Raw genomic sequence first — 228,997 nt, forward strand, 5'->3', positions numbered from 1 at the left:
TGCTTGTGGTCGGCGGCCTGGGTCGGGGGGGCCCGGCCGCAGCCCCCCCCGGCGCCACCCTCGGTGCTTCAGGGGCGCGGGGAACTGCGCGACCAGCCCCCACCGGGCCGGCAGCCGACGACGAATCCTTGAACCGGGCCGGTAGCCGACGACGAATCCTTGAACCGGGCCGGCAGCCGACGACGGACCCTTGAGAACCGCGCCCCCGGCGGAGCGGCTCAGCGACTCAGCGGCTCAGCGCCGCCAGCTCCTTCGCCGCCTCCGTGAGGTCCTTCGCGGTGTCGATGGCCCGCCAGTACGCGCCCTGCGGGAGCGGGAACCCGGCCAGCCGCCGCTCGCGGGCGAGGTGCGGGAACGTCGTCCGCTCGTGGTCCCCCCGCTCGGGGAGCAGCCCGGCGAACGCGGGGGAGAAGACGTACACGCCCGCGTTGATCTCGTACGTGGTGGGCGGCGCCTCGATGAAGTCCGTGATGTGGCCGAACCCGTCCGTCTGCACCGCACCCCACGGAATGCGCGGACGCGCCAGCGCGAGGGTCGCTATGGCGTCGCGCTCGGTGTGGAAGTCGGCCATCTCGCGCAGCGAGAAGCGGGTCCAGATGTCGCCGTTGGTGGCGTACCAGGGCCGGTCGGGGTGGGGCAGACGGGCGGCCGCGTACTTCAGGCCGCCGCCGCGGCCCAGGGGCTCGGTCTCCACGACGGTGGTGACCTCGAGGGGCAGGTCGGCCGACTTCAGCCAGTCCTGGAGGACCTCGGCGAGGTGGCCGCAGGAGACGACGACGTCGGTGACGCCCTCCTCGGCGAGCCAGCCGAGCTGGTGGCCGATGATCGGCGTCCCCGTGCCGGGGATCTCGACCATCGGCTTGGGCCGGTCGTCGGTGTACGGACGCAGCCGGGACCCCTGGCCACCGGCCAGGATGACGGCTTGCGTGGGGCGGGACACGGCGTGCGGATCGGTCATGCCCGCACTGTACGTGCCGCTTGTTCCGGGGCGTGCGGGTCCCCCGGTGGGAGGGGAACCGCACGCCCCGGTCGGTACGGGCCCGGCCTGGGGGCCCGGTGGCTCAGCCCCGGGCCGCCAGGACGCCCGAGGCGAAGGCCGTGTCGCACACCGGGCGGGAGTACGACTGGGCGCGCGAGGGGCCGTACGCGCGGACGGCGGCGCGGCCCAGGGCGCGGGCGATGGAGGAGCAGTGCCTCGCCAGCGACGGCTTGCCGTTCACGGCGGCCTGGAGGTGGGTCAGGGCGACGCCCGGATCCTTCTCCTGGAGCTCGGTCAGCAACTGGTCGCGCAGCACGTCCTGCGGGGCCTTGGCGGCCCGGTGCGAGGACTGTTGCGCGGCGGAGACGTCGGAGGCGGTGAGCACCGAATCCGAGGGGTTCCCCGACCAGTTGACCCGGGTGACCGCGAGGGTCCCGGAGAGCACCATGACGACGGGCAGGACGAGGGCGAGCGAGCGGCCGATCCGGCGGGCTGGGCCGCCCTGGCCGCGGCGCGTGCGCTGGGTGGTGGAGTGGTTCGCGGAGTGCTTCACGCGTGAGAGGGTAGCGTGCAGTAATGATTTGGCGACATTCAGTCACCCGGACGGGGGATGAAGCCGTGCTCCCTTTTGGGTAAGGGGTTGACGGTCCTCATCCGAGACGTCCGCTGTGCCGGGGTATTTCACGGGCACGGAACCGGGCACGGAACCGGGTGTGGTGCCGGGCACGGAACCGGGTGTGGTGCCGGGCACGGAGCCGGGCACGGGAAAGGGCCCCGCAGCAGGCTGCGGGGCCCTTTCCGTCAACCCGGGTGAAGCACCCGGGTTCACACCGGGTCTCAGTCGGAGAGGCGCGCGCCCGTCGACGTCGAGAAGACGTGGGTCTCGCCCGCGCGCGGGACGACGTGCAGCGTGCTGCCCTTCTCCGGGACGTCACGGCCGCCGACGCGGACCACGAGGTCCTTCGACTCGCTGCCGACCTTGGCGGTGCCGTAGACGAAGGCGTCGGAGCCGAGCTCCTCGACCACGTTGACGACGACCGCGAGGCCCGTGTCGGCGTCGGGGCCGGCCACGTCGAAGTGCTCGGGGCGGACACCGACGGTGACCGTCTTGTCGGTGGCGGCGGAGAGCGCGTCACGCTGGACCGGCACCACCGAGTTGCCGAACTTGACGCCGCCGTCGGCGATCGGGACCTCGACGAGGTTCATCGCCGGGGAGCCGATGAAGCCGGCCACGAAGAGGTTGGCGGGCCGGTCGTACATGTTGCGCGGGGTGTCGACCTGCTGGAGCAGACCGTCCTTGAGGACCGCCACACGGTCGCCCATGGTCAGGGCCTCGACCTGGTCGTGGGTGACGTAGACGGTGGTGATGCCGAGGCGGCGCTGGAGCGAGGCGATCTGCGTACGCGTCGAGACGCGGAGCTTGGCGTCCAGGTTGGACAGCGGCTCGTCCATGAGGAAGACCTGCGGCTCACGGACGATGGCGCGGCCCATCGCGACACGCTGGCGCTGACCACCCGAGAGGGCCTTCGGCTTGCGGTCCAGGTACTCGGTGAGGTCGAGGATCTTCGCGGCCTCTTCGACCTTCTGCCGGATCTCCGCCTTGTTGACGCCGGCGATCTTGAGCGCGAAGCCCATGTTGTCGGCGACCGACATGTGCGGGTAGAGGGCGTAGTTCTGGAACACCATGGCGATGTCCCGGTCCTTGGGCGGCAGGTGCGTGACGTCGCGGTCGCCGATGCGGATCGCACCGCCGTTGACGTCCTCGAGCCCCGCGAGCATGCGGAGCGAGGTGGACTTGCCGCAGCCGGACGGGCCGACCAGGACGAGGAACTCGCCGTCCGCGATGTCGATCTCGAGAGCGTCGACGGCGGGCTTGGTGGAACCCGGGTAGACCCGGGTCGCCTTGTCGAACGTGACAGTGGCCATGGTGAAAGGCCCCCTTCTACCGGCAGGAACGTGCCGGACGATCCGTTGTAGGAAGGTGGTTGGTGTAGTCCACATGAGCGAACTGGGTCAGGACGGTACCTGGCGTTTCCCGGTCTGTCAGTACCCGCAGGCATGTGAACTTCGCGGAAACTCTTGGAAGGGGCCGGGGTGCCCGCCGGTCGGAGCCGCGCGAACCGTGGAAGTCCGTGGCTCGGGGAAAGCGGGTCTGTGTACAGTGGAGCCGCCTTCGCGCGTGTGTGGTTGCGCGCGGTGCCTCCTTAGCTCAGATGGCCAGAGCAGCTCACTTGTAATGAGCAGGTCGTCGGTTCGAATCCGACAGGGGGCTCCATGAAAAGCCCAGGTCAGCTCTTGTGCGGCCTGGGCTTTCCGCTGCCCGCGGCCGGTGTTTCGCCGATACTGGGCCGGGTGAGACGGCTCAGCGGGGTTTCCGGCGCCCGGCGGGCGGTGTGGGCGTACGTCCGCAGCGCGCCCGGCACATATGTGTGGCTGGCGGTCCTGTTCGTCACGACGGTGGCTCTGCACCACATGCCACCGGAGTTCGAACAGGAGTTCCTGCGGCAGCGGTCCACCAACATCCACGAGCTGTCCCGGCACCCGGTGCGGGTGCTGGTGGCGAGCGCGATGTGGATCGACGGCGGGTACTGGCTGCCGTACGCGGCGCTGTACTCCGTCTTCCACGCCCAGGCCGAGCGCTGGCTGGGGACCGCGCGGTGGCTGGCGGTGTGCGTGGCCGCCCATGTGCTGGCGACGCTGATCAGCGAGGGCGCGCTGGCGAAGGCGATCCGGGACGGGCTCGCGCCGCAGTCCGCGGTCAACACCCTCGACGTCGGGGTGAGTTACGCGCTGTCGGGCGTGGTGGCGGTGCTCGTCTACCGGATCCGCCCACCCTGGCGGTACGGGTATCTCGCGGCCGTGCTCGTCTTCTACGGCTTCCCGCTGACCGCCGGACCGACCTTCACCGACTTCGGCCACTTCGTCTCCTTCCTCGTCGGGCTGGCGTGTTATCCGCTGGTCAGAGGGCGCGAAAGAGTACGAAATCCGAAGGAGACAGCGCCCGTGCCGCCGGGTTAACGTCCGGCCATGAGCAGCTCGGCAAGCGGTGTCGTGAACGGCGTCGTCAATGGCGGCATCTCCTTCTGGTACGCGGACGACGGCCTTCCGGCGGTGCGGGAGCCGCTCGCGGGCGACGCCTCTGCCGATGTCGTGATCGTCGGCGGCGGGTACACGGGGCTGTGGACCGCGTACTACCTGAAGAAGGCGGCGCCCTCCCTGCGGATCACCGTCCTGGAGCAGAGGTTCTGCGGATACGGCGCCTCGGGGCGCAACGGCGGCTGGCTGTACAACGGCATCGCGGGCCGGGACAGATACGCGAAGCTGCATGGACACGAGGCCGCCGTGCGGCTCCAGCGGGCGATGAACGACACCGTCGACGAGGTCGTCCGGGCGGTGGCGGAGGAGGGCTTCGACGCCGGAGTCCACCGGGGCGGGGTCCTGGAGGTGGCCCGGACCCCCGCGCAACTGGCGCGGCTGAAGGCCTTCCACGCGCACGAGCTGTCGTACGGGGAGCAGGACCGTGAGCTGTACGGCGCCCGGGAGACGGCCGAGCGGGTGCGGGTGGCGGGCGCCGTCGGGTCGAGCTGGACCCCGCACGGCGCGCGGGTGCACCCGGTGAAGCTGGTCAAGGGGCTCGCGGCGGCCGTGGAGGCGCTGGGAGTGGAGGTCCGTGAGTCGACCCCGGTGACGGAGATCCTCCCGGGGCGGGCGGTGACGCCGTACGGGACCGTGCGGGCGCCGTACGTGCTGCGCTGCACGGAGGGGTTCACGGCCGCGCTGAAGGGCGAGCGGCGGACCTGGCTGCCCATGAACTCCTCGATGATCGCCACCGAACCGCTCACCGACGAGCAGTGGGCGGCGGTCGGCTGGTCGGGGCGGGAGGCGCTCGGCGACATGGCGCATGCCTACATGTACGCCCAGCGCACGGCGGACGGCCGGATCGCGCTCGGCGGGCGCGGGGTGCCCTACCGCTTCGGCTCGCGCACCGACAACGACGGACGCACACAGCTCGAGACGGCCGCGGCGCTGCGCGAGATCCTGGTCGGGTTCTTCCCGGCGCTGGCCGGGGTGCGGGTCGAGCACGCCTGGTCAGGGGTGCTGGGCGTGCCGCGCGACTGGTGCGCGACGGTGACGCTGGACCGGACCACGGGCATCGGCTGGGCGGGCGGTTACGTCGGCTCCGGCGTGGCCACCGCGAACCTGGCCGCACGGACCCTGCGGGACCTGGTACGGCTCGACTCCGGGCAGGACGGCCGCACCGACCTCACCGACCTCCCCTGGGTCGGCCACAAGGTGCGCAGGTGGGAACCCGAGCCGCTGCGCTGGCTGGGGGTGCAGGGCATGTACGCGACCTACCGGGCGGCGGACCGGCGGGAGACGGAGCGCCACGCGGCGGGGTCCTCACGACTGGCGCGGCTCGCGGACCGGGTCGCGGGACGCCACTGACGTACGCGCTGACGCGGCTGAGGTACGGGCAGGCGCCACTGCTGTACGGCTGCTGTACGGGCCGTCGTGCGGTCGGGGGTGGGGCTGCGGTTCAGCGGATCGGGACCGGGGTCGGGACCGGGGTCGGGACCGGGATCGGGGTCTGGGTGTGGATCGGGGTCCGGGCGGTCAGCCCACCGACTCCGGTACGGCCGCTCCCGCCGGGGCGTGTCTCGGGGGTCCCGTGGTGACCATCAGGCCCGCCACCAGGCCGGCCAGCAGCATGATCCCGGCGGCCCACCAGATGGCCACCGTGTAGCCGTGCACGGTGCCCTCCGCCGCGACCTGCGCCCGGTGTGCGGGGCCGCCGGTCAGATGGGCCGAGATGTAGGCGGTGCTGCTGGTGGTGGCGATCGTGTTGAGCAGCGCGGTGCCGATGGAGCCGCCCACCTGCTGTGAGGTGTTGACGGTGGCGGAGGTGACGCCCGCGTCCTGTGGCGCGACCCCGGCGGTGGCCGTGGAGAAGACCGGCATGAAGGTCAGGCCCATGCCGAGTCCCATCAGGAGCAGCGCGGGCAGGATCTCGCTGGCGTAGGAGGAGTCCACCGTCATCTGGGTCAGGATCACCATGCCGCCCGAGGCGAGGAGCATGCCGGGAACCATCAGCATGCGCGGCGGCACGCGGTTCATCAGCCGGGCGGAGATCTGGGTGGAGCCGATGATGATCGCCAGGGTGAGCGGGAGGAAGGCGAGGCCCGTCTTCAGGGGGGAGTAGCCGAGGATGACCTGGAGGTAGTAGGTCATGAACAGGAACAGGCCGAACATCCCGATGACGGCCAGGCCCATGGTCAGGAAGCAGCCCGCGCGGTTGCGGTCCTTGAGGATGTGCAGGGGCAGCAGCGGCACCCGCGCCTTCGTCTGCCACCACACGAACACCGTGAGCAGGACGATCCCGCCCGCGAAGAGCCCCAGCACCAGGGGGTCGGTCCAGCCGCGCGGCTCGGCCTCGCTGAAGCCGTAGACGATCGCGACCAGGCCGCCGCAGCCCAGCACCGCGCCGGGCACGTCGAGGCGGACGTCCGCGTGGCCGGGGCGGTCGTGGAGCAGTACGAGGGCGCCGAAGACGGCGACGACGGCGATGGGCACGTTGACGTACAGGCACCAGCGCCAGTCGAGGTACTCGGTGAGCAGGCCGCCGACGATGAAGCCGATCGCGGCGCCGCTGCCGGCGAGGGCGCCGTAGATGCCGAAGGCCTTGCCGCGCTCCTTGGGGTCGGTGAACGTCGTCGTCAGGAGGCTGAGCGCGGAAGGGGCGAGCAGGGCGGCAAAGGCGCCCTGCAGGGCGCGGGCGCCGAACAGCATGCCCGAGCCGGTCGCCGCCCCGCCGAGCGCGGAGGCGACGGCGAAGCCGATCAGCCCGATGACGAACGTGCGTTTGCGGCCCACCAGGTCGGCGATGCGGCCGCCGAGCAGCAGCAGGCCGCCGAAGGCCAGGGTGTAGGCGGTGATCACCCATTGACGGTCGCCGTCGGAGATGCCCAGGTCCTGCTGTGCGGAGGGCAGGGCGATGTTCACGATCGTCGCGTCCAGGACGACCATGAGCTGGGCGAGGGCGATGATCACCAGGCCCCACCAGCGGCGGGGATCCGGGGCGGTGTCGGCGGAGGATTCACCTGTCCGGGTGACACTCATTACGACAGAACACCATGAACCGGCATCTATCGCATCCCTGGGCCGGTTGCGGTACCGGTTGCGTACGGGTTGCCGAAGCGGTGGTCGTGGGTCGTTCACGGCACCAGGACGACTTTCCCGACCGTTCCGCGGGTCTCCAGCGCCCGGTGCGCGGCGGCGGCCTCGGCGAGCGGGAACGTCTGCACCGCCGGGGTCAGCCGGCCGGCGGCCGCCTCGGCGAGGGCGCGCAGCTCCAGGGCCCGCAGGCCGCCCGCCTTCTCGATCATCACGGGCCCCAGGACCGACCGGGAGACCCCCTCGACGAAGTAGCCCTTCCCGTCGCGGATGCCTTCGGCGGACCAGCCGAAGACGAGGTGCCTGCCCGCCGGTCCCAGGAGGGCGACGGCCGCCCGGGCGACATCGCCGCCCACCCCGTCGAAGACGACGTCGGCGGTCCGGCCGCCCAGGTGGGCCCGGACCTTGGCGGGCCAGGCGGTGTCCGTGTAGTCGACGGCGAGGTCGGCGCCGTTGGCCGCGACCCGGGCCACCTTCCGCGGGCCGCCGGCCAGTCCGACGACCGTCGCGCCCGCGTTCCCGGCGTACTGCACGAGGAGCGTGCCGATGCCGCCCGCGGCCGCGGTGACCACGGCGACGGACCCGGGCCCGAGCTCGGCGAACTGGAGGATCCCCAGCGCGGTACGGCCCGTGCCGATCATGGCGACGGCCTGGGCGGGGTCCAGGTTCGGCGGGATCTCGTGCACACGGTCGACGTCGGTGACGGCCCGTTCGGCGTACCCGCCGGGCGCGAAGCCGAGATGGGCGACGACGCGTCGGCCGAGCCAGCTGTCGGGGGTGCCCTCGCCGAGCGCCTCGACGACGCCGGCGACCTCCCGGCCGGGGACGGTGGGGAGGGCCGTCGGCGCGGGTGCGGGACCCCGGAGGCCCTCACGCAGGGCGGTGTCCAGGAGGTGGACGCCCGCGGCCTCGACGAGGAGACGGACCTGGCCGGGGCCGGGTACCGGGTCGGCGACTTCCTCGTAACGGAGGTTCTCGGCGGGACCGAAGGCGTGGAGGCGGATGGCGTGCATGGGTTCCCCCTGGGGCGGTGGGCGATGGGCGATGGGTGGCGAGGGGTGAGAGGCGAGGGGTGAGGGGTGGGCGATGGGTGGCGGGTGGCGGGCGGGTCGGTGAGGGGTGCGTCGGTGATGGGTGGCGGGTCGGGGACGGGCTGTTCGTCCGGATGCTCCCGCCCTGCTCCCGCCCTGCTCCCGCTCTGCTCCCACCTTTCAACCTGAACCTTGCTCGAGGTCAAGGGCGTTCCGGCTGCCGGAGGGCGGACAGGGGATTGTCAGTGGTGGGGTGCAGCATGGGGACATGGCGAGGACAGCGACCGGGAGAACCGGCAGCACCGGCGACAGGGCCGGCGGCAGGAGCAGTGCGGCGGTGAAAGGCGCGCGGCGCCCGGAGGTGCGGCTGCCGCCGCTGGAGCCGTACGGGGGCGGGGAACTGGAGCCCGACGGGGACTACGACGGCGTGGAACTGCGCGAGCTGGACCTCGCCGGGCAGGACGGCGGGGGCGCCCGCTTCATGGACTGCGCCCTGACGGGCTGTGCGCTGGACGAGACGCGGTTGCGCCACACCCGCTTCCTCGACTCGGTCCTCACCGGTATCCGGGGCGTCGGCACCGACCTGGCGGAGGCGACCCTGCGCGATGTCGAGCTGCTCGACGCCCGGCTGGGCGGCACCCAGTTGTACGGCGCCGTCCTGGAACGGGTCGTGATCCGCGGCGGCAAGATCGACTACCTGAACCTGCGCCAGGCGCGGCTGCGGGACGTGGTCTTCGAGTCGTGTGTCCTGGTGGAGCCGGACTTCGGCGGCGCCCGCCTGGAGCGGGTCGAGTTCGTCGACTGCACCCTGAAGTCCGCCGACTTCACCGCGGCGACCCTGGCGGACGTGGACCTGCGCGGAGCGGTGGAACTCGGCCTCGCGGGCGGCGTGGACCGGCTGTCCGGCGCGGTGATCTCCGCGGCCCAACTGCTGGATCTGGCACCTGTGCTGGCGGCGGAACTGGGCCTCAGGGTCGAGGGCTGAGGAAGGGGTGAGGAGGGCCGGGGCGGGGGGCGGGGCGGGGCGCAAGGCCCCCCGAGGGGCTACTTCACTCGTGGGAAGCGGGACTGGAGGGTCCAGATCGCCGGGTTCTCGGCCAGGTCCTCGTGCAGGTCGGTCAGGTCGGCGAGGAGGTCGTGGAGGAAGTCGCGGGCCTCGCGGCGGAGTTCGGCGTGGGAGAAGGTGAGCGGGGGCTCCTCCGCCCGCATCCAGTCGGCCGCGATGTCCACCCAGCCGAAGCGGCGCTCGAACAGCATGCGGTCGGTGGACTCGGTGAAGTCCAGTTCCGCGTACTGCGGGCGGGAGGCGCGGGAGCCCGCCGGGTCCTGGTCGATCAGTTCCACGATGTCGCACAGCGCCCACGCGAAGTCCAGTACCGGCACCCATCCCCAGGCTGTGGACACCTCGCGGTCCGCCTTGGTGTCGGCGAGGTAGACGTCACCGCAGAACAGGTCGTGACGGAGGCTGTGGACGTCCGCGCGCCGGTAGTCCTTCTGCGGCGGGTCCGGGAAGCGGTTGGAGAGGGCGTAGCCGATGTCGAGCACGTAGGCGATGGTGTCACGACCCCGCGCGGGGGCCGGTCGGCCCCATAGGATCACTGACATGTCCCGATCCGTACGCCTTGTCCCGGCGGTGGCCGCCGCTGCGCTCGTGCTCACCTTGACCGCGTGCGACGACGAGGGGGCGCCGGACACCTCGGGCGCCCAGGCCCGGGACGCCTCGGGCGCCCAGGGCGTCGGTGACCCGTACTTCCCGAAGGCGGGCAACGGCGGCTACGACGTCTCCCACTACGGCCTCACCCTCGCCTACACCCCCGAAGGCAACCGGCTCACCGGCACGGCCGTCGTCACCGCCCGTGCGACCGAGGACCTCGCCGCCTTCGACCTGGATCTGGCGGGCATGAAGGTCGAGGAGGTGACCGTCGGGGGCGACCCGGCCGGGTTCCGCAGGGACGGCCAGGAACTCGTCGTCCGGCCGTCCGACGCCCTGTCCGAGGGGGAGACCTTCGAGGTCCGGGTCCGCTACTCCGGCAGCCCGCGGACGATCACCGATCCGGACGGGTCGAACGAGGGCTGGCTGCGCACCGCGGACGGAGCGCTCGCCCTCGGTGAACCGACCGGGTCCATGGCCTGGTTCCCGGGCAACCACCACCCCTCCGACAAGGCGTCGTACGACATCGCCGTCACCGTCCCGAAGGGCCTGACGGCCGTCTCCAACGGTGAGCTGCGCAGCGCGACGGCGGCGGCGGACGGCCGTACGACCTTCAGCTGGCACACCGCCGAGCCGATGGCGAGCTATGTGGCGACCGTCGCGATCGGCCGCTACACCGTCACCCGCTCCACCGTCCCTCGTCCCACCGACACCGACACCGACACCGACACCGACACCGACACCGATACCGGGTCCGGCACCGGGTCCGTGGCGAAGGGCGGGCTGCCGGTGTACATCGCCGTGGACCCGTCCCAGGTGACCGCGAGCCGCAAGGTGCTCGCCCGGCTTCCCGAGGTCATGGAATGGGCGGAGAACAACTTCGGCCCCTACCCGTTCTCCTCCGCCGGCGCGATCGTCGACCGCCCCGAGGACGTCGAGTACGCCCTGGAGACCCAGAACCGTCCCGTCTACCCCGGCGCCCCCGACACCGCGACCCTCGTCCACGAGACCGCCCACCAGTGGTTCGGCGACTCCGTCACGCCGGAGAGCTGGCAGGACATGTGGCTCAACGAGGGCCTGGCGACCTACGCCGAGTGGCTGTGGACGGAGGACGAGGACGGTGCTACGGCGGAGGAGACGTTCACGGAGCTGTACGACCACGGCGAGGACGAGTACGAGGACCTGTGGGCGTTCCCGCCCGCGAAGCCGACGAGCGCGGCACACATCTCCGACTCCCCCGTCTACCAGCGCGGCGCGATGGTGATCCACCGCATCCGCCAGACCGTCGGCGACGACGCCTTCTACGACATCGTGCAGGGCTGGGCCGCCGCCCACCGTCACGGCAGCGTCGGCACCGACGACTTCACCGCGTACGTGGAGGAGCAGGCGCCGGACGAGGACTTCGACGAGATCTGGGCGGACTGGCTGTACGGAGAGGGCAAGCCCGCCCGCCCGTGAGCCGGCCCGCCCGTAGGCCGTCACCGCGCTCGGCCGCAAGCCCGTGAGCCGCCACGCGCACGCCCGTGAGCCGGCAAGCCCAGCCGCCCGTGAGCCGCCAAGTTCGCCTGCCCTCCGCCCGCCGTCACGCACGCCCGCCGTCAGGCACGCCCGCCGTCAGGCACGCCCGCCGTCACGCACGCCCGCCGTCAGGCACGCCCGCCGTCACGCACGCCCGTGAGCCGTCAGGCGGTCACGGGCGGCGGGGGCCGCTCTCCGCCTCCGCCTCCCAGGCGTCGAGCAGCCGGGCGAGGCCGGGCGGCCACACCGGCTCCGCCTCCCCCGCCTCCCCCGCCTCCCCCACGAGCTCCTCGCGCGTCCACCAGCGCCAGCCGAGGATGCCGTCGGAGGCATGGGAGGCCGCGAGGTCGGGCCCGCCGGGTTCGCGGCGCGGGCCGGAGCAGACGTAGATCTGCTCGTGCTGGCTGACGAGGACGCCCATGCGGGTGAAGTCGTGTTCCCAGGTGCACAGCAGGGGCCCCGGCTCCAGGTCCGCCCACCCGGTCTCCTCGCGCAGTTCCCGCAGCGCCCCCGCACGCGGCGACTCGCCCTCCTCCAGCCCGCCGCCGGGCAGCGCCCAGTGCGTGCCGACGTCCGGATACTCGTACCGGAAGAGGAGGACGGCGCCCTGCGGATCGACGACGGCGACCCGGGCCGCACGGCGGGACCTGCGCAGCGGCTTGCGCAGCACGGCGCAGGGCCGGCCGAGTCGGAGGTCGGGCCGGTGCCCGATGACCTGGTACCCGAGGGCGGTCCAGAAGGCGAGCCCCTTGGGATTGGCGTCGAGTACGGCGAGTCGCAGGGCGTCGCGGCCGGCCGCCCGGAAGCGGTCCTCGACCTGCTGGACGATCCGCCTTCCGTGGCCCTGCCCCTGCACGGCCGCGTCCACCATCAGCAATCCGACCCATGGATCGGGATCGGCCGGGTCGGGATGCCGGTCGAGCGTGACCACGACCCCGGTCAGCCGCCCCTGACTGCGGGCGAGGAGCACCTCCACGCCCTCGTGCGCCAGCTCCTGCGCGAGCGCCGCCGCCACCTGCTCCGGCCGGATGTCGTCCGGGTCCGGGAAGTCACCGCTGAGAGCGTGGAACGCGTGCTGGGAGGCGTAGAGCGCGGTGAGTTCGGTGAGCAGGGGCGCGGGGATGTCGTGGTCGGCGGTGAGGGGGAGCGGGCTGAGAAGCATGGGAAGCACGCTAGCCGGGCGCCTCCGGACTCACGCGGCCCCGCCGGATGTCACCTGCGCGGTCCCGACGGCGTCTTCATGCCGGGCAAGCCGGGCAGGCCGGACGGGCCGGGGAAGCCGCGGAGCCCCCGGCCGGGTGGCCGGGGGCTCCGAAGAGGCGTGCGCGTGGGCGCGGGACTCAGACGCTGACGCCGAAGTCCTGGGCGATGCCCACGAGGCCCGAGGCATAGCCCTGGCCGACCGCGCGGAACTTCCACTCCGCGCCGTTGCGGTAGAGCTCGCCGAAGACCATGGCCGTCTCGGTGGCCGCGTCCTCCGAGAGGTCGTAGCGGGCGATCTCGGCGCCGCCGGCCTGGTTGACGATGCGGATGTAGGCGTTGCGGACCTGGCCGAAGTTCTGCGAGCGGTTCTCCGCGTCGTAGATCGAGACCGGGAAGACGATCTTGTCGATGTCGGCCGGGAGACCGGCCAGGTTGACGTTGATCGCCTCGTCGTCGCCCTGGCCCTCGCCGGTGCGGTTGTCGCCGGTGTGGACGATGGTCTGGTCCGGCGTCTGCTTGTTGTTGAAGAAGACGAAGTGACCGTCGGAGTAGACCTTGCCCTGGAGGTTGACCGCGATCGCCGAGGCGTCGAGGTCGAAGTCCGTGCCGGTGGTGGTGCGGACGTCCCAGCCGAGGCCCACAGTGACGGCGGTCAGGCCCGGAGCCTCCTTGGTGAGCGAGACGTTGCCACCCTTGGACAGGCTTACAGCCATGGTTGGGAGTCCTTCCCTCGTTGCGTACGGCTTCGTACGGGGCTTCGTACGGGCACGAAGCTACAGCTATCCCTATGAACGCAGCGAAGGGTGCTCAAGGTTCCCCGCCACTCCGCGTTTCTTTACTTTCTTTGCCAAGACGTCCCTCGACGGGTTCCGGGGACCGGGGATATTCGCGTGACGTGGGGGCGCCGGGAGCGGGAACATGGTCGGCATGTCTGGTCCCTATGTCGTCCGCGGCTCCGTCTCGCTTCCCGAGGCCGAGCTCATGTGGCGTTTCTCGCGGTCTTCGGGGCCGGGCGGGCAGCACGTCAACACCAGTGACTCGCAGGTGGAGCTCCGCTTCGACCTCGCGCGCACCGAGGCACTGCCCGAGGTGTGGAAGGCGCGGGCGCTCGAGCGGCTGGCCGGTCGGCTGGTCGACGGCGTCGTCACCGTGCGCGCCTCCGAGCACCGCTCCCAGTGGCGCAACCGCGAGACCGCCGCCGTACGCCTTGCCACCCTCCTCGCCGAGGCCACCGCCCCGCCGCCCAAGCCGCGCCGGCCGACCCGGATCCCGCGCGGGATCAACGAGCGCCGGCTGCGGGAGAAGAAGCAGCGCTCGCAGACGAAGCGGGGCCGGGACGGGCGGGACTGGGGCTGACCGGGCGGGACTGCTCCTGACTGGTACTGATCGAATTTCCCGGCACCTTGCGTGCGCGTGTCACATCTCGGGTGCGCCGTCCGTCAGCTACAAGACAGTCAATCGCGAGCAGGGATGTGACGAACGATGGCAACAGGCGACGACGACTTCCTCGCCGAGCGCTTCGAGGCGCACCGCAGCCGCCTGCGTGCCGTCGCGCACCGCATGCTCGGGTCCGCCACCGAGGCCGACGACGCCGTGCAGGAGGCGTGGGTACGGCTCAGCCGGAGCGGTGGCGGCAGCGCGGGCAGGGAGATCGACAACCTGGCGGGCTGGCTGACGACCGTCGTCGGCCGGGTCTGCCTGGACATGCTGCGCTCGCGCCGCTCCCGTGCGGAGGAGCCGCTGGAGCACTGGACGCCGACCTCGTCGGCCGCGTCGTCCGAGGTGGCCGATCCGGCGCAGGACGCGCTGCTCGCCGACTCCGTGGGCGTGGCGCTCCTCGTCGTCCTGGACACCCTCACCCCCGGCGAACGGCTGGCGTTCGTGCTGCACGACCTGTTCGGCGTGCCCTACGAGGAGGTCGCGAGCATCGTCGACCGGACCCCGGAAGCCGCCCGGCAGCTCGCCAGCCGGGCCCGGCGCCGGGTGCGGGGCGCCCAGGAGCCGGACGTCGATCTCGCCCGGCAGCGCAAGGTCGTCGACGCCTTCCTGGCCGCCGCCCGGGACGGGGACTTCGACGGGCTGCTCGCCGTGCTGGACCCGGACGTCGTGGCCCGCTCCGAGGCCGGCGTGGTCACGGGCGCGGCGGCGGTCGCGTCGGGCGCGTCCAGCTTCGCCTTCGTCGGGGCCGTGGCCCGGCCCGCCCTCATCGACGGCGCGACCGGACTGGCGGTGCTGTTCGACGACCGGGTGGAGCGGACGATCAGCTTCACGTTCGTACGCGGTGGCCGGATCGCCGTGATCGACGTCGTGGCCGACCTCGGCCGCATCTCCGAACTGGACGTGGCCCTGCTGTAGTTGTCGAGACGGGACGGGAAGTCTTGCGCCGGGGCCGGAGGCGGGCTCCTGGGCCGGACGGACGGGCTCCTGGGTCGGATGGACGGGCGCCGGGGCCGGACGGGCGGGCTCCTGGGCCGGACGGACGGGCGCCGGGGCCGGACGGGCGGGCTCCTGGGTCGGATGGACGGGCGCCGGGGCCGGGGGTGGTGGTCAGTCCAGTGAGAGGACGCCGACCGTCTCCCCCTCGCTGGTCTCCCCGTTCTTCCGGAAGCCGAGCTTGAGATAGAAGTCCTCGGGGCCGTTCGCGCCCTCGTGCCAGGTCACGTACATCTCCTCGGCGCCCCGGCGGCGCAGTTCGGCGGCGACGGAGTCCACGGCGAACCGGCCGTATCCGCGGCCCTGTTCGCCGGCGGCGATGTTCAGCCGCCACAGTCCGGAGCGGACCGGGCCGCCGTCGCCGCGCCCGTTCCAGTCGATGTCGAGGAAGGCCATCAGAAAGCCGACGGGCCGGTCGCCGTCCATGATCAGGCGCGGCCAGGCGACGCCCGGGGGATGGACGTAGGCCTCCGCGAGCGACTGCATCACCGCAGAGACCGCGAACTCCTGGTCGGGGCGGACCCGAATGCCGGTCGCGGCTTCGAAGTTCGAGGGGGTCAGTTTCTCGAGTCGGGGCTCTGAAGTCGTCATGCGGGCACCCTAGGAGGCCGCTCGCCGGGCGGGCCACGGCATTTCCGCCGTCACCCCAAGTGCCGGTAACGGCCCCGGAAGTACAGCAGCGGACCGTCGCTCGCGCTCGGCGTCGACGCGGTGAGCACGCGTCCGATCACCAGGGTGTGGTCGCCGGCCGTGACCCGCTGCTCGGTGCGGCACTCCAGGGTCGCCAGGGAGCCGCCGAGCAGGAGCGCGCCGGCGACCTCGCCGCGGGCGCACGGGAGGTCCTCGAAGAGCAGCCGGTCGCTGATGCGGCCCTTCATGGCGAAGCGGCCGGCGATGTGCCGCTGGCTCTCGGACAGCACCGACACCGCCCACAGCGGCTGCTCGTCGAGCAGGTCGTCCATGCGGGAGCCCGTGCGCAGAGAGACCAGAACCAGTGGGGGGTCCAGGGAGACCGACATGAACGCCGTCGCGGTCATGCCGACGTCCTCGCCGTCCGGCGCCCCGGGGTCGTCCGGGTCGAGGGACGGTTCCCGGGCGGTCACCAGGACCACGCCGTCGGCGAGCCGGGACATGGCGGCGCGGAACTCGTCGTTGCTCACTCCCTCAGCATGCCTGGAGAGGGTGTCGGACACGGTCTTGAGCGCAGCAGGCTCGAGTACGTCTGGGGGCATGTCCGAAACGCTAGTGTCCGCCCGGTGCGCGCCGCATCGGACCTCCGCCCGAGTAGGGTCGTAGGACCGTGGACCGATTCCTGCCGGCTCCGATCCGGTGCCGGTCCGGGCCTGTTCGTGTCTGTCCGTGTTCAGGAAACACACAGGAAAACGCGGAAACTCTACTCAAATGTTCATCTTCACCTGTGACTTGAGTCACAAGAAGCATTAATTGTTGACCCTGTGTACCGAGTGGGCAGCGCGCTGTGATTCAGTGGCGGAGGCGTCACAAGGAGACACACACCGACAACACAGCACCAGAAACGACGTTACGCCGAAGACAACCCTTGATTCGCTGCGAAGTCTCGGGGGGAGGGCGAAACACATGGAGACCGAGTCGGAGCCTTACGTCCGCCTTGCGTCCCTGCGACAGCTGCACCAGGTCATGGCCGACATGAACACGGCCCGCAGTCTGGCCGACACCTTGCAGACCGTCGCCGACGGCGTGGTCACGGCACTCGGGTACGAGCTGGCGTGCGTCAATCTCGTGCGCCCCGACGGCGATCTCGTGGTCGCCGCCTTCGCCGGCAATCCGGCCGCAGAGGCCCTCATCACCGGCCGGGTCGGCTCGCGCGACTCCTGGGACCGGCGCCTCGCCATGGGGGAGACCTGGGGCGACCTGATCTTCATACCCCACACCGAGGGCTGGGTCCTCGACGACGACGACGTTCCCCAGTGGTACACCGACGGACCCGCACCCCGCTTCGAGGACGAGTGGCATCCCTCGGACCGTCTCTTCGCCCCCATGTACATGCCCGCAGCGCCCGGCAGCGGGGGCACCTGCGGTGAGCTGATAGGCGTCCTGTCCGTGGACCGGCCGCGCAACGGCCGCCGGCCCGGCGCGTGGGGGCGCGAAGCCCTCCAGATGTACGCCTTCCAGGCCGCCATCGCCGTGAGCAACGCGCGTCTACGTGCGAATATGCAGCGGGCACTGGTCCGGCTCGAACGCGAGCAGCAGGCCCTGCGCGCCAGTGAGGAAAGCTTCCGGCAGGCCTTCGAGTACGCCCCCTCCGGCATGGCGATAGCCGAGATGGGCGGCGACCAGCACGGGCGGATACTCCGGACCAACGACGCCCTGTGCCGCCTGCTGGGCCGCCCCGCCTCCGCGATGCGCCGCTACTCGTTCTCCGACCTCGTCCACCCCGAGGACATAGGCACCCTGCTCCGCACCTCCGCCGAAGGTGGACGCGCCGAACTCCGCCTCGGCCGCCGGGACGGCACCTACGTCTGGGTCAGCCTCCGCAACTCCGTCGTCGCCGACGCGGCCGACGGGCCCCGCTTCCTCCTCACCCACGTCGAGGACATAGAGGACCGCAAGCGCCGCGAGCTCCAGCTCGCCCACCGCGCCTCGCACGACTCCCTCACCGGACTGCCGAACTCCGCCGAACTGCGCTCGCGCCTCTCCGCCCGGCTCTGTCAGCGCCCCCTGTCCACCCACCCCGCCGCCGTCGACGCCATGGACACGGCCTACGGCCACGCCGCCTTCGACGCCAACGGGCACGGCTTCGACTACCGGCCCGGCGGCACCGAGTCCTTCGACGGCTACGACCACCATGTGCACACCGCCGCCCCCGAGGAGGGGCACGACGACGGCACCAAGGGGCTCGCGGTCCTCTTCTGCGACCTCGACGGCTTCAAGTCGATCAACGACCGGTTCGGCCACAACGCCGGCGACGCGGTCCTCATCGAGGTCGCCCGCCGGCTCTCCCGCCAGGTCCGCGACGGCGACACGGTCGCCCGGCTCGGCGGCGACGAGTTCGTGATCCTCGCCGACGGCCTCGGCCGTGCCGACGCGGCCGACCTGGCCGTACGGCTGCGCAACGAGATCATCCAGCCGATCCGCGCCGAGGGCCGGGCCGTGCGGGTGGGCGCGAGCTTCGGTATCGGCTGGGCACATTGCGGGATGACCGCGGACGAAGTGCTGAAGTCCGCCGACGAACGCATGTACGTCGAGAAACGATCTCGTCCCAAACAGCACCGGCGTGCGGGATGATCACCAGGTCAGCGAGCTGATGCGATCAGAGTCACCTGTTTGGGCCATCCGGAGCGGGTAGGCTCGCCAGTCTGACCGCACCATCGCATCCGACCCGCACTTGCTGAGGAGTACCAAGGGATGACGTCCGGCAACAACGGCGCGAGTACGCCCGAGGACGACGACCCGTTCGGCTACCTCTACGCCGACGGCCAGGCCAACGGCGCGCAGCCGCCCTCCGGCGGTGGCTACGGCTACCCCAACTCGGTCAGCAGAGTGCGCGCGGTCGGCGAGCGCAAGTACGGTCAGCAGCAGACCGCGCAGTACGGCCAGCAGCCGACGGTGCCTCAGCAGCAGGGCGGGTACGGCCAGCCGAACGCGCACTACGCGGCGCCCGAGAGCTTCCCCGGCGGCGCCGGGCCCTCCACCGGCCGGCAGGCCGCGCAGGGCGGCGGCCGTGGCCGCGGACCCAACACCAAGGGCCTGTTGATCGGCGCGGTCGCGGTCGTCGCCGCGGTCGTGATCGGCATCGCGGTGGCCATGGCGAACGGCGACGACGGCTCCGACGACAACAAGGCGAGCGACCAGGTCTCCGCCTCGGCCTCCGCCTCCACGGACCCCTCGCCCAGCAAGTCGGCCGACGACGACGCTGACGAGGCCGAGCTGCCGACGGTCGACGCGAAGGCGCTGAACCTCGGTGGCAGCGCCGCCCTGGCCTCGGACGTCGAGGGCGCGCAGGCGGACGGCGGGGTCTATGTCGGCAACCTCAACCAGGTCGGCAACTCCGTCACCTGGACGGTCAACGGCATTCCTTCGGACGGTACGTACACCGTGTTCGCGCACTACAGCGCGGCCGGTGAAGACCAGTCGATGACGCTCACCGTCAACGGCAAGACGTTCGGCAGCAAGTTCAACCTGGGTAACTTCGCCCATGCCAAGGACGGCGACTTCGCCAAGGGCTGGACGAAGACCTACTCCTGGCCCACATTGACCAAGGGCACCAACACGATCTCCGTCTCCTGCCAGGACGGCGACAAGTGCAACGTCCTGCTGGACCAGCTGTACCTGAAGGCCGGTCAGGTCAAGAACTGACCGGCCGCCGCCCTTCAGGCCGGGTTCAGGCCGCGGTGGCCTCCGAGGTCACCGTGATCCGGCCGAGCAGCTCCTCGTAGGCGGCGCGGTCGAACTCGCCCGCCGCCGGGGCCGCCACGGTCGCCGCCGACAGGGCCACCGCGCGGGACAGGCGGTCCGGCCAGGGGAGGCGTTCCACCAGGCCGGACAACAGGCCCGCGACCGCCGAGTCGCCCGCGCCGGCCGGATTGCCGTGGACGCGACGCGGTGGGGCGGCGCGCCAGCGGCCCTCCGGGGTGACCGCGAGAAAGCCTTCGACGCCCAGCGAGGCCACGACGGCATGCGCGCCGCGTCTGCGGGCGTCCCGGGTTGCCTGCAACGGCTCGTGCGAGCCGGTGAGTTCGGCCAGTTCGACGGCGTTCGGCTTGACGATGTCCGGGCGGGCGGCGACCCCGCGGCGCAACGGCTCTCCGCTCGTGTCCAGCAGTACGGGGACGCCGGCCGCCCGTGCGCGCCGCACCAGGACCGCGTACGCGCCCACCGGCACCCCCGGCGGGAGGCTGCCGCACAGGGCCACCGCGTCGGCGCCGACGAGCAGTTCCTCGTACGCCTCCTGGAAGGCGGACCACTCGGGCGGCGCGATCACCGGGCCGGGTTCGTTCAGTTGGGTCGTGTCACCGGTGCGGGCGTCGACGACGGCGACCGTGCGGCGGGTGGACCCGGCGACCGGCACGAGCGCGTCCACGATCCCGGTCGTGGCGGTGAGGCGTTCCTGTACGACGCGGCCGGTGGGGCCGCCCACGAAACCGGTCACCGTCACCTCGTGACCGAGGGCGGCCAGCACCCGGGCGACGTTCAGCCCCTTGCCGCCGGGCCGTTCCCGCACGTCGGTGACCCGGTGCGAGGCGTGCGGCCGCAGCGCGGGCACGCGATACGTGAGGTCGAGAGCGGTGTTCAGGGTGACGGTGAGGATCACCTGGCCCGACCTCCCCCTGATGGCATGCCCGCATGAACGGTTCCGGAACTTTTCCGGTCTCCACAGGCCTGATCATGCCAAACAGACGGCGACCGGCCCAGTGCGCGGGTCGGCCACCGTCCCTGTGCGGGGGTACGTTTCAGGCCAGTTGGGGATCCACCACCCAATTCCCCTTGCGCATCACGCCCTTGAGCTCGAAGTTCTCGTCCAGCAGGACCAGGTCGGCGTCCTTGCCCGGTTCCAGCGAGCCCACCGTGTCGTCGATGCCCAGCAGCCGGGCCGGGTTGGCGGACAGCGCGGCGACCACGTCCTCGACGGACAGCCGGTCGATCGTCACCGCCCGCTGGAAGGCACGGTCCTGGGTGAGGGTGGAGCCCGCGATCGAGCCGCCCTCCACCAGCCGGGCCACGCCCTCGCTGACCTCGACCTCCAGCGGGCCGAGCAGATAACGGCCGTCGCCGATGCCGGCCGCGTCCATCGCGTCGGTGATGAACGCCACCCGGCCCGGACCGGCGTGACGGAACGCCAGCTCCAGTGCGGCCGGGTGCAGGTGCGTGCCGTCGTTGATGAGCTCGACCGTCACCCGCTCGTCCTCCAGGAGCGCGGCGATCGGGCCGGGGGCGCGGTGGCCGAGCGGCGGCATCGCGTTGAAGAGGTGCGTGGCGACGGTGGCTCCGGCCTCGATGGCCTGAACCGTCTGCTCGTACGTCGCGTCCGTGTGTCCGACGGCGGCGATCACGCCGTGCTCGGCGAGCAGCCGTACGGAGTCCAGGCCGCCGGGGAGTTCCGTCGCGAGGGTGACCATGCTCGCCCGGCCGCGCGCCGCGTCGATCAGCTTGCGCACCTCCGCCGGGTCGGGGTCGCGCAGCAGTTCCTCGGAGTGCGCGCCCTTGCGGCACGGCGAGATGAAGGGGCCCTCGAAGTGGATGCCGGCCAGGTCGCCCTGCTCGGCCAGCTCGCTCAGCAGGCCGGCCTGACGGACCAGGAAGTCCATGTCGTCGGTGACGGTCGAGGCGACGAGGGTGGTGGTGCCGTGCAGCCGGTGGGTGTGGATGGCCTTCTGGACGTCCTCGGCCGTGCCGGAGAAGGAGGCGCCGCCGCCGCCGTGGTTGTGCAGGTCGACGAAGCCGGGAACCAGCCAGTGGCCCGTCACGTCGATCACCGTCGCGGTTCCCCGCGGGCTCCCGAACGGGGGCTCGTGCGGGGCTTCGGCGGCGATCTTCGTGCCGTCGACGATGACACGGCCGTCGGGGACCGTGCCCGTGGGCAGGACCACCCTGGCGCCCGCGAGTACCTGCCGCCGGGCGCCGGTTGCGGGCTGCGGGTGCGTGGTGGCTTTTCGCGCAGTTCCCCGCGCCCCTAGGGGGGTGGCCATCAGGGTGATACCTCCATACCGTCGGTTGTGTTGAGGAGATCCCAGGCCAGTAGGCCCGCGCCCAGGCAGCCCGCGCTGTCGCCCAGGGCCGCCGGGACGATCTCCGGCAGTTTCTGGAAGGTCACCCGTCGGCGGACCGCGTCCCTCAGTGGTGTGAACAAGGTTTCCCCCGCCTCCGCGAGGCCGCCACCGATGACGAGCGTGCGGGGGTCCAGCAGGGTGAGGGCGGTGACCAGGCCGTCGGCGAGCGCGTCCACGGCCGTCTGCCAGATCCGGACGGCGTTCGGGTCGCCGGACATGACGGCCTTCGCGCAGTCCGCGGCGTCCGCCTCCGGTTCTCCGCAGGCCGCCGCCCAGGCCTCGCTGACCGCCGCCGCCGACGCGAAGCGCTCCAGACAGCCGTGCTGACCGCACGGACACGGGATTCCGCCGGGCCGTACGACGATGTGGCCGATCTCGCCCGCGAAGCCGTGGGCGCCCGCCTCGACCCGGCCGTCGACGCCGATCGCGCCGGCGATGCCGGTGCCCAGCGCCACGAACAGGAACCGGTCCGCGCCCCGGCCCGCACCGATCCGGCCCTCGGCGAGGCCGCCGGTGCGCACGTCGTGCCCGAGGGCGACGGGGGCGTCGAGGCGGTCGGCGAGCAGCGCGCGCAGGGGTACGTCCCGCCAGCCCAGGTTGGCCGCGTAGGCGGCGAGGCCGTTCGCCTCGTCGACGATGCCGGGCACGGCGACGCCCGCCGCGGCCGCGGGTTCGCCGAACTGCCGGACGCCGTGTCCGCGCAGCTCGGCGGCGAAGTCGAGGATGCCGGCGACGACCGCGTCGGGTCCGCGCTCACGGCCGGTGGGCCGGCGGGCCCGGTGCAGCAGTGCGCCGTCCGCGCCGACCAGGGCGGCCTTCATCCCGGTGCCGCCCACGTCCAGGGCGATGACATGTCTCACGGAGACAGTGTGGACCGAGGACCCGCAAGAGGTCTAGTCCACTCGCGGCTCTTGGGGGTACCGTGCCGCCCCGGAGGCCCGAAAGAGGTCTAGTCCACAAGGGTGGTGTAGACCTTAATCCGGATAACGGTCCATTGGTATGATCAATCAGTTGGGAGCATCACGGTGCAGCGGCGGGCACGGAAGTCAGGAACGATCACGGGAGCGGTCGCGGGGGTGTCCGCCCTCGGCATGGCTGCGGTCCTCACCGGCTGCGGACTGTCCGGAGACTCCGACGACGTCACGCTGAGACTCGTCGCCGCCGACTACGGCGACAGCAGCGCCAACAGCTCCAAGAAGTACTGGGACAAGCTCGTCGAGGCGTACGAGAAGGACCACCCCGGCGTCACCGTCGACGTGAGCGTCTACTCCTGGAACGACGTGGACGCCAAGGTCAAGGCGATGGTCGACGCGGGCGATGCCCCCGACATGGCCCAGATAGGCGCCTACGCCGACTACGCGGCCGCCGACCGGCTCTACAAGGTGAGCGATGTGCTCTCCATCCCCGTCGAGGCCGACTTCGTGTCCCAGCTCGCCAACGCGGGCGAGGTGCGCGGGGTGGAGTACGGCATGCCGTTCGCCTCCTCCACGCGGCTGCTCTTCTACAACAAGACCCTCTTCGCGAAGGCCGGCCTGACCCCGCCGACCACCTGGGCCGAGCTCGCCGAGGACGCGAAGGCGCTCAAGGACGAGGGCGTGAAGTACCCGTACGCGCTGCCCCTCGGCTCCGAGGAGGCGCAGGCCGAGACCCTCCAGTGGCTGCTCAGCGGCGGGGGCGGCTACACCCAGACCGTCAGCGCCTACAGCATCGACTCCACCGAGAACGTGGAGACCTTCGACTGGCTGAAGGACGACCTGGTCGGCAAGGGCCTCACCGGACCGGTCGCGCCGGACAAGCTGAACCGGGCCGCCGCGTTCACCGCGTTCGCCGCCGGCGACGTGGGCATGCTCAACGGGCACCCCTCGCTGATGAAGGCGGCCGAGAGTAAGGGCGTGAAGTTCGGCATGGTGCCGATGCCCGGCGTCGCCGGCCCGACGAAGGTCTCCATGGGCGTCGCCGACTGGATGACCGCCTTCAAGCAGAACGGGCACGCCGAGCAGGTCGGCGACTTCCTCGACTACGTCTACAGCGAGAAGAACGTGCTGGACTTCTCCCGCGAGTACGACCTGCTGCCGGTCACCAACTCGGCCTCCCAGGTCATGGGCGCGGCCGAGGAGGACGCCGACCTCAAGCCGTTCCTCGACCAGCTCGCGCTCTCCGAGACCTACCCCGTCGGACGGACCTCCTGGGCGAAGGTCAGCGCGGAGATCAAGAAGCGGATCGGCCAGGCCGTGACCGCGAACGGCGACCCGGCCGGCGTCCTGGGCCAGCTCCAGACCACGGCCGCGACGCTGGACGCCGACTCCGACGGCTGAGCCGGGCCCGCGAGACGCGCCGGACAGCCGGCGGGCACGAGCCGGACCGGGCCGCGCCGCGGGATCGGGCTGCCGGGCCGGGCTGCGCGGCTGCCGGGCCGGGCCGCTGAGCCGCTGTCGGTGCCGGGCGCTACCGTGCGGACATGGAGCGGCGAGCGGAAGCGGACGAGCTGGGGGCGGGGGAGCGGGACATCCTCGCCCTGGAGCGGCGCGGGTTCTCCGGCCCCGGCGCGAAGGAACGGGCGATACGCGAGGAACTGGGCCTGTCCCCGGTCCGCTACTACCAGCTCCTCAACGCCCTCCTGGACGACCCGCGCGCCCTGGCCCACGACCCGGTCACGGTGAACAGACTGCGCAGGGTGCGGGAGGCGAGGCGGGGGGAGCGCCAGTAGCGGGCCCGCGTTGGTTATCGTCGCCGTATGGGCACCCACGAGACGCACTCCACGGAACCCGACCCCCTTCCTCTCCCCGTTCCGGTCACCCCGGCGGGCCGCGCCGCACTCGACGCGATCGTCGGCCGGCCCTCCACCACCCTCGTCGCGCTCGACTTCGACGGCACCCTCGCGCCGATCGTCGAGAACCCGGAGGACGCCCGGGCGCACCCCGACGCCGTCCCCGCGCTCACGGCCCTCGCGCCGAAGGTCGCCGCCGTGGCCGTCATCACGGGGCGGCCCGCCGAGGTCGCCGTACGGCACGGCGGGTTCGCCGGGGCCGAAGGACTGGAGCACCTCTCCGTCCTCGGCCACTACGGCGCCGAACGCTGGGACGCCCGCACCGGCACCCTGAGCGCCCCCGCCCCGCACCCGGGAGTGGCCGCCGTCCGCGCCGAACTGCCGCGGGTACTGGCCGCCGCCGGGGACCGGCCGGGTGTCTCGGTCGAGGAGAAGGGCGGCCGGGCCGTCGCCGTCCACACCCGCCGCGCCGACGACCCCAGGGCCGCCTTCGAGGCCCTGCGGGGTCCGCTCACCGAGCTGGCCACCCGGCACGGCCTGATCGTCGAACCCGGCCGGATGGTCCTCGAGCTGCGCCCGCCGGGCATGGACAAGGGCGTCGCCCTGCTGGAGCACGTCCGCGAGACCGGCGCGCGGTCCGTCCTCTACGCCGGTGACGACCTCGGCGACCTGCCCGCGTTCGCCGCCGTGGAGAAGCTGCGCTCGGACGGCTTCCCCGGACTGCTGGTGTGCAGCGGCAGCACGGAGGTCGGCGAACTGGCCGAACGCGCGGACCTCGTCGTCGACGGCCCCGCCGGCGTCGTACGGCTGTTGCGGGAGCTGGCCGCTCAGTTCGGCTGAATCTCCCGCAGGGCGTTGAGCTGGTCCAGGAACCACTGGGCCGGGGGAAGCGCGGTCGCCGCCGCGGACAGCCGCTTCGTGCGCTCGGCCCGCTCCTCCGGCTTCATGGTCAGCCCCTCGTGCAGGGCGCGGGCGGTCTCCAGGACGTCGTACGGGTTGACCGTGATCGCGTCCTCGCGCAGCTCCCAGTAGGCCCCCGCCTCCCGGGACAGGACCAGCGCGCAGCCCTCGTCGGAGACGACCGGGACCTCCTTGGCGACCAGGTTCATGCCGTCGCGGATCGGGTTCACCAGGGCCACGTCGGCCAGCCGGTAGGCGGCGAGGGAGCGGGCGAAGTCGTCCTTGAGGTTCAGCAGGACCGGGGTCCAGCCGGGTGTGCCGTACCGGGCGTTGATCTCCTCGGCCAGGCGTTGCACCTCGGCCGTGTAGTCGCGGTAGACGGCGAGGTCCTGGCGGGACGGGTAGGCGAAGGCCACGTGGACGACCCGTTCGAGCCACTCCGGGTGGTCGTCGAGCAGCTGCCGGTAGGCCAGGAGCCCGCGCACGATGTTCTTGGACAGCTCGGTGCGGTCGACGCGGACGATCGCCTTGCGGCCCTCGCCGATCTCCTCGCGGAGGGCGGCCAGGCGCTCGTCGACGTCCGGCTCGTGCGAGCGGGCGCGCAGGAAGTCGGCGTCCGCGCCGAGGCCGTGGACGCCGATCCGCGTCTTGCCCGGGCCGTCGGCGAACTCCGTACAGCACGCGGTGAACGCGTCCGCCCAGCGACGGGTGAGGAAGCCCAGGCGGTCCGCGCCGAGCATCCCGTGCAGCAGCTGCTCGCGGATGTCCCCCGGCAGCAGCGCGAAGTAGTCCACGGGCGCCCACGGCGTGTGCGAGAAGTGGGCGATGCGCAGGTCGGGGCGGAGCTCGCGGAGCATCCCGGGGACCAGACACAGGTGGTAGTCCTGGACGAGGACCGCCGCGCCGTCCGCCGCCTCCTCCGCCAGCGCCTCCGCGAACGCCCGGTTGTAGGTCTCGTACGACGCCCACTGGCGGCGGAACTCCGCGTCGAAGGCGGGCTCCAGCGGTGTCTGGTAGAGCAGGTGGTGGATGAACCACAGCACGGAGTTGGCGATGCCGTTGTACGCGTCGGCGTGCACGTCGGCCGGAACGGCCAGCATGCGCACGCCCTCCTCGCCGACCCCGCGCAGGACCGCCTCCCGGTCGCCGTCGGAGAGCGCCGAGCACACCCAGAGGGCGCCCGTGTCGGGCCCGATGGCCGACAGGCCGGAGACCAGCCCGCCGCCGCCGCGTTTCGCGTGCAGCGAGCCGTCCTCGCGCACCTCGTAGGAGACCGGGCCGCGGTTGGACGCGACCAGCACCTCGGCGGCCCGGGCGGCAGTGTCGTGCGTGGAAGCCATACGCCCAACCTAGCCCGGTCGGGAAACGCTCAAACGTACGGTCGCGCTGTGTGGACGGGCCGTGTCCGGCCGTGTCGCCGCTGCCGGCGGCATGCCGTATACGGCCCGTCCGACGCTCACGCGACCTTGCGGGTCGCGTACTCCGCGATCTCCGCCATCGGCGGCCGTTCCTCGGTGTCCACGGAGTACGTGCGCGGCTCGAAGCCGTCCGCGCTCCGTTCGAACTGGGTGAGGGACGGGCGGACCAGGTGCCCGCGGGCCAGCCGGAGCTGGGCGGTGCGGTAGATGGCCGCCGCCATCCGGCCCAGCGCCTGACCGTCCTGGTGCCGGTGCTTGCGCACGCCGATGTCGACCTGGGCCAGGGCGTCGAGCCCCACCAGGTGCAGGGCGTCCACCAGCATGCCCAGCTCCACGCCGTAACCGACGGGGAACGGCAGCTGCTCCAGCAGAGCGCGGCGGGCCGCGTACTCCCCGCCGAGCGGCTGCACGAACCCGGCCAGCTGCGGCCAGTGCATGTTGAGCAGCGGGCGGGCCATCAGCTCGGTGACCCTCCCGCCCTGGCCGGCCGCGCCGCCCAGCGGACGGTCGTACATGCCCTTGACCAGATCCACCCCGGGGTCGGTGAGCAACGGGCCCACGATCCCCGAGACGAAGTCGGAGGAGAACTCCCTCAGATCGGCGTCGATGAAACAGACGATGTCCCCGGTGGTGACCAGCAGCGAGCGCCACAGGACCTCGCCCTTGCCGGGCACGGCCGGCAGGCGCGGCAGGATGTCGTCCCGGTGGACGACCCGTGCGCCGGCCGCCGCGGCGACCTCGGAGGTGCGGTCGGTGGATCCCGAGTCGACGACCACGATCTCGTCGACGAGCGGGACCTGGTGCATGAGGTCGTGACGGATGATCGCGACGATGTCGCCGACCGTCTCCTCCTCGTTCAGCGCGGGCAGGACGACGGACACCGACTGGTTCGTGGCGCGCTTCGCCGCCAGGATCCGGTGCAGCGGACGATCGGTCACGGACCAGGAGCGGGTGGCCAGCCAGCGCTCAGTTTCTGGAAGCACAGTCTGCGGCTCCTCACTGTCGTGATCACACCGGGTGCACAGAAGGTGACCGTGTGATCCATCTCGCGGTTCGGACGACTATCTCAACTGTCCTGGCCTTCGGTTACAGTCTTGAACAACGCGGATGACCATCGCATGTCCGAGGTCGCCCCCGTCCACAACTTCATACCGCTCATCCAGAGGGGCAGAGGGATACGGCCCGATGAAGCCCCGGCAACCCTCCAGCCGGTCTCGTGACGATCACTGACACATGTGGTGATCGCTCCGCGAGGCTCCCGGCTCGGGAAGGTGCCAAATCCGTCTCACGGCGAGATGCGTCGTGAGGAAGATGAGGAGAAAGGGCCTCGCCTCACATGGCTGCGCAGACTGTTGCAAGCACCACGGGTGCAAGCACCACCGACTCTACGACGTCCTCTGCTGTCGACCTCGGTCCGGCCGCGGCGTTGAACTGCCGCGAGTGCGGTCACCGCGTGCCCCTCGGCCCGGTGTTCGCCTGCGAGGAATGTTTCGGCCCGCTCGAGATCGCGTATGACTTCTCCTCCTACGACACGGAGGAGCTCCGCAAGCGCATCGAGGCGGGACCCGCGAACATCTGGCGCTACGCGCCGCTGCTGCCCGTCCCCGCGGACGTGGCCGACAAGCCCAACATCAACCCCGGTTGGACCAAGCTCGTCCAGGCCGACAACCTCGCCCGCGAGCTGGGCGTCGACGCCGGCAAGCTCTTCGTCAAGGACGACTCGGGCAACCCGACGCACTCCTTCAAGGACCGGGTCGTCGCCCAGGCCATCGAGGCCGCTCGCGCGTTCGGCTTCACCACGCTCTCCTGCTCCTCCACGGGCAACCTGGCCGGAGCCGTCGGCGCCGCCGCCGCCCGTGCGGGCTTCCGGTCCTGTGTGTTCATCCCGCACGACCTGGAGCAGGGCAAGGTCGTCATGGCCGCCATCTACGGCGGCGAGCTCGTCGGCATCGAGGGCAACTACGACGACGTCAACCGCTTCTGCTCCGAGCTCATCGGCGACTCGGCGGGCGAGGGCTGGGGCTTCGTCAACGTCAACCTGCGGCCGTACTACGCCGAGGGTTCCAAGACGCTGGCGTACGAGATCTGCGAGCAGCTCGGCTGGCGGCTGCCGGACCAGCTGGTCGTGCCGATCGCCTCCGGCTCGCAGCTGACGAAGATCGACAAGGGCCTCCAGGAGCTGATCAAGCTCGGGCTGGTCGAGGACAGGCCGTACAAGATCTTCGGCGCGCAGGCCGAGGGCTGCTCCCCGGTGTCCGTCGCCTACAAGGCCGGGCACGACGTGGTCCGCCCCCAGAAGCCGGACACCATCGCCAAGTCGCTGGCCATCGGCAACCCGGCGGACGGTCCGTACGTCCTCGACATCGCGCGGCGCACCGGCGGCGCGGTGGAGGACGTGAACGACGAGCAGATCGTCGACGCGATCAAGCTGCTGGCGCGGACCGAGGGCATCTTCGCGGAGACCGCCGGTGGTGTCACGGTGGGGGTGACGCGCAAGCTGATCGAGAACGGCCTTCTGGACCCGACCAGGACGACCGTCGTCCTCAACACGGGCGACGGACTGAAGACCCTGGACGCGGTGGCCGGCACCGGCCTGACCGCGACCATCCGTCCGAACCTCGACTCCTTCCGCGAGGCCGGCCTCGCGTCATGAGCGGGGCGCTCCGCCACCAGACCGTATGTGCGCTGCGGACCGGCGCGAACCGGTCGCGCCCACGCGGCGGCAGCCGCACGATCCGCACGGCCCCGCGCCCCTGTGGCCCCCTACCGACCGGAGATCACCAGACATGAGCGTCAACGTCCGCATCCCCACCATCCTGCGCACCTACACGGGAGGCCAGGCCGAGGTGAGTGCCCAGGGAGCCACCCTCGGCGAGGTCATCTCCGATCTGGAGAAGAACCACACCGGCATCGCCGCCCGGGTTCTCGACGACCAGGGCAAGCTGCGCCGGTTCGTCAACGTGTACGTGAACGACGACGACGTCCGCTTCGAGCAGGGTCTGGAGACGGCCACCCCGGACGGCGCCGGCGTCTCGATCATCCCGGCCGTCGCCGGCGGCTGACCGACGGTCGGCCGATGGTCGGCCGCCGGTCGAGCGACCGTCGGGCGATGACTGACCGTCGTTCAGTACCCATCGGTAGTAACCGTCGGTAACAGCGATTACCGAGCGTTCATCGAATTGCCCTCTCCGCGATAGAAGCGGAGGGGGCAATTCAGTGTGGTTGAGCGCGGTACAGTTGGGGAACCCGGTCCGAATCACCGGATCCGGAGTCTTTGATTTCCGCCCCACGCCCGACAAGAAGCAGCCAATGTGCGCGCCTCTTTCGTGGCTTTTGCGGCTTATGCAGGGCCCGACTTGCCCTCAATTCAGGCGAATTCTCGCCACATTCCGGATCCCATGCGTCCGGAATTCTCGTCCGACTGACCTGTTGCAGAGGGCAGTTGGACAGATACATTCGGCCGCGGTCGACGCGTTCCGGCGCACGCCCCCAAGCCAACCGGGGGGTGAGGTCTGACCCGGATCCGCGAAGTGTGGATCTGTGCAAGGGCCAGTAATAGGGGAGTTAGGCATGGCTCAGGGCACCGTCAAATGGTTCAACGCGGAGAAGGGGTACGGCTTCATCGCGGTCGACGGTGGTGCGGATGTTTTCGTCCACTACAGCGCGATTCAGATGGACGGCTACCGCACCCTGGAAGAGGGTCAGCGGGTCGATTTCGAGATCTCGCAGGGTCAGAAGGGGCCGCAGGCGGACATGGTCCGGCTCGCGACCGGCTGAAGCACGCGCCGACTGAAAGCGTCGTTCTTCTGTACATCTGACGAAGGGCTCGCACCTCCACCGGGTGCGAGCCCTTCGGTCTGTCCGGGGGCGTCCGCGCGACGCCGGTGAGACGTCCGTGAGGGGTGTCCGGAAGGGCACGGGTCCGGCGGAGGCGCTTGCACTCTCATGGGTCGAGTGCTAATCATTGGCGTTAGCACTCTGAAGGTGAGAGTGACAACGAGGACCGGGTCGGTGAGGCCCGCAGGCCAGGTGGGGCAAGGAACCACGAGGCCGGCGAGCCGTCCGTCGCGGGCGCCAGCGCGGTCCGGAGCAATCCACCCCAGTCCGGGAGGACCACTTCACATGGCCAAGATCATCGCGTTCGACGAGGAGGCACGGCGCGGCCTCGAGCGCGGCATGAACCAGCTCGCGGACGCCGTGAAGGTGACGCTCGGCCCCAAGGGCCGCAACGTCGTCCTCGAGAAGAAGTGGGGCGCACCCACGATCACCAACGATGGTGTTTCCATCGCCAAGGAGATCGAGCTCGAGGACCCGTACGAGAAGATCGGCGCAGAGCTGGTCAAGGAAGTCGCCAAGAAGACGGACGACGTCGCCGGTGACGGTACGACCACCGCGACCGTCCTCGCCCAGGCCCTGGTCAAGGAAGGCCTGCGCAACGTAGCCGCCGGCGCCAACCCGATGGCCCTCAAGCGCGGTATCGAGAAGGCCGTCGAGGCCGTCTCCGGTGCCCTGCTCGAGCAGGCCAAGGATGTCGAGACCAAGGAGCAGATCGCTTCCACGGCCTCCATCTCCGCCGCCGACACCCAGATCGGCGAGCTCATCGCCGAGGCGATGGACAAGGTCGGCAAGGAAGGCGTCATCACCGTCGAGGAGTCCCAGACCTTCGGTCTGGAGCTGGAGCTCACCGAGGGTATGCGCTTCGACAAGGGCTACATCTCGGCGTACTTCGCCACCGACATGGAGCGTATGGAGGCCGTCCTCGACGACCCGTACATCCTGATCGCGAACTCCAAGATCGCGAACGTCAAGGACCTGCTCCCGCTCCTCGAGAAGGTCATGCAGGGCGGCAAGCCGCTGCTGATCATCGCCGAGGACGTCGAGGGCGAGGCGCTGTCGACGCTGGTCGTCAACAAGATCCGCGGCACCTTCAAGTCCGTCGCGGTCAAGGCCCCGGGCTTCGGCGACCGCCGCAAGGCGATGCTGAACGACATCGCCATCCTCACCGGTGGCGAGGTCATCTCCGAGGAGGTCGGTCTCAAGCTCGAGAACACCTCCCTGGACCTCCTGGGCAAGGCCCGCAAGGTCGTCATCACCAAGGACGAGACCACCATCGTCGACGGTGCCGGCTCTTCGGACCAGGTCGCCGGCCGGGTCAACCAGATCCGCGCCGAGATCGAGAACAGCGACTCGGACTACGACCGCGAGAAGCTGCAGGAGCGCCTGGCGAAGCTCGCCGGCGGTGTCGCGGTCATCAAGGCCGGCGCCGCCACCGAGGTGGAGCTCAAGGAGCGCAAGCACCGCATCGAGGACGCCGTCCGCAACGCGAAGGCCGCCGTCGAGGAGGGCATCGTCGCCGGTGGTGGCGTTGCGCTCATCCAGGCTGCCGCAGTCTTCGAGAAGCTGGAGCTCGAGGGTGACGAGGCGACCGGCGCCAACGCCGTGCGCATCGCGCTCGAGGCCCCGCTGAAGCAGATCGCCGTCAACGGTGGTCTCGAGGGTGGCGTCGTCGTCGAGAAGGTCCGCAACCTGCCCATCGGTCACGGCCTGAACGCCGCGACCGGCGAGTACGTCGACATGATCGCCGAAGGCATCATCGACCCGGCGAAGGTCACGCGCTCTGCCCTGCAGAACGCCGCGTCCATCGCCGCGCTGTTCCTCACCACCGAGGCCGTCATCGCCGACAAGCCGGAGAAGGCGTCCGCGCCGGCCGGCGGCGGTATGCCGGGCGGTGACATGGACTTCTGATCGACCTCACGGTTGATCGCCTGTCCTTCACACCGAAGGCGGTACTTCCCGGAAACGGGGGGTGCCGCCTTCGGGCGTTTCCGGGATGCGAACGGGTGCACGCCTGCCGGTGTGTGCGGTGGAGTCATCGGGACGTCGCTGTCCTCTCCGGGCGTCGCTGGGACATCGCGGCTCGGATGCCCGCCGTGTGGGCGTGGACGGTCGAGCTGCGTACGGGCGCCGGGGGGTGAGCGGGTCTGCGTTCACCCCGGCAGCCGCCGCACACGCCTCCCGGCAGCGCCTCGGGCTGCCCCGGCACCCCGCACTCCGCGCACTCCAGTATCCGGCGGGGCGGGCGTGGGGCGGGTGGCTCCGGTGGGATTTTGTCCGTCAGGCGGCGGTGGAGCAGGGCTGCGGGGCTGTGGACCGGGGTCGGCAGGCCGGCGGTGAGGGCGGCGAGGAGCGTGCCCTCGGTGGCCCCGCGGGCGAACCACTCCTCCACCAGCGGAGCGAGCCGCGCGCAGTCCACTGCGGAGAGGGAGAGGGCGGGGGCGGTACGGCCGAGGGCGGCGAGCAGGATGTGGGCCCGGGAGCGGGTGGCGGGCCGGGCTCGTTCGGGGTCCGGCGCGTCTTCCGGTACGTCACCTCGCGTGAAGGTCACCCACCAGCCGTCGTCACGCGCGGTACGGGTGAACCACGTTCGGGTGATCCAGCGCGACTCGCCCGAAGCGGTCGCCATGCGTTCCCGGCCCCGCCTCAGGTGCCCGGCCTGCTGGATGCGGTTGAGGGCTGTGCGGAGGGCGCACTGGCCGTACGGGAGCTGCTTGGCCAGCGTCTTCACGGAGATGTCGGTGCCGTCGGGGAGGCGGTCGAGGTACGCGGCGATGGCCGCCTCGCGGGGCGGGAGGTGCGTGAAGTCGTGACGGGTGCGGCGGAGTTGGCCCGGTGCGGAGCGTTTTCCGTAACCCGGATTGGCCATCGGGTGCGGGGATACGTGCGCGAGCGGGGAGGCGGCACTAAGCTTGGCTTCAGCCACGGATCGACTGCTTTCGATCTTGTAGGTCAAGCCCCCGCAGGTGTTGGCGCACCTGGCGGGGGCTGTTTCGTTATGCGCACGCTAGAGCGTGGTGACCTTCCGTGGCAAGTCGGTCACTTCACGTCAACTCTCCGGGTGGGAGGGTGGGTTGAGACCCCTGACCCGTTCCATGCAAAGAGGGCTCGGCGCTGGGCGCTTGAGCTTCGGGGCGAGTGCGGATCAGTCCACCTTGAGGTTCTCCACGAACGCGGACCACGCCTCGGCCCGGAACACGAGCTTCGGGCCGAGGGGGACCTTGGAGTCCCGGACGGGGACGAGGGCGGGGTGGCCGGGGGCGACCTCCAGGCAGTTGCCGCCGTCGCCGCCGCTGTACGTCGACTTGCGCCAGCGCGCGACCTCCAGGCAGTTGCCGCCCTCGCCGCCGCTGTAGCTGGACTTGTGCCAGGTTGCGGCGGTCAGGTCGTACTCATGGGTGCTCTTCTCCATGCTCGTAATCCTGCGCCACCGACTCCAGCAGGGCCAGGGACTGCTGCGGCGAAAGTGCCGTTGCCTGGAGCAGGTTGAACATCAAGGTGTGGCGGGCGACTGTGGCCGGGTCGTCCAGGAGCTTTCCCATATCCGGTGCCTCCACGAAGGAGAGCGGGGGTGCGTCCTCGAACTCCATGAGCTTCAGGGAGCCGTGCATCGACGCGTGCGCTCCGGCACCGAACGGCAGCACTTGCACGATGATCCGGCGTCGACGGGCCAGGTCTGCCACGTGATGCAGGGCCTCCGCCATCACTGTCCCGCTGCCGACCTCTCGGCGGAGCACCGCCTCATCGAGGATCACCCACAACAACGGGGTTGTTGGATCGGCGAGGAGGCTCGCGCGTTCGAGGCGGGTCGCGACCAGATCGTCGATCTCGCCGTCCAGGGCTGTCGGCTTGTATGCGCGGAACACGCCGGTGGCGTACGCCTTCGTCTGTAACAGGCCCGGGATCAGCATCTGCGCGTACTCGCTGATCGCCGTGGCGATCGCCTCCGCCTCCGCCGCCTCCACGAAGTGGTCGGGGTACCTCGACGTGGCCAGGGCCTTGCAGTTGCGCTCGAAGAACCCGCTCGTGCCCAGGATCTCGTCCACCTGGACGGCGTATTCGAGGTGCAGTCTTCGCGTCCCGGCCTCCAACTGGCCGATGAACGACCCGCTGACGAAGAGCGGCTCGCCCAGTTCGGACTGGCTGAGGCCCTTCTTCTCGCGGGCGTGGCGTAGTTCCGCGCCCAGCAGTGCGCGTGGCGACGACGACGGGTCGAGACCTTTCGGGCCAGGCATAGCGACTCCCTGTCACACAGGTGGGGTTGTTGGGACGCCGTATCTGGCCAGGTTAGGAGCATGGCGGACACGCTGTGTGGTGAACGGGAACACTCAGCGTGGAGGGATGGGCGAGATGGGGACGACAACGGGTGACCGGCCCGCACGGACGGTTCAGGAGGCCGTGGAGCAACTGCGGGCGGCCTTGCACGACGCGGGGATCATCCTGCCGTCGCTGCGGATCGACCCGGTCTCGGGCGCGCACGGTGACCCGTACGCCCTGGTGGATCTGGGCCGTTGCAACCTGGGCGTGGCCTCGCGGCTGGCGGCGGCGCTGCGGGGGGCGGGGGCCGACGCGTGAGCGGGGCGTACGTCCTGGACGCGAGGAGCGGGCGGATCGGGGAGGTCATGGAGCGGCTGGAGGGCCGGGTGGTGCTGCGGCCGGTGGGTGGCGGGCGGGAGTGGGACTGTCCGCCGGAGGACGTGGAAGAGGTGGCGCCCGCCGAGGTGCTGCGGGAGAGGGTGCGGCGGTTGAATCGCGACACCTGGTCCCGCGAGGCCGTCGGCCGGCGGGAGGTGCCCCCGTGTACGGACGGAGGTGGCCGATGCCCCGCACCCTGATCGACCTGGGCGGTGGGCCGGTCGCCGAGGCCGCCGAGGCCGCGGAGGTCCGCGGGGGATGTGGCGCTGGTGGCCGGGCGTCGCCCCGACCGGGCGGTACCGCCGATGGCCGGTACCGCCGCGGTCGGGGCGGTTGTGCAGCCGCCGGGCGCGGTCATCGGGGAGGGCCGGGGCCTGTCCTCGATGAGCGGCGTTCCGGCTGGCGCCGCCTACCGTCTGCTGCCGGTCCGACGGCGGGGGCGGTCGGCGGCTAGCTCAGGTGCCGGGCGAAGAACTGGGCCGCGGCGTCCCCCGCGAACTGCGGGACGCCGGTGTGCCCGCCCAGATTGGCGTGCAGCGTCTTCTCCTTGGAGCCGAAGGCGTCGAACAGGTCCAGGGCCTGCTGCCGGTCGTTCCCTTCGTCGTCCCACTGCAGCAGGACGTGCAGCGGGATGGTGACCTGCCGGGCCTCCTCGAACAGGGCGCGAGGCACGAAACTCCCGGCGAACAGAACGGCGGCCGAGATGCGCGGTTCGACCACCGCCAGCCGGGTCCCGATGGCGATCACTCCCCCCGAGTATCCGACCGGGCCGCCGATCTCGGGCAGCGAGAGGAGGGCGTCCAGGGTGGTCTGCCATTCCGGGACCGCCTTTTCGACCAGCGGGAGGACGAGCCGGTCCACGATCTCGTCGTCGACCGGCTCGCCGGCCTCCAGCGCCCGGCGCAGGTCGGCGCGGGCCTGCTCGGCGGCGGCGGAACGGGGCCGGTCACCGCCTCCGGGGAGTTCGATGGTGGCCGTGGCGAAGCCCTCCGCCGCGGAGTGCCGGGCCCGGGCCGCCAGTCGGGGGTACATCCTGTGCATTCCGCCGGGGTGGCCCATCAGGATCAGCGGCGCCGGTGCGGATGCGGATCCGGGCGTCCACAGGATGCCGGGGATCTCGCCGAGGGTGAATTCGCGTTCGAGGACGCCGTCGTCGAGGCGTCGCTCGGAAGTGAACTGCATGGTCGTGCCTTTCGGGAGTGCGCTGGAACGGCGCTCCCGGACGACCTACCGCCCGACCGTGACCCCGGAGGGGAGCACCCATGTCGATACTGCGTTCACGGGTACCACCTCCTCGTTCTCTCGCACGGCTTCCGGGAAGGTAGCAGCGGTCGCCGTGGCCCGCCAACGGGTTTTCGCGGAGGCTCCGTGGCGGTGGTGGAGACGGCGCCGACCCCGGCCGGCGCGTGGCCGGGATCACAGCGGCTGTCCTCCCGGGCTCGGAATGGCTCGGAGGGCCGGGGGGTTTCAGTGGGGGACGCACTCAATGCATATGCACATACCCGCTGGTCCTTCGCCCCGAGGAGCCCCCCACGTGAGCATCACCCCGCCCGCCGCCACGCGCGCCGCCGAGATCCTCGCCCGCCCGGTGTCCATCAATGGACTCACCGTCCCGAACCGCATCGCCATGGCGCCCATGACGCGCATGTTCTCCCCGGACGGCATACCCGGCGAGGACGTCGTGTCGTACTACGGCCGTCGTGCCGCCGCCGGCGTCGGCCTCATCGTCACCGAGGGGACGTACGTCGGGCACGATTCCGCGGGGCAGAGCGACCGGGTACCCCGGTTCCACGGTGCGGACCAGCTCGCGGGCTGGGCGAAGGTCGCGGAGGCCGTGCACGCGGGCGGCGGGACGATCGTGCCGCAGCTGTGGCACATCGGGATGGTGCGCAACCAGGGTGAGCCGCCGTACGCGGACGCGCCCGCCGTCGGACCCTCCGGCATCCGGCTCGACGGCACCGAGGGCGCCGGCCGGGCGATGACCCAGCGCGACCTGGACGACGTCATCGGCGCGTTCGCCGAGGCCGCGGCCGCCGCCGAGCGCGTCGGCTTCGACGGCGTCGAGCTGCACGGCGCCCACGGCTACCTCCTCGACCAGTTCCTGTGGTCGAACACCAACCGGCGTACGGACGCCTACGGCGGTGACGCGGTGGCCCGTACGAAGTTCGCCGCCGAGATCGTGGCCGCCGTGCGCGAGACCGTGTCGCCGGAGTTCCCGGTCATCTTCCGCTACTCGCAGTGGAAGTCGGAGGCCTACGACGCCAGGCTCGCCGAGACGCCGGAGGAGCTGGAGGCCGTCCTCGCCCCGCTCGCCGCCGCCGGTGTCGACGCCTTCCACGCCTCCACCCGCCGCTACTGGCTCCCGGAGTTCGACGGTTCGGACCTCAACCTCGCGGGCTGGACGAAGAAGCTCACCGGCAGGCCCACCATCACGGTCGGCTCGGTCGGCCTCGACGGCGACTTCATCAAGGCCTTCGCGGGCGAGGGCTCCGCGGTCAAGGGCATCGACGACCTCCTCGACCGGCTGGAGCGCGACGAGTTCGACATGGTGGCCGTCGGGCGTGCGCTGCTTCAGGACCCGGAGTGGGCGGCCAAGGTGCTCGACGGCCGTCTGGACGAGCTGAAGCCCTACGACGCCGCCGCGCTGCGCACCCTCAGCTGAGCGTCAACTCACGGGTATGGTCCGGGAGATGAGAATCCTTCATCTCTCGGACACCCATATCGGCCGCGTCGACGGGCCCGACGGCCGTCGTGTCGACGCCGCCGACTCCCTGCGACTCCTCCTCGGTGAACTCCGCCACCAGCGGGACGTGGACGCGGTCGTCGTCACCGGCGACCTCGCCGACGACGGCTCGGTGGAGGCGTACGCGACCGTACGGGAGCTGATCGGCGACTTCGCGCGCTCCCTGGACGCGCCCGTCTTCTACACCACGGGCAACCACGACGAGCGGTCCGCCTTCACGAAGGTGCTGGGCAGCGGGCACCCGGACGCCGTCCTCGACTTCCCCGGCGCCGAGCGGGCCGCCGTCAGCACGGTGGGCGGCTGGCGGTTCGTCACCCTGGACTCCCTGGTGCCGGGGGAGGTGTACGGCCGACTCGGCGCGGGCCAACTGGACTGGCTGCGCGGTGTGCTGAGCACCCCGGCCGAGCTGGGCACCGTCGTGGCCTTCCACCACCCCCCGATCAGCCTCGGCATCTCGGCGACCCAGCGGGTCTTCGGGCTGCGCGAACCCGAGGGGCTGGCGGAGGTGATCCGGGGGAGTGACGTCCGTGTCCTGCTCACCGGGCACTTCCATCTGCAGCTCTTCGGGCTGCTGGCCGCCGTGCCGGTGTGGGTGACGCCCGGGGTGGTCAACCGCATCGACCTGACCACCGCGCCCGGCACCGAACGGGCGGTGCGGGGCGCGTCCGCGTCCCTGGTGGAGCTGGGCGGGGCGACGGGGCCGATGTTCCACACCCTGCACGCACGGGATCCGCGTGCCCACGAGACGGTCTACGAGCTGGACGAGGAGCGGACCCGGGAGATCATCGCCCGGCACGGCTGAGGCCCGGGGGCGGGTTTCCCTTCGTCCGGCGGCGGTGTTGTCCCTGGTCGGCGTGAGCACGGGAGATTTAGCTTGCTTAACTCAATCAATCTGCATAAGCTTGCTTGAGTCAAGCAGTTCACATCTCTCGTGCATCCGACGGAGGCCCTGTCATGTCCGACGCCCTTGCCCGACCCGCTGCGGCGGGAACATCCGCCCCGCCGAGGTCGAACGCCGTGGTGGCGGTGCTGGCCCTGGCCGGGATCGTCGTCTCGCTGATGCAGACCCTGGTCATCCCGATCGTCCCCGAGCTGCCCAAGCTGCTGGACGCGCCCGCCTCCGACACCGCCTGGGCGGTCACCGCCACGCTGCTCGCCGCCGCCGTCGCCACCCCGGTCGTGGGACGGCTCGGCGACATGGTCGGCAAGCGGCGGATGCTGCTCACCAGCATCGTGCTGCTGGTGTCCGGCTCGGTGGTCTGCGCCCTCGCCGACTCGCTCGTACCGATGATCGCCGGCCGCGCGCTCCAGGGCCTGTCGGCCGCCGTGGTGCCGCTGGGCATCAGCATCCTGCGGGACACGGTCTCCGCCGAGAAGCTCGCCGGTTCGACGGCGGTGATGAGTGCCTCCCTCGGCGTCGGCGGCGCGCTCGGGCTGCCCACCGCCGCGTTCATCGCGGACAACTGGGACTGGCACATCCTCTTCTGGACCTCCGCCGCCCTCGGCGTCGTCTCCTTCCTGCTCGTGCTGGCGTTCGTGCCGGAATCGCGGAACCGCGTCGGCGGCCGCTTCGACCTCGTCGGCTCGCTCGGTCTGTCGGCCGGTCTGGTCTCGCTGCTGCTGGCCGTGTCCAAGGGCGCCGACTGGGGCTGGACCTCCGGTACGACGCTGGGCCTGGGCTCCGCGGCCGTCCTGATCCTGGCCGCCTGGGGCTGGTGGGAGCTGAAGGCCAAGCAGCCGCTGGTCGACCTGCGCACCACCGCCAAGCCCCAGGTGCTCTTCACCAACCTCGCCTCGATCGCCCTCGGCGTCTCGATGTTCGCGATGTCCCTGGTCCTGCCCCAGCTGCTCCAGCTGCCCGAGCAGACCGGCTACGGCCTGGGCAGGTCGATGCTGACCGTCGGTCTGGTGCTGGCTCCGCAGGGCCTGGTCATGATGGTCATGTCCGCCGCGTCCGCCAAGATCACCAAGGCCAAGGGTCCCAAGGTCACCCTGATGATCGGCGCGCTGATCGTCGCCTCCGGCTACGGCCTGAACATCCTGCTCATGTCCGAGGTCTGGCACCTGATCCTGGTGTCCTGCATCATCGGCGCCGGTATCGGCTTCACCTACGGCGCGCTGCCGGCCCTGATCATGGGCGCGGTGGACCCCTCCCAGACGGGCGCGGCCAACAGCCTCAACACCCTGATGCGGTCCCTGGGCACCAGCTTCGCCAGCGCCATCGCCGGTGTGATCCTCGCCCAGATGACCACCGACTTCGGCGGCTACGCGCTCCCCTCGGAGAACGGCTTCAAGGTCGTCATGGCCATCGGCGCCGGCGCGGCCCTGGCCGCCTTCCTCCTCGCCACCTTCATCCCGAAGCGCAAGGCCCCGGCCGGGCTCTCGGTGGTGGACGGCGCCGAGGAGGCCACCCCGGTCAAGGCGTGAGCGCCGGCCGACGTGCCGGCCGACGTGCCGGAAGCAGACCGACCGGCCCGAGGCCGACCGACCTGCCATAAGCCGACCGACCTGCCATAGGCCGACCGACCTGCCGTAGGACGACCGACGTGCCGAAAGCAGACCGACCTGCCGGAAGCCGACCGGCCGGCCCGAGGCGGCTGTCACCCACACGAGGGGTGGCAGCCGCCTTCGGCACTTTCCCCGATCGCCGCCCGTTCCCTGAACAGCCGCCATTCCAGGAGTGATCCATGACGACACCCGACGCCACCGACGCCACGGACCGGCTCGTCGCCCGCACCACCGCCGGCGCCGTACGAGGCCGCCGCGAGGAGGACCTGACGGTCTTCCGCGGTATCCCCTTCGCCGCGCCCCCGGTCGGCGAGGCCCGCTTCCAGGCCCCCCGCCCACCCCGCTCGTGGGACGGGACACGGGAGGCGTACGCCTTCGGCCCGCCACCTCCGCAGGAGGCTGGCATCCAGGGCAGGGCAGGGATCCTGGACGCGCCGGCCGGCGACGACTGGCTGACGGTCAACGTCTGGACCCCGGACACGGAACCGGACCCGTCGGCCGCCCGGCCGGTGATGGTGTGGATCTACGGCGGCGCCTACAAGCTCGGCCACTCCGGCAGCCCCGGTTACGACGCGCAGCACCTCGCCCGCGCCGGCGACCTGGTCATCGTCACCTTCAACTACCGCGTCGGCATCGAGGGGTTCGCGCGGATCGAGGGCGCGCCCGCCAACCGGGGGCTGCTGGACCAGGTCGCCGCGCTGGAGTGGGTGCGGGACAACATCACGGCGTTCGGCGGCGACCCCGGCCGGGTGACCGTCTTCGGCGAGTCGGCGGGGGCCGGTTCGGTGGCCGCGCTGCTGGCCATGCCGAGTGCCCGGGGCCTGTTCGGGCGGGCCATCGCGCAGAGCGTGCCCGGCACCTACTTCTCCGACGAGCTGGCCCGTGACCTCGCGAGCGCGATCGCCGCGGAGGCAGGTCTGCGCCCGACGGCCGCCGACCTGGGCACGGTGGACCCGCGCACGCTGACCGAGGCCGGTGCGGCGCTGGGCGCGAAGATGGCGCAGCGGGTGGACCGATGGGGGCAGGTCGCGCCCACGGTCACCCCGTTCTCTCCGGTGGTCGACGGTGAGGTCCTGCCGACGACTCCCTGGGAGGCGCTGGCGGCGGGCGCCGCCCGGGACGTCGAGCTGATCGTCGGCCACAACGCGCAGGAGTTCCGGCTGTTCCTCGTCCTGGGCGGCCTGCTGGGCAAGGTGACCGAGGAACAGGCGACGGCCGTGCTCCGGCTGTTCGCGCCGGGCGGGGGACCGGAGGGCGAGCGGGCCTACCGGTCGGCCTTCCCGGACGCGGATCCGGGCGAGCTGTACGAGAGGGTGCAGTCGGACTGGCTGTTCCACATACCCTCCCTGCACCTGGCCGAGGCGCAGGTGGCGGGCGGTGGCCGGGCCCATGTCTACGAACTCACCTGGCCGGCCCCGGGAGCCGGCGGCACCCTGGGCGCGTGCCACGGCCTGGACATCCCGCTGCTGTTCGGCACCTACGCGGCGGACCTCGGGAACCTGCTGTTCGCGGGGGCGGAGGTGACGGACGAGGCCCGCGCCCTGACGGCCGGCTTCCAGCGGTCGTGGACGTCCTTCGCGCGGACGGGAGACCCGGGCTGGCCGGCCTACGACCCGGAGCGCAGGCTGGTACAGGTGCTGGACGCCGAGCCGGAGGTGCGCCCGTACCCGGAGGAGACGTCCCGCAGGCTGTGGGAGGGCTACGGCTTCCCGCCGCTGCCGTTGCTGGACGGAGGCGGCGAGGACGGCACCGAGCAGGTCCAGGACGGCGGCGAGGGCGGTGCCGAGCAGGTCCAGGACGGCGGCGAGGGCGGTGCGGGGGAAGGGGCGCCAGAGGCCTGAGAAGCCACGAGACCCCTAGAGGTTGCCGAGGGGTTCGATGTCGACCTTCACCGGGGTGCCCCAGATCCGCAGCACCTCGTAGTCGGTGAACTCGTGCACCAGCCGGTAGGCCATCGCGGGCCGGGATCCGCGGCGCAGGGCGGCGATGTAGAGCTCGGCCTCGCGGCGGTCCCTGCGCGGCGTCCCGCAGAGCTGCCACTCCTGGCCGTTCCACAGCTCCGCCAGCCAGCGCTGCTGGGGCTGCGGGCGGTCGGCGCGGGTGCCGTAACGCGAGGTGGAGGGGGTGGGGGTGTACGGCGCCTGCGGGGCGGGGCCGTTGAACTCGGCGCGGCGGGCCGCCCGGCGGCGGGTCTCGCAGAGCAGGCACAGGTCGGGGGCCGCCTCGTCGACCGGGCCGTGCGGGTGCTCGGCGCAGCGGGTGGTGGGGGTGGCGCCGACGACGCTGTCGTCCAGCAGGTCCAGGGCACGCCGCAGATCGGCCTTGACCTCGTGCAGCCGGGTGTCCGGGGTGTCGGCGGTGAGCGCATCGCCGTGCTCGCCGAGGAGTCGGAGGGCACGGCCGAGCGCGGTGAGCTGGGCGTGGTTCATGGCTCCAGGGTAGGGCGGGCGCGGCGGGTGACGGCTCTCGGCCAATCTGGGCCGTCCGGCGGTGATTGTTGACAATTTCGGTGACGATTGACGGACGCGGGTGGTAGCAAAGGAGGCGACGGCAAGAGCTGCCTACTGAAGAGACGGAAGTGAAGCGAGTGAAGCGCAGGACTGTGGTCATGGGGCTCACCGCGGCAGGTGCCGTGCCCGCTCTCGGGTTCGCCCCGCAGGCCGCCGCGGCCGGGCCGGGCAGGGCTTCCGCCGGCTCCGGGTCGGCGGCCGACGCCTCCCTGGTCTTCGACCCCACCGCCTACACCGAGCAGACCATCAGCATCAAGGACACCACCGGTACCGCGCACAGCGTGACCTACCGCTTCTTCAAGGTCGCCAGCTACGTGGCCGCGCCGGTGAACGCGGCCTACCAGTCGCTGAACGTCAGCGTCCCCGTGTCGATCGACGGCACCGCCGTGGACGCCTCCGACGCGCCCATCCTCTTCGCCAACGCCGTCGGCGGTTACATGCCGTCCTCCGTGGCGAACGCCACCGGCATCAGCGCGTCCGGCATGGGCGGCGGCACCAGCCGGCAGGGGCTGGCACTGGCCGCCGGGTACGTCGTCGTGGAGCCCGGCGCCCGCGGCCGTAGCCTCGTCGACGCGAACGGCACGTACTACGGCACCGCGCCCGCCGCGATCGTCGACCTCAAGGCGGCGGTGCGGTACCTGAAGTTCAACAAGGGCCGCGTACCCGGCAACGTCGAGCGGATCGTCTCCTCCGGCGTCAGCGCCGGAGGCGCCCTCTCCGCGCTGCTCGGCGCCTCCGGCGACAGCCCGCTGTACGACTCCTACCTGGCCGAGATCGGCGCGGCGGACACCTCCGACGCCATCTTCGCCAGCGGCGACTGGTGCCCCATCACGGACCTGGAGCATGCCGACGCCGCCTACGAGTGGTGCTGGGGCGCCAACCCGCTCGCCTCCGGCGCGACGGTCGACGCGACGATCTCCGCCGACCTGAAAGCACAGTTCACGGACTACCTGGCGGCCCTGAAGCTGCGCGCCAAGGGCTACGGCGCCCTCACCACCCGCAATCTGGACACCTACCTGCTGGAGACGTTCATCCAGCCCTCCGCCACCAAGTACCTGGCGGCCCTGACGGACACCGCCCGCGACGCCTACCTCGCCGCCAATTCCTTCATCACCTGGTCCGCGGGCAAGGCCGGCTTCACCTGGGCGGACTTCCTCACCCATGTCGGCGCCCGGAAGAAGAACGCCCCCTCCTTCGACGGCTTCGACCTGGCCACGCCCGAGTGCAACCTCTTCGGCGCCGGCACCACCAAGGCCCGCCACTTCACGCTCTACAGCCTCCGCCACGAGGCCGGCGACAGCGCGCGCCTGGACGCCGACCTCCCCGCCAAGCTCCACCTGATGAACCCGATGTACCACCTCGTCGACAAGGTCAACCCGCACCGCGCGAAGCACTGGTGGATACGCCTCGGCACGAAGGACAGCGACACCTCGCTGTCGGTGGCCGCCAACCTCGCCACCCGTCTGACCGCCCTCGGCGACGACGTCGACACGTCCTACTACTGGGACGCCGGCCACGGCGCCGACCTGGACCCGGGCGACTTCGTCAACTGGATCGGTCAGGTGTCGGGCCACCCGGGCCAGCGCTCCCGCCGGCGCTCGCGCGGGAAGTAGCGCCGGCGGTGACGTCGGCGGTCACGCGGGCGGAGACATCGGCGGCGACGTGGGCGGTGAGGCCGAAGGCGTAGGTCGCCGCGAAGCCGACCGCGTACCCCGTCAGCAGCCCGCCCGCGTAGACCGCCGCCGTCAGGCCCAGCCCCCGGTTGCCCGCCAGCAGCGGGAACAGCGCCCAGCCGGACGGTCCGATCGCCGTCGCCCCCACCTTGTCGCCGAGCATCGCGAAGAAGCCGACGAAGGCCCCGCCGGCCGCCCCGCCCGCGCAGGCGGTGAGGAAGGGGCGGCCCAGCGGGAGCGACACCCCGTAGATCAGGGGCTCTCCGACGCCCAGCAGCCCGGCCGGGAGCGCCGACCTGATCGTCGTCCGGACGGACGTGTCGTGGCGCAGCCGGACGTACACCGCCAGCGCGGCGCCGACCTGGCCCGCGCCCGCCATCGCCAGCACGGGCAGCAGCACCGTGTAGCCCTGCTGGTCGATGAGGGTGGTGTGGATGGGGATGAGGGCCTGGTGCAGGCCGAGCATCACCAGCGGCAGGAAGAGGCCGCCGAGCACCAGCCCCGCGAAGGCGCCCGTCGTCGCCAGCAGCCAGTTCGCCGCGGTGCCGATGGCCGAGGACATCGCGCCGGCCGCGTACATCAGGCCGTACAGCGTGCCGAGCCCGGCGACGAGGACCGTCAGGGTCGGGGTGAGGAGCACGTCCAGCGCCTCCGGGACCCGGCCGCGGCACCACTTCTCGACCCGGGTCGCGAGGAGCGCGGCCGCCAGCGCACCGAGGACCCCGCCCTGGCCGGGGGCGAGGGCCACCCCGAACGCCGTCACCTTCGCGACCCCCGGGTAGACGACGATCGCCGCGACCGCGCCGCCCAGGATCGGGGTGCCGCCGAACTCCTTCGCCGTGTTGTGGCCGACGAAGACGGCGATCAGCGCCATGAAGGCGGAGGCGACGGCGGTCAGGGCGGGGCCGAGGCCGGGCAGCCACCCGGCGTTGAGCAGCAGACCGTTGACCCCGGCGAGGATCCCGCAGCCGATGAGGGCAGGGATCAGCGGGACGAACACCGCGGCCAGCCGGCGCAGGCCCGCCTTGAACGGGGTCGCGTTTCCCCTGCGCCGCTCCTCCCGCAACTCGGCCCCGCGCGCGCCCAGTTCGTCGGCGGTGGACGGCCGGGCGAGCAGCCGCTCGAAGTCGGCCGTCACCCGCGTCACCACGCCCGGCCCGAGGACCACCTGGTAGGAGCCGTCGTCGACGACGACCCCCAGCACCCCGGGCACCGCCCGCAGCGCCTCCTCGTCCGCGCGGGACGGATCGGCGAGGCCCAGCCGCAGCCGGGTCATGCAGTGGGCGACGGACGTGACGTTCGCCGGGCCGCCCACCAGGGGCAGGATCGCGGCGGCTGTGGAGGAGGAGTCGATACGCACCCCCCGAGCGTGCGGCTCAGCCGCCCGCCGCACCGAGCGCGGCGCGCAGATGTCCTCCGGACTCCTCCAGAAGGCGGGCGGCCGCCGGCCCGTCCACCCCGGTCAGCAGGGCGAGGATCGCGTTCTTCACCTCGCCGTCGGTGGCCGCGAGGGCGGCCTCGATCTCCGGCTCGCCCGCCCCGGTCGCCAGCGCCACGATCCGCCGGGAACGGGCCCGTAGCTTCTCGTTCGAGGCGCGGACGTCGACCATCAGGTTCCCGTACGTCTTGCCCAGCCGGATCATCGTGATCGTCGAGATCATGTTCAGCACCAGCTTCTGCGCCGTGCCCGCCTTCAGCCGGGTGGAGCCGGTGAGCAGCTCGGCCCCCACGACCACCTCGATCCCGTGCTCGGCGGCGGCCGCCAGCGCGCTGCCCGGGTTGCAGGCCAGTCCGACGGTCAGGGCGCCCCGGGCCCGCGCGTACCGCACGGCGCCGACGGCGTACGGGGTGCGGCCGGAGGCGGAGACGCCGACCACGGTGTCGTCGGGGGTGAGCGCTAGGGCGGCCAGATCCGCTTCGGCGAGCTCCTCGGAGTCCTCGGCGCCCTCGACGGAGGTGACCACGGCCGACGGGCCGCCCGCGATCAGCCCGACGACCTGGCCGGGCGCGGTGTTGAAGGTCGGCGGGCACTCGGAGGCGTCGAGCACCCCGAGCCGCCCGGCGGTACCGGCACCGGCGTAGACCAGCCGGCCACCGCGTGCCATGCGCGCGGCGACCGCGTCGATGACGGCGCTGATCTGCGGAAGCCGTGCGCCGACGGCGGTGGGGACGTCGGAGTCCTCTCCGTTCATGAGCCGGGCGATGTCGAGGGTGGGGAGCCGGTCGATCTCGGCGAGATCGGAGCGGAACGCTTCGGTGGTGAGGGATTCGAGCGCGGCGCGCAGCTCACTGGGGTCGGGCTGGGAGGTCATCGGGGACGGCTCTTTCCGGTGCGGGTGCGGGTGCGGGTGCGGGTCGGGACTGCTGTCTGCACCTCCACGGTCTACCGGTGCCGGTGGGCCAACGCCTCGTACGACGCGGCCAACGCCGGCGCGGCCGTCGCGTAGGTCCGCTGGGCCACCCCCACGAACAGGCAGTCGACCACCAGCAGCTGACTCGTCCGGGACGACATCGCCGCCGGACGCAGTTCGCTCTCCCGCGCGGTCGACGTGGCCAGCACATGATCGGCGTACTGCGTCACCGCGCTCTTCGGCCGCCCGGTGACGGCCACGGTGGTGGCCCCGTGCTCGAACGCCACCCGCAGCGGTTCGATGACGTCCCGCGTCGCACCGGAGTGCGTGATGGCGATGGCGAGGTCACCCGGGGCCAGCTGGACGGCGTTCGTCACCGCGAGGTGGGTGTCGCTGTGGGCGTGCGCGATGAGCCCTATCCGCAGCAGCTTCTGGGTGAGGTCCTGGGCGACCAGACCCGACGCCCCGACGCCGTACACGTCGACGCGCCGCGCGGCCGCCGCGGCGGTGACGGCCGCCTCCAGCTGCCCGGTGTCGAGGGCGGCGGCGGTGTCGGCGAGGGTCTGCCGCTCGTCGCGGGCGAGTTTGGCGACCACGTCCGCCAGCGGATCGTCGACCGCGATGTCGGCGGTGATGGCGGGTGCCCGTCCGGACCGCTGCTGCGCGGCCAGCCCGGCGAGGGCGAGCCGCAGGTCGCGGTAGCCGGGGTAGCCGAGCAGGCGGGCGGTGCGCACGACGGTCGCCTCGCTGGTGCCGGTGAGTTCGGCGAGGCCGGTGACGGTGAGGGCGGCGCAGCCCGCGGGGTCGTTCGCGACGGCCTCGGCGACGCGCCGCATGGAGCGGGTCAGGGAAGGGGCCAGGGTGCGGACCTTGGCGGCGAGGGCCGCGGGATCGGGACTGAAGGTTTCCTTCACGACCTTGGTCACCTCTGAAAGCTATTTTCTGTTCGGGCTCGGGGTCAAGAGTGCGCACAATGGGGGCATGGACCCCATCAGCCCCCTGGAACAGGCGTTGCACACGGCACGCGCCCTCGTGCTGGCCGATCTGGCCTCGGGCGAGGTCGCCGCGGCGGATGTCGTGTCGCTGGTCGAGGACTCCGTCGTGCAGCGGCGCTGGTGGGTCGAGCAGTGGCCGGACGGCGTGGCGTTCGTGGCGGGACTGGTGGCGCAGGACGTGCAGGACGCGCTGCTGGAGCGGCACGGGCGCTGGCCCCTGTGCCCGGTCTGCGGCTCCGGCGACCCGCACGCCCTCGAGGTCGAGCCGGAACTCGGTCCCGACCCGCACTGGGTGTGCCACCAGGCGGGCGTGAAGGTCGCCTCGGTGGGCTCGCTGGGTCCGGCGCTGGGAGGCGAGCCGTCCTCGTGAGGCTCTCGTGACCGTCTACATCGACCCGCCGGACTGGCCGGGACACGGCCGTATGTGGTCCCACCTCGTCAGCGATGTCTCCTACGGCGAACTGCACGTCTTCGCGGAGGGGTTGGGCGTCCCGCGGCGCGCCTTCGAGCGCGATCACTACGACATCCCCTCGCATCGCTACGCCGAGGTGGTGGCGGCCGGCGCGGTGCAGGTGAGCAGCCGCGAGGTGGTGCGCCTGCTGACAGCGGCCGGCCTGCGCAGACGCAAGGGCGCCGGGAGGTAGGTCGCCGGGAAGCGGGAAGCGGGAAGCGGGAAGCGGGACGCCGGGAGCCTGGAGCCTGGGTGGCAGGGCGGGGCCTCCGGGCGTCCTACGTCGGGCGCTCCTGCCCGAGCAGTTCGTACGCGTCCTCCTCGTCGCCTGCGGCGACCTTCACGAACCCGGCCCGTTCGAGCACGCCGCGGGAGGGGGCGTTGGCGTGCTCGACGACCGCGAACAGGCGGCGTACGTCGTCCCGGGCCAGCGCCCAGCCGGCCAGCGCGCGCAGCGCCTCGGTCGCGTAGCCGTGGCCGCGGGCGGCCTCGACCAGGTCGTAGCCGACCTCCGCGCGGCCGTCCTCGTCGGGAGCCGCGTGGAAGCTCATGCTGCCGACGGCCCGGCCGTCCTCCCGGCGCACGAGGACGTAGAGGCCGAACTCCGGCCGGAGCACGCCGGACACATACGCCTGCGCGATCATCCCGGCGGCTTCCCGGGTCCCCTCGAACGGTTCGCCGCCGACCCACACGTAGCCTCCGCCGCCGCCCGCCCGCAGCCCGGCGGCGGCGCTGGGCGTGATGCCTTCGAGGGTGAGGCGTTCGGTGGGGATGCGCGAGGCGGTCACGAGGCGAGCAGTTCCCGTTCGCCCCGCAGGTTGTAGCGGGCCGTGGCCTCCCACCGCTCGCTTCCGTACGGCGTCCTGAACAGCCTGGGCAGGTCGAGGAGTTGGCGCAGGATGTCCGCCCGGCCGGCCCGGAAGGCGTCGTTCGGGACGAAGTGGTACTCCTCGCGGACGGCGACGGTGTAGGCGGCGTACGCGCTCGGCGCCGCGGCGAGGATCGCGAGGTCGGCGTCGCACAGGACCTGGCCGTCGAGGTCGTCGTCGGCCGGATCGTGGGTGACGGTGAGCCGGACGAGCCTCGCGACCTCGGCGGTCCGCTCCGGCGACACCCCCGCCTCGGGCAGGGCGCGCTCGGCGAGGCGGGCCGACCGCTCCTCGTTCTCGGACCGGTCGGGCAGATAGACGGCGTCGTGGAACCAGGCGGCCAGCCGGACGACGTCCGGGTCGGCGGCGTACTCCGCGAGGACGTCGACGCGGTCGAGGACCTCGGTGAGGTGGGTGAGCGTGTGGTAGCGGCGCTGCGGCTCCTGCCAGCGGGCGAGGAGGTCGTCGGCGTACGGCGTCGGGTCGGGGCCGCCGGCCGGGCCCCGGGTCCTGTCCAGGGTGTGGCTGAAACGGGTGCGCAGGGCGTCGAGATCGGCCATGGCCCCATTGTCGCGCGTGCGGGCGGGGTTCTCCGGCGTATTCTTGAATTGGACTAGACCTGTAGTCGCCCGATGAAGCCGATGAAGCCGATGAACGCGATGAACGCCGACGAATGGGGTGCCATGAGCATGCGTGCAGTTCTGGAGGTGATCGCCCTCGACGTCGAGGACGCGGTCGCCGCCCAGACCGGAGGCGCGGACCGCCTCGAGCTGGTCACCGACATGGCCGCCGACGGACTCACCCCGCCGGTCGCGGTCTTCGCCGGGATCAGGGCCGCCGTCGATCTCTCCCTGCGCGTGATGCTGAGACGCTCCGACGGCTTCGCGGCCGGAGCCGCCGAGGAGGTCGACTCCCTCGTACGGGTCGCCGGCGAGCTGCGGGCGGCCGGCGCGGACGAGTTCGTGCTCGGGTTCCTCGACGCGGAGGGCGGGGTCGACCTGGCCGCGGTGGAGCGGGTCGTCGCCGAACTGGACGGCTGCCGCTGGACCTTCCACCGCGCCCTCGACCACGCCGGCGACCGCGACGCCCTGCGCAAGCAGCTGGACGGCCTGCCCGGACTGGACACCTACCTCACCGCCGGTTCCGCCACCGGCGTCGACACCGGCCTGCCCACCCTGCTCGCGGAGGCGGCACGGCACGGGGAGCAGGGCTACGAGCAGCAGCTCCTCGTCGGCGGCGGCCTGCGCCTCGACCATGTGCCGGTGCTCAGGGCCGGGGGCGTCGACGCCTTCCACATCGGCGGCGCGGCCCGGCCCGGCGGCTGGACCGGACCCGTGTCGGCGCGGGCCGTGCAGGAATGGCGGCGCGCGGTGGACGGCGAGTAGACCGAGCCGTGCCCGGGCCGGTCGGCCGAACTGGGCCGGTCGGTCGCGCCGGGCCGGGCCGGTCGGTCGTGCCGGGCCGGCCTGGGGCGGTCGGGCCGGGTCGGTCAGTCGTGCCGGGGCAGTTGGTCGAGCTGGGGTGGCAGGGGGGCCGCGTGCGTCACGATCAGGCCCGACACCGCTCGGGTCAGCGCCACGTACAGCCGTCGCAGACCCGTCCGCTCGTCCGGTTCGCCGTCGACCACGGCCTGGGGTTCGTCCAGGACGACGTAGTCGTACTCCAGGCCCTTGGCCAGGGAGGCCGGGACCAGCGTGAGGCGGGTCTCGGCCGTGGTCTCCTCGCCGGGGGAGAGGTGGCCGATGCCCGACGCGGCCAGCGCTTCGGCCAGCTCCGGGATCCGGGCGTCCGCCGCGATCAGGCCCGTGGAGCCCTCGTTGCCCAGCAACTCCACGCAGGCCGCGACGGTCTCGGCGGTGCCGGCCACCGGCCGGAGGTCGAAGAAACCGGGGTTCTCGCGGACCGAGGCGACGGGCGTCAGACCCGGCGCGATGTGCGGGAGCAGACGCGAGGCGTAGGTGATGACATCCGTCGGCACGCGGAAACCCGCCGTCAGTTCCTCGATCACCGCGTCCGCCTTGCCCAGGTGGGCGAGGGCCTCCTGCCAGCTGCGGGTCGCCCACGGGGTGGTGCCCTGCGCCAGGTCGCCCAGCACGGTCGCCGAGCCCGTCGTGCAGCGGCGGCCCACCGCCCGGTACTGCATGGGGGACAGATCCTGGGCCTCGTCCAGGACCACGTGACCGAGGGAGTGGGTGCGCTCGACGAGGTCGGTCGCCTCGTCGATCAGCACCGCGTCCGCCGCCGACCACGGGGCCGCCTTCACCGACCGGGCCGGCCTTCTGCCGGATCCCGGCAGCGCCCACAGGATCGTCTTCTGCTCGTCCTCGCTCAGCAGGCCCTTCGCGTGCTCGGCGAGGAACTCCGCGTCCGTGAGCAGCCGGAGCACCAGCTTCGCCGGATCGACGGCCGGCCAGACCTCCTTCACGGCCGCCTTCACCGCGCTGTTGCGGGCGACGGCGTCCTGCACCCGGTCGTCCGGTGCCTCGCCCGAGCGTTCCATCTGCACCAGGATCGCGTGCGCGATGCGCTGCGGCAGGGCCTCGCGGGCGGCGCCGTAGCGGATGTCCCGGTCCAGCAACTCCCGGACCATCTCCTCGAGTTCGTACGCCGGGAGCCGCCACCGCCGCGAGCCGCGCACCACGACGAGCGGTTCGCCCGGCTTGCCGACGTGCGAGTACACGGCCCGCCGCAGTACCTCCGCCATCCTCGCGTCACCCTTGACGACCGCCGCCGCCGCGTCGTCCGTGCCCCGCACCTCCACATGCGCCACCAGGTCGTCGACCGTGCCCTGGCGCACCGCCAACTCGCCCAGCGCGGGCAGCACTTGCTCGATGTAGTGCAGGAAGGACCGGTTCGGCCCGATGACCAGCGTGCCGGTGCGGGCGAGCCGCTCGCGGTGCGCGTACAGCAGATACGCCACCCGGTGCAGACCGACGGCCGTCTTGCCGGTGCCCGGCCCTCCCTGGACGCAGACCGTCCCGCCCAGCCCGCTGCGGACGATCTCGTCCTGCTCGGGCTGGATGGTGGCGACGATGTCACGCATCGGTCCGACACGCGGCCGCTCGATCTCCCGCTGGAGCAGCTTGCTGGTCCGTGCCGTCTCCGCCGGGTCGGACAGGTGCTCGTCCTCGTAGGCGGTGAGGTCGCCGCCGGTGTAGCCGAAGCGGCGGCGCAGCCCGACGTCCATCGGGTCCTTCTTCGAGGCCCGGTAGAACGGCTGCGAGACCGGCGCACGCCAGTCGATGACCATCGGGTCGCCGTCGCCGTCGTGCACATGCCGACGCCCGATGTAGAACTGCTCCCCCTCCGCGCCCTCCGCCCGGTCGGCGCCGGGAGCGTGCAGGTAGTCGAGCCGGCCGAAGAACAGTGGGGTGTCGTTGAGGTCGGCGAGCGCCTTGATCCGTTCCTCGATCTGGCGCTCCAGGATCTGGGCGTTGACCCAGTTCGCGGTGACGTCTCTGATGTCGAGGGCCTGCACGTCCTCGCGCATGGCACGCAGGGCGCCCCGGGACGAGGAGAGGTGGGCGCGTTCGCGGGCGAGCGGATCGTCGTCGACAGGCGTGGACGGCGTGGACGGCATGGGCGGAGTGGACGGTGTGGACGGCGTGGACAAGGGGGTGCCTCCGGACCGGCTGAGGTGGTGCTGCGGTGGGTCCGTCCGGTTTCCGTCCGGACGGCGGCACTCCGGGAAGGGAGGCGGGCAAGAGCGGAGATTGTAGGTGAACGGGGGAGACGTGTGCCAACGCATTTATCCGGCCGCCCGCCCGGCCGATCGCTGTCGCACCCTCGACGGATCCCGCCCGCGCCCTCGGCGGAATCCCCGTCGCGCCTGGGCGGCACTTCTGTCGCACCCTCGGCGGAACCCCTCACCGGGTCCGGGGAACCTCTCCGCACCCCTGCCCCGCGGCCCTCCGTCCCGTAGGGGACCCCCGGCCCACGGGGGTACCCGAGGAGTACGCCGAACGGGGACCTGGGACCGATGCCCGCTTTATGCCCCGGAGCCCATCATGGAGACATGAGTGCAGCGACCTTCACCCCGGCCCCCGGTCGCCCGTCCGGCGCGACCTCCCTGTCCGACACGCACCGCCACCGCCTCGGCGACGCCCTGCGAGCCTTGAAGGTCTTCGCGGGCGCCGCCTTCGACGTGATCATCCTGGGCGAGTACGGCGAGGAAGCGGGCGTCCGCCGCCGCAGGTGACTCAGGCCTCGCCCGCGAGCAGCTCGTCCGCGTCCATGATCCGGTACGCGTAGCCCTGCTCGGCCAGGAAGCGCTGGCGGTGCGCCGCGAAGTCCTGGTCGAGGGTGTCCCGTGCCACCACCGAGTAGAAGTGGGCCTGGTGACCGTCCGCCTTCGGGCGCAGGACCCGGCCCAGGCGCTGGGCCTCCTCCTGGCGGGAGCCGAAGGTGCCCGAGACCTGGATGGCGACCGTGGCCTCCGGCAGGTCGATCGAGAAGTTCGCGACCTTGGACACCACCAGCACGCTGATCTCGCCCTCCCGGAAGGCGCCGAAGAGCTTCTCGCGCTGCGCGTTGGAGGTCTCGCCCTTGATCACCGGGGCGTTCAGGTGCTCGCCCAGCTCGTCCAGCTGGTCGATGTACTGGCCGATGACCAGGATCTGCTGCCCCGCGAAGCGGCGGACGAGCGCCTCCGTCACCTTCCGCTTCGTCGCCGTCGTCGCGCAGAAGCGGTACTTCTCCTCCGCCTCGGCGGTCGCGTACGCCAGCCGCTCGGAGTCCGTCAGGTTGACCCGGACCTCGACGCAGTCGGCGGGCGCGATGTAGCCCTGCGCCTCGATCTCCTTCCACGGCGCGTCGAACCGCTTCGGCCCGATCAGGGAGAACACGTCCGACTCACGGCCGTCCTCGCGGACCAGGGTCGCGGTCAGCCCGAGGCGGCGGCGCGCCTGGAGGTCCGCCGTGAACTTGAAGACCGGCGCGGGCAGCAGGTGCACCTCGTCGTAGAGGATGAGCCCCCAGTCCCGGGAGTCGAACAGCTCCAGGTGCGGGTAGACGCCCTTCCGCCGCGTCGTCAGCACCTGGTACGTGGCGATGGTGACGGGCCGGATCTCCTTCCGAGTCCCGCTGTACTCGCCGATCTCCTCCTCGGTCAGCGACGTCCGCTTCACCAGCTCGTGCTTCCACTGGCGCGCGGAGACGGTGTTCGTGACGAGGATCAGCGTGGTCGACTTCGCCTGGGCCATCGCCCCGGCGCCGACGAGGGTCTTGCCCGCGCCGCAGGGCAGCACCACGACCCCGCTGCCGCCGTGCCAGAAGTTCTCCACCGCCTGCTTCTGGTAGGGCCGCAGCGCCCAGCCGTCCTCGGCCAGCTCGATCGGGTGCGCCTCGCCGTCGACGTAGCCCGCGAGGTCCTCGGCCGGCCAGCCCAGCTTCAGCAGCGTCTGCTTGATCTGCCCGCGCTCGGAGGGGTGCACGGCGACGCTGTCCGGGTCGATCCGGACGCCGACCAGCGGAGCGACCCGCTTGGAGCGCAGGATCTCCTCCAGCACCGGCCGGTCGGTGGTGGTGAGCACGAGCCCGTGCGCCGGGTGCTTGCTCAGCGTGAGACGGCCGTAACGGTCCATCGTCTCGGCGATGTCGACGAGCAGCGCGTGCGGCACCGGGTAGCGGCTGTACTGCACGAGCGCGTCCACGACCTGCTCGGCGTCGTGCCCCGCGGCCCGCGCGTTCCACAGGCCCAGCGGGGTCAGCCGATAGGTGTGGATGTGCTCCGGCGCCCGCTCCAGCTCCGCGAACGGCGCGATGGCACGACGGCAGTCGTCCGCCTGCTCGTGGTCGACCTCCAGGAGCAGAGTCTTGTCCGACTGGACGATCAGCGGTCCGTTCACGTACGCCATCCCTTCCGCACGGGCCAAACCTCCAGTGTGCCGTACGGCGCGCCGTGGCGGTGCTCCGCTTCTTCCTCGCGGCCCTGCGCAACCCTGACCTGCGTTCGTGGGTCTGACCGTGGGAGCAGCGCGATGGGCGCGACGCGGTGGGGAGTCACGGTATGTCGGTCCTGTCGTTCCGCAGGGGTGCGGTCGGCGTGGGAGCCGCGGCGGTGCTGGCGGCCACGGGCACCTGGGTGATGTGGCCCGCGGACATCGACGGGCGGCTGTGGAGCGAGGTACGGCCGGTGATCGAGGCCAGGATCGCCGCGGAGTCGCGGGGGAGCGGCTACGGCGAGACCGTGCCCGCGCTCGAGGCACGCTGGTTCTGCCAGGCGAAGGCGCTCGAACTGGAGGAGCACGCGGGCGAGGTGCGGGCGGGCGTCAACACGCTGTGCGTCGAGTACGGGATGCAGGACGACAACCTCGTCGAGTGCGGCGCCGGACAGTATCCGCAGGTGGTGCGGCTGGAGCGGGACGAGGCGGCTGCCGGTGGCTACCGGGTCGTCGCCCGGGAGGAGCCGCCGGACGGCGACGGGTACGGGCGGTGGACGGAGTCCCACTTCGGGGCCTTCGCCAGGTCCTCCCTCCAGGACCCGATGTCGCCCCGCACTCTGGAAGCCACGGCCCGCGCCCACTTCGGCCTCCCCGCGGACGCCTCGATCGGCGAGTGCTGAACCGGAGGCCCGAGGCCCGTGTGCCTTGGAGGCGCGGAGGCGCGTGTGCCCGGAGGCGCGGAGGCGCGTGTGCCTGGAGGCCCGTGTGCCCGGGGTCAGTCGTCGGCCAGTTCCGCCACGCCCGTGATCCGGTGCAGGGGGTAGGTGCGGACCTCGTCCGCCGTGTGGTCGTACGCCGTCACGAAGCCGCCCTCCACCCGGACCGGGGCGATGACGCGCTGGCTGGCGGTGCCCTCGGCGTTGACGTAGCCGATCCACAGGGCCTCGCCGGTGAGGACGGCGGCCTGCATGGTCGCGAGGGTCTCGGCGGAGCTGGTCCGGGGGAGCTGGCCGGGGGCGAGCGGGGCGGCGTCCTCGGTCGGCTTGCGGGGGGTCGTGGCGGCCAGGTCACCGGCCCTGATCGCGCGGATCGCCGCGGTGAGCAGGGTGGTGTCGGGCACCGGCGGGCCGTCCGGCACCGGCTCGGGAGCCGTGCGGGGCGGGGTGCGGTGGGCATGGGCGCGAGTGATCAGGACATCGCCCTCGGCCGACTCGGCGGCGGGCGCGAAGCCCATCGCGCGCAGACCCTCCAGGAGGGCCGCGGGGTCGGCCTGCGTCGCGAGCACCGTCGGGGCCAGGCGGCGCAGACGCAGGGCCGCGGCGCGCTTGTCGGCGAGGATCTCGTTCAGCAGGGCGTCGTCGTCGCAGCGGACGTAGGCCGAGGCCGCGCCCACCCGTAGATGGCCGTGCCGGCGGGCCACATCGTCGATCAGGTACGCCAGCGGCTGCGGCACCGGCGTTCGGGAGTGCTCGGTGAGGAAGGCATGCAGGTCGGAGGCGCTGCGGCCGGCGTCCAGGGCGCGGCGCACCGAGCCGGGGGTGAAGCGGTAGACGGTCGCGCCGCCCTTGGACTCGACGTCCGCGAGGACGCTCAGCACGTCGGCCAGCGGGCGCCGCAGCGGCCCGGGGGCGACCGCGGTCAGGTCGGCCTGGAGCAGGACGTGGTCCAGGGGCTCGGGGAGCAGCGGGGCGAGCAGCCGGGCGGCGGCCGCGGTGGCGACGGCCTGCTCGGGAGGCGAGAGGGACGCGGCCGGGGATCCGGCGGCGGCCGCCCGGTGCGGGGCGGGCAGCTTGTCGCCGGGGCCGGTCGGGCCGGTCCGCGCGTCGGCGGTGGCGGTGGCGGTGGCGGTGGTGGTGGCGGTGGTGGTCGGTCTGGTCGCGGGCCGTGCGCCCAGCAGGGCCCGTCCGTGCGCCGACAGCGCGCCCCGGCCGGTCACGCCCAGGAGCTCGGCCTCCATCAGGGTCCAGCGGGCCAGCCGGGACCGCAGGTCGTCGTCACCCTGTGAACCCTGCGAAACCTGAGGACCCTGGGAACTCTGAGAACCCTGCGCACCCGGGTGCCCCTGCGGCGTCTGCGGACTCTGCTGGCCCTGGCCCTGCGGACCGCGCAACGGGCGCTCCCAGCGCAGCCGGGCCAGCACCGCCTCCGGGTCCGGTGCGGCGCCCTCGGGCAGCCCGGCCAACAGGGCCAGCACCCGATGGCGCACCTCGGGCGCGGCGGACCGGTCCAGGCCAGGACCCAGCGCGGACAGCGCCCGCTCCTTGAGGTCCCGGCCGCCGACCACCCCGGACGTCCGGGTCGCCGCCAGCCACACCTGCGCGAGCTGCGCCCACCGGTCGGCGGGCGGCCGTTCCAGCCACTCGTCGTACTCCGGGGTGGCCGCGTACCGCTCGTCGGCCTCCCCGTCGGACGCGAGCAGCCCCGCCGCGTACGCCAGCTCGACCCAGAACGCGGCCATCGGCTCGGACACGTCGAGGGCGACGGCCGTCCGCTTGAGGTCGCGCACGCTCAGACCGCCGGCCCGCAGGACCGCGGGGCCGCCCTCGTGCCAGTCCTTCAGCAGCTCCTCCACGGTCGACAGCGACGTGTACGCCTGCCCGGCCGCCGTCGAGTCCACCACCTGCGGACGATGCGTGGCGACCGCCTCGACGACGGGCGGCACGGGTTCGGCCGTGCGGTGCGCCCGGCCTCCGCGCAGATGCAGGGCGACCTCGCGGGGCAGTACGACGGTCCCGGGCGCCGTAGGCAGCAGCAGCCCGCGATCCAGCAGCCAGCGCAGCCGCACCGCCGGATCGGCCGTGACCTGCCCGTACGGAGGCCCCCACATCAGCCGCTTCAGGACGTCGACGGAGTCGGCGGGCGCGCTCGCCAGCAGGGCGGCCATCTTCCTGCGGTGGGTGAACAGGGCGGTGAGCGCGCCGACGGCGGACACCGAGTCGTGCGTGGACGGCAGCCCGGCCGTCGCCACCAACTCCTGGATCCGGCCCGGTGACATACCCGCCGTCGCCTCCCGCACGCTCGGCCCGAGTCCCGTGGGGGACGGGTGCTGCGCGGACGGCGCGAGCAGTTCACGGGCGGTGCGGACGAGACGCAGACAGCTCTCGTCACCCCAGACCAGGGCCTGTTCCCGCAGGGCCGCCAGGGCGCCGGGCAACGCGTCGGCCACCGCCGGGTCGCGGGAGTCGCCCGCCATCAGCCCGAGCAGTTCGGCGTACGTCGCCGGGTCGCCGGCCACGGCCAGCGCCTCCGCGGTCTGGAGGGCGAACCGGTCGAGCCGCTCCAGCGCGCGGACGACGGAGGCGCGGGTGCCGGCGCGGGTGGCGAGCTGGGTGAGATCGGTGGGGACCGGGGTGATGAGGTCGGGGCGGGCGCGCAGGAGTGCGGCAAGGGAAGCGTCGTCCCGGGCGCGGAGCGCTGCCGCTAGGGAACGGGGGGCCCGCTGGTCCTCGGTGCTCATCTTGCCCACGGTAGCGGTTGGCGTCCCCCGGGGGCTGCGCCCCGGGGCCCCCGCTCCGGCCCCGAAAGGGCCTTGTCCCCGATCACCGGACGGGCCGGGTCGTCCGACCGGTGCTCGACAGCCGGCGTCCCGTGGGCCGGTTTGCGCGGCCCTGCGCGATAGCGTCATCCCGTGGGGATCGAGAGCGACCAAGTCGTCTATGAGTACCTGAGCCGGGTCGGGGACGTCGCGCAGCAGCGGCAGTTGTCGTCGGCCACGCGGATGCGGCTCGTCTCCGAGCTGCGCAACGAGATCGACCGGCGCCGGGCGAAGGCGGCCGTCGACTCTCCCGCCGCCGTCCGCCGCATCATCGACCGCCTCGGCAGTCCCGACGACATCGTCGCGGCCGCGGCCGACCGGGGCGGCGGTGCGCCGCAGACGCAGACGCCGGCGCCCTCCGTGCCCGTACAGCGCGACCGCGAGGAGGAGCCGGAGCGGCCGAAGGGCATCCGGCGGGTCGTGCCGCGGCCCCGGACCGGCGCGCCGCCTCCCGCAGCCCCCTCCGACGTGGCGTCCCCGCCGCACCGCGCCCCCGCGCACGAACTGGGCGACAGCCGTGAGACGCCCGACTGGTGGCTGAACGAGCCGACCCCGCTGGGCATCGGCGAGGACGTGCCCGGGTTCGTCGGCGGAGTGGAGATCCCGGACCTGCTCAAGCCCCCGCGGCCCAGGAAACTCGAGGAGGAGCAGGAGCGGGAGGAGGCCGACGGGGAGGCCGAGGAGGGCGCGCCTGGTGAGGACGAGGGCGGTGGCCGGCCGCGCCGGCGCCGGCTCCGTCTCCTTCGGCGTTCGCCCTCCGCCGAGCGGGCCCGCTGGAGCAATCCCCTGCTGCTGATCGCCGCCGCCTGTCTGGTCGCCGGCGCGGTGCTCGGGAACTGGTTCGCGCTGATCCTGGGGTGGCTCATCGCCTACGCCTCGCGCCGGCTGACCGACCGGGAGACGAAGTTCGCCGTCATGTGGCTGCCGGGGCTCGCGCTCACGGCCGGGCTGGTCTGGCTGTGGGGGCGGTCCGAGGGGCGGTGGGGCGACCCCATCGCCGACGGGCACATGAACGACGCCGTCACCCAGACCTGGCCGTGGGTGATCCGGGGCGCGGCCGTGGCCTCGGCGCTGTTCCTGGTCTGGCGGTCACAGAAACCGCGATAGGAAAGGTGTACCGGCCAGGCAGAATGGGCCGTATGACGTCACCCGTGCTCACCGTCGGCTTCGACCTCGACATGACCCTCATCGACTCCCGGCCCGGCATCCGCGCCACCTATGTGGCGCTCGCCGAGCGGACGGGGACGTACATCGACGCCGATCTGGTGGTCACCCGGCTCGGGCCGCCGCCCGAGACCGAACTGGCCCACTGGTACCCGGCCGAGCGGGTCGCGGCCGTCGCCGACCTGTACCGCTCGCTGTACCCCGAGCACGGCGTCACCGGCGCGACCGCGCTGCCCGGCGCCCGCGAGTCGATCGCGGCGGTGCGGGCGGCCGGCGGACGGGCGATCATCGTCACCGCCAAGCATCAGCCCAACGCCGAGCTCCAGGTGGAGCATCTGCGCCTCGGCCCCGACGCGGTCATCGGCGACCTGTGGGCGGAACAGAAGGCGCGGGCGCTGCGCGAGCACGGCGCGAGCGTCTACGTCGGCGACCACGTGGGCGACGTACGCGGTGCGCGCGCCGCCGGGGCGCTGTCGGTGACCGTGCCGACCGGGCCGATCGGTGCGGAGGAACTGCGGACGGCCGGTGCGGATGTCGTGCTCGCCGACCTCACCGAATTCCCGGCCTGGCTCGCCGGTCACCTCGACGCCTACCGAGCGGCGCCCCGCGCCTGACGCCGGCCCGCGGCGACCGATTGCAGGACGCCTGCGCCCGCGACGAGGAATCCGACGCCCATCAGCATGCTCAACCCGAACATGTACGTCGGAAAGGGCGTCGTATCGAGGAGTAGTGGGGCGACTGTGACCAGTGTGGCCACAGTGCCGACGAAGAACACGATGGCGCCGACACGGATCAGTCGGTCACCGGGAGCGGCGGAATTCGTTTGGGTTTTGTCACGCACCCGACCAGGGTAGTTCCCTGCGCGAAGGAACAACCGGGGGACGCCTTGTCAAGAGAAGCAGCTTCCCGGCAGGTACGAGATGTGCCTACTGGCAAGGCCGAGCCGATCACCTAGGCACACAGAGAGCGCTACGCTCCTGCCATGCCTCCTGGTCTCCGCTACCTCGCATGCCTGCGTCTCTCTGCCGACTCGGACGGCTCCACCTCCATCGAGTGGCAGCGTGGCGTGATCCGACACCACGTCAGCTCTCCGCTCCTGTCAGGCGTCCTGGTGGGGGAGGCGGAGGACACGGACGTCTCGGGCTCCATCTCCCCCTTCAGGCGCCCCAAGCTGGGCAAGTGGCTCACGTCCAGGGCTGATGACTTCGACGTGATCATTGCGGCCAGGATGGACAGGCTCACCCGTCGGTCGATGCACTTCAACGAGCTCTTGGAGTGGGCGCAGCAGAACGGCAAGTTCATTGTCTGTGTCGAGGAAGGGTTCGACCTCTCGACCCCCCAAGGGAAGATGGTGGCCCGTATGACGGCCGTCTTCGCCGAGGCCGAGTGGGACACCGTTCAGGCGCGCGTCATCAACGGCGTACAGAGCCGTCTGGAGAACCGTTCATGGCTTACGGGTGCTCCGCCTACCGGCTATCGCATCAAAGCCGTAGAGGGTGGCAAGAGGAAGGTTCTGGAGATTGACCAGGACTTCCACCCCTACGTGGAAGAGATCTTCTCTCGTGTCCGCGAGGGCCAGTCCACTCACCGTATTGCCCGGGACTTCAACGGTCGTGGCGTACTCACTTGGGGCGACCATCTCAGGAAGGTGAAGGGGGAAGCCGCCAAGGGAACTCAGTGGCAATCCACCGTCATCAACAAGTTCCTGCGCTCTCCCTGGGTTCCCGGTATCTACACGTACAAGGGAGAAGCTGTTCTCGACGAGCAGGGAGACCCCGTCATTCTTCCTGAGAATCCGCTGGCGTCCATGGAGGAATGGACGGATTTGGTGGACCGGATCAAGCCCGCTCCCAAGCCCGTGGGAGCGGAAAGCCGCACAGGGGGAAGGAGTCTGCTTGCGGGTATTGCGCGCTGTGGTAACTGCGGAGCGCCGGTCACTTCTCTTCTGAATTCAGGTCACACCAGGAAAGACGGAGAGCAAATTCCTGGGCACAGGTACTACCGCTGCTCCAACAAGTTCAAGGGCGGCGACTGCGCAACGGGTCTGTACGTCCGTGCTGACGTCCTGGACGCATGGGTTGACCAGGAGATCCGTGGGAGCGTAGGCACGTGGGACATGTACGAGAGGGCAGGCACCGGGCCGTCTCAAGCGAGGGAACTCCAGTCGGCAAAGGCGCGCCTGGAAAAGCTGGAAGCCGACTTCCTCGCGGGGGAGTACGACGGGGAGGGGCAGGGGGATTCCTATCGACGTATGCATAAAGGTCTGGCGGCAAAGGTTGCTCTCCTGGCCAAGCAGGAAGCCGAGAGGGTTGACCCGGCATTGAAAGCCACGGGTAAGAAGTATGGGCAAGTCTGGGAAACCAAAGACCAGGAAGACCGTAGGGAATTCCTCCGTACGTATGAGGTGAAGCTCTGGGTCTGGGACAGGGGAATGGATGAGAGTGGCCGAGGGATGGTGATGGATCTGGGAGATATTCAGACCATGGCTGATGAACTGGCGCTCTCGCACCCTGGAGAGAAGGAGATGGCAAGGCTGGTGATCAGCCATAACGTACCGGAGGGATACCGCTGGAAAGCGTTGGGATTCGCCAAGAAATAGAGCTGGCAGAGAATGGGCCCTGTCGAATGGGGGCCTATTTCTTTTCCTGAATCGTTCATGAATCCGGCCCCCCGGCGCCAAGGGTTGAATGACAAGCGGGGGTTTTCCGGTCTTTCGAGTGCCTGGAGCATCGTTGAACCACCTGTGCCTTGCTCGTCAGGGGCAGGGTCGGAAACGGCCGGCTCCGACGGGGATGTCGACCCGACCTGCCCGCGGTCTCGGCAGTGAGCGTGAGGGTCTCGCCTCTGCGCTCTCTCGACTCCGTCCCGACGGCGACGTCCTGTACGTGGCTTCCCTGGACAGGCTTGGGCGCACGATGCACAAGGTGCTCGCCCTGGTTGCCGAGTTGAGGGCAACGGGATTCACCTGGTGAAGGGAACTGATCTTCCAGCGTGAGCGCCGCGCAGCGTGAGCGCCGTGCCTCTGCCCGCGCCTCCCGTGAGTTCAGCGGGGTTGCTGCGAAGCACGTCATGGTCGCGCAACTGTCCTCCGGATCAAGTCGGAAGCGAAGCGGGACTGACTCTGCGCACTTCCCACACGCAACTGAGCCGCTATCTCGCCAGTCACGGCGCATAGAGGCTCTATGCCGTTTTAAGGCATGTTCCGCTGGAGAGACCCCCGGTAGGCTGTCTCAACGGCAGTTCAAAGGGGTCCGGGGTCAGTCCGGCAGCGATCGAGGGAGCGTGTGCTTTGCCGACTGGCAAGGTCAAGTGGTTCAACACCGAGAAGGGCTTCGGCTTTCTCTCCCGTGACGACGGCGGCGACGTCTTCGTCCATTCCTCCGTCCTGCCTGCCGGAGTCGAGGCACTGAAGCCGGGCCAGCGAGTGGAGTTCGGCGTCGTCGCCGGACAGCGCGGCGACCAGGCGCTCTCCGTCGTCATTCTCGACCCGACCCCTTCGGTCGCCGCCGCACAGCGCAAGAAGCCCGATGAACTGGCTTCCATCGTCCAGGACTTGACGACCCTCCTCGAGAACATCACGCCGATGCTCGAGAAGGGCCGTTACCCGGAGAAGAACTCCGGCAAGCAGATCGCCGGTCTGCTGCGCGCGGTCGCCGACCAGTTGGACGTCTGACGGGTACCGGCCGGCGGTAAATCGCTGTCCGACACGGGAGTTACCGGCGCCACGGGCGTTACGGGAAATCCAGCGCGTCCGGGCCGAGGGGCGGCAACAGTCCCTCGGCCGCCGCGCGGGTCAGCAATCCCCTGACCGCCGCATAGCCGTCCTCGCCCAGGTTCGCCGTGAACTCGTTGACGTACAGACCGATGTGCTGGTCGGCGACGGCCGGATCCATTTCCTGGGCGTGTTCCATGACGTACGGGCGGGAGACCTCGGGGGCGTCCCAGGCCGCGCGTACGGAGGCGCGGATCGAGTCGGCGAGCCGGGTGAGGGCCTGCCCGCCCAGTGAGCGCTTGGCGATGATGGCGCCGAGCGGGATCGGCAGCCCGGTCGTGGACTCCCAGTACTCGCCCATGTCCGCGAGCTTGTGCAGCCCGTAGTCGCGGTAGGTGAAACGGGCCTCGTGGATCACCAGCCCCGCGTCGACCTTTCCGTCCCGTACGGCCGGCATGATCTCGTGGAACGGCATGACGACGATCTCACCGACGCCTCCCGGGACCTTCTCCGCCGCCCAGAGCCGGAACAGCAGGTAAGCCGTCGACCTCTCGCTCGGCACGGCGACCGTGCGGCCGGTCAGTTCCGCACCGCCCGAAGCGTGCGGGCCGCCCCCGCCCCCGGTCCCGGGTTCCTTCGTCAGCACCAGCGGGCCGCAGCCCCGGCCCAGCGCGCCCCCGCACGGCAGCAGCGCGTACTCGTCGAGGACGTACGGCAGCACGGCGTACGACACCTTCAGCACGTCGAACTCGCCGCGCTCGGCCATGCCGTTGGTGATGTCGATGTCCGCGAACGTCACGTCGAGCCCCGGCGCGCCCGGCACACGGCCATGGGCGAGGGCGTCGAACACGAACGTGTCGTTCGGGCAGGGCGAGTACGCGATCTTCAGATCGTCACCGGTCGTCATGTGGGTTCCAACTCTCCAGGACGGGTGTGAGCTTCCCGAAGGCCGTGGTCAGGGCGGCGAGCGCGGCGCCGATGCGCCAGGCGTCGCGGTCGCGCGGGCCGACGGGGTTGGAGACCGCGCGGATCTCCAGCACGGGCACGCCGTGCGCGGCGGCGGCCTCGGCGACCCCGAAGCCCTCCATCGCCTCGGCCAGCGCACGCGGGTGCCGTGCGCGCAGGGCGGCGGCCCGGGCGGCGCTGCCGGTGACCGTCGAGACGGTCAGGACGACGCCGGTCAGGGCCCCGGTGGCGGCCGAGATCTCCCGGACCAGGGACTCGGGCGGACGGTGGGTGACGGCGCCGAAGCCCAGCTCGGTGACGGGCAGGAAGCCGTCGGCGCTCTCGGCGCCCAGGTCGGCGACGGTGATCTCGTCGGCGAGGACCAGGGAACCGACCGGGGCGGCGGGCGCGAAGCCGCCGGCGATGCCCGTCGAGACGACGAGGCCGTAGGGGTCGCCGCTCAGCGCGGCGGCCGTGAGGGCGGCCGAGACGGAGGCGGCGGCCAGGGCAGGGCCGACCCCGGCGGCGAGGAGGTCGCAGGCCCCACCCGTGCGGTGCAGGGTCACGCCCGGCAGGCGCACCTCATGGCCGGGTCCGGGCAGCGCCCTCGCCACCGCGTCCCGTTCGGCGGGGACCGCGGTGGCCACGAGGACGCGGGTGGCGGACGTGGTCAGTCGTCCTTCTTGAGCTTGAACGACCACAGGCCGGTCACCGCCTGGCTGTCCTTCTTCCCGTCGCCGGCCTTGATGGAGACGAGGGTGGAGTCGCCCTGGGCGCCGTACTGGGCGTTGAAGAACACGCTGCCCGGGATCGTGCGGTAGGTCTTGTCGCTGTCCTCGGTGAGCGGCTGACCGTTCATCAGGATCGTCCAGCGCTTGTCGGCCACGTCGGGGTCGACGCCGAAGCGGACGGTCTCGTCCGGGTCGACGGTGATCGACTTGATGTCCTTGTCCGCGAGGCACTTGGTCAGCGCGGCGGCCTGGAGGGTCTCGCCCTCCCCGCCACAGGTGGCCTCGGCGCTGACCGAGGTGCGGCCGACGGTGATCGTGGACAGCGGCGTCGGCTTGTCGCAGGCCGACAGGACGAGCAGTCCGGCGGAAACGGCGCCGGCGGCGGCGACGACGCGACGGCGTCGCGCGACGCCAGGTACATCAGCGGCTCCGCCGCGGGGCAACGTGGTCATGGCGGAAGGCTATCGGGCACGCCCGGCCGTCTCTTTACGTGGGGGGCGGCGTGGCTGTGTGTTGGGCCACGCGGTTACGCCACGCGGGGCTTCGCACCGCTTCCGTGCCGCACCGAGGACAGCAGACCGCGGACCGTGGTCAGCCAGCCCAGCGCGACCACCGCCGCGGCCACCGACAGGCCCAGCGCGCCGTTCAGCGGCATCACGATGCCGACCGCGCCGCCGAACACCCAGCACACCTGGAGCATCGTCTCCGAGCGGGCGAACGCCGAGGTGCGCACCAGCTCGGGCACGTCCCGCTGGATCAGCGCGTCCAGCGACAGCTTCGCCAGGGCCTGCGAGAACCCGGCGACCGCCGCCATGCACGCCACGAGGAACGCCCCGAAGAACACCGCGGCGGTGATCGTCGCGCCCAGCACGACGGCCACGACCGTCACGATGATCAGCTCCGGGGCCTTGGAACGCAGCCACGCCCCCACCGCCGTACCGAGCGCGTTGCCCACGCCCGCCGACACCGCCACCATGCCCAGCGACACGGCCGCGCTCTGCCCGGTCAGCGGGTGCTCGCGCAGCAGGAACGCCAGGAAGAAGGTCAGGAACCCGGACAGCCAGCGCAGCGCCGCGTTGGCGCCGAGGGCGTGTGTGACGGCGATGCCGACGGTCCTGAGGCCCGGCCGCTTCACCGGCTGCCGATGCGGGCCGTGCAGGTGCTGCTCGTCGGCGGCGAGCAGCGCCACGGCCTCGCCCTTGGCGGAGTCCACCTTGCGGGGCAGCGAGAAGGACAGGAACGTACCGGCCACGAAGATCAGGAAGGCGCCGTAGAGCGGATAGCGCGGCCCGAGGGCCTGGAGCCCCGCCCCGACGGGCGCGGCGATCCCGGTGGCGAGGAGACCGCCCAGGGTGACCCGCGAATTGGCCTTGACCAGGGAGAACCGGGGCGGCAGCAGCCGGGGCACGACGGCGCTTCTGACCACCCCGTACGCCTTGGAGGCGACGAGCACGCCGAGCGCTGCCGGATACATCTCGATGCTGCCGGTGACGACGGCGCCGGACAGCACGAGCGCGAGGAGCGCCCGGGCGAGCATGGCCCCGGCCATGGCGGCGCGGCGTCCGTGCGGCAGCCGGTCGAGCAGGGGGCCGATCACGGGGGCGAGGACGGTGAAGGGGGCCATGGTGATGGCGAGGTACAGCGCGACGCGCCCGCGGGCCTCGTCCGTGGGCACCGAGAAGAACACGGTGGAGGCGAGCGCGATGGTGATCATGACATCGCCGGCGCCGTTCACGCCGTGCAGCTCGATCAGCTTGCCGAGGCCGGACTCGCCGGCGCCGTGCGCGTGCGTGGCCTTGCGGATCCCGCGGGCGGTGCCGGTGAACGGGAAGTGCAGGGCACGGCCGACCGCGCGGACGGACCCGCTCATCCGGCCCGAACCGCTCACCCGGCTCCTCCCCTTGTTCCCCTTCGTCGCACCGATCCCGGTGGCGCCCTGGGGTGTCCTCGCGGCTGCCACCCCGTCATAGTGCCCCGGAAAAGCGGTACGTAGTGCGGTTACCGCGCGTATGGGCGTGTGATCGTCGCCGCGCCGGGCCGGTCGGGAGGGGGTTCGGCGGTGGTTCGGCGGCTTCTGTGAGCGGGAAACGTCCCGTCGGTGTAGGCCGAGCGTCCGCGAGCAGGTAGCGTGCGTAGCGCGCCGTGGCGATTGTTCTCGGCCGCGCGCCTCCCGGCCATCCCGCAGAATGGATGACAGCAGGTGCGCCCGAGCGCGATCGGGCGCGGACGTCGACGCGGCCCTCCCCCAGTGCTTGAAGAGCCTGGGAGGTACCCCCAGCCGCTCCGTTCGCACCCGCCGCCTTCAGGCCGGCGCACCGAGAGACGGCGTAGGAGAGAAGCGATACCTGTGAGCGCAGCGACCACGCGAAGCCGCACACCCGACCGCCTGTGCGCCGAGGCCGTCGACCTCGCACGTGCCGCAGCCGAGGAGGCAGCCGCCCCCGGCGTGGTCGGTGAGCATGCGGGGCTGGTCTCCGAGGGCGACCGGGTGGTCACCCACTACTTCGAGTGCAAGGAACTGGGCTACCGAGGCTGGCGCTGGGCGGCGACGGTGGCCCGGGCCTCGCGTGCCAAGGCCGTCACGCTCGACGAGGTGGTGCTGCTGCCCGGCCCGGACGCGGTCCTGGCCCCCGAATGGGTTCCGTGGAGCGACCGGCTGCGCCCCGGCGACATGGGCCCCGGCGACCTCCTGCCCACGGACGCGGAGGACCTGCGTCTGGAGTCCGGCTACACCGGCGAGGACGATCCGCGCCTGCAGCCGGGCTACTTCGACTCGGACGAGCCGACGCCGAACTCGCCCCTCTCCGAGGAGATGGCCGAGCTGGTGGAGGCGGAGGACGCGGAGGTGACGCCGACCGGGCCCGCGGCCCTGCCGTCGGCTCCGCGCCGGGGCACCATCGCCGCGGTCGCCGAGGAACTGGGTCTGCGTCGCGCCCGGGTCCTCTCCCGCTACGGTCTGCACACCGCGGCCGACCGCTGGGAGGACGGCTTCGGCCCCAAGACGCCCATGGCCCAGGCGGCCCCCGCGGCCTGTGTGAGCTGCGGTTTCCTCACTCCCATCGGCGGCTCCCTCGGTCAGGCCTTCGGGGTCTGCGCCAACGAGTTCTCCCCGGCCGACGGCCGGGTGGTCTCCCTGGCGTACGGCTGCGGCGGTCACTCGGAGGCGGCGGTCATGCCGACGCCCCCGCGGCCGGCTCCCCCGGTGATCGACGAGACCCGGGTCGACCCGTTCCCCCTCCGCCCGGCACCGGACTCGGGTTCCGTGCCGGACACGACGGACGAGGACGCGGCGGAACTGGGTCACTCCTAGGGGCTGGGCCCGCCCCCGCGCAGTGGCACCAGGAGCCTCTGGTGCCGCCGGCTCCTCGGGCTTTTCGCGGCGCTCCCTGACGCCGTTCCCGCTGCTCCTGGGGCTCCGGGGCCTTCCGAAGCCGCTCCGGCGGTACGGCCGCAGGTCCTCGGGGCCACCCATCCTCCGACGCGGCTCCCGGGTCTGCGTGAGCGGGCCCCTGGCGCCACTCGGCTCCCTCGGGCCCCCTAGGGCCTCCGGGGCCGTTCGAGGTCCTCCGGGGGCACCTCAGGGCCCATCCGGAGCCCATCCCGGAGCCCATCCCGGGGGCCGCCCTTCCCGGGCCGTCCATGGCGCCGTCCTCGCTGCTCCCGGGGCCCACGCGGAGGTCCACGCGGGGCCCGTCCCGCCCTGCTCGGCGGCCGGGGCCCGTAGTCGTTGTGTGATTGTGATGTAGGGGGTGCCCGGGGCCCGGGCACGGCTCTGCGGGGCGTTCTGCCGTCACTCCGCCGCGCGGTACCTTCGAGCCCACGCCGATGAGGAGAGTGAACGTGAGCAAGTTCGTGCGGCCGGCACCCGAGGGCGCGGACCCCTTCGGCACGGCCCGCCTGCGTCGCGGAGTACTGGACGCCTGGGCCACGAGCCCCGCCCGATTCCGGGAGGACGCCAACGCCGAGGAGGACCTCGTCCTCGGCGGGTACCGGGACCGGCTCGTCGTCGAGCTCGCTCAGAACGCCGCCGACGCCGCTGCCAGGGCCGGCGTGCCGGGACGGCTGCGGCTCACCCTCCGGGACGGTGTCCTCGTCGCCGCCAACACCGGCGCACCCCTGGACGCCACCGGTGTGGAGTCCCTCGCCACCCTGCGTGCCTCCGCCAAGCGGGAGGCTCGGCAGTCGGCCGTGGCCGTCGGACGGTTCGGCGTCGGCTTCGCCGCCGTCCTCGCCGTCACCGACGAGCCCGCCGTCGTCGGGCGGCACGGCGGTGTCCGCTGGGATCTGGCCGAGGCCCGCGCGCTCGCCTCCGAGACCGCCCGGCACAGCCCGGGGCTCGGCGACGAGGTCCGGCGGCGGGACGGCCATGTGCCCCTGCTCCGGCTCCCCTTCGCCGCCCAGGGCACCGCGCCCGACCCCTACGACACGGCCGTCATCCTGCCCCTGCGGGACACCGCCGCCGCCGACCTGGCCGAACGTCTCCTCGCCGCCGTCGACGACGCCCTCCTCCTCGCCCTCCCGGGCCTGGGGGAGGTCGTGATCGAGATCGGCGACGCCGCGCCCCGCGTCCTGCGCCGGGACACCGACGCCGACGACGACGCCCTCACCGTCGTCGCGGACACACGGGACGGGACCACCCGCTGGCGCGTCGTCGCCGCGCACGGCCCCCTCACGCCCGACCTCCTCGTCGACCGCCCGGTGGAGGAGCGGCTGCGCCCCCACTGGTCGGTCACCTGGGCCGTACCGGTCGACGACGACGGTTCGCCCGCCCGGCCCCGCACGACCCCCGTCGTGCACGCCCCCACCCCCAGCGACGAGCCCCTCGGCGTCCCCGCCCTGCTCATCGCCTCCTTCCCGCTCGACACCACCCGCCGGCACGCCGCCCCCGGCCCGCTCACCGACCATCTGGTGCAGCGCGCGGCGGACGCGTACGCCGAACTCCTCGCCGGCTGGCGTCCGGTGGGCGCCGGGATCATCGACCTCGTGCCCGGGCCGCTGGGCAAGGGGGAGCTCGACGGGGCGCTGCGCCAGGCCATCCTCGAGCGGCTGCCGAAGACCGCCTTCCTGCCGCCCGCCGTCCGGCCCGTTCCCGACGACGTGGACGAGGGCGACGACGCGGTCGAGTTCCCGGAAGCCCTCCGCCCCCGGGACGCCGAGGTGGTCGAGGGCGCCGGCGCCGACACCGTGCGGGTACTGGCGGAGGTGCTGCCCACCCTGCTGCCCGCCGGGCTGGAGCGGCGCGTCGAGCTGCGCACGCTCGGCGTCGCCCGGGTCCCGCTCGCCGACGCGGTGGACCGGCTGGCCGGCCTGGAGAAGGACCCGCAGTGGTGGTACCGGCTCTACGACAGCCTGGCCGGTGTGGACCCGGACCGGCTCTCGGGGCTGCCGGTGCCGCTGGCCGGGGGTACCTCCCAGGCCTTCGGTACCGGGGGAGTGCGGACCACCATCGGTCCCCGCCAGGTGCTGCTGCCCACCGCGGACGCGGCCGGTCCCGACCCGGAGATCCTCGCCCGCCTCGGCCTCAAGGTCGCCCACCAGGACGCGGTGCACCCCCTCCTGGAGAAGCTCGGCGCCCTGCCCGCCACCCCCCGCGCCGTCCTGACCACCCCGCAGGTGCGGGCCGCCGTCGCCGCGTCCCTGGACGACGACCGCGGCGCCTGGGACGACCAGGACACCCCGGACGCCGAGGAGCTCGCCGACACCGTGCTCGCGCTGGTCCGCGACGCGCGCCTGGAACCCGGCGACGAACCCTGGCTCGGCGCCCTCGCGCTGCCCGACGAGGACGGGGAACTCGTGCCCGCCGGCGAACTGGTGCTGCCGGGCAGCCCGTTCGCCTCCGTCATCCGGGAGGACGAACTCGCCCACGTCGATGCCGAACTGGCGGACCGGTGGGGCGAACAGCCCCTCGCCGCCTGTGGCGTCCTCGCGAACTTCGCGCTCGTCCGCGCCACCGACGTCGTCCTCGACCCGGACGAACTGGAGCCCCGCGAGGGGGACTTCGCCGAGTCCGACGACGCGGGCCTGCTGGACGCCGTCGACGTGTGGTGCGAGGACATCCTCGACCGGTTCCCCGACAGCCCGGTGCCCCCGGTCGCCACCGAACTGGTCGCCGTCCGCGACCTCGACCTCGTCGACGACGACTGCTGGCCGCAGGCCCTCGCGCTGCTCGCCCGGCCGCCCCTGCGGGACGCCCTCACCCAGCCCGTCCGGATCCTGCTGCCCGACGGCACCCACGAGGTCGTCAGGCCTTACACCGCCTGGTGGCTGCGCGGGAATCCGGTGCTCGACGGCCGTCGTCCGGCCGGTCTGCTGGCGGCCGGCGGGGATCCGCTGCTGCACGGGCTGTACGAGGAGGCCGACGCGACCGGTTTCGACGACGAGCAGGTGCTGCGCGCCCTCGGCGTGCGGACCTCCGTGGCCGCGCTCCTCGACGAGCCCGGCGGCGCCGCCGAACTCCTCGACCGCCTCGCCGATCCGGAGCGCCCCGTCACGGCGGCCCAACTGCACGGTCTCTACGGTGCGTTGGCCGAGCTGGATCCCGAGCGGGTGACCCTCCCGGACGAGCTGCGGGCGGTCGTCGACGGCCGGGTCGACGTCGTGGACGCGGCGGCCGCCGTCGTCGTCGACTCGCCCGATCTGCTGCCCTTCACCGAGGGGGTGCCGCTGCTTCCGGTGCGGCCGTCCCGGGCCGCCGAACTGGCGGAGCTGTTCCAGGTGCGGCGGCTGAGCGAGTCCGTGACGGGACGGGTCGACTCCGAGGGCGTCGAGCACGACGTACCGGATTCGGTGCGGGTGCTGCTCGGGCCGCGCACGCCCGCCACGTACGTCGAGCACGAGGAACTCGTCGTCGACGGCGTGGAGATCGACTGGCGGCTGACCGACGACGGTGTCCTGCACGCCGCGACCCTGGAGGGTGTCGCCGCCGGACTCGCCTGGGCGGCGAGGCAGTGGCCGCGCCGCTTCGAGGTCGCCGCCCTGCTCGAGGACCCGTCCCGGACCGCGGAGTTGGCCCGCGACCGCTGGTTCGACTGACCGCGTCACGGTCCGGGTGTGAGCGCCCTCGCGGGGATGCGCGGGGGCGCTCACATATTCTCCGCGATTTCTCCATCGAACGTGCAACCGTCGGACAGGGGTACGAGTCTCTTCCCGTGAATCACGTTTTTCAACGGGGGGAAAACCTATGCGCATCCGCGCGACCGCCGCCGTCTCCTTCGGCGCTCTGGCCCTCGCGGGCCTGGCCGTTCCCGCCGCGCAGGCGGCGCCGAGCGACGGCGGTACCGGCGACACCCGGATCACGAAGGTGGTCGTCGACGGTGACAACAAGGTGCCCGTCTCCACCAACGCGGCGAAGACCATCTCCATCAGCGTGACCGCCACGGACGGCTCCGGCATCAAGAGCGCCGAGCACTTCACGCTGACCGGCCCCGACTACGGCTTCGAGATGACCGGCACCCCGACCTGCAAGAAGGTCAACGCCACCACCTCCACGTGCACCGCCTCCGTGAAGGTGGACCCGAGGACCGACTACTTCAGCAACAAGAACGCCGGCACCTGGTACGTCGACGCGTGGATCGACGCCAACGACGGCGACTTCGTGTGGAAGGAGAAGGCCGGTTCCTTCCACTTCCAGCGCGTCTCCAAGCTGACGGTCAACGCGACGCCGGAGCCGGTGAAGAAGGGCAAGACGATCACCGTGACCGGCTCCCTCACCCGCGCCAACTGGGAGACGCTCAAGTTCGGCGGCTACGGCGCCCAGTCGGTGCAGCTCCAGTACAAGAAGAAGGGCTCCACCAAGTGGAGCACCCTGAAGACCGTCAAGACGACCTCCACCGGCGGTCTGAAGACCACCGTCAAGGCGACGGCGGACGGCAACTACCGCTACACCTTCGTGGGCAACACGACCACGGCGGCGGTCACGGCCGCGAGCGATTTCGTCGACGTCAAGTAGCACACCCGCACTCCGGAACGGCCGATCGTCCGGGAAGACGTTTCATGTACAACCATTTCCCGGTTTCAGGAATCTGATCATGCGAGCCGACAGGCTCGTCGACCACTTGGGCTCGCTGGTGGCACCCGCCCGGAGAGCCCCTTGATCCCCTTGGGACATTCATGCGCATACGAGCCACCGTGGCCGCCGTCACCGGCGCCCTGGCCCTGTCCGCCTTCGCCGTGCCGGCCGCGCAGGCCACAGGTAGCGACACGCACAACCCCGTCGACACCCTGAAGGCCCTGCACGCGGCCACCTCCGGCCAGAACGCCTTCACCGGTGCCACCGCCGACACCGGCACCCCCTACGCGCTGGACGCCAAGTTCGGCAACGTCAAGATCAACAGCGGCAAGCCGATCGTCGGCGGCACCAGCGCCAAGGTCACGGTCCCGGTCACCTTCACGGTCACGCACGGCGCGGACGTCGACGTCACCGCCGACGACACCGAGCTGGACCTGGTCATCTACCGCGGCTCGTACAGCAGCCCGGCCAACATCCTGGTCGGCGACGACTGGCCGTCCTGCACCAACACCTCGGCCACGGTCGCCAGTTGCAAGGGCACCCTCGACATCTACCCGGGTGAGGAGCTGGTCAACGCCGACGCCACCACCTGGAAGGCGCTCGGCTACGTCATCGACTGGAACGACGTCGACCCGTACACCACCGACGACATCGACTGGACCAAGGTCGGTTACGCCGAGGGCGACGCCCTGGCCACCACCAAGCTCCAGCGGCTGTCGAAGCTGACGGTCAACGCCGCGCCGGAGCCGGTGAAGAAGGGCAAGACCATCACCGTCACGGGCAGCCTGACCCGTGCCAACTGGGACAGCGGCAAGTACACCGGTTACTCCGGCGTCTACGCCCAGCTCCAGTTCCGCAAGAAGAACTCCACCACGTACACCACGGTGAAGTCGGTCAAGACCACCTCGACCGGCGCTCTGAAGACCACCGTCAAGGCGGGCGTGGACGGCTACTACCGCTACAGCTTCGTCGGCACCACGACCGCCCCGGCGGTCAAGGCCGCGGGCGACTTCGTCGACGTCAAGTAGGACGCCGAGAAACAGGACGCCGTAGCGAGAGCGGCCGGCCCCGGACCTCCGGGGCCGGCCGTTCGCCGCTCGCCCTGCGCTCTTCCTGCGCTCGCCCTGCGCTCTTCCTCCACTCTTACCTCCCGCCGTACAACCGGCCCCGTCCGTCATGGATCTCACCCGATGGGTCAACAGACTCCGAGATCTCTCCTCCAACTGGGGAACGCAATGCGCATACGCGCCCTCGTGGTCGCCTCCTCCGGCGCCCTCGCTCTCTCCGCCCTCGCCGTCCCGGCCGCCCAGGCCGCTCCGACGGCGGCGCCGAACGTCACCTTCTCCGCCATGAAGGTCAACGCGGGCAAGGCCGTCGTGGTCGGCCCCTCGGCCAAGGTCACCGTCACCGCCACGTACACCGTGACGAAGCCCGCGAGCCTCAGCGCGAGCTCCTTCGACAACGGCCCGATGCTCTACCGGGGTACCGCGCTCGGCGCGAACTCCCAGATCATCGCCGGTGACGAGCCGGGCACCTGCAAGGCCGTCTCCACGACGGTCCTCAGCTGCACCGCCAAGATCCAGTTCCGTCCCACCGCCTCCAGCGCGTACGACGACCTGGCCAACAGCCAGGCCGGCACCTGGAAGGTGGGCGCCCTCGCCGTCCCGCACGACGCCGACAGCGAAGCCGACCTCAAGTGGCAGAGCAACCTGGGCGCCGTCAACGTGCAGCGCCAGGCGCAGCTGACGGCCGACGCCACGCCCGAGCCGGTGAAGAAGGGCAAGACCCTCACCATCACGGGCAAGCTGACCCGCGCCAACTGGGACACCAACAAGCTCGGCGGTTACGCGGCCCAGCCGGTGAAGCTCCAGTTCAAGAAGAAGGGCAGCACCACCTACACCACGGTCAAGACCGTGAAGACCAGCTCGACCGGCGCCCTGAAGACCACGGTCAAGGCCGCCGCCGACGGCTACTACCGCTACAGCTTCGCCGGCACCACGACGACCCCGGCGGTCAGCGCGGCGGGCGACTTCGTCGACGTCAAGTAGCAGCCGGGACAGGAACAACGGCTAGGCGGGAAAGCGGCGGTCGACCCATTTCCAGGAGATCTCCAGGGCGGCCGCCGCCACCGCCGCCACCCCGACCGCGATCCATGGCATGGTCATCCCGACCAGCTTCAGCGCGAAGAAGTCCTGGAGCCACGGGACCACCAGCACCAGCACGAACGCCCCGCCCATCGAGGCCACCAGCACCACCCGCCACCAGGTGTAGGGGCGGGCGATGATCGCCAGCACCCACATCGAGATCAGGAACAGCGTGAGGGTCGCCGCACTGGTCTCGGCCTCCAGGGAGCCCTCACCGGTGTAGTGGTGACGGGCGACCAGATAGGTGGCGAAGGTCGCGACCCCGGCCACCACCCCGCCCGGGATCGAGTACCGCATCACCCGTCGTACGAAGTGCGGCCGGGCCCGTTCCGTGTTGGGGGCGAGGGCCAGGAAGAAGGCCGGGATACCGATCGTGAGGGTGGACAGCAGGGTCAGGTGCCTGGGCAGGAAGGGGTACTCGACCTGCCAGCAGACCACCAGCAGGGCCAGCAGCACCGAGTAGACCGTCTTCACCAGGAAGAGGGTCGCCACCCGGGTGATGTTGCCGATGACCCGCCGGCCCTCCGCCACCACCGACGGCAGGGTCGCGAAGCTGTTGTTCAGCAGCACGATCTGCGCGACCGCCCGGGTGGCCTCGGACCCCGAGCCCATCGCGACGCCGATGTCGGCGTCCTTCAGCGCGAGGACGTCGTTGACGCCGTCCCCGGTCATCGCGACCGTGTGTCCGCGGGACTGCAGCGCGCCGACCATGTCCCGCTTCTGCTGCGGGGTGACCCGGCCGAACACCGTGCCCTCGTCCAGGGCCCGGCCCATGCCCTCCGGCTCGGCGGGCAGCCGGCGCGCGTCCACCGTACGGCCGTCCAGCCCGAGCTTCGCGGCCACCGCCCCCACCGACACCGCGTTGTCGCCGGAGATGACCTTGGCGCGCACGTCCTGCTCGGCGAAGTAGCGCAGGGTGTCGGCGGCGTCCGGCCGCAGCCGCTGTTCGAGTACGACGAGTGCGGCGGGCCTGGCGCCGCGTGCGGGCTCGGGGTCGTCGAGGTCGCGGGCGGCACGGGCCAGCAGCAGCACCCGCAGACCCTGCTCGTTGAGCCGCTCGGTCTCGGCGAGGGCGGGATCGCCGTCGTCCAGCAGCACGTCCGGCGCCCCCAGCAGCCAGGTGCCGTTCTCCCCGTTGCCCTCGCTGAGACTGGCGCCGCTGTACTTGCGGGCGGAGGAGAAGGGCAGGGACTCGGTGCAGCGCCAGTCCTCGGCGTCCGGGTAGGCGTCGATGATCGCCTGGAGCGAGGCGTTCGGCCTCGGGTCGGACTCGCCGAGCGCCCCGAGCACCCGGCGTACGTACGACTCGTCGTAGCCGTCGAGGGTGCTCAGCCCGGTGACGTCCATACCGCCCTCGGTGAGCGTGCCGGTCTTGTCCAGGCAGACCGTGTCGACGCGGGCGAGGCCCTCGATGGCCGGCAGCTCCTGTACCAGGCACTGTTTTCGGCCGAGTCGGATGACGCCGATCGCGAAGGCGACCGAGGTGAGCAGGACGAGCCCCTCGGGGACCATCGGGACGATGCCCCCGACGGTGCGGGCGATGGACTCCTTGAGGTCGTTGTCCTTGACGAAGAGCTGCGTGACGACCAGGCCGATCGCGGCCGGGACCATCATCCAGGTCACGTACTTGAGGATCGTGGAGATGCCGGAGCGCAGCTCGGAGTGGACGAGCGTGAAGCGGGAGGCCTCCTCGGCGAGCTGGGCGGCGTAGGCCTCCCGGCCGACCTTCGTGGCCTGGAAGGCGCCGCCGCCGGCCACCACGAAGCTGCCCGACATGACCTGGTCGCCCGGCCGTTTGACGACGGGGTCGGCCTCGCCGGTGAGCAGTGACTCGTCGATCTCCAGTCCGTCCGCCTCGGCGCACACCCCGTCCACGGCGACCTTGTCCCCGGGCCCGATCTCGATGAGGTCGTCCAGGACGAGTTCCGAGGTGGAGACCTCGACGGCCGTGCCGTCGCGACGGACGGTGGGCCGGGCCTCGCCGACGACCGCGAGGGAGTCCAGGGTCTGCTTCGCGCGCCACTCCTGGATGATGCCGATGCCGGTGTTGGCGAGGATGACGAAGCCGAACAGGCCGTCCTGGATGGGCGCGACGAACAGCATGACCACCCAGAGGACGCCGATGATCGCGTTGAACCGGGTGAAGACGTTCGCCCGGACGATCTCGCCGACGGAGCGGCTGCTGCGGACGGGTACGTCGTTCACCTGACCGCGCGCGACCCGGTCCGCGACCTCGGCGGCGGTGAGGCCGGTCGCCGTCGGCGCGGAGGCGGGTGCTTCGGTGTGGGCCATGGGATCGACGGTACGTGCGGATCTGGGGGTTCACCCCCTGAGAACGCCGAAGATCCGACCTCGGGAGGACGGCCGTCGAGCCGTCCGGTACCTCGGTAGTAGCGCCCCCCGGTACCTGTCTGGGGGACAGCCCCTAGTCGGTGACCGGGCCCACGGGCTCGGCCGGCCCGCGCGCCGCGTCCCGCTTGATCGCCGCGTCCCGTTTGCGGACGTACCAGATGCCGATGAGGCCGAGTCCGGCTCCCGCGAGGCAGGTCCAGATCCACCACACATGGCCGTGGTCGTCGTACCAGCCGTAGAAGGGGAGCTGGACGAGGAAGAGGACGAACCAGAGGATCGTGCCGCCGGTGACGGTCGCGACCACGGGGCCCTCCAGGGGTTCCGGCGCCTCGTGTTCAGGGATCCACTTCTTCATGGTGCTCAGCTTACGAGGCAGTCGGGTCTACGCGCGGAGATGGCCGATCCGAACGTTATATGTTCATACTGAAACGGTTTGGTACTGACCACTTCTCTTCGTAGGAAACTCCAAAAACATGCCCACGTCGGCCCCCGCCAAGGTCCCCGCCCCTGAACAGCCGGGAGCCACGCCCCTCTTCGGCGCCCTCGACCGCTACTTCAGGATCACCGAACGGGGCAGCAGCCTGCCCCGCGAGATCCGGGGCGGCTTCGCCACCTTCTTCGCGATGGCGTACATCATCGTGCTGAACCCGATCATCCTCGGCAGCGCGAAGGACATGTACGGGCATCAGCTCGACAACGGTCAGCTGGTCACCGCCACCTGTGTGACGGCCGCCTTCACCACGCTCCTCATGGGCGTGATCGGCAACGTGCCCATCGCGCTGGCCGCCGGCCTCGGCGTGAACTCGGTGGTCGCCCTCCAGCTCGCGCCCCGGATGTCCTGGGCGGACGCCATGGGCATGGTCGTGCTCGCGGGCTTCGTGGTCATGCTCCTGGTCGCCACCGGTCTGCGTGAGCGCGTCATGAACGCGGTGCCCTTCGGCCTGCGCAAGGCGATCAGCATCGGTATCGGCCTGTTCATCATGCTGATCGGGCTCGTCGACTCCGGCTTCGTCAGCCGTATCCCGGACGCCGCCCACACCACCGTCCCGCTCCAGCTCGGCGCCGACGGTCACCTGAACGGCTGGCCGGTCCTCGTCTTCATCCTGGGCGCCCTGCTCACGCTGGCCCTGATCACCCGCAAGGTGCCCGGCGCGATCCTCATCTCGATCGTCGCGATGACGGTTCTCGCGCTGATCATCAACGCGGTGGCGACGATCCCGTCCTGGGGTCTCACCACCCCCGAGTGGCCCGGCAACCCCGTCGCCACCCCCGACTTCGGGCTCATCGGCGAGTTCAGCCTCTTCGGCGGCTTCGGCAAGGTCGGCGTCCTGACCGGCATCCTCTTCGTCTTCACGGTCCTGCTGTCGTGCTTCTTCGACGCGATGGGCACGATCATGGGCGTCAGCGACGAGGCCAAGCTGACCAACGCCCAGGGCGAGATGCCCGGCATCAACAAGGTCCTCTTCGTCGACGGCCTCGCGGTCGCCGCGGGCGGTGCCAGCTCCTCCTCCGCCACCACCGCCTTCGTGGAGTCCACGGCCGGCGTCGGCGAGGGCGCCCGCACCGGCCTCGCGAACATCGTCACCGGCGGCCTCTTCACCGTCGCGCTGTTCCTCACGCCGGTCGCCACGATGGTCCCGTCCCAGGCCGCCACCCCGGCCCTGCTCGCGGTGGGCTTCCTGATCCTGGCGGGCTCGGTCAAGGAGATCGACTGGGCCGACCCCACCATCGCCGTCCCGGCCTTCATCACCATGGTGATGATGCCGTTCACCTACTCGATCACCAACGGCATCGGCATGGGCTTCATCACCTTCGTGGTGCTGCGCCTGGCGGCCGGGCGTGGCCGGGAGGTCCCGGTGCCGATGTACGTGGTCTCCGCCGTCTTCGCCTTCTACTACCTGATGCCGGCCCTCGGCCTCACCTGATGCCGGCCCTCGGCCTCACCTGATCCCCGCCCGTCCGCCCGCCGCGGCCCAGGGCCCGGGGCTCAGGTGAGCCCGTAGAACTTCTCCGTCTCCTCGACGGCGGTCTGGAACCGCTCGTCGAAGTCATCGCGAATGAGCGTCTGGACGACATAGTCCTGGACGCTCATTCCCCTTTTCGCGGCATGCTGCCGGAGCCGCTCGAGCAGCTCCTCGTCTATCCGCAGGCTGAGCACACTGGTCCCCATGGGACGAGGGTCGCGGGCCCGTACCGCAGTCCGGCCGCTTTCCGCTGCCTACTCACTCGTTCGAGTGATGGAGAGGTTTCCGCGGCCGGGGTCCTGGGGAATCCCGGTACCCCCCAGCTTGTTTAGCCAGAGTAATGAGTTATCCTAAAGAGATGCCTGACCTCACCCATGGCGACAATGCTGCCGCCGTGAACTCCCTGCGTTCAGCCGTGATGCGGCTGTCCCGTCGGCTCAAGCACCAGCGGGTCGACGAGTCGCTGAGCCCCACCGAGATGTCGGTGCTCGGCACCCTCTCCCTCTGCGGCAGTGCCACCCCGGGCGAGCTCGCCCGCAAGGAGCATGTGCAGCCGCCGTCGATGACCCGCATCGTGGCCCTGTTGGAGGCCAAGGGGCTGGTCCGGCTGGAGCCGCACCCCGAGGACCGGCGCCAGAAGGTCGTCACCAAGACCGAGCAGGCCGAGGCCATGCTCGAGGAGAGCCGCGCCAAGCGGAACGCCTTCCTGGCCACCCTGGTCGACGGCCTCGACGAGGACGAGTGGGCGAAACTGCGCGCCGCCGCCCCCGTGCTGGAGAAACTCGCACATCTGTAGACAGCCGTCAGCCACGAGGAGGCGACCCTTTTGAGTTCGGGATCCGGAGCAGACTCCGCCCCCGCACCGACCACCCACGAGACCCTTGCCGAGCAGCCCGCCACGGGCGCCCGCAAGTCATCCATGTTCAGCTCGCTGAAGGTCAGGAACTACCGCCTGTTCTTCATGGGCCAGGTCGTGTCCAACATCGGCACCTGGATGCAGCGCATCGCCCAGGACTGGCTGGTCCTCAGCCTCACCGGCTCCGCGACCGCCGTCGGCGTCACGACAGCCCTCCAGTTCCTGCCGATGCTGCTCTTCGGGCTCTACGGCGGTGTGCTCGTCGACCGGCTGCCCAAGCGCCGGACGCTGCTGTTCACCCAGTCCGCGATGGCCCTCACCGGCATCGCGCTCGCCGTCCTCACCCTCTCCGGCCACGTCCAGGTCTGGCACGTCTACGTCGCCGCCTTCGCCGTGGGCCTCGCGACCGTCCTGGACAACCCGGCCCGCCAGACCTTCGTCTCCGAGATGGTCGGCCCCGACCAGCTCCAGAACGCGGTCAGCCTCAACTCCGCGAACTTCCAGTCGGCGCGGCTGGTCGGCCCCGCGGTGGCAGGCGTGATGATCACCGGCGTGGGGACCGGCTGGGCGTTCCTCCTCAACGGACTGTCCTTCGTCGCCCCCCTCGCCGGCCTGCTGCTGATGCGCTCGCGCGAACTGCACGCCGTCCACCGCGCCCCCCGCGGCAAGGGCCAGCTGCGCGAGGGGCTCCACTACGTCGCCGGGCGCCCCGAGCTGATCTGGACGATCGTCCTGGTCGGGTTCGTCAGCACCTTCGGCTTCAACTTCCCCGTCTACCTCTCCGCCTTCGCCGACGACGTCTTCCACGCGGGCGCGGGCTCCTACAGCCTGTTCAACACGCTGATGGCGGTGGGCTCCCTGGCGGGCGCCCTGCTCGCGGCCCGGCGCGGCACGGCCCGGATGCGGGTGCTGGTCGCCGGGGCGGTGGCCTTCGGCGCCATGGAGATCGTGGCCTCCATGGCCCCCTCCCTGTGGCTGTTCGCCCTGCTCATGGCACCGATCGGCATGTTCGGCATGACGGTCAACGTCACCGCCAACAGCAGCGTCCAGATGAGCACCGACCCGGCCATGCGCGGCCGGGTGATGGCCCTCTACATGATGGTCTTCATGGGCGGCGCCCCGATCGGCGCGCCGATCGCCGGCTGGATCACCGACGCGTACGGCGTCCGGGCGGGCCTGGCGGCGGGCGGCGTCGTCTCGGCCGTCGCGGCCGTCACCATCGGCCTGGTCCTGGCCCGGATGGGCAACCTGCGCCTGTCGGTGGGCTGGAACCGCGGCCACCCGAGCGTGCGGTTCGTGCCCCGGGAGAACCGGGAACTCGCCGCGGTGGCATGACGCCGTACGACGTCACCCGTGCCCCGCCACTCGCCACCGGCCACCGGTCACCTGTGACCCGTCACGCTTCACCCGTCACCTGTGACCTGTGACCCGTCACCCGGAGGACGCGGCGGGGGGACGTACCCGCCGGGCCAGCACCTGGCCCGGCCACGCGTGTTCACCGACGGTGTACGTCTCCGTCGCGGTGAAGCCGTTGGCCTCGTAGTAGGCGACGAGCCCGCGGTCGTCGCCCGCGTAGCAGTCCACCCGCAGCAGGCCGACGCCCGCCCGCCGGGTCTCCTCGGCGGCGTGCGCGAGCAGCGCGCTGCCCACCCCGTGGCCCTTGAAGCGGCGGTCGGAGGCGAGCCAGTGGATGTACCGCTCGGGCTCGCCGGGCGGCGGCAGATGCGCCAGGTACGCGCCGGGGGAGTCGGTGAGGGTGAGGGTGGCGGCCGGCACGCCGTCGGCCTCGGCGACGAACGCCCAGCCCTCGTCCAGGTACCGGGCGACCGACTCCACCGTCCTGGGGTTCTCCGACAGGGGTCTCGTCCCCCACTGACCGGGGCGCCCCTGCGCGACCAGCCACTCCACGCTGCTGTCGAGCATGCCGAGTATCACGGGGACGTCGTCGGGTCCGCCTTCTCTGATGGTGATCCGCATGACGCCCATCATGCCGGGCGCGCGGCCCCGCCGACCGGGAAAATCGGGGGCATGAGACTCTTCGCCGCCGTGCTGCCCCCGGACGACATCGCCGACGAACTCGCCGCCGAGGCCGCCCGGTTGCACACGCTGCCCGGTGCGGACGGGCTGCGCTGGACGGGCCGCCCCGGCTGGCACTTCACCCTCGCCTTCTACGGAGAGGTCGACGACGGCCTCGTACCGGAGCTGACGGCACGGCTGAGCCGGGCCGCGCACCGCTGCACGCCCTTCGCGCTGGCCGTGCGGGGCGGGGGCCAGTTCGGGCACGGGCGGGCGCTGTGGGCCGGAGCCGCAGGGGACGTACCGGCGCTGCGGCTGCTGGCCGACCGGGCGGAGGCGGCGGCCCGCAAGGCCGGCGTGGAGATGGGGGAGCACCGCCGCTACAAGGCCCACCTGACGCTGGCCCGCAGCCGGGACGCGGTGGACGTGGGCCGGTTCGTCGAGGCGCTGGACGCCTTCGAGGGTCGTACGTGGACGGTGGGGGAGCTGGTGCTGGTCCGCAGCGACCTGCCGAGGTCCGGCGTTCCCGGGGAGCAGCCCCGTTACGAGCCGGTCGGGCGCTGGGCGCTCGGCGGGGCCGGTTAGGCTCGACACGTGGACCCGAAGACCCGGAACCGGATCATGGCCGGTGCGCTCGTGCTGATGTTCGTCGTGGTGGCGATGGCGGCGGCGGTCGGCAGATAGCCGAAGCCACCGAACCGACCGCCGCCGCCGTGCCCGCGCGGGCGGACACGCCCTTTGTCAGGGACCTGCCGCCGCTACCAGGCGAAGGCCTCCGGGGACGGTCCCGGGCCGGGGAAGATCTCGTCCAGGCCGGACAGCAGTTCCTCGCCCAGTTCCAGTTCGACCGCGCGCAGGGCGGAGTCGAGCTGTTCGGCCGTGCGCGGGCCGACGATCGGGCCGGTCACGCCGGGGCGGGTGAGGAGCCAGGCCAGGGCGGCTTCGCCGGGCTCGATGCCGTGCTTGTCGAGGAGGTCCTCGTAGGCCTGGATCTGTGCGCGTGCGGTGGGGTCGGCGAGGGTGTCGGCGGCCCGGCCGCTCGCCCGGCGCCCGCCCGAGATCTCCTTCTTGATGACACCGCCGAGGAGACCTCCCTGGAGCGGCGACCACGGGATGACCCCGAGCCCGTACTCCTGCGCGGCCGGGATGACCTCCATCTCGGCGCGGCGCTCGGCGAGGTTGTAGAGGCACTGCTCGCTGACGAGCCCGATGGTGCCGCCGCGCCGGGCGGCGATCTCGTTGGCCTGGGCGATCTTGTAGCCGGGGAAGTTGGACGACCCCGCGTAGAGGATCTTGCCCTGCTGCACCAGGACGTCGATGGCCTGCCAGATCTCCTCGAAGGGAGTGCTGCGGTCGACGTGGTGGAACTGGTAGAGGTCGATGTGGTCGGTGCCGAGCCGCTTGAGACTGGCGTCGACGGCCCGCCGGATGTTCAGCGCGGACAGCTTGTCGTGGTTCGGCCAGGCGTCGCCGTCGGCGGCCATGTTGCCGTACACCTTGGTGGCGAGGACCACCTGGTCACGGCGCCCGCCGCCCTTCGCGAGCCAGCTGCCGATGATCTCCTCGGTACGGCCCTTGTTCTCACCCCAGCCGTACACGTTGGCGGTGTCGAAGAAGTTGATGCCCGCGCCGAGCGCCGCGTCCATGATCGCGTGGCTGTCGGTCTCGTCGGTCTGCGGGCCGAAGTTCATGGTGCCGAGGACGAGGCGGCTGACCTTGAGTCCGGTACGTCCGAGCTGCGTGTACTTCATGGGACTCAAGCCAACGACTTGGAGTGCGCTCGACGCAAGGGGGATCGGCCGGGGGAATGGGTCAGTCGCGGGGGAACTCGTCGGTCTTGAGGGTGAGGCCGAGGGGGGTGGTGGTCAGGTCGACGTCCGTACCGAACGTGACAGACAGTTCACTGACGTACTCGCCGTCCTTGGGCTGGGTGTAGAGGTGGCACTTGCCCTGGTAGGGGTCGGCGATCAGAAGGATGGGGACCTCGGCGACGGCGAAGGCGGTCTTCTTGGGACCGTAGTCGTTGGCGGCCGTCCCCTTGGAGATCACTTCGGCGACGAATTCGATATCGCCGCAGCGCCACGGTCCGTTGGGCATCTTCTCGGCCGTTTCGGAGATGAGGGTGATGTCGGAGGCGAAGCCGTTCAGATGACCCGGGTAGTCGACGCGGACGTCCGACTTGATGCGCTGGCGGGGGTACTTGGTCCGCAGTTGCTCGAAGATATCGGCGATGATCTCCCAGTGCGTGTCCCGCTGCGGCGTCATGAAGACGCCCCCCTCGACGATCTCGACCTTGTATCCCTCGGGGGTGGTCCGCTCAAGCGACTCGAACAGCCTGTCCAGAGTCAGCTCGTCGTCTTCCTCGGCCATCTCGATCCTGTCTTCGAGGACGGTCATCGTGGCGCTCCTCCCCGGCGGACCCACGGACGAGTGCCGCCGCGCAGTACAACGATACGCACGGTGACGAGGTCGCGGCGCGGAGCGCATATGCCAGAAGCGGGGCGCGGGTGCGGGGCTCAGCCCCCGTACTCCCCGCCCAGTTCCCAGCCCTGGTACATCGCCTCCGCGAACGCCGACGCCAGCTGGTGTTCGCCGTTCGTGTTCGGGTGGGTGCCGTCGTAGGTGTCGGTGTCGATGTCCCAGGTCGGCGGGACCGAGGCCAGCAGGATGGGGGAGCCCGGCTCGTCCAGGTCGGCGGCCGTCTTCGCCAGGAGTTCGTTGAAGCGGGCGACCTGGGCGGCGAAGGGCGCGTCGTTGGCGGCGCGGATGTTGGGGATGACCGGCAGCCACACCATGGCGATCCGCGGGTTCGCCGCGCGGGCCTCGGCGGCGAAGGCGCGCGCGTTCTCCGCGGTCTGCTCGGCGTTCGTGTAGAAGCCCAGGTCGATCAGGCCGAGCGAGACCAGCAGGACGTCCGCCCGGGACTTCCGCACGGCCTCGCCGATCAGCGGGGCCATGTGCAGCCAGCCCTCGCCCCAGCCGGCCAGGTGACCGCGCGGGAAGTCGGGGTCGGCGTAGGCGTAGGACGCGGGAGAGTCCGTCGACTTGTCGTAGAGCGTCTCGCGGGGGCCGGACAGCGTGAACGGGCCGCCGTACGTCGCGCACAGGTGCCGCCACATGTGGTAGCGCCATGTGTGGTCGCCCGTGCTGCCGATCGTCATCGAGTCGCCTACGGGCATGAACCTGAGCATCCGCTCATGATGGAGGATCGGGAAAGGATCACCGTCGCCGGGGGCGTGTGAGACCGGCCACGAACCCGTGAACGGGAGGGCGGGATGGCAGGCTTGTGGCATGCGCCGATCTTTCGCCGTCCGAGCCGGAGCCCTTCTCGCCGGAGTCCTCCTCTCGGGTGCCTTCACCGTGCTCGCCGCGTCCACCGCGTACGCGGCCGACGGGGACAAGGGATTCACCATCGAGGATCCGCGTATCACCGAGTCCAGCGGTCTCGCCGCCTCGCGCCAGCACCCGGGCATCTACTGGACGCACAACGACAGCGACGACGGCCCCTACCTCTACGCCGTCGACAGCGCGACCGGGAAGACCGTCGCCCGGCTCACCCTGACCGGCGTCGGCACGCCCCGCGACGTCGAGGCCGTCTCCATCGGTCCCGGCAACGAGATCTGGGTCGGCGACATCGGCGACAACCTCGGCGGCACCTGGCAGTACGTGTGGATCTACAAGCTGCCCGAGCCGAAGGAACTCGTCGACCGAACCGTGAAGGCCACGCAGTACGTCGTGAAGTACTCCGACGGCGCCCGCGACGCCGAGTCGCTCCTCGTGCACCCCAAGACCGGGCGGGTCTACATCATCGACAAGAAGGAGGACGGCGGGCACCTCTACGAGGGGCCGGCCGAACTCTCCGCCTCCGGGGCGAACATCTTCAGGCCCGTCGCCGCCGTCGACCTCTGGGCCACCGACGCCGCCTTCTCCCCGGACGGCACCCAGCTCGCCGTCCGCGGCTACTTCGGCGGCATCTCCTACGCCTGGAACGGCGGCAGGATCAAGCGCGAGGGACGGCTCGACGTGCCGCTGCAACGGCAGGGGGAGTCCGTCAGCTACTCCGCCGACGGGACCAAGCTCCTGTACGGGAGCGAGGGTTCCGGGAGCTCGGTGGTGGCGGAGGACGCGCCCGAAGGCGCCGCTTCGGGTACCAAGTCGCCGTCCGGGAGCGGAAGTTCGAGCGCCTCGGGGGAGGGCGGCGGATCCTCGGCCGGCGGCAGCGTCAAGCTCGGAGCACTGGCGGTCGCCGCGGTCTGCGTCGCCGTCTTCGGTCTGCGCAGGCTTCGGCGCCGCAACTGAGTGCCTTCGGGCGGTGCCGCTGTTGCCGCCCTTCTTGACGTGGTCATGGTGTGTCAGTTTCCTGGGTGGTGCGCGGTGTATGGGAGCGCTCCCATGCGTTTCGGGCCCGCGCCTCCCGAGAGGAAGCAGCGAGATGTTCCGCAGCTTGCGAAGAATGCTGTGCGGCCTGGCCGCCGCGCTTCTGATACCGCTGGGAGCCGGAGCGCAGACGGCCCACGCGGCGGACGCCGTCGCCTCGGGCGCCGTCGCGGCCGAGGCCGGAGCCGGCTACTGGCACACCAGCGGCCGGCAGATCCTGGACGCCGCCGGACAGCCGGTCCGGGTCGCCGGGATCAACTGGTTCGGCTTCGAGACCGGCAACTACGTCGTCCACGGACTCTGGTCCCGCGACTACAAGAGCATGATCGACCAGATGAGGTCGCTGGGCTACAACACGATCCGCATCCCCTACAGCGACGACATCTTCAAGAGCACGACCGTCCCCAACAGCATCGACTTCAGCAGCGGCAAGAACGCCGACCTCCAGGGCCTGAACTCGCTCCAGATCCTGGACAGGCTCGTCGCGTACGCCGGTCAGGACGGGCTGAAGGTCATCCTCGACCGGCACCGGCCGGACGCGGGCGGGCAGTCGGCGCTCTGGTACACGGCCGCGGTCCCCGAGTCGACGTGGATCACCAACCTCAAGGCCCTCGCGACCCGCTACAAGGGCCAGGACACGGTCGTCGGCATCGATCTGCACAACGAGCCGCACGATCCCGCCTGCTGGGGCTGCGGTGACACCGCGACCGACTGGCGGCTGGCCGCGCAACGCGCCGGCAACGCCGTACTGTCGGTCAACCCCGCCCTCCTGATCTTCGTCGAGGGCGTGCAGACCTTCAACGGCGTCTCCGGCTGGTGGGGCGGCAACCTGATGGGCGTCGGCCAGTACCCGGTGCAGCTCGACGTGGCGAACCGGGTCGTGTACTCGGCCCACGACTACGCGACGAGCGTCGCCCAGCAGAGCTGGTTCAGCGACCCCACGTTCCCCGCGAACATGCCGGGGATCTGGGACAAGTACTGGGGCTACATCTTCAAGCAGAACATCGCGCCCGTGTGGGTGGGCGAGTTCGGCACCACACTCCAGTCGACGGTGGACCAGAAGTGGCTGGCGGCACTGGTGGGCTACCTCCGGCCGACGTCGACGTACGGCGCCGACTCCTTCCACTGGACCTTCTGGTCCTGGAACCCCAACTCCGGTGACACGGGAGGCATCCTCAAGGACGACTGGCAGACCGTCGACACCGTGAAGGACGGATACCTGGCGAGCGTCAAGGCGCCGGGCTTCCCGGGGACCGGCGGGGGCGGTGGAGGCGGCGGCGGTGGCGGCACGGCCTCCTGCGCCGCCGTCTACACCGTCAGCAGCGACTGGGGCGGCGGCTTCAACGCCGAGGTGAAGGTCACCAACACCGGTACCACGGCGATCGGTTCGTGGAAGGTGACCTGGACGTTCAGCGGCGCGCAGCAGATCACCAGCATGTGGAACGCCTCGTACACCCAGAGCGGGGCCGGCGTGACCGCGGTGAACGCCTCGCACAACGGGGCGGTCCCGGCGGGCGGTTCGGCGAGCTTCGGGTTCGGGGGCGCGCCCGGGGGCGGGGGTGTGCCGAGCGTGGGCTGCACCGCGGCGTGAGCCTCGCGGCCTGATGAGCTCGGGCCCGACGCTTGTGCCCGAGCTGCCGGATGAGGAAGGGCGCCCGGTCGATACCGGGCGCCCTTCGTCGTCGTACGGCCGTTGTCCCGCGGAGAACGACTACAGGTTCTCGATCACGTAGTCGATGCTCTTCGTGAGCGCCTCGACGTCGGCCGGGTCGACCGCCGGGAACATCGCGACCCGCAGCTGGTTGCGGCCGAGCTTGCGGTAGGGCTCGGTGTCGACGATGCCGTTGGCGCGCAGCACCTTGGCGACGGCGGCCGCGTCCACGTCGTCGGAGAAGTCGATCGTGCCGATGACCTGGGAGCGCTTGGCCGGATCGGTGACGAACGGGTTGGCGTACTTGACGTCCTCGGCCCAGCCGTACAGCGTGCGCGCGGAGGTGGCGGTGCGGCGCACCGACCAGTCCAGGCCGCCCTGGCCGTTGATCCACTCCAGCTGCTGGTTCAGCAGGAAGAGGGTGGAGAGGGCCGGGGTGTTGTACGTCTGGTTCTTGCGGGAGTTGTCGATCGCCGTGGGCAGCGAGAAGAACTCCGGGATGTGGCGGCCGGACGCGTGGACGCGCTCGGCGCGCTCGATCGCGGCCGGGGAGAACACGCCGATCCACAGGCCGCCTTCGGAGGCGAAGGACTTCTGCGGGGCGAAGTAGTAGACGTCCGTCTCGGCGATGTCGACCGGGAGGCCGCCGGCGCCGGAGGTGGCGTCCACCAGGACGAGGGAGCCCTCGTCGGCGCCCGGTACGCGCCTGATCGGGGCGGCGACACCGGTGGAGGTCTCGTTGTGGGTGAAGGCGTAGACGTCGACGCCCGCCTCGGCCGTGGGCTCGGGGTGCGTGCCCGGGTCGGAGGAGAGGACCGTCGGCTCCGCCAGCCACGGGGCCAGCTTGGCGGCCTTCGCGAACTTGGAGGAGAACTCGCCGAACGTGAGGTGCTGCGACTTGTTCTCGATCAGCCCGTGGGTCGCGATGTCCCAGAACGCGGTGGAGCCGCCGTTGCCGAGGACGACCTCGTAGCCCTCGGGGAGGGAGAACAGCTCGGAGATGCCCTCGCGCACCTGGCCGACCAGGTTCTTGACCGGGGCCTGGCGGTGGGAGGTGCCGAGGAGGGACGTGCCGGTGGCGGCCAGGGCGTCCAGCGCCTCCACCCGCACCTTGGAGGGGCCCGCGCCGAATCGACCGTCGGCGGGCTTGATGTCAGCAGGAATCCGGATCTCAGCCACGAGGGCGAGGTTAGCCGGTGGGGGAAACCTGGGTGAAACCTGGTCCGTCGGGTGAGACGGGTCGTGTCGCGGTGCCGGGGCTGTCCTCGCGGGCCGTCTTTCGGGCCGGACGGCCGTCCTCGAACTCCCCCGCTCCCGGCTTTGCCCGGGTGGGGGACCCCGCGGGCTGCTTGGGTGGACCCATGACGGATCTCGAAGCCGATCTGCGCAAGGCCGTCCGGGGCGAGGTCGCGTTCGACGTGACCTCCCGGGCGCTCACCACCATGGACGCGTCCAACTACCGGCGGGTCCCGCTCGGGGTCGTGGCCCCGCGGGATGCCGACGACGTGGCGGCGGTGCTCGCCGTGTGCCGGTCGCACGGTGTGCCGGTCGTCGCGCGCGGCGGAGGGACGTCCATCGCGGGGCAGGCCACCGGTACGGGGGTGGTGCTGGACTTCACCCGCCATATGAACCGGTTGGTCGCCCTGGATCCGGAGGCGCGGACGGCCGTCGTGCAGCCGGGGCTGGTCCTCGACCGGCTCCAGGAGGCCGCCGCCCCGCACGGGCTGCGCTTCGGCCCCGACCCCTCCACCCACAGCCGCTGCACGCTCGGCGGGATGATCGGCAACAACTCGTGCGGCTCCCACTCGGTGGCGTGGGGGACGACGGCGGACGGTGTGCGCGAGCTGGAGGTCGTCACCGCGCGGGGGCGGCTGCTGCGGCTCGGGCAGGGGTGGGCGGGGGCGCCGGACGGCCTGCGCCCCCTGGTGGACGGGGAGCTCGCCCGGCTGCGGACCGGCTTTCCCGAGCTGCCCCGCCGTATCTCGGGGTACGCGCTGGACGCGCTGCTGCCGGAGAACGGCGCCGACGTCGCCCGTTCCTTCTGCGGCAGCGAAGGCACCCTGGGCGTGCTCACGGAGGCCGTCGTACGGCTCGTCGAGGCTCCACGCGCGCGCGTGCTCGCCGTGCTCGGGTACGCCGACGAGGGCGCGGCCGCCGAGGCGGCGGCCGGGCTGCTGCCGTTCGGGCCGCTGACGGTCGAGGGGATGGCGGCCGACCTGGTGCCGCCCGGCGCGGCGGCCGGGCTGCCGCGCGGTGGGGCCTGGCTGTTCGTGGAGACGGGCGGCGGGTCGGAGAGCGAGGCACGCGCGCGTGCGGAGGCCGTCGTGCGCGCGGCGGACGTCCTGGACGCGCGGATCGTGCACGATCCCGCCGGGCAGCGGGCGCTGTGGCGGATCCGCGAGGACGCGAGCGGGACGGCGACCCGTATGCCGGACGGCACGGAGGCGTGGCCCGGCTGGGAGGACTGCGCGGTGCCGCCGGCCCGGCTCGGCGCGTACCTGCGGGACTTCCGGGTGCTGCTCACCGGCCACGGCCTGCGCGGCACGCCGTACGGGCACTTCGGGGACGGCTGCATCCACGTCCGTATCGACTTCGACCTGCTGACGGCGGCGGGGATCGCCCGCTTCCGCCGGTTCTCCGAGGAACTGGCCGAACTGGTCGTGGCCCACGGCGGCTCCCTCTCCGGCGAACACGGCGACGGACAGGCCCGGGCCGAGCTGCTGCCGCGGATGTACGGGCAGGACATGGTCGCGCTGTTCGAGCGGGCCAAGGCGGTCTGGGACCCGGACGACCTCCTCAACCCGGGGATGCTGGTGCGCCCCGCGCCCCTCGACGGCAATCTGCGCTTCGCCGTCCTCCCGCGCGAGCCGGTCGACGTCGCGTTCGGCTACCCGTCCGACGGCGGTGACTTCTCGGCGGCGGTGCGCCGGTGCGTCGGCGTCGCGAAGTGCCGTACGACGGCTGCGCCGGGGTCGGTGCCGGGGGCGGGGGTGATGTGTCCGTCGTTCCGGGTCACGGGCCGCGAGGAGCACTCCACGCGCGGGCGTGCCCGGCTGCTGCACGAGATGCTGGCCGGTGAGCTGGTGACCGACGGCTGGCGTTCCACGGAGGTCCGGGACGCGCTCGACCTGTGTCTGTCCTGCAAGGGCTGCCGCTCCGACTGCCCTGTCGAGGTCGACATGGCCACCTACAAGGCGGAGTTCCTGCACCACCACTACGAGGGGCGCCGGCGCCCGGCCGCCCACTACAGCATGGGGCGGCTGCCGGTGTGGCTGCGGTGGGCGAGCCGGCTGCGGGCGGCCGTCCCGCTCAACGCGCTCGCCTCGGTCGGCCCGCTGGCCGGCCTGGCCAAGCGGCTGGGCGGGATCGCGGCCGAGCGGGACATCCCGCGGCTGGCGCGGCAGACGTTCAGCGGGTGGTGGCGGCGCAGGCCGCCCGCTCCCGGGCCGGGGCGGGCGGGAGACCTGGTCGTCCTGTGGCCCGACACCTTCACCGAGCACCTCGCGCCGTCCGTGGGCCGGGCCGCCGTACGGGTCCTGGAGGACGCGGGGCTGCGGGTGGCGCTCCCGCCGACCCTGCGGATGCGGGGCCGGCCGGTGGGCGACGGCCGGTCGAGGAGCGCCGTCGCGCTGCCGGCCGCCCGCCGGGGCCGGGTCTGCTGCGGGCTGACGTACGTCTCCACCGGCCAGCTCGACCACGCGCGCGTGGTGCTGCGCCGCACGCTCGACCTGATGGAGCCGGTGCTGGAGACGGCCGCGCCGGTGGTCGTCCTGGAGCCGAGCTGCGCGGCCGCCCTGCGGAGCGATCTGCCCGAGCTGCTGCACGACGACCCGCGCGCGGCCCGCCTCGCCGCCCGTGTCCTGACCTTCGCGGAGGTCCTGGAGCGGCACGCGCCCGACTGGACGCCGCCCCGCCTGGACCGTCCGGCGGTCGGCCAGACCCACTGCCACCAGCACGCGGTCCTGGGCGACGCGGCCGAGCGGCGGCTGCGCGAGGCCGCGGGTCTCACCGGCGACCTGAGCGGCGGGTGCTGCGGCCTCGCCGGCAACTTCGGCTTCGAGAAGGGCCACTTCGAGGTGTCGGCGGCCTGCGCGCGGGAGCAGCTCCTGCCGGCCGTGCGGGACGCCCCCGAGGGAGCGGTGGTCCTGGCGGACGGCTTCTCCTGCCGTACCCAACTGGACCAGCTGGCGGGGGTACGGGGAAGGCATCTCGCGGAGGTGCTGGCGGACCACCTGGAGGACGAGGGACGGGAGCGCTGAGGGGAGGGGTCCGCGCGGGCGGTGGCGGGCGTGGCTGAGCCCGGGACGGGCGGGGGTGGCTCCTACGCTGGCCGGGACGGTCGTCCGGCGATGCCGACGGCAATTCGAACGATGATTCGAAGGGGTCTCGCGCATGAGCCTGCGTGTCCAGTCCATCACCCGTGACGAGCACCTGGCGTTCGTCGCGGCCCGCCCGTCCGCCAGCCATATGCAGATCCCGTCGTGGGGCGACGTGAAGCCGGACTGGCGGGCGGAGAGCCTGGGCTGGACCGACGGGACGGGTGCGCTCGTGGGGGTGGGGCTGGTGCTGCTGCGGCCGCTGCCGAGGCTGAAGAAGTACCTGGCGTATCTGCCCGAGGGGCCGGTCATCGACTGGCACGCGCCGGATCTCGTCGCACGCTGGCTGGAGCCGATGCTCGCGTGGCTGAAGGCGCGAGGGGCGTTCTCGGTGAAGATGGGCCCGCCCGTCGTCGTCCGGCGGTGGAGCGCCGACGCGGTCAAGGCGGCCATCGCCGACCCGGACGCCCACCGGCTGCGGGACGCCGAGGCGAGCTCGTACGAACCGCGCGCCTTCGAGGTCGCCGACCGGCTGCGCGGGGCCGGCTGGCGGCAGGCCGAGCCGGGCGCGGAGGACGGCTTCGCGGCCGGCCAGCCCCGCTACGTCTTCCAGATCCCGTTCGCCGGACGCACGCTGGAGGACGTCCACGGCGGCCTCAACCAGCAGTGGCGGCGCAACATCAAGAAGGCCGAGAAGGCGGGCGTGAAGGTCGTCCGGGGTGGCGCCGAGGACCTCCCCGCGTTCTACGCGCTGTACACCGAGACCGCCGGGCGCGACCGCTTCATCCCGCGCCCCCTGCCCTACTTCCAGCGCATGTGGAGCGCGCTGAACGCCGAACACCCCGACCGTATGCGGCTCTACCTCGCCCACCACGACGGCGAGGTCCTCGCCGCGGCGACCATGCTGACCGTCGGCGAGCACGTCTGGTACTCCTACGGCGCCTCCACCGGACGCAGGCGCGAGGTCCAGCCGAACAACGCCATGCAGTGGCGCATGATGGCCGACGCCCATGAACTCGGCGCCGCCGTCTACGACCTGAGGGGCATCACCGACACCCTGGAGGAGTCCAACCATCTGCTCGGTCTGCTCCGCTTCAAGGTGGGCACCGGCGGACAGGCCGTGGAATACCTGGGCGAGTGGGACTTCCCGCTCAACAAGCTGCTGCACAGGGTCCTGGACCTCTACATGGCGCGCAGATAGCCGCCTGCGCGAACTCCCAGGTTCTCCAAGGGTATTCACAGCAGGGCTTTGCTCATTTTGCCGTTCGCTTGAATGAGAACCGTGTAAGTTTCTGGATGTCGGGAGCCGGACGCGGAATTCCCGAACGGTTGAAGAAAGTACAGTGCAATCTCCCCCTAGGAGTCGCAATGAGCTTCAAGAAGCTTGCCCCGCTGCCCCCCAAGCCCAAGTCGAAGCAGCTCCCGCCTCCGCCGAAGCCCAAGCCGAAGAAGAAGCTCCAGCCGCAGCCGCCGCTTCCCGGCCGGGACAACTGAGCAGCTGCTGAAAGGGCCGATGGTGCACCGTCGGCCCTTCTTCTTTGTTATTCCTGAGCTGGAGGTGCGAAATGGGCAGGGAATACGGGGAAGGGGAGGACGGTGCGGAGGGAGAAGAATTCGAATACGAAACTCCCGCCATTCCGGCCCGCACCGCTTTTCGTCGTTTCTTTCCGCTGACCAGAGGATTGCGGAAATGGCTGGTGATCGTCTGGGTGTGCACGGTCCTCGCCGCCCTCGCCGAGACCGAGGCGATCCTGCTCTTCGGTGAACTCACCGACAACGCCCTGCGGCAGGGCTCGCTCGCCGCGTTCTGGGCGCCGGCCGCGAAATGGCTGGGCGTCGCCGTCGTCGGCGCGCTCATCGCCTACGCCGGCAACTCCCTGGCCGCATGGGCCACCGAACGCTTCGTGATGCGACTGCGCGAGCATGTCTTCGACCACGTACAGCGGTTGCCGCCCCACTTCTTCCAACGCCACCGCCAGGGCGACCTGTTGTCCCGTCTGACGAGTGACGTCGAGGCCATCGAGACGATGGTGGTGTCCGGGCTGGTGGGCGCCGCCTCGGCGGTCTTCAGCGCGCTCTTCTACGCGGCCGCCGCGTTCTGGCTGCGCTGGGACCTGGCCGCCGCCACCTTCGTCCTGGCCCCGCTCTTCTGGCTGGCCGCCCGCCGCTTCTCCGGCTCCATCAGGGACGTGTCGCGGGCGGGCCGGGTGGCGGACGGCGCGATCACCTCCGTCGTCGAGGAGTCCCTCGGCAACATCGTCCTCACCCAGGCCTACGACCGTCGCGACGCCGAACGCCGGCGTCTGCACGAGGAGGCGACCGCCTGGTTCCGGGCGTCCGTCCGGGCGACCCGGCTGAACGAGGCGTACGAGCAGTCGGTGCAGGTCATCGAGACGGTCTGCGTGCTCGCGGTGATCGGCATCGGCGCCTGGGAGATCTCCACCGGCCGGATGACCCTCGGCCAGCTCCTCGCCTTCGCCGCCTTCCTCGGCTACCTCTACCCGCCCGTCCAGGGTCTGGCCCAGCTCGGCCTGACCGTCACCGCGGCCACGGCGGGCGCGGAACGGCTGATCGAGATCCTGGACGTCGAACCCTCGGTCGGCGACCCCGAGGGCGGGGTGGAGGTGGGCCGCCCGGACGGCACGGTCGAGGTCAGGGACGTCGGCTTCCGCTATCCCGGCGCGGACCGGAGCGCCCTGGAGGGACTGTCGTTCACCGTGCGCCCCGGCGAGCTGGTGATCATCACCGGCCCGAGCGGCGCGGGCAAGTCCACCGTCTCCAAGCTGCTGCTGCGCTTCTACGACCCGGACGCGGGCGATGTCCTGCTCGACGGCGTACCCCTACGGGACTTCCCGCTGGCCCGGCTGCGCGAGTACGTGACCCTGCTCCCGCAGGAGACGCTCGTCCTGCACGACACCGTCCGCGCGAACATCGCCTGCGGCCGGCCCGGCGCCAGCGACCGGGCGATCGAGGAGGCGGCCCGGGCCGCCGACGCGCACGGCTTCGTCGCCGCGCTTCCCGACGGCTACGACACCAGGGTCGACCCCAACTCCGCCCGCCTCTCCGGCGGCCAGCTCCAACGCCTGGCGATCGCCCGGGCGATCCTGCGCGACGCGCCGGTCCTGGTCCTGGACGAGCCGACGACGGGCCTGGACGCGATCGCCGCCCGCCGGGTCGTGAAGCCCCTGCGCCGCCTGATGGCAGGCCGCACCACGATCATGATCACCCACGACCTCAATCTCGCCCCGGACGCCGACCGCATCCTCGTGGTGGACGGCGGCCGGATCGTGGAGACGGGCCGCCACGAGGAGCTCCTGGCCCGCGGTGGCGCCTACGCCCGGCTGCACCGCTCGCAGAACAACGCGGTGACGGACACGGGCGAGCTGCGGTTGCCGCTGTTCGCGGCGGGCCCGCCGCCGGAGACGCGGGCGGAGACGCCGGCGGCGACACCCCAGACGTACGGGTACCAGGCGTACGGGTACGCCGACGGGTACGACCACGGCTGCGCCGGCCACGCCGACCCCTACGGGCAGGGGCACGGGTACGGGCAGGGTTACGGGGACGGGTACGGGCGGGCGTACGGGGACGGGGACGCGCAGAGGTACGGGGACGGGGACGGGCGGGTGTACGCGCAGGGGCCCGTCCCGGAGACGTACGTCCCGGAGTCAGGCGTCCAGGAGGCGTACGGCGCGGCGTATGCCGCAGCCGGAGTGGGGGAGACGGCCTGGGCCGTGCGGCAGCCCGCTCCGGGGATGTACGCAACCGTCCCGACGACCCTCGCCGACGGCCGTCCGCTGTTCCGCGACGAGGAGTACGGGGCGCCGCGGGGCATCTGACGTCTCACAGCCCGAGACAGTGGCATAACGGCTTCACACACCTGACGAAGTCCATTACCCTGGACTCGACAGTGCAGCGTGATGTACACACCCTCGAGCCGAGACCCAGGACCGCCCGTGACTGCCCCCGACATCGCCACCACACCCCAGCTCGCCCCCACCGCGTCGGCGGCCGGCGCCCCCGGGTCCCCGGGTCGTCTGGGCGCCCTCGGCCCGGTGGGCCTGGTGCTCGCCGGAGGCATCTCGGTGCAGTTCGGCGGCGCGCTGGCGGTGACGCTGATGCCGAGGGCGGGCGCGCTGGGCGTGGTGGCGCTGCGGCTCCTGGTGGCGGCGGTGGTCCTGCTGGTGGTCTGCCGGCCACGTCTGCGCGGCCACTCCCGCACGGACTGGGGCACGGTCGTCGTCTTCGGCGTCACGATGGCCGCGATGAACGGCCTCTTCTACCAGTCGGTGGACCGCATCCCGCTGGGTGCGGCGGTGACGCTGGAGGTCCTCGGCCCCCTCGCACTGTCGGTCGTGGTCTCGCGCCGCGCGCTGAACCTCGTCTGGGCCGGCCTGGCTCTCGCGGGCGTCTTCCTGCTCAGCGGGGGCGGCGGGGATGGCGGAGGGTTCGGTGGCGGCCTCGACCCGGCGGGTGTCGCGTTCGCGCTGGGGGCGGGGGCGATGTGGGCGGCGTACATCGTCTTCAGCGCCCGCACCGGCCGCCGTTTCCCGCAGGCGGACGGCCTGGCGCTGGCGATGGCGGTGGGCGCGCTGCTCTTCCTCCCCCTGGGTCTCGCCGAGTCGGGCACGAAACTGGCCGACCCGGTGACGCTGGGCCTCGGCGCGGCGGTGGCCCTGCTCTCCTCGGTCCTCCCCTACACCCTCGAACTCCTCGCCCTACGGCGCATGCCCGCCTCCACCTTCGCGATCCTGATGAGCCTGGAACCGGCCGTCGCCGCGACCGCGGGCTTCCTCATCCTCGACCAGACCCTGACCACGATCCAGGCGGCCGCCATCGCCCTGGTCGTCGCGGCGAGCATGGGCGCGGTCCGGACACAGGTGGGGCGGTCGAAGCCGGCGGTCCCGGAAGCCTGACGGACACCTCGCCCACGACCGCCGGAAGTTGCCCGGCCCCGGTCGGGGTGTCGGTGCCGGCCACGGTCACGGTGTCGGCCTCGGTCCCGACTGCGGCCCCGGCCCCGGCCCGGTCCTGGTCGCGGTGTCGGTGCCGATCCGGCAAGGGCCCTGCGTAGACCTCTTGTGCGTCAGCCACGACCTCTCGTGCGTCAGCCACGACCTCTCGTGCGTCGGCCGCGACCTTTCGTGCGTCGGCGAAACGGTGAACAGGGGCTCCGGGCCGCTCCGAGACTTCGACGCATGCGCAGCTACCGGTCCTTGTTCCGCACCCCGGAGTTCACTCCGTTCCTGCTCTCCTTCGCCGCCTTCGCCGCGGCCCAGACGATCGGCGGCCTGGCTCTCGGCACGTTGGTCTTCCGGGCCACCGGCTCCCCGTTCCTGTCGGCGGTGAGCATGTTCGGCCCGCAGCTCACCCAGCTGCTGGGGGGCGCGTTCCTGCTCTCGGGCGCCGACCGCCTGCCCCCGCGCGCGGTCCTGTCCGGCCTCGCCCTCGCCCTCGCGGCCGGTACGGCTGTGCTGGCCCTGCCCGGCCTGTCGATCCGGGCGGTTTTCGCCGTCGTCCTGGCGCAGGGCCTGGTCGCGTCGCTGGGCGGGGGAGCGCGCGGGGGGCTGCTGAACGAGATCCTGTCCAAGGACGGCTACGTCCTGGGCCGCTCGGTGTACAACATGCTCTGGGGCCTGACGCAGACGGTCGGTTTCGCGACGGGCGGCGCGCTGCTGGCGCTCCTGTCCCCGCGGACCTGTCTGCTCCTCGCGGCGGCGCTGTACGTGATGTCGGCCCTCGTGACCCGTATGGGGCTCACGGCCCGCCCGCCGCGCTCCTCCGGCCGCCCGTCCGTCTCGGCGACCTGGCGTACCAACGCCCTCCTGTGGTCCTCGCGCCCCCGCCGCCTGACCTACCTGGGCCTGTGGGTCCCCAACGGCCTGATCGTCGGCAGCGATTCGCTCTACGTCTCCTACGCCCCCCGGGCCGCCGGCACGCTGTACGCGTGCGGGGCGCTGGGCATGTTCGTGGGCGACATGGCGGTGGGCCGCCTGGTCCCGCCCGCGTCGCGCCCCCGTCTCGCGACCCCGCTGCGCCTGCTGCTGGCGGTTCCCTATCTGTTCTTCGTCCTGCGGCCCGGCGTGGCGCTGTCGGCGGTGGCCGTCACCGTCGCCTCCGTCGGCTTCGCCGCGAGTCTGGTCCTGCAGGAGCGCCTGATGTCCCTCACCCCCGACGACCTCGCGGGCCAGGCTCTCGGCCTGCACGTCACCGGCATGGCCGCTCTGCAGGGCGTCGGCGCCGTCCTCGCGGGCACGCTGGCCCAACTGATCTCCCCGGCCGCCGCGATGACCTCGATGGCGGCCGGATCGGTCACCGTGACCCTGGCCCTCGCGGTGCTGGGCAGGCGCGAGGAACGCCGGCGGCCGGCCGCTTCCGGTACGCGGCCGGGCGTCCTGCCGGAACCCGCGGTCGAGGACTGACCCGAGCGGCGGCACACCCCCGTCACCGGCGCTGCCGGCCGGCAGCTCCTGCACCCGCGACCGCCGGTCCTCCTGCACCCGCGACCGTCGGTTGTCCCGCCCCGCGACCGCCGGTCCTCCTGCACCCGCGACCGTCGGTCGTCCCGCCCCGCGACCGCCGGTCGTCCCGCCCCGCGACCGTCGGTCGTCCCGCCCCGCGGAGACCGCGTGCTTCCCGTCCGGCGGAGACCGCGTGCCTCCCGTCCCGCGTCCGTGCGGAGCGGCGGAAGGGAATTAATGCAAGCATGCTTGATTGTTTCTTGCCCCGCTGCCATGCTCCACCCCATGGCCGACCCGACGCCCGTGCTCGACGACCTCCGCGCCGAAAGCGATCAACTCGACAGGCTGGTAGCCGAGTTGAGTCCCGAGCGGTGGACGCTCCCGACTCCCGCCCCCGGCTGGACCGTCGCCCACCAGATCGCGCACCTCGCCTGGACCGACCACTCCTCCGTGCTGGCCGTGACCGATCAGGACGCGTTCGCCCGTGAGGTCGAGAAGGCGCTCGCCGCGCCCGGGGACTTCGTCGACAGCGGCGCGCGGGAGGGGGCCGCCAAGCCGCCCGAGCGGCTGCTCGCGGACTGGCGGGCCGGTCGCGAGGCCCTGGCGGACGCCCTGCGGAAGGCGCCCGCGGGAGCACGTTTCCCCTGGTACGGCCCACCCATGTCGGCCGCCTCCATGGCGACCGCCCGGCTCATGGAGACCTGGGCCCACGGCCAGGACGTGGCGGACGCGCTGGGCGAGACGCCCGCACCCACCGACCGGCTCCGGCACATCGTCCGCCTCGGCGTCCGCACCCGCGACTTCGCCTTCGGCGTGCACGGACTGCCCACGCCGTTCGAGGAGTTCCGCGTCGAACTCGGCTCCCCGTCGGGTGAGTTGTGGACGTACGGCCCCGAGGACGCCACGGATCGCGTGACCGGCCCCGCCCTCGACTTCTGTCTCCTGGTCACCCAGCGGGCCCACCGCGCCGACCTCGCCCTGCGCGCCGAGGGCCCGGACGCCGACCGCTGGCTGGACATCGCCCAGGCCTTCGCGGGCCCGCCCGGCAGCGGTCGCCCGCCCAAGGGGGCCACCCGGTGACGGTCCTGCGCATAGGCAACGCCTCCGGCTTCTACGGCGACCGCTTCGACGCCCTGCGCGAGATGCTCACCGGCGGCGAACTCGACGTCGTCACCGGCGACTACCTCGCTGAGCTGACCATGCTGATCCTCGGCCGCGACCGGCTGAAGAACCCCGCCGGCGGATACGCCCGCACCTTCCTGCGGCAGCTGGAGGAGTCCCTCGGCCTCGCCCACGACCGCGGCGTGCGCGTCGTCACCAACGCCGGAGGCCTCAACCCGGCCGGACTCGCCGACGCCGTACGGCAGTTGGCGGAACGGCTCGGCATTCCGGCACGCGTCGCGCACGTCGAGGGCGACGATCTCGGCGCCCGGTATCCGGGCAGCCTGACCGCCCACGCCTATCTCGGCGGCTCCGGCATCGCCGCGTGTCTGCGCGAGGGCGCGGAGATCGTCGTCACCGGGCGGGTCACCGACGCGGCCCTCGTCACCGGCCCCGCCGCCGCCCACTTCGGCTGGGGGCCCGAGGAGTACGACCGGCTCGCGGGCGCCGTCGTCGCCGGACACGTCCTGGAGTGCGGGACGCAGGCCACCGGCGGCAACTACGCCTTCTTCGCCGAGGGCGGCCGTGACCTGCGGCGACCCGGCTTCCCGCTCGCCGAGATCCACGAGGACGGCAGCTGTGTCGTCACCAAGCACCCGGGCACCGGCGGCTTCGTCGACGTAGGCACGGTGACCGCCCAGCTGCTGTACGAGACGACGGGCGCCCGGTACGCAGGACCCGACGTCACCGCCCGCCTGGACACCGTACGGCTCACCCAGGACGGCCCCGACCGGGTACGGATCCACGGCGTGCGCGGGGAAGCCCCGCCGCCGACCCTCAAGGTCGGCCGCACCCGCCTCGGCGGCTTCCGCAACGAGGTCGTCTTCGTGCTCACCGGTCTGGACATCGAGGCCAAGGCCGCGCTCGTGCGGGAGCAGATGGCGCAGGCGTTCCTCAAGGCGCGCCCGGCGGAGGTCCGTTGGGAGCTGGTCCGCACCGACCGGGCCGACGCCGACACCGAGGAGACCGCGAGCGCCCTGCTCCGGCTCGTCGTACGCGACCCCGACCAGGATGCCGTGGGGCGGGCGTTGAGCGGGGCGGCCGTGGAGCTGGCGCTGGCCAGCTACCCCGGCTTCCATGTGCTCGCGCCGCCCGGGAAGGGCTCCCCCTACGGGGTGTTCGAGGCCGCGTACGTGCCGCAGGAGGACGTCGAGCACATCGCCTTCCTCGACGACGGCCGCCGCCTGGTCGTTGCCGCGCCCCCGGCCGCCGGCACCCTCGTGCTCGAGGACGTACCGGAACCGGACCTGCCGGATCCGCTGCCTCCCGGTCCCGTACGGCGCGCGCCCCTCGGGCTCGTGGCCGGCGCCCGCAGCGGCGACAAGGGCGGCAACGCCAACGTGGGCGTGTGGGCCCGCACGGACGAGGCCTGGCGCTGGCTCGCCCACGAGCTGACGGCCGACAGGTTCCGGCAGCTCGTCCCCGAGAGCCGCGAGCTGACCGTCACCCGGCACACCCTGCCCCGGCTGCGCGCCCTGAACTTCGTCGTCGAGGGCGTCCTCGGCGCCGGGGTCGCCGCCCAGCACCGCTTCGACCCGCAGGCCAAGGCACTCGGCGAATGGCTGCGCTCCCGACACCTGGACATCCCGGAGGCCCTCCTGTGACGGCTCTCACGTCCGCCCTGGACACCCAGGGCCCCGACTACCGCGCGCACCGCGAGGCCATGCTCGCCAAGCTCGCCGACCTCGACACCGAGCACGCGAAGGCGCTCGCGGGGGGAGGGGAGAAGTACGTCGCCAGGCACCGTGCGCGCGGCAAGCTCCTCGCCCGTGAACGCATCGAGCTGCTCCTCGACCCCGACACGCCGTTCCTGGAGCTGTCGCCGCTCGCCGCCTGGGGCAGCGACTACGCGGTGGGCGCCTCCCTGATCACCGGCATCGGGGTCGTCGAGGGCGTGGAGTGCCTGATCACCGCCAACGATCCGACCGTGCGCGGAGGCGCCAGCAACCCCTGGTCCCTCAAGAAGGCCCTGCGCGCCAACGACATCGCCCTCGCCAACCGGCTGCCCTGCATCAGCCTGGTGGAGTCGGGCGGGGCCGACCTGCCGTCGCAGAAGGAGATCTTCATCCCGGGCGGGGCCGTCTTCCGCGACCTGACCCGGCTCTCCGCCGCAGGGATCCCGACCGTCGCCGTCGTCTTCGGGAACTCGACCGCGGGCGGCGCGTACATCCCCGGCATGTCCGACCACGCGATCATGGTCAAGGAGCGGGCGAAGGTCTTCCTCGGCGGGCCGCCCCTGGTGAAGATGGCCACCGGCGAGGAGAGCGACGACGAGTCCCTGGGCGGCGCGGAGATGCACGCGCGCGTGTCCGGCCTCGCCGACCACTTCGCCGTCGACGAGCGGGACGCGCTGCGGCAGGCGCGCCGGGTGGTGGCCCGCCTCAACCACCGCAAGGCGTACCGGGATCCGGGTCCGGCCGTCCCTCCGAAGTACGACGAGGACGAACTCCTGGGCATCGTCCCCGGGGACCTGCGCACCCCCTTCGACCCGCGCGAGGTGATCGCCAGGATCGTCGACGCCTCCGACTTCGACGAGTTCAAGCCCCTCTACGGGACGAGCCTCGTCACCGGCTGGGCGACCCTGCACGGCTACCCGGTGGGGATCCTGGCGAACGCCCAGGGGGTGCTGTTCAGCGCGGAGTCCCAGAAGGCCGCCCAGTTCATCCAGCTCGCCAACCAGCGCGACATCCCGCTCCTCTTCCTGCACAACACCACCGGCTACATGGTCGGCAGGGAGTACGAACAGGGCGGCATCATCAAGCACGGCGCGATGATGATCAACGCGGTCGCCAACTCGAAGGTCCCGCACCTGTCCGTCCTCATGGGCGCCTCGTACGGGGCCGGCCACTACGGCATGTGCGGGCGCGCCTACGACCCCCGGTTCCTCTTCGCCTGGCCGAGCGCCAAGTCGGCGGTGATGGGCCCGCAGCAGCTCGCCGGGGTCCTGTCGATCGTCGCCCGGCAGTCGTCCGCCGCGAAGGGCCTGCCCTACGACGACGACGCGGACGCCGCCCTGCGCGCCATGGTGGAGCAGCAGATCGAGTCCGAGTCGCTGCCGATGTTCCTGTCCGGGCGGCTGTACGACGACGGTGTCATCGACCCGCGCGACACCCGCACCGTTCTCGGCCTGTGCCTGTCGGCCGTCCACACCGCGCCCTTCGAGGGTGCGCGGGGCGGCTTCGGCGTCTTCCGGATGTGAGGCTCATGATTACTTCCGTTCTGGTGGCCAACCGCGGCGAGATCGCCTGCCGCGTGTTCCGCACCTGCCGCGAGGCGGGCATCCGTACCGTCGCCGTGCACTCGGACGCCGACGCGAACGCCCTCCACGCGCGCGTGGCCGACGCGGCCGTACGGCTGCCGGGCAGCGCGCCCGCGGACACCTACCTGCGAGCCGACCTCGTGGTGAAGGCCGCCGTCGGCGCGGGCGCGGACGCCGTGCACCCCGGCTACGGCTTCCTCTCCGAGAACGCCGACTTCGCGCGCGCCGTCCTGGACGCGGGCCTCGTCTGGATCGGGCCGCCGCCCGAGGCGATCGAGGCGATGGCGTCCAAGACGCGCGCCAAGCGGCTCATGGGGCTCGCCGCGCTCGCCTCGGACGAGGTGACGCAGGCCGATCTGCCGGTACTGGTGAAGGCGGCCGCGGGCGGGGGCGGGCGCGGTATGCGCATCGTGCGCCGTCTGGCGGAGCTGGGGCCCGCGCTGGAGGGGGCCCGCGCCGAGGCCGCGAGCGCCTTCGGCGACGGCGAGGTGTTCGTCGAGCCGTACGTCGAGAACGGCCGCCATGTCGAGGTGCAGATCCTCGCCGACACGCACGGCACGGTGTGGGCGCTCGGCACCCGCGACTGCTCCCTCCAGCGGCGCCACCAGAAGGTCGTCGAGGAGGCGCCGGCGCCGGGCCTCTCCGAGCGGTCGGCGGAGGAACTGCGCACGCTGGCCGTGCGCGCCGCGCGGGCCGTCTCGTACGTCGGCGCCGGCACCGTCGAGTTCCTCGTCGCCGACGGCCGCGCGCACTTCCTGGAGATGAACACCCGCCTCCAGGTCGAGCACCCGGTCACGGAGGCCGTCTTCGGCCTCGACCTGGTGGCCGAGCAGATCCGGGTCGCGGAGGGCGCCGCCCTGGACCCCGAGCCGCCACGCGCGCGTGGCCACGCCGTCGAGGCCCGCCTCTACGCCGAGGACCCGGCGAACAACTGGACCCCGCAGACCGGCACGCTGCACCGCCTGACCGTCCCCGAGGGCGTCCGCCTGGACACCGGCTACGGAGACGGCGACGACATCGGCGTCCACTACGACCCCATGCTCGCCAAGGTCGTCGCCCACGCCCCCACGCGCGCGGAGGCGATCCGCAAGCTCGCGGGCGCCCTGGAACGCACGGTCCTGCACGGCCCGGTCACCAACCGCGACCTGCTGGTGCGCTCCCTGCGCCACGCGGAGTTCACGTCCGCCCGCATGGACACCGGCTTCTACGACCGGCACCTCGGCGACCTCACCGTCCCGGCCCCCGACCCGTACGCCCCGCTGGCCGCCGCCCTCGCGGACGCGCGCACCCGCTCGCCGCTGGGCGGCTGGCGCAACCTGCCGTCCCAGCCGCAGACGAAGCGGTACGCGACGGCGGGCGAGGAGACCGAGGTCCGCTACCGCCACACCCGGACCGGCCTCACGGCCGAGGGCGTACAGGTGGTGCACGCCGACCCCGGTCTCGTCGTCCTGGAGATCGACGGCGTACGGCGCCGCTTCGAGGTCGCCCGCTACGGCGACCGCGTCCACGTCAACAGCGCCGCCCTCACCGCGCTGCCGCGCTTCCCCGACCCGGAGGACCAGCACGCCCCCGGCTCCCTGCTCGCTCCGATGCCCGGCACGGTCGTCAAGCTCGCGGACGGTCTCCTCACCGGATCGAGTGTCCGGGCCGGTGAACCGCTGCTGTGGCTCGAAGCGATGAAGATGCAACACGTCATCGCGGCCCCGGTGGACGGGACGCTGACGGCGTTGCCGGTGACGACAGGACAGCAGGTCGAGCTCGGCACCCTTTTGGCCGTCGTGGAGGGACACGCGCCCTGAGGGGCGCGGGGCGCCACCCCATGCGGCTCCGCCGCGTGGGCGCGGCCTTCCACGACGAACCCGCAGACGAAGGAGACACATTGAGCACGCTGATCGAATCCGACGAGCACAAGGCCCTCCGCAAGGCGGTCTCGTCCTTCGCCAAGAGCCACGCCCACGACTCCGACGCGGAGAAGAGCGGTCTGTGGCAGGAGGCCGCCAAGCTCGGCTACATCGGCGTCAACCTGCCGGAGGAGTACGGCGGCGGAGGCGGCGGCATCACCGAGCTCTCCCTGGTCCTCGAAGAGCTCGGTGCCGCGGGAGCCCCGCTCCTGATGATGATCGTCTCCCCGGCGATCTGCGGCACGGTCATCGCCCGCTTCGGCACCGAGGCCCAGAAGCGGGAGTGGCTCCCCGCCCTGGCCGACGGCAGCCGCCTCATGGCCTTCGGCATCACCGAACCCGACGCCGGCTCCAACAGCCACCGCATCACCACCACCGCCCGCCGCGACCCGGCGAGCGGCGACTGGCTGCTGACCGGCCGCAAGGTCTTCGTCTCCGGCGTCGACATCGCCGACGCCACCCTGATCGTCGGCCGTACCGAGGACGCCCGCACCGGCAGTCTCAAGCCCTGCCTGTTCATCGTCCCGCGTGACGCCGAAGGCTTCTCCCGCCGCCGCATCGACATGGAACTGACCAGTGTGGAGAAGCAGTTCGAGCTCGTCCTGGACGACGTGCGGCTCCCGGCCGAGGCGCTCGTCGGCGACGAGGACGCGGGCCTGCTCCAGCTCTTCGCCGGACTCAACCCCGAGCGCATCATGACGGCCGCCTTCGCGATCGGCATGGGGCGGCACGCGCTCTCCAAGGCGATCGAGTACGCGCGCGAGCGCACCGTCTGGAAGAGCCCGATCGGCGCCCACCAGGCCATCGCGCACCCCCTCGCCCAGGCCCACATCGACCTGGAACTGGCCCGCCTGATGATGCAGAAGGCGGCCCAGCTGTACGACGCGGGGGACGACGCCGGCGCGGGCGAGGCCGCCAACATGGCCAAGTACGCGGCCGGGGAGGCCTGCGTGAAGGCGGTCGACCAGTCCGTGCACACCCTCGGCGGCAACGGCCTCACGCGCGAGTTCGGCCTCGCCAAGCTGATAACGGCGTCCCGCGTGGCTCGTATCGCCCCGGTGAGCCGGGAGATGATTCTCAACTACGTCTCCCACCAGACCCTGGGCCTGCCCAAGTCGTACTGACCGCAGCCGGCAACCGTCGTGTCCGGCGCGCGCGAGGAGGAACCGTGTTCCGCAGCGAGTTCGCAGACGTCCCGCCCGTAGAACTCCCCATCCACGACGCCGTGCTGGGCCGCGCGGCCGAGTTCGGCGAACTGCCGGCGCTCGTCGACGGCACGGACGGCACCACCCTCACGTACGACCAGGTGGACCGGTTCCACCGGAGGGTCGCCGCCGCGCTCGCCGAGGCCGGGGTCCGCAAGGGCGACGTACTGGCCCTGCACAGCCCCAACACCGTCGCCTTCCCGCTCGCCTTCTACGCGGCCACGCGCGCGGGCGCCACGGTCACCACCGTGCACCCGCTCGCCACCGCCGAGGAGTTCGGCAAACAGCTCGGCGACTCCGCCGCCCGCTGGATCGTCACCGTCTCCCCGCTGCTCCAGACCGCCCGGCGGGCGGCCGAACTCGCGGGCGGCGTCGAGGAGATCTTCGTCTGCGACACCGCCGCCGGGCATCGCTCGCTCGTCGACATGCTCGCCTCGGCGGCCCCCGAACCGCAGGTGGACATCGACCCGGTGGAGGACGTGGCGGCCCTGCCGTACTCCTCCGGCACCACCGGCGTCCCCAAGGGCGTGATGCTCACCCACCGGCAGATCGCCACCAACCTCGCCCAGCTCCGGCCGGCGATGTCCGCGGGTCCCGGCGACCGCATCCTCGCCGTGCTGCCCTTCTTCCACATCTACGGCCTGACCGCCCTGATGAACGCGCCCCTGCGGGAGGGCGCCACCGTCGTGGTGCTGCCCCGCTTCGACCTGGAGACGTTCCTCGCGGCCATCCAGAACCACCGCATCACAGGCCTGTACGTGGCGCCGCCGATCGTCCTCGCCCTCGCCAAGCACCCGGCGGTCGCCCGGTACGACCTGTCGTCCCTGCGGTACGTCGTCAGCGCGGCCGCGCCCCTGGACGCCGGCCTCGCCGCCGCCTGCGCCGAGCGCCTGGGCCTGCCCCCGGTCGGCCAGGCCTACGGCATGACGGAACTGTCCCCGGGCACCCATGTCGTCCCGCTCGACGCCATGCGGGACGCTCCCGCCGGCACCGTCGGCAAGCTCATCGCCGGCACCGAGATGCGGATCGTCTCCCTCGACGACCCCGACAACGACCTCGACGTCGGCGAGGCCGGCGAGATCCTCATCCGGGGACCGCAGATCATGAAGGGCTACCTGGGGCGCCCCGACGCCACCGCCGACATGATCGACGGTGACGGCTGGCTGCACACCGGCGACGTCGGGCGGGTCGACGCGGACGGCTGGCTGTTCGTCGTCGACCGGGTCAAGGAACTGATCAAGTACAAGGGCTTCCAGGTGGCCCCCGCCGAACTCGAGGCCCTCCTGCTCACCCACCCCGGCATAGCGGACGCGGCCGTCATCGGCGTCTACAACGACGACGGCAACGAGGTCCCGCACGCGTACGTGGTCCGGCAGCCCACGTCACCCGACCTGTCCGAAGGAGAGATCGCGATGTACGTCGCCGAGCGGGTCGCCCCCTACAAGCGCGTCCGCGGGGTCACCTTCATCGACGCCGTGCCGCGCGCCGCCTCCGGGAAGATCCTGCGCCGCCAACTGAGGGAGCGTGCATGACGACCGCCCTGGTCGGACGGACCCGCGTCCGAGGGGTCGAGACCCTCAGCCTCGACTCGCCCGCCACCCGCAACGCCCTCTCGCGCGCCCTCGTGAGCGAACTGACGGACGCGCTCGCCAGGTGCGACAAGGACGACGACGTACGCGCCGTCGTCCTCACCCACACCGGCAACACCTTCAGCGCGGGCGCCGACCTGAAGGACCCGCCGCCGCCCCACGCGGTGCCCGCGCTGCTCCAGCGGCTCCTCGAACTGCGCAAGCCCGTGGTGGCCCGGGTCGCCGGGCATGTGCGGGCGGGCGGCCTGGGCGTGCTCGGCGCCTGTGACATCGCGTTCGCCTCCGGGACGGCCACCTTCGCGTTCACGGAGGTGCGCATCGGGGTCGCGCCCGCCGTCATCTCGCTGCCGCTGCTGCCCCGCGTCGAGCCGCGCGCCCTCGCCCGCTACTGCCTCACCGGCGAGACCTTCGACGCGGCGGAGGCGGCCCGGATCGGCCTCGTCACCCGGTCGGCCGGCGACGCCGACCTGGACGAGGCCCTCGCACCCGTCCTCGACGGCCTGCGCCGGGCCGCACCCGAGGCCCTGGCCAGGACGAAGGAGCTGCTCACGGCTAAGGTGCTGGAGGCCTTCGTCGAGGACGCGGGCGAGATGACCAGGCTCTCGGCCTCGTTGTTCGCCGGCCCCGACGCCCGCGAGGGAATGACGGCCTTCCTCGAACGACGGGATCCTCCATGGGTGTTGTGACCACGCACGACCGCACCCCGGGAGAAGACCGCACCCCGGACGGCCGTGCCCCGGACGGCCGCACCCCGGGCGACCGGGGGACGGGTGACCGGGTGCCCAAGCAGGACCGCAGCCGGGCCACCCGGCAGCGGCTCCTGGCGGCCGCCGTGGCCTGCCTCGCCGAACGCGGCTGGGCGGGCTCCACGGTCTCCGTCGTCGCCGAACGCGCGGGCGTCTCCCGGGGCGCGGCCCAGCATCACTTCCCCACCCGCGAGGACCTCTTCACCGCGGCCGTCGAGTACGTCGCCGAGGAGCGCTCGGACGCGTTGCGCGCGCTGTTCCCGCAGGGTGCGACCGGCGACCGGCGCGCGGTCGTCACCGCCCTGGTGGCCCTGTACACCGGCCCCCTCTTCCGCGCCGCCCTGCACCTGTGGGTGGCCGCCTCCAACGAGGAGCAGCTGCGCCCGCGGGTGACCGAGCTGGAGGCCCGCGTGGGCCGCGAGAGCCACCGCATAGCCGTCGAGCTCCTGGGCGCCGACGAGACCGCGCCCGGCGTCCGCGAGACCGTCCAGGGCCTGCTGGACATGGCCCGCGGCCTCGGCCTCGCCAACCTGCTCACCGACGACGCGGGGCGCCGCGAGCGCGTGGTGGCGCAGTGGGCGGGGCTGCTGGACGACACGCTGGGCCGAGACCACGACCGGCCGGCCCCCGGCCCCGGTCCGGAAGTCCCCGGCCCCGTTCCGGAAGTCCCCGGCCCTGGCCCCGTTCCGGAAGCCCCCGTCAGGGGCTGAGCCGCTCCACCCGCCAGCTCCCGTCCGCCTCCGTCACGTACCGCAGCCGGTCGTGCAGCCGGTTCAGGCGGCCCTGCCAGAACTCCACCGACTGCGGGGCCACCCGGAAACCGCCCCAGTGCGGCGGCACCGGCACCTGCTCGCCCTCCGGGTAGCGGGCCGCCAGCTCGGCGTAGGAGGCGTCGAGATCGGCGCGCGTGGCGATCACCGAGGACTGGGCGCTGGCCCAGGCGCCGAGCTGCGAGCCGTGCGGCCGGGTCCGGAAGTACGCGGCGGTCTCGTCGCGTCCGGTGCGCCGGGCCACGCCCCGCACGATGACCTGCCGGGCCATCGGATGCCAGGGGAAGAGCAGCGAGACGTACGGGTTCTCGGCGAGGTCGTGGGCCTTGCGGGAGTCGTAGTTGGTGTAGAAGACGAAACCCTGCTCGTCGAAGTGCTTCAGCAGCACCGTGCGGGAGCCGGGCCGGCCCTCGGCGTCCGCGGTGGAGACGACCATGGCGTTCGGCTCGAAGAGATGGGCCTCGACGGCCGCGTCCTTGAACCAGCGGGCGAACTGCTCCACGGGCGTGGCGGCCAGCTCGGCCTCGGACAGCCCCTCGGCCCGGTACTGCTTGCGCATGGCGGCGGGATCGGGGGCGGGGCCGGGGGAGACGGCGTCTGCGTCGGTCACGTGGTCATCTTGCCGTATGACCCACCGCCGCAGACCGACCCACCAAAGGTGGCACTGAGTGCCGCAAGACTCCCCAATGGTGGCACTCGGAGATATGGTGCAGGGGCACCCGTCGCCGCCGTCCCGCCCCGGTGGGGTGCCGGTCGGGTGACCGACGACCGCACGGGGCATCACTGGAGTACCGCCCAGGACCGCGAGTCCTCGCACCCGAGGTGCACAGGACCGTGGAACCATCGGCGCCGTCCGTCGCACACCCGCTGTCGCCCACGACCCGCCGCACCCGTCCCGTCCCCACCCCCCGTTACGCACCTTCCGTCCCGCACATCCCGTCGCACACACCACGAGGAGCCGCCCGATGTCCGACTTCGTACCCGGACTCGAAGGAGTCGTCGCGTTCGAGACGGAGATCGCCGAACCCGACAAGGAGGGCGGCGCCCTGCGGTACCGGGGCGTCGACATCGAGGACCTGGTGGGCCACGTCTCCTTCGGCAACGTCTGGGGCCTGCTCGTCGACGGCGCCTTCAACCCCGGTCTGCCGCCCGCCGAGCCGTTCCCGATCCCCGTCCACTCCGGCGACATCCGGGTCGACGTGCAGTCCGCGCTCGCCATGCTCGCGCCCGTCTGGGGCCTCAAGCCCCTGCTCGACATCGATGCCGAGCAGGCCCGCGCGGATCTGGCGCGCGCCGCCGTCATGGCCCTCTCCTACGTGGCCCAGTCCGCGCGCGGCCAGGGCCGGCCGATGGTCCCGCAGCGGGAGATCGACAAGGCGCAGTCCGTCGTCGAGCGGTTCATGATCCGCTGGCGCGGCGAGCCGGACCCCAAGCACGTGGCCGCGGTCGACGCCTACTGGACGTCAGCCGCCGAACACGGCATGAACGCGTCCACGTTCACGGCGCGGGTGATCGCCTCCACGGGCGCCGACGTCGCCGCCGCCCTGTCCGGCGCGGTGGGAGCCATGTCGGGCCCGCTGCACGGCGGCGCCCCCTCCCGCGTTCTCGGCATGATCGAGGAGATCGAGCGGACCGGGGACGCGGAGGCGTACGTCAAACAGGCCCTCGACAAGGGTGAGCGGCTCATGGGCTTCGGCCACCGCGTCTACCGCGCCGAGGACCCACGCGCGCGTGTGCTGCGCCGTACGGCCCGCGAGCTGGGCGCGCCGCGCTTCGAGATCGCCGAAGCCCTGGAGAAGGCCGCCCTCGCGGAACTCCACGCCCGCCGCCCCGACCGGGTCCTGGCGACGAACGTCGAGTTCTGGGCGGCCATCATCCTGGACTTCGCCGAGGTCCCGGCGCACATGTTCACCTCGATGTTCACCTGCGCCCGCACGGCGGGCTGGTCGGCGCACATCCTGGAGCAGAAGCGCACCGGCCGCCTGGTCCGCCCCTCGGCCCGCTACATCGGCCCGGGCTCCCGCAGCCCCCGGGAGATCGAGGGCTACGGGGCCATCGGCGGCTAGGACGCGCGCGGCCGGCGGAACACGGCGTCACGCGGGACTGAGCAGCTCCGCGTGATGCCGTTCGGCCACCAGCGGGTGGGCCCGCAGCTTGCCCTTCAGCTCGTTGAAGCCGTACTCGGCGAAGAGCGGGTTGGCCGGGTCGTCGGTCACGCCGGGCGCGGCGGAGGCGTGCGGGAAGGGCAGCGGCTCGACGCGGGCGTCCAGACGGGGGTTGTAGAAGAACGGCACGGAGAACCGCTCGACGGCGCTCGGCGGCGACACGACCCGGTGGTTGGTGGCCACGAGATACCCGTCGGTCGCCACCTCCAGCAGCTCGCCCAGGTTGACGACGAAGGCGCCGGGCAGCGGCGGGACATCGTGGAACAGCCCGTCCGCGCGCTGCACCTGGAGCCCGCCGACCTGGTCCTGGAGCAGCAGCGTCAGGAACCCGTAGTCCTTGTGCGCCCCGACGCCCTGGCCGGCGCCGTCGCCCGCGCTTCCCGGATACCGCACGAGCTTCAGATGCGGATGCGCCCGCTCCCCGAAGGCCTGGTCGTAGAAGTCGACGGGCGCCCCGATCGAGGCCAGCAGCTCGTGCAGCAGCTTCTCGGCGACGGCGCTCAGCCGCTCGATCCACGCGAGCGCGGCGGCCCGCAGCGCGGGCAGCCCGGCGGGCCACTGGTTGGGCCCCTCGAGCCACCAGTAGGCGGGCTCGTCGGCCCCGGGCGTCCGGGCGGGCCGCTCGGCCCCTATGTCGAGCTGGTCCCGCCAGTCCTGCCGCCCGCCGGTCCGCTCGTCGCCGGTCCGCGTGTAGCCGCGGAAGTGCGGCGAGCGCACGTTGTCGATGGCCAGCCGCTCGGCCTCGGGCAGCGCGAAGAAGGCCCGCATGGCGGACAGCAGCTCGCCCGTCTCCCGCTCACCGACCCCGTGCCCGACCAGCTGGAAGAACCCCACGTCGTGCGCGGCACTGTGCAGCTGCGCGTGCAGCAGCGCCCGCGCCTGGGGACCCCGGTCGGCGGCGGAGAGATCGATGATCGGCAGTTGCTGGTACGACGGGTTCGTCATGGTACGTCCGCAGGTGTACGGGGCCCGGCCGCCGCCGTGGGTGGGCGGCGCACGGGTGCCAAGTGGGCAAGGGGGAGGGGAACGCAGGCGGATGGAACCGCGGAAGGGGCCGGAAGCTCAGAGGGAGCGTCGACAGCCCATGCTCGTGACGCGGACGTAGTCCACGTGGCGGCGTCGAACGAGCGCAAGCATGCGCCCAGGGTACTGCCTGACGAAAGATCCGTACGTGGCGCGGATCACGCCCCGCAAACCCTGCGGGCGGAGGGCCGGAAAAGCAGACGACCCGCGAGTCTGGTCCTCGCTCAGGAGGGCCGGCCGGACGTACCGGCGACTCGCGGGTCGGGTGACTGCGTTGAATTGGCCGGTTGCGTGCAACTCACACACGCCGGTCCGGCACCGCACTCAGTGGGCGACGGGCCACTAGCCCGCAGCCACCTCCGACGTCCGGTGTGCATACATGCTTCGGACCACCTCCTTTCCTTCGGTACACCACACCCTAGGAACCCGGCTCCGGTCGCTCAAGTGTTTTTCTCGGATGTTGACTCGGCGGACCGGGAACCGATTCCCTGCTCGTGTGACCGATCTTCGTCTGCGCGCAGAGGTCGTGGCCGGTGGGGCCGCGTTCGAACAGCGGCGGCACGTCCACAGCCCGACGAGACGTGCGTGCCGGCCGTCGGCGAGGACGGCCTGCGGTTCGCGCGGGCGCGCGGCTTCGCCGAGGTCGAGCGGTATGCGCGGGGCGGCGGTGCGGCGGAATGGGCCGACCTGCGGCTCCTGCCCCGCCATGACCGGGGCGCGGTACAACGATTCCTCTGCAATCTTGCGGGAACCATATGTGGGCTGCGTCACGTTCGAGTTGAATGAGGGCAAGTGAGCGAACCTGCAGGGGGTCCAGGTGAGTGCTTCCCGACGTAGTGGGACCACCGACGAGCTGGGGCCGGACGAGCCCGAGCGGTCGGGCGGCGACGGCCCCACGCCCCCGGAAGGCGCGGAGACGGCGGTCGGTCCGGTCGGCCCGGACGGCACCGACCTGCTCGCCGCGCTGCTCGACGGCATGGACGCGGCGCTCTGCGCGTTCGACGGCGACGGCATCGTCACCCACTGGAACCGCGAGGCCGAGCGCATCCTCGGCTGGAGCGCCACCGAGGCGGTCGGCCGCCGCGGCTTCGCGGGATGGGCCGTGCGCGAGGCCGACGCCGAGGACATCGAGGGGCGGCTGATGTCCGCCATGCACGCGCCGGGCCGCCAGGTCCACGAGTTCGCGCTGCTGACCAAGGACGGCGGCCGTGTCCTCGTACGCAGCCAGTCCGCCGCCGTGCGCGGGCCCGACGGCAAGCCCGCGGGGCTGTACTTCGCGTTCAGCGAGGTGCACGCCCAGATCGACCTGGAGCGCTCCATCGCGCTGAGCGAGGCACTCTTCGACGACGCCTCCTGGGGAGTCGTCCTGGTCGACGCCGACCTGCGCCCCGCCGTCGTCAACGCGCACGCCGCCCGCGCGCTCGGCACGGGCCGTACGGCCGCCCTCGGCCGCCCTCTGGGCGATCTGCTCACCCGGGGCGTCGAGGAGCTGGAGAACGCGCTGACGCACGTCCTCGCCGAGGGCGCCCCGCCGGCCCCCGCCGAGCTGTGGGTCGGGGTGCGCACTCCGGAGGGCGAGAAGCGGCGCTGCTGGCGCAGCGGCTTCCTGAGGCTGGCCTCGCCGCTCGCCGAGGAGCCGGTGCCCCTGGGGGTCGGCTGGCTCTTCCAGGACGTCACCGAGGCCAAGCAGGGCGAGCAGGAGGCCTCGCTGCTGCGCTTCCGCGCCAACCAGCTGCACCGGGCCGCCCGCGCGGCGGCCGAGTGCGAGGACCCCGCCGAGGCGGCCACCGTGCACCTGGACTTCGCGCTCGCCGGGTTCGCCGACCACGCCCTGGTCGACCGGGTGATGGGCGGCGCCCGGACCGACACGGAGGGGGTCGGGCCGCCGCGGCTGATGCGGATCGCGGCCACCCCGTCGGGCGGGCCGGGTCCCAGCGTGCTCACCGGTCACACGGGCCTGCCCGTCCGCTACGGCGAGGCGCACCCGGCGCTCCAGTGCGTGGCGCGGGCCGGTTCGGTGCGGGCCGGCGTGGGCTCCGCACCGGCCGACGAGGCGCGGGAGTGGGCCCGGGCGCGCCTGTGGCCCGACGACACGGTGCACGCCCTGTGCGCGGTGCTGCGCAGCCGGGGCCGCACCCTGGGCGTCGTGACGTTCCTGCGCGGCGGTGGCCGCACGGCCTTCGAACGTTCCGACGCGACCTACGCCGAGGATGTCGCCGTCCGGATGGCCGCGGCCCTGGACCTCGCCGATCTGACCGGAGCCGCCGACGCCGCGGGCCGGGACGACGGCGCCTGACCCGCGCGGCCGGGCGGCCGGACGGCGTCGGACGGTCGGCCCCGCCGGGCTGCCCGGCTGCCGGTGGCGCGGGTTCAGCGGCGGTAGAAGATCCGGTCCCGGTACTCCTCCATGATCCGCTCGTTCCAGTCGTGGCCGCCGTCGACGTTGCCCGAGCGCAGCAGCGGGGGCTCGATGCCGCGCTCGGCGAGGATGCCGGCCGCGGTGGCCATGACGGCCTGGAGGAGGGCCGAGGTGACGACCGTGGAGGCGGGGGCGAAGGGCGCGGGGACGGTGTCGAGGGTGAGCTCGGCGTCGCCGACCGCGATCTTCGAGTCGAGGACGATGTCGCAGTGGTCCTTCAGGAACGTTCCGGAGGCGTTCCGGGGTGTCGTCTCCGCGGCGTAGGCCACCGAGGTCAGGCCGATGACCCGGACGCCCCTGGCGCGGGCGTTCCGGGCCATCTCCACGGGCAGGGCGTTGCGGCCGGACAGCGAGATGATGACGAGGGCGTCCCCCGCGCGCAGGGGCGAGGTGTCCAGGACGGCGCCGGCGAGGCCGTCGACGCGCTCCAGGGCGGAGCCGAGGGTGGCGGGGACGACATCGACGCCGACGACGCCGGGGACCGCGAGCAGGTTCATCAGGGCGAGGCCGCCCGCGCGGTAGACGACGTCCTGGGCGGCGAGGGAGGAGTGACCGGCGCCGAAGGTGAAGAGGCGGCCGCCGGCGGCCACGGTGTCGGCGAGCAGCGTGCCGGCGGCCTCGACGGTGTCGGCCTCTTCGTCGCGGGCCCGCTGGAGCAGGGCGATCGCGGCGTCGAAGAACTGGGCGGCGAGCTTGCGGTCGCTCATCCGAAGGGCCCCTTTGCCTAGCGGGTGTCCGTGTCGCGGATCACCGTGCGGTCTGGACCAGTGCGCTGTCAATACGCCCGGTGACGGTGGGGCGGACGGGGTGCGGGCCGGTCCGCGCCGGGTGCGCGTGCCCCGATGTAACCGCCTCGTTTCAACGGCGCGGCACGCTTGTCAGTGGTATCCGGCAGAATTGACTCCAGGGCCAGCGCACGCGCCGGAGAGCCGTTCAGCCTTCGGCAGAGCCAGCAGAGCTAATCGAGGGGCACACATGTCCGGACTGATCGACACCACGGAGATGTATCTCCGCACCATCCTCGAGCTGGAAGAGGAAGGCGTGGTGCCCATGCGTGCCCGGATCGCCGAACGCCTCGACCAGAGCGGGCCGACGGTCAGCCAGACGGTGGCGCGCATGGAGCGCGACGGTCTGGTCTCCGTGGCCAGCGACCGCCACCTTGAGCTCACCGACGAGGGCCGCAGGCTGGCCACGCGCGTGATGCGCAAGCACCGCCTCGCCGAGTGTCTCCTCGTCGACGTGATCGGCCTGGAGTGGGAGCAGGTGCACGCCGAGGCCTGTCGCTGGGAGCACGTGATGAGCGAGGCGGTCGAGCGTCGCGTGCTGGAGCTGCTGCGGCACCCGACCGAGTCGCCGTACGGCAACCCGATCCCGGGCCTGGAGGAGCTGGGCGAGAAGGACGGCGCCGACCCGTTCCTGGACGAGGGCATGGTCTCGCTGGCCGACCTCGACCCGGGCCTGGAGGGCAAGACGGTCGTCGTTCGCCGTATCGGCGAGCCGATCCAGACGGACGCGCAGCTGATGTACACGCTGCGCCGCGCGGGCGTGCAGCCCGGTTCGGTGGTGAGTGTGACGGAGTCGGCGGGCGGTGTCCTGGTGGGCAGCGGCGGCGAGGCGGCCGAGCTGGAGTCGGACGTCGCGTCCCACGTGTTCGTCGCGAAGCGCTGAGCTCGGCCGGGGCGGGTGCGGGGCGTCGTCGGGGCGACCGCCGGTCGTCGTCGAAACGCTGAGCATTGTTCAACTCCTGGGGAGCACGGGGAAGTTGGGCCGTTCCGTCGATCTCGTCGAATCGCAGATTCCCTGTGTCGAATCGCAGCGCTCCGGCGCTGCACGTGCCAGGCTGTCGCGTGGGGCATATGACCTGAGGGGGGCCGGATGCCGTGCCGCGGAGCAGTGGAGAGCCCCGGTGCCGTACGGCACCGGGGCCTGTCCTCCCCTGTACTGACCCGGAGCCCCGAGCTCTCAGGGTCATTCCCCTCGGACCGATTTCCCCGAGCGGTCCGCCTCCCGCTGAAGGTCTCCCCTCGGCAGCGGCGATCATTCCTTGAGTGTGGTCACTCGAACGAGGGGTGTTGTGCGCGGAGAGTGCATTTCTCGAAAGGCCATTCGATAGCCTGCGGGTGATTGAAGGCAGTACGAAGGCATCGGAAGCGCAGCGGTATGACGGCTAGGGGGTGCCAGGACCTATGGCGCGACGCATCGACGTGACCGGGGCGGGCGGCGTACGCCTGGCGGCCTGGGAGTTCGGTGACCCGCCCAAGGGTGACCCGGCGAAAGCGGTGGCGGAGCCCGTGATTCCGCCCCAGTCCGCGCGGAAGCGGGAGCGGGGCCGACCGGCCGAGCCCCTGGAGAACGGCGCCGGAAGCAGGCCGGGCGTCCTGTTACTGCACGGTCTGATGGGCCGGGCCTCGCACTGGTCGTCCACCGCCCGCTGGCTCTCCGAGCGGCACCGCGCGGTCGCCCTCGACCAGCGCGGCCACGGCCAGAGCGCGAAGTCGCCCGAGGCCGCCTTCACCCGCGAGGCCTATGTCGAGGACGCGGAGGCCGCCCTGGAGCAGCTCGGCCTCGCCCCGGCCGTCCTCATCGGCCACGCCATGGGCGCCCTGACCGCGTGGCAGCTCGCCGCCAAGCGCCCCGACCTGGTGCAGGGCCTGATCGTCTGCGACATGCGGGCCTCCGCGCTGGGAGCGGCCTCGCAGCGTGAGTGGGGCGACTGGTTCAAGTCCTGGCCCGCCCCCTTCGCCACGCTCGCCGACGTCCGCAAGTGGTTCGGCGAGGACGACCCCTGGGTGGAGCGCCCCAACCCGTCCCGGGGCGAGTTCTACGCCGAGGTGATGCACGAGTCGCCGGACGGCTGGCGTCCCGTCTTCGAGCCCGAGCAGATGCTCAAGTCCCGCGAGACCTGGGTCTACGACGCGCACTGGGAAGAGCTCACCCAGGTCCGGTGCCCGGCGCTGGTGGTGCGCGGTCTGGACGGCGAGCTCGGCCGCGCCGAAGCCCAGGAGATGGTGCGGGTCCTGCCGCGCGGCGCGTACGCGGAGGTCGCGGACGCCGGGCACCTCGTGCACTACGACCAGCCGGAGGGATGGCGCACGGCGATCGAACCGTTCCTCGACGCCGTACTCGCCCCCGAAGCCCCCTGAGGTCTCCCCGACACCCTGGGAAACCCCCCGACACCAGGCCCTGGAAGGCCCGCCCCAGCCCGTGGGGCGGGCCCCAAGCCCGCAGGACCTGCCCAAGCCGCCTGGGTCCGGCCCAAGCCCGTTGGGCGGGCCCAAGCCCGCAGGACCTGCCCAAGCTGCCTGGGTCCGGCCCAAGCCCGTTGGGCGGGCCCAAGCCCGCAGGACCTGCCCAAGCTGCCTGGGTCCGGCCCAAGCCCGATGGGCGGGCCCAAGCCCTCAGGGGCCGCCCAGGCCCGCAGGACCTGCCCAGGCCCTCAGGGGCCGCCCAAGCCCGCAGGACCTGCCCAAGCCCGCAGGACCTGCCCAAGCCCGCAGGACCCGCCCAAGCGGCGGCCTGGGCCCTCCAGGACCCGCCCAAGCCTCCAGGACCCGCCCAAGCCTTCTGGGTCCGCCTGGGCTGCCTGGGTCCGCCCAAGCCTTCTGGGTCCGCCCAAGCGGCGGCCTGGGCCCGCTCCAGCCGCCTGGGTCCGCCCCGCGCTCTGAGGCTCGCCGAGCGTTCTGAGGCCCGTCAGGCCTCCGGGGCCCGCGGGCCCCGGAGGCTCGATGGTCGGGGCGGGGCAGGCTGGCCGGGCCGGTCCGGGCTTGTCGGGCGGGACGGGCCGGGCCGGTCCGGGCTGGTCGGGCGGGGCTGGTCGGGCGGTCGGGGGGTCAGCCCTTGCTGACCGCCGTCAGGATCTCCGGAAGGCGCGTCGCCGTCCGGGGAGCGGCCAGGCGCAGCCCCAGCAGTGTGATCGCCGCGCCGTACACCGCGCCCCCGGGCAGCAGCAGCCAGGTCCAGGAGTCCCCGCCCTCGGTGACGTGCAGCCAGATCGTCACCGCGATGACGGGCGCGCACAGCAGGGCCGCCGACACCATCCCGCCGAAGATCGCGATCCAGGCGAGACCGGCCTGACCGGGGGCGACGTTCTTGTAGCCCTCCTGCGGGATCGAATAGGGGAAGCGGGCCGAGGTCCAGGCGCCCGTCGCCAGCATCGCGCCGAGCAGCGCGAGCGACAGCCCCAGCGCCTCGGGCAGCTTCGACCAGTCGCCGAGCATCGCCGTCGTCAGCACGGTCACCAGCGTCGCGTACGGCAGCGTGATCAGCAGCAGGGCCAGCGCCCGCGCGCGCAGCTCGACATACGCGTCCCGGCGCGAGGAGATCGTCATCGCGACCATCCAGAACGCGGACGTGTCCTGCCCGAACTGGTTGTACATCTGGATGCCGAGCATCCCGGCGGCGAAGCAGGCGAAGTAGATCGAGCCGGCGCCCTGCAAGGCGTTGAAGACGGGCACGATCAGCCCGATGGCCAGCGACGTCACCCAGGCCGCCTTCGTCTTCGGGTCGCGCCAGATGTAGCGCAGGCCGCGCTCCATCACGGTGCCGGTGCGCCCGCCCGGCAGCAGCCGCCCGAGCCCCGCCGAGCCGCGCCGTTTCCGCGCGGCCGGCTCGGCCGCCTGGAGGGTGGAACCGTCGGGCGAGATCATCAACCGGGTCAGGCTCCGCGTCCACGCCCGCACCAGCAGCACCAGAGCGCCTGCGCTGACGGCGATCTGCGCGGCGGCCACTCCGTACGCGCCCTCGCTCACCGAGTCCACCGTGCCGATCGCCGAGGCGGGCGGCAGCCAGCGCAGTACGTCGGCCGCCGGATCGAGCTGGCCGAGACCGGACGTCCCGAGCCGCTGCGCCCCGAAGTTGACGAGCTGTGCCCCGATCGCGATGACCAGCCCGCTCAGCACCGCGAGATCGCGTCCCTTACGGCTGGTCAGCAGCCGGATGTTGGCGGCGGCCACGGCCCGGGCGAGCGCCACGCACACCAGCAGCCCGAGGACGACGGCGAGCACGCCCACCGCCCACGCGGCGGCCCCGTGCGCCACGGACACCACCGACCCCACCAGCATCAGCAGCGTGAACAACGGCCCGATGCCCACCAGCGAGGCCGCCAGCAGCGCCCGCACCAGCGGCCGGGGCCGCAGCGGCAGCATCACCAGCCGGGTCGGGTCCAGGGTCTCGTCACCGCTGGGAAAGAACAGCGGCATCACCGCCCAGCCCAGCCCCAGCACCGCCGCGAGCAGCACCACCAGCGACACCGCGTGGTCGTGCCCGCGCAACGCGATCAGCCCGAGCAGCTGGAGCGCGCCGAACAGCAGCGTGACGAGGGCCGAGGCGACGTATGCGGCCCGCCGCCCGCCCGACTGCCGCAGCCCGTTGCGCAGCAGAGACAGCTTCAGCCGTACGACGGTGGGGACGAGGCCCGGCGGGGAGGTCGGCCCGCTCACCGGGTCGCCCCGCCGCCCAGCCAGTCGAGGTCGGAGCCGGTGTCCCGCCCCTGTGCCCCGACGAGTTCGAGAAACGCCTGCTGCAAGGAGGGAGCCGCCCCGCGCACCTCCTCCAGCGTCCCGTGCGCCCGGATCCGGCCCGCCGCCAGCACCGCCACCCAGTCGCACAGCGACTCGACGAGCTCCATGACATGGGAGGAGAAGACGACCGTCGCCCCGGACGCGGTGTACCGCTCCAGCACCCCCCGGATGATCTGCGCGGACACCGGGTCGACGCCCTCGAACGGCTCGTCCAGGAAGAGCACTTCGGGGTTGTGCAGCAGGGCGGCCGCGAGCCCGATCTTCTTGCGCATGCCGGTCGAGTAGTCGACGACGAGCTTGTGCTGGGCCCCGGCCAGGTCGAGGACGTCGAGCAGCTGTGTGGCCCGCCTGTCGACCTCGGGTCCCGGCAGCCCCCGCAACCGCCCGCTGTAGACGAGGAGTTCACGCCCCGACAGCCGTTCGAAAAGCCTGAGTCCCTCCGGCAGCACCCCGATCCGCGCCTTCACCTCGACGGGATCCCGCCACACGTCGTGCCCGACGACCTCCACGGACCCCTGATCGGGCCGCAACAGCCCGGTCACCATCGACAGGGTCGTGGTCTTCCCGGCCCCGTTCGGCCCGACGAGCCCGATGAACTTCCCGGACGGCAGATCGAGATCGATCCCGGCGACGGCGACCTGCTGCCCGAACCGCTTCCAGAGGTTGCGCACACGTACGGACGTCATGCACGAACCCTACGGCGGGGAAGGCGTCCCAGGGGGGTCAGCGATCGCGCCCGCAGGCGTAGGCGAGCGGTGAGATCAGCTCCTCCGCGTCCGGCAGCCACCGGTTGGCGGCGGTGGGCCGGCACGCCCACTGCACGGCGCCCCGGGACCCGAACCGCGTGGGCGGCGCGGCGACGTACATGCCCTCCCCGAGCGTCAGGAGATCGAGCGCGCCCAGCGACCAGCCCAGCTTGCGCACCAGGTCCGGCACCTTCGCCGACGCCCCCGGCAGCACGAAGAACTGCATCCGCCGGTCCGGCGTCAAGGTGACAGGACCGAGCGTCAGTTCCATCCGCTCCATCCGCGCCAGCGCGAGGAAACCGGCCGTCTCCGGAACGGAGATCGCGTCGAACGTCCGCCCGGTCGGCAGCAGGATCGAGGCGGTCGGCTGCTTCTGCCACATCCGGCGCGCGACCGTCGCGCTGCCGGTGGCCTGGGTCGCCCAGTCGGGGCGCGCGGGGTGCGCGCCCGGCGCCTCGCACGCGCCGTCGCCGCAGGAGCAGCGCTGCACTCCGCCGACGGGTTCCAGCCAGGTGCCGGGGAAGACGTCCCAATGACGTTCCTCGGCGTAACGAACGGCGGTCTCGAGCAGCGATTCCCCGCGCTGCTTCGGGATTTGAGTGGCTTCGGCGCCCGCGATGGTCTTTTCCACGATGAACACAACTCTAGTCGTCACCAGGGGTTACGCCCGTCACATTGCGCGGGGGAGGAGCATCGATTCCGCGTTCGGGGCGCATGGGTGCACGGGCGGGGGCGCGCGGGAGGAACGGGCGCGGGAGCGGGTAACCAGGTAGAGGGGGCGGGCTTCCGTCGGTAACCCGGCAATTCTCTGTATTCCTCGGCAAGTCTTGGCAATCCTCACATGCCTCGCATTTTCGCTGTGGCTGTGGGGCATTGATCTTCTCGGCCGGAACTTTTCGGTGGAAGACACGTCAACTCGGTGTGTGGGCGGGCACCCGCCGTCCCGGTCACCGCAGCCACAGGGGGTAGTGCCCATGGCCGCAAGGCCGCTAGTCGCGCGGCAGCCGAACGAACGGCTGCAGGCGCTCATCCAGGAGGCGGGGTGCTCGAACGCCGGGCTCGCCCGCCGCGTCAACATGTGCGGCGCCGAGCACGGACTCGACCTGCGCTACGACAAGACGTCCGTGGCCCGTTGGCTGCGTGGACAGCAGCCGCGCGGCCGCGCCCCGGCGATCATCGCGGAGGCGCTGGGCCGCAAGCTCGGCCGTACGGTCACGATCGACGAGATCGGCATGGCCAACGGCAAGAACCTCGCCTCGGGCGTGGGTCTCCAGTTCTCGCCGACGGTACTGGGGGCCATCGAGCAGGTCTGCGAACTGTGGCGCAGTGACGTGGGCCGACGCGACTTCCTCTCCGGTTCGTCCGTGGCCGCCTCCGCGCTGGTCGAGCCGAGCCGCGACTGGCTGATCTCCTCCCCCGACGCGCAGGTCGCGCGGTCGGCCGGGCCTCGGGTGGGCCTCTCCGACGTCGCGGCCGTCAAGGCGATGACCCAGGCGCTGGTCGACCTGGACCACCAGTACGGCAGCGGGCATGTGCGCCCGGTCGTCGTGCACTACCTCAACAGCGTCGTCTCGGGACTGCTGGCCGGCTCCTACCGGGAGGCGGTGGGCCGGGAACTCTTCGCGTCCGTGGCCCGGTTGACGGAGCTCGCGGGCTACATGGCCGTCGACACCGGCCAACCCGGCCTCGCCCAGCGCTACTACATCCAGGCGCTGCGGCTCGCCCAGGCGGCGGGCGACAGAGGGTACGGCGGATACGTTCTCGCCGCCTCCATGAGCCACCTCGCCGCGCAGCTCGGAAACCCGCGGGAGATCGCGCAGTTGGCGCGCGCGGCGCAGGAGGGAACGCGGGGGCGGGTGACGCCGCGCGCGGAGGCGATGTTCCTCGCGGCGGAGGCGCGCGGCCACGCGCTGCTCGGGGACGCGCGCGGGGCGCAGGCGGCGTCCGCGCGGGCGGTGTCGGCGCTGGAGGCGGCCGATCCGTCCGCCGGGGACGACCCCACGTGGATCGCCCACTTCGACGAGGCCTATCTGGCCGACGAGTTGGCGCACTGCCACCGCGACCTGGGCCAGTCCGAGGCGGCGGCGCGCTGCGCCGAGGAGTCCCTGGCCGGGCACCCGGAGAGCCGCGCACGCCGGCGCGCGATCGGCTTCGTCCTGCTGGCCACCGCGCAGGTGCAGCAGCGCGAGATCGAACAGGCCTGCCACACGGGCCTCAAGGCGGTCGAGCTCCTGGAGACACTCCGCTCCAACCGGGGCGCGGAGTACCTGGAGGACTTCCAGCAGCGACTGGAACCGTTCCGGGACGAGTCGGTGGTAAGGGAGTTCGGGGCACGGCTCGAGTTGCAGACCGCGGCGTGAACGGACGGACGGACGTGAACGGACGGAGCGCCGCCGCGTGAATACGCGGAAACGGCACGGTTGCGCCGAAGGAGGGCGGATACAGCGCGCGGCGCTCCGGATCTGTCACCGATGTCACCGCCGGACCCGGTGGGAGGGAGATCACGATCTGAGCTGCGTGGCACGGGGTTCCGGGGACCCGGTAGCGTGAACCGACGATTCCGAAGGTCCCCCATTCGTAGGAGTCCCGGTGACGCAGAGTGGACAGGGCGAGGAGCCCTCGGCGCAACCCGCGCGCGAAGGCATCGTGCTGCCCTCCGACGGTGGGGAACCCCTGCTGCCGGGAATGACGGCGAGCGCACCGCGGCCGGTGCCCCGCCAGGGCCCGCCGCCCGGGCCGCCGTCGGGGCCGCCGTCGGGCCACCACCCCGGTCAGTACGGCGCTCAGCAGTACGGGCAGCAGCAGTACGGACAGGACGAGTACGGGCAGCAGCAGTACGGGCAACCGGACTACGGGCAGCAGGGTCAGCACGCGCCCCAGGGGCAGCCCGGGTACGGGCAGCAGGCGCCGGCCGGCGGGCAGACCTGGGGGGATCCCTGGGGTCCCGGCGGGCAGACCGCCGTCCCGCAGCAGCCCGGCCCGCAGCAGCCCGCCCAGGGCTGGCCCCTCCCGGCGGACCAGACGGACGGGCCGGGCCGGCCGGACCAGGGACACCAGCAGTACCAGCCACAACAGCAGCCACAGCACCCGCACCAGCCGCAGGCCCAGTGGAACAGCGGGCAGGCGGCCCCGTGGAACGGCGGCGCCCCTGCGGGCGCCGGCCCGCTCCCGCCCGAGAGCGCACCGGCGCCGGGCGCGCCCCTGCCGCCGGCCGCCGCCTCGATCGACGACGGCGCCACGCAGTACATACCGCCGGTCCCGGCCGGCCCCGCCGACGGCCGCGGCCCGTACCTGCCGCCGTTCGGCGCGCCCGGCGCCGCCGACGAGGGCGCCACCCAGTACCTGCCGCCCGTCCCCGCCGCCCCGGCCGACGAGGGCGCGACGCAGTACATACCGCCCGTCCCCGCCGCCCCCGTCGACGAGGGCGCGACGCAGTACATACCGCCGGTCGCACCGGGCGCGCTGCCGCCCGAGGTTCCGGCCGAGTCGACCCAGTACCTGGGCCGTACCCCGCAGAACGCCCCGGGACCGATGCCGGCCGCCCCCGGAACGCAGCCCGGCGCGTACTCCGACTCCGAGCCCACGCAGTACATCCCGCCCGTCGCCGCGCAGGACGGCGGGGACCGGCAGCCGCCCGCCGAGTTCGAGAACCTCTTCCGCAGCGGGCCGGGCAGCGACAGCCCTGCCGGGTCCACACAGCAGCTCCCGCGCTTCTCCGAGCCGGAGCCCCCCGGACGCGGCCGTGGCGGCCCGGGCGGGCACGGTGGCGCTCCGGGCTACGGCGCCGGACCAGCCGCCCGCTCTCCGCAGCCCGCCTACACCCCGCCCGGTGACCCGGCGGCGGGCGGGCGGCGCGGGGCACGTGACGGCGGCGGCCGGGGAGGCCGTACCGGCTCGCGGCTGCCGTTGTTCGCGGCGATCGGCGTGGCTCTCGCGGTCGTCGGCGTCGGCGCGGGCGCGCTGCTCGCGGGCGGTGGCGGTGGCGAGGGCGACGACAGCAAGACCGTCGCCGCGTCGGCTCCCGCGACCGAGGGGTCCGCGTCGGCGTCCACCGACGCGGCCGAGCAGCAGGCCGTCGAACTCGACAAGCTGCTCGCGGACAGCGGCAGCAGCCGGGCCAGTGTGATCAGCGCGGTGGCCGACGTGAAGGCGTGCGGCAACCTCGCCCAGGCCGCCACGGACCTGCGGGACGCGGCGAAGCAGCGCACCGAACTGGTCACCAGGCTGTCCGCGCTGAAGGTCGACCAGCTGCCGGACCACGCAGCGCTGACCACAGCCCTCACCAAGGCGTGGCAGGCGTCCGCGTCCGCCGACGACCACTACGCGGCCTGGGCCGACCAGGTCGCCGGCAACAAGAACAAGAGCTGCAAGAAGGGCTCGGCCCGCACCACCTCGGAGACCCAGGCCGGCAACCGGGCGAGCGGCACCGCCAGCGCCCAGAAGACGCAGGCCGCGAAGTTGTGGAACAAGATCGCGCGGACCTACGGCCTGACCGAGCGCCAGCCCACCCAGTTGTAGACACGGGCCGGCCGACGCCGATGCGGTCGCCGGGGCGGGCCGGTTGGCCGGCCGGTCAGGGCCGGTCGGGTCAGGGTCGGTCGGCCGGGTCAGGGCCGGTCGGGTCAGTCGACGTCGGCCTTCTCCAGGGTCTTCGTCACGTCCACGAAGCCCTTCTTGGCGGCCACCAGCCGGCCCTTCCGCACGGCCTGGAGGGTGACCTCGGCGTTGACCAGGCGGGGGAAGCCGATGGAGGCGAGCTGGTCGGTGAACTCCCAGCGGAGCGTCGGCGTGAGTCCGCCCGTGGTGACCTTCAAGCCGTCGTCCAGGGCGCCCCGTACGGAGTCGGCGCTGACCTCGCCGCCGTCCAGCGACTCCACGGCCTGCCGGAACACGGTGTAGGCGATCCAGGTGGTCTGCACGCCGGTGTCGGTGGGGTCGATCCGGGTGTCGGAGAACGCCTCCTCGCTGATCACCTTCTTCATCGGCTCCCAGGCGGAGTCGCTCGTCACCGGGTACCAGCCGGTGACGTAAGCCCCCTCGAAGGGTCCGGAGGCGGCGCCGGCGGCGTTGATCACCGTCTGGTCGACGCTGCCGAGGACGGTGCCGGTGCGGATGCCGGGGTGGTCCTCGCGGGTGCGCCGGAAGGAGTCCATGAAGGTGGCGGTGCGGTCCCCGAGCGCGGTCACCACGCACCCCTTCCTGTCCCCGGCAGAGTCGCCGGTCGCGTTCTCCAGGGCGGCCTCGGCCTGCGTCGCGTACTCGGTGGCGTCCTCCGGCGCCCGCTGGTCCTCGGCCTTGTCGTGCCCGCCCGCGGTCAGTCCGGCGTTGAGCATCGGGGGCAGCGCGTCGCCCGCGATGGTGTCGGGGCGGACGAGCGAGACGGGACCGCAGGTCGTGCCGAGCTCCTTGCCGAGACCGGCCAGCAGCGAGGGCTGGCCGCCGTTGACGGGGTAGGACAGCGGGCTGGTGAACTCGGCGTTCGTGACGCCGTAGCCGCCTATGTAGGGGATGCCGGCGCCCTCCAGGTGCGGGAAGAAGGCGTCGGAGTGCTGACTGTAGGAACCGACCACGGCGACCGCGTTCTCCTTGACGGCGCGCCGGGCGCATGCCGCGGCGGACACCGCGTCGTTGTGGTCGTTGCAGGTCAGGACCTTGAGCTTGCGGCCGTTCAGGCCTCCGTTCGCGTTGACCCAGCGGGCGTAGGCGACGGCGAAGGCGGGCATGCCCGGCTTGTTGGTGGCGGACGTCCCCTCGGGCGCCCACGTCATGACGACGATCGGGTCGTCCCCGGAGCCCCCCGAGACACCGGGGACGACCCCGCAGCCGACGGCGAGCGAAGCACAGGCGGCCAGGGCACCCGCCGAGAGGGCGGTCGCTCTGACGGACCTGGTGAAGCGGAAGGACCTGGGGAGGAAGGTGCTTCGCGTTGACGTGCCTCGCTTGCCGGTCATGGACACGCACGATTCCGTCACATCACCAACCTGGGAGTGACCCACGGTCAACGGGTGGTGACGGCCAGGTGAATTGCAGGGGCACTCGAGGTACGTGGGACCGGGAAACGTACGATCTATGACCGTGCAAGGTTCGGAGAACTCTTCCCGTCGCGGCCGTCGCTCCCCCACCATGGGCGGCATGCCACTCAACGACATGCCGTGGTGGCGCTGGCGCAGCAATGTGCGCTCCGCGCTGCACATGCTCTCCGACCCGGTGTTCCAGCAGAACGTCTGGCTGGCCGGCGTCGAGGGGTACGGGGACGTCACCGACGCCGTGTACCGCCTCGTCGAGGACACCTGGCTCGACAACTGGTCCGCCGAGAAGTACGTCGGCACGATCTTCCGCGACTCGCAGGAGGCGGCCCTCGTCGACACCGCCGTACTGCGGGTGCTGCGGATCATGCACCAGGTCGGACCGGACGCCCGGGTCTCCGCGTACGTCGACCACGAGGCGTGGCCGGAGGCCGTGCGGGCGGCGCGGGACGCGCACGTGCGGATGGCGGCGAGCGACGGCGACGACGCCGACGCGCCGCCGCGCACCCTCGAGGTGCTGCGCATCATGACGCGGGCCGCGTAGGCCCCGAGCGGGGCCGGGGCGGCGGGGCGGGCGCCGTGTTCCGTCCTGCGGGACGATTGCCCACGGCGTCGGCCGGTGTGCGACCCTGTCGGGCATGAACGCGCAGCCCACCCGAGCCGCGGCGACGGCCGACGACCAGTACGTCCTCACCCTTTCCTGCCCCGACAAGCAGGGCATCGTGCACGCCGTGTCGAGCTATCTCTTCATGACCGGCTGCAACATCGAGGACAGTCAGCAGTTCGGCGACCACGACACGGGTCTGTTCTTCCTGCGCGTCCACTTCTCGGCCGAGCCGCCGGTGACCGTGGACAAGCTCCGGGCGAGCTTCGCGGCGATCGGCGACTCCTTCCACATGGACTGGCAGATCAACCGGGCCGACGAGAAGATGCGCGTCGTCCTGATGGTCAGCAAGTTCGGGCACTGCCTGAACGACCTGTTGTTCCGCGCCAGTATCGGGGCGCTGCCGGTGGAGATCGCGGCCGTGGTGTCCAACCACACCGACTTCGCCGAGCTGGTGGGCTCGTACAACATCCCGTTCCGCCACATCCCGGTGACGAGGGAGAACAAGGCGCAGGCCGAGGCGCAGCTGCTCGAGCTGGTCCGGGAGCAGGACGTCGAGCTGGTCGTCCTCGCCCGTTACATGCAGGTCCTCTCCGACGACCTGTGCAAGCAGCTCAGCGGCCGGATCATCAACATCCACCACTCCTTCCTGCCGAGCTTCAAGGGCGCCAAGCCGTACCACCAGGCGCACGCGCGGGGCGTGAAGCTGATCGGGGCGACGGCGCACTATGTGACGGCCGACCTCGACGAGGGGCCGATCATCGAGCAGGAGGTCGAGCGCGTGGGGCACGGTGTCACGCCGGACCAGCTCGTCGCCGTCGGACGGGACGTGGAGTGCCAGGCGCTGGCGCGGGCCGTGAAGTGGCACGCGGAGCGGCGGATCCTGCTCAACGGCCGACGCACGGTCGTCTTCGCCTAGCCGTCACGTCGCGCAGTCCCGCCGACGCTTCAGCCCCGCGCCAGGCCTCACCCGGCTCCACCAGGCCTCACCCGGCTCCACCAGGCTTGGCCCGGCTCCACCCGGCTCGGTTCCTGCTCCACCCGCTACATCCGGCTCAGCGACGCCGCCGCGAACAGTACGTCCCTGATCGCCTCGCGGTCGCCCAGCTGGCCCGCCGCGGCCTCCTCGGGTGAGACGTGGCCGGCGGCCAGGCGGCAGAACTCCACGTCGTCCAGGGCGACGTGGGCCACCTCGTGGTCGGCGGAGCCCACCGCGCCCGGTGAGTCCAGCGGGATCAGCCACTGGCCGCCGCCCGAGCCCTCGATCTCCAGGCGCAGGCTGCGGCCGGGGCGGCCCGCGGTCACCAGATGACGGGTGCGCGAGGGAGCGGCGAGCCCGGCGCGGCGACGGGCCGCGAGCGTCTCGGGCAGCATCCGCGCGGCGAGGTCGATCATGCCGTGCAGGTGGCGTGGGGCGGGCGGCGCGTAGGGGTAGTCGACCGCCTCCGCGATGTCCTCGGCGTGCACCCAGCACTCGAAGGCCCGGTCGAGCATCGCGTCGCGCAGGGGCAGTTCGAAGCCGCCGTACGACACCGGCATGGTGCCGTGGCCGCCGCCGGTGAAGGACACCGTCCGCACGAGCGCGTGGGTCTGTTCGCGCCAGGGGCCGCGCACGGAGCGGGTGGGCGGGAAGTGCGAGCCCGCCCAGAACGACTCGGTGCGCCGGGCCGGTGTGTCCACCGTCCCGCCCGGCCCGGGAGCCCCGTCCCGCCCGTTGGCCTCGCCCGCCCTGCCCGACTCGTCCGCCTCGCCCTTATCACCCGTATCGCCCGTCTCGTTCGTCCTGCCCGGCCCGTCGCCGGTGGCGAGCGGGGCCAGCGGGTCGTCCAGTCCCAGGGCGACGGCCACCAGCCCGTCCACGGCGAGCAGGTGGGCGATGACTCCGGCGACGGTGGTCCGGCGGCTCGTTGCGCTCTCGCCGCGGAACCAGCGCAGCCGCACCGGCGCATGCCACTCGGCGTCCCCGAAGTCCTGGAGCAGGGCGTCGAGCCGCGCGGTCTCGGCGTCGTAGGACGCCGCCCAGACGGGCACCGGGATGCGGGGCGGACGCCGGTCCAGGCAGCCGTCGAGGACGCGGGTGCGCAGGCCCGGGTCGAGGTCGAGGCTCTCCGGGCGCTGGAGCAGGCCGACGGCCTCGCGCAGCCGCCGTGCCTCGTCCGCGCAGGCCCCGCAGTCGCCGAGGTGCTCCTCGACGGCCTCCGTCTCCTCGGCCGAGCAGGCCGCCAGCGCCCAGGCGCCCAGCAGGGACTTGAGCACCGGGTGCCCGAGCGTGAGCGGCCCCGGGCCGACGGGTTCCGCCGGCGGCAGCGGCAGCCCGCTGTCCTCCACGGAGGCGCGGGGGAGCGGGATGCGCGGCGGGCGGCCGGGTTCGCGGGCCGCAGGCGTGCCGTCGCGGCCACCGGAATCACCGTCGCCGAAGCCGCCGGGTCCGCTGCCGTCGTTGTCCTGATCCCTCTTCATGTCCTCTTCGTCTCCGCCGTCCTCGGGCGGCGGGAACACGTTCTCGCCGCTCATGCCGCACCTCCGTATCCGGGCGGTGCGCCGGGGGCCGCGGAGTCGTGGGCGGTGGAGAGGAGCTGGAGGCCGAGGCGGAGCCTGCGGCGGGCCTCGTCCTCGGTGACGCCGAGGTCGGCCGCGGTCTGGCGGTAGTCGCGCCGCTGGAAATAGGCCAGTTCCAGGGCGGCGCGCAGCGGGGCGGGCATGGCCTGGACGATGTAGTCGGCGCGGGCGGCGACGGAGGCGTGCCGCACCCTGCGTTCCAGCTCCTCGGTCGCCTCGGCGGAGCCGGAGCCGGGGCCGGCCTCGGCCAGCGCGGCGGTCTCGGTGGCGCGCAGGCGCTGCACGGCGAGGCGGTGGGTCAACGCGGCGACCCAGGTGCGCAGCGGGCCCTGCTTGGGGTCGTAGGCGTCGGGGTGCTCCCAGACATGCGCGAAGACCTCGCGGGTGATGCCGTCCGCCGCCCGTTCGTCCCCGAGCACGCGATGGGCGAGACCGTGCACGAGCGAAGCGAACCGGTCGTACAGCTCGCCGAGGGCGGCCGCCTCACCGCGCGCGAGCCGTTGCTGCATCTTGCGGTCCCAGCGGGGCGATGCGTCCTTCTTCGCCATGCGGCCCCCTCACCCGTGCGCCTGCCTCTGACCGTGCGTGTGTCCAGCGTGCGTCCACCGTCACCTCGAATGTAGTCGGCACGTCCGACAACGCACGCCCCTTTGTTTCAATGTGCGCCCCCTGTCCGCGAGAGGGTGGTACGGGCGGCGCCTACCCGACAGACAAGGATCGAACCGGACGGGATGCGACTGGAACAAGCCTCTTTCTCTCTGTTTCTGTTTTTGCTTCGGCGTTTCGGGGCACGGCCGCTGGGCAGCCGCGCTGCAAGGAAGCGAAGGAGCAGCTTCCGTTTTCCGCGAGCTACAGCGAGCGAAGGGCGTGGTGGTGGCCTTCAAAGTGACCGGCGGCGAGCAGGGCGGATGGGCCGTGCTCCATGTGTCGGGCGAGCTGGACCTGGTGACGTCGCCGGTGCTGCGGCAGAAGGTGCACGACGAGGTGGCCGAGGGGCGCCACAGTCTCGTCCTGGATCTCTCCGAGGTGTACTTCTGCGACTCCAGCGGCGTCGGCGTGCTCATCGCCTCGCGCCGCCTCATCCGCTCCTGCCGTGGACGCCTGCGCCTGATACTTCCCGCGCGGGGCGCGGCGGAGGGCTCCCACGTCAACCGGGTGCTGGGCGCGCTGGGCGTCCGCCGCCTCTTCGACGTCTACGGGGACCTCGCGGCCGCCGTGGACGACGGGACGGAACCGCTCTCGGCGTAGGCCCGGGCGAGCCGACGGGGGTCCGCTCCGCTACACCCTCGTCCCGGAATTCTCCCGGTCTTGGCACAGGCGTCGCTTTCCCGCTTCCCGGGAGTCGCCGACGTCGTACGCTCCCTGCCGGAAGCACTACCGGCAGCATCTCCACGCGATGACGTAAGGCGGCCCGAGAAGACATGGTCAGCAGTGAGTACGAACGCAGGATCGCCGCCCGGTTCGCCACCTTCGACCAGGACGGCAACGGCTACATCGACCGCGCGGACTTCGCCGCGGCGGCCAAGGCGCTGCTCGCCGAGTTCGGCACCGCGGCCCGGTCCGACAAGGGGCAGGCGCTGTACGCGGGCGCCGAGGCGTTCTGGCAGGGCATGGCCGGCATCGCCGACCGGGACGGCGACCAGCGCATCACCCGGGACGAGTTCGTGAACGGCGCGGTCAAGCGCCTGCGCGACAACCCGGAGCGGTTCGCCGAGATCGCCCGCCCCTTCCTGCACGCGGCCCTGGACATCGCCGACGGCGACGGTGACGGCCGGGCCACGGTCGCGGACACCGTACGGGTGCTCAGCGCGCTCGGAGCGCCCGAAGAGGTCGCCCGGGGGGCCGCCGCCGTCCTCGACGCCGACGCGGACGGCAAGGTCGGCGAGGCCGAGATCGTCCCCGCCTTCGCCCGCTACTTCACCGTCGCCGAGTAGCGCGCGGCCGACCGGCACGCAGCGGACAGGCACGCGGCCGCCTGGCACGCGGCGGACCGGCAGTCGCCCGTGCAGCGCTCACCCGGGCAGTGGCCGCCCGTGCAGCGTTCACCCGCGCAGTGGTCGCCCGTGCAGCGCTCACCCGGGCAGTGGCCGTCCGAGCGGCAGTCGTCCGAGCGGTGCTCATCGGGAGAAGCGCTCGCGCAGCTTGTACTTCAGTACCTTGCGCAGGGTCTCGTTGCGCGGCAGGGCGTCGACCACCTCCAGCCGCTCCGGCAGTTTGTGGACCGACAGTCCGCCCGCGCGCAGGTACGAGGTCATCGCCCCGAGCGTCAACGGCTCCCCCGACCCCGGCGCCGGTTCCACCACCGCGCACACCAGCTCCCCGCGCTCCGCGTCGGGCAGGCCGACCACGGCCACGTCCCCGACGGCCGGGTGGGCGGCGAGCAGGTCCTCGATCTCCTTGGCCGACACGTTCTCCCCCTTGCGGATGATCACGTCCTTCAGCCGCCCGGTGAGGACCAGGTGTCCGCTGTCGGTCACGTGCCCCAGGTCGCCGGTGCGCAGGAACCCCTCCGTGTCGAAGGCCTCGGCCGTCTGGGCGGGATCCAGGTATCCCTGGCACACGGCCTCCCCGCGCAGCCGCACCTCGCCCTCCACCACGCGTATCCGCATGCCCTGCGGTGGCCGGCCCTCCGTCGTCGCGAGGTTCTCCGCGGTGTCGTCCGGCGCCCCCATGGTGATCATCGGCACCTCGGTCATCCCGTACCCGTGGGTCAGCTGCACCCCCATCTCGCGCACGACGGAGTGGTACACCTCGGGCGGCTTGGGCGCTCCGCCGCCCGCGAGCAGCCGCAGCGAGGGGATCAGGGGCGTGTCCGGCCGCTTGCGCTGCTCGGCGAGGAACATCGAGTAGAACGCCGTCGAGCCGCCCGCGACCGTCACGCCGTGCCGTCGGTAGTCCTCCAGCGCGTCCGGCAGCGCGAAGTGCTCGAACATCACCGCGGGGAAGCCGTAGAGCAGCAGCATGACGGTGTAGTCGGGGCCGGCGATGTGGGCGTACGGGAACGCCATCGAGCCGACGTCGTCCGCGGTGAGGCGCAGCGCGTGGGCGAGGCAGGAGCCGCCCGCGATCAGGGAACGGTCGGTGTGCAGCACGCCCTTGGGGTCGGAGGTGGTGCCCGAGGTCCAGTAGATCCAGCGCACCGAGGTGCCCTCGGCGGGCGGCGGCGGAAGCACGGCCGGGTCCCCTTCCGGCAGCTCGTCGTACGCCTCGAAGACGCCCTTCGCGCCCAGCCGCCGTGCCATCTCGGCATGGTCGAAGCCCCGCCAGACGCCGGGCACCGCGAAGAACTCCGCCTTCGACTCGCGCAGCGCGAAGCCGACCTCGCGGTCGCGGTAGAAGGGGATGACGGGCGACTGCACGGCCCCCAGGCGGGCCAGCGCGAAGGACAGGACGGCCGTCTCCAGGCGGGTCGGCAGCTGCCAGGCGACGACCGTGCCGGGGCGTACGCCCATGTCGTGCAGCCCGGCCGCGACCCGCTCGGCGCGCTCGCGCAGCTCGCCGAAGGTCAGCGCCCGGTCGTCCTGGAGGAGGACCCGGCGGCCGGGGGTGCGGTCGGCGCGGCGGGCGAGCAGGTCCCAGAGGGTGCGGGACGCGCTCAGCTCGTGGGCGGTGGCGGTGGCGGTGTCGTTCACGTCGGCCCCCTGGCTTAACTGACGGGCTGTCAGATTTTGGGCAGAGCGTAGGGCTGGTCGCCTTGTCGGTCCAGGGGGCGGGGGCTAGCCTGCTGGGGAGAGTCAATCTGACGGGTCATCAGATAGCCGTGGGGCGGCGGGCCGGACAACAGGCCTGCCGCACGACCGCACGGCGGGCCGGACGGCCGCACGGCGGGCCGGACGGCCGGTCGGGACGGCCCATCGGACAAGCGCACCGGACACGTCCATCGGACAACTGGCGTTCCGCCAGGCGGAGGGGAAGCCATGAGCACCGAACTGCCGCGCATCGTCAGCGTCGACGACCATGTGATCGAGCCCGCGCACCTCTTCGCGACCTGGCTGCCGCAGAAGTACCGGGACCGGGGGCCGCAGCCCCTCACCGCCGGGATCGGCGAGCTCGCCTACGTCGCCGGGAAGTACCAGATCACGATGGACCCGGACGGCCAGCCCACCGACTGGTGGATCTACGAGGACCTGAAGTTCCCGTACAAGCGCAACATCGCCGCCGTCGGCTTCGACCGGGACGAGATGACGCTGGAGGGCATCACCCGGGAGCAGATGCGGCGCGGCTGCTGGGACCCGAAGGCCCGGCTGGCGGACATGGACCTCAACCATGTCGAGGCCTCCCTCTGCTTCCCCTCCTTCCCCCGCTTCTGCGGACAGACCTTCGCCGAGGCGCACGACAAGGAGGTCGCGCTGGCCTGTGTGCGGGCCTACAACGACTGGATGGTCGAGGAGTGGTGCGGGGACAGCGGCGGGCGGCTCATCCCGCTCTGCCTGATCCCGCTGTGGGACATCGACCTGGCGGTCGCCGAGATCCGGCGCAACGCGGCCCGCGGGGTGCGCGCGGTGACCTTCTCCGAGATCCCCAGCCACCTCGGGCTGCCGTCGATCCACTCGGGCTACTGGGACCCGTTCTTCGCGGTGTGCGAGGAGACCGGGACGGTCGTCAACATGCACATCGGTTCGTCCTCGCAGATGCCGGCCGCCTCGCCGGACGCGCCGCCGGCCGTCCAGGCGTCCCTTTCGTTCAACAACGCGATGGCCTCGATGATGGACTTCCTCTTCAGCGGGGTGCTGGTGAAGTTCCCGCGCCTGAAACTCGCCTACTCCGAGGGTCAGATGGGCTGGATCCCGTACGCCCTGGAGCGCGCCGACGACGTCTGGGAGGAGCACCGCGCGTGGGGCGGGGTCAGGGACGTCATCCCCGAGCCGCCGTCCACGTACTACTACCGGCAGATCTTCTGCTGCTTCTTCCGCGACAAGCACGGGGTCGCGTCCCTGGACGTCGTGGGGCGCGACAACGCGACCTTCGAGACCGACTACCCGCACGTCGACTCGACCTTCCCGCATACCAAGGAGGTCGCCCTCGACCACGTCAAGGGCCTCGACGACGAGACGGTCTACAAGCTCATGCGGGGCAACGCGATCCGCATGCTGGACCTGGACCTCGACAAGTAGCCGGGACGGGGATCAGGACCATGGACCTCGCGGACAGCCCCGAGGACGCGGAGTTCCGGGCCCGGCTGCGCGAATGGCTCGGCAAGGTGCTGCCCACGCTCCCGCCGAAGCCGTCCCCGGACGACTGGCCGGGCCGCCGCGCCCACGACCTCGGCTGGCAGCGGATGCTGTACGACGCCGGGTACGCCGACGTGCACTGGCAGGCCTCGCCGGGCATCCGCCTGATCTTCCTGGAGGAGACGGAGAAGGCGGGCGCGCCCTATGTGGGGGCCGGTTTCGTCGGGCTGCTGCACGCCGGGCCGACCATCGCCGCCGAGGGAACGGCCGCACAGCGGGCACGCTGGCTGCCGCCCATCCTGCGCGGCGAGGAGGTGTGGTGCCAGGGCTTCAGCGAGCCCGACGCCGGGTCGGACCTCGCGGCGCTGCGCACGCGCGCGTGGCGCGACGGCGACGACTACGTGGTGAGCGGGTCCAAGATCTGGACCTCGCACGCGGAGGTCGCCGACTGGTGCGAACTCCTGGTCCGTACGGATCCGGGGGCGCCGAAGCACAAGGGCATCACCTGGCTGGCCATGCCCATGGACGCCCCGGGCATCACCGTACGGCCGCTGCGCACCCTCGCCGGATCCGCCGAGTTCGCCGAGGTGTTCCTCGACGAGGTGCGGGTGCCGGTCGGCCATCGGGTGGGGGAGGAGAACGACGGCTGGCGGGTGACCATGGTGACGCTGTCGTTCGAGCGCGGGACCGCCTTCGTGGGCGAGGTCGTCGCCTGCCGGCGCGTGCTGGGCGAACTCGCCGTGGAGGCACGGAGGAACGGTCGCTGGGACGATCCCGCCCTGCGGCGGCGGCTGGGCGCCCTCAACGCCGGGTTCCGGGCGCTCTGGCGGCTGACGCAGTGGAACGTGAGCGAGGCGGAGGCCAAGGGCGGCCTGCCGGGCGTCGGGGGTTCGGTTTTCAAACTGAGGTACTCGCAGGCCCGCCAGGAGCTGTACGACACGGCCGCCGACGTCCTGGGCGACGAGTCCCTCGACGCCGACCGTCCGTGGGTCCACGACCGGCTGTCCTCCCTCTCGTACACCATCGCGGCCGGAACCTCCCAGATCCAGCGGAACATCGTGGCCGAACGGATCCTGGGCCTGCCGAAGGGGCGGTGAACTCTCCGACATGCGTTTTCGACTGACGCAGGACCAGCGGGCGCTGCGTGACGGGATGCGGGAGCTGGTGGCGCGCCGCTTCGACCGGGCGGCGCTGCGGGCCGCGGTGGACCGGCCGGGGCGGCTGGACCGGGCGCTCTGGCGGGAGCTGGGGGCGGCCGGGTTCTTCGCGCTGCGGCTGCCTGAGGCGGACGGCGGGGTCGGACTCGGGCTGCCCGAGACCGTGTTGGCGTTCGAGGAGGCCGGTCGGGCCCTGCTGCCGGGACCGCTGGTGGCCACCCACCTCGCGGCGGGCCGTGTGCCCGGCGCGGCCGACGGGGAGACGGTCGTGGCGGCCGTGGACGGCGGCGGGCTGGTGGAGTGGCTGACGGAGGCGGACGTCGTGTGCGGGGAGACGGGCGGGGCCGTGCCGCTGCGGTCGGTGGACCCGCTGACACCGCTGCACCGGGTTCCGGGCGCCTCGGCGGCCGCCGATCCCGTCGCCGTCCTCCTCACCGCGGCCGAGCAGCTCGGCACGGCCACGCGCGCGTGCGAGCTGGCCGTGCAACACGCCCGGGCGCGCGAACAGTTCGGACAGCCGATCGGCGCCTTCCAGGCGGTCAAGCATCTGTGCGCGGAACTGCTGGTGCGGGTCGAGGTGGCCCGCGCGGCGGTCTACGCGGCCGCCGTCACCGCCGACCCGGCCGACATCGCGGCCGCCCGGCTGCTCGCCGACGAGGCCGCCGTGCGCGGCGCGCGCGACTGCCTCCAGGTGCACGGCGGCATGGGCTTCACCTGGGAGGCGGACGTACATCTGCTGCTCAAGCGGGCCTGGCTGCGCACCCGGCGTGCGGGCGGCGGCACGGAGGGTGAGGAGCTGCTCGCGGCCGATCTGCTGTCCGGGGCGGGCCGTTAGCGGCGCCTGCCTGCGCCGAAGGCGGGGGCGGCGCGTCGACGGCCGTACGGGTGTCGCGGATTGTGGCATACCGGAATCACGGAGCGTTGATACCGGGTTGTGTCCGATGCGTGACCCGTCACGGCCCGGAGTCGGCGGGCCTCTCCGGTACCTTCTGTGGGATGCGAGTGGTTCCGAGCATGAGCCATGCCGGCGGTGCCCCTGGGGCGGTGTCGGATCCGGCGGTGCGCGCCGCCGCTCGCAGGGCGGACGGGCCTCTCGGGCCCGCCTGTTCGACTCCCCGCAACGAGCGTCGCACAGTATGCCGCACGGGTACTCCTTCGCGCTGGAATATGCCCGAAGCGCTTGTTGAGGTGACTGTATGTCAACCAAGCTGTCTCGTAAGGGATTCACGTTCCGTCACCCTGCCTCTGGCTGTTGTTCTGGCCATGCAGAAAATGGCTACGATCGTGGCCCCCGTCGTCATGGTGCACACGCGGCTCGCGTGGCTTGCGTGGCGCACGGCCATGTGTCCGCCGGTTCGGATGGTGTGAGCGGTGCAGGTGCTTCAAGTGCAGCTGGAGATCCGGCCCGACCCCGCTGAGGTGGGGCGCGCCCGCAGGTGGGCCCGCTCGCGCCTCGCCGGGTCCGGGATAGGGGACGAGGAGCCGCTCGCCGAGACGCTGATCCTGCTCGTCTCCGAACTGGTCACCAACGCCGTGGTGCACACCGGCTGTCCGGCCGTGCTGCGGCTCTCCCTGCCGGGCGGGACGGCCGAGCCGTCCACCGTCCGCCTGGAGGTCGCCGACACCAGTGACCGGGCGCCCGTGCCCCGGTGCGCGGGCGACGAGGCGACCGGCGGCCGTGGTCTGGCCCTGGTCGACGGCCTCGCGGACCGCTGGGGCTGGAGCGTCGAGGGTGCGGGCAAGCGCATCTGGTGCGAACTGGACCGCTGTGCGCAGGCGGGTGAGGCCGAGGCGGACCACGGCGGCACGGAGGAGTGCCGGGGTGCGGTCCCCGCGGAGTCCGAGCCGGCTTACGGAGGACTCGCGTACGAGGTCGTCTGAGCGCCGGCCGAGTGGCGGCCGAGCGGCAGGCGACCGGTGACGCGACCGGCGACGGTGCCGACCGGATGCCGGCCGGGTGGCGGGCCGGGTGGGCGGCGGGCGAGGGCGCACGGGCGCGGAGCGGCCCGCGACTCGCGGTGCACGGGCGCAGAAAGCGCTGTCGCGAACCGTCCGGGTCGGCTTCGGTGCGCCCGGCTGTGCTTCCGTGCGCGCCCACCACAAAGGGGGCTTAAGTAATAAATCGCCGTCCAGGTGTTGACGCGACGTGTCCGTTTGATCACGCTTGTGGTCAGCGATTCGCCGAGAGGGGACGACGAGGGCTTCGGTGACGGAGGCTCTCGCCGAGTGCGGGTCGTGATTCGGCGCCGGCTCCCTCAGGGCCGAGGGGAGTCGGTGGGGGTCCCTCCCGCTCGGGCGATGCCGGGAGTGGGGGAGGGTGCGCCGGAGTCGGATGGCGGTGCGCGGTGCCGTGCTCGGGGCGGGCAGCCGCGCGCCGCCAGCCGACGTGAGGGGTGCGCCCGTTCCTACAGCACCGCCACGGGGGCCACCGGGGTGCCCGTGGCGCCGACGAACGGCTCGGGCATCGCCGAGAGCAGGAACGCGTAGCGGCCCGTTTGTCCACAGGCTGTGGACAACTCTTCGAGATTCCAGTTCTGGCCCTGGAGCATCCCCATCTCCACCAGGTCCAGCGCGTGCACCGGCAGCCACAGGTCGTCGATCTCGGGCGGGAAGATCTCGAACGTGAGGGTGTCGTTGGCGACCGCCGCCACATCGCGCGCGTGGAACCACTCCGGCGTACGGACCGAGAGGCCCGGTGACGGATAGCCGTACCCCTGCTTGTCGCCGGCCAGATAGACCTGTACCTGCCCGGTGCGCACGAGCACGATGTCGCCGGCGCGCACCCGGACGCCGGCCAGTTCCTCGGCCGCCGTCAGGTCCTCCGGGGTGACCGCGTGCCCGCCCTCCAGCCGGTCGACGCCACGCGCGCGTGCCACGTCGAGAAGGACCCCGCGCGAGACGACGTGCCGGGCCTTGTCGATGCCGCTGAACTCGGCGCCCCCGTGCGGGGTGACGGTGGTGGCCGGACGGCCGTTGTAGAGCTTCCCCGAGTGCGAGACATGGGTCAGCGCGTCCCAGTGGGTGCCGGCCTGCAGGCCCATGGTCACGGCGTCGTCGCTGCACGCCACCGTGCCCGGGCCGAAGATCTCCTGGTTGATCTGCACCATGGCGTGCAGGGGGTTGACCCGCCCCGGGATCATTCCCGTCTGTACGCCGTCCTCCCGCAGGGGCAGCGCGAGCGGGACGCGGCGGCCGGTGCGGACCTCGGCGGCGGCCGCGCGGACGACGTCGTCGGTGATGAGGTTCAGGGTGCCGATCTCGTCGTCGGCCCCCCAGCGCCCCCAGTTGTTGACGCGCTTGGCGATGTCGTGGAACTCGACCGGCAGTGTCATTCCGTGCCTCCCCGGGGCTTGTCCCCGACCGACGGACGGGTCAATGTAGACCTCGAATCTCAAATCTAACGGTCCGTCAGAAACTGTGGGAGGGGGCCGGACGTGGGGAACTTCCTGACCGGCAAGGTCGTCGCCGTCACGGGGGCGGGACGAGGCATAGGGCGGGCGGTGGCGCTCGCGGCCGCGGCCGAGGGCGCGCGGGTCGTCGTCAACGACTACGGGGTCTCGGTGGACGGCGCCTCACCCACCAGCGAGGTCGCCGAGTCCGTCGTCAAGGAGATCGAGGCGGCGGGCGGGGAGGCGGTCGCCGTCGGCGACGACATCTCGACGATGGCCGGCGGACAGCGGGTCGTCGACACCGCGCTGACGTCGTACGGACGGCTCGACGGGGTCGTGTGCGTCGCCGGGATCCTGCGGGAGCGGATGCTGTTCAACATGTCCGAGGCGGAGTGGGACCCGGTCGTCGCCACCCATCTCAAGGGCACGTTCACCGTGTTCCGGGCCGCGTCGGCCGTGATGCGCGGGCAGCGCTCCGGCACGCTGATCGGCTTCACCAGCGGCAACCACCAGGGCTCGGTCTCGCAGGCCAACTACAGCGCCGCCAAGGGCGGGATCATCTCGCTGGTACGCAGCGCGGCGCTGGGGCTGCACAAGTACGGGGTGACCGCCAACGCGGTGGCCCCCGTGGCCCGTACCCGGATGTCCGCGGGCGTGCCCATGGAGTTGGCGGAGATCGGTGAACCCGAGGACGTGGCCGCGTTCGTGGTGTACCTGCTGTCGGACCGGGCGCGGGACGCGAGGGTCACCGGGCAGGTGTACACCGTCGCGGGGCCGAAGATCGCGGTGTGGGCGCAGCCGGGCGAACTGCGTTCGGCCTACGCGGAGGGCGGCTCCTGGACGCCGGAGCGGATCGCGGAGGTGCTGCCGGGGACGGTGGGGGTGGACCCGATGCCGATGCTGGCCCGGCTGGAGGAGATGGAACGGGCCGCGCGGGACGGGGGCCGGCCCAACGCCCGGTAGCCCGGGGGCGTGCGCGGTTCGGCGGCTGCGGGCGCGTCGTGGTTGTTCGCGCAGTTCCCCGCGCCCCTGAGGCGGGGGCGGCCGCGCCTTCTCTAGGAGGTCAGCGTGGATTTCGGTTTTGCGTCGGCGGACGACTCGTTCCGCGCGGAAGTGCGTGGCTGGCTCGACACGCACGTTCCGCACGCCTGCGACCGGCGTTCCTGGGAGCGCACCCTCGGGGCGGCCGGGTGGATCGGGCTCGGGTGGGCCGAGGGCGGGTACGGCAATCGGGTCGGCGGTCTCACCCAGCAGGTCGCCTGGGCCGAGGAGTACGCGCGGTCGGGAGCCCCGGCCCGCTCCGGGCACATCGGGGAGAACCTGCTCGCGCCGACCCTCCTCGCGCACGGCACGGCGGAGCAGAAGGCGCGCTTCCTGCCGCCGATCGCCACCGGCACCGAGCTGTGGTGCCAGGGGTACAGCGAGCCGGACGCGGGATCCGACCTGGCCGGAGTCCGTACGAAAGCCGAACTCGCCCCCGACGGAGGGTCGTACCGCGTCACCGGGCAGAAGATCTGGACCTCGCTCGCCCAGGAGGCCGACTGGTGTTTCGTGCTCGCCCGTACCGATCCGGCGTCCCGGCGGCACCACGGACTGACCTTCCTCCTCGTCCCCATGGACCAGCCGGGACGGATCGAGGTACGGCCCATCCGGCAGCTGACCGGCACGAGCGACTTCAACGAGGTCTTCTTCGACGGGGCGCACGCGCGCGTGGAGCACGCCGTCGGCGCGGCGGGCGACGGCTGGCGGGTGGCGATGAGCCTCCTCGGCTTCGAACGCGGGGTGTCGACCCTCGCCCAGCAGATCGGCTTCGCCCAGGAACTGGAACGGGTCGTGCGTACGGCGGTGCGGACGGGCGCGGCCGACGACCCCGTCGTACGCGAGCGGCTGGTGCGGCTGTGGGCCGAGCTGCGCACCATGCGGTGGAACGCGCTGCGGACGCTGGGAGGCTCCGGCGGGCCGGGCGCGCCCAGCGTGGCGAAACTGCTGTGGGCGGGCTGGCATCAGCGGCTGGGGGAGGCGGCGGTACAGGTGCGGGGGGCGGCGGCGAGCGCCGGCCCCGCGGACTGGTCGCCGTCCTCGCCGTACGAACTCGACGACGCGCAGCACCTGTTCCTGTTCTCCCGGGCCGACACGATCTACGGCGGCTCGGACCAGATCCAGCGCACGATCATCGCCGAGCGGGTGCTCGGCCTGCCCAGGCAGCCCAAGGGATAGCGGACCGGACGGAGGGGACGCGATGCGAGGCGTGGTGTTCGACGGCAAGCGGGCCGAGGTGGTCGACGATCTGGCCGTCCGCGATCCGGGGCCGGGGGAGGTGCTCGTCGCGATCTCGGCGGCCGGGCTGTGCCACAGCGACCTCTCGGTCGTCGACGGGACGATCCCCTTCCCGGCGCCCGTGGTGCTCGGCCATGAGGGCGCGGGGGTCGTCGAGGCGGTCGGCGCGGGGGTCGGTCATGTCGTGCCGGGGGACCATGTCGCGCTGTCCACGCTCGCCAACTGCGGCACCTGCGCGGAGTGCGACCGGGGCCGGCCGACGATGTGCCGGCAGGCCATCGGGCGGCCGCGGAAGCCGTTCACGCGCGCGGGAGGCGCGGTGTACCAGTTCGCGTCCAACTCCGCCTTCGCCGAGCGCACGGTGGTGAAGGCCGTGCAGGCGGTCCGGATCCCGAAGGACATCCCGCTGACGTCCGCCGCGCTGATCGGGTGCGGGGTGCTGACCGGTGTCGGGGCCGTGCTCAACCGCGCGCGGGTCGGACACGGGGAGAGCGTCGTCGTCATCGGGACGGGCGGGATCGGGCTGAACGTGGTGCAGGGCGCGCGGATCGCGGGCGCGTCGCGGATCGTGGCGGTGGACGCGAACCCGGCGAAGGAGGCGGTGGCCCGGCAGTTCGGCGCGACCGACTTCCTGACCTCGGCGGACGCGGTGCGGGAGGTGCTGCCCACGGGCGCGGACCACGCCTTCGAGTGCGTCGGCCGCATCGGGTTGATCCGGCAGGCGATCGACCTGCTGGACCGGCACGGCCAGGCGGTGCTCCTCGGGGTCCCGCCGGCCACCGCCGAGGCGTCCTTCCTGGTCTCGTCGATGTACCTGGACAAGTCGATCCTGGGCTGCCGGTACGGCTCCTCGCGCCCGCAGCGGGACATCGCGCTGTACGCCGAGCTGTACCGGGCCGGCCGGCTGCTCCTCGACGAACTGGTCACGGACACCTACCCGGTGGAGGACTTCGCGAAGGCGGCCGCCGACGCGGAGGCGGGGAGGGTGGCGCGGGCGGTGCTCACCTTCTGACCGGACAGCCCGTGAGCCGGACGGGAAGAGCCGCGGGCCGGCCGGCCGCAAGAGCCGCGGGCCGGCCGTGAGCCGTGGGCCTGTTGTGAAGCCGCGGGCCTGCCGTCAGGGCCGTGGGCCTGTTGTGCGAGCCGTGGGCCGGCCGGGAAGCCGTCCGGCTGCCCGGAAAACCCGTGGGGCGGTACCGGTGCCGCCCCCTACGGTCCTCGCATGACCTACCGCGACGTCGCCTCCCGCCAGGTCCTGATCTGGTGCTGCACCGCAGTCGGCGCCCGTATGCCCGTCGCCATGGCGCCGCTGGCGCTGGTGTTCCTGGTGCGGGAGCGCCCCGGCGGCTACTCGCTGGGCGCGATCCTCGCGGCGGCCTACGTCGTCGGTGAGATCGTGGGCGCCCCCGTCCTCGGGATGCGGCTGCGCCCCGGGCGCGCCCGGGCCCACCTGGCCGTCGGGCTGGTGGCCGGGGCCGCGGGATTCGCGGGGCTCGGGGCCTTCCCGGCGGCGCACCCGGCGGTCCTCGGCGGGTGCGCGGTCGTGGCCGGGGCCGCCCCGGCCGCCGCCACCGGCGGGCTGCGCACGCTGCTCACCGCGCTGGTTCCGGAGCGAGCCGCGGCCCAGGCGCTGTCCGTCGAGTCGATGCTGACGGCCGGGGTGTGGGCCGTCTCCCCGGCGGCGGTCGCCGGTCTGGCCCTCGGTGTCGCGCCGCGCGTCCCGCTGCTCCTCGCGGCCGTCCTGATGGCCTCGTCGGTGGCGTGCCTGCGGTTCCTCCCGGCGGCCTGGGGAGCTCACGGCACGGGTGACGCGGGTGACGCGGGGGGCCCGGGTGGCCCGCGGGGCGAGGACCGCGCGGGCGTGCCACCGCTGCGGGTCCTGACCGGCGCCTGGCCGGTGTACGTGACCGGCGCGGCCAGCCTCACCCTGCTCGGGCTCGCCGAACTCGTCCTGCCCGCCCTGCTCGAACAGCGGGGCGTCGGCGTCGGCTGGTCCGGTCCGCTGCTGACCGGGATGGCGGTCGGCGGGGGGCTCGGCGCGTTCGCCTACGGCCTTCGGGCGTGGCCGGGACGGCTGCACATCCGCAGCGTGGTGCTGATGGCGGGGACGTCGGTCTGTGTGACGCTCGCCGCGCTGACCCCTGCCGCGGTGGGGATCGCGGCGGCGCTGGCCGTGGGAGGCGTTCTGCAGTCCGCCGCGATGCTCACCCGCAACCTGTCCCTGCGCGAGGCGCTGCCGCCGCACGCCCTGGCCGCGGGCTACTCCGTCATGTACGCGGCCGCGGGAGCGGGTTACGCGGCGACGGGCTCCCTCGCCGGCGCCCTGCTGAAGGTGGTCGCCCCGTCGACGGCGATCCTGGCCGGGGTGGGGGTGACCCTGCTTCTCACGGCGGTCGGCTGGTGGGGTGAGGCGCGCACCGCCGGGCGGTCACCCCAGGGCGGCGTCGACAGCGTCGTGACCACCGCTCCCGCCGCTCCCGCCGGTCCTGGGGCGGACGGTGCGGAAGGTGCGGCGGTACGCGGTCGGCGTGACCCCGAGGGCCGCCTGTAGGTGCTGCCGCATCGACTGGGCGGTGCCGAAACCGGCGTCCCGGGCGATCCGGTCGACGGAGCGGTCGCTGGACTCCAGCAGGTGCCGGGCCCGCTCGACCCGCTGCTGGGTGAGCCACTGGCCGGGGCTGATGCCCACCTCCTCACGGAAGCGGCGGGTGAACGTCCGTACCGACATGGCCTCCTGCTCGGCCATGTCGCGCAGTTGGATCGGCTCGTGGAGGCGGCCGAGCGCCCATGCGCGGGCGGCGGTCGTGGTCGCCTGCTGCGGGTCCGGCACGGGGCGTTCGATGTACTGCGCCTGGCCGCCGTCGCGGTGCGGCGGCACGACGGTACGGCGGGCCACCTCGTTGGCGACCGCGGCCCCGTGGTCACGGCGCAGGAGATGGAGGCAGAGGTCGATCCCGGCCGCCACACCGGCGGAGGTGAGGACGTCGCCGTCGTCGATGAAGAGCACGTCGGCGTCGACCCGGATTTTCGGGAAGAGCCGCTGGAAGTGCTCGGCGTGCATCCAGTGCGTGGTGGCCGGGCGGCCGTCCAGGTAGCCCGCGGCGGCGAGGACGTATCCGCCGGTGCAGATCGAGACGAGACGGGTGCCGGGGCGGAGGAGGGCCAGGGCGGCGGCCAGTTCGGGGGTGAGCACGCCCTCCTCGTAGACGGGGCCCAGCTCGTAGGAGGTGGGGACGACCACGGTGTCGGCGGTGGCCAGCGCCTCGGGGCCGTTGCCGACCAGGACGGCGTAGTCGGCGTCCGTCTCGACGGGGCCCGGCGGCCGGACGGAGCAGGTGACGACGTCGTACAGGCGGCGGCCCGCCGCGTCGCGCGCCTTGCCGAAGATGCGCTGCGGAATGCCCAGTTCGAAGGGCATCAGCCCGTCGAGGGCGAGGACGACGACGCGATGGCGGGGGGATGCGTACGGTTCGGCCATGGCCCGATCCTAGCGAATGCTGTCTCTCGGGCCACTCGTCCGGTAGGTTCCGGTATCGGAAGCTCTGTGACGTGACCCAGACAACCGATACTCCGGCGTCCGCCGAGGAACAGAAGCCCGTGTCCGACCGCGCCCCCGGCCGGGTTCTCGGTCGCGTTCTCGGCCGTCGCCGCGGCCGTGTCCATCGCGCCTGGTTCGTCGCCGCCGTCACCTTCGTCACGATCATCGGCGCGGCGGCCTTCCGGTCGCTCCCCGGTCTGCTCATCGATCCGCTGCACCAGGAGTTCGGCTGGTCGCGCGGCACGATCGGCGCGGCGGTCTCGATCAACCTGGCGCTGTACGGCCTCACCGCCCCGTTCGCGGCGGCGCTGATGGACCGCTTCGGCATCCGCCGGGTGGTCGCGGTGGCGCTGACCGTGATCTCGGTCGGCTCGCTCCTGACGGTCTGGATGACGGCGGCCTGGCAGCTGCTGCTGTACTGGGGCCTGCTGGTGGGCCTCGGCTCGGGCTCGATGGCGCTCGCCTTCGCCGCGACGGTCACCAACCGCTGGTTCACCACCCGCCGGGGTCTGGTCAGCGGCATCCTGACCGCGGCCTCCGCCTCCGGCCAGTTGATCTTCCTGCCGCTGCTGTCCTGGCTGGTCACGCGGCACGACTGGCGCCCGGCGGCGGTGACGGTCGCGCTGGCCGCGCTGGCCGTCGTCCCCTTCGTGTGGCTGCTGCTGCGGGACCACCCGGCGGACGTGGGCCAGAAGCCGTACGGCGCGACGGAGTTCGTCCCGAAGCCGGAACCGGTGCGGGGTGCCGCGCGCCGCACGCTGCGGGTCCTCTTCTCGGCGGTCCGCACGGGCCCGTTCTGGCTGCTGGCCGGCACCTTCGCGATCTGCGGCGCCTCCACGAACGGCCTGGTCCAGACCCACTTCGTGCCCGCCGCCCACGACCACGGCATGCCGATCACGGCGGCGGCCTCGCTGCTCGCGGTCATCGGCGTCTTCGACGTGGTCGGCACGATCGCCTCCGGCTGGTTCACCGACCGCTTCGAGCCGCGCCGGCTGCTGGCGGTGTACTACGCGCTGCGGGGCGTCTCGCTGCTGTTCCTGCCGATGCTGCTGGCCCCTTCCGTGCACCCGCCGATGATCTTCTTCATCGTCTTCTACGGCCTCGACTGGGTCGCCACCGTCCCGCCGACCCTGGCGCTGTGCCGCGAGCAGTACGGCGAGGACAGCGCCATCGTCTTCGGCTGGGTCCTGGCCTCCCACCAGGTCGGGGCGGCCCTGGTGGCCTTCCTGGGCGGCATGGCGCGGGACACGTTCGGCTCGTACGACATGGTCTGGTACGCGTCGGGGGCGCTGTGCGCCGCGGCGGCGCTGATGGCGCTGGTGATCCGGCGGCGGCCGGCGGTCCCCGCACCGGTGACCGCCTGAACCGACGGCTGCCGGAGCGGGCGCTGCCGGAGCGGACGGTCGCCTGAAGGGGCGCTGCCCGAGCCGGTGGCGGTCTGCGGCGGCGTTCGTCCGGGCCGGTGAGGCAACGGTGGTTTTGGGTCTCCTTTACGTACCATATGGGCATATTCCGACACGGATGGCTGCGTTCTGCGGCCTCCGTGTCGTCGCTCTGCCCGTCCGCTGCTGTCTGCTGCTCTCTGCCCATGGAGGCGATACGTGACTTCTCTGGCCCGTCGTGGCGTGCTGAAGTGCCTGCCGGTCGCCGCCGGGGCGGTCCTGACCGGCGTGGCGGCGAGTCCGCGAGCGGTGGCGCGACAGGAGGCCGACGAGGCCGAAGCCTCCTTCCCGCAGCCGGAGACCCGCAGGACGCCCCCGCACACGGGGCGGCTGGAGACCCGGCTGACCGTCGGGCTCACCGAGCAGGTGATCCCCGGCGTCGGCACGGTGACCACGCGCACCTACGAGGGGACGATCCCCGGGCCGACGCTGCGGGTGCGGCCGGGGGACTCGCTGGAGATCACCCAGGTCAACGCGCTGCCGCCGAACGCCGGGACGGCGCACGCCGAGGCGGCGCATCAGGACATGAACGTCCCGCACGACTTCAACACCTTCAACCTGCACACCCACGGCATGCACGTGGACCCCGCGGGCGAGGCGGACAACATCTACCGCGCCTTCGAGCCCTCCGACACGCCGGGGGCCACCACCACCCACCGCAGCGTTGTCGACGTCCCGGCGGACCATCCGGCCGGCACCTTCTGGTACCACCCGCACCATCACGGCTCCACGTCGACCCAGCTGCTGAACGGCATGGGGGGCGTCCTCGTCGTCGAGGGGGACGTCGACGAGGTGCCCGAGATCGCCGCCGCCAAGGACGTCGTCGTCTGCATCAACGAGCTCAAACTGTCCGGCGGGCGGGTCCCGGACCTGACCTCGCACGGCGCCTACGAGGGCATCGTCTCGACCTTCCTGGTCAACGGCGTGAAGAATCCGGTGCTGACCATCGCCCCCGGGGAGGTCCAGCGCTGGCGGATCGTCAACGCGGGAGCGATCACCGCTCACTTCCTGAGCCTGCGCGGGCACGAGCTGCACCAGATCGCCTGCGACGGCATCACCTTCATGGAGCCCGTGGCCACCACCGGACTGACGCTGCCGATGGGCGGGCGCGCCGACCTGCTGATCCGCGGAGGCCGGCCCGGTACGTACAAGCTGTCCGGCGGGGGCCCCTCGCAGACCCTGCTGACGCTCGTGGTCACCGGCGAGGCCCGCCCGATGTCACTGCCGACCAGTCTGCCCGGCAGGCCCACCGAGCTGCCCGAGCCCACCCGCACCCGGGCCCTGACGTTCCGCAGCTACGAGAACGTCTTCTCGGGCGCCTTCCCGAACGCCTACCGCATCCTGGGAGACGGCGAGACTCCGCCCGCCGACCCGCTGGCCGGCCGCCGCGATCTCGCCTGGGGCCGTCTCGCGTCCGACTTCGTCAACCAGCGCGTCCGGCTGGGCGAGGTGGAGGAGTGGACGGTCGTCAACGACTCCCACGCCCACAGCCATCACCCCTTCCACCTCCACACCAACCACTTCCTGCTCACCGCCGTCGACAACCGCCGGCTGGCCACGCCGGTCTGGCACGACACCGTCAGCATCCCGCCGAACGGCTCGATCACCTTCCGGCTGCGCGCCGAGGACTTCACCGGCCGCTCCATGCTGCACTGCCACCAGCTCCAGCACGGCGACGAAGGCATGATGCAGATCGTCGACTACGTGCGCTGAGCGGGGGCGCACCGGCCGACGCTCAGAGGAAGCGCCCCCGGTGGAACAGCAGGGGCGGTTCGTCCGCGCCCTCGCCCGTCCCCAGGGCGTTCACCCGGCCCACGACGACGAGGTGGTCGCCGCCCGTGTGGACGGCGTGGACCGCGCAGTCGATCCAGGCGAGGGTGCCGGTGAGGCGGGGCGCCCCCGACACAGGGGCCGCGTCGTGGGCGACACCCGCGAACTTGTCGGTGCCGCTCGCCGCGAAGGCGCGGCACAGACCGGCCTGGCCGGCGCTGAGCACGTTGACGCAGAAGACGCCCGCGCGGGCGATGCGCGGCCAGGTCGTGGACGTGCGGCCGACCATGAAGGCGACCAGGGGCGGATCGAGGGAGAGGGAGGAGAAGGACTGGCAGGCGAAGCCGGCGGGGCCCGCGCTCCCGTCCTCGCCCTCGACGGCCGGCGCCGTCACGACCGTCACGCCCGACGCGAAGCTGCCGAGCACCCGCCGGAACTCGACCGGGTCCACCGGCGCGCGTTCGTCCTCGCGGACACAGCGCAGCTCCGGGCGCGGCAGCGCCTCGACCGGGTGGTCCGCCCTGAGGTAACGGACGGCCGCGGCCGCCATTCCCACATGTCCCATCATGTCTCCCATTGAAACTGACGGCATGTCAGATAGGAAGGGCCGCGGCGGCCGGGACCCGTCACCGGCCCCGGAACCTCGGCTCGCGCCGCTCCACGAAGCTCGTCACGCCTTCCCGCGCGTCCGCCGTCGTCATGTTGATCTCCTGCGCGGCGGCCTCGGCGGCGAAGGCGGTGGCCCGGTCGGCGTCCAGGGAGCCGTTCACCAGTTGCTTGGTGAGCGCCAGGGCGCGGGTGGGACCGGCGGCCAGGCGTGCCGCCCACTCGCGGGCCGTCTTGTCCAGCTCGCCGTCCGGGACCACCCGGTTGACCAGGCCGAGACGTTCGGCGTCCGGCGCGGTGACCGCGTCGCCGAAGAACATCAGCTCCTTGGCCCGCCGGGGCCCGATCAGCCGGGGGAGGAGGTAGGCGCCGCCGCCGTCCGGGACCAGGCCCCGGCGGACGAACACCTCGATGAACCTCGCCGATTCCGCCGCCAGCACCAGATCGCAGGCGAACGCGAGGTGCGCGCCCAGGCCGGCCGCCGTGCCGTTCACCGCGGCGATCACCGGCTTCTCGCAGTCGAGGACGGCACCGATCAGGCGCTGGGCGCCGAGCCGGAGGGTCCGGCTCACGTCGCCGGCCACCCGCTCGCCGCCCGTGGAGCCGCCCCGCAGATCCGCGCCCGCGCAGAAGCCGCGGCCGGTGCCGGTGAGCACCACCGCCCGCACGTCCGGGTCGGCCGAGGCCTCTCCGAGGAGGTCGATCAGGTGGTCCCGCATCCCGGGGGTGAGGGCGTTCAGGGTCTCGGGGCGGTCGAGGGTGATGTGGGTGAGATGGGTGACCTCGCGGTCGGTCCGGTGCTGAATCGACGGCTCGGACACGGTCAGGCTCCGTTCTCGGCTCTCGCCCATGAGGTGGCGGTCCGTGGGGTGGCGGTCCCTGCGGTGGTCGTCCCTGCGGTGGTCGTCCCTGCGGTGGTCGTCCATGGGGTGGTTGTCCATGGGGTGGCCGTCCATGGGGTGGCCGTCACCGGCACACCGCCAGGGCGTCCAACGCCACCGCGCCCTGCCCCCAGGGCAGGACCACCAGGGGGTTGATGTCGAGCTCGGCGAGGTCGTCGCCCAGCTCCAGGGCCATCCGCTGCACGCGCAGGATCACCTCGACGAGCGCGTCCAGATCGGCCGGAGGACGGCCCCGTACGCCGTCCAGCAACGCTCTCCCGCGCAGTTCGGCCAGCATGTCGCGGGCCTGGTCCTCGCCGAACGGCGGCACGCGCACCGCGGCGTCGTGCAGGACCTCCACCAGGACCCCGCCGAGGCCCACCGTCACCGTCGGGCCGAACAGGTCGTCGTGGGTCACGCCGACCACCATCTCCACCCCCCGCTCGACCATCTGGCACACCAGGACGCCGTCCAGCGAGACCCCTTCGTAGCGGGCTATGTCGGTCAGCTCGCGGTAGGCGTCACGGACCTGGCTGGCCGAGGTCAGGCCGACCTTCACGAGCCCCAGTTCGGTTTTGTGGGCGATCTGCGCGCCGGAGGCCTTCATCACCACCGGGTAGCCGACCAGCCCCGCCGCCCGCACCGAAGCCGCCGCGCTGGTCACCAGCTGCTCGCGCGGGACCCGGATGCCGTACGCCCGCAGCAGCTGCTTCGCCCCGTGCTCGCTCAGCTGCTGCCCCGGCCGCATCAGCAGCTGCGCCTTGCGGAAGGACGGCGACTGGGTGCGCGGCGCCTGGTCGAAGGGGGAGTGGTAGTCGCTCACGAAGCGGTGGTGCCCGAGGTGGGCGCGGACGGCCGAGATGCAGTTGGCGAGGGTGCGGAAGGTCGCCACCCGGGAGGAGCCCAGCAGGACTTCGCGGTAGGCCGGTTCGGTGCCCACCGGCGAGCCCCAGACCACGCACACCAGCTTGTCCGTCCGTTCCGCGGCGTCCACCAGGTCCTGGACCAGACGGTCGCTGAGCGGCGGGAACGGTCCGGTGATCGGGCAGATCAGGACGCCGACGGCCGGGTCGTCGAGGATCGAGTCGATGATCTTCCGGCCGCGGTGGTCGCCCACCGGATGGCCGCCGTTGTCGACCGGGTTGGCCACGTTCAGGTACGCGGGGATCCACTCGTGCAGCTCGGCCTGTCTGGCCGCCGACAGGGTCGGCAGGGTGAGGCCCGCCGCCGTCGCCAGGTCGGCCGCGTGGGCGCCGGTGCCGCCCGAGATCGAGTAGACGACGACCCCGTCGGCCTGCGGCGGCCGGGCTCGGGCCAACAGGGCCGCGGTGTCCTGGAGTTCGTCGAGACCGTCCACCCGGATCACGCCGTACTGGCGCATCGCCGCGTCGACGACCTCGTCCGCGCCGGTCAGCTTGCCGGTGTGGGAGGCGGCGGTGCGGGCGCCGGTCTCGGTGCGGCCGACCTTGACCGCGACGACCGGCACCCCGCGCCGGGCGGCCCGGTCGGCGGCGAGGAGGAAGGACCGGCCGTCCTTCAGCCCCTCCACATAACAGGCGATCGCGCCGACCTCGGGACGTTCGGCGAAGTAGGAGAGGAAGTCGGCGGTCTCCAGATCGGCCTCGTTGCCGGTCGGCGCCCAGTGGGAGAGGCGGATGCCGAGTTCCTGGAGGGCGAAGACCGGGCGGCCCTGGTGGCCGGACTGGGTGATCAGCGCGATCGACGGGCCGGGGAGATCGTCGCGGAACCGCTCGAAGGCGTTGAGGTTGGTGTTGGGGCCGAGGAGGCGGATGCCCGAGCGGGCCACCGCCGCCGCGAGGCGGGCCTGCGCGGCCGCGCCCTCCTCGCCGGTCTCCGCGAAGCCGGAGGCGAAGACGACGGCGAACTTCACCTTCGTCTCGGCGAGTTGCTCGATGACGGGCAGCGGGTCGGCGACCAGCAGCACGGCCAGGTCGACCTGTTCGGGCAGGTCGGCCACGGACGGCGAGCAGGGCAGGCCGAAGACGCTCCCGCGGGTGGGGTGCACGGGATGCAGCCGTGCCCCCACCCGCTCGGCCCAGCCCACCAGTTGCCGGGTGACACCGGTGTTCGGGCGTCCTTCGGCGTCCGAGGCGCCGATGACCGCGACCGACTCCGGCCGGAAGAACCGGTCCAGATCGGGGACGTCCGCATACAGGGGACGGCCGCTGACGTCGAGGTCGTCCGCGTCGGCCGGCCGGCCGTGGACGGCGGGCCCGGGATGCTCGCCGCACGCGATGACCCGGGCCCGGCGGGAGTCGGTGGTGAGAGTGCCGTGGGTTGATCCAAGCATCGGTCCGCCCGCTCCTGTGTGACTGCCATGAGTGACCGTCAAGTAACTGACGCTCTGTCAGGTTACATACCTGACGGAGCGTCAGGAATGGTCGTGCACACAGAAAGGAGCGGGCGGGGGTGGACGCGGGCGGCGACTACAGCACCGCCAGCACCTCCTTCGCCACCCGCTCGCCCGACCGGACGGCTCCGTCCATGAAGCCCATCCAGTGGACGGAGGTCTCCGTCCCGGCCCAGTGGATCCCGCCGACCGGCGCGCGCAGGGCCGGGCCGTACTGCGTCAGGACACCCGGCGCGGCGATCGAGACGGGGCCGCCGCGGGTGTAGGCCTCGTTGTTCCAGCGTTGCAGGACGAAGGAGGAAGGGGAGGCGGCTTTCTCGCCGAAGTACGTCACGTAGTCCTTCAGCACGGCCGCCCTGACCTCCGCCTCGCTCGCCGCGTCCAGCTTCCGGGCCTCGTCGGCCTCGATGAAGCCCATCAGCGCGCCGTACGAGGCGTCGGGCGGGGAGTTGTCGAAGGTGGAGCTGATCACCCCGGTGTCGCTGACGACCTGGCCGTTGAGGCCGTCGGCGCGCCAGAAGGGGGTGTCGTAGATCGCGATCGCCTTGCCGACCGAGGCCATCGGCAGCCGCTGGGTGAGCTGGTCGCGGGCGGCGGGCAGCAGCGGGTCGTACCGGATGCGGGCGGCGAGCGGCGGGGGCACGGCGACGACGACCCGCTTGGCGGTGACGGTGACGCCGTCGGCGGTGACGACGTACTTGGCGCCGGAGCGGGCGATCGTGCGCACGGGGGCGTTCAGCACGACCCGGTCGCCGAGGGTGGCGGCGAGCTTGACCGGCACCAGCTGGGAGCCGCCGACGAACCGCAGTTCCTGGGCGCCGTTCGCGGTCTCGGTGAGGCGTTCCAGGGTGCCGGGGGTCGTCTCGTTGCCGGCCGCCGCGATGTAGAAGAGGACGAAGAGGAGCGAGAGTTCGCGGGGTTCGGCCGAGAAGACCGAGGTGCAGGCCACGTCGAGGAGGAACTTCGCCGACGGGACCACCGCGTTGGCGTTCAGCCAGCTCTCGAAGGTCTGCTTGTCCCACTCGGCGGCCTTGGCGGCGGTCCAGGGCGCGTCGACCGGCACCTGCTTGGCCATGTCGTCCAGCGAGGCCTGCACGATCGCGGCGTTGGCGAGGCCGGCGACGTCGACGGGCGGGACCGAGCCGAGGAGGCCGTCGGTGGCGTACGGGGTCTTCTTGCCGTCCTTGTACAGGAGGTTCTTGCCGGTGTTGTAGGTGGCGAAGGTGGCCACGCCCAGGGAGTCGGCGAGCGCCTTGATGCGGTCCTGGGTGGGGCCGATGAACTCGCCGCCGCCCTCGGTGACTCCCCCGTTGGCCAGGGGCAGGTTGACCACCCTGCCGCCCACCCGGTCGCGGGCCTCCAGGACGGCGACCGTCCGGCCGGCGGCCACGAGGTCGCGTGCGGCGGTGAGGCCGGCGAGGCCGCCGCCGACGATCGCGACGTCCACGTCCCGCGTGGTGGCCGCGGCGGCCGTACCGGCGGCGGTCGCGGTCAGGGCGGTGGCGCCGGCGGCCGCGGCGGCGGTGCGGCCGAGCAGGGAACGGCGGGACATGCCTGGGGAGTGCTGTCTTTCACTTGCCACGTGCGTCCTCCGTCGAGCTTCGAGAGCGAGCGGGGGTGGAACCAAAAGATGAACAGGGCTCACATTCTGGCTCCGCGAGAGGGCGCGGGACAACGCTCTCGTCACATCTGGCACAGGTGTAACGAGCAGCGAGATAGAGGGAGTTGGGAGGGAGTTGGGCCTCCGGGCCGACTGCCGGGGCCGGCCTGGGCGGGCAGCCGGGGTCGGCCGGGGCGGGCTAGCGGAGGTGGCGGCGTACGGCCTTCGCGATCTTCTCCGCGTCGATCGCCAGCTCGCGGAGCGTGCCGCTGATGGGGGTGGTGAAGCCGGTGAAGTACAGGCCGGGGGTGTCCTTGGGGGCGCGGGCGCCGTGCGCCACGGGTCTGCCGCGGTCGTCGATCACTCCCAAGTGGCCGACCAGGTCCTCCAGGGCGCGGCGGTATCCGGTGGCGGCGACGACGGCGTCCGGGGAGATCCGGGAGCCGTCGGCGAGGACGACCTTCCCGTCGTCCTCGAAGCCCTCCACGGCGGCCACGATCTCCACCCTGCCCTTGCGCACGGCGTCGATCAGGCCCACGTCCTGCACCGGGATGGCGCCCTCCCTGACGCGGGAGTAGAGGCCGCTGTCGGGGCGGGGCAGACCGTGCGCCGACAGGTCCGGCACGCTGAGCCTCGCCATCGGCCGCGCGAGCCGGTCCACGAGGCGGACCGGCAGCCGCCGGACGAGCACGGCCGTGTACTGCGCGGCCCAGCCGGCCGTCGAGCGGCGCACGATGTGCGGGACCGTGCGCACCGACAGCCGCACCCGCCCGGCCCCGCTCTCCACCAGGTCGACGGCGATCTCGGCGCCGGTGTTGCCGACGCCGACGACGAGGACGTCCCGGCCGGCGTACTCCTTGCCGCTGCGGTAGGCGGCGGCGTGTGTCAGTTCGCCCGTGAACGCCTCGCGGCCGGGCCAGTCGGGCAGGTGCGGGGTGTGGTTGTAACCGGTGGAGACGACCACCGCCGAGCCGACGAGCTCGCGCCCGCCGGAAGCGCGCAGCAGCCAGCCGGTGCCGTCCGGGGTGCGCTCGACACGGGAGACCTCGACGCCCGTGACGATCTCCAGCTCATGGACCTCGGCGTACTTCTCCAGGTAGCGCACCATGTCGTCGCGTGCCACCCACCGTCCGAACCGGCGCGGTACGGCCAGCCCGGGCAGGGCCGAGAGGCGCCGGGTGGTGTGCAGATGCAGCCGGTCGTAATGGCGCCGCCAGGACGCGCCGACCCCGTCGGACTTCTCCACGACGACGGCCCGTATGCCCTGGGCACGCAGCGCGTACGCGGTGGCGAGGCCGCCGGGACCGCCGCCGATGACGTAGACGGGGCGGTCGGCCGGGTTCGCGGTGGTGATCGGGGAGGTGGGGCGCGGTGCGGAGTCTTCCATGAGCGCGAGCGTAATCACGCGGGCCGTTGATGGGTCTCGGTCAAGACCGGAATTGGTTGCGGATCGATCACGTGTGGGGGAAGTGCGGGTAGGACCCGTGACGTAGACCACTCGGTTGTGCGCGACGGGGCGAGCCGGTGGGGAAACCGGGTGGGGAATCCGGGTGGGGACGGCGGTGCGGGGCCTGCGGGGAGCGGGGCGCGACCGGCGGTGAGGGAGGGAAAAGGTGCGACGCCTGGCCCAGGTGCGCTCGGGCCAGGCGTCGCGTGCGGACGGCGTCGGTGACTATGACGGGAAACTGACGCCGCCGCGTCCAGGATGCCTCCCGAAGTGGCCGGGAGGCGCGCGGAACTACCGCTTCTCGACCTTGCCGGCGGCCTTCTTGTGGCCCGTCACCTTGGCGATCCAGGTGATGAAGTCGCCCGGGTCGGTGTTGGCGCCGTGGCCCTGGTCCCAGTAGTAGAGGTGGTCGACGTCGTCGCCGAGGCCGCTCGCGGCGGCGGCGATGTTGGCGGAGACCGTCAGCGAGGTGTCGGAGTCCTTGGTGCCGAGCCGGATCCACCAGTGCTTGCTGCGGCCCGCGTTGGGCTTGTCGGTCAGGAAGTACATCGGGTTCATCAGCCGCAGCATCTCGGGGATGTCGCTGTCGAGGCGCTTGGCGGTGAGCCCGGTGGTGTCGTTCTTCAGGCTGTACGCCGTGAAGTGACGGGAGAGGACGGTGCCCTTGCCGAACTCGTTGTTCTCGCCCGCCGACAGGTCGAAGGCGTCGAAGGCCGGGGTGTTCTTCTTGCGGGCGCCGACGTGGGTGAGGAAGTCCGCCCAGGAGAAGGTGGCCCTGCCGTTCTTCCAGGTGATGAAGGTGTTGGCGGCGAGGTACGTCTCGCGGGCGGTGTCGGAGAGGGCCGCGAGATAGGTGGTGGCCGACGGCTCCAGGTACTGCGCGACCAGGTACGCGTCGTAGTTGCGGGCGTTCAGCGTGCCGAAGCCGTTCAGGCCCCTGAGCTTCAGTCCGGCCTGGTACTCGGCGAACTGCGACTGCAGCGTCTTCGAGACCGTCTGGTCGACCTGCTTGCCGGTGCTGAGGGCGTTGGTGCCCCAGTTCCACTCGTAGGAGCCGTCGGCGTGCTCCAGGTCGGTGATCGGGCACCAGGCGCCGGTCGCGAAGATCGCGTCGGAGGCGTCGGCCGCGCCGAGCTCCTTGAGGTACTCGGCGTAGAGCGGGCTGTCACCGGACGCGCCGAGCAGCGAGGAGAGCGCGCCGCCGGCGCTGGTGCCGGCGGACACGATCCGGTCGGTGTCGCCGGGGATGACGCCCTTGTTGGCCCGCACGTACCGGACGGCGGCCTTGAGGTCGACGATCGCGGCGGGGGCCACGCCGTAGTACTCGCCGGCGGAGTTCTTGAGCGTACGGCCGCGGGCGCCGGGCTCGACGACGACATAGCCGGCGGCCAGGGCCAGCAGCTGGTTGGATGCCAGGGCTCCGCCGGTGGCGTTGGTGTTGCCGTTGGCGCCCGGGGCCGAGGCGGAGGCAGAGGCCGAGGCGCCGGCCGAGGGCGCTCCGCCGGGCGCGCCGCCGCCCATCCCGCCGCCCATGCCCCCTGCGCCGATTCCGGTGGCGTCGGCCACGGAGGACGGCATGTAGCCGCCGACGGAGTTCGCGAACAGGATCGGCGCGTTGCTCGCGTCGACCGCCGTGCCGTCGATCTCGACCGGCACGCTCACGTTCAGCGACTGGTAGGCGGCGTCCACCGGCTTGGCGACGTAGGTGATCGCCTTCCAGAAGTGGTACGTCACGGAGTGCTCGTCGCCGGCGGTGTCCGTGACGGTCGTCGTGAGCTTCGTGAAGCCGTCCGGGTCGAAGGCCAGGGAACCGGCGTCCGAGGCCGAGGACGTCGACGTGCCGCCGGACGCCTGCGCGCTCAGGGCGATGCCGCCCACTGCCGCGACGCCCGCGGTGGCGCCGAGCCCCAAGACGACCGACCTGCGCTTGACTGCCCTGTGCTTCACGATGCTGCCTCTCCATGAACCGGGTGGTGACTGCGTGTTCTCCGGGCTTGCGATGGCGAACGTAATCCGGAGCCAACAAAATCGTCAACAATCTTCGGGACATTCACGGGCGACGCACAGATTCATGGCGAACGCACAGGGATCTCTCATGGAAAACGTCATGGAGAGGGGTCGCCGGGGCTGTGCGGGCTTCCCGGATCCGACTGTCTGACGTACCGTCAGATCCATGGAGATGGGCAACCGTTTCGACGTCCCCGAGGCCGACGCCTTCACCCGCGCGTACTGGGACGCGGCCGCCGGGGGCCGGCTGCTGATCCGGCGCTGCGGGGCCTGCGCACGGGCCCACCACTACCCCCGGGAGTTCTGCCCGTACTGCTGGAGCGAGGACGTGACCTGGGAGGACGCGAGCGGCCTGGCCACCCTCTACACCTGGTCCGTCGTCCACCGCAACGACCTGCCGCCCTTCGCGGGGCGCACTCCGTACGTCGCGGCGGTCGTCGATCTGGCGGAGGGACCGCGGATGTCCACGGAGATCGTGGGGGAGGGGGCGGAGCTGCGGGCGGGGCTGGAGCTGGCGGTCGCCTTCCGGGACGGGGTGCCGGTGTTCCGGCCCGCGCCGTGAAGGACCGGCGGTGTTCAATGGCCGGATGACCGACACGCGCGAGCAGCACCCGACCCCCCTCGCTCCCGGTCTCCACGGCCATGGCCTGACCCTGCGCCCCTGGAACCCGGAGTCCGCCACCGACGTACAGGCCTGGCTGCGCGGGCACGTCGACCCGGAGTTCGTACGCTGGAACACCCCGCTGCGGACGATCACCGACACCGCCGACGCCCGGGCGTCCCTGCAGGGCAAGAGCGCCGACGTGGCCGCCGGACGCGCCATGGCGTTCTGTGTCACGGACACGGACGACGGCACGGTCCTCGGGCAGATCTCCGTCAACATGATCGACCGCGTGCTGAGCTTCGCCAGAGTCGGCTACTGGATCCTGCCGGAGGCGCGGGGCCGGCACGTCGCCACCCGCTCCCTGCTGCTCGCGGCCCGGTGGGCGTTCACCGAGATCGGTCTGCACCGGCTGGAACTGGGCCACGCGCTCGGTCACGACGCCTCCTGCCGGATCGCCGAACGCTGCGGCTTCCGGTGCGAGGGCACCCTGCGCGGCGCGATGTGGGACTCGGGCCGCCGGGACGCCTTCCGGGACGTCCACCTGCACGGCCGACTGACGACGGACCCGGAGCCGGAGTTCCCGTGAGGCAGGACCGCTGACGGTGGCAGACGGAGGTGACCGGGGGCGGGCGGGTCCGGTACCTCCTCGACACGTCCCGTGCCACCCGTTGGATCACCTTCGCCGGGACGGGACACCCGCGTGCCGCGGGCCGTCCCTGAAGGGTGTCCTCAGGGCCACAGCTGTTCCCTGGACCAGGACCCGCCCGACCGGCGGTACCTCAGCCGCGCATGACGGCGGGTGCTGTCCCCCTGGAAGAACTCCACCTCGTCCGGACGCAGTCGGTACAGGGTCCAGGTCGGGGACGTGGCCGTCGGGTGCTCGCGGGCGTGTTCCCAGGCCGCCCGCGACGCCTCCGTCAGTTCCTCCGTGGAGGCCAGGACCTCGCTCTGCCGTCCGGTCAGGGCGGCGGCCAGGGCGCCCGTCGAGCGGGCGTGCAGGTCGGCCTGGGCCTCATCGGAGGGGGCGGAGGTGACCGGGCCGCGTACCCGGACCTGGCGGCCGAGCACCGGCCAGTAGAAGGTCAGGGCCGCGTACGGGCGGGCGGCGAGCTGGCGGCCCTTCCGGCTGGTGGCGTGGGTCGCGAAAGCCCAGCCGTCCGCGTCGGCGCCGTGCAGCATCACGATGCGGGCGTCCGGCAGACCGTCCTCGCCGACGGTGGCGAGGGTCGTCGTGTGCGGCTCCCGCTCGCCCGCCGCCACCGCCTCGGCGAACCAGTCGGTGAACAGGGACAGCGGCTCGGCGGGCGCCGCCTCCGGGACGAACGGCGGCAGCGCGGTCACCTCCGGGTCCCACACCCGCAGCGACCTCAGCAGCTCATGAAGATCCTTGGCCATGCGGCGAGAGTATGCGGTCAGTGCCGGGCGAACTGGACCCGCGTCGACTGCACCACGTCCGCCCGGACGGCGATCCCCTCGACCGTCAGCCGCTCCCCGTAGATGTCGGTGAGCCGGAGCGCGCCGCCGCAGCCGGTGCCCTGCTCGGAGAGGAAGTAGTTGTACTCGGTGCGCGCCAGACGGGTCCAGCCGGCACTCGTGCGGACCTCCAGCCGGGCCAGCGGGTTGCGGTGGCCGATCGCCTGGATGCCGCACCAGTACTGGGTGGAACCGGTCTTGTAGCGGATCGACACCGTGTCGGACGTGGCGGGACTCAGCAGGCTCCACGTGATCGGGATCCGGCCCGCCGAGAGAGGGGCCAGCTTCGCGAAGGCCTGCCGGCTGAGGTCGAGTTGGCCGGCCTCGCAGGGCGCCGGGCACTCGTTGGTGATCCGGACCGTGATCGACGCGCCGCTCCCGGCCCGGACGAGGACGTACGCGCCGCACGCCTTGGACGTCTCGTAGTCGGCGGTGTTCATCGCCGCGGTCATGACGTCGGAGGTCGGGCCGTAGGAGCAGGCGCCGTCGCCGTTCCCGATGTCGTAGGAGGTGGCGACGCCCCGGTAGGCGGTCCCGGGCGCGATCCGCCCCGCCTGCGGCGCCGCGCCGGACGCGGTCCGCGCGGCGGACGCGGCCGAGCGCCCGCTCGACGAGCCGGACGCGCCGGTCGGGGTGGCGGCGGGCGTGGCGGCCTTGCCGGCCGTCGCGCTCGGGGACGCGGTGGCCGTCGTGGACGGCTTCGGCTTCGGCGACGGTGACGCGCCGGCCCCGGTCGCCGTCGGCGAACCGCTCACCCCGGCCCCGGCGGCGGGCTCGACCGTGCGCGCGCCGCCGGCGGCCCCGGCATCGGCCCCGCCGTCGGGACGGAAGGCCACGACCAGGGACACGACGAGCGCGACGGCCGCCACGGCGACCACCGTGACGACGGGGACGCGGCGCGTGCGCCTCTCGGGGCGGGATCGGCGGTGCGAGGAGGATGCCACGGATGAATCCTTACGCGGTTCGGCGGAGCACGTCTGGGAAAGCCTTCGACCCGTCCGTCGCCGCCGGACCCGGAAAGGTTGCCGCCCCGGCGGAAAAACCCGGCCGCGCCCGAGTACGCGTACTCAACGGGGTCGGGTCTCCCGGCCCTGACGCGGCCGGTCCGCGCTCCCGACGATGGGTGTCCCCCGCGTCGAGAGAGGTGCTCATGGGCCATGACCTTCAGCTGCGTACCGCCACTCCGTCCTGCTGGTCCTGAGCTGACCCTTGTCGCGGCCGGACCGCGAGTGCCCTTACCGACACGGTGGCGGTCTCGGTCAGGGCACTCGCCGAGACGGTGGCGGTCTCGGTCCTGCGCCCCGAGTCCCGCAACCCGGGCCCCGCCCCCGCGCCGGTGTCGCGCCGGCCCTGCGGGCCCTGCCCGTCCTGCCGGTCCGCGCCGACCCGCCGTCGACCCGCCGTCGACCCGCGAGGGGCCGATCGCCGTGCGCGACCTGCCGGGCGCGGTGGCGCGGTGGCGCGGCGGCATGGCGGGTCTCAATCCTTGCCCGCCTCAGTCCCGGCCCGGCTCAGTCCCGGCCCAGGACCACCGTGCCGGACGAGCAGAACCAGCCGCCGGTTCCGGAGGCGACGCCCAGCCGGGGCAGGTCCCCGTCCGGCGCCCTCACCTGTCGGTCCCCGCCCTCGCCCCGCAGCTGCCGTACGGCCTCCACCAGCAGGAACAGCCCACGCATGCCCGGATGCTGGGCCGAGAGCCCGCCCCCGTCCGTGTTCACCGGCAGTGCGCCGGACAGGGTCAGCCGCCCCTTCTCCACGAACGCGCCGCCTTCGCCCTTCGCGCAGAAGCCCAGGTCCTCGAGGGTCACCAGCGTCATGTAGGTGAACGCGTCGTAGATCTCGGCGAAGTCCATCTCCCGCGGACGCAGCCCCGCCCGCTCGAACGCCAGCCGGCCGCTGACCGCCGCCGGCGAGACCGTGAAGTCGTCCCACCCGGACATCGAGGCGTGCGAGACGTGCTCCCCCGTCCCGAGGATCCACACCGGGGCCGTGCGGCAGTCGCGCACGTACTCCTCGGCCGCCAGGAGCACCGCCGCGCCGCCGTCGGAGCGCAGACAGCAGTGCAGTTTCGTGAAGGGGTCGGCGATCATCGGGCCGGACAGGACGTCGTCCACCGTCACCGGGTCGCGGAACATCGCGTCGGGGTTCAGGGCCGCGTTCGCTCGCGCCTGGACCGCCACCTCCGCCAACTGTTCGATCGTCGTGCCGTACTGGAGCATGTGGCGGCGGGCGGCCATCGCGTACTTGGCGATCAGGGTGTGGCCGTAGGGGACCTCGAACTGGAGCGGACCGCGGCCGCCGAAGGCGAAGGTGCCGGTGCGGCGGCCCGCCTTCACGTCCGCGCGGGCCGTCGAGCCGTACGCCAGCAGGACCGCGTTCGCGTGACCGGCGGCGATCGCGTCGGCCGCGTGCGCGGCCATGACCTCCCAGGTCGCACCGCCCACGGAGGTGGAGTCGACCCAGCTGGGCCGCAGGCCGAGATAGTCCGCCACCTCGACGGGGGCCAGCGTGCCGAGTCCGGCGGACGCGAAGCCGTCCACCCGCGACCGGTCGAGCCCCGCGTCCGTCAGCGCCCGCCGGGCCGCCTGGGCGTGCAGGGCGTAAGGGGTGGCGTCGTCCACTCGGCCGCAGTCGGAGAGGGCGACGCCGACCACGGCCACTTTCCGGGTACCGGATGCGGAGGGCATGAATCTGACAGTACATCAGATACTGGCTGCCCTGACAGGTGCCGCCTCTCTGGGCATTCCCGTCCCTCCGCCCTAATATGACGCACCGTCATATCCGGATGAGAGGGGTGGGTGGCCATGGACCCCGGCTTCACCGCCGAACAGGACGGGATCCGCCGCACGTTGCGCGAACTGCTCCACAAACGCTGCGGCCCCGAGGAGCTGCGCGCCGCCCTGGACACCCCCCGCGGCCACGACCCCGCGCTCTGGACCGCCCTCGCCGAGCGGCTCGGGCTGCCCGGCCTCGCGCTCCCCGAGGAGTACGGCGGTGTCGGCTGCCCGGTCACCGACCTCGCCCTCGCCGCCGAGGAGACCGGCCGGGCGCTCGCCCCCACCCCGCTCCTCGCGACCGCGGTCCTCGCCGCGCCGCTGATCCTCGCCCTCGGCACCGACGCCCAGCGCGCCGACCTGCTGCCCCGGATCTCGGACGGCACCCTGACCGCCGCCCTCGCCGTGCCCGCGCCCGCCCTGGCCACCGCCCTCGCCCTGACCGGCCCCCGGGGCGGCGACTGGTCCGGCGGCGGGCGCGCGGGCGGGGTCCAGGCCCGGCAGGTCCAGGGCGTCTGGCGGCTGTACGGGGAGGCCGCGCAGGTGCTCGACGGGCACAGCGCCGGGGCGCTGGTGGTCGCGGCGCACACCGGCGGGTTCGTACGGTCGCGCACCCTGCTGTTCGTCGTGACGGGGGACGCCGTCGGGCTCGTCCGCACCCGGCAGACGGCCCTGGACGCGACCCGCCCGCAGGCCCGGGTGCAACTTCGTGATGTACGGGCCGAGTTGCTCGGCAGTGAGGAGACGGGCGTACCGGAGGCGCTCTCCCGCGCCGGTGACTTCGCGGCCGCCTTCCTCGCCTGCGAGGCCGTCGGGGCGGCCGACCGCGCGCTGGAGCGGACCGTCGAGTACCTCGGCCGGCGGGAGCAGTTCGGGCGGGTGATCGGCTCCTTCCAGGCGGTCCAGCACCGACTGGCCGACGTGTACGTGCAGATCCAGGCGGCCAGGTCCGCCGCGTACTACGCGGCCTGGGCGGCGGGCGACCGAAGCGGCCGTCGCGGCGAGCGGGTCGGTGGGCTGGCCCTCGCCCAGGCGCTGGAGACCCTGCGCCGTGCGGCTGCCGAGGGCATCCAGTTGCACGGTGGCATCGGCTTCACCTGGGAGCACGAGGCGCACCTGTTCTTCAAGCGGGCCGCCGGCGACGAGCTGCTGTTCGGGCCCGTGCACCGGCTGCGCGCGCACGCGGCCGAGGAGGCCCGGCTCTTCGAGCGGACGGAGGTGTCGGTGTGATCGGCGTCCGGATGGTGCAGAAGATCTCCTCGACGCGGACCTTCGCGAAGGTCGCGCCGCATGTCATCCCCGCCCTCGACCGGGCCGTCCACCGCCTCACCCGGGGAAAGGTCCTGCTCAGCGCCCAGATGCTGCCGGGGGTGATCCTGACGTCCACCGGGGCGCGAAGCGGACTGCCGCGTCGTGCGCCGCTGGCCTGCATGCCCGAGGAGGGGGGCGGGAGCTGGATCCTGATCGGCTCCAACTTCGGCCGCACCGGGCACCCCGCCTGGACCGGCAATCTCCTGGCCCACCCGGACGCCGAGATCAGCTGGAAGGGCACGGACATCCCGGTGACGGCCGTGCCGCTGACGGGGGAGGAGCGGGCGGCCGTCTGGAAGGCGCTGCTGGCGTTCTGGCCGCCGTACGCGACGTATCAGGCTCGGGTGGAGCGGGAGATCAGGCTGTTCCGGCTCACCCCGAAGGCCTAGGGGGTCCAGAGAACCTGGCGGGCCGGGCCTGGCCTGGCCTGTCCGGGGCGGGTGTAGAGGGCCTGGACGGACCAGGGAGCCCAGGGAGCCCAGGGGGCCCAGGGAGCCCAGGGAGCCCAGGGGGGGGCCTGGCGGGTCGGGGCAGGTAGGGCAGGTAGGGCGGGTCGGGGGCGTGGGGGCCGGGAGGGCTAGAAGGCGCGTTGTATCAGCAGGAACGTGCCGATCCCCAGCATGGCCGCGCCCGACGTGCGGGTCACCGCCCGGGCCGCCGAGGGGCGGGCGCCCAGCAGCCTGCGGGCCAGGACGCCCACCGTCAGATAGACGGCGGCGCAGCACGCCATGTGCAGCAGCCCGAGGGCGGTCGTCTGAACGGCCACCGGGAGCTGTCCGGCCCCCGTGGTGAGGAACTGCGGCAGGACCGAGAGGTAGAGCAGCAGGCCCTTGGGGTTCAGGCCGCTGATCGTGGCCCCGCGCAGGAACACCCGCGCGCCGCCCGCCGTGATCTCCTCCCCCGCGCCCGGCGCCCCCGGCCGGCGCAGCACGGCCCACCCCAGCCACACCAGGTATGCCGCGCCCGCCACCGTCAGCCCGGTGAGCAGCGCCGGCGACCCCGCGACCAGCACGGCGAGGCCCGCCGCGGCCAGCACCGTGTGCAGGGCGTACCCGCTCACCAGGCCGCCCACCGCGGCGCCGACCGAGCGGCCGCGCAGCCCGGCGGAGATCACGTAGGCCCAGTCGGCGCCCGGGACGCACACCAGCAGCAGGTCGACGGCGAGGAAGGAAATCAGCGTTCCGGAGTCCATGGTGGGGACATTAGGCGCGATGCGGCCGAAAGTGTTCCCGAAGTTTTCGCAGATCAGGGTGTTCTGGGGGAAGATCTGCCCCATGGATGACGTGGACCGGAAGATTCTTGCCGAGCTTCAGCAGGACGGGCGGCTGACCGTGACCGAGCTGGCCGCGCGGGTGCGGCTGAGCGTCTCGCCCTGTCACCGGCGGCTGCGGGAGCTGGAGCGGTCCGGGGCGATCAGCGGCTACCGGGCGGTGGTGGAGCCGTCCGCCGTCGGGCTGACCTTCGAGGCGCTGGTCTTCGTCTCGATGCGGCAGGAGGACCGGGACACGGTCGCCGAGTTCGAGCGGGCGGTGGGCGAGGTGGAACACGTCCTGGACGCGCAGCGGTTGTTCGGGGAGCCGGACTATCTGCTGCGGGTGGCCACCGCCGACCTCGCGGCCTTCCAGCGGCTGTACGACGAGCGCCTCGCCACCCTGCCGGGGGTGCAGCGGCTGACGTCGACGCTGGTGATGAAGCACGTGGTGAAGGACCGGGCGCTGCCCTCCTGAGGCCGACAGCGCGGCAGGCGGCAGCTCACCCGGGTGAGCTGCCGCCTGACAGACAGGACGTGACCGTAAGGACAGGGGGGCGGGCTACTTCGTCGGCTTCTTGCCGGTGATGCCCAGGTGCACCAACAGGGCCAGGTTCGGCTTGAGTTCAGCCTGCTTGACGCCCCACGTCTGGAAGCCCTTCTGGTGCGAGGCGACCGCCGCGAGCATCGCGACGAGCGCGCCGGCGACCGCGGCCGGGTTCACGTCCTTGTCGACCTTGCCCTTGGACTGCAACTCGGCGACCGCGTCCGAAAGGGAGTTGTTCACCGAGTTGAGGATCTTCATGCGGAGTTTGTAGAAGCGCTTGTCGCCCTCCGCCGCGCCGAGGTCGACGACCCGGAGGATCGCGTCGTTCCTCCGCCAGAACTCCAGGAAGCCGTCCACGAGTTCCTGCGCCGTCTGCCAGCCCGCCTTGCCGACCCACGACCGCCCCTGGACGAGGCCGGTCAACTCGGCTCCCTCGGTGGCCATTTGCTCGGCGATCTCCAGGACGGCGCCTTCGACGTCCGGGAAGTACTGGTAGAAGGTCGCGGGCGAAGTGCCTGCCTTCCGGGCGACGTCGATGACCTTGACGTCGCGGTACGGAGAGGAGCTGAGCATCTCGCTGAGGCAGTCGAGCAGCTTCTGCCGCGTCGCCTGCCCGCGCCGACCGGCCACGCGGCCGTCGACGGTACGCACTTGTCCTGTCATGCCGTCAGCTTACCGAGGGGTGATCGGAGCGCGATTCGGCCGACTGCAAATGGGGTGCGCGGGGGTCCGGAGGCGGGTGTGCCTGGTCTGCGGCTTGCGTGCGACGCCGTTAGTTTGGCTGCATGGCCGAAAACAGGGCATCGGTGTACGCAGAGGGCGTCCCCTGCTGGGTGGACGCGCAGCTCCCCGACGTGGACGCGGGCAAGCGGTTCTACGGGGAGCTCTTCGGGTGGGGTTTCGAGGAGGCGTACGGCTCCTCCGTGTGGGCCCGGCTGGAGGGCGCGCCGGTGGCCGCGCTGGCCCACAAGACGGACGGCCGCATGCCCACCGTCTGGACGGTGTACTTCGCGACCCCGGACGCGCAGAAGACCGTCCACCGCATCCGCAACGCCGGCGGGCAGGTCGTCATGGGGCCGCTGCCGGTCGGCCGGGAGGGCACCGCCGTGCTCGCCGCCGACCCGGAGGGCGCGGTGTTCGGCCTGTGGCAGCCGGAAGGCCACCCCGGCTTCGGCGTACGGCACCGACCCGGCACCTTCGCCTGGGCGCAGCTCTACGCCCGGGACACCGAGGCCGCCAACACGTTCTACGGGCATCTCTTCCACGAGGCGCTGTTCGGCCCGGGCGCCCGACCCGACTTCGGGCGGGCGCCGGTCGGCGACGTCTTCTCGGAGGTCATGCCACCGCATTTCCTCGTCCACTTCGGCGTGCGGGACTGCGAGGCCGCCCTCGGTGCGGTGACCCGGCTCGGCGGGCGGGTGCAGGCGGGTCCGTTCACCGCCTCGTACGGAATCGTGGCGGTCGTCACGGACAATCAAGGGGCGTCGTTCGCGCTTCTCCAGCGCTGACAGGTGCCGTATGCGGGCTGTATGCGCGTATATGAAATGAGACACCCCGATTGCCCCCGGGTTCGCAACCGGCCGTCCGGCCAGGAAGAATCAGGGTGCGTGCCGCCATGGCGGTGCGGTGGTGAGACGCTGCACGGGGGCCGCGTACACAAGTGGGTGACGCGGTTCGTACGGGGAGGTGGCAGGCAAGTGGTGGATCAGCTGACGCAGCACGATCCGCGGCGGATCGGGCCGTTCGAGGTGCTGGGACGGCTGGGTGCCGGCGGCATGGGGCTGGTCTATCTGGCCCGTTCGGCCTCGGGCCGGCGCGTGGCGATCAAGACGGTCCGGACCGAGCTCGCCGAGGACCAGCTCTTCCGGGTGCGTTTCACGCGCGAGGTGGAGGCGGCCCGGGCGGTCTCCGGGTTCTACACGGCCGCCGTCGTCGACGCCGATCCCCGTGCCGCCGTGCCCTGGCTGGCCACCGCGTACGTGCCCGCGCCCTCCCTCGAGGAAATAGTGAACGACTGCGGGCCGATGCCGGCCCAGGCGGTGCGCTGGCTGGCGGCGGGCGTCGCCGAGGCGCTCCAGTCGATCCACGGCGCGGGGCTGGTCCACCGTGACCTCAAGCCGTCCAACGTGCTCGTCGTCGAGGACGGGCCCCGGGTGATCGACTTCGGTATCGCGTCCGGCGTTTCGAACACGCGTTTGACGATGACGAACGTGGCCGTCGGCACCCCCGCCTACATGTCCCCCGAGCAGGCGAAGGACTCGCGCAGTGTGACCGGCGCGAGCGATGTCTTCTCGCTCGGCTCGATGCTCGTGTTCGCCGCCACCGGCCACCCGCCCTTCCACGGCGCCAACCCGGTCGAGACGGTCTTCATGCTGCTGCGCGAGGGACCGGACCTGGAGGGCCTGCCGGACGAACTGCGTCCGCTCATCGAGTCCTGTATGCAGATGGAGGCCACGGCCCGGCCCAACCCGGCCGACCTCCAGGCCCAGCTCGCCCCCCACCTCTTCGGCTCCGGCTCCGACGACAGCGGTACGGCGTCGGCGTGGCTGCCCGAGAAGGCGGTCACCCTCATCGAGACGCGCCGTGGCGGCCGTCCGGCGAAACCGGCGCCCCCGAGCCCCCGCAGCGGTGGCGGAGGCGGCGTGGGCATGGCCCGGCCCGCCGTTCCCGCCGTACCGCCCCCGCCGCCCCACGCCCCCGTGGTCCTCGCGCGCCCGGCGTCCGTGGCCGTCGGCGCCCCCGACGTCGGTCCCGTCCGGCTGGCCGGCGCCGCCGTGCCGATCGGGCCGGGTCCGCGCGTCGCCGACGTCCGTGCCACGGCCGCCGTGAAGGCGCCGATGGCCGAACCCGGCCTGGTCGCCAACTGGTCCCGCCCGCAGCCCGGCGTCAACGGCGCCGACACGACCGTACCGGCGCCGCAGAGCGCGCCCTCGGAGACCCCGGCGGGCTGGCGGCCCTGGCGTTTTCGCATGTCGAACGATGTGTGGGGTACGCCGTCCGTCGCCGGGGACCTCGTCTACGTCACCTCCTTCGAGGTGCACGCCCTGGATGTGGCCACCGGTCGCCGTCGCTTCAAGACGCGGGACGTGGCCTGGTCGATGGCGGTCGCGGACGGCCGGGTGCACGCCTCCGACGGCCCCACCCTGTTCGCCCTGGACGCCCGCGAGGGCGGCGACCTGTGGCGGCTGTCGACGGACGCCTGGGTGTACTCGCTCAAGGCCGACCGGGGCACGGTCATCACCGGCACGCGCGGTGGCGGCGTCCAGGCCTGGGAGGCCTCGGCCGGGCAGAAGCTCTGGGAGATCACCGGCTGCCAGACCGACTTCGAGTCCCCGGAGGCCGGCCCGGTCCTGCACGAGGGCACGGTCTATGTCTGGCAGGACGCCCGGCTCAAGGCCCTGGACGCCCGCACCGGCGAGGAACGCTGGTCGTACCCCATCGGCGACACGGCCTCCTGCGGCGGTGTCCCGGTCCGCGTCACCCCCGCCCCCGACGGCTACGTCTACCTCGCCGCCGGCACCCGCGTCCTCGCCGTCGACGTCGCGAGCGGCATGGTGCGCTGGCACTTCGAGGCTCCGGCGGTGTTCCTGTCCCCGCCGACCTTCGTGCCCGGCCCGGCGGTGACCGGCGGCGGCGTCTACCTCGCCGACTACCTCGGCACCGTGTACGCCATCGACGCCACCGACGGGCGCGACCGCTGGCGCATCGCCACCGAGGCCCGGGCGTCCGTCGACCCGGTCCTGGTGGCCGCCGGCCATGTCCACGTCGGCAGCGGCAAGGGGCTCTACACCCTCGACGCGGTCACCGGCACGCCCAAGTGGCGCTTCCAGGCGGGCGGCGACATCGTGGGCGCCCCGGCGGTGGCGGAGGGCCGTATCCACTTCGGTTCCACGGACCACCTGCTGTACACCCTGAAGGCCGACGACGGCCGGTTGCGCTGGAAGCTGGCGACCGGCGGCGAGATCACCGGCTCCCCGGTGGTCCGCGACGGCGTCGTGTACGCGTCCAGCAAGGACCGTTGTGTGTACGCGCTGGACGCGGAGAAGGGCACGGGCACGGCGAGAACGGCCTGAGCCCGGCCGCCCGGCACCCGAACGGCCGTCGTACCGGGACGGCCGTCGAGCGGGGTGCACGGAAGGGATCCGGCCGGCGGCCGCCACCGCAGACGCTACGCCGGGGACCGGCCGGTCGCCACGCGGTGACATGGTCGTGACAGGTGCTGCCTAGGCTGTCCGGATGGATCGACGGGGGCAGAAACTCAAGTTCACAGCGGTGGCGGTGCTCGTCGTACTGGCGCTGACCGGTTTCTCGACGAGCAAGGGCCACGGCCGCAGCAGTCACAGCGGTGGCGGGGGCGGCGGATGCAGCAGCTCCAGCCAGAACCACGACAGCTCGTCGTCGACGTCGGGTTCGACGTCCGGCGGCTCGTCCGGCAGTACGTACCACGACTACGACGACGATGACGACTACGCGGACGACACCTACGGCGACGGCGGCTCCTCGAGCACGTCCACGGCGCAGCGGGACGCCACGGTGGAGCTGGTCGACTGCGCGACGCCGAGCGAGGCGTACGCGACGGTCGAGGTCACCAACCCGAACGCGACCGGCGGCTACTTCACCGTCACGGTCGACTTCCTCGACGCCGGTTCCCGGCGGGTGGAACTGCGGAGCGCCGAGGAGTACGTCGCCGCGAACGACACGGCGACGGTCCACGTCGACCTGTCCGCCCCCGGCGTCGCGGCGAAGGTCGACCACTGCGACCCGGAACCGTACGCACCGGCCCGCTGACCGGCCGCCTCCCGACGGTCCGGCACCTCCCCGCCGCGCTGTCGCGGTCCGACGCGCCCCTGCGCGCCGACGCCGGAGCTCCGACGTCCGGCGTGACCCATGTCCGCACCCGGCTCACGGCCGACTTCTCCCGCTGTCCCGGCCGTGACCCGGGGGCGGGAGGCCGCCGGTTCACTCGGGGCTCGCGGCCTGTCTCCTGGACCACGCGGTGGCGTCGGCTCCGTACCGGGCCAGGAGCCGTGCGAACTGGATCTGCTCCTCCGGCGACCAGGCGGCGGTGATCTCCAGGAACGCCTTTCGCTGTTCGGCGGCGAAGCGGTCGCGTACGGCCTCGCCGTGCTCGGTGAGTTCGAGCACCGTACGGCGTCCGTCGGACTGGGAGGCGGCCCGGCGCAGCAGTCCGTCCTCGATGCAGGCGGCCACGGTCCGGCTGGCCACCGGCTGGGCGACACCCATCTCGGCGGCGAGGCTGCCGACGGTCGTCTCGCCCGGCGCGTCGGCGATCACGTTGAGCACGAGATTGCGGGAGAGGTCCTTCCTCGATGCCGGTGCCCGTCGGCGCAGCCGGGACAGCGCCGGGCCGATCTGGTCCAACGCCGTGTCGTCGGAGGGTTCGGGGAAGGACACGCGGCTCATGGGACCGAGTCTAGGGCCGACGCGCACACTTGCATACCGTCAGGCATTTGCATGCGGTCAGGTAACTGCATAGCATTAGGTATGTAAATCCTGGACGAGTGAGAAACCGAGGCGGACCGCTATGACCCTCACCGCGATCACCGGCGCGCAGATCTTCGACGGAGAGAAGGCGACAGGTGTGCAGACCGTGGTCGTCGACGGCGGGAGGATCGCGCGTGTCGGTGGCGACGCTCCCCGCGGCAGCGAGATCGTCGACGGCGCCGGTGCCACCCTCCTGCCGGGACTGATCGACGCCCATGTCCACTCCGCCCCGGGTTCCCTGGCGCTCGCCCTGCGGTTCGGGGTGACGACCGAGCTGGAGATGCAGGGGATGAACACTCGGGAGAACCGGGGGCTCATCACCGACGACGACACCCAGGCCGACGTGCGCTCCTCCGGTTTCGCCATCACGCCGCCCGGTGGTCACCCGAGCGAGCTGATGCCCGAAGGGTTCCGTCCGAAGTGGGATCTCCCGCCGGTGATGCCCCTGATGCCGTTCTCCACCACCCCCGAGGAAGCGGCCCGCTTCGTGCCCCAGCTCCTCGCCCGGGGATCCGACTTCATCAAGTTCATGATCGACGACGGCAGCGTGGAGGGGCACCCCGGACTGCCCTCGCTCGACCGGGCCACCGTGAACGCCGGTGTGGCCGAGGCCAAGAAGTACGGCGCGCTGACCGTGGCCCACGCGCTGACCGTGGAGGCCGCCTTGATGGCCGCCGAAGCCGGCATCGACGGCCTCACCCACGTGTTCATGGACCAGCCGCACACCGACGAGATCATCGGCGTCATCAGGGACGCGGGCATGTTCGTCATTCCCTGCATCACTCTCAACGCCTCGATGATGGGGATCACCGGCAGCGCACTCGCCGACGACCCCCGGGTCGCGGCACGCCTCGACAGCGAGTGGGACCGGACCTTGCGCTCCAGCTACAACCGCTACCCGCAGGGCAGGCTCGACGACGTGTACGACACCGTGCGCGCTCTGGACGCCGCCGGTGTCGACGTGCTGGCCGGTTCCGACGTCTCCATGCCCGAGACGTTCTTCGGCGGCCTGGCGCACGGCGCGAGCCTCCACCACGAACTGCAGTACCTCGTGGCCGCCGGCCTCACCCCCGCGCGGGCCCTGCGCGCGGCCACCGCGACCACGGCCCGCCGCTTCGGCCTCGGCGACCGGGGCCGCATCGCCGAGGGCCTGCGCGCCGATCTGCTGCTGGTCGACGGAGACCCGACGAGCACCATCGGCGACACCCTCAACACCCGCGCCGTCTGGCGCCGCGGCACCCGCCTGGCGGCCTGACGGCCGTGCCGTCCCGTGGCGGGAGGCGCCGGAGGAGGCGGCGGGCCGCCGTGAGCCGTGCACGGCGGACCCGGTGGGCGCGAGGGACGGCCGTGTCCGGACTCCGGCCGGTTCAGCGGGTTCGCGGGCGGGCGGCCGTCCGTCCCGTGAACAGGCGTGCCTGTTCCTCGGCGGGCAGGTTGCCCAGCGAGATGAGATGCGGCGCCTGGGCGAAGCCCGTCGCGCGGGCCGTCTCCTTCGCCGACCACAGCGCCCGCACGGTGCCCTGGACCCCGGCGGGGGGATACCCGGCGACGACGGCGGCGCAGACCACGGCGGCGGCCGACGCGGCGCCGGTGTCGGTGAGTTCGGACACCAGCCCCACGTCGAAGGCGCGCCGGGCGGAGATCCGCTCCGCCGTCCCCATGAGCATCATCCGCGCGACCTCCCCGTACGGCATCCGCTGGGCCAGGAGCACCGACTCGTACGCGCTGACCATCCCGTACGTGGTGTGCGGGTCGAAGAACAGGGCGTCGGCGCCCGCGACGATGAACTCGCACTCCCCGAGCAGGTAGAAGGCGCCCCCGCAGGCCATCCCCTCCACGGCGGCGACGACCGGTTTCCACAGGTCGTTCGCCTTGGGGCCGACGGTGAGCAGTGGATCGTCCTGCATGAACGGGGAGCCGGGCTGCGGCACGACGGCGTCCCGGTCGAGGCCGGTGCAGAACGCCCGCCGCCCGGCCCCGGTGAGGACGACGGCCCGCACCGAGTCGTCGAAGCGCAACTCCCGCCAGATGTCCTTCAGTTCGCGGACGGCCTCGAGGTCCAGGGCGTTCAGCCGGGCCGGCCGGTCGAGGGTGACGACGGCGACCCCGGTGTCCTTGTCGATGTCCAGCCGCACACTCACGGCCGCTCCAGGACCCACTGCGGAAGACCGGAGCCGTCGAAGACGACCTGGACGCGGGCGCCGATGCGGATGCGGTCGGGGGGAAAGGAGTCGAGCCGCGCCCCCGGTTCGCTCACCAGGTTGCCCACCAGCCGGATGCGGGGTGTCTCGGCCAGCTCGACGAGGATCACGTTGTAGGGGGCCTGGGCCGCGTAGTCGGGCAGCAGGGGCGGATGCGGGACGACGTAGGACCAGATCCGGCCGCGTCCCGAGGTGCGCCGCCACTCGCTCGCGAAGGACTGGCAGTGCGGGCAGCAGGGGCGGGGCGGGAAGCGGGGTTCGCCGCAGTCGGCGCAGGCCTGGACGCGGAGTTCGCCCTGGGCGGCGTACCGCCAGAAGGGGGCGCCGTCGGCGTCGGTGACGGGGGTGAGCATCGCGGGATCAACTCCTCGGTGCGTTCAGTTGCGGAGCAGCAGGGCGGAGGTCGGGACGCCCTCGCCTGCGGTGACGAGGCAGGTCGCGGCGCCCGGCACCTGGGCGGTGCTGGTCCCGCGCAGCTGTTTGACGCCCTCGTTGATGAGGTTGAAGCCGTGGACGTAGGCCTCGCTGAGCCCGCCCCCGCCGGTGTTGAGGGGCAGCCGTCCGCCGGTCTCCAGGGCGCCTCCCTCGGTGAAGGCCCCGCCCTCTCCCCGGCCGCAGAACCCGTACCCCTCCAGGGAGAGCGGCACGAGGGGGGTGAAGGCGTCGTAGATCTGCGCGACGTCGACGTCCGGCGGGGTGAAGTCGGCGTGCTTCCACAGGTGCCGGGCGGCCGCCCAGGCGGGGCCGGTGAGCGGGTCGTCGTTCCAGTAGTTGACCATGCCGTGGTGCTGGGCGGGCAGGCCCTGGGCGGCGGAGTGGACGTACACGGGTCTCCGGCGGCAGTCCCGGGCCCGCTCGCGGCTCACGATCACGCAGGCCAACGCCCCGTCCGTCTCCAGGCAGTTGTCGTACAGGCACAGGGGCTCGCTGATCCACCGGGACGACATGTACATCTCGCGGGTGAGGGGCCGTTCGTACATCACGGCGGCCGGGTTCTGGTTGGCGCGGTTGCGGCAGGCGAGGGCGACGTTGAAGAGGTGGTCGCGGGTGGCGCCGTACTCGTGCAGATAGCGGCGGGCGAGCATGGCTATCTCGTCGGCGGGCCGCAGCAGCCCGAAGGGCCGGGTCCACTGGGCGGGGGTGGGGAGCTGGACGGCGGTGTTGGTCCACGGGCGCGGTCCGGAGCCCCTCTTCCGCGACCGCCAGGCGACGCCCACCGTGGCCTGCCCGGAGGCGATGGCGGCGGCGAGGTGGGCGACGGTGGCGCAGGAACCGCCGCCGCCGAACCCGATCTTGCTGAAGAAGCTCAGGTCACCGAAGCCGACGGCCTTCGCGAGCTCGACCTCGTCCGTCTCCTCCATGGTGTAGGAGGCGAGGGCGTCGACCTCGCCGGGGGCGATCCCGGCGTCGTCGAGGGCGGCCAGGACGGCCCGGCAGGCGAGGGTCCGCTCGTCCTCGGGAAGGTGCTTGGCGAAGGACGTCTGCCCGATACCGACGATGGCCGTGGCGTCCTTGATTCCGGTCACTGCGGGCATGCCGCACCCACCTCCACACGGCGACAGTGCTGCTGACAGTGCGTCAGGTTACCGCTAATCTGACGGTCAGTCAGCTACTGGGTTCCTGGGCTAGTGGGGAGACCGCTCATGCGTGGTGACATGGAGTGGGGGACGATCCCCGCCCTGGTCCGCTGGTCGGCCGAGCGGTACGCGACGACCGAGGCGGTGGTGGAGGGCCGTACCCGGATCTCGTACGCCGAACTCGGCGCCCGCGTCGAACGCGCGGCGGCGGCCTGCCTGGCGAACGGCGTGCGGGCGGGCGACCGCGTCGCGATCTGGGCCCCGAACTCCCTGGACTGGATGGTGGCGGCGCTGGGCGCGGTGGGTGCGGGAGCCGTGCTCGTGCCGCTGAACACCCGCTTCAAGGGCGCGGAGGCGGCGGACGTACTGCGCCGCAGCGGGACGCGTCTGCTGTTCGTGACGGGCACCTTCCTGGGGACGTCGTACGTGGCGTCGCTGCGGCGGGCGACGACGGAGGGCGCCGGGACCGGCCCGCTGCCGGGGCTTCCCGCGCTGGAGCAGGCGGTGGTGCTCTCGGACGACGCCCCGGCGGACTTCCGGACCTGGAAGGACTTCCTGGCGAGCGGGGAGGGCATCGGGACGGCGGAGGTCCGGGCGCGGGCGGACCGGGTGGCGGGGGAGTGGCCCTCGGACATCGTCTTCACCTCGGGCACGACGGGCCGCCCCAAGGGCGCGGTGATCACCCACGCGCAGACGCTGCGGGCGTACGGGATCTGGACCGACCTCGCGGGCCTGCGGCAGGGCGACCGCTACCTGATCGTGAACCCCTTCTTCCACACCTTCGGCTACAAGGCGGGCGTGATCGCCTGTCTGATGCGGGGCGCGACGATGATCCCCCAGCCGGTGTTCAACGTGGACACGGTCCTCGCGAACGTGGCGTCGGAACGGGTGTCGGTCCTCCCCGGCCCGCCGACCCTGCACCAGTCGCTCCTGGACCACGCGTCCCGGGACAAGCACGACCTGTCGGCGCTGCGGCTGGTGGTGACGGGCGCGGCCGTGGTGCCGCTGCGGCTCGTCGAACGCCTGCGGGGCGAACTGGGCGTGGAGACCGTCCTGACGGCGTACGGCCTCTCGGAGGCGAGCGGCGTCGTCACCATGTGCCGTCGCGGGGACGACCCCACGGTCATCGCCTCGACGTCGGGCCGCGCGATCCCCGGCACCGAGGTACGGGTGGACGCGGCGCCGGGGCAACCCGGCGAGGTCCTGGTCCGGGGCTTCAACGTGATGCGCGGCTACTACGAGGACGAGACGGCGACGGCGGAGGCACTGACGGAGGACGGCTGGCTGCGCACCGGCGACGTGGGCGTCCTGGACGCCGCCGGCAACCTGCGGATCACCGACCGTCTCAAGGACATGTTCATCGTCGGCGGCTTCAACGCCTACCCGGCGGAGATAGAGCAGCGCCTCGGCCTGCACCCGGACGTGGCCGACGTGGCCGTGATCGGCGTCCCGGATCCCCGCCTGGGTGAGGTGGGCAAGGCGTACGTGGTCCGGCGGCCGGGCGCGGTGTCCACGGCCGACGACCTGATCGCCTGGGCCCGGCGGGAGATGGCCAACTACAAGGTGCCGAGGGCGGTGGAGTTCGTGACCGCCCTGCCCCGCAACGCGAGCGGCAAGGTGGTGAAGGGCGAGTTGCGGGCGCGGTGACCGCGCCCCGGACATACCTCGGCCGCGGCGGCTTCCCCTCCGCGCCGCCGCGGCCGATCCCCGTCGTGACGATGCCGAAATGGCGCCTACTTGCCGCCCAGGTCCAGGGCGGGCGGGGCGGGCGCGTGGTTCTCGAGCGTGACGATCTTGTCCTCGGCAGCCGGCGTGGCGACCGGCGTGGCAGCCGGTGTGGCGGCCGGAGTCTCGACCGGTGTGGCCACCGGCGTCTCGACCGGAGCGGCCGCCTCGGTGTCCGGCGTCGCCGGCCTGTCCAGGGCCGGCAGGATCGGAGCGTGGTTCTCCATCGTGGTGATGTCCGCGGCGACGGCCGTCGGCTGCTTCTCGGTGCTGCTCATGTTCGGCTCCCCCTGGGAGTGTTCAAGTGAGTGAGGCGCCTCTGTCCGGCGATTCCCCCGAGTATCGCCGGACAGCGGCATGTGCCTGAGCCCACCCCCCAGCGGGCTCCGACGGCCCGTCTGCCCCCCGAGGCGACGGACCGTTGAGCAGAGCCTGTCAGGCGGTCATAAACGTTCGATGAACGCCACGACGGGATGTCTCATGACGCGTCCAGGGGGGCGAGCAGACGGCGTACCTCGGCCGCCTCGGGCGCTCCGGACCGCTCCAGCAGGGACAGCGCCTCGTGCCAGCAGGCTCGCGCCCGGTCCGACTGGCCGAGCGCGTGCAGGCTCCGGCCCAGCGCGGTCAGCACACTGCCCCGGATCAGGTCACCGCCGATGAACCCGATCGCCAGCGCCTGTTCGGCGTGCTGCGCGGCCTGGGCCGGACGCCGGTCGGCCAGGTGCAGTTGGGCGATGCGGAAGTGCGTCGTGCCCTCCCACAGGCGCTGCCGGTTGCTGCCGAACATCTCCAGCGCGTCGGACAGCTGCACCAGGCCCTCGGAGAGCCGGCCGGCGCTGATCAGCGCGACACCGAGGGCGTAACGGCCGTTGGCGAGGCGCAGGGTGAGACCGAGTTGCTGGTAGATGTCGACGCCCTGCCGGGCCAGGGTGACCGCGTCGGGCGGGCGGTGCATCCGCTCGTAGAGGCGCGAGAGGTTGCACAGCGCGTTGGCCTCTCCCGGCAGGTTGCCGTCCGCCCGGTAGCCGTCCCTGGCGGTGGTGAGGAACTTCTCGGCCTCTTCGTAGCGGCCCTGACCGAGGGCGATGATCCCCCGGTCCGTCGCCGCCCAGCTGACCGGCGTCGCGTCGTCCGCCGCCGTGGCGAGTTCGATCGCGCGCCGGGCCTCCTCGTCCGCCTCGGAGTACCGTCCGGCGGCCAGATGGACGTTGGACAGCGCCGTGCGGGCGCGGCTCTCCGCGCGGATGTCGGCGGCGTCCTGCGCGGCGTCCCGCAGGGCCGTGGCCGCCCACTCGTACTGCTTCGCGTTCGCCCCCGACTCCGCCAGGTCCTTGGCCGCCCAGAGGAGATCGACGGCGCGGCGCAGCCCGCTGCCCGTCTGCTGCTGCCGTGCGCAGGCCAGCAGGCACTGCGCCTCCGCGAAGAGCCAGTCGAGGGCCTGCGTCCGCTCGCCGAAGGAGAGCCCCCGGTACGACGTGGGCTCCAGGTGGACGACCGTGCGGTCGCCCGGCCGCTCGATGGCGTAGACCCCGGCGGCCGTCGCCAGGTAGAAGTCCAGCAGCCGTGAGAGCGCCGCGTCGCGCTCGCTGGGCGGTCGTTCGTCGCGGTCGGCGCAGGCGCGCGCGTAGAGGCGTACCAGGTCGTGGAACCGGTAGCGGCCGGGGGCCGCCGACTCCAGCAGGGAGGTGTCCACCAGGGACTCCAGCAGGTCCTCGGTGTCCTCCACCGGCAGGTCCAGGACCGCCGCGGCCGCCGCCAGGGAGGTGTCCGGGCCGTCCGCCAGGCCCAGCAGCCGGAACGCGCGGGCCTGGGCGGGCTCCAGGGCGCCGTAGCCGAGCTCGAAGGTCGCCTTCACCGCCAGGTCGCCCGCCTGGAGCTCGTCCAGCCGGCGCCGTTCGTCCGCCAGCTTGGCGGCCAGCACGGACACCGTCCAGGTGCGGCGGGCGGCCAGCCGGGAGGCCGCGATACGGATCGCCAGCGGCAGGAAGCCGCACGCGGCCACCACGTCCAGCGCGGCCTTCCGCTCCGCCGCCACCCGCTCCTCGCCGACGATCCGGGTGAAGAGGGCGAGGGCCTCCTCGGGGGACATCACGTCGAGGTCGACGAGATGCGCTCCCGCCAGGTCCACCATCCGCACCCGGGAGGTGACCAGCGCCGCGCAGCCCTCCGTGCCCGGCAGCAGGGGGCGTATCTGGGCCGCGTCCTTCGCGTTGTCGAGCAGCACCAGCACCCGGCGGCCGTCCAGCACCGAGCGGTACAGCGCCGCCCGCTCCTCCAGGGAGTCGGGGATCGCCGAGTCCGCCGTGCCCAGGGCGCGCAGGAACGACCCGAGGACCGTCTCCGGCTCCGCCGACCGCGGTCCCGCGCCCTGGAGGTCGACGTACAGCTGCCCGTCGGGGAAGGCCGGACGAGCCTGGTGGGCCACGTGCACGGCGAGGGTCGTCTTGCCCACGCCCCCGATGCCCGCGAGCGCGGACACCGCCATCACCCGGCCGCCCGCGCCCGTGCCGTCACCGGCCCGTGCCAGCACCTCGCTCAGTTCCCGGACGAACGCGGAGCGGCCGGTGAAGTCGGGAACGGTGGCGGGCAGTTGCGCGGGCCGGACCCGCACCACCGCCGGTTCCGCCACCGGCGCCGACGGCTCCGCCAGCTCCGGGTCGGCCTGGAGGATGCGGCGCTGCAACTGCCGCAGTCCGGCCCGCGGATCCACCCCCAGCTCCTCCGCCAGCAGCCGCCGGGTGTCCGCGTACACCGCGAGCGCCTCCGCCTGCCGGCCGCTGCGGTACAGCGCCAGCATCAGCAGCTCGCGCAGTCGCTCGCGCAGCGGGTACGCCGCGGTGAGCGCGGTGAGTTCGGAGACCGCCTCCGCGTGGCAGCCCTGCTCCAGGTCCATGTCCAGCCGGGACTCGAGCAGCCCCAGCCGCCATTCCTCCAGCCGGACGCGCTGCGCCTCCGCGTACGGTCCGGGGACGCCGGCCAGGGCCTCCCCGTCCCACAGTCCCAGTGTGCGGTTCAACACCTCGCGGGCGTGGGACAGATCACCCGCGGACCGTGCCTTCTCCGCGTGCGCGGCCCACTCCTGAGCCACCGCCAGGTCGAGCGCGCCCGCGCTCGGCACGCGCACCGCGTAGCCGCCCGACTCGCTCACCAGGACGCCCGGGTCGAGCACCTTGCGCAGCCGGGAGGCGTAGGTCCGTACCGCCGCCAGCGCCTGCGAGGGCGGATCCTCGCCCCACAGTGCGTCGATCAGTTCGGCGGCCGTCGCCGTACGGCCCTCGCGCAGCAACAGGGCGGCCAGCAGCGCGCGTTGCTGCGGTGAACCGGTGGCCAGCCGCTCGTCGCCGCGGCGTGCGCGCACCGGGCCGAGCACGTCGAAGCGCAGCGTCGCCGGCTCCTCGGGGGAACCGGGACGTCTCTGCTCCGGCACACGCGGGTCGCGGTGTCCTACCCGGTCGTCCATCAGGGCTCCCCTTAGGCATCCGAATCAAGGACCTGTCCAGCCGATCACGCCGCAGACGCGGGATCCGGCACGCACGTCTGCGGCGTCGTCATTCTCCTGCGACGTGATCGGCCGGAAGGGTCCAGGCCCAGTTTGCCCTGTCCATGCCGGAACCGTCAGCTTCCCCGGGAGGCGCCCGGGAGTCCACACGCCCCACACATCCGATGCGCACACATCCCCACAGAGCCGATCGACTCCGGCACGCGCCCACTAGCTGACGATCCGTCAGATCGGCGCTACCGTGCCCCCATGGAGAACGCATTGGAGACCGCGAAGGCCACAGAGAACCTCCCGCTGATCATCTCCGTCGACGACCACACCGTGGAGCCGAGCACCGTCTGGCAGGACCGGCTCCCGAAGAAGTACCTCGACACCGGACCCCGCGTCGTCCGGGCCCCGCTGAAGGAGATGACCTTCCTCGGCGGCCGCTTCAAGCCGGTCATGGGCGAACCCGGCGACGACGGCCCGATCGGCGACTGGTGGATCTACGAGGACCTGCACCGCCCCCTCACCCGCCTGGACACCGCCGTCGGCTTCAGCCGGGACGAGATCAAGCTGGAGGTCATCACCTACGAGCAGATGCGCCCGGGGTCCTACGACGTCCCGTCCCGCCTGGCCGACATGGACGTCAACCACGTCCAGTCCGCCGTCTGCTTCCCCACCTTCCCCCGCTTCTGCGGCCAGACCTTCACCGAGGCCGCCGACCACGAACTGGGCCTGCTGTGCGTGCGCGCCTACAACGACTGGATGGTGGAGGAGTGGTGCGGCCCGCAGGCGCGCGGCCGGCTGATCCCGCTCACCCTCATCCCGCTCTGGGACGCCGAACTGGCGGCGGCGGAGGTCCGGCGCAACGCCGCCCGCGGGGTCCGCGCGGTCGCCTTCTCCGAGATACCCCCGCACCTGGGCCTGCCCTCCGTCCACACCGACGACTGGGACCCCTTCCTCGCCGCCTGCGACGAGACCGGCACGGTCGTGGCCATGCACATCGGCTCGTCGAGCCGGATGCCCTCCACCTCGGCCGACGCCCCGCCCGCCGTCGGCTCCACCATCACCTTCGCCAACTGCTGCTTCTCGATGGTCGACTGGCTGATGAGCGGCAAGTTCGAGCGCTTCCCCAACCTCAAGGTCATGTACGCGGAGGGCCAGATCGGCTGGATCCCCTACATCCTGGAGCGCGCCGACGTGGTGTGGGAGGAGAACCGGGGCTGGGGCGGGGTCGCGGACAAGGTCCACCGTCCCCCGTCGGAGCTGTTCGCCGACCACGTCTACGGCTGCTTCTTCGACGACGCCTTCGGCCTCAGGAACCTCGACTCCATCGGTGTCGGGAACGTCCTCTACGAGACCGACTACCCGCACTCCGACTCCACCTGGCCGAAGTCGCGCGAGGTCGGCGAGGCGCAGATGGGCCACCTGGCGCCGGACGTGGTGGAGCGGATCGTACGCGGCAACGCGATCGACCTGCTGGGGCTGACCCCGGACGGACTCTGGAGCCCGCGGTGAGCCTCGACTACGGCATCCAGCTCCCGGTCCAGTCCCAGTCCACGCTCTACGCCGAACCCTGGGAGGCGGACGCGGGCCCCGCCGACCTGGTGGAGGTCGCCCGCGCCGCCGACCGCGCCGGATTCGCCTATGTCGCCGCCTGCGACCACGTGGCGATCCCGCACCGGCTGGCCGAGGCCATGAGCACGGTCTGGTACGACCCCGTGGCCACCCTCGCCCACGTCGCCGCCGTGACCGAACACGTCCGGCTGCTCGCGCACGTCGCCGTCGTCGGCCTGCGCCACCCCCTGCTCACCGCCAAGCAGTACGCGACCCTCGACCACCTCAGCGGCGGCCGGCTGATCCTCGGCGTCGGCGCCGGGCACGTAAGGGAGGAGTTCGAGGCGCTGGGGGTGGACTTCGAGCGGCGCGGGGCCGTCCTCGACGAGACGCTCGACGCGCTGCGGGCGACGCTCGGGCCGGACGAGTTCCCCTCCCACCACGGCAAGTCGTTCGACTTCGAGGGGCTCGGGCAGCGGCCCCGGCCGGCCCAGGCGCGGGTGCCGCTCTGGGTCGGCGGATCCTCCCCGGCGGCCGTCCGCCGGGCCGCCCTCAAGGGCGACGGCTGGCTGCCCCAGGGCGACCCGCGGGACCGGCTGCCCGCGCAGATCGAGACGCTGCGACGGCTGCGGGGGGACGACGCACCGCTCACCGTCGGCGCGATCACCGAGCCGCTGTACGTCGGCGCCCCCGGCTGGGAGGTGGGCCGCCGCACTCTCAGCGGGCCGCCGGAGGCCCTCGCCGAGTCGCTGCGGGCCTACGGGGCGATGGGCGTCGACCAGATCCAGGTGCGCTTCCGCTGCCGGAGCCGCACCGAACTCACGGACCAGATCGCCCTGTTCGGAGCCGAGGTGGGGCCCCTGCTCGACGGCGCTCCTTGAACTTTGAACATGTCCACTCCGAGCCGCTGTGTACGGACGTACGGCATTTCACGTTCCGCAGCCAGAGCCGGCCGTCGGGCGTGCCGTTCCTGAGGATCTGCGGACAGAAGACGTGGACGGTCCGCCCGCCCTCGCTCGGCGCGAAGAACACCTTCCGGCCGTCCTGTCGTCGCGGGTGATGTTGATCTATTGGAGTCCCGGGCGGGCGCCGGACAGAGTCAAATGTCCCTATCGGTTGGTCACTTGATGTGTGCTTGTGCAATGACCGCCTTCTCCTGGCGCACGTATCTGACGATTCGTCAGATGCGGCGCTACGATGCTGAGCTCCACCGATGCGAAGGGAGCCGGCATGGGCAAGCTCGACGGACGGGTGGTCCTCGTCACCGGATCGGCGCGCGGCCAGGGCGAGCAGGAGGCGCGGCTGTTCCGTGAGGAGGGCGCCGAGGTGGTCGTCGCCGACGTGCTCGACGAGCAGGGGAAGGCGCTCGCCGAGGAGATCGGCGCGCTGTACGTCCACCTCGACGTGGGGGTGGAGGAGGAGTGGACCGCGGCCGTGCGGGAGGCCAAGCGGGCGTACGGCCATCTGGACGGCCTCGTCAACAACGCGGGCATCCTGCGCTTCAACGCCCTCGTCGACACTCCCCTCGATGAGTTCATGCAGGTCGTGCGCGTCAATCAGGTCGGCTGCTTCCTGGGCATCCGGACCGCCGCGCCGGAGCTGTCCGACGGCGGCACCATCGTCAACACCGCTTCCTACACCGGGCTCACCGGCATGGCGGCCGTCGGCGCCTACGCGGCGACCAAGCACGCCGTACTCGGCCTCACCCGGGTCGCCGCCCTGGAACTGGCGCCCCGCCGTATCCGGGTCAACGCGGTGTGTCCCGGAGCCGTCGACACCGCGATGTCCAACCCGTCCCGGCTGGAGCCGGACTCCGACCCCGAGGAGACGACCCGGGCCCTGGACGCCCTCTACCGCAAGCTCGTGCCCCTGGGCCGGATCGGCCGGGCCGACGAGGTGGCCCGGCTCGCCCTCTTCCTCACCTCGGAGGACTCGTCCTACATCACGGGGCAGCCGTTCGTGATCGACGGCGGATGGCTGGCGGGCGTTTCGGTCATCTGACTGTTCGTCGGCTATTGACCATCCAGGCGCCCGGTGCCACAGTCGGCGGCATCCGCTGAATCTGACGAACCGTCAGTTAATTGCGACCCAGGAACCGGGACGGTGAACCTCCGTGGAATTCGGGCTCTTTGTACAGGGATACGTGGGCAAGCGCGCCGAGACCGATCCGCTCGCCGAGCACAAGGCGCTGATGGAGGAGACCGAGTACGTCATCCAGGCGGACAAGTCCGGCTTCAAGTACGCCTGGGCGTCCGAGCACCACTTCCTGGAGGAGTACTCGCACCTCTCCGCCAACGACGTCTTCCTCGGCTACCTCGCCCATGCGACCGACCGCATCCACCTCGGCTCGGGCATCTTCAACCCGCTCGCCCAGGTCAACCACCCGGTGAAGGTCGCCGAGAAGGTCGCCATGCTCGACCATCTCACCGAGAACCGCTTCGAGTTCGGCAGCGGCCGCGGCGCCGGCTCGCACGAGATCCTCGGCTTCCTCCCCGGCATCACCGACATGAACTACACGAAGGAGATCTGGGAGGAGACCATCGCCGAGTTCCCGAAGATGTGGCTCCAGGACGAGTACGTCGGCTTCCAGGGCAAGCACTGGCAGCTGCCGCCGCGCAAGATCCTGCCGAAGCCGTACGGGAGGTCGCACCCGGCGATGTGGTACGCGGCCGGCTCGCCGCCCTCGTACGCGATGGCCGCCCGCAAGGGACTCGGGGTGCTCGGCTTCAGCATCCAGAAGGTGTCCGACATGGAGTGGGTGCTGGAGCAGTACAAGACGGCGGTGGTGAACGCCGAGCCGATCGGCGACTTCGTCAACGACAACGTGATGGTGACGACGACGGCGATCTGCGCGCCGACGCACGACGAGGCGATCCGGATCGCCGTCAACGGCGGGCTGCACTATCTGCCGTCGCTGGTGTTCCGGTACCACGACACCTTCCCCCGGCCCGAGGGCTTCCCGGTCTGGCCGGAGACGCTGCCCGAGTACAACGCCGAGTTCGTCGAACTCCTCGTCGAGGAGGAGCTGTTGATCTGCGGCGATCCGGACGAGGTGCTGCGCCAGTGCAAGCGGTGGGAGCAGGCGGGGGCGGATCAGCTGTCCTTCGGGCTGCCGGTGGGGGTGCCGAAGGAGGAGACGCTCCAGACGATCCGGCTGATCGGTGAGCAGGTCATTCCGAAGATCGACACGGACCCCGTCCACCGGACGACCCGGTTCCGGCAGGGCGCGTAGCCGCTGTCGGACCCGCGGGCGCGTCGTCGCCCCGGGGGCGCGGGTCGCCCGGCGGCTGCGGGTCCGTCGCGGCCGGTCGCGCCCAAGCGGCCGAGCCGCACCGCGATACAGCCCCGCGCCCCTTTCGGGCGCCCATCGCATCGGAGTGGAGAAGGAGCCCCCATGCTCGATCACGTCGTCAGAGGGGCGACCGTCGTCGACGGGACGGGCGCGCCCGGGTTCGTCGCCGACGTCGGGATCCGGGACGGGAGGATCGCCGTCATCGGGTCGGTCACCGAGGAGTCCCGGACAAGCGAGGACGCGTCCGGGCTCGTCCTCGCTCCCGGGTTCGTCGATCCGCACACGCACTACGACGCCCAGCTGTTCTGGGATCCGTACGCCACCCCGTCCCTGAACCACGGGGTGACCACGGTCGCCGCCGGGAACTGCGGATTCACCCTCGCGCCGCTGCATCCGGACCGTCCCGAGGACGCCGACTACACGCGTCGGATGATGTCCAAGGTGGAGGGCATGTCCCTGGTCGCGCTGGAGGAGGGGGCGCCCTGGAGCTGGAACGGCTTCGGGGAGTACCTGGACGCGCTGGAGGGGCGGATCGCCGTCAACGCCGGTTTCATGGTGGGGCACTGCGCGCTGCGCCGGTACGTGATGGGCGCGGACGCGGTGGGCGGGCAGCCGAGCGAGGAGCAGCTGGCCGACATCGTCCGGCTGCTGCACGAGGCCATGGACGCGGGCGCGTGGGGGTTCTCCACCACGCAGTCCTCGACCCACTCCGACGGGGACGGCCTGCCGGTCGCCTCCCGGCACGCCCGGCCGGAGGAGCTGCTCGCGCTGTCCCGGGCCGTCGGCGAGCACGAGGGAACCCAGATCGAGGCGATCGTGGCGGGCTGCCTGGACCAGTTCAGCGACGCCGAGATCGATCTCTTCGTGGAGATGAGCGCGGCCGCCGGACGCCCCCTGAACTGGAACGTCCTCACCATCGACGCGGCCGTCCCGGAACGCGTGCCCCGGCAGCTCATGGCGAGCGAACGCGCGCGGAAGGCCGGCGGCCGGGTCGTCGCGCTGACCATGCCGATCCTCACGCCCATGAACATGTCCCTGGGCACGTTCTGCGCGCTGAACCTGATCCCGGGGTGGGGGCCGGTCCTCGGTCTGCCGGTCCCGGAACGGATCGAGCGGCTGCGGGACCCGGAGGTGCGGGCGGAACTGCTGAGGCGGGCGACCTCCAAGGAGGCGGGCGTCTTCCGGCGGCTGGCGAACTTCGGGCGGTACGTCATCGGCGACACCTACAGCGCGGCGAACGAGGGCCTCACCGGACGGGTCGTACGCGACATCGCCGCCGAACGCGGCCTGGACCCCTTCGCCTGCCTGGTCGAGATCTGCGCCGCCGACGAACTGCGTACGGTCCTGTGGCCCATGCCGACGGACAACGACCCGGACTCCTGGGCCCTGCGGGCGGACACCTGGACCCACGAGGACGTCCTGCTCGGCGGCTCCGACGCGGGCGCGCACCTGGACCGGATGTGCGGGGCGCCGTACACCACGCGCTTCCTCGGCGACTGTCTGCGCGGCCGGAGGCTGGCGGGCCTGGAGCAGGCGGTGAAGATGCTGACGGACGACCCGGCGCGGCTGTTCGGCCTGCGGGAGCGGGGCCGGATCCAGCAGGGCTGGCACGCCGACCTGGTCCTCTTCGATCCCGAGCGGATCGACGCGGGCAAGGCCACGCTGGTGCACGACCTGCCGGGCGACAGTCCGCGGCTGGATTCCAGGGCGATCGGTGTGCGGGCGGTCTGGGTCAACGGGGTGGCGGCCATCCGGGACGACGTCGTGACGGGCGCCGTGCCGGGCCGGGTGCTGCGCTCGGGGCGGGACACCAGAACGGTGAGCACCAGGTGACCGGCGGGACCGGCGGGAGCGGCGGGAGCGGCGGTGCCGACGGGCAGAAGCTGTTCGTCGGCGGCGTCTGGGCGGAGCCCGACGGCGGGCACTACGAGGTCGTCGACCCGGCGACCGAGGGAACCGTCGGCTGGGCTCCGGAGGCCTCCAGGGATCAGGCGCGCGCGGCCTGCGCGGCGGCCCGCGAGGCCCTCGGGCCGTGGTCGCGCACCCCGCCGGAGGAACGGGCGGCGACCCTGGCCCGGGCGGCCGACATCATGCGCGCCCGGCTGCTGCCGTACGCCGAGCTGGCCCAGGCGGAGACCGGCGCCACGACCGGGACCGCGCGCGGCATGCAGGTCGGGGTGGGTGTGGCCCGCTTCCGGCGCTACGCGCGCGTGGAGCCCGCCGAGTGGCCGATCGCGCCGCAGATCAACGAGGCCGGACCGATGGGGAGGGCGGGCGTGATGGGCGCGGTCGCCGTACGGCAGCCGGTCGGGGTCGTCACCTGCGTCACCTCCTACAACAACCCGTGGGCGAACCCGGCCGGAAAGGTCGCCCCCGCCCTCGCCATGGGCAACACGGTGGTGGTGAAACCGGCCCCGCAGGACCCCCTGTCCGTCTACCGGATGGCGGAGGCGCTGGAGGCGGCGGGCGTGCCGCGCGGGGTGGTGAACGTCGTCTCCGGGCGCGCCGTCGAGATCGGCGAGACGGTGGTGTCGTCGCCGGACGTCGACATGGTGAGCTTCACCGGCTCGACGGCGGTCGGGCAGCGCATCGCCGAGGTGTGCGGCCGGGACATGAGACGCCAGTTGATGGAGCTTGGCGGGAAGGGCGCGGCGGTCGTCCTCGACGACGCGGACCTCGCCTCGGCGGTGGCCGGCATCGGCACCACCTTCTCCTTCTACAGCGGCCAGATCTGCACCGCCCCGACCCGGGTGCTGGCGCAGCGCGCGGTGTACGACCGGCTGGTGGAGCAACTCGCGGCGTACGCAGCCCGGTTGACCGTGGGCGATCCCCGGGCACGGGAGACGGTGGTCGGCCCGGTGATCTCGGCCGCCCACCGGGACCGGGTGGAGTCCTACGTCGAACTCGGCAGGAAGGAAGGGGCGGTGGTCGTCGCGGGCGGCGAACGCCCGCCGCTGGAACGGGGTTTCTACGTCGCTCCCACCCTCCTCGCCGACTGCACGAACGACATGCGGGTGGCGCGGGAGGAGATCTTCGGCCCGGTGGTCACGGTCGTCCCCTTCGACGAGGAGGAAGAGGGGATCGCCCTCGCCAACGACAGCGACTACGGCCTGATCGACTACGTCTGGTCGGCCGACGTGGCCCGGGCCTTCCGCGTCGCCCGCAGGCTCCGGGCCGGCGGCGTCGGCATCAACACCGTGGGCCGCAACATGGAGGCGCCGTTCGGGGGCTTCAAGCGGAGCGGCGTCGGACGGGACGTCGGCTCGTACGCGCTGCACGCCTACAGCGAGGTGCAGTCGATCGTGTGGCCGGGGTGAGAACCCCCGCACGGGTGCGCCCGCTCGCCCTTTGAGCCCCGCGGTGTCCCCGGCGTGCAGACAGCGTGGTGAGGAACACGAGGGCGCCGGAATCACGCCGGTGCCGTACGCGACGGCGTCGGTGGACGGCACGGCGGCGGCCTCCGGGACGATCCCGGGCGCCCGGTCCCTGCCGTGTCCGGCCCGCGCCGCTCCCCGCCGTGTCCGGTTCTCGCCGGGTCCGGCCTGCCGTGCCGCGCGGCCGGTTCCGTGGCGGGCTTGCGTGTCCGTCAGTCGGTCAGATCCACCCTGATGGTCAGCAGGCCCGTCCCCAGAGCCCGGACGGCCGTGCTGTTGCCCCGGGGCAGGGTGCGCAGACGGGCCACCGGGTCGTCGTCGGGAAGCAGCCGGGCGGTACCCGAGTGCCACCGTCCCCCCAGCCGCACCCGCACCCGCGGATCGGCCCGGATGTTGCGCACGTACTGCGACCGCTCGCCGAACTCCGAGACCAGCCAGAAGGCGTCGCCGATCCGGCGGCCGCCCAGCGGGGTGCGCCGGGGCAGCCCGGAGACCCGGCCGGTCGTCTCCAGGAGCGTGTGGAACGGCAGGCGGCGCATGAGGGGGTTGGCGACGCGCCGCTGGAAGGCGGTGGTCGCGCGGAAACGGAGGTCGCTGGAACGGGCCATGATCCGTGGGACTCCTTCGCGCACAGGTTTGTTGCTTCAATGGTCCCCGACGCCGTCGGCGTGACGAGAGCGGGTGGCTGCACATGCGAGTGGTGACCTGGAACCTGTGGTGGCGGTTCGGCCCCTGGCGGGAACGCCAGAAGGCCGTCCTGGCCGTACTGCGCGAGCTGGACCCCGACGTGGTCGGCCTCCAGGAGGTGTGGGCGGCCGGCGCCGAGAACCTCGCCGAGTGGCTGGCCGGCGAACTCGGCCTGCACTGCACCTGGGCCCCGTCGCCGGCCCCCGAACGCTGGCGGAAGCGGATCGACGACCCCGACGCCGGCTCGGTCGACATCGGCAACGCGGTGCTGAGCCGCTGGCCGGTGGTGGAGCGGGAGACGCTGCTGCTGCCCGCGCCCGCCGACCTGGCCGACGGCCGAGCGGCCCTCTACGCCCGAGTGGCCGCCCCCTCGTTCGACATCCCCTTCTTCACCACCCACCTCACCTCGGCCGGGCACGCCTCGGCGGTGCGCCGCGCCCAGGTCACCGCCCTCGCGGAACTGGTCGCCCGGCACCGCGACGGCACGCCCTTCCCACCCGTCGTCACCGGCGACTTCAACGCCTGGCCGGACTCCGACGAGATACGTCTCCTCGGCGGGACGAGGACCGCGCCGGCCGTCCCCGGCCAGGTCCTCCTCGACGCCTGGGACTACGCCGACCCGGCCGCCCTCGCCGCCACCTGGACCCCCGAGAACCCTTACGCGGCCCGCCTGTTGGAACCCGCCGTCCGGATCGACTACATCCATGTGGGCCCACCCGGACCGATCGGAGAGGGCCACGTCCGGCACATCCGCCGGGCGGGCCACGGCCCCGTGGACGGAGTCTGGCCCTCGGACCACGCGGCGGTCGTCGCGGACCTGGCGGAGGAGGAGACGGCGATCATCCAGGCCCACCGACCCTGATCATCCGGGCCTCCTGACCCTCCTCACCCTCCTCACCCGTCCCCTCCGTGCCGAAGGCGCGGGCGACGGCGAGGCTGTCCTCGTACACGTGGTGCCGGGTGACGAGACCGCCCTCGATCGTGAGGTGCAGCGCGAACCGGGCGCGATAGGCCCGCCCGGTGGAGCGGGCGGTCTGGCGGATCTCGCCGAGCACGACCGCGTCGTCACCGTCGACGAGGACACGTTCGATCACGGTGGCCGCCTGTCCGGGCACGTGATGCTCGACGAGTTCGCGGTAGTGGGCGGCGGCGTCGGCACGGGTGGCCCGGTGACGGATCCACGGGGTGGCACTCCGCGCCCGCCCGTGCTCGGCCTCCGGCCAGTCCAGCCTCCAGTCGATCCGCTCGGCGTACAGCTCCGCGATGCGCTCGGGGTCCCCTTCGCCGATCCGGCGCAGCAGTTCCCGCACCACGGCGCGGGAAGTCGTGGGCGTGGCTGAGGACACGGTGGATCCTTCCGATGCGGAAGCCGCGTCCCACTGACGCGACGAGGCCGCCATCATCACCGGCGGGGACGGCCCCGCGCGATTACCTCCCAGGTAACCGCCCTACGTGGGACGGCAGTTGAGCGTCCCGTCCGAGGGCCGGCAGTGTGCGAGTACGGCAACGACGCCGGCCCAGGACTGCCGGGATCGGGCAGTGACACCGGTGACGCACGGCGGCGACGATCTTCGTACCGACCGCCAGACCACGGAGGCACCCACCCATGAGGCCCATGAGATCGTTGATACGGCGCCGCGCCGCCCTGCTCGTCACGGCCACCGCCCTGACGCCGGCCCTGCTCCTCACCGCTCCGGCGTTCGCCACCGGCACGACGGCGGCAACGGTCCCGGCGACGACCACGACGGCGTCGGTGGTGACGATCGATACACCGGTGGACGAGATGTCCGAGGAGGACCTCCGCGTCGCCATCGCGCGCATCCTGGCCGACGAGGACAGCGGCAAGGGCGTCGCGCGGGAGGCCGACAAGGCCCTCGACGGCACGGTGGAGGACATGCGCACCTTCCTGAAGACCGGCTACCGCCTCGCCCAGGCCGAGGACGACGGTGTCGCCATCGGCCGCATCCTGGCGGACAAGAACTCCGGCAGGGGGGTCGTCAGGGAGGCCAACAAGGCCCTCGACGCCGGCACCCCGGAGGCTCTGCGCGCCTTCCTGGAGACCGGCTACCGTCTGGCCCGGGCCGAGGACGACCGCGTCGCCGTGGCCCGCATCCTGGCCGACCCGAAGATCAGCGCCGCCCTGCGCGCCGCCGCCGAGGAGGTCATCGACGGGACGCCGGAGGAGCTGCGGTACTTCCTGGAGGTCGGCCGGTACGAGGTCGACGGCTAGGACCTGTCCGCCGGGCGGGTGCTACCCTCCCGGCGGTCAAGATCGAAACGGGGGAGTCGATGACGGCCTGGTCGAGCAGGGGCACGCGGGCCGTCGCGGCGGCACTGTGCACCGTCACGCCGGTGGCGGGCTGCGCGGCGGGCTCCGACGCGGACGGGCCCACGAGCCACCCCACGCGGGACCTGAGCATCACCGCCGAGGCCGGAGAACGCTTCACGCTCTCCGTGCCCGAGAACGCGTCCACCCGCGAGCACTGGTTCGTGGTCGCCCCGCAGCCGGACGCGTCGGTGGTCCGCGCCGCCGACCGCAGCTACGAGCCGGCCGACGACGGCAGGTCGGTCGGCGGCGGCACCCTCGTCCTCACCTTCGAGGCCACGGGCAGGGGCAGCACCCGGATCGTGCTGCTGCACTGCACGTTCCCCACGGCGCGGACCGCGGCCTGCGGCGGCGCCGGTCCGTCCCCGACCCCGACCCCGACGACCGAGCCGGAGCGGGTCACGTACCGGGTCGACGTGCGCTGACCGCGTCGAGCAGGCCGGCGAAGGCGGTGCCGGTCCGCGGTCCACAGGTGGTGGACCGGACCGGGTCGCCCTTCGGCCGCTACTGAGCGGCCTCACCGTTTCCGAACCACCACGCCACGTCCCCGGTCCGGTCGGCCCAGGCGTCCAGCGCGTGCTCGAGGGCGGCGGGATCCGTGGCGCGCTCGATCGTGATCACGGTGAACCGCAGGGTGGCAGGGGACTCGACCAGCCCGCCCAGACCCTCGACGGCTTCGTGCAGCGCGGTCAGGGCTTCCGGTGAGAAGGTTCCGGCCTCCGGAGCGGCCTGGACGCAGAGCCAGGGGCCCTGCCGGGTCACCTCGAACTCCCCGTCGTCCGACACCCGCAGCACGTCCCCGGCCGCGCAGCCCAGGACCAGCCCCGGACTTCCGGCCAACTCGAAGAGATCCCCGTCGAGCGTGCGCGCGGGAAGCATCTCGTAGGCGGGCCGCCCGTTGCCGGCGTGTCCGGCGAGCAGCCTGACGTGGGTGTCGGCGAGAGGAAGCGTTACAGACGTCATGGGCACGATCGTTTCATCCCCCGCACCGCCCGCTCCGACGAGGGCCGGTGGCAGCGTCGCGGATCCGAGTGTGCCTGCCGTCGTGTCGTCACGGGTTCGCACGAACGGACGTGGTCCGTACACTTCGCCCGCGTCTTCGTTCGAGAGGAAGCCTGCCGTGAGTCAAGTGGACCTGCTCCTCGCCGTGTTGACGGCATTCTGCGGGGTGTACGCCGTGCTCGGTGTGCTGTGGTGGATCACCGACCGGGCCGACCGGGCAGCCGTCGCGCGGGTGGACGGGACGCGCGTCGACCCCTACCACGCGGTTGCCACGATCGACGGCGACCAGGGCGCGGACCGGGCCGCCGCCGCCGAACTGCTGCTGGCCGGCCTGATCCGGATCGAGGAGGACGGACGGGCGGCGGTCACCGGCACGGGCGCGGACACCGCCCGGACGCCGGAGCATCCGGTCCCGGCCGCCGTACTGGTCACGTTGCGCGGGAAACCCGGGCCGTGGCCGCTGAACGGGCTGTATGTGGACCCCGAGCACCGCCGACGGCGCGACCCCTTCCTGCGGGCCGAGGACGCCAGGTGGCCGCGTTGGCCGGGGCACGCCGAGGACCGCCTCCAGATCGCCGCGATCCTGGTCGCCCCGCTGCTCGCGGCGTGGCTCGCCGCCCAGCTGCTGTACGTGAGCGGGGCGTTCTCCGCGGGTGCGACCGAGATCGTGGTGGGCGTGGTCGTGGGCCTGCTGACGTGGGCCGTGTTCGCGCTGGTCCTGCACGTGGCGGTGATGATCGTGTGGCCGGAGCGCCGGGACCGGTTCGCGGAGTACTGCCGGGGCCTCCCGCCGCACCCGGCCGAGGACGCCCTCGACGCGGCGCAGCGCGAGCGGCTCGGCCGGGCCATGGCGTACAGCCCTCCGTCGGAGCCGGACAGGTGGCCGCTGGACACTCCCGGCGCGTTCTGACGCCGGTGCCGCCCGGATGTGCCCCGATGCCGACCAGTCGGTATGGACACTCGACCCCCTCTCCCGGTACAGATGAGGACGTCACCCGCGACGACGCCGTCGAACGAGCCGTACGCAGCGAAAGGCCCCCCATGCGCATCGCCGTCACGATCTTCCTCACCGACGAGACGATCACCCCCACCCGCCTCGCCCGTGAGCTGGAGGAGCGTGGGTTCGCCGGGCTCTACCTGCCCGAGCACACGCACATCCCCGTCGAGCGCACCAGCCCCTACCCGGCCGGCGGCGACCTGCCCCGCGAGTACGGCCGCACCCTCGACCCGTTCGTGGCCCTCGGTCAGGCGGCCGCGGTGACGCGGACGCTGGGCCTCGGCACCGGCATCACGCTCGTCGCCCAGCACGACCCGATCGACCTCGCCAAGCAGATCGCCACCGTCGACCACCTGTCGGGCGGCCGCCTCACCCTCGGCCTCGGTTACGGCTGGAACGTGGAGGAGGCGGCCGACCACGGCGTCGAGTGGCGTACCCGTCGTGAGCTGGTCCGGGACCGGATGCGGCTGATGCAGGCCCTGTGGGCGCAGGAACCGACCGCGTACGAGGGCGAGTACGCACGCGTCCGCGCCAGCACGGCGTACCCCAAGCCCGTACAGAAGCCGCGCGGGCCGGTCGTCGGCCCCCGCACCCTCATCGGCGGCGCCGCCGGACCGAAGCTGTTCTCGCACATCAGCGAGTACGCCGACGGCTGGCTGCCGATCGGCGGCCGCGGCCTCTCCGAGGCGCTCCCCGTGCTGCGCTCGGCGTGGGCGGACGCGGGCCGCGAGCCGGACGCCCTCCAGGTCGTGCCGTACGCCGTCCAGCCGTCCCCCGGCAAGCTCGCGTACTACGCCGAGCTGGGCATCGAGGAGGCCGTGGTGCAGCTGCCGCCGCTGCGGGAGGCGGAGGCGCTGCGCGCCCTGGACGAGTTCACGCCGTACCTCTAGGCCCCGTTCGCGCCGTGCCTTCAGGACCCGTTCTTCGCCGACGGTCCGAAGGCGGGCGGCCACAGCCGGTCCCCGGCGGGCTCGTCGTCGCCCTGCCGCCGGCCCGGGTCCGCGGCGCAGGGCGTGGACGTGCCGCCGGTGAAGTAGTCGCGGTCCGCGTACCACTGGAAGGACACGCGCTCGTCGCCGTCCGAGCGGGAGGCGTACAGATCCCAGTAGTCGCCGGAGACGTTCTCCCGGTAGGAGGTGATGTCCCAGCCGGTGTCCTCGAGATGGTCGCGCAGCCGGCGCAGACCGGGGATCGCCTGCTCGGCGGGGACGTGGTCCAGCGCCCAGCTGTGGCTGATGCTGTAGACGCCGTCGACGGTCTCGTCGGTCAGACCGCCCCGGTAGCAGTGGTTCGAGCCGACCGTGTTCTCGGTGGAGACCCCGAGCTTCTCGACACCGGGTCCGATGGTGCGGGTGAACCCGAGGACGTCGTACGCCTCCCGGGAGCGGTCGACGGCGCGGTTCACCATCTCCTCGGGCGTGACGCGCGGGTAGTCCGACGCGTCCTTCGTCACCACGGCGATCCAGCCGAGGAAGGCGACGACGAGGAGCAGCGGAACGGCGACGAGCACCGCGCAGCCGATGCCGAAGGCCTGCGCGGCGGTGCGGCCGGCCCGGACGGGCGCGGAGGCGGGTGCGAGAGCGGGTGCGGGGGCGTCGGCGGGGGCGGTGGCGATCTCCTCGGGCATACGGCGACCGTAGGTCGGCCGGGGCGCGCGGGGCATCGGTACGGCTGCGGACGGGGGACGGGTACGCGTACTCAGAGTCCCGAGCCCGTAAAACGTGATCGTATGCTCGAAGGATGACGACTTCCGCGACCTCCGGAACCGGCCCCGGCCCGACCCCCGGCCCCACCGAGAACTCCATGCGTCGCGCTCTCAAACGGGCCCGGGACGGCGTCGCCCTGGACGTCGGCGAGGCGGCCGTGCTGCTCCAGGCGCGCGGTGCGGCGCTGGAGGACCTCGCCGCCTCCGCCGCCCGGGTGCGGGACGCCGGTCTGGAGGCGGCCGGCCGGCCCGGCGTCATCACGTACTCGAAGAGCGTCTTCATCCCCCTCACCCGGCTGTGCCGTGACAAGTGCCACTACTGCACCTTCGTCACCGTCCCCGGCAAGCTGCGCCGGGCCGGACACGGGATGTTCATGTCGCCGGACGAGGTGCTCGACATCGCCCGGCGCGGTGCCGCCCTCGGCTGCAAGGAAGCCCTCATCACCCTCGGCGACAAGCCGGAGGACCGCTGGCCGGAAGCGCGCGAGTGGCTCGACGCGCACGGCTACGACGACACCATCGCCTACGTCCGCGCCGTCTCCATCCGCATCCTGGAGGAGACGGGGCTGCTGCCGCACCTCAACCCGGGGGTGATGAGCTGGACCGACTTCCAGCGGCTGAAGCCCGTCGCGCCCAGCATGGGCATGATGCTGGAGACCACCGCCACCCGGCTGTGGTCCGAGCCCGGCGGTCCGCACCACGGCTCCCCGGACAAGGAACCCGCCGTCCGGCTCCGGGTCCTGGAGGACGCCGGCCGCTCCTCCGTCCCGTTCACCTCCGGACTGCTGATCGGCATCGGCGAGACGTACGAGGAGCGCGCCGAGTCGCTGTTCGCCCTCCGCAAGGTCTCCCGCGCCTACCACGGCATCCAGGAGCTGATCATCCAGAACTTCCGCGCCAAGCCGGACACCGCGATGCGCGGCATGCCGGACGCGGAACTCGACGAGCTGGTCGCGACCATCGCCGTGGCCCGCCACATCATGGGCCCGGCCGCCTGCCTCCAGGCCCCGCCCAACCTCGTCGACAGCGAGTACGAGCGGCTGATCGGGGCCGGGATCGACGACTGGGGCGGGGTGTCCCCGCTCACCATCGACCACGTCAACCCCGAGCGCCCCTGGCCGCAGATCGACGAGCTCGCCGAGAAGTCGGCGGCGGCCGGGTTCGCGCTGCGGGAACGTCTCTGCGTCTACCCGGAGTTCGTGCGGCGCGGCGAGCCGTGGCTCGACCCGCGGCTGCTGCCGCACGTGCGCGCGCTGGCCGACCCGGAGACGGGACTGGCCGTGCCGGACGCGGTCGTCGAGGGCCACCCCTGGCAGGAGCCGGAGGAGGTGTTCGTGCCGTCCGGCCGTACCGACCTGCACCGCACCATCGACACCGACGGCCGGACCTCCGACCGCCGCGACGACTTCGACGAGGTGTACGGCGACTGGGGCGCCCTGCGCGAGGCGGCCGCCCCCGGCATGGTGCCCGAGCGCATCGACACGGACGTACGCCAGGCCCTCGCGACGGCCGCCGACGACCCGACGAGGCTCACCGACGACGAGGCCCTCGCCCTGCTCCACGCGGACGGCCCGGCGCTGGACGCCCTGACCCGCATCGCGGACGACGTGCGCCGCTCGACCGTCGGCGACGACGTCACGTACATCGTCACGCGGAACATCAACTTCACCAACGTCTGCTACACCGGCTGCCGTTTCTGCGCCTTCGCGCAGCGCCGCACCGACGCCGACGCCTACACGCTCTCCCTCGACCAGGTCGCCGACCGCGCCCAACAGGCCTGGGAACTGGGCGCGGTGGAGGTCTGCATGCAGGGCGGCATCCACCCGGACCTGCCCGGCACGGCCTACTTCGACATCGCGAAGGCGGTGAAGGAACGGGTCCCCGGCATGCATGTGCACGCCTTCTCGCCGATGGAGGTCGTCAACGGCGCGACCCGCACCGGCCTGTCGATCCGCGAGTGGCTGACGGCGGCGAAGGAGGCCGGGCTGGACTCCATCCCCGGCACGGCGGCCGAGATCCTGGACGACGAGGTCCGCTGGGTGCTGACCAAGGGCAAACTGCCGGCCGCCACCTGGATCGAGGTCGTCACCACCGCGCACGAGCTCGGGATCCGGTCGTCCTCGACGATGATGTACGGCCATGTCGACCAGCCCAGGCACTGGCTGGGCCACCTGCGGACCCTGGCCGGGATCCAGCAGCGCACCGGCGGTTTCACGGAGTTCGTCACCCTCCCGTTCATCCACACGAACGCGCCGGTGTACCTGGCGGGCATCTCCCGCCCCGGTCCGACCATGCGGGACAACCGGGCGGTGACGGCGATGGCCCGGCTGCTCCTGCACCCGTACATCCCCAACATCCAGACCAGCTGGGTGAAGCTGGGCTCGGAGGGGGCCGCGGAGATGCTCCGCTCGGGAGCGAACGACCTGGGCGGCACGCTGATGGAGGAGACGATCTCGCGGATGGCGGGCTCGTCGTACGGCTCCTACAAGTCGGTCAAGGACCTGATCGCGGTGGCGGACGCGGCGGGCCGCCCGGCGAGGCCGCGGACGACGCTGTACGGCGAGGTGCCCGAGGAGCGGCAGCGGGCGGCTTCGGCGTCGGACGGGCATCTGCCGGAACTGCTGCCGGTGCTGGACTGAGGGACCACGGTGGGACCGGGGAGCGGGCCCCTCGCAGTACGATGATCGGGCCCCGACCGGAGGGGTCCCGTAGCTGAGGAGATGCGTGCCCGTGCCTGCCCGACGGCTTCCCTCCTGGGTTTGGGTCACCGGCCTGACGACCGGCGCGATCGCCGCGGTCGTCTTCCTGACGGCGCAGGCCGAGCAGGGCCCGCACCCGACGGCGTCGGCGGCCGACCGCCCGACCGCCCCGGCGTCGGCGGGCGCGCAGCCCTCGGCCTCGCCGAAACCGTCGGCCACCCCCAGGACGGCGGCCGTGCCCGGCAGTTCGGGCACCGGCCGGCGCATCGTCTACTCGCTGGGGCAGCACCGGGTCTGGCTGGTCGACGCGGACGACACGGCCCGCCGCACCTTCACGGTCTGGCCCGGCACGGTGGACCCGGCCGTCGGCAGCTTCACGGTGTCGCTCCGCAAGGACGCCACCACGGGCTCCGACGGCGTGGCGATCGAGCACATCGTGTACTTCTCCGCCACGTCGGGCGTCAACATCGCCTTCTCCAACGCCGTCGACGGCTCCTCCCCGCCCCCGGCCGCCGCCGGTACGCAGACCGGCGGCATCCGGATGGCCAAGGCGGACGGGACGGCGCTGTGGGCGTTCGGCGAGACGGGGACGAAGGTCAGGGTCCTCGACTAGGAGACCGGGCCCCGGACGTCCGGTCGGCCCGCCCCCGCATCACGCCCCGACATCACGCCCCGGAGTCGTCCCGCGCCTGCCCGAGCGGCAGGTGGTTGACGATCAGCACCACCCCGCCGAACAGGAACGCCCGGGTCGCCGCGTCCAGCCCGTTCCAGCTCTCCGACTGCCACATGGCGAACCACTCGCCGCCGATCGCGATGAACCCGGCGCCGAACAGCAGCATCAGCATGACCAGCCCGTACGTGGACAGCGCCCGACCGCGTATGTGGTCGCGGCGCGCCCAGAACCACGTCCCGGCGGCCAGCACCACCCCCGCGACGGTCTCCCACGCGATGATCACGACGTAGGCGGCGTCCTGGAGCCCCTTGCTCGTCACCGCCCGCCACATCACGTCGTCGTCCTTGAACGTCGTGTCCATCGCCAGCACATGACGCACGAACTGCTGGTTGGTGCCGAAGTCGGTGATGTTCCCGAACGCGACGAGAAGCATGTAGAGCGCGACCGTCCCGGTGAGGAGGGTGGCGGTGAGCGGAAGCACGCGTGACGCGTGTGGGATACGTGTGGTGGGGGTGGTCATGCCGGTGTCCTTACCCCACCAGGTCTTCATCACCCCTCCACCGGAACGCCCGTGCACAGGGCCGGAACGGAGCGCTGTTCGATTACAGTGACGGACGTCGTATGTACGCACGGTGCGGGAGGGCTGGGTGGGTGCGACTGCCGGGCCCGTCTGGGGCCGTGCCGAACAGCAGGACTTCCGCGGCCGGGTGCGTGGCACGCTGCTGGGCGCGGCCGTCGGGGATGCCCTCGGGGCGCCCGTCGACGGGCTCGGGATCGAGGAGATCCGGCGGGCCCACGGGCCCGAGGGGGTCGTGGACCTGGCCCCCGCCCACGGGCGGCGCGGCGCGGTCACGCATCTCACCCAGCTGACCCTGTTCACCGTGGACGGGCTGATCCGCGCCCAGGTGCGGCGCGACACCGGCGCCTGGCATCCGCCGACCGATCTGCACCGGGCGTATCTGAGATGGGCGGCCACCCAGCGCGACTGGGGACCCGACCTGCGCCGCAAGGACGACGGCTGGCTGGCCCGCGAGGAGTGGCTGTACGCCCGGCGCGATCCGACCCGGACGCTGCTGCTCGGGCTCGGCGACGAGGTCATGGGCACCCTGGACTCGCCCAAGAGCCCCGGCGCGGCCGGGCCCGAGGTGGTGCCCCGTTCGGTGCCCTTCGGGCTGCTCGTCGGCTGGGAGCCGCAACTCGTCGCCCAGCTCGCCGTCGAGTGCGCCGCCCAGACCCACGGCCACCCCACGGCGTACCTCGCGGCGGCCGCGTACGCCGTCACCGTGCACGCGCTGGCCTGCGGCGAGAGTCTGGACGGCGCGGTGCAGCGGGCGCTCGCCCTGCTGGCCTCGCGGCCGGGGCACGAGGCGGTGTCGGAGGCGTTGCAGCACGCGCTGGGCGCCGTACGGCAGGGACTGCCGGGTCCCGCGCGGGTGGAGGAGCTCGCGGGGGCGGGGACCGCGGAGGCCGTGCTGTCGGGCGCCGTCTACTGCGCCCTCGTCGCGGAGGACGTCCGGCACGGGCTGCGGCTCGCGGTGAACCACGGCGCGCCCTCGGGGCCGACCGCCGCGCTCACCGGCGGTCTGCTCGGCGCCCTGCACGGCGAGACGGCCCTCCCGCCGGCCTGGCTGGCCGAGCTGGAGGGCCGTCCCACGATCCTTGAACTGGCCGACGACTTCGCCATGGAGATGACCCAGGGGCCGGCCCTGCACGGTCCTGCCGGGGCGTCACCCGGCTGGATGGCCAGGTACCCCAGGGGGAGTTAGTCCGACACGGTCGTGGGGACCTCGTCCTTGGGCCGCGGCACCTGCGCGGCGGCCGAGGCGCCGCCGTCCCCGTCCGTGTTGATCTGTTCGATGATCGCGAGGCGTTCCGGGGTGTCCTCGGGCTTGATGAAGCCGATGAGGATGTAGAGGACCAGCGACACGGCCAGCGGGATCGACACCTGGTACTGGAGCGGCACTCCGCCGTCGACGTTCCAGTTGATCGGGTAGTTGACCAGCCAGAAGGCCAGCAGACCCATCGACCAGCTGGTCAGCGCGGCCGTCGGGCCGGAGCGGCGGAACGGGCGCAGCAGGCCCAGCATCATCGGGATCGCCATCGGGCCCATCAGTCCGGCCACCCACTTGATGACGACCGTGATGATGTCCTTGAAGGCGGGGGAGTTGACCTGCGTGGCCGCCGCCATGGAGAGGCCGAGGAAGACGACGGTCGCCACGCGTGCCGCGATCAGCCCCGACCGCTGGTTCCACTCCCGGGCCCGCGCCCAGATGACCGGCGCGCAGTCCCGGGTGAAGACGGCGGCGATGGCGTTGGCGTCGGACGAGCACATGGCCATCGTGTGGGAGAAGAAGCCGACGATGACGAGGCCCAGCAGCCCGTGCGGCAGCAGCTGTTCGGTCATCAGGGCGTAGGAGTCGGAGCCGTCCGGCTTGTTCGACGTCACCAGCAGCGGCGACATCCACATCGGGAAGAACAGCACCAGCGGCCAGACGAGCCACAGCGCGGCCGACAGCCGCGCCGACCGCTCGGCCTCCTTCGGACTGCCCGTGGCCATGTACCGCTGGGCCTGGTTGAGCATGCCGCCGTTGTACTCGAAGAGCTTGATGAAGAGGAACGCGAGCAGGAACACCGTGCCGTACTGGGCGACCAGGGGCTTGTCGTGGCCCTGGAGCGCCGGCTGGTCCCAGGCGTCCAGGAACCCGATGCCCTTGTCGTTCAGCTTCAGCACGACGGCGACGAACATCGCGATGCCGGCCAGCAACTGGATGACGAACTGGCCGAGTTCGGTCAGCGCGTCCGCCCACAGACCGCCGATCGTGCAGTAGACGGCGGTGATCGCGCCGGTGATCAGGATGCCCTGGTTGAGGGAGATCCCGGTGAAGACGGACAGCAGGGTCGCGATGGCGGCCCACTTCGCGCCGACGTCCACGATCTTCAGCAGCATCCCCGACCAGGCCAGCGCCTGCTGGGTCTTGAGGTCGTAGCGGTTCTTCAGGTACTCCAGCGGGGAAGCCACGTGGAGGCGCGACCGCAGCCGGTTGATGCGCGGCGCGAACAGCTTCGAGCCGATGGCGATCCCGAGCGCGATGGGGAAGGACCAGGTGACGAAGGAGGTCACGCCGTAGGTGTAGGCGATGCCCGCGTACCCGGTGAACATCACCGCGCTGTAGCCCGACATGTGGTGCGAGATGCCGGACAGCCACCAGGGCATCTTGCCGCCGGCGGTGAAGAAGTCGCTCACGTCGTCGACGCGCTTGTGCGACCAGACGCCGATCGCGACCATCACGCCGAAATAGCCGATGAGCACGGTCCAGTCGAGACCGTTCATGTGCGCCCTCCCAGAGTTCAGCCCGGCGTTCGGCCCGGCGCTCATCGTGGGCGCTGCCGCGTGAACACGACAAGTAACCGTAAGGTCAAAGGGAGGTAAAGGAATTCGGTATGGTGGTTCGCGTTCACCTACATGAACTCATCGCATCAGCTCCCCGGCGTTGACCAGCAACGACTGTCCCGTGATCGCCCGCGCCCGGTCCGACGCCAGGAACGCCGCCGCGTCCGCCACATCCCCGTCCGTCGCCAGCTCGGGCAGGGCCATCCGCTCGGTGAGCCGTCCCAGCACCTCCTCCTCCGGCACCCCCTCCGTCTGCGCGGTGAACTGGACGTAGGCCTGCACCGGCGGCCCCCACATCCACCCCGGCAGCACGGTGTTGACCCGGATCCGATGCCGTCCCCACTCCCGGGCGAGCGAGTACATGGCGCTGGTCAGCGCCCCCTTCGAGGCCGCGTACGCCGCCTGCCGCACCTGCGAGGGGGCCGCCACGGCGGACTGCGTCCCGATGAACACCACCGACCCGCCCCGCACCCGCAGCCCGGCCAGACACGCCCGCGTCATCCGCAGCGATCCCAGCAGGTTCACGTCGATCACCGACTGCCAGGTCGTGAAGTCGGCGTCCTCGACCCCGCCGAAGTAGGAGTCCCAGGCCGCCACGTTCACCACGGCGTCGATCCCCCCGAACCGCTCCCGCGCCAGCTCGGCCAGCGCCTCGCACTGGCCCTCGTCGGTGATGTCGGTGACCCGGTACGCCGTACGCGCCCCCTCGGGATCGATCCCGGCCGCGCTCTTCGCGAGACTCGCCTCGGTCCGCGCCCCCAGCACGGCGTTCCCGCCCTCCCGGACGACCGCGGCGGCGACCTGGTGACCGAGCCCGGCGCCGACTCCCGAGACGACGACGGTCTTGCCGGTGAGCAGTGACATCGGGACCTCCGGGCCTCTGGCGCATTATCTGACGGAGCGTCAGAGTATGGGCCAGTCACCGAGGATGGGGAAGAGCATGCGCGAGGAGACGTACAGCGACCAGCACAGCGACCAGCGCGGCGCCGGGCACGGCACCGAGCGCGACGACACGCACAGCGAGACGTACGCCGAACTGGCCGCCGTCGGCCCCTACGGGGTGCGCCCCGGCCACGCCCTGATCACCATGGTCGAACCGCACCCCGGCCACGAGTACGCCTACAACCGCTGGTACGAGGACGACCACTACTACGCCGGCGCGATGGCGATGCCCTGGATGTACGCGGGCCGCAGGTGGGTGGCGACCCGCGACCTCCAGCTGCTGCGCCACCCGGAGAAGTCGGCGATCGCCCAGCCGGTCACCGCCGGCTGCTATCTCTCCACCTACTGGATCACCGACGGACGCTACGACGACCACATGAAGTGGACGGTCGCCATCAACAAGCGGCTCAACCGGGACGCCCGCGTCTACCAGGACCGCACCCACGTCTTCACGGCGTTCCAGGACCACGAGACGACCGTGTACCGGGACGGCGCCGCCGGACCCCGCGACTTCCACGCCCTGGACCACCCGTACGCGGGCCTGGTGCTCGAGGTGATCGACGCCGACTCGGCGCAGCAGCGCGCCGAACTCCTGGAGTGGCTGCGCGCCCGCCACCTCCCCAAGCGGGTGGCCGGCTCCCCGACGGCCATGGTCACCGTCTTCCGCCCGACCCCCCTCCCCGGCGACCGCATGACCTACGTCAAGCAGGTCGAGGGCATCGACACCCGCCTGACCCTGCTCTGGTTCCTGGAATCGGACCCGAGGGACTGCTGGGACCCCCACTTCACCGGCCTGGGAGAGGCGGTGACGGAGTCGGGCCTGGGCAGGGTGGAACTGATCGCGCCCTTCGTCCCGACGGTGCCGGGCACGGACCGCCATGTGGCCGACCTGCGCTGATCAGGGCTGCTTGAGCTCGTCCGGACACGGCGTGCCCCGCGGCAGCTGATAGGGCGCGGCCAGCCGGTACACACCCGCCCGCGGGGCGACCAGCATCGTCCACTTGTCCCCGTCCGCGTCCTCCTCGGTCTCGAACAGGCACCCGTCGACGTTGTCGTACGTCTTCGGCTCCCCCTCGGCCCGGTCCTTGGACGCGTCCGTCTCCTGCGGCGGCTTCAGGCTCTTGCCCTCCGCGTCGACGACGCTCAGCCACGGCGAGTACGGGATCCGGATCAGGATCCGCCCCGCCTTCTTCACGTCGATCGTCATCTCGTCCTGCTTGGCCCGCTGCACCACCGCGTTCGGTTCGGCGAGCGAGGCGGGGTCGGTGACCTTGAACAGCTGCCAGTTGGCGTCGCCCCAGATCTGCGTCAGATACGGCAGACCCCGCTGCACCAGCTGCCGCTCCCGTTCGCCGCCGTCCCCGTCCAGCGCCTCCTTCGGGACGACGACGAAGTGCACGGCCCACCGCTGGAGCCACTCGTGATAGTTCGCCGAGTTGAGGGTGTCGTCGTAGAAGAGGGGGTTGCGCTCCATGTCGGCCTGGCGGTTCCAGCCCCGGGCGAGATTGACGTACGGCGCCAGCGCGGACGCCTCGCGGTGCGAGCGGGCCGGTACGACCTCCACCCGCCCCTTCTCCGCTTCGATCTCCTGGAGTTCGTTGACGAGCGGCGCCAGCTCACGCGCCCAGGAGGCCGCCGGGGTCGTCCGCAGGACGTCGTCGACCGACTTGAAGCCGATCCAGCCCACGAACCCGAGGAACGCCAGGACGATCACGTACCACTTGCGGCTGCGCGGCACGGCGAACGGCAGCGCCGCCATCAGCACCACACCCGTGAACAGCATCGCGAGCCGCGTGATGTTGGACCCGATCTGCGAGCTGATCAGCCACACCATCAGGACCCCGAGCCCGTACACCGCCGAGGTGATCCGCACCGTCTTCCAGTCGCGCGGGACGACCGCGAAGACGGCCACCGCGGACAGCAGCGGCAGGGACGCCGAGCCGAAGGACATCGGCTGGGTGCCGGAGAACGGGAACAGCCAGGCGGACAGGGCGACCACGGCCGTCGGGGCGAGCCCCAGCGCCCACGCGCCCGGCCGCCGCTTCTGAAGGAACAGCGCGGCGGCGACGAGTCCCACGAAGAGCCCCGCCACCGGCGATCCCATGGTGGCGAGCGCGGCGAGCGGGGCGGCGCACAGCGCCTTCGCCCACCGTTTGTAGCGCCAGCGGTGCGGCCAGCAGAAGACGACGGCGACCGCGCCCAGCGCGAACGTGTTGCCGAGCCCGAAGGTCACCCGCCCGGAAGCCGCGTTGCACAGCAGGGCGAAGACCCCGGCCAGCGCCGGCCACAGGGGGTTCTTCACCGGGCGGCAGCGCAACAGGATCAGGGTGAGCAGGCCCGCCGACAGCGTCCCGGCGATCATCATCGTCGTCCGGACGCCGAGCAGGGACATCAGATACGGCGACACCATGCTGTACGACACCGGGTGCATGCCGCCGTACCAGGCGAGGTTGTACGCGGAGTCGGGGTGGCGGCCGACGAACTCGGCCCAGGCGTCCTGCGCCGCGAGGTCGCCGCCACTGTTCGCGAACGTGAAGAACCAGACGAGGTGCAGGACGCCGGACAGTCCCGTCATGGCCAGCACGGGGTGGCGTCGCAGCCACCCGCCCAGCCCGTCGAGCGCGGATCTCGTCCGGGACGGCTCACGGGCGGGGCCCGCGCCGTCCGTACGGCCGTCCGCGCGCTCGCCCGCGTCCCCCCGGGGGCCGTCGGCCCCCGTACGGTCCGGAACGTGGTCCCGCTCGAGCTCTACCACCGCGTCACGGTCGTCACGGTCGTGGTCGCCCGACTGCGGCGCGGGCACCCTCGGTCGCGGGCCGGCGTCCGGGTCCGGACCGGTGTCGTCGGCGCGTGTCGGCTCCGCAGTGGCCACCTGAAGGCACTCCCCGTGTCCCGTCTTCTGCTCTCGGCCGCATGCCGTTCGCGTCCGCTTCACGGCTGCGTCCTTGCGACCGGCGACCTGTCCCGTTTCGTGACGCTAGCACGCACCCCGCCGGGCGGCTGCCCGACGGGGTGACGCAGCCCCGCGAGCGGGGTCGCGGCTCAGCCGATGCGCGTCAGCTTGTCCGAGAAGCCCGGCTCGACCAGGTCCGTCTGCAGGGCGACCGGCACCTTCACGGCACTGCTGGAGCCGTCCCCGACGGTGAGCGTGCCCACCTGGGTGCCCGCCTTCGCCGTGTGCGGCACGTCGTCGGCGGTGAACGACAGCTTCACCGTCATGCCCGCCCAGCCGACCGCGGGGACGTCCTTGGTGATGACGACGGGCGTGTGGCCGCCCAGCTTGTCGTCCACGTACCCGACGACGTCGCCCTTCTTGAGGATCTTCGCCGAGGTGACCGCGTCCTCGGCGGCGAGCAGCGCCGTCTGGCTGACCGCGTTGACCGTCTCGAGGATCCTCGGCTTGTGCTGGCCGAGGATCGCGCCGACGAGGGTCACCGTCTGTCCGTCGACCTCCTTGCGGGAGGCGAACAGCAGGTTGCCGCCGGCCGCGGTGGTGCTGCCGGTCTTGATGCCGATCGCGCCCATCTTGTACGGCAGCGTGTTGTAGTTGGGCCAGTTCTTGCCGGACGGGTCGTCCCAGCTGGCCGCGCTGGAGATGGAGACCAGGGCCGGCACCTTCACGAACGCGCGGCCGAGCTTCACCTGGTCCTCGGCCGTGGAGACGGTGGTCTCCTTCAGACCCGAGGGGTCGGTGTACGTCGTGTTCGTCATCCCCAGTTCCTTGGCGGTGGCGTTCATCTTCTTCACGAACGCCGCCTCCGTGCCCGCGTCCCAGCGCGCGAGCAGTCGCGCGATGTTGTTGGCGGAGGGGATGAGGACGGCCGACAGGGCCTGCTTCTCGGTGAGCTTGTCGCCGGCCTTGACGGTGTTGAGCGTCGACTCGTCGCCGGAGACGTCGTAGCCGCCCTCCTTCTCCGCCGTCGCGTCGACCTCGATCTCCGGGCCTTCCTCCCCGGCCTTCATCGGGTGGTCCTTGAGGATGATGTACGCCGTCATGGTCTTGGCGACCGAGCCGATGGCCACGGGCGTCTGCTTGCCGAAGCTGCCCATCGTGCCGACGCCGTCGGCGTCCATCCAGCCCTGTCCCTCGCTCGGCCAGGGCAGCTGCGTCTTGCCGCCCTCGAAGGTGTACGAGTCCTTCGCGGTGAGGGTCAGCGCGGTCTCCGGCAGCGGTCGCACGGCCTGCGCGATCGCAAACGCGACCAGCAGCAGGATGACCAGGGGCGTCCAGATCTTGAGCCGTCGCCCGAGCGTGCGCAGCGGGGTGGGCGGGGGCGGCGGGGTGTTCGTCAGCTCCGCCAGCAGGTCCAGCGGCGGCCTCGGCGGCAGCGGCTGCTGGGTGGTGCGCTCGGGGCCGACCTGCGGCACGAAGGCGGTGACGTCGGCCGGCTTCGGCGGGCGGGGCTCGTCGAGCGGCTTGAGCGCGACGAACTTGCTGGTCCGCTCGGCGGGGGCTTCGGGCGCGGCCTTCTCGCCGGCCTTCGGGCCTGCCTCGGCCTCGTCCGGCTCGGACCTGGGCCTGGTGGCGCCGCCCAGCTTCAGCATGGTGGTCGGCTGGTCGACGGCGGGCTTGGGCCGGGGGGCCTTGAAGACGGCGGTGGGCTGGTCGACGGGGGAATCGTCGGCCTTGTCGGTGTCGGTGTCGGTGTCGGCGTCGGCGTCCTCGGCCCGACCGGCCTTCGCGTCCGGGGCGGCTTCCTCGTCGGCGTCGGTGTCGGCGTCGGCGAGGCCGGCGCCCGACGCCCACTTCGGCGCGGGCTTGGACGCGGACCTGGCGGCGGGCCCGTCCTCGGGCTCCGGCTTCGGTTCCGGCTTCGCGTCGGCGGGCTCGTCGGCTTCGTCGGCTTCGTCGGTTTCGTCGGCTTCCGCGGCGTCGCTCGCGGAACGTTCCTCCGCCTCGGCGCCGGTGTCTCCGTCCGAGGTGTCCCGGTCCGAGGAGTTCCCGTCCACCGCGGAGTCCGTCGCGGGCTCTTCCGTGGAGTCCTTGTCGTCCGCCGAGGCCACCCACTGGGCCACAGCCTCCCGCAGGCGCTCGTCACTGCCCCCGGAGGCGCCCTCGGCGCTCCCGGAGGCGCTCGTGGCCGCCACGGTGCCCTCAGGGCCGTCCTGGGCGCCCTCGGAGCCGCTCTCGGCGTCCTCGGTTTCGGCGGACCCGGCGGACCCGGCCTTCGTGGCCGCGCCGCTGCTCTCGGCCCGCGCGGTCTCCTCGGCGTCGGCGTCAGCGGCAGCGTCGGCCTCGGTCTTCCCGGAGTCCTCGGCCTCCGTGGCGTCCTCGGCGGACTCGCCCGCCGTGGCCTCGCCGCCCTCCCCGGCCGCCGTGGGCTCCTCGCCCTCCCCGGGCGCCTCGGCGTCGGGCTGTTCGGACTCCGCGGTCTTCAGGTCCCGTACCGAGAACACTCGCGTCGCCGTGTCCACACCGCCCCGGGACGCCGACGGCTCGGCCTCCCGCGCCACGGCCAACCGCGGATCGCGGACTTCACGGGAATCGCGAGGCTCACGCGCCTCGGGAACCGTGCTCGCGCTCCCCGACGTCGGTTCTGCCGACGACTCGCGCTGCTTCGACCTGTCGGGGGACTCGCCCGCCACCGATGCCTCCTCCTGTGCCGCACGCCCACCGCGCGCTCGTGCCGAACCGTGAACCGCCCGCCCGAGACACGCCTCACGGCGTGTCCGAACCATGTACCAGTGTCCTGTGTAGAGGGCTTGGCTCCAGTGGTAGACGAGAACGACATACCTACTGGTTCCACTACAAACAGGTCACGCACCCTCGACAGACCATTGTGAGAGGGGTCACCCTGTCACTCATCCACGCGGGGAGGCATGGATGGGCAGGAGCCGCAGAACAATTCCGGAAGAGCTTTTGTTGCTGGCGCTGGACCCGACCACGGGTACCACCGCACAGCCGCAGTCGCTCGACCTCGGTCTGGCCGGAGCGCAGCTAGTGGAGCTGGCGCTGGCCGGACGGATAGCCCCTGACGGGGATCGTATCGCCGTGGTGTCCCCACGGCCGACTGGAGACCCAACGCTGGACTGCGCGTTGGAGTTGCTGCGAAGGCGTGGCGCTCCTGTACGTGCCGTCCACTGGATCGGCGGGCCGCGTCTCGGGCTACGCCAGATTTACCTCTCGCATCTGGAGCGGTGCGGCATGGTTCATGCCGTGGCGGGTCAGATGTGCGGAGTGCTTCCGACGACTCGCTACCAGGCGACGGACACCGACATCAGCCGGGAGATCAAGGCCCGGCTGGACTCCGCGATCCGCACCGGCGTACCGCCGGACCCGCGGACCGCGGCGCTCGCCGCACTGGCGCACGCGGTCGGCCTCGGCAAGCACCTGTATCCGGGCAACGAGGGACGTTCGTCCCGCTCCCGGCTGCGGGACCTGATCAGGCACGACCCGATGGGCGGCCTCGTGGCGCACGCCGTGATGGACGTCCAGAACGGCGCGGTGGCACAGCCGCGTCGCAACCAGGCACCACCCGGCCGGCAGGCCGGACCCGGTGCCAGGCCCGCTCCGGAGCCCGCCCGTGGCGTTCCGGCGCAGCCGCACCGCGGTCCGATGGCGCGTGTCGTGGCTCACTGAGCCGCAGTTCCACGGCAGCGCGCCGGCCGGACCGGGGAACCGCAGGACGTAAGACCCGCAGGGCCGGTTGGACCCGTCGGACCCAGGACCCGTCCGGGAGCCGCAGCGGCCGCGCGGGGTGGTGGGACGTATCGACCCGCCGCCCCGCGCGGACGCATGTCGGGGACCGACCCGAACTGGCGTGTACCCGCCGCATATCCACCGTTTTCCAGCGGTAGAAAGCGCCTTGGTGGCAGTCTGCTCAACAGCAGATACGCAAAGTGTCAGTTGCAGACACGCAGCCGGAGGTGCACGTCCCGTGGCGTCCAATGTCAATCCCACTGTCAGGCGACGCCGGTTGGGCCAGGAGCTGCGTCGGCTCCGTGAGCTCAAGGGCATGACGGCCGAAGAGGTGGCCGAGCGCCTGCTGGTGTCCCAGTCGAAGATCAGCCGGCTGGAGAACGGCCGGCGCAGCATCAGCCAGCGTGACGTCCGTGACCTGTGCGGGGTGTACGAGGTCGAGGACCAGCGGATGGTCGACTCGCTGATGGAGATGGCCAAGGACTCCCGCCAGCAGGGCTGGTGGCATGCCTTCGGCGATGTTCCGTACAGCGTCTACATCGGTCTGGAGACGGACGCGGCGAGCCTGCGCGTGTACGACCCGCAGGTCGTGCCCGGGCTGCTCCAGACCCGTCAGTACGCGGAGGCGCTGATCTCGGGCGCGCTGCCGGAGGCCCCGCCGGCGGACATCGAGAAGCGGATCCAGGTGCGGCTTCGCCGACAGGAACGTATTTCCACAGCCGACAACCCGTTGCGTCTGTGGGCGGTCCTGGACGAGGCGGCGCTGCGCCGCCAGGTCGGCAACCGGCAGGTGATGATCGAGCAACTGGACTACCTGCTGGAGATGTCCCAGCTGCCGCACGTGACCGTGCAGTTGATCCCGTTCACCATGGGCGCGCATCCGGGGGTGAGCGGCCAGTACGCGATCCTCGAGTTCCCGGACGCCGCCGACTCCAGCGTGGTCTACATCGAGGGAGTCACCAGCGACCTGTACCTGGAGAAGCCGCAGGACGTCCAGAAGTACAGCGTGATGTACGAGCATCTGCGGGCCCAGGCCCTGAACGCGGACCAGACGCGGGAGTTCATCGCGAAGGTGGCGAAGGACTATGCAAGAGAGGTCGCTTCATGAGGCGCGGCAAGCTACACCTTCGGCCGGGCCGGGGGGAAGTCCCTATGGAATATGCCATCCGGACGGGTGAATAGTCGCTCCGTATCACGATGTTGGCGAGTAGCGTCGATCACGCCATCAAGCAACAACGGTGGCGCAAACCATGCCGTGCAGACGGAGATCTGCGCACGGCGTGGTGACAGCAACTCAGCAACTGACTACCGGAGCGAACATGGCAATCCAGCAGGGCGCCGCGAACGAGTGGGTCAAGTCCTCCTACTCCCAGGGCAACGGCGCGTGCGTCGAGATCAAGTCCCCCCTCCGTGCGGCCATGGCCGTCCGTGACTCCAAGGTCACCGAGGGCCCGACCCTGGCCTTCCCCGCCGACGCGTGGAACACCTTCGTGGCATCGGTCAAGGCGTAAGGGGACGATCCCCTGAGACAGCCCTACCGGCTTCACCAGCAGGAACAGCAAGACCAGCTTCACCAGCAGGACCGGCTTCACCAGTACGACCCAAGAGCCCCCTCGTCCAGATCGCCGTCCTTGCCGAGGGGGCTCGGCGCATCCTTGGCACGGTCCGCCGACCGGACCCGGCCGACCAGCCCGGTTGACCGACCCCGCTGACCGGCTTGGCCGACCGGACCCGGCCGACCGACCTGGCCAAGCGGACCGGCCAAGCGGGCCGGCCAGGCGGACCCGTCAGGCCCGCTTCACCGGGAACGCCACGTCGCACACCGGGTCCTCGGCTCCCGCCGTGTCCCAGTCGGCGAAGTAGATCTCCCGGCAGGGCCCGTCGTAGTCCCAGCCCTCACGCTTCATCCAGACCTCCACCGCCTCGTACGGGGCGAGGATCTGCGGGTGGGCTACCTGTGCCTTGGTGATCCTCGTGTACGCGAGCCGCCGGGCGGGCTCCACCCGCGCCCGGAACTGCCGGCCCCGGCCCTGTGCGGCGGCCGCCCAGGCCCGCGCCCCGGCCTCGTCGGCGACCGGCACGCACGACTCGACCGGCCCGTCGCTCTCCATGGACACCGCGGAGTAGTAGACGACGTACGGTGCCCCGGCGAAGCCCCCGCACTGCCCGGCCGCCTCCTCCAGACGACCCAGCGAGGCGGGGATCCACGTGGGCAGCTCGTCCGCGAGCGTGTGCCGCGTCTCGGTGACGATCACCTGCTCGGGCACGTCGACCAACCGGACCTCGAACTTCTCGTACATCTCTGAGCTCCTCCCCGACAGCCGTGCACGGAGGTAGGCGGCGAGGGTGCGCTGGGCGGCGAACCGGGTCTCGACATCGCCCCAGTAGGCGGCGAGCAGTTCCCCGGACGCGGGCCCGTCAGCGGTCTCCACCACCTCGGCGATCCGCGCGAGCGGCATGTCGAGCTGGCGCAGCATGGCCACCAGCCGGGCCCGCTCCACCTGGCCGGCCCGGTAGTAGCGGTAGCCGCTGGCCTCGTCGATGTGCGCCGGTGCGAGCAGCCCGAGCCGGTCGTACAGCCGCAGCGCCTTGGCCGAGAGCCGGGCCCGCGCGGCGAACGCGCCGATCGTGAGCAGCGCGCCGTCATCGCCCCTGTCCACCACGCACTCCCGTCGTCCTCCGTCGCCGGGCGGCCTTCGCGCCCGGCGACGAGGAGGCTCCGCCCTGCCCCAGGGACAAGGTCAAGCCGGACGGTCCGCCAGCCGGGTCCGCCAGCCGGGTCCGCCCGACCGGTCCGCCACCAGGGCTGCCCGTCGGGTCCGCGCGGTCCGCCCGGTCCGACTAGCCCAGCTGGCTCTCGATGGCCGCGACGACCTCGGCGGACTCGGGCTCGGTCTGCGGGGAGAAGCGGGCGACGACGGACCCGTCCCGCCCGATCAGGAACTTCTCGAAGTTCCAGCGGATGTCGCCGTCGTGGCCCTCGCCGTCCGCGAACCCGACGAGCCGCTCGTACAGCGGGTGCCGCTCCGCACCGTTGACCTCGACCTTCTCGGTCAGCGGGAAGGACACGCCATAGGTGGCCGAGCAGAACTCGGCGATCTCCTCGGCGGTGCCGGGCTCCTGCCCGAGGAACTGGTTGCAGGGCACGCCGAGCACGGTGAAGCCCTGGGCGGCGTACCGCTCCTGCAGCTTCTCCAGGCCGGTGTACTGCGGGGTCAGGCCGCACTTGGAGGCCACGTTCACCACGAGCACGGCCTTGCCAGCGTACTGGGAGAGCTCCGCGGAACCGCCCTTGAGGGCATCGATCCGAACGTCGAGGGGAGAGGCACCGGCATCAGTAGTCATGCTCCGGATGCTAGCCCCGGGCGGTGAACCCACCCCTTCCGGGGCCACCCCCCGCTTCCGGTTCCGGCCCGTCGCCGGGCTGCCGCGCCCCGCTCGGACCTCCGGGACACCTACCCGGCGGCGGCCCTGGCCAGGACCTCGCCCGCCGCGGTCCGCGAGTACAGCACCGACCGTCCCGCGCGCCGTCGCTCCACCAGCCCCGCGTCCAGCAGCACCCGCAGATGGCGGCCGACCGAGCCGAGGCCCTGCCCGGTCAGGGCGACCAGCTGGGTGGTGCTCAGGGGGCCGGCGAGGAGGACCAGCACCGCGGCCCGCCCCGGCCCCAGCAGGGCGCCCAGCGCGGCCGGCACGGCACGGGCCCGGTCCCGGTGGTCCTCGGCGAGCGCCCCCGTACAGGGATAGACGACGGCGTACCGCTCCCGCTCGTCCCACGACACCCACCCCGTCTTCGGGGTGACCGGCACGAACACCAGCTCGGCACCGGAGATCTCGCGGGGCGGATACTCGTGCAGGTTGACCTGAAACCGACTCTCGCCGAGCCATCGCGTCCCCGGCCGCAGCGAGTCCAGTACGGCGGCCCAGCCGCCCCGGCTGACCTGCGCGGTCCGCGCGACGACATCGGCCTCCAGGACGCGCCGCCGCCGCTCCCAGTGCGGCCGTACGCCCGTCTCCCAGACGTACTCCAGCAGCCCGGCCGCCCGCTCCGGAAGGTCGTCCCGCTCCAGGGCGGCGGGGAGCGGGCCGGCCAGGGACATCCGCAGATGGGCGCGGGCCTCTGCCGGGTCGGCCGTCCGGATGCGGGCCACGCCCTCCTCGAAACTCTCGCCGTCCCTCGGCGTGGGCGTGAGGAAGTCGGCGACCCAGCTGCGCCCGAGCCCGGCCCGCACCAGCAGCGCGGTCACCGGGTCGGCCGCCAGTACGGCGCGGTAGCCGGGGAGACGGTCGCGCAGCCAGTCGTGCTCGCCGGGATGCGTACCCACGCCCGCGTGCAGCAGCTTCAGGCTCGCGAAGGTCTCGGCGAGCGGCGAGAGCACGAACCGGCTGCGCGCCAGGGTGTCCGCGTTCACCTGCCACCAGCCCATGCCCCCGCACCCCTCCGTCCCGTGCCCGTACGACCGACGACGTTTCGCGGGCCCGCGAAACAATAACCACCCCTCAACGGCCCGTCGCAGACTCCGCCCATGACCGGCCACACGTACCGACAGCTCTTCCGCACGCCCGAATTCACGCCCCTCTTCCTCTCCGCCGCCGCTCAGACCGCCGCCGGGACGGTGAGCGGGCTCGCCCTCGGCACGCTCGTCTACCGGGCCACCGACTCCCCGCTGCTGTCGGCGGTGAGCATGTTCGGCCCGTCGCTCGCGCAGGTGCTGGGCGCGACCTTCTTCCTCTCGGGCGCCGACCGGCTGCCCCCGAGGTCGGCGCTGACCGGCCTCTCGCTCGCCTTCGCCGCCGCGACGGCCGTCATGGCGCTGCCCGGACTGCCGGTGTGGGGGATCTTCGCGGTCGTGCTCCTCCAGGGGCTGATCGCCTCGCTGGGCGGGGGCGTCCGCTGGGGCCTGCTGAACGAGATCCTCACCAAGGACGGCTATCTGCCGGGGCGTTCGCTCTTCAACATGCTGAGCGGACTGATGCAGATCATCGGGTTCGCCGGTGGCGGCGTCCTGGTGACCGCGTTCTCCCCGCGCGCCGTCCTGCTGCTCGCCGCCCTGCTCCACACGACCGCCGCCGTGGTCACCCGCCTCGGCCTGACCGTCCGTCCCCCGCGGGCCTCCGGCCGTCCCTCGGTCGCGGCGACCCGGCACACCAACGCCGTCCTGTGGTCCTCCCGCCCCCGCCGCCTCACCTATCTGGGCCTGTGGCTCCCCAACGGCCTGGTCGTCGGCTGCGAGGCGCTCTTCGTGTCCTACGACCCCGACGCGGCGGGCACGTTGTTCGCCTGCGGGGCGCTGGGCATGCTGGCCGGGGACGTGACCGTGGGCCGCCTCGTCCCGCCGGCCCTGCGCCACCGTCTGGCCACTCCCCTTCTCCTGCTCCTGGCCACTCCCTACGCCTTCTTCGTCCTGCGCCCGGCCCTGCCGCTCGCCGCGGCCTGCGTCGCCCTCGCCTCCGTCGGCTTCGGTGCGAGCCTGGTCCAGCAGGAGCGGCTGATGGCCCTCACCCCGGCTGAACTCAGCGGCCACGCACTGGGGTTGCACTCGGCCGGAATGCTCACGATGCAGGGCGTGAGCGCGACGCTGGCCGGGATGCTGGCCCAACTCACCTCGCCCGCCACGGCGATGACCGCGATGGCGCTCGCGTCGATCGCGGTGACCCTGACCTTGAGGATCGCCGCACGAGCCGACACGGAGCACGAAGCGAGCGACTTCGGCCGGGTGAGCGGGTGAGCGGGTGAGGGCGGGGGTGGTCGGACGGTGTCAGACGGCGGGGTCGGTGAAGACCTCGGGCACCTTGTTGTCGAGGACGACGCGGGCGAGCAGCGTGGCGAGCCGGTCGCGTTCGTTCGTGTTCAGCCCCGAGGGCAGGTTCTCGAGGCGGCGGCACGTCTCGTCGTAGAAGCCGTGCGCGAGTCGGTCGCCCTGGTCGGTGAGTCCGACGCGGACGGCCCGTCCGTCCCGCGGATCCGGCTCGCGCCGGACCAGTCCGCGCTGGACCGTCCGGTCCACCAGCCCCGTCAGGCTCGACCTGGCGAGCCCGAGCATCTCGCCGAGTTCACTCATGCCGTACGGCTGCGGCATCAATACGCACAGCAGTTGGCCCTGTTGCGGAGTGATGCCGTGGGCGCGGCTCGACTCGGCGTACACGGCGTTCACGAGGAACGCCGACCGCACCAACGCGGCCACGACCGCCATTTGCCCACCTGCGGTTTTCCCCATGAGGGGAAAGACTAGCGGCGGCCGCGGGGACGGCTCGACCCTCTGCCGGACGAGATGTCCGGGCGGCCCGGGTGGCCGTGCTCGCCCGTGCCCTAGGTTGATCGGATGGGTTTTTTCGACAAGTTGACCGGAACCAGACACCCCGAGAGCGGTCTCGTGCCGCGCTCCGCCGAGGAGGTCCGGGCCGCGCTGTTCGCGATCAACGGCCCGGAGGTTCCGTACCGGATACGCGACGCGCTGCCCGAGGAGCGTGCCGATCTGGTGGCGGAGTGGCGGGTCCGGGAGCCCGCCTGGCACACGTACTTCGTCCGGATGCGGATGCGGCAGACCCTCAAGACACGGATGCGTCTGCTGCCGGAGACGCACGAGGTGCGCAGCGTCGACGAGCGGCGTGAGGTCACATGGATCGGTGACCCGCCCCGGCTGGCCGTGGCGCGGGAGTTCGGCCGCGGCCAGGTGACCGCGGTCTCCCGCCAGTGGGTGGTCGAGCGCGACGCCGACGGCCGCCGGCGCCTCCAGGAGACGTACCGCTTCGACCCGGCGGAGATGAAGGATCCGCTGCGGGAGGCGGTGCTGGCGGCGGGCTGGATCTGGCGCGGGGTGGCGTTCGGCAGGCTGTGAGCGAACCCGGGGGATGCGCCAGGGGGAGGTGTCAGGGGGAGCGTCGACGGGAGAGGCGGGAGAGGCGGGGGAGGGGAGAGGCGGGGAGGGGCGCGGGGCGTCAGGCGTGCTGGGCGTGGGCGACCGCGTGGCCCTTGCCGCGGGCGATCATCCACTTGTTCACGGGCGTGGTGATCAGGAAGGCGATCACGAAGCCGCCCAGGAGGGCCGCCCAGAAGAGCCCGTCCGACAGCTGGGCCTCCATCGCGCCCGGGGTGAGGGCGACGACGCCGTTGTCGACGAGTTCCATCACGGCGATCGACACGGTGTCCGCGGCCAGCGCCACCTTGACCGCTGCCCTGAGGCCCAGGCCGGCCCGGCGCACGGCGAACAGGGTGAAGGAGTAGCCGAACAGGAACGCGAGGACGATCGCGACGACCATGGTCGGCACGTTGCCCCAGCCGAGGGCGGTGCCGATGACCATCCCGAGGATCTCGCCGATGGCGCACCCGGTGAGGCAGTGCAGTGTCGCCTTCGCCGCCATCGCCCAGGAGACGCCCTCGTGCCCTGCCGGGGAGGTGTGATCGTGGTGGTGCTGGTCGTGGTCCATGCCTTCTGTATACCCCCCAGGGGTATTGTGGGCAAGGGTCCGTCCGGGCGGTGCGGGACGAGCGCGGCCGACGGCGTCTATACGATGTCGGACCGGGAATCGGACGGCGGCGGAGAGGAGACAGGGCGTGACGGATCACCGGCAGCGTCCCCGGCGGCGGGGACAGGGCGAGCTGGAGGCGTTGGTCCTGTCGGCGCTGCGGGAGGCGGACGGTCCGGCCACCGCCGGATGGGTGCAGGAACGCCTGGGCGGCGGTCTCGCCTACACGACGGTGATCACGATCCTCACCCGGCTGCTGGCCAAGGGCGCGGTCACCCGCGAGCGCGGCGGGCGGTCGTTCGCGTGGCTGCCCGCGTCCGACGAGGCGGGTCTCGCCGCCCATCGCATGCGCAGGGTGCTGGACGCCGAGCGGGACCGCGAGGCCGTGCTGGCCAGTTTCGTCACCGGCCTCGGCCCCGACGACGAACGGCTGCTGCGCGAACTCCTGGGACAGCCCCGCGACGAAGGCGAAGGCGAAGGCGAAGAAGCAGCGGCGGACGCGCCCGCAGCCGCGCCCGCAGCCGCGACGGCAGGGACTCCGGCAGGGACACCGCCGGAGACGCCGGCAGGCAGACCGGCGGAGACATCGTCAGGGACACCGGCGGAGACAGACAGAGACGAGGGCTGACGTCTCATGGGGGTCTTCGTCTTTCTGCCGTTGGTGCTGCCGCTCACCGCGTGGCCGGTCGCGCGGCTGGCCGAACAGCATCTGCATCCGCGCACCGCGACGAGGCTGCTGACCGGCGTGGCCGCGGTGATGGCCGTGTGCAGCACGGTGTGCCTGGGACTCCTCATGGTCGTCGGCACCGCCCAGCTCCCCGGCAACCCGCTGCCCGACGGCTGGTCGGACCCCGAGGTGCGCCAGGCCGTCCCCTACGACGAGATCGCCGGCCGGGCCGCCATCCCCGCGCTGTGCGCGGTGGCCCTGCTCTGCGGCCGGACCCTGCTGCGGCACCGCAGGGTGCGCCGCCGCGCCCACCGGGCGCTCGCCGGGCTGCCCGGCACGGAGGTCGTGGTCCTGCCCGACGGGACGCCGTACGCGTACGCCCTGCCCGGCGGCCGGCGCGACCGGATCGTCGTGACCACCGCCCTGCTGGAGCACCTCGAACCGGCCGAACGCCGGGCCCTGTTCGCCCATGAGCGGGCCCATCTGGCGGCACGCCACCACCGGCACCTGCTCGCCGTCCGGCTGGCCGCGCGGGCCAACCCGTTCCTGCGGCCTCTCCGTACGGCCGTGGCCTACACGGCGGAGCGCTGGGCGGACGAGGACGCGGCCCAGGCGGTCGGCAGCCGCCGTACGGTGGCCCGGGCGATCGGCAGGGCGGCCCTGGTCTCCGGCGCCGCGTCCCTGCCGGGCCTCGCGGGGTTCGCCGCGCCGGGTCCGGTGCCGCGCCGGGTGACGGCCCTGCTCGGCCCCGCCCCGGCGGTGCGGCGCTGGCCGCCGGTGTCCACCACCGTGGGTCTCGCGGTGTGGGCTGCCGCGGCGGGAACGGCCGTGTCGGCGATGTCGTCCGCGAACTCGGCGGTCACCCTGCTTTTCATCCTGCACGCCGCGACCCGCCTCTGACTCCGCTGGCCGTTCTGGCTCCTCAGGCTGCGCTGGCTCCTCAGGCTGCTCTGGCCTTCGGCCGTGTCGGGAGGTTTATCCGGCCGGAAGACGGTAAGCAGGGCCCCGGTAAAGATGTCGGAGCTTCCCCCCGGCGGGTCCTGGGGCAGGGGGCACGGTCGGGTGAGAGGTGTTCTGGTCTGTCCGGGTCGCGCCAGGAGGGCATCGGGCAGGCCACACTGCCCTCGAACGGCATCGAGGCCGCACCGGCCGAGCCACCACAGGCCCAGTCGGCAGAGACCGCGCCACCACAGGCCCAGTCGGCAGAGACCGCGCCGGCAGAGACAGAGCCCACGCAGGCCGCCCCGACGCAGGCCGCGCCCGCGCAGGCCGCGCCACGACAGGACGTGCCGGGACAGGCCGTGCCCGCGAAGACGCGGGACGCCTTCTTCGACAACGCCAAGTACCTGGCGATACTGCTGGTCGCCGTGGGCCACGCCTGGGAGCCCCTGCGCGAGGGCAGCCGCACGGTCACCGCGCTCTACACGCTCGTGTACGCCTTCCACATGCCGGCGTTCATCGTCGTCTCCGGCCATTTCTCCCGTGGGTTCGACGGCGGCCCGCGGCGCGTCCAGCGCCTGATCACCGGCGTGGCCGTGCCGTACGTGGTCTTCGAGGTGGCGTACACCCTCGTCACGCGATGGACCGACGACGCCCCCGAACGCGACATCAGTCTGCTGGACCCCCTCTACCTGACCTGGTTCCTGGCCGCCCTGTTCGTCTGGCGGCTGACCGCGCCGGTCTGGCGCCTCGTACGGTGGCCGCTGCCGCTCGCGCTGGCCGTCGCGATGCTCGCGACCCTCTCGTCCTCCATCGGCACGGACCTCGCCCTCCAGCGGGTCCTCCAGTTCCTGCCCTACTTCGTCCTGGGCCTGCTGCTGAAGCCGGAGCACTTCCGGCTGGTGCGCCGCCGCGCGGTACGCGTCCTCGCGGTGCCGGTCTTCGCGGCCGCCCTGGCCGTGGCGTACCGGGTGGCCCCGCGTGACGCCTACCCCTGGTTCTTCCACGACGACAGCGCCGCAGGACTGGGGGCGCCCGCCTGGTACGGGCCCGTGATGACCCTCGCCACCTTCGGCTGCTCCCTCGTCCTGGTGGCCTGCTTCCTGGCCTGGGTGCCGGGCCGCCGCACCTGGTTCACCGCCCTGGGCGCGGCCACGCTCTACGGCTATCTCCTGCACGGCTTCGTCAAGCAGGCCGCCGGCCCCGCCCACTGGTACGACCACCCCTGGATCCACACGCCGCTCGGCGCCCTCGCCGTCACCCTCGTCGCCGCCCTGACCGTCACCCTGCTGTGCACCTCTCCCGTCCGGCGGGTCTTCCGGTGGGTGGTGGAGCCGAGCGCGGAGTGGGCGTTCAGGCGGACCGGCGAGGGCGGACGCACGGCGGCGTAGGCACGGTCACTCGGTGCGCAGGGCGGTGGCGGTGGTCGTCCTGGCGGCCCAGCTCGCCGGGAGCAGGGCACCCGCCACCGCGATGACCAGCCCGCCCAGGGCCAGCAGGGCCAGCTCGGACGTGTCGTAGACGGCGATGTGCGAGGCGGGCAGCGTCATGCCGACGGCGTCGCCCATGAACGGGGTGACGTAGTGGTGCAGGGCCACGCCGGCCGGCACCGCCACCGCGCCGGCCACCAGGCCGATCCCGGCGACCGAGGTGACGACCATGGTCAGGGTCTGGCGGGGGGCCATGCCCAGGGCCTTGAGGACGCCGAGGTCGTGGACACGGTCGCGGGTGTCGAGGACGACCGTGTTGAGCACGCCCAGCCCGGCGACCACGACGAGCATGAGGGTGAGGGTCCCGATCAGCGCGTCCATGGCGACGATCACGCTGGACTCGTCGTCGGTGTTCGCCAGGGCGACGGCGCCGAGCGGGTCGAGCCTGTCGTTGAGCGCGCTCAGATAGCGCGGCAGATCCGTGCCCGGTTCCGTCTCCACGTTGTACCGGCCCGGTGTCGCGTCGAGCCCGAGCGCGGTGAGGGTCGAGACCGGGGTCAGCAGCTCCATGCCCTCGCCCTCGGTGAAGAACGCCTCGCCGACGATCCGCACCGGGACGCTCCGCCCCTGCTCCGTCAGGGTCACCGTGTCGCCGACCCCGATCCCGGCGGCCTTCAGGAACCGGGCGGTGACCACGGCCTGGCCCGGCCCGTGCAGCCAGTCGCCCGAGACCATCGGAGGGCCGGCCCACGAGGCGTCGCCCTGGTACGCCACCACGGTGGTCGCGCCGGTGATGCCGGACGCGCTCACCTCCGCCTGGGCCGTGCCGAAGAAGCGGCCGGTCCCCTGCTGCGCGCCGAGCGCGGCGGCGATCTCGGCCGGGTCGGCCTTCGGCTCCTCGGGCCCGCCCACATGGACGGCCTGCGCGCCGGGCGGCGCATGCCCACCGCCCGTCCCGACGACGACCGACCCGCCCGAGTCGAGCATGCGGCCCGACTGGACGGCCCCGAGCGTGAGGGCGAGCCCCACCCCGAAGGTGACGGCGGCGGCGCCGAAGACCACCGCGGCGGCCGTCGTCGCCGAACGCGCCGGCCGGGCGAAGGGGCCCGCCAGCCCGAGGCTGACCGCGCGCGGCACCGCGAGCCGGCCCGTGAGCCGCCGCGCCAGGCGCCCCCGGCCGGTGCCGGGCGTACGTCCGGCGGTGATCGCCGCCACGGTGCGCAGCCGTCCGGCACGCAGCGCGGGCACCAGGGCGGCGCAGGCGACCAGGGCGAGGGCCGCGGCGGGCACGGCGACGTCGATCCACAGCGGGATCGACTCCGACGGCCCGTCGAAGGCCTCGCCGACCTCGTCGAGCACGGGGACGGCCAGCAGATTGCCCACCACCAGCCCCAGGGCGCAGCCGACCGCCGCGGGGATCAGCGCCTGTCCGACGTAGGCCCGTACGACCTGCGCCGGGGTGAAGCCGAGCGCCTTCAGGATGCCGATGCGCCGGGTCGCGGCACCCACCGCGCCGCTGACGACGATCCCGATGACCAGGACCGACAGGAGCAGTCCGAGAGCCCCGAAAGCGGCCAGGAACGGCACGAACGCCATCGCGTTGGCGGTCTCCTCCTGCTTGACGGTCAGATAGGACTGCGATCCGGTCAGCGCGCCCTTCGGCACCGCCGCGGTGATCGCGGCCCGTCCGGCGGCCACCTGGGCGTCCGTCCCCGCGTGGTCGAAGCGGTAGAGCATCTCGTACGTGGGGGCGCCGCCCTGCGCGGCCAGCGTCTCGGCCTGCGCGGGGGTCACCCAGGCGTCCGCGGTGTCGGTCACCGACCGGGCGACCCCGACCACGGTCAGCGTGGGGCTGCCCGGCGTGTCGGGGAACGTCAGCCGCGCGCCCGGTTCGACGGGCAGCCTGCCGTTGGCCACCACGATCTGGCCGGGGCCGGTGAGCCAGGTGCCGGAGACGAGGTCGACCCGGTCGACCCCGCCCCCGGCGTCCGCCCGGCCGGCGACGGTCACCGGCGGCAGATCGACGCCTTCCGGGACGATGTCGGAGGACGAGGCGGTACGCGCGCGTACCGGCACGGTTCGGAAGGGACCGGCCGCGCCGGTCACACCCGACGCGTGCGCGGTCGCCGTGAGTTCCGCGGCCGTCACCTTCGCGCCGTCGAACCGCGCGGTCAGATGGGCGCCGTGCTGCCGGGCGAAGGCGTGGTCGAAGGGGGCCTGCGACGCGACGAGCAGCCCGGCGGCGAGCACCGACGCGGTGACGGCCATCAGCGTCGTCATGATCATCACGGCGGTCTGCACCCGCCGCCGCCCGACCCCGGCGCGCACCACCCGGCCCAGGGCGCTCATCGGGCCACCGCCGCCGCGCCCCGGGCGCTCCTGGTGTCCCGGACGACACGGCCGTCGACCAGCTCGACGGTCCGGGTCGCGCAGGACGCGGCGAGACCCAGATCGTGGGTGACCAGGACGATCGTCTGCCCCGACGCGTTGAGTTCGGCGAGCAGTTCCCGGACGTCCGCGCCGGAGGCGGTGTCCAGCGCGCCGGTGGGCTCGTCGGCCAGCAGCAGGGCCGGACGGTTCATCAGGGCCCGCGCGACCGCGACCCGTTGCCGCTCCCCGCCGGACAACCTGCCGAGGTAGGCGTCCGCGTGCCGGTCGATACGGAGGTCCGCCAGCAGACCGGCGGCCCGCGCGCGTGCCTCGGCCCGGGGCATCCCCGCCAGCTGGGCGGGCAGCAGCACGTTGTCGGTGACCGTCAGGTCGTCCAGCAGATTGAAGAACTGGAAGACCATGCCGACCTTGGTGCGCCGGTACCGTGCCGACCCGGCCTCGCCCAGCTCGTCCACCCGCAGCCCGTCCACCGTGACGCTGCCCGCACTCGGCCGGTCGAGCCCCGCGATCAGGTTGAGCAGCGTGGACTTGCCGCTGCCGGACGGCCCGAGAACGGCGAGCGCCTCTCCGGCGGCCACGCTCAGCGTCACGTCGGCGAGGGCCGGCGGCCCCTCCCCGTACGTCCTGCTCACAGCCCGCATGTCGATGACGGGCGCGGTCGCTGTCACGGTGCCTCCAGGTTCGGCAGTCGGCGGCCGACGGTTCGGTGGCCGACGGTTCGGTCCGAAGCTAGGGGCGGGCCCCGGTCCGGGGCGTCGCCCGTGACGGCTGTACCGGCTGCAGCCCCGGGATGACCCGCCGGACACGTCATCCCTGCGATGTACGCGGCGGATGTAGGGCGCCCGCGCCGCCGTCCGCAGCGGGGCGGATGTGGGGAGGACCCGAGGGTTGCCACACTGTGCGCATGGGCGGGGCGGGCGGTGCGGGCGGGGCGGTGCGGGCGGAGATCGTGGAGCGGTGGCGGACGGGGGCCGCGGCCCTGCTGCGCCGGAGCCCGCTGCCCCGCCCGTCCCGGTGGATGTGGACGGCCGACGCGATCCTCGCCTTCGTTCTCGCCGCCTGCACGGTGGGCGCCGCCTACCGGCAGGGCGACGGCGCCGCGCCGGTCGCTCCGGTGCTCGTGCCGATGGCGCCGCGGGTGCCCGCGCCCGGCGTCCCGCCGGTCGGTCCGTTCCCGGACGTGGGCGTGGGCGTGGCGCAGTTCGCCGGAGCCGTCCAGCCCTGGCAGCTGGTGCTGGCCGCCCTGACCGCGTTGCCCCTGGTCGTGCGCCGCCGGTTCCCGCTGTCCGCGTTCTGGGCGGTGGTCGTCGCGAGCCTGCTGTTCAACCAGCACCTGCGCGGCGGCGACCCGACCCTGTACACGTTCCTGTCCTGCGTGGTCGCCGCCTACAGCGCGGCCGTGTACAGCCCGTACCGGGCGCGGGCACTGGCCGGTCTGGTGGCCGGCGCCGCCCTGCTCGCCGTACTGCGCGACGAGAACTTCCCCTCGTTCGCTCCCGGGCTCGTGCCGTTCCTCGCGCTGCTCGGGGTGGGACTGGGAGCCAACGCGGTCCACATCTGGAAGCAGCGGCTGACCGCTCTGGAGGAGGAGCACGAGGCCGCCATGCGGCTGGCCGTCGACCGTGAGCGATCCCGGATCGCGCGCGAACTGCACGATGTCGTCACCCACAATGTGAGCGTGATGGTGATCCAGGCGGGCGCGGCCCGCAAGGTGATGGACACCGCGCCCGGCCGGGCCCGGCAGGCGCTGCTGGCCGTCGAGGCGGGCGGACGCACGGCGATGGCCGAACTGCGCCACGTCATGGGCCTGCTCACCATGGCCGGCGACGGGGAGGACGGGAACGGGGACCCGGAGGGTGCCGCCGGCGCCTCCGGTCCGGCCGCCGGGACCGGACTGGCGCCGCAGCCGGGCCTCGCCCAGGTGCCCGCCCTCGTCGACCGGGTACGCGAGACGGGCGTGCCCGTCGAGCTGACCGTCACCGGCACCCCGGCCCCGCTCGCCGCAGGCGCCGACCTGGCCGCGTACCGCGTGGTCCAGGAGGCGCTGACCAACGCGGTCAGGCACGCCGTCGGCAGCCGGGTGCGGGTCGCCGTCGACCACGTCCCCGGCGCGGTGCACATCGAGGTGTCCGACACCGGCGGTGCGTCCGCGGCGCCGGACGGCACCGGTGGCGGCCGCGGACTGATCGGCCTGCGCGAACGCCTCGCCGTCTACGGCGCCACCCTCCGCGCGGGCGAACGTCCCACCGGCGGCTTCGCGGTCCGCGCCGTCATCCCCGTGGAGGACCTCGCGTGACAGAGCAGCCGCCGCGCGTGGTGATCGCCGACGACCAGGCGCTGGTCCGCACCGGCTTCAGCATGATCCTGGCGGCGGACGGCATCGACGTCGTCGCCGAGGCCCGCGACGGGGACGAGGCCGTCGACGCGGTCCGCCGCACCCACCCCGACCTGGTCCTCATGGACATCCGGATGCCCGGGACCGACGGCCTGGAGGCCACCCGGCGGATCCTCTCCGGCGCCGTACCGCCCGACCCGCCCCGCGTCATCATGCTGACCACCTTCGACCTCGACCGTTACGTGTACGCGGCCCTCGCCGCCGGGGCGAGCGGCTTCCTCCTCAAGGACGTCACCCCCGAACACCTGGTCGCCGCCGTCCGTCTCGCCCGTACCGGTGACGCGCTGCTCGCGCCGGCCATCACCCGGCGCCTGGTCGAACGCTTCGTCGCCCGCGAGACGGCGGCCTCCGTCGCCCTGCACCGAGACCTGGCGGTGCTCACCCCCCGCGAGCTCGAGGTCCTCCGCTCGCTCGGCACCGGCCTGAGCAACGCGGAACTCGCCGCGCGCTTCCGGCTCAGCGAGGCCACCGTGAAGACCCACGTCACCCGGATCCTCGCCAAGCTCCGGCTGCGGGACCGCGCCCAGGCCGTCGTCGTGGCCTACGAGACGGGCCTGATCACCCCGGGGACGGGCACCCCGGCGGCGGACCGCTAGACCGTCCGGGCCGCCGCCCGGCCCGCTCCGGGCCGTTCGCCCGCCCTCTCCGGCCTTCTCCGGGCCTCGCCCGGCCTGTTCCCGGCCTGCTCGGGGCCATCGCCCGGCCCTCTCGGAGCTAAGCGGAGTGATCTGCCTCACATGCTGTCACAGGGATCGACGGCGCGGTGTCTTGAGGCCGAACCACCGAACATGGAGGAGACGTCATGGCTGAGAACACCGATGTTGTCGTGATCGGCGGCGGATACGCCGGCGTCATGGCCGCCAACCGCCTGACGCAGCGCGACGACGTGACCGTGACGCTGATCAACCCCCGCCGGACCTTCGTCGAGCGGATCCGGCTGCACCAGCTGGTCGGCGGGTCCGACGACGCGGTCGTCGAGTACGCGAAGATCCTGGCCGACCGCGTCCGGCTGACGGTCGACACCGTGACCCGGATCGACGCGGCCGGGCGCCGGGTGGAGCTGGCCTCGGGCGGCACGGTCGACTACGACTACCTGATCTACGCGGTGGGCAGCGGCAGCGCCGACCCGCGCGTCCCCGGAGCCGCGGAGCACGCCTACCCGCTCGCCGACCTGGAGGAGGCCGAGCGGCTGCGGCCGGTCGTCGCCGCCGCGCCCGCCCCGGCCGCGGTGGTGGTCGTCGGCGCGGGCCCGGCCGGCATCGAGACGGCCGCCGAACTGGCGGAGGCGGGCCGCTGCGTCACCCTGGTCTGCGGCGGCGTCCTCGGCCCGTATCTGCACCCCCGGGGCCGGCGCGCGGTCGCCCGGCGGCTGGCCCAGCTCGGGGTCACCGTCCTCGACGGCCCCGACACCCTGGTGACGGAGGTGACCCGCGAGGCCGTACGGCTCGCCGACGGCCGTGAGCTGCCGAGCGAGGTGACCATCTGGACCGCCGGGTTCGGCGTGCCGGACCTGGCCGCGCGCAGCGGACTGAGCACCGACACCCTGGGCCGTCTGCGCACGGACGAGACCCTGACCAGCGTGGACGACCCGCGCATCGTCGCGGCCGGGGACTGCGCGGCACCGTCGGACCTGCCGTTCCGGCTGGGCTGCCAGTCCGCGGTCCAGCTCGGCCCGCAGGCCACCGAGACCGTGCTCAGCCGGATCGCCGGCGCGCGGCCCACACCCATCGACGTGGGGTTCGTCGGCCAGTGCATGAGCCTCGGGCGGCGCACCGGCGTCTTCCAGTTCGCCCGCAGGAACGACCTCGCGATCAGCCTCTACCTCGGCGGCCGCCTGGGCGGGAGGCTCAAGGAGTTCGTGTGCAGGAGCACCGTCTGGCAACTGGCGTACGAGGCGCGCAAGCCCGGAGCACGTACCTGGTGGGTCAAGGACGGCAAGCGCCGGCACCTGCTCCGGGCGCAGCACGGCGAGGCGTCCGACACCGCCGGCCGGGCGGTCTAGCGAGGCGGGCGCGCCCGCACGGGGGAGAATGGACCTCGGTGCGGACGCACCCCTGAAGGCCGCCGGCAGCCGGGGCCGACCGTGTGCAAGAGGAAAGGGCCGAGCCATGGGCGACGACGCCGCCGATCCGGCGACCGACACCTTCGTCGCCCACCGCAACCTCCTCTTCACGGTCGCGTACGAGATGCTCGGATCGGCGGCGGACGCCGAGGACGTCCTCCAGGAGACCTGGCTGCGCTGGGTCGGGGTCGACCTGGCACAGGTGCGCGACCGGCGCGCCTACCTGGTCCGGATCACGACCCGGCAGGCGCTCAACCGGCTGCGCACCATGACGCGCCGCAAGGAGGCGTACTTCGGCCCCTGGCTGCCCGAGCCGCTGCTCACCGCCTCGGACGTGGCCCAGGACGCCGAGCTCGCCGAGAGCGTCTCGATGGCGCTGATGCTCGTCCTCGAGACGCTGTCGCCGACGGAGCGCGCCGTCTTCGTGCTGCGCGAGGCCTTCGACGTCAGCTACGACGAGATCGCGGCCGCGGTCGACAAGAGCCCCGCGGCCGTCCGCCAGATCGCGCACCGCGCCCGCAAGCACGTCGACGCCCGCCGTCCCCGCGAGGTGGTCTCCGCGCGCGAGACCCGGGCGGTGCTGGAGTCGTTCCGGCGCGCGCTGGCCACCGGGGACCTCCAGGGTCTCCTCGACGTGCTCGCGCCCGAGGTCGTCATGCTGAACGACGGCGGCGGCGTCAAGCAGGCCGCGCGCAGGCCCGTCATCGGCGCCGACAAGGTGGCCCGCTTCGTCATCGGCACCGCGGGCAGGCACGAGGCCGTCCTCACCGCCGACCCCGCCCTCGTCAACGGCAGCCCGGCACTCCTCGTACGGCTCGACGGCGAGAACGACGGCATCATGGCGATCCGCGTCGAGGACGCCCGCATCACCGGCCTCTACTACGTCCGCAACCCCGAGAAGCTGACCCGGGTCGCGTTCGAGACCCCGCTCACCCTGCGCTGAACACGGCGGTGGCCCCCGGAGGGCGCGACGGCCGCGCCGAGCCCCGACTCGGCGTCCCCGACCCGTTTTTCATGGCGTATTCACAGCAAGTGCCGCCCCGCTCCCCGGCGTTGCCCGGCCCCGCCG

Annotated in this window: 197 protein-coding genes, 1 tRNA gene, 2 pseudogenes and 1 riboswitch; of the genes and pseudogenes, 114 read left to right on the top strand and 86 right to left on the bottom strand. The window is 72.4% G+C overall.

Annotated features, from left to right (window positions below):
• Nucleotides 1–226 precede the first annotated feature (226 nt).
• The 3 genes from ABT070_RS21315 to ABT070_RS21325 form a co-directional block, all read right to left on the bottom strand.
• Nucleotides 227–958 carry a nucleotidyltransferase family protein gene (locus tag ABT070_RS21315; RefSeq protein WP_351762885.1) on the bottom strand — a complete coding sequence of 244 codons (732 nt, stop codon included), beginning with the start codon at nt 956–958 and terminating at the stop codon, nt 227–229.
• Between the two features lie 103 nt (nt 959–1,061).
• Entirely contained in the window at nt 1,062–1,532 is a 471-nt protein-coding gene (locus ABT070_RS21320) for a hypothetical protein (protein WP_351762888.1), read from the bottom strand.
• 284 nt (nt 1,533–1,816) lie between these two features.
• Nucleotides 1,817–2,905 carry an ABC transporter ATP-binding protein gene (locus ABT070_RS21325; protein ID WP_351762891.1) on the bottom strand — a complete coding sequence of 363 codons (1,089 nt, stop codon included), beginning with the start codon at nt 2,903–2,905 and terminating at the stop codon, nt 1,817–1,819.
• A gap of 272 nt (nt 2,906–3,177) precedes the next feature.
• Between ABT070_RS21325 and ABT070_RS21330 the strand changes: the two genes are divergently transcribed.
• From ABT070_RS21330 to ABT070_RS21340, 3 genes are all read left to right on the top strand, one after another.
• A tRNA-Thr gene (locus ABT070_RS21330) sits at nt 3,178–3,254 on the top strand.
• 116 nt (nt 3,255–3,370) lie between these two features.
• Complete coding sequence (locus ABT070_RS21335; RefSeq protein ID WP_351763355.1) at nt 3,371–3,997, top strand: rhomboid-like protein; 627 nt, start codon at nt 3,371–3,373, stop codon at nt 3,995–3,997.
• A gap of 9 nt (nt 3,998–4,006) precedes the next feature.
• Complete coding sequence (locus tag ABT070_RS21340; RefSeq protein WP_351762894.1) at nt 4,007–5,425, top strand: NAD(P)/FAD-dependent oxidoreductase; 1,419 nt, start codon at nt 4,007–4,009, stop codon at nt 5,423–5,425.
• A gap of 168 nt (nt 5,426–5,593) precedes the next feature.
• On the opposite strand, the gene ABT070_RS21345 is transcribed toward ABT070_RS21340, so the two are convergent.
• Complete coding sequence (locus tag ABT070_RS21345; RefSeq protein ID WP_351762897.1) at nt 5,594–7,096, bottom strand: MFS transporter; 1,503 nt, start codon at nt 7,094–7,096, stop codon at nt 5,594–5,596.
• 95 nt (nt 7,097–7,191) lie between these two features.
• Nucleotides 7,192–8,163 (bottom strand): zinc-binding dehydrogenase, encoded by a 972-nt coding sequence (locus ABT070_RS21350; RefSeq protein WP_351762900.1) that lies wholly within the window; start codon nt 8,161–8,163, stop codon nt 7,192–7,194.
• Between the two features lie 286 nt (nt 8,164–8,449).
• Here ABT070_RS21350 and ABT070_RS21355 point away from each other — a divergent pair, with 286 nt between their 5' ends.
• Nucleotides 8,450–9,166: a pentapeptide repeat-containing protein gene (locus ABT070_RS21355; RefSeq protein WP_351762903.1), complete on the top strand. Its 717-nt coding sequence runs from the start codon at nt 8,450–8,452 to the stop codon at nt 9,164–9,166.
• Nucleotides 9,167–9,225: 59 nt separating this feature from the next.
• Here the strand turns inward: ABT070_RS21355 and ABT070_RS21360 are convergent, their stop codons facing one another.
• Nucleotides 9,226–9,726, bottom strand: coding sequence for a hypothetical protein (locus ABT070_RS21360; RefSeq protein WP_351763357.1), 501 nt, complete (start codon nt 9,724–9,726; stop codon nt 9,226–9,228).
• A 58-nt stretch (nt 9,727–9,784) separates the two neighbouring features.
• Here ABT070_RS21360 and ABT070_RS21365 point away from each other — a divergent pair, with 58 nt between their 5' ends.
• Complete coding sequence (locus tag ABT070_RS21365; protein WP_351762906.1) at nt 9,785–11,290, top strand: M1 family metallopeptidase; 1,506 nt, start codon at nt 9,785–9,787, stop codon at nt 11,288–11,290.
• Between the two features lie 232 nt (nt 11,291–11,522).
• Here the strand turns inward: ABT070_RS21365 and ABT070_RS21370 are convergent, their stop codons facing one another.
• The gene (locus ABT070_RS21370) at nt 11,523–12,512 is read right to left on the bottom strand and encodes a bifunctional GNAT family N-acetyltransferase/NUDIX hydrolase (protein ID WP_351762908.1); all 990 of its coding nucleotides are present in this window, start codon (nt 12,510–12,512) and stop codon (nt 11,523–11,525) included.
• Nucleotides 12,513–12,690: 178 nt separating this feature from the next.
• A complete protein-coding gene (locus ABT070_RS21375; RefSeq protein WP_351762911.1) occupies nt 12,691–13,266 on the bottom strand; it encodes a TerD family protein in 576 nt (191 codons plus the stop codon).
• Between the two features lie 205 nt (nt 13,267–13,471).
• Between ABT070_RS21375 and arfB the strand changes: the two genes are divergently transcribed.
• Together arfB and ABT070_RS21385 are read left to right on the top strand one after the other, a co-directional pair.
• Entirely contained in the window at nt 13,472–13,909 is a 438-nt protein-coding gene (gene arfB / locus ABT070_RS21380; protein ID WP_351762914.1) for an alternative ribosome rescue aminoacyl-tRNA hydrolase ArfB, read from the top strand.
• Between the two features lie 126 nt (nt 13,910–14,035).
• Nucleotides 14,036–14,908, top strand: coding sequence for a sigma-70 family RNA polymerase sigma factor (locus ABT070_RS21385; protein WP_351762917.1), 873 nt, complete (start codon nt 14,036–14,038; stop codon nt 14,906–14,908).
• A 192-nt stretch (nt 14,909–15,100) separates the two neighbouring features.
• Here ABT070_RS21385 and ABT070_RS21390 read toward each other — a convergent pair whose 3' ends face one another.
• Nucleotides 15,101–15,577, bottom strand: coding sequence for a GNAT family N-acetyltransferase (locus ABT070_RS21390; RefSeq protein ID WP_351762920.1), 477 nt, complete (start codon nt 15,575–15,577; stop codon nt 15,101–15,103).
• A 50-nt stretch (nt 15,578–15,627) separates the two neighbouring features.
• Nucleotides 15,628–16,218, bottom strand: coding sequence for a flavin reductase family protein (locus ABT070_RS21395; protein WP_351762923.1), 591 nt, complete (start codon nt 16,216–16,218; stop codon nt 15,628–15,630).
• A gap of 364 nt (nt 16,219–16,582) precedes the next feature.
• Between ABT070_RS21395 and cdgB the strand changes: the two genes are divergently transcribed.
• Together cdgB and ABT070_RS21405 are read left to right on the top strand one after the other, a co-directional pair.
• Complete coding sequence (gene cdgB, locus ABT070_RS21400) at nt 16,583–18,250, top strand: diguanylate cyclase CdgB (RefSeq protein WP_351762926.1); 1,668 nt, start codon at nt 16,583–16,585, stop codon at nt 18,248–18,250.
• Nucleotides 18,251–18,370: 120 nt separating this feature from the next.
• The gene (locus tag ABT070_RS21405) at nt 18,371–19,321 is read left to right on the top strand and encodes a carbohydrate-binding protein (RefSeq protein ID WP_351762929.1); all 951 of its coding nucleotides are present in this window, start codon (nt 18,371–18,373) and stop codon (nt 19,319–19,321) included.
• A gap of 25 nt (nt 19,322–19,346) precedes the next feature.
• Here ABT070_RS21405 and ABT070_RS21410 read toward each other — a convergent pair whose 3' ends face one another.
• The 3 genes from ABT070_RS21410 to ABT070_RS21420 all read right to left on the bottom strand — a co-directional run bounded on the left by ABT070_RS21410 (nt 19,347) and on the right by ABT070_RS21420 (nt 22,592).
• Nucleotides 19,347–20,276 (bottom strand): 1-phosphofructokinase family hexose kinase, encoded by a 930-nt coding sequence (locus tag ABT070_RS21410; RefSeq protein ID WP_351762931.1) that lies wholly within the window; start codon nt 20,274–20,276, stop codon nt 19,347–19,349.
• A gap of 139 nt (nt 20,277–20,415) precedes the next feature.
• Complete coding sequence (gene nagA, locus ABT070_RS21415) at nt 20,416–21,651, bottom strand: N-acetylglucosamine-6-phosphate deacetylase (protein ID WP_351762934.1); 1,236 nt, start codon at nt 21,649–21,651, stop codon at nt 20,416–20,418.
• On the bottom strand, nt 21,651–22,592 hold the full coding sequence (locus ABT070_RS21420) for an ROK family protein (protein ID WP_351762936.1): 942 nt from the start codon (nt 22,590–22,592) through the stop codon (nt 21,651–21,653). The genes nagA and ABT070_RS21420 overlap by 1 nt, the downstream gene beginning before the upstream one ends.
• Before the next feature lie 165 nt (nt 22,593–22,757).
• Between ABT070_RS21420 and ABT070_RS21425 the strand changes: the two genes are divergently transcribed.
• From ABT070_RS21425 to otsB, 3 genes are all read left to right on the top strand, one after another.
• Nucleotides 22,758–24,047, top strand: a complete 1,290-nt coding sequence (locus ABT070_RS21425; protein WP_451100781.1) for an ABC transporter substrate-binding protein — start codon at nt 22,758–22,760, stop codon at nt 24,045–24,047.
• 143 nt (nt 24,048–24,190) lie between these two features.
• A complete protein-coding gene (locus tag ABT070_RS21430) occupies nt 24,191–24,439 on the top strand; it encodes a DUF3263 domain-containing protein (protein WP_351762941.1) in 249 nt (82 codons plus the stop codon).
• A gap of 27 nt (nt 24,440–24,466) precedes the next feature.
• Complete coding sequence (otsB, locus tag ABT070_RS21435) at nt 24,467–25,339, top strand: trehalose-phosphatase (RefSeq protein WP_351762944.1); 873 nt, start codon at nt 24,467–24,469, stop codon at nt 25,337–25,339.
• Here otsB and ABT070_RS21440 read toward each other — a convergent pair.
• Complete coding sequence (locus tag ABT070_RS21440) at nt 25,327–26,739, bottom strand: alpha,alpha-trehalose-phosphate synthase (UDP-forming) (protein WP_351762947.1); 1,413 nt, start codon at nt 26,737–26,739, stop codon at nt 25,327–25,329. The genes otsB and ABT070_RS21440 overlap by 13 nt on opposite strands.
• Nucleotides 26,740–26,855: 116 nt before the next feature.
• Nucleotides 26,856–27,800 (bottom strand): glucosyl-3-phosphoglycerate synthase, encoded by a 945-nt coding sequence (locus ABT070_RS21445; RefSeq protein ID WP_351762949.1) that lies wholly within the window; start codon nt 27,798–27,800, stop codon nt 26,856–26,858.
• A gap of 169 nt (nt 27,801–27,969) precedes the next feature.
• A riboswitch (SAM riboswitch) is annotated at nt 27,970–28,135 on the top strand.
• 18 nt (nt 28,136–28,153) lie between these two features.
• Here ABT070_RS21445 and thrC point away from each other — a divergent pair.
• The 4 genes from thrC (at nt 28,154) to groL (ending at nt 32,562) form a co-directional block, all read left to right on the top strand.
• Nucleotides 28,154–29,470 (top strand): threonine synthase, encoded by a 1,317-nt coding sequence (thrC, locus tag ABT070_RS21450; protein WP_351762951.1) that lies wholly within the window; start codon nt 28,154–28,156, stop codon nt 29,468–29,470.
• Between the two features lie 133 nt (nt 29,471–29,603).
• Nucleotides 29,604–29,879, top strand: a complete 276-nt coding sequence (locus ABT070_RS21455; protein ID WP_351762954.1) for a MoaD/ThiS family protein — start codon at nt 29,604–29,606, stop codon at nt 29,877–29,879.
• Between the two features lie 508 nt (nt 29,880–30,387).
• Nucleotides 30,388–30,594, top strand: coding sequence for a cold-shock protein (locus ABT070_RS21460; protein WP_007493268.1), 207 nt, complete (start codon nt 30,388–30,390; stop codon nt 30,592–30,594).
• 345 nt (nt 30,595–30,939) lie between these two features.
• Nucleotides 30,940–32,562, top strand: coding sequence for a chaperonin GroEL (groL, locus tag ABT070_RS21465; RefSeq protein ID WP_351762956.1), 1,623 nt, complete (start codon nt 30,940–30,942; stop codon nt 32,560–32,562).
• A 124-nt stretch (nt 32,563–32,686) separates the two neighbouring features.
• On the opposite strand, the gene ABT070_RS21470 is transcribed toward groL, so the two are convergent.
• The 3 genes from ABT070_RS21470 to ABT070_RS21480 form a co-directional block, all read right to left on the bottom strand.
• Nucleotides 32,687–33,520 carry a hypothetical protein gene (locus ABT070_RS21470; RefSeq protein ID WP_351763359.1) on the bottom strand — a complete coding sequence of 278 codons (834 nt, stop codon included), beginning with the start codon at nt 33,518–33,520 and terminating at the stop codon, nt 32,687–32,689.
• 276 nt (nt 33,521–33,796) lie between these two features.
• On the bottom strand, nt 33,797–34,063 hold the full coding sequence (locus ABT070_RS21475; protein ID WP_351762959.1) for a DUF397 domain-containing protein: 267 nt from the start codon (nt 34,061–34,063) through the stop codon (nt 33,797–33,799).
• Nucleotides 34,044–34,886: a helix-turn-helix domain-containing protein gene (locus ABT070_RS21480; RefSeq protein WP_351762962.1), complete on the bottom strand. Its 843-nt coding sequence runs from the start codon at nt 34,884–34,886 to the stop codon at nt 34,044–34,046. The genes ABT070_RS21475 and ABT070_RS21480 overlap by 20 nt, the downstream gene beginning before the upstream one ends.
• Nucleotides 34,887–35,001: 115 nt before the next feature.
• On the opposite strand from ABT070_RS21480, the gene ABT070_RS21485 reads away from it, so the two are divergent.
• Together ABT070_RS21485 and ABT070_RS21490 are read left to right on the top strand one after the other, a co-directional pair.
• Complete coding sequence (locus ABT070_RS21485) at nt 35,002–35,226, top strand: hypothetical protein (protein ID WP_351762964.1); 225 nt, start codon at nt 35,002–35,004, stop codon at nt 35,224–35,226.
• Nucleotides 35,223–35,486, top strand: a complete 264-nt coding sequence (locus tag ABT070_RS21490) for a hypothetical protein (RefSeq protein ID WP_351762966.1) — start codon at nt 35,223–35,225, stop codon at nt 35,484–35,486. Before ABT070_RS21485 ends, ABT070_RS21490 begins: the two co-directional genes overlap by 4 nt.
• Before the next feature lie 250 nt (nt 35,487–35,736).
• Here the strand turns inward: ABT070_RS21490 and ABT070_RS21495 are convergent, their stop codons facing one another.
• Nucleotides 35,737–36,468: a dienelactone hydrolase family protein gene (locus ABT070_RS21495; protein WP_351762968.1), complete on the bottom strand. Its 732-nt coding sequence runs from the start codon at nt 36,466–36,468 to the stop codon at nt 35,737–35,739.
• A gap of 310 nt (nt 36,469–36,778) precedes the next feature.
• Here ABT070_RS21495 and ABT070_RS21500 point away from each other — a divergent pair, with 310 nt between their 5' ends.
• The 4 genes from ABT070_RS21500 to ABT070_RS21515 all read left to right on the top strand — a co-directional run bounded on the left by ABT070_RS21500 (nt 36,779) and on the right by ABT070_RS21515 (nt 42,378).
• Entirely contained in the window at nt 36,779–37,948 is a 1,170-nt protein-coding gene (locus tag ABT070_RS21500) for an NADH:flavin oxidoreductase (protein WP_502990177.1), read from the top strand.
• Between the two features lie 28 nt (nt 37,949–37,976).
• Nucleotides 37,977–38,831, top strand: a complete 855-nt coding sequence (locus ABT070_RS21505; protein WP_351762973.1) for a metallophosphoesterase — start codon at nt 37,977–37,979, stop codon at nt 38,829–38,831.
• Between the two features lie 152 nt (nt 38,832–38,983).
• The gene (locus ABT070_RS21510) at nt 38,984–40,456 is read left to right on the top strand and encodes an MFS transporter (protein ID WP_351762976.1); all 1,473 of its coding nucleotides are present in this window, start codon (nt 38,984–38,986) and stop codon (nt 40,454–40,456) included.
• Nucleotides 40,457–40,716: 260 nt separating this feature from the next.
• Nucleotides 40,717–42,378: a carboxylesterase/lipase family protein gene (locus ABT070_RS21515; RefSeq protein ID WP_351762979.1), complete on the top strand. Its 1,662-nt coding sequence runs from the start codon at nt 40,717–40,719 to the stop codon at nt 42,376–42,378.
• Nucleotides 42,379–42,393: 15 nt separating this feature from the next.
• On the opposite strand, the gene ABT070_RS21520 is transcribed toward ABT070_RS21515, so the two are convergent.
• Entirely contained in the window at nt 42,394–42,966 is a 573-nt protein-coding gene (locus ABT070_RS21520; RefSeq protein WP_351762981.1) for a hypothetical protein, read from the bottom strand.
• A 179-nt stretch (nt 42,967–43,145) separates the two neighbouring features.
• Here ABT070_RS21520 and ABT070_RS21525 point away from each other — a divergent pair, with 179 nt between their 5' ends.
• Complete coding sequence (locus ABT070_RS21525) at nt 43,146–44,660, top strand: subtype B tannase (RefSeq protein WP_351762984.1); 1,515 nt, start codon at nt 43,146–43,148, stop codon at nt 44,658–44,660.
• Here ABT070_RS21525 and ABT070_RS21530 read toward each other — a convergent pair.
• The 3 genes from ABT070_RS21530 to ABT070_RS21540 all read right to left on the bottom strand — a co-directional run bounded on the left by ABT070_RS21530 (nt 44,593) and on the right by ABT070_RS21540 (nt 47,997).
• On the bottom strand, nt 44,593–46,080 hold the full coding sequence (locus ABT070_RS21530; RefSeq protein ID WP_451100774.1) for a PTS transporter subunit EIIC: 1,488 nt from the start codon (nt 46,078–46,080) through the stop codon (nt 44,593–44,595). The genes ABT070_RS21525 and ABT070_RS21530 overlap by 68 nt on opposite strands.
• A 16-nt stretch (nt 46,081–46,096) precedes the next feature.
• A complete protein-coding gene (gene murQ / locus ABT070_RS21535) occupies nt 46,097–47,032 on the bottom strand; it encodes an N-acetylmuramic acid 6-phosphate etherase (RefSeq protein ID WP_351762987.1) in 936 nt (311 codons plus the stop codon).
• Nucleotides 47,033–47,103: 71 nt separating this feature from the next.
• Nucleotides 47,104–47,997 carry a MurR/RpiR family transcriptional regulator gene (locus ABT070_RS21540; protein WP_351762990.1) on the bottom strand — a complete coding sequence of 298 codons (894 nt, stop codon included), beginning with the start codon at nt 47,995–47,997 and terminating at the stop codon, nt 47,104–47,106.
• A 55-nt stretch (nt 47,998–48,052) separates the two neighbouring features.
• On the opposite strand from ABT070_RS21540, the gene ABT070_RS21545 reads away from it, so the two are divergent.
• Both ABT070_RS21545 and ABT070_RS21550 read left to right on the top strand, forming a co-directional pair.
• Nucleotides 48,053–48,436 (top strand): DUF8819 family protein, encoded by a 384-nt coding sequence (locus tag ABT070_RS21545; protein ID WP_351762993.1) that lies wholly within the window; start codon nt 48,053–48,055, stop codon nt 48,434–48,436.
• Between the two features lie 7 nt (nt 48,437–48,443).
• Nucleotides 48,444–48,710 (top strand): DUF4031 domain-containing protein, encoded by a 267-nt coding sequence (locus ABT070_RS21550; protein WP_351762994.1) that lies wholly within the window; start codon nt 48,444–48,446, stop codon nt 48,708–48,710.
• Between the two features lie 85 nt (nt 48,711–48,795).
• On the opposite strand, the gene ABT070_RS21555 is transcribed toward ABT070_RS21550, so the two are convergent.
• Together ABT070_RS21555 and ABT070_RS21560 are read right to left on the bottom strand one after the other, a co-directional pair.
• Nucleotides 48,796–49,305, bottom strand: coding sequence for a GNAT family N-acetyltransferase (locus ABT070_RS21555; protein ID WP_451100771.1), 510 nt, complete (start codon nt 49,303–49,305; stop codon nt 48,796–48,798).
• Nucleotides 49,302–49,946, bottom strand: a complete 645-nt coding sequence (locus tag ABT070_RS21560; RefSeq protein ID WP_351762997.1) for an HD domain-containing protein — start codon at nt 49,944–49,946, stop codon at nt 49,302–49,304. The genes ABT070_RS21555 and ABT070_RS21560 overlap by 4 nt, the downstream gene beginning before the upstream one ends.
• 123 nt (nt 49,947–50,069) lie before the next feature.
• On the opposite strand from ABT070_RS21560, the gene ABT070_RS21565 reads away from it, so the two are divergent.
• Nucleotides 50,070–50,771, top strand: a complete 702-nt coding sequence (locus tag ABT070_RS21565) for a copper homeostasis protein CutC (protein ID WP_351763363.1) — start codon at nt 50,070–50,072, stop codon at nt 50,769–50,771.
• A gap of 104 nt (nt 50,772–50,875) precedes the next feature.
• Here the strand turns inward: ABT070_RS21565 and ABT070_RS21570 are convergent, their stop codons facing one another.
• Nucleotides 50,876–52,966 (bottom strand): HelD family protein, encoded by a 2,091-nt coding sequence (locus ABT070_RS21570; RefSeq protein WP_351763000.1) that lies wholly within the window; start codon nt 52,964–52,966, stop codon nt 50,876–50,878.
• Nucleotides 52,967–53,401: 435 nt separating this feature from the next.
• Between ABT070_RS21570 and ABT070_RS21575 the strand changes: the two genes are divergently transcribed.
• Nucleotides 53,402–53,584 (top strand): hypothetical protein, encoded by a 183-nt coding sequence (locus tag ABT070_RS21575; protein WP_351763003.1) that lies wholly within the window; start codon nt 53,402–53,404, stop codon nt 53,582–53,584.
• A gap of 1 nt (nt 53,585) precedes the next feature.
• Here ABT070_RS21575 and ABT070_RS21580 read toward each other — a convergent pair whose 3' ends face one another.
• Nucleotides 53,586–55,232, bottom strand: coding sequence for a DNA repair helicase XPB (locus tag ABT070_RS21580; RefSeq protein WP_351763365.1), 1,647 nt, complete (start codon nt 55,230–55,232; stop codon nt 53,586–53,588).
• Nucleotides 55,233–55,393: 161 nt separating this feature from the next.
• Between ABT070_RS21580 and ABT070_RS21585 the strand changes: the two genes are divergently transcribed.
• Nucleotides 55,394–55,948: a hypothetical protein gene (locus tag ABT070_RS21585; RefSeq protein WP_351763006.1), complete on the top strand. Its 555-nt coding sequence runs from the start codon at nt 55,394–55,396 to the stop codon at nt 55,946–55,948.
• A 95-nt stretch (nt 55,949–56,043) separates the two neighbouring features.
• Here the strand turns inward: ABT070_RS21585 and ABT070_RS21590 are convergent, their stop codons facing one another.
• Nucleotides 56,044–58,725, bottom strand: coding sequence for a helicase-associated domain-containing protein (locus tag ABT070_RS21590; RefSeq protein ID WP_351763009.1), 2,682 nt, complete (start codon nt 58,723–58,725; stop codon nt 56,044–56,046).
• A 171-nt stretch (nt 58,726–58,896) separates the two neighbouring features.
• Here ABT070_RS21590 and ABT070_RS21595 point away from each other — a divergent pair, with 171 nt between their 5' ends.
• Together ABT070_RS21595 and ABT070_RS21600 are read left to right on the top strand one after the other, a co-directional pair.
• Nucleotides 58,897–59,910, top strand: coding sequence for a hypothetical protein (locus tag ABT070_RS21595; RefSeq protein WP_351763012.1), 1,014 nt, complete (start codon nt 58,897–58,899; stop codon nt 59,908–59,910).
• A gap of 23 nt (nt 59,911–59,933) precedes the next feature.
• Complete coding sequence (locus tag ABT070_RS21600) at nt 59,934–60,581, top strand: HAD family hydrolase (RefSeq protein WP_351763014.1); 648 nt, start codon at nt 59,934–59,936, stop codon at nt 60,579–60,581.
• On the opposite strand, the gene ABT070_RS21605 is transcribed toward ABT070_RS21600, so the two are convergent.
• A complete protein-coding gene (locus ABT070_RS21605) occupies nt 60,557–60,808 on the bottom strand; it encodes a hypothetical protein (RefSeq protein WP_351763017.1) in 252 nt (83 codons plus the stop codon). The two genes, ABT070_RS21600 and ABT070_RS21605, sit on opposite strands and share 25 nt — an antisense overlap.
• Nucleotides 60,809–60,949: 141 nt before the next feature.
• Here ABT070_RS21605 and ABT070_RS21610 point away from each other — a divergent pair, with 141 nt between their 5' ends.
• From ABT070_RS21610 to ABT070_RS21620, 3 genes are all read left to right on the top strand, one after another.
• Nucleotides 60,950–62,566 (top strand): recombinase family protein, encoded by a 1,617-nt coding sequence (locus ABT070_RS21610; RefSeq protein WP_351763019.1) that lies wholly within the window; start codon nt 60,950–60,952, stop codon nt 62,564–62,566.
• 193 nt (nt 62,567–62,759) lie between these two features.
• On the top strand, nt 62,760–62,939 hold the full coding sequence (locus ABT070_RS21615; protein WP_351763022.1) for a recombinase family protein: 180 nt from the start codon (nt 62,760–62,762) through the stop codon (nt 62,937–62,939).
• A gap of 317 nt (nt 62,940–63,256) precedes the next feature.
• Nucleotides 63,257–63,640 (top strand): cold-shock protein, encoded by a 384-nt coding sequence (locus tag ABT070_RS21620; RefSeq protein ID WP_351763025.1) that lies wholly within the window; start codon nt 63,257–63,259, stop codon nt 63,638–63,640.
• A 58-nt stretch (nt 63,641–63,698) separates the two neighbouring features.
• On the opposite strand, the gene ABT070_RS21625 is transcribed toward ABT070_RS21620, so the two are convergent.
• From ABT070_RS21625 to ABT070_RS21640, 4 genes are all read right to left on the bottom strand, one after another.
• Complete coding sequence (locus ABT070_RS21625; protein ID WP_351763028.1) at nt 63,699–64,586, bottom strand: 1,4-dihydroxy-6-naphtoate synthase; 888 nt, start codon at nt 64,584–64,586, stop codon at nt 63,699–63,701.
• Nucleotides 64,573–65,271, bottom strand: a complete 699-nt coding sequence (locus ABT070_RS21630) for a futalosine hydrolase (RefSeq protein WP_451100766.1) — start codon at nt 65,269–65,271, stop codon at nt 64,573–64,575. The genes ABT070_RS21625 and ABT070_RS21630 overlap by 14 nt, the downstream gene beginning before the upstream one ends.
• Before the next feature lie 23 nt (nt 65,272–65,294).
• A complete protein-coding gene (locus tag ABT070_RS21635; protein WP_351763034.1) occupies nt 65,295–65,807 on the bottom strand; it encodes a DUF2771 domain-containing protein in 513 nt (170 codons plus the stop codon).
• 74 nt (nt 65,808–65,881) lie between these two features.
• On the bottom strand, nt 65,882–67,315 hold the full coding sequence (locus tag ABT070_RS21640) for an MFS transporter (protein ID WP_351763036.1): 1,434 nt from the start codon (nt 67,313–67,315) through the stop codon (nt 65,882–65,884).
• A 387-nt stretch (nt 67,316–67,702) separates the two neighbouring features.
• Between ABT070_RS21640 and ABT070_RS21645 the strand changes: the two genes are divergently transcribed.
• The 5 genes from ABT070_RS21645 to ABT070_RS21665 all read left to right on the top strand — a co-directional run bounded on the left by ABT070_RS21645 (nt 67,703) and on the right by ABT070_RS21665 (nt 75,411).
• Complete coding sequence (locus tag ABT070_RS21645; protein WP_351763039.1) at nt 67,703–68,665, top strand: DUF3027 domain-containing protein; 963 nt, start codon at nt 67,703–67,705, stop codon at nt 68,663–68,665.
• A 530-nt stretch (nt 68,666–69,195) separates the two neighbouring features.
• Nucleotides 69,196–72,387: a sacsin N-terminal ATP-binding-like domain-containing protein gene (locus ABT070_RS21650; protein WP_351763042.1), complete on the top strand. Its 3,192-nt coding sequence runs from the start codon at nt 69,196–69,198 to the stop codon at nt 72,385–72,387.
• Between the two features lie 148 nt (nt 72,388–72,535).
• On the top strand, nt 72,536–73,303 hold the full coding sequence (locus ABT070_RS21655) for a calcium-binding protein (RefSeq protein ID WP_351763045.1): 768 nt from the start codon (nt 72,536–72,538) through the stop codon (nt 73,301–73,303).
• A 161-nt stretch (nt 73,304–73,464) separates the two neighbouring features.
• Nucleotides 73,465–74,391, top strand: coding sequence for a hypothetical protein (locus ABT070_RS21660; protein ID WP_351763047.1), 927 nt, complete (start codon nt 73,465–73,467; stop codon nt 74,389–74,391).
• Between the two features lie 207 nt (nt 74,392–74,598).
• Nucleotides 74,599–75,411 (top strand): hypothetical protein, encoded by an 813-nt coding sequence (locus ABT070_RS21665; RefSeq protein WP_351763050.1) that lies wholly within the window; start codon nt 74,599–74,601, stop codon nt 75,409–75,411.
• Nucleotides 75,412–75,432: 21 nt separating this feature from the next.
• Here the strand turns inward: ABT070_RS21665 and ABT070_RS21670 are convergent, their stop codons facing one another.
• Nucleotides 75,433–77,799 (bottom strand): HAD-IC family P-type ATPase, encoded by a 2,367-nt coding sequence (locus ABT070_RS21670; protein ID WP_351763053.1) that lies wholly within the window; start codon nt 77,797–77,799, stop codon nt 75,433–75,435.
• A gap of 133 nt (nt 77,800–77,932) precedes the next feature.
• Nucleotides 77,933–78,214 carry a DUF2530 domain-containing protein gene (locus ABT070_RS21675; protein ID WP_351763055.1) on the bottom strand — a complete coding sequence of 94 codons (282 nt, stop codon included), beginning with the start codon at nt 78,212–78,214 and terminating at the stop codon, nt 77,933–77,935.
• A 118-nt stretch (nt 78,215–78,332) separates the two neighbouring features.
• On the opposite strand from ABT070_RS21675, the gene ABT070_RS21680 reads away from it, so the two are divergent.
• Complete coding sequence (locus ABT070_RS21680) at nt 78,333–79,784, top strand: NCS2 family permease (protein WP_351763058.1); 1,452 nt, start codon at nt 78,333–78,335, stop codon at nt 79,782–79,784.
• A gap of 62 nt (nt 79,785–79,846) precedes the next feature.
• Here the strand turns inward: ABT070_RS21680 and ABT070_RS21685 are convergent, their stop codons facing one another.
• Entirely contained in the window at nt 79,847–80,029 is a 183-nt protein-coding gene (locus tag ABT070_RS21685) for a CopG family antitoxin (protein ID WP_020130247.1), read from the bottom strand.
• A gap of 152 nt (nt 80,030–80,181) precedes the next feature.
• Here ABT070_RS21685 and ABT070_RS21690 point away from each other — a divergent pair, with 152 nt between their 5' ends.
• On the top strand, nt 80,182–80,619 hold the full coding sequence (locus ABT070_RS21690; protein ID WP_057600790.1) for a MarR family winged helix-turn-helix transcriptional regulator: 438 nt from the start codon (nt 80,182–80,184) through the stop codon (nt 80,617–80,619).
• 30 nt (nt 80,620–80,649) lie between these two features.
• Complete coding sequence (locus ABT070_RS21695) at nt 80,650–82,014, top strand: MFS transporter (RefSeq protein WP_351763063.1); 1,365 nt, start codon at nt 80,650–80,652, stop codon at nt 82,012–82,014.
• Nucleotides 82,015–82,110: 96 nt separating this feature from the next.
• Here ABT070_RS21695 and ABT070_RS21700 read toward each other — a convergent pair whose 3' ends face one another.
• A complete protein-coding gene (locus ABT070_RS21700; protein ID WP_351763066.1) occupies nt 82,111–82,656 on the bottom strand; it encodes a GNAT family N-acetyltransferase in 546 nt (181 codons plus the stop codon).
• Between the two features lie 51 nt (nt 82,657–82,707).
• Here ABT070_RS21700 and thpR point away from each other — a divergent pair, with 51 nt between their 5' ends.
• The gene (gene thpR, locus ABT070_RS21705) at nt 82,708–83,280 is read left to right on the top strand and encodes an RNA 2',3'-cyclic phosphodiesterase (RefSeq protein ID WP_351763069.1); all 573 of its coding nucleotides are present in this window, start codon (nt 82,708–82,710) and stop codon (nt 83,278–83,280) included.
• A 173-nt stretch (nt 83,281–83,453) separates the two neighbouring features.
• On the opposite strand, the gene ABT070_RS21710 is transcribed toward thpR, so the two are convergent.
• From ABT070_RS21710 to ABT070_RS21720, 3 genes are all read right to left on the bottom strand, one after another.
• On the bottom strand, nt 83,454–84,446 hold the full coding sequence (locus ABT070_RS21710) for an aldo/keto reductase (protein ID WP_351763072.1): 993 nt from the start codon (nt 84,444–84,446) through the stop codon (nt 83,454–83,456).
• Between the two features lie 61 nt (nt 84,447–84,507).
• Nucleotides 84,508–85,092 (bottom strand): Uma2 family endonuclease, encoded by a 585-nt coding sequence (locus ABT070_RS21715; RefSeq protein WP_351763075.1) that lies wholly within the window; start codon nt 85,090–85,092, stop codon nt 84,508–84,510.
• Between the two features lie 119 nt (nt 85,093–85,211).
• Nucleotides 85,212–85,886, bottom strand: a complete 675-nt coding sequence (locus ABT070_RS21720) for a GDSL-type esterase/lipase family protein (protein WP_351763077.1) — start codon at nt 85,884–85,886, stop codon at nt 85,212–85,214.
• 100 nt (nt 85,887–85,986) lie between these two features.
• On the opposite strand from ABT070_RS21720, the gene ABT070_RS21725 reads away from it, so the two are divergent.
• The gene (locus ABT070_RS21725; protein WP_351763080.1) at nt 85,987–86,994 is read left to right on the top strand and encodes a TolB-like translocation protein; all 1,008 of its coding nucleotides are present in this window, start codon (nt 85,987–85,989) and stop codon (nt 86,992–86,994) included.
• Nucleotides 86,995–87,127: 133 nt separating this feature from the next.
• Nucleotides 87,128–88,663 carry a cellulase family glycosylhydrolase gene (locus ABT070_RS21730; RefSeq protein WP_351763083.1) on the top strand — a complete coding sequence of 512 codons (1,536 nt, stop codon included), beginning with the start codon at nt 87,128–87,130 and terminating at the stop codon, nt 88,661–88,663.
• Between the two features lie 120 nt (nt 88,664–88,783).
• Here ABT070_RS21730 and serC read toward each other — a convergent pair whose 3' ends face one another.
• Nucleotides 88,784–89,902, bottom strand: a complete 1,119-nt coding sequence (gene serC, locus ABT070_RS21735; protein ID WP_351763086.1) for a phosphoserine transaminase — start codon at nt 89,900–89,902, stop codon at nt 88,784–88,786.
• A 182-nt stretch (nt 89,903–90,084) separates the two neighbouring features.
• Here serC and ABT070_RS21740 point away from each other — a divergent pair, with 182 nt between their 5' ends.
• The 14 genes and pseudogenes from ABT070_RS21740 to ABT070_RS21805 all read left to right on the top strand — a co-directional run.
• On the top strand, nt 90,085–92,982 hold the full coding sequence (locus ABT070_RS21740; RefSeq protein ID WP_351763089.1) for an FAD-binding and (Fe-S)-binding domain-containing protein: 2,898 nt from the start codon (nt 90,085–90,087) through the stop codon (nt 92,980–92,982).
• Between the two features lie 133 nt (nt 92,983–93,115).
• On the top strand, nt 93,116–94,240 hold the full coding sequence (locus tag ABT070_RS21745) for a lipid II:glycine glycyltransferase FemX (RefSeq protein ID WP_351763091.1): 1,125 nt from the start codon (nt 93,116–93,118) through the stop codon (nt 94,238–94,240).
• 167 nt (nt 94,241–94,407) lie between these two features.
• The gene (locus ABT070_RS21750; RefSeq protein ID WP_351763093.1) at nt 94,408–94,533 is read left to right on the top strand and encodes a hypothetical protein; all 126 of its coding nucleotides are present in this window, start codon (nt 94,408–94,410) and stop codon (nt 94,531–94,533) included.
• Nucleotides 94,534–94,604: 71 nt separating this feature from the next.
• A complete protein-coding gene (locus ABT070_RS21755; RefSeq protein WP_351763095.1) occupies nt 94,605–96,875 on the top strand; it encodes an ABC transporter ATP-binding protein in 2,271 nt (756 codons plus the stop codon).
• 81 nt (nt 96,876–96,956) lie between these two features.
• Nucleotides 96,957–97,952 carry an EamA family transporter gene (locus ABT070_RS21760; RefSeq protein ID WP_351763097.1) on the top strand — a complete coding sequence of 332 codons (996 nt, stop codon included), beginning with the start codon at nt 96,957–96,959 and terminating at the stop codon, nt 97,950–97,952.
• 282 nt (nt 97,953–98,234) lie between these two features.
• The gene (locus ABT070_RS21765) at nt 98,235–99,458 is read left to right on the top strand and encodes an MFS transporter (RefSeq protein WP_351763099.1); all 1,224 of its coding nucleotides are present in this window, start codon (nt 98,235–98,237) and stop codon (nt 99,456–99,458) included.
• A gap of 324 nt (nt 99,459–99,782) precedes the next feature.
• The gene (locus ABT070_RS21770; RefSeq protein ID WP_351763101.1) at nt 99,783–100,577 is read left to right on the top strand and encodes a TIGR03084 family metal-binding protein; all 795 of its coding nucleotides are present in this window, start codon (nt 99,783–99,785) and stop codon (nt 100,575–100,577) included.
• Entirely contained in the window at nt 100,574–102,262 is a 1,689-nt protein-coding gene (locus ABT070_RS21775; RefSeq protein ID WP_351763103.1) for an acyclic terpene utilization AtuA family protein, read from the top strand. The genes ABT070_RS21770 and ABT070_RS21775 overlap by 4 nt, the downstream gene beginning before the upstream one ends.
• Complete coding sequence (locus ABT070_RS21780) at nt 102,259–103,857, top strand: acyl-CoA carboxylase subunit beta (protein WP_351763105.1); 1,599 nt, start codon at nt 102,259–102,261, stop codon at nt 103,855–103,857. Before ABT070_RS21775 ends, ABT070_RS21780 begins: the two co-directional genes overlap by 4 nt.
• 5 nt (nt 103,858–103,862) lie before the next feature.
• Nucleotides 103,863–105,716, top strand: coding sequence for an acetyl/propionyl/methylcrotonyl-CoA carboxylase subunit alpha (locus ABT070_RS21785; protein ID WP_351763107.1), 1,854 nt, complete (start codon nt 103,863–103,865; stop codon nt 105,714–105,716).
• Between the two features lie 80 nt (nt 105,717–105,796).
• The gene (locus tag ABT070_RS21790; protein WP_351763109.1) at nt 105,797–106,942 is read left to right on the top strand and encodes an acyl-CoA dehydrogenase family protein; all 1,146 of its coding nucleotides are present in this window, start codon (nt 105,797–105,799) and stop codon (nt 106,940–106,942) included.
• Between the two features lie 44 nt (nt 106,943–106,986).
• A complete protein-coding gene (locus ABT070_RS21795; RefSeq protein ID WP_351763111.1) occupies nt 106,987–108,555 on the top strand; it encodes a 4-coumarate--CoA ligase family protein in 1,569 nt (522 codons plus the stop codon).
• Nucleotides 108,552–109,298 carry an enoyl-CoA hydratase family protein gene (locus tag ABT070_RS21800; protein WP_351763113.1) on the top strand — a complete coding sequence of 249 codons (747 nt, stop codon included), beginning with the start codon at nt 108,552–108,554 and terminating at the stop codon, nt 109,296–109,298. Before ABT070_RS21795 ends, ABT070_RS21800 begins: the two co-directional genes overlap by 4 nt.
• Nucleotides 109,286–109,963, top strand: a pseudogene (locus ABT070_RS21805) (TetR/AcrR family transcriptional regulator); the annotation flags it as partial. The gene ABT070_RS21800 and the pseudogene ABT070_RS21805, both read left to right, overlap by 13 nt.
• A gap of 94 nt (nt 109,964–110,057) precedes the next feature.
• On the opposite strand, the gene pdxH reads toward ABT070_RS21805, so the two are convergent.
• A complete protein-coding gene (gene pdxH, locus ABT070_RS21810; protein WP_451100758.1) occupies nt 110,058–110,738 on the bottom strand; it encodes a pyridoxamine 5'-phosphate oxidase in 681 nt (226 codons plus the stop codon).
• A gap of 355 nt (nt 110,739–111,093) precedes the next feature.
• Here pdxH and ABT070_RS21815 point away from each other — a divergent pair, with 355 nt between their 5' ends.
• Nucleotides 111,094–112,194, top strand: coding sequence for a citrate synthase 2 (locus tag ABT070_RS21815; RefSeq protein WP_351763117.1), 1,101 nt, complete (start codon nt 111,094–111,096; stop codon nt 112,192–112,194).
• A gap of 27 nt (nt 112,195–112,221) precedes the next feature.
• Here ABT070_RS21815 and ABT070_RS21820 read toward each other — a convergent pair whose 3' ends face one another.
• The gene (locus tag ABT070_RS21820; RefSeq protein WP_351763119.1) at nt 112,222–113,238 is read right to left on the bottom strand and encodes an isopenicillin N synthase family dioxygenase; all 1,017 of its coding nucleotides are present in this window, start codon (nt 113,236–113,238) and stop codon (nt 112,222–112,224) included.
• An 895-nt stretch (nt 113,239–114,133) separates the two neighbouring features.
• Between ABT070_RS21820 and ABT070_RS21825 the strand changes: the two genes are divergently transcribed.
• A complete protein-coding gene (locus tag ABT070_RS21825) occupies nt 114,134–115,612 on the top strand; it encodes a PAS domain-containing protein (RefSeq protein ID WP_351763121.1) in 1,479 nt (492 codons plus the stop codon).
• A 74-nt stretch (nt 115,613–115,686) separates the two neighbouring features.
• On the opposite strand, the gene ABT070_RS21830 is transcribed toward ABT070_RS21825, so the two are convergent.
• The gene (locus ABT070_RS21830) at nt 115,687–116,442 is read right to left on the bottom strand and encodes an SIS domain-containing protein (RefSeq protein ID WP_351763123.1); all 756 of its coding nucleotides are present in this window, start codon (nt 116,440–116,442) and stop codon (nt 115,687–115,689) included.
• Nucleotides 116,443–116,710: 268 nt separating this feature from the next.
• On the opposite strand from ABT070_RS21830, the gene ABT070_RS21835 reads away from it, so the two are divergent.
• Together ABT070_RS21835 and ABT070_RS21840 are read left to right on the top strand one after the other, a co-directional pair.
• Nucleotides 116,711–117,403 (top strand): iron-dependent transcriptional repressor DtxR, encoded by a 693-nt coding sequence (locus ABT070_RS21835; RefSeq protein ID WP_020130217.1) that lies wholly within the window; start codon nt 116,711–116,713, stop codon nt 117,401–117,403.
• Nucleotides 117,404–117,921: 518 nt separating this feature from the next.
• Nucleotides 117,922–118,878 carry an alpha/beta fold hydrolase gene (locus tag ABT070_RS21840; RefSeq protein ID WP_351763125.1) on the top strand — a complete coding sequence of 319 codons (957 nt, stop codon included), beginning with the start codon at nt 117,922–117,924 and terminating at the stop codon, nt 118,876–118,878.
• Between the two features lie 687 nt (nt 118,879–119,565).
• On the opposite strand, the gene ABT070_RS21845 is transcribed toward ABT070_RS21840, so the two are convergent.
• The 3 genes from ABT070_RS21845 to ABT070_RS21855 are packed head-to-tail and all read right to left on the bottom strand — an operon-like array spanning nt 119,566 to nt 122,640.
• Nucleotides 119,566–121,173, bottom strand: a complete 1,608-nt coding sequence (locus ABT070_RS21845; protein WP_351763127.1) for a transporter — start codon at nt 121,171–121,173, stop codon at nt 119,566–119,568.
• Nucleotides 121,170–121,940, bottom strand: a complete 771-nt coding sequence (locus ABT070_RS21850) for an ABC transporter ATP-binding protein (RefSeq protein ID WP_351763129.1) — start codon at nt 121,938–121,940, stop codon at nt 121,170–121,172. The genes ABT070_RS21845 and ABT070_RS21850 overlap by 4 nt, the downstream gene beginning before the upstream one ends.
• Before the next feature lie 37 nt (nt 121,941–121,977).
• The gene (locus ABT070_RS21855) at nt 121,978–122,640 is read right to left on the bottom strand and encodes a bifunctional DNA primase/polymerase (RefSeq protein ID WP_351763131.1); all 663 of its coding nucleotides are present in this window, start codon (nt 122,638–122,640) and stop codon (nt 121,978–121,980) included.
• Nucleotides 122,641–122,974: 334 nt separating this feature from the next.
• Between ABT070_RS21855 and ABT070_RS21860 the strand changes: the two genes are divergently transcribed.
• Together ABT070_RS21860 and ABT070_RS21865 are read left to right on the top strand one after the other, a co-directional pair.
• Nucleotides 122,975–124,360, top strand: a complete 1,386-nt coding sequence (locus tag ABT070_RS21860) for an NsdA family TPR-like regulatory protein (protein WP_351763133.1) — start codon at nt 122,975–122,977, stop codon at nt 124,358–124,360.
• A 229-nt stretch (nt 124,361–124,589) separates the two neighbouring features.
• Nucleotides 124,590–126,518, top strand: a complete 1,929-nt coding sequence (locus ABT070_RS21865) for a hypothetical protein (protein WP_351763135.1) — start codon at nt 124,590–124,592, stop codon at nt 126,516–126,518.
• A 104-nt stretch (nt 126,519–126,622) separates the two neighbouring features.
• On the opposite strand, the gene ABT070_RS21870 is transcribed toward ABT070_RS21865, so the two are convergent.
• Nucleotides 126,623–127,951 (bottom strand): ABC transporter substrate-binding protein, encoded by a 1,329-nt coding sequence (locus ABT070_RS21870; RefSeq protein ID WP_351763137.1) that lies wholly within the window; start codon nt 127,949–127,951, stop codon nt 126,623–126,625.
• Between the two features lie 118 nt (nt 127,952–128,069).
• Between ABT070_RS21870 and ABT070_RS21875 the strand changes: the two genes are divergently transcribed.
• Nucleotides 128,070–128,570 carry an SCO4402 family protein gene (locus tag ABT070_RS21875; protein ID WP_351763139.1) on the top strand — a complete coding sequence of 167 codons (501 nt, stop codon included), beginning with the start codon at nt 128,070–128,072 and terminating at the stop codon, nt 128,568–128,570.
• Between the two features lie 94 nt (nt 128,571–128,664).
• Entirely contained in the window at nt 128,665–129,549 is an 885-nt protein-coding gene (gene purU, locus ABT070_RS21880; protein ID WP_351763141.1) for a formyltetrahydrofolate deformylase, read from the top strand.
• A 125-nt stretch (nt 129,550–129,674) separates the two neighbouring features.
• Here purU and ABT070_RS21885 read toward each other — a convergent pair whose 3' ends face one another.
• Together ABT070_RS21885 and ABT070_RS21890 are read right to left on the bottom strand one after the other, a co-directional pair.
• Entirely contained in the window at nt 129,675–131,144 is a 1,470-nt protein-coding gene (locus ABT070_RS21885; RefSeq protein ID WP_351763143.1) for an anti-sigma factor family protein, read from the bottom strand.
• On the bottom strand, nt 131,141–131,737 hold the full coding sequence (locus ABT070_RS21890) for an RNA polymerase sigma factor (protein WP_351763145.1): 597 nt from the start codon (nt 131,735–131,737) through the stop codon (nt 131,141–131,143). The genes ABT070_RS21885 and ABT070_RS21890 overlap by 4 nt, the downstream gene beginning before the upstream one ends.
• 319 nt (nt 131,738–132,056) lie before the next feature.
• Here ABT070_RS21890 and ABT070_RS21895 point away from each other — a divergent pair, with 319 nt between their 5' ends.
• Together ABT070_RS21895 and ABT070_RS21900 are read left to right on the top strand one after the other, a co-directional pair.
• Nucleotides 132,057–132,437, top strand: a complete 381-nt coding sequence (locus tag ABT070_RS21895) for an STAS domain-containing protein (RefSeq protein ID WP_351763147.1) — start codon at nt 132,057–132,059, stop codon at nt 132,435–132,437.
• A gap of 173 nt (nt 132,438–132,610) precedes the next feature.
• Nucleotides 132,611–133,123, top strand: coding sequence for an EF-hand domain-containing protein (locus ABT070_RS21900; protein ID WP_351763149.1), 513 nt, complete (start codon nt 132,611–132,613; stop codon nt 133,121–133,123).
• A gap of 183 nt (nt 133,124–133,306) precedes the next feature.
• Here the strand turns inward: ABT070_RS21900 and ABT070_RS21905 are convergent, their stop codons facing one another.
• Nucleotides 133,307–134,821 (bottom strand): class I adenylate-forming enzyme family protein, encoded by a 1,515-nt coding sequence (locus tag ABT070_RS21905; protein ID WP_351763151.1) that lies wholly within the window; start codon nt 134,819–134,821, stop codon nt 133,307–133,309.
• A gap of 285 nt (nt 134,822–135,106) precedes the next feature.
• Between ABT070_RS21905 and ABT070_RS21910 the strand changes: the two genes are divergently transcribed.
• The 4 genes from ABT070_RS21910 (at nt 135,107) to ABT070_RS21925 (ending at nt 139,398) form a co-directional block, all read left to right on the top strand.
• Complete coding sequence (locus ABT070_RS21910; RefSeq protein ID WP_351763153.1) at nt 135,107–136,303, top strand: amidohydrolase family protein; 1,197 nt, start codon at nt 135,107–135,109, stop codon at nt 136,301–136,303.
• Nucleotides 136,304–136,323: 20 nt separating this feature from the next.
• Complete coding sequence (locus ABT070_RS21915; protein WP_351763155.1) at nt 136,324–137,457, top strand: acyl-CoA dehydrogenase family protein; 1,134 nt, start codon at nt 136,324–136,326, stop codon at nt 137,455–137,457.
• Between the two features lie 10 nt (nt 137,458–137,467).
• Nucleotides 137,468–138,352: an acyl-CoA dehydrogenase family protein gene (locus ABT070_RS21920; RefSeq protein ID WP_351763157.1), complete on the top strand. Its 885-nt coding sequence runs from the start codon at nt 137,468–137,470 to the stop codon at nt 138,350–138,352.
• Nucleotides 138,353–138,903: 551 nt separating this feature from the next.
• Nucleotides 138,904–139,398 carry an ATP-binding protein gene (locus ABT070_RS21925; RefSeq protein WP_351763158.1) on the top strand — a complete coding sequence of 165 codons (495 nt, stop codon included), beginning with the start codon at nt 138,904–138,906 and terminating at the stop codon, nt 139,396–139,398.
• Between the two features lie 524 nt (nt 139,399–139,922).
• Here ABT070_RS21925 and ABT070_RS21930 read toward each other — a convergent pair.
• Nucleotides 139,923–140,849, bottom strand: coding sequence for a cyclase family protein (locus tag ABT070_RS21930; protein ID WP_351763160.1), 927 nt, complete (start codon nt 140,847–140,849; stop codon nt 139,923–139,925).
• Between the two features lie 102 nt (nt 140,850–140,951).
• On the opposite strand from ABT070_RS21930, the gene ABT070_RS21935 reads away from it, so the two are divergent.
• The 3 genes from ABT070_RS21935 to ABT070_RS21945 all read left to right on the top strand — a co-directional run bounded on the left by ABT070_RS21935 (nt 140,952) and on the right by ABT070_RS21945 (nt 144,195).
• On the top strand, nt 140,952–141,869 hold the full coding sequence (locus ABT070_RS21935; RefSeq protein WP_351763162.1) for an SDR family NAD(P)-dependent oxidoreductase: 918 nt from the start codon (nt 140,952–140,954) through the stop codon (nt 141,867–141,869).
• A 105-nt stretch (nt 141,870–141,974) separates the two neighbouring features.
• Nucleotides 141,975–143,123 (top strand): acyl-CoA dehydrogenase family protein, encoded by a 1,149-nt coding sequence (locus ABT070_RS21940; protein WP_351763164.1) that lies wholly within the window; start codon nt 141,975–141,977, stop codon nt 143,121–143,123.
• A gap of 22 nt (nt 143,124–143,145) precedes the next feature.
• A complete protein-coding gene (locus tag ABT070_RS21945; protein WP_351763166.1) occupies nt 143,146–144,195 on the top strand; it encodes a Zn-dependent alcohol dehydrogenase in 1,050 nt (349 codons plus the stop codon).
• Between the two features lie 1,416 nt (nt 144,196–145,611).
• Here the strand turns inward: ABT070_RS21945 and ABT070_RS21955 are convergent.
• A complete protein-coding gene (locus ABT070_RS21955; RefSeq protein WP_351763168.1) occupies nt 145,612–146,661 on the bottom strand; it encodes a GlxA family transcriptional regulator in 1,050 nt (349 codons plus the stop codon).
• A gap of 71 nt (nt 146,662–146,732) precedes the next feature.
• On the opposite strand from ABT070_RS21955, the gene ABT070_RS21960 reads away from it, so the two are divergent.
• The gene (locus ABT070_RS21960) at nt 146,733–148,085 is read left to right on the top strand and encodes an MFS transporter (RefSeq protein WP_351763170.1); all 1,353 of its coding nucleotides are present in this window, start codon (nt 146,733–146,735) and stop codon (nt 148,083–148,085) included.
• A 237-nt stretch (nt 148,086–148,322) separates the two neighbouring features.
• Nucleotides 148,323–149,876: a multicopper oxidase family protein gene (locus ABT070_RS21965; RefSeq protein ID WP_351763172.1), complete on the top strand. Its 1,554-nt coding sequence runs from the start codon at nt 148,323–148,325 to the stop codon at nt 149,874–149,876.
• A gap of 22 nt (nt 149,877–149,898) precedes the next feature.
• Here the strand turns inward: ABT070_RS21965 and ABT070_RS21970 are convergent, their stop codons facing one another.
• From ABT070_RS21970 to ABT070_RS21995, 6 genes are all read right to left on the bottom strand, one after another.
• A complete protein-coding gene (locus tag ABT070_RS21970; RefSeq protein ID WP_351763369.1) occupies nt 149,899–150,498 on the bottom strand; it encodes a flavin reductase family protein in 600 nt (199 codons plus the stop codon).
• A 61-nt stretch (nt 150,499–150,559) separates the two neighbouring features.
• Nucleotides 150,560–151,390, bottom strand: a complete 831-nt coding sequence (locus ABT070_RS21975; RefSeq protein ID WP_351763371.1) for an enoyl-CoA hydratase/isomerase family protein — start codon at nt 151,388–151,390, stop codon at nt 150,560–150,562.
• Between the two features lie 115 nt (nt 151,391–151,505).
• Nucleotides 151,506–153,731, bottom strand: coding sequence for an acetate--CoA ligase family protein (locus ABT070_RS21980; RefSeq protein WP_351763174.1), 2,226 nt, complete (start codon nt 153,729–153,731; stop codon nt 151,506–151,508).
• 136 nt (nt 153,732–153,867) lie between these two features.
• Entirely contained in the window at nt 153,868–155,343 is a 1,476-nt protein-coding gene (locus ABT070_RS21985; RefSeq protein ID WP_351763176.1) for a flavin monoamine oxidase family protein, read from the bottom strand.
• A 247-nt stretch (nt 155,344–155,590) separates the two neighbouring features.
• Complete coding sequence (locus ABT070_RS21990; protein WP_351763178.1) at nt 155,591–156,778, bottom strand: flavin-containing monooxygenase; 1,188 nt, start codon at nt 156,776–156,778, stop codon at nt 155,591–155,593.
• A gap of 351 nt (nt 156,779–157,129) precedes the next feature.
• Nucleotides 157,130–158,785 (bottom strand): subtype B tannase, encoded by a 1,656-nt coding sequence (locus ABT070_RS21995; RefSeq protein WP_351763180.1) that lies wholly within the window; start codon nt 158,783–158,785, stop codon nt 157,130–157,132.
• A gap of 232 nt (nt 158,786–159,017) precedes the next feature.
• On the opposite strand from ABT070_RS21995, the gene ABT070_RS22000 reads away from it, so the two are divergent.
• Together ABT070_RS22000 and ABT070_RS22005 are read left to right on the top strand one after the other, a co-directional pair.
• Nucleotides 159,018–159,407, top strand: coding sequence for a Zn-ribbon domain-containing OB-fold protein (locus tag ABT070_RS22000; RefSeq protein ID WP_351763373.1), 390 nt, complete (start codon nt 159,018–159,020; stop codon nt 159,405–159,407).
• A 25-nt stretch (nt 159,408–159,432) separates the two neighbouring features.
• Entirely contained in the window at nt 159,433–160,035 is a 603-nt protein-coding gene (locus ABT070_RS22005; RefSeq protein WP_351763182.1) for a GNAT family N-acetyltransferase, read from the top strand.
• Between the two features lie 143 nt (nt 160,036–160,178).
• Here ABT070_RS22005 and ABT070_RS22010 read toward each other — a convergent pair whose 3' ends face one another.
• From ABT070_RS22010 to ABT070_RS22020, 3 genes are all read right to left on the bottom strand, one after another.
• Nucleotides 160,179–160,844, bottom strand: coding sequence for a pyridoxine/pyridoxamine 5'-phosphate oxidase (locus ABT070_RS22010; RefSeq protein WP_351763184.1), 666 nt, complete (start codon nt 160,842–160,844; stop codon nt 160,179–160,181).
• A gap of 17 nt (nt 160,845–160,861) precedes the next feature.
• Nucleotides 160,862–161,866 (bottom strand): expansin EXLX1 family cellulose-binding protein, encoded by a 1,005-nt coding sequence (locus ABT070_RS22015; protein WP_351763186.1) that lies wholly within the window; start codon nt 161,864–161,866, stop codon nt 160,862–160,864.
• 567 nt (nt 161,867–162,433) lie between these two features.
• Nucleotides 162,434–163,609 (bottom strand): thiolase C-terminal domain-containing protein, encoded by a 1,176-nt coding sequence (locus ABT070_RS22020; RefSeq protein ID WP_351763188.1) that lies wholly within the window; start codon nt 163,607–163,609, stop codon nt 162,434–162,436.
• A gap of 117 nt (nt 163,610–163,726) precedes the next feature.
• On the opposite strand from ABT070_RS22020, the gene ABT070_RS22025 reads away from it, so the two are divergent.
• Together ABT070_RS22025 and ABT070_RS22030 are read left to right on the top strand one after the other, a co-directional pair.
• On the top strand, nt 163,727–164,926 hold the full coding sequence (locus tag ABT070_RS22025; protein ID WP_351763375.1) for an acyl-CoA dehydrogenase family protein: 1,200 nt from the start codon (nt 163,727–163,729) through the stop codon (nt 164,924–164,926).
• The gene (locus ABT070_RS22030; protein ID WP_351763190.1) at nt 164,923–165,396 is read left to right on the top strand and encodes a nitroreductase family deazaflavin-dependent oxidoreductase; all 474 of its coding nucleotides are present in this window, start codon (nt 164,923–164,925) and stop codon (nt 165,394–165,396) included. Before ABT070_RS22025 ends, ABT070_RS22030 begins: the two co-directional genes overlap by 4 nt.
• Before the next feature lie 188 nt (nt 165,397–165,584).
• Here ABT070_RS22030 and ABT070_RS22035 read toward each other — a convergent pair whose 3' ends face one another.
• On the bottom strand, nt 165,585–166,199 hold the full coding sequence (locus tag ABT070_RS22035) for a LysE family translocator (RefSeq protein ID WP_351763192.1): 615 nt from the start codon (nt 166,197–166,199) through the stop codon (nt 165,585–165,587).
• An 82-nt stretch (nt 166,200–166,281) separates the two neighbouring features.
• Between ABT070_RS22035 and ABT070_RS22040 the strand changes: the two genes are divergently transcribed.
• On the top strand, nt 166,282–166,734 hold the full coding sequence (locus tag ABT070_RS22040) for an Lrp/AsnC family transcriptional regulator (RefSeq protein WP_351763194.1): 453 nt from the start codon (nt 166,282–166,284) through the stop codon (nt 166,732–166,734).
• Between the two features lie 84 nt (nt 166,735–166,818).
• Here the strand turns inward: ABT070_RS22040 and ABT070_RS22045 are convergent, their stop codons facing one another.
• Nucleotides 166,819–167,454 (bottom strand): TetR family transcriptional regulator, encoded by a 636-nt coding sequence (locus ABT070_RS22045; protein ID WP_351763377.1) that lies wholly within the window; start codon nt 167,452–167,454, stop codon nt 166,819–166,821.
• A 134-nt stretch (nt 167,455–167,588) separates the two neighbouring features.
• Here ABT070_RS22045 and kbpA point away from each other — a divergent pair, with 134 nt between their 5' ends.
• The 3 genes from kbpA (at nt 167,589) to ABT070_RS22060 (ending at nt 171,591) form a co-directional block, all read left to right on the top strand.
• On the top strand, nt 167,589–168,311 hold the full coding sequence (gene kbpA, locus ABT070_RS22050) for an AfsK-binding protein KbpA (RefSeq protein ID WP_351763196.1): 723 nt from the start codon (nt 167,589–167,591) through the stop codon (nt 168,309–168,311).
• A gap of 189 nt (nt 168,312–168,500) precedes the next feature.
• The gene (gene afsK / locus ABT070_RS22055; protein ID WP_351763198.1) at nt 168,501–170,876 is read left to right on the top strand and encodes a protein serine/threonine kinase AfsK; all 2,376 of its coding nucleotides are present in this window, start codon (nt 168,501–168,503) and stop codon (nt 170,874–170,876) included.
• A gap of 163 nt (nt 170,877–171,039) precedes the next feature.
• Nucleotides 171,040–171,591, top strand: a complete 552-nt coding sequence (locus ABT070_RS22060; RefSeq protein ID WP_351763200.1) for a hypothetical protein — start codon at nt 171,040–171,042, stop codon at nt 171,589–171,591.
• A 171-nt stretch (nt 171,592–171,762) separates the two neighbouring features.
• On the opposite strand, the gene ABT070_RS22065 is transcribed toward ABT070_RS22060, so the two are convergent.
• Nucleotides 171,763–172,227: a MarR family winged helix-turn-helix transcriptional regulator gene (locus ABT070_RS22065; RefSeq protein ID WP_142264837.1), complete on the bottom strand. Its 465-nt coding sequence runs from the start codon at nt 172,225–172,227 to the stop codon at nt 171,763–171,765.
• A gap of 121 nt (nt 172,228–172,348) precedes the next feature.
• Here ABT070_RS22065 and ABT070_RS22070 point away from each other — a divergent pair, with 121 nt between their 5' ends.
• Complete coding sequence (locus ABT070_RS22070) at nt 172,349–173,563, top strand: amidohydrolase family protein (RefSeq protein WP_351763202.1); 1,215 nt, start codon at nt 172,349–172,351, stop codon at nt 173,561–173,563.
• 112 nt (nt 173,564–173,675) lie between these two features.
• Here ABT070_RS22070 and ABT070_RS22075 read toward each other — a convergent pair whose 3' ends face one another.
• From ABT070_RS22075 to ABT070_RS22085, 3 genes are read right to left on the bottom strand one after another with little or no spacing between them, the layout of a single operon-like run.
• Nucleotides 173,676–174,449: an enoyl-CoA hydratase/isomerase family protein gene (locus ABT070_RS22075; RefSeq protein WP_351763204.1), complete on the bottom strand. Its 774-nt coding sequence runs from the start codon at nt 174,447–174,449 to the stop codon at nt 173,676–173,678.
• Nucleotides 174,446–174,862: a Zn-ribbon domain-containing OB-fold protein gene (locus ABT070_RS22080; protein ID WP_351763206.1), complete on the bottom strand. Its 417-nt coding sequence runs from the start codon at nt 174,860–174,862 to the stop codon at nt 174,446–174,448. The genes ABT070_RS22075 and ABT070_RS22080 overlap by 4 nt, the downstream gene beginning before the upstream one ends.
• Nucleotides 174,863–174,886: 24 nt before the next feature.
• On the bottom strand, nt 174,887–176,044 hold the full coding sequence (locus tag ABT070_RS22085) for a lipid-transfer protein (protein ID WP_351763208.1): 1,158 nt from the start codon (nt 176,042–176,044) through the stop codon (nt 174,887–174,889).
• Between the two features lie 108 nt (nt 176,045–176,152).
• Here ABT070_RS22085 and ABT070_RS22090 point away from each other — a divergent pair, with 108 nt between their 5' ends.
• Nucleotides 176,153–177,733: a FadD3 family acyl-CoA ligase gene (locus ABT070_RS22090; RefSeq protein WP_351763210.1), complete on the top strand. Its 1,581-nt coding sequence runs from the start codon at nt 176,153–176,155 to the stop codon at nt 177,731–177,733.
• Between the two features lie 86 nt (nt 177,734–177,819).
• On the opposite strand, the gene ABT070_RS22095 is transcribed toward ABT070_RS22090, so the two are convergent.
• On the bottom strand, nt 177,820–178,089 hold the full coding sequence (locus ABT070_RS22095; RefSeq protein ID WP_351763212.1) for a hypothetical protein: 270 nt from the start codon (nt 178,087–178,089) through the stop codon (nt 177,820–177,822).
• Nucleotides 178,090–178,289: 200 nt separating this feature from the next.
• Nucleotides 178,290–181,271 carry an SARP-family global regulator AfsR gene (gene afsR, locus ABT070_RS22100; RefSeq protein WP_351763214.1) on the bottom strand — a complete coding sequence of 994 codons (2,982 nt, stop codon included), beginning with the start codon at nt 181,269–181,271 and terminating at the stop codon, nt 178,290–178,292.
• A gap of 288 nt (nt 181,272–181,559) precedes the next feature.
• Between afsR and ABT070_RS22105 the strand changes: the two genes are divergently transcribed.
• The 6 genes from ABT070_RS22105 to ABT070_RS22130 all read left to right on the top strand — a co-directional run bounded on the left by ABT070_RS22105 (nt 181,560) and on the right by ABT070_RS22130 (nt 189,458).
• Entirely contained in the window at nt 181,560–182,810 is a 1,251-nt protein-coding gene (locus ABT070_RS22105; protein WP_351763216.1) for an amidohydrolase family protein, read from the top strand.
• A complete protein-coding gene (locus tag ABT070_RS22110; protein ID WP_351763218.1) occupies nt 182,807–183,730 on the top strand; it encodes an LLM class F420-dependent oxidoreductase in 924 nt (307 codons plus the stop codon). Before ABT070_RS22105 ends, ABT070_RS22110 begins: the two co-directional genes overlap by 4 nt.
• Before the next feature lie 349 nt (nt 183,731–184,079).
• Nucleotides 184,080–184,850 (top strand): SDR family NAD(P)-dependent oxidoreductase, encoded by a 771-nt coding sequence (locus ABT070_RS22115; protein ID WP_351763219.1) that lies wholly within the window; start codon nt 184,080–184,082, stop codon nt 184,848–184,850.
• Between the two features lie 112 nt (nt 184,851–184,962).
• A complete protein-coding gene (locus tag ABT070_RS22120; RefSeq protein WP_351763221.1) occupies nt 184,963–186,081 on the top strand; it encodes an LLM class flavin-dependent oxidoreductase in 1,119 nt (372 codons plus the stop codon).
• A gap of 162 nt (nt 186,082–186,243) precedes the next feature.
• Nucleotides 186,244–187,974 carry an N-acyl-D-amino-acid deacylase family protein gene (locus ABT070_RS22125; protein ID WP_351763223.1) on the top strand — a complete coding sequence of 577 codons (1,731 nt, stop codon included), beginning with the start codon at nt 186,244–186,246 and terminating at the stop codon, nt 187,972–187,974.
• Nucleotides 187,971–189,458: an aldehyde dehydrogenase family protein gene (locus ABT070_RS22130; protein WP_351763225.1), complete on the top strand. Its 1,488-nt coding sequence runs from the start codon at nt 187,971–187,973 to the stop codon at nt 189,456–189,458. Before ABT070_RS22125 ends, ABT070_RS22130 begins: the two co-directional genes overlap by 4 nt.
• A gap of 269 nt (nt 189,459–189,727) precedes the next feature.
• Here ABT070_RS22130 and ABT070_RS22135 read toward each other — a convergent pair whose 3' ends face one another.
• A complete protein-coding gene (locus ABT070_RS22135; protein ID WP_351763227.1) occupies nt 189,728–190,123 on the bottom strand; it encodes a nitroreductase/quinone reductase family protein in 396 nt (131 codons plus the stop codon).
• 83 nt (nt 190,124–190,206) lie between these two features.
• Between ABT070_RS22135 and ABT070_RS22140 the strand changes: the two genes are divergently transcribed.
• A complete protein-coding gene (locus tag ABT070_RS22140) occupies nt 190,207–191,064 on the top strand; it encodes an endonuclease/exonuclease/phosphatase family protein (RefSeq protein WP_351763229.1) in 858 nt (285 codons plus the stop codon).
• On the opposite strand, the gene ABT070_RS22145 is transcribed toward ABT070_RS22140, so the two are convergent.
• Entirely contained in the window at nt 191,042–191,548 is a 507-nt protein-coding gene (locus ABT070_RS22145; protein WP_351763231.1) for a nuclear transport factor 2 family protein, read from the bottom strand. The two genes, ABT070_RS22140 and ABT070_RS22145, sit on opposite strands and share 23 nt — an antisense overlap.
• A 260-nt stretch (nt 191,549–191,808) precedes the next feature.
• Here ABT070_RS22145 and ABT070_RS22150 point away from each other — a divergent pair, with 260 nt between their 5' ends.
• The gene (locus ABT070_RS22150; RefSeq protein ID WP_351763233.1) at nt 191,809–192,432 is read left to right on the top strand and encodes an ALF repeat-containing protein; all 624 of its coding nucleotides are present in this window, start codon (nt 191,809–191,811) and stop codon (nt 192,430–192,432) included.
• A gap of 59 nt (nt 192,433–192,491) precedes the next feature.
• Complete coding sequence (locus ABT070_RS22155; protein ID WP_351763235.1) at nt 192,492–192,953, top strand: protease inhibitor I42 family protein; 462 nt, start codon at nt 192,492–192,494, stop codon at nt 192,951–192,953.
• 79 nt (nt 192,954–193,032) lie between these two features.
• On the opposite strand, the gene ABT070_RS22160 is transcribed toward ABT070_RS22155, so the two are convergent.
• On the bottom strand, nt 193,033–193,491 hold the full coding sequence (locus tag ABT070_RS22160; protein WP_351763237.1) for a DUF4265 domain-containing protein: 459 nt from the start codon (nt 193,489–193,491) through the stop codon (nt 193,033–193,035).
• Nucleotides 193,492–193,648: 157 nt separating this feature from the next.
• On the opposite strand from ABT070_RS22160, the gene ABT070_RS22165 reads away from it, so the two are divergent.
• Entirely contained in the window at nt 193,649–194,440 is a 792-nt protein-coding gene (locus tag ABT070_RS22165) for a hypothetical protein (RefSeq protein ID WP_351763239.1), read from the top strand.
• Between the two features lie 131 nt (nt 194,441–194,571).
• On the top strand, nt 194,572–195,417 hold the full coding sequence (locus ABT070_RS22170) for an LLM class F420-dependent oxidoreductase (protein ID WP_351763241.1): 846 nt from the start codon (nt 194,572–194,574) through the stop codon (nt 195,415–195,417).
• Nucleotides 195,418–195,437: 20 nt separating this feature from the next.
• On the opposite strand, the gene ABT070_RS22175 is transcribed toward ABT070_RS22170, so the two are convergent.
• The gene (locus ABT070_RS22175; RefSeq protein WP_351763243.1) at nt 195,438–196,154 is read right to left on the bottom strand and encodes a hypothetical protein; all 717 of its coding nucleotides are present in this window, start codon (nt 196,152–196,154) and stop codon (nt 195,438–195,440) included.
• 113 nt (nt 196,155–196,267) lie between these two features.
• On the opposite strand from ABT070_RS22175, the gene ABT070_RS22180 reads away from it, so the two are divergent.
• Both ABT070_RS22180 and ABT070_RS22185 read left to right on the top strand, forming a co-directional pair.
• On the top strand, nt 196,268–198,871 hold the full coding sequence (locus tag ABT070_RS22180) for a bifunctional FO biosynthesis protein CofGH (protein ID WP_351763245.1): 2,604 nt from the start codon (nt 196,268–196,270) through the stop codon (nt 198,869–198,871).
• 85 nt (nt 198,872–198,956) lie between these two features.
• A complete protein-coding gene (locus ABT070_RS22185) occupies nt 198,957–199,544 on the top strand; it encodes a hypothetical protein (RefSeq protein WP_351763247.1) in 588 nt (195 codons plus the stop codon).
• A 52-nt stretch (nt 199,545–199,596) separates the two neighbouring features.
• Here the strand turns inward: ABT070_RS22185 and ABT070_RS22190 are convergent, their stop codons facing one another.
• Nucleotides 199,597–200,124 (bottom strand): DUF2165 domain-containing protein, encoded by a 528-nt coding sequence (locus ABT070_RS22190; protein WP_351763249.1) that lies wholly within the window; start codon nt 200,122–200,124, stop codon nt 199,597–199,599.
• A gap of 127 nt (nt 200,125–200,251) precedes the next feature.
• Here ABT070_RS22190 and ABT070_RS22195 point away from each other — a divergent pair, with 127 nt between their 5' ends.
• Nucleotides 200,252–201,370 carry an ADP-ribosylglycohydrolase family protein gene (locus tag ABT070_RS22195; protein ID WP_351763251.1) on the top strand — a complete coding sequence of 373 codons (1,119 nt, stop codon included), beginning with the start codon at nt 200,252–200,254 and terminating at the stop codon, nt 201,368–201,370.
• On the opposite strand, the gene ABT070_RS22200 is transcribed toward ABT070_RS22195, so the two are convergent.
• Both ABT070_RS22200 and ABT070_RS22205 read right to left on the bottom strand, forming a co-directional pair.
• Nucleotides 201,367–202,935, bottom strand: a complete 1,569-nt coding sequence (locus ABT070_RS22200; RefSeq protein ID WP_351763253.1) for a sodium:solute symporter family protein — start codon at nt 202,933–202,935, stop codon at nt 201,367–201,369. The genes ABT070_RS22195 and ABT070_RS22200 overlap by 4 nt on opposite strands.
• Before the next feature lie 138 nt (nt 202,936–203,073).
• Complete coding sequence (locus ABT070_RS22205) at nt 203,074–203,859, bottom strand: SDR family oxidoreductase (RefSeq protein ID WP_351763255.1); 786 nt, start codon at nt 203,857–203,859, stop codon at nt 203,074–203,076.
• A gap of 76 nt (nt 203,860–203,935) precedes the next feature.
• Here ABT070_RS22205 and ABT070_RS22210 point away from each other — a divergent pair, with 76 nt between their 5' ends.
• Entirely contained in the window at nt 203,936–204,835 is a 900-nt protein-coding gene (locus ABT070_RS22210; RefSeq protein WP_351763257.1) for a hypothetical protein, read from the top strand.
• On the opposite strand, the gene ABT070_RS22215 is transcribed toward ABT070_RS22210, so the two are convergent.
• Both ABT070_RS22215 and ABT070_RS22220 read right to left on the bottom strand, forming a co-directional pair.
• Nucleotides 204,836–206,809 carry a DUF8823 domain-containing protein gene (locus tag ABT070_RS22215; RefSeq protein WP_351763258.1) on the bottom strand — a complete coding sequence of 658 codons (1,974 nt, stop codon included), beginning with the start codon at nt 206,807–206,809 and terminating at the stop codon, nt 204,836–204,838.
• 170 nt (nt 206,810–206,979) lie between these two features.
• Nucleotides 206,980–209,523 (bottom strand): D-alanyl-D-alanine carboxypeptidase, encoded by a 2,544-nt coding sequence (locus tag ABT070_RS22220; RefSeq protein ID WP_351763260.1) that lies wholly within the window; start codon nt 209,521–209,523, stop codon nt 206,980–206,982.
• A gap of 238 nt (nt 209,524–209,761) precedes the next feature.
• On the opposite strand from ABT070_RS22220, the gene ABT070_RS22225 reads away from it, so the two are divergent.
• From ABT070_RS22225 to ABT070_RS22235, 3 genes are all read left to right on the top strand, one after another.
• Complete coding sequence (locus ABT070_RS22225; RefSeq protein ID WP_351763262.1) at nt 209,762–210,517, top strand: GOLPH3/VPS74 family protein; 756 nt, start codon at nt 209,762–209,764, stop codon at nt 210,515–210,517.
• Between the two features lie 298 nt (nt 210,518–210,815).
• Nucleotides 210,816–211,685: a helix-turn-helix domain-containing protein gene (locus ABT070_RS22230; protein WP_062645357.1), complete on the top strand. Its 870-nt coding sequence runs from the start codon at nt 210,816–210,818 to the stop codon at nt 211,683–211,685.
• Nucleotides 211,686–211,896: 211 nt separating this feature from the next.
• The gene (locus ABT070_RS22235) at nt 211,897–212,088 is read left to right on the top strand and encodes a DUF397 domain-containing protein (protein ID WP_020131958.1); all 192 of its coding nucleotides are present in this window, start codon (nt 211,897–211,899) and stop codon (nt 212,086–212,088) included.
• A 276-nt stretch (nt 212,089–212,364) separates the two neighbouring features.
• Here ABT070_RS22235 and ABT070_RS22240 read toward each other — a convergent pair whose 3' ends face one another.
• The 3 genes from ABT070_RS22240 to ABT070_RS22250 form a co-directional block, all read right to left on the bottom strand.
• Nucleotides 212,365–213,237: a MerR family transcriptional regulator gene (locus tag ABT070_RS22240; RefSeq protein ID WP_351763265.1), complete on the bottom strand. Its 873-nt coding sequence runs from the start codon at nt 213,235–213,237 to the stop codon at nt 212,365–212,367.
• A gap of 181 nt (nt 213,238–213,418) precedes the next feature.
• Nucleotides 213,419–213,922 carry a glutathione peroxidase gene (locus ABT070_RS22245; RefSeq protein ID WP_351763267.1) on the bottom strand — a complete coding sequence of 168 codons (504 nt, stop codon included), beginning with the start codon at nt 213,920–213,922 and terminating at the stop codon, nt 213,419–213,421.
• A gap of 110 nt (nt 213,923–214,032) precedes the next feature.
• Nucleotides 214,033–215,004, bottom strand: coding sequence for an ArsR/SmtB family transcription factor (locus tag ABT070_RS22250; RefSeq protein WP_351763269.1), 972 nt, complete (start codon nt 215,002–215,004; stop codon nt 214,033–214,035).
• Between the two features lie 99 nt (nt 215,005–215,103).
• Here ABT070_RS22250 and ABT070_RS22255 point away from each other — a divergent pair, with 99 nt between their 5' ends.
• On the top strand, nt 215,104–216,306 hold the full coding sequence (locus ABT070_RS22255) for an MFS transporter (RefSeq protein WP_351763271.1): 1,203 nt from the start codon (nt 215,104–215,106) through the stop codon (nt 216,304–216,306).
• 30 nt (nt 216,307–216,336) lie between these two features.
• On the opposite strand, the gene ABT070_RS22260 is transcribed toward ABT070_RS22255, so the two are convergent.
• On the bottom strand, nt 216,337–216,771 hold the full coding sequence (locus tag ABT070_RS22260; RefSeq protein WP_351763273.1) for a MarR family winged helix-turn-helix transcriptional regulator: 435 nt from the start codon (nt 216,769–216,771) through the stop codon (nt 216,337–216,339).
• A 129-nt stretch (nt 216,772–216,900) separates the two neighbouring features.
• Here ABT070_RS22260 and ABT070_RS22265 point away from each other — a divergent pair, with 129 nt between their 5' ends.
• On the top strand, nt 216,901–217,416 hold the full coding sequence (locus ABT070_RS22265) for a hypothetical protein (RefSeq protein WP_351763275.1): 516 nt from the start codon (nt 216,901–216,903) through the stop codon (nt 217,414–217,416).
• A 100-nt stretch (nt 217,417–217,516) separates the two neighbouring features.
• Here the strand turns inward: ABT070_RS22265 and ABT070_RS22270 are convergent, their stop codons facing one another.
• Complete coding sequence (locus ABT070_RS22270; protein WP_351763277.1) at nt 217,517–218,005, bottom strand: DUF4396 domain-containing protein; 489 nt, start codon at nt 218,003–218,005, stop codon at nt 217,517–217,519.
• Between the two features lie 127 nt (nt 218,006–218,132).
• Here ABT070_RS22270 and ABT070_RS22275 point away from each other — a divergent pair.
• From ABT070_RS22275 to ABT070_RS22285, 3 genes and pseudogenes are all read left to right on the top strand, one after another.
• Nucleotides 218,133–218,516 (top strand): annotated as a pseudogene (locus ABT070_RS22275) (BlaI/MecI/CopY family transcriptional regulator); the annotation flags it as partial.
• Nucleotides 218,517–218,678: 162 nt separating this feature from the next.
• The gene (locus ABT070_RS22280; RefSeq protein ID WP_351763279.1) at nt 218,679–219,611 is read left to right on the top strand and encodes a M56 family metallopeptidase; all 933 of its coding nucleotides are present in this window, start codon (nt 218,679–218,681) and stop codon (nt 219,609–219,611) included.
• A gap of 401 nt (nt 219,612–220,012) precedes the next feature.
• Nucleotides 220,013–221,041, top strand: coding sequence for an acyltransferase family protein (locus ABT070_RS22285; RefSeq protein ID WP_451100738.1), 1,029 nt, complete (start codon nt 220,013–220,015; stop codon nt 221,039–221,041).
• A gap of 6 nt (nt 221,042–221,047) precedes the next feature.
• Here the strand turns inward: ABT070_RS22285 and ABT070_RS22290 are convergent, their stop codons facing one another.
• On the bottom strand, nt 221,048–223,429 hold the full coding sequence (locus ABT070_RS22290) for an ABC transporter permease (RefSeq protein ID WP_351763283.1): 2,382 nt from the start codon (nt 223,427–223,429) through the stop codon (nt 221,048–221,050).
• Nucleotides 223,426–224,112, bottom strand: a complete 687-nt coding sequence (locus ABT070_RS22295) for an ABC transporter ATP-binding protein (RefSeq protein WP_351763379.1) — start codon at nt 224,110–224,112, stop codon at nt 223,426–223,428. The genes ABT070_RS22290 and ABT070_RS22295 overlap by 4 nt, the downstream gene beginning before the upstream one ends.
• 263 nt (nt 224,113–224,375) lie before the next feature.
• Here ABT070_RS22295 and ABT070_RS22300 point away from each other — a divergent pair, with 263 nt between their 5' ends.
• The 4 genes from ABT070_RS22300 (at nt 224,376) to ABT070_RS22315 (ending at nt 228,871) form a co-directional block, all read left to right on the top strand.
• Nucleotides 224,376–225,767, top strand: coding sequence for a sensor histidine kinase (locus tag ABT070_RS22300; RefSeq protein WP_351763285.1), 1,392 nt, complete (start codon nt 224,376–224,378; stop codon nt 225,765–225,767).
• Nucleotides 225,764–226,462 carry a response regulator gene (locus tag ABT070_RS22305; RefSeq protein WP_351763287.1) on the top strand — a complete coding sequence of 233 codons (699 nt, stop codon included), beginning with the start codon at nt 225,764–225,766 and terminating at the stop codon, nt 226,460–226,462. The genes ABT070_RS22300 and ABT070_RS22305 overlap by 4 nt, the downstream gene beginning before the upstream one ends.
• Nucleotides 226,463–226,668: 206 nt before the next feature.
• Entirely contained in the window at nt 226,669–227,868 is a 1,200-nt protein-coding gene (locus ABT070_RS22310; protein ID WP_351763289.1) for an NAD(P)/FAD-dependent oxidoreductase, read from the top strand.
• A gap of 106 nt (nt 227,869–227,974) precedes the next feature.
• A complete protein-coding gene (locus ABT070_RS22315) occupies nt 227,975–228,871 on the top strand; it encodes an RNA polymerase sigma-70 factor (protein WP_351763291.1) in 897 nt (298 codons plus the stop codon).
• The last annotated feature ends 126 nt before the right edge of the window (nt 228,872–228,997 follow it).

Origin of the sequence: Streptomyces sp. NPDC002884, from assembly GCF_040295245.1 — a bacterium.
GTDB lineage: Bacteria > Actinomycetota > Actinomycetes > Streptomycetales > Streptomycetaceae > Streptomyces.

Coding starts and splice junctions, on each gene's coding strand:
- ABT070_RS21655 (WP_351763045.1), top strand. CDS start 72,536: ATGCGCATCCGCGCGACCGCCGCCGTCTCCTTCGGCGCTCTGGCCCTC.
- ABT070_RS21685 (WP_020130247.1), bottom strand. CDS start 80,029: ATGGGGACCAGTGTGCTCAGCCTGCGGATAGACGAGGAGCTGCTCGAG.
- ABT070_RS21470 (WP_351763359.1), bottom strand. CDS start 33,520: ATGGCCAATCCGGGTTACGGAAAACGCTCCGCACCGGGCCAACTCCGC.
- ABT070_RS21745 (WP_351763091.1), top strand. CDS start 93,116: ATGAGCCTGCGTGTCCAGTCCATCACCCGTGACGAGCACCTGGCGTTC.
- ABT070_RS21755 (WP_351763095.1), top strand. CDS start 94,605: ATGGGCAGGGAATACGGGGAAGGGGAGGACGGTGCGGAGGGAGAAGAA.
- ABT070_RS22270 (WP_351763277.1), bottom strand. CDS start 218,005: ATGGACCACGACCAGCACCACCACGATCACACCTCCCCGGCAGGGCAC.
- ABT070_RS21515 (WP_351762979.1), top strand. CDS start 40,717: ATGACGACACCCGACGCCACCGACGCCACGGACCGGCTCGTCGCCCGC.
- ABT070_RS21975 (WP_351763371.1), bottom strand. CDS start 151,390: ATGGGCGAGAGCCGAGAACGGAGCCTGACCGTGTCCGAGCCGTCGATT.
- groL (WP_351762956.1), top strand. CDS start 30,940: ATGGCCAAGATCATCGCGTTCGACGAGGAGGCACGGCGCGGCCTCGAG.
- ABT070_RS21565 (WP_351763363.1), top strand. CDS start 50,070: ATGAGCATGCGTGCAGTTCTGGAGGTGATCGCCCTCGACGTCGAGGAC.
- ABT070_RS21970 (WP_351763369.1), bottom strand. CDS start 150,498: ATGGGACATGTGGGAATGGCGGCCGCGGCCGTCCGTTACCTCAGGGCG.
- thrC (WP_351762951.1), top strand. CDS start 28,154: ATGGCTGCGCAGACTGTTGCAAGCACCACGGGTGCAAGCACCACCGAC.
- ABT070_RS21750 (WP_351763093.1), top strand. CDS start 94,408: ATGAGCTTCAAGAAGCTTGCCCCGCTGCCCCCCAAGCCCAAGTCGAAG.
- ABT070_RS21510 (WP_351762976.1), top strand. CDS start 38,984: ATGTCCGACGCCCTTGCCCGACCCGCTGCGGCGGGAACATCCGCCCCG.
- ABT070_RS21665 (WP_351763050.1), top strand. CDS start 74,599: ATGCGCATACGCGCCCTCGTGGTCGCCTCCTCCGGCGCCCTCGCTCTC.
- ABT070_RS21920 (WP_351763157.1), top strand. CDS start 137,468: ATGCGTTTTCGACTGACGCAGGACCAGCGGGCGCTGCGTGACGGGATG.
- ABT070_RS21875 (WP_351763139.1), top strand. CDS start 128,070: ATGACCGTGCAAGGTTCGGAGAACTCTTCCCGTCGCGGCCGTCGCTCC.
- ABT070_RS21860 (WP_351763133.1), top strand. CDS start 122,975: ATGGCCGCAAGGCCGCTAGTCGCGCGGCAGCCGAACGAACGGCTGCAG.
- ABT070_RS21730 (WP_351763083.1), top strand. CDS start 87,128: ATGTTCCGCAGCTTGCGAAGAATGCTGTGCGGCCTGGCCGCCGCGCTT.
- ABT070_RS21675 (WP_351763055.1), bottom strand. CDS start 78,214: ATGAAGAAGTGGATCCCTGAACACGAGGCGCCGGAACCCCTGGAGGGC.
- ABT070_RS22010 (WP_351763184.1), bottom strand. CDS start 160,844: ATGGCCAAGGATCTTCATGAGCTGCTGAGGTCGCTGCGGGTGTGGGAC.
- ABT070_RS22160 (WP_351763237.1), bottom strand. CDS start 193,491: ATGACGTCTGTAACGCTTCCTCTCGCCGACACCCACGTCAGGCTGCTC.
- ABT070_RS22115 (WP_351763219.1), top strand. CDS start 184,080: ATGGGCAAGCTCGACGGACGGGTGGTCCTCGTCACCGGATCGGCGCGC.
- ABT070_RS21985 (WP_351763176.1), bottom strand. CDS start 155,343: ATGTCCCGCCGTTCCCTGCTCGGCCGCACCGCCGCCGCGGCCGCCGGC.
- ABT070_RS21680 (WP_351763058.1), top strand. CDS start 78,333: ATGCCCACGTCGGCCCCCGCCAAGGTCCCCGCCCCTGAACAGCCGGGA.
- ABT070_RS21545 (WP_351762993.1), top strand. CDS start 48,053: ATGGACCCCATCAGCCCCCTGGAACAGGCGTTGCACACGGCACGCGCC.
- ABT070_RS21770 (WP_351763101.1), top strand. CDS start 99,783: ATGGCCGACCCGACGCCCGTGCTCGACGACCTCCGCGCCGAAAGCGAT.
- ABT070_RS22040 (WP_351763194.1), top strand. CDS start 166,282: ATGGATGACGTGGACCGGAAGATTCTTGCCGAGCTTCAGCAGGACGGG.
- ABT070_RS21850 (WP_351763129.1), bottom strand. CDS start 121,940: ATGACGTCCGTACGTGTGCGCAACCTCTGGAAGCGGTTCGGGCAGCAG.
- ABT070_RS22265 (WP_351763275.1), top strand. CDS start 216,901: ATGGGTTTTTTCGACAAGTTGACCGGAACCAGACACCCCGAGAGCGGT.
- ABT070_RS21930 (WP_351763160.1), bottom strand. CDS start 140,849: ATGACACTGCCGGTCGAGTTCCACGACATCGCCAAGCGCGTCAACAAC.
- ABT070_RS21405 (WP_351762929.1), top strand. CDS start 18,371: ATGACGTCCGGCAACAACGGCGCGAGTACGCCCGAGGACGACGACCCG.
- ABT070_RS21440 (WP_351762947.1), bottom strand. CDS start 26,739: ATGGCTTCCACGCACGACACTGCCGCCCGGGCCGCCGAGGTGCTGGTC.
- ABT070_RS22025 (WP_351763375.1), top strand. CDS start 163,727: ATGGACCCCGGCTTCACCGCCGAACAGGACGGGATCCGCCGCACGTTG.
- ABT070_RS21590 (WP_351763009.1), bottom strand. CDS start 58,725: ATGAGCACCGAGGACCAGCGGGCCCCCCGTTCCCTAGCGGCAGCGCTC.
- thpR (WP_351763069.1), top strand. CDS start 82,708: ATGAGACTCTTCGCCGCCGTGCTGCCCCCGGACGACATCGCCGACGAA.
- ABT070_RS21670 (WP_351763053.1), bottom strand. CDS start 77,799: ATGGCCCACACCGAAGCACCCGCCTCCGCGCCGACGGCGACCGGCCTC.
- ABT070_RS21385 (WP_351762917.1), top strand. CDS start 14,036: ATGGCAACAGGCGACGACGACTTCCTCGCCGAGCGCTTCGAGGCGCAC.
- ABT070_RS21660 (WP_351763047.1), top strand. CDS start 73,465: ATGCGCATACGAGCCACCGTGGCCGCCGTCACCGGCGCCCTGGCCCTG.
- ABT070_RS21355 (WP_351762903.1), top strand. CDS start 8,450: ATGGCGAGGACAGCGACCGGGAGAACCGGCAGCACCGGCGACAGGGCC.
- ABT070_RS21840 (WP_351763125.1), top strand. CDS start 117,922: ATGGCGCGACGCATCGACGTGACCGGGGCGGGCGGCGTACGCCTGGCG.
- ABT070_RS21885 (WP_351763143.1), bottom strand. CDS start 131,144: ATGAGCGGCGAGAACGTGTTCCCGCCGCCCGAGGACGGCGGAGACGAA.
- ABT070_RS22135 (WP_351763227.1), bottom strand. CDS start 190,123: ATGGCCCGTTCCAGCGACCTCCGTTTCCGCGCGACCACCGCCTTCCAG.
- ABT070_RS22085 (WP_351763208.1), bottom strand. CDS start 176,044: ATGCCCGCAGTGACCGGAATCAAGGACGCCACGGCCATCGTCGGTATC.
- ABT070_RS22175 (WP_351763243.1), bottom strand. CDS start 196,154: ATGCCCGAGGAGATCGCCACCGCCCCCGCCGACGCCCCCGCACCCGCT.
- ABT070_RS21475 (WP_351762959.1), bottom strand. CDS start 34,063: ATGGAGAAGAGCACCCATGAGTACGACCTGACCGCCGCAACCTGGCAC.
- purU (WP_351763141.1), top strand. CDS start 128,665: ATGAACGCGCAGCCCACCCGAGCCGCGGCGACGGCCGACGACCAGTAC.
- ABT070_RS21600 (WP_351763014.1), top strand. CDS start 59,934: ATGGGCCGTATGACGTCACCCGTGCTCACCGTCGGCTTCGACCTCGAC.
- ABT070_RS22225 (WP_351763262.1), top strand. CDS start 209,762: ATGGGCAGGAGCCGCAGAACAATTCCGGAAGAGCTTTTGTTGCTGGCG.
- ABT070_RS21890 (WP_351763145.1), bottom strand. CDS start 131,737: ATGGCGAAGAAGGACGCATCGCCCCGCTGGGACCGCAAGATGCAGCAA.
- ABT070_RS21785 (WP_351763107.1), top strand. CDS start 103,863: ATGATTACTTCCGTTCTGGTGGCCAACCGCGGCGAGATCGCCTGCCGC.
- ABT070_RS21345 (WP_351762897.1), bottom strand. CDS start 7,096: ATGAGTGTCACCCGGACAGGTGAATCCTCCGCCGACACCGCCCCGGAT.
- ABT070_RS21980 (WP_351763174.1), bottom strand. CDS start 153,731: ATGCTTGGATCAACCCACGGCACTCTCACCACCGACTCCCGCCGGGCC.
- ABT070_RS22140 (WP_351763229.1), top strand. CDS start 190,207: ATGCGAGTGGTGACCTGGAACCTGTGGTGGCGGTTCGGCCCCTGGCGG.
- ABT070_RS21315 (WP_351762885.1), bottom strand. CDS start 958: ATGACCGATCCGCACGCCGTGTCCCGCCCCACGCAAGCCGTCATCCTG.
- ABT070_RS21610 (WP_351763019.1), top strand. CDS start 60,950: ATGCCTCCTGGTCTCCGCTACCTCGCATGCCTGCGTCTCTCTGCCGAC.
- ABT070_RS21765 (WP_351763099.1), top strand. CDS start 98,235: ATGCGCAGCTACCGGTCCTTGTTCCGCACCCCGGAGTTCACTCCGTTC.
- ABT070_RS21505 (WP_351762973.1), top strand. CDS start 37,977: ATGAGAATCCTTCATCTCTCGGACACCCATATCGGCCGCGTCGACGGG.
- ABT070_RS22005 (WP_351763182.1), top strand. CDS start 159,433: ATGACCGACACGCGCGAGCAGCACCCGACCCCCCTCGCTCCCGGTCTC.
- afsR (WP_351763214.1), bottom strand. CDS start 181,271: ATGGACGACCGGGTAGGACACCGCGACCCGCGTGTGCCGGAGCAGAGA.
- ABT070_RS21830 (WP_351763123.1), bottom strand. CDS start 116,442: ATGAGCGACCGCAAGCTCGCCGCCCAGTTCTTCGACGCCGCGATCGCC.
- arfB (WP_351762914.1), top strand. CDS start 13,472: ATGGTCGGCATGTCTGGTCCCTATGTCGTCCGCGGCTCCGTCTCGCTT.
- ABT070_RS22150 (WP_351763233.1), top strand. CDS start 191,809: ATGAGGCCCATGAGATCGTTGATACGGCGCCGCGCCGCCCTGCTCGTC.
- ABT070_RS21760 (WP_351763097.1), top strand. CDS start 96,957: ATGTACACACCCTCGAGCCGAGACCCAGGACCGCCCGTGACTGCCCCC.
- ABT070_RS21500 (WP_502990177.1), top strand. CDS start 36,779: ATGCACATACCCGCTGGTCCTTCGCCCCGAGGAGCCCCCCACGTGAGC.
- ABT070_RS21390 (WP_351762920.1), bottom strand. CDS start 15,577: ATGACGACTTCAGAGCCCCGACTCGAGAAACTGACCCCCTCGAACTTC.
- ABT070_RS22180 (WP_351763245.1), top strand. CDS start 196,268: ATGACGACTTCCGCGACCTCCGGAACCGGCCCCGGCCCGACCCCCGGC.
- ABT070_RS22260 (WP_351763273.1), bottom strand. CDS start 216,771: ATGGCGGTCGTGGCCGCGTTGGTGCGGTCGGCGTTCCTCGTGAACGCC.
- ABT070_RS21625 (WP_351763028.1), bottom strand. CDS start 64,586: ATGACGACCGGTGACGATCTGAAGATCGCGTACTCGCCCTGCCCGAAC.
- ABT070_RS21375 (WP_351762911.1), bottom strand. CDS start 13,266: ATGGCTGTAAGCCTGTCCAAGGGTGGCAACGTCTCGCTCACCAAGGAG.
- ABT070_RS21740 (WP_351763089.1), top strand. CDS start 90,085: ATGACGGATCTCGAAGCCGATCTGCGCAAGGCCGTCCGGGGCGAGGTC.
- nagA (WP_351762934.1), bottom strand. CDS start 21,651: ATGGCCACCCCCCTAGGGGCGCGGGGAACTGCGCGAAAAGCCACCACG.
- ABT070_RS21915 (WP_351763155.1), top strand. CDS start 136,324: ATGGACCTCGCGGACAGCCCCGAGGACGCGGAGTTCCGGGCCCGGCTG.
- ABT070_RS21615 (WP_351763022.1), top strand. CDS start 62,760: ATGTCGACCCGACCTGCCCGCGGTCTCGGCAGTGAGCGTGAGGGTCTC.
- ABT070_RS22210 (WP_351763257.1), top strand. CDS start 203,936: ATGCGCGAGGAGACGTACAGCGACCAGCACAGCGACCAGCGCGGCGCC.
- ABT070_RS22280 (WP_351763279.1), top strand. CDS start 218,679: ATGGGGGTCTTCGTCTTTCTGCCGTTGGTGCTGCCGCTCACCGCGTGG.
- ABT070_RS21350 (WP_351762900.1), bottom strand. CDS start 8,163: ATGCACGCCATCCGCCTCCACGCCTTCGGTCCCGCCGAGAACCTCCGT.
- ABT070_RS21340 (WP_351762894.1), top strand. CDS start 4,007: ATGAGCAGCTCGGCAAGCGGTGTCGTGAACGGCGTCGTCAATGGCGGC.
- ABT070_RS21715 (WP_351763075.1), bottom strand. CDS start 85,092: ATGACCGTCCTCGAAGACAGGATCGAGATGGCCGAGGAAGACGACGAG.
- ABT070_RS21720 (WP_351763077.1), bottom strand. CDS start 85,886: ATGCTCAGGTTCATGCCCGTAGGCGACTCGATGACGATCGGCAGCACG.
- ABT070_RS21570 (WP_351763000.1), bottom strand. CDS start 52,966: ATGCCGTCCACGCCGTCCACGCCTGTCGACGACGATCCGCTCGCCCGC.
- ABT070_RS21485 (WP_351762964.1), top strand. CDS start 35,002: ATGGGGACGACAACGGGTGACCGGCCCGCACGGACGGTTCAGGAGGCC.
- ABT070_RS22315 (WP_351763291.1), top strand. CDS start 227,975: ATGGGCGACGACGCCGCCGATCCGGCGACCGACACCTTCGTCGCCCAC.
- cdgB (WP_351762926.1), top strand. CDS start 16,583: ATGGAGACCGAGTCGGAGCCTTACGTCCGCCTTGCGTCCCTGCGACAG.
- ABT070_RS22060 (WP_351763200.1), top strand. CDS start 171,040: ATGGATCGACGGGGGCAGAAACTCAAGTTCACAGCGGTGGCGGTGCTC.
- ABT070_RS22125 (WP_351763223.1), top strand. CDS start 186,244: ATGCTCGATCACGTCGTCAGAGGGGCGACCGTCGTCGACGGGACGGGC.
- ABT070_RS21710 (WP_351763072.1), bottom strand. CDS start 84,446: ATGAAGTACACGCAGCTCGGACGTACCGGACTCAAGGTCAGCCGCCTC.
- ABT070_RS22200 (WP_351763253.1), bottom strand. CDS start 202,935: ATGAACGGTCTCGACTGGACCGTGCTCATCGGCTATTTCGGCGTGATG.
- ABT070_RS21575 (WP_351763003.1), top strand. CDS start 53,402: ATGAGTGCAGCGACCTTCACCCCGGCCCCCGGTCGCCCGTCCGGCGCG.
- ABT070_RS22065 (WP_142264837.1), bottom strand. CDS start 172,227: ATGAGCCGCGTGTCCTTCCCCGAACCCTCCGACGACACGGCGTTGGAC.
- ABT070_RS21820 (WP_351763119.1), bottom strand. CDS start 113,238: ATGACGAACCCGTCGTACCAGCAACTGCCGATCATCGATCTCTCCGCC.
- ABT070_RS21455 (WP_351762954.1), top strand. CDS start 29,604: ATGAGCGTCAACGTCCGCATCCCCACCATCCTGCGCACCTACACGGGA.
- ABT070_RS21395 (WP_351762923.1), bottom strand. CDS start 16,218: ATGCCCCCAGACGTACTCGAGCCTGCTGCGCTCAAGACCGTGTCCGAC.
- murQ (WP_351762987.1), bottom strand. CDS start 47,032: ATGACCTCCCAGCCCGACCCCAGTGAGCTGCGCGCCGCGCTCGAATCC.
- ABT070_RS21520 (WP_351762981.1), bottom strand. CDS start 42,966: ATGAACCACGCCCAGCTCACCGCGCTCGGCCGTGCCCTCCGACTCCTC.
- ABT070_RS21365 (WP_351762906.1), top strand. CDS start 9,785: ATGTCCCGATCCGTACGCCTTGTCCCGGCGGTGGCCGCCGCTGCGCTC.
- ABT070_RS21460 (WP_007493268.1), top strand. CDS start 30,388: ATGGCTCAGGGCACCGTCAAATGGTTCAACGCGGAGAAGGGGTACGGC.
- ABT070_RS21835 (WP_020130217.1), top strand. CDS start 116,711: ATGTCCGGACTGATCGACACCACGGAGATGTATCTCCGCACCATCCTC.
- ABT070_RS21945 (WP_351763166.1), top strand. CDS start 143,146: ATGCGAGGCGTGGTGTTCGACGGCAAGCGGGCCGAGGTGGTCGACGAT.
- ABT070_RS21585 (WP_351763006.1), top strand. CDS start 55,394: ATGTCGGTCCTGTCGTTCCGCAGGGGTGCGGTCGGCGTGGGAGCCGCG.
- kbpA (WP_351763196.1), top strand. CDS start 167,589: ATGGCCGAAAACAGGGCATCGGTGTACGCAGAGGGCGTCCCCTGCTGG.
- ABT070_RS21495 (WP_351762968.1), bottom strand. CDS start 36,468: ATGCAGTTCACTTCCGAGCGACGCCTCGACGACGGCGTCCTCGAACGC.
- ABT070_RS21815 (WP_351763117.1), top strand. CDS start 111,094: ATGTCCGACTTCGTACCCGGACTCGAAGGAGTCGTCGCGTTCGAGACG.
- ABT070_RS22035 (WP_351763192.1), bottom strand. CDS start 166,199: ATGGACTCCGGAACGCTGATTTCCTTCCTCGCCGTCGACCTGCTGCTG.
- ABT070_RS22070 (WP_351763202.1), top strand. CDS start 172,349: ATGACCCTCACCGCGATCACCGGCGCGCAGATCTTCGACGGAGAGAAG.
- ABT070_RS22290 (WP_351763283.1), bottom strand. CDS start 223,429: ATGAGCGCCCTGGGCCGGGTGGTGCGCGCCGGGGTCGGGCGGCGGCGG.
- ABT070_RS21525 (WP_351762984.1), top strand. CDS start 43,146: ATGGGGCTCACCGCGGCAGGTGCCGTGCCCGCTCTCGGGTTCGCCCCG.
- ABT070_RS22300 (WP_351763285.1), top strand. CDS start 224,376: ATGGGCGGGGCGGGCGGTGCGGGCGGGGCGGTGCGGGCGGAGATCGTG.
- ABT070_RS22235 (WP_020131958.1), top strand. CDS start 211,897: ATGGCAATCCAGCAGGGCGCCGCGAACGAGTGGGTCAAGTCCTCCTAC.
- ABT070_RS22170 (WP_351763241.1), top strand. CDS start 194,572: ATGCGCATCGCCGTCACGATCTTCCTCACCGACGAGACGATCACCCCC.
- ABT070_RS21910 (WP_351763153.1), top strand. CDS start 135,107: ATGAGCACCGAACTGCCGCGCATCGTCAGCGTCGACGACCATGTGATC.
- otsB (WP_351762944.1), top strand. CDS start 24,467: ATGGGCACCCACGAGACGCACTCCACGGAACCCGACCCCCTTCCTCTC.
- ABT070_RS21480 (WP_351762962.1), bottom strand. CDS start 34,886: ATGCCTGGCCCGAAAGGTCTCGACCCGTCGTCGTCGCCACGCGCACTG.
- ABT070_RS21725 (WP_351763080.1), top strand. CDS start 85,987: ATGCGCCGATCTTTCGCCGTCCGAGCCGGAGCCCTTCTCGCCGGAGTC.
- ABT070_RS22020 (WP_351763188.1), bottom strand. CDS start 163,609: ATGCCCTCCGCATCCGGTACCCGGAAAGTGGCCGTGGTCGGCGTCGCC.
- ABT070_RS21700 (WP_351763066.1), bottom strand. CDS start 82,656: ATGCGGATCACCATCAGAGAAGGCGGACCCGACGACGTCCCCGTGATA.
- ABT070_RS21990 (WP_351763178.1), bottom strand. CDS start 156,778: ATGGAAGACTCCGCACCGCGCCCCACCTCCCCGATCACCACCGCGAAC.
- ABT070_RS22190 (WP_351763249.1), bottom strand. CDS start 200,124: ATGACCACCCCCACCACACGTATCCCACACGCGTCACGCGTGCTTCCG.
- ABT070_RS22250 (WP_351763269.1), bottom strand. CDS start 215,004: ATGGGCTGGTGGCAGGTGAACGCGGACACCCTGGCGCGCAGCCGGTTC.
- ABT070_RS22205 (WP_351763255.1), bottom strand. CDS start 203,859: ATGTCACTGCTCACCGGCAAGACCGTCGTCGTCTCGGGAGTCGGCGCC.
- ABT070_RS21325 (WP_351762891.1), bottom strand. CDS start 2,905: ATGGCCACTGTCACGTTCGACAAGGCGACCCGGGTCTACCCGGGTTCC.
- ABT070_RS22105 (WP_351763216.1), top strand. CDS start 181,560: ATGGAGAACGCATTGGAGACCGCGAAGGCCACAGAGAACCTCCCGCTG.
- ABT070_RS22155 (WP_351763235.1), top strand. CDS start 192,492: ATGACGGCCTGGTCGAGCAGGGGCACGCGGGCCGTCGCGGCGGCACTG.
- ABT070_RS22095 (WP_351763212.1), bottom strand. CDS start 178,089: ATGAGCAGCACCGAGAAGCAGCCGACGGCCGTCGCCGCGGACATCACC.
- ABT070_RS22295 (WP_351763379.1), bottom strand. CDS start 224,112: ATGCGGGCTGTGAGCAGGACGTACGGGGAGGGGCCGCCGGCCCTCGCC.
- ABT070_RS21800 (WP_351763113.1), top strand. CDS start 108,552: ATGACGACCGCCCTGGTCGGACGGACCCGCGTCCGAGGGGTCGAGACC.
- ABT070_RS21560 (WP_351762997.1), bottom strand. CDS start 49,946: ATGGCCGATCTCGACGCCCTGCGCACCCGTTTCAGCCACACCCTGGAC.
- ABT070_RS21955 (WP_351763168.1), bottom strand. CDS start 146,661: ATGGCCGAACCGTACGCATCCCCCCGCCATCGCGTCGTCGTCCTCGCC.
- ABT070_RS22000 (WP_351763373.1), top strand. CDS start 159,018: ATGGGCAACCGTTTCGACGTCCCCGAGGCCGACGCCTTCACCCGCGCG.
- ABT070_RS21870 (WP_351763137.1), bottom strand. CDS start 127,951: ATGACCGGCAAGCGAGGCACGTCAACGCGAAGCACCTTCCTCCCCAGG.
- ABT070_RS22245 (WP_351763267.1), bottom strand. CDS start 213,922: ATGACTACTGATGCCGGTGCCTCTCCCCTCGACGTTCGGATCGATGCC.
- ABT070_RS21635 (WP_351763034.1), bottom strand. CDS start 65,807: ATGACCACGTTGCCCCGCGGCGGAGCCGCTGATGTACCTGGCGTCGCG.
- ABT070_RS21430 (WP_351762941.1), top strand. CDS start 24,191: ATGGAGCGGCGAGCGGAAGCGGACGAGCTGGGGGCGGGGGAGCGGGAC.
- ABT070_RS22080 (WP_351763206.1), bottom strand. CDS start 174,862: ATGCTCACCCCCGTCACCGACGCCGACGGCGCCCCCTTCTGGCGGTAC.
- ABT070_RS21900 (WP_351763149.1), top strand. CDS start 132,611: ATGGTCAGCAGTGAGTACGAACGCAGGATCGCCGCCCGGTTCGCCACC.
- ABT070_RS21370 (WP_351762908.1), bottom strand. CDS start 12,512: ATGCTTCTCAGCCCGCTCCCCCTCACCGCCGACCACGACATCCCCGCG.
- ABT070_RS22255 (WP_351763271.1), top strand. CDS start 215,104: ATGACCGGCCACACGTACCGACAGCTCTTCCGCACGCCCGAATTCACG.
- ABT070_RS21690 (WP_057600790.1), top strand. CDS start 80,182: ATGCCTGACCTCACCCATGGCGACAATGCTGCCGCCGTGAACTCCCTG.
- ABT070_RS22310 (WP_351763289.1), top strand. CDS start 226,669: ATGGCTGAGAACACCGATGTTGTCGTGATCGGCGGCGGATACGCCGGC.
- ABT070_RS22090 (WP_351763210.1), top strand. CDS start 176,153: ATGCGTGGTGACATGGAGTGGGGGACGATCCCCGCCCTGGTCCGCTGG.